General features: G+C 62.1%; 169 protein-coding genes and 1 pseudogene (1 of these 170 cut by a window edge). 78 read left to right on the top strand and 92 right to left on the bottom strand.

Translation table 11 applies throughout. The annotated features are described in order from the left end of the window. Positions 1-471: 471 nt before the first annotated feature. The 3 genes from D0550_RS03725 to D0550_RS03715 are packed head-to-tail and all read left to right on the top strand — an operon-like array spanning position 472 to position 5,110. On the top strand, positions 472-2,553 hold the full coding sequence (locus D0550_RS03725) for a 3-hydroxyacyl-CoA dehydrogenase NAD-binding domain-containing protein (protein WP_116807739.1): 2,082 nt from the start codon (positions 472-474) through the stop codon (positions 2,551-2,553). Between the two features lie 23 nt (positions 2,554-2,576). Further along, positions 2,577-3,779, top strand: coding sequence for an acetyl-CoA C-acyltransferase (locus tag D0550_RS03720; RefSeq protein WP_116807738.1), 1,203 nt, complete (start codon positions 2,577-2,579; stop codon positions 3,777-3,779). Positions 3,780-3,838: 59 nt separating this feature from the next. After that, the gene (locus D0550_RS03715; RefSeq protein ID WP_116807737.1) at positions 3,839-5,110 is read left to right on the top strand and encodes a TetR/AcrR family transcriptional regulator; all 1,272 of its coding nucleotides are present in this window, start codon (positions 3,839-3,841) and stop codon (positions 5,108-5,110) included. Between the two features lie 100 nt (positions 5,111-5,210). On the opposite strand, the gene D0550_RS03710 is transcribed toward D0550_RS03715, so the two are convergent. Beyond that, positions 5,211-8,144, bottom strand: coding sequence for a TonB-dependent receptor (locus D0550_RS03710; protein WP_161965620.1), 2,934 nt, complete (start codon positions 8,142-8,144; stop codon positions 5,211-5,213). A gap of 586 nt (positions 8,145-8,730) precedes the next feature. Beyond that, a complete protein-coding gene (gene ilvB, locus D0550_RS03705) occupies positions 8,731-10,524 on the bottom strand; it encodes a biosynthetic-type acetolactate synthase large subunit (RefSeq protein WP_116807770.1) in 1,794 nt (597 codons plus the stop codon). A 307-nt stretch (positions 10,525-10,831) separates the two neighbouring features. Here ilvB and ilvN point away from each other — a divergent pair, with 307 nt between their 5' ends. Both ilvN and D0550_RS03695 read left to right on the top strand, forming a co-directional pair. After that, a complete protein-coding gene (gene ilvN / locus D0550_RS03700) occupies positions 10,832-11,338 on the top strand; it encodes an acetolactate synthase small subunit (RefSeq protein ID WP_116807735.1) in 507 nt (168 codons plus the stop codon). Positions 11,339-11,487: 149 nt separating this feature from the next. Next, positions 11,488-12,096 carry a glutathione S-transferase family protein gene (locus tag D0550_RS03695; RefSeq protein WP_116807769.1) on the top strand — a complete coding sequence of 203 codons (609 nt, stop codon included), beginning with the start codon at positions 11,488-11,490 and terminating at the stop codon, positions 12,094-12,096. Here D0550_RS03695 and D0550_RS03690 read toward each other — a convergent pair. Then, entirely contained in the window at positions 12,093-13,061 is a 969-nt protein-coding gene (locus D0550_RS03690) for a quinone oxidoreductase family protein (protein WP_116807734.1), read from the bottom strand. The two genes, D0550_RS03695 and D0550_RS03690, sit on opposite strands and share 4 nt — an antisense overlap. 52 nt (positions 13,062-13,113) lie before the next feature. Beyond that, entirely contained in the window at positions 13,114-13,452 is a 339-nt protein-coding gene (locus tag D0550_RS03685; protein ID WP_116807733.1) for a P-II family nitrogen regulator, read from the bottom strand. A 561-nt stretch (positions 13,453-14,013) separates the two neighbouring features. On the opposite strand from D0550_RS03685, the gene D0550_RS03680 reads away from it, so the two are divergent. Both D0550_RS03680 and D0550_RS03675 read left to right on the top strand, forming a co-directional pair. Beyond that, the gene (locus D0550_RS03680; RefSeq protein WP_161965619.1) at positions 14,014-16,014 is read left to right on the top strand and encodes a M12 family metallo-peptidase; all 2,001 of its coding nucleotides are present in this window, start codon (positions 14,014-14,016) and stop codon (positions 16,012-16,014) included. 146 nt (positions 16,015-16,160) lie between these two features. Continuing rightward, positions 16,161-17,087 carry a DnaJ C-terminal domain-containing protein gene (locus tag D0550_RS03675; RefSeq protein ID WP_206606068.1) on the top strand — a complete coding sequence of 309 codons (927 nt, stop codon included), beginning with the start codon at positions 16,161-16,163 and terminating at the stop codon, positions 17,085-17,087. A 34-nt stretch (positions 17,088-17,121) separates the two neighbouring features. Here the strand turns inward: D0550_RS03675 and D0550_RS03670 are convergent, their stop codons facing one another. The 7 genes from D0550_RS03670 to gshA form a co-directional block, all read right to left on the bottom strand. After that, positions 17,122-17,526, bottom strand: coding sequence for a response regulator (locus D0550_RS03670; protein ID WP_161965618.1), 405 nt, complete (start codon positions 17,524-17,526; stop codon positions 17,122-17,124). 308 nt (positions 17,527-17,834) lie between these two features. Continuing rightward, positions 17,835-18,428, bottom strand: a complete 594-nt coding sequence (gene fixJ, locus D0550_RS03665; RefSeq protein WP_116807730.1) for a response regulator FixJ — start codon at positions 18,426-18,428, stop codon at positions 17,835-17,837. Between the two features lie 31 nt (positions 18,429-18,459). After that, a complete protein-coding gene (locus tag D0550_RS03660) occupies positions 18,460-20,019 on the bottom strand; it encodes a PAS domain-containing sensor histidine kinase (protein ID WP_116807729.1) in 1,560 nt (519 codons plus the stop codon). A gap of 283 nt (positions 20,020-20,302) precedes the next feature. After that, the gene (pyc, locus tag D0550_RS03655) at positions 20,303-23,749 is read right to left on the bottom strand and encodes a pyruvate carboxylase (RefSeq protein ID WP_116807728.1); all 3,447 of its coding nucleotides are present in this window, start codon (positions 23,747-23,749) and stop codon (positions 20,303-20,305) included. Positions 23,750-23,971: 222 nt separating this feature from the next. Further along, positions 23,972-25,291 carry a GGDEF domain-containing protein gene (locus tag D0550_RS03650; protein WP_116807727.1) on the bottom strand — a complete coding sequence of 440 codons (1,320 nt, stop codon included), beginning with the start codon at positions 25,289-25,291 and terminating at the stop codon, positions 23,972-23,974. Beyond that, positions 25,231-25,458, bottom strand: a complete 228-nt coding sequence (locus tag D0550_RS34575) for a hypothetical protein (RefSeq protein ID WP_153067020.1) — start codon at positions 25,456-25,458, stop codon at positions 25,231-25,233. The genes D0550_RS03650 and D0550_RS34575 overlap by 61 nt, the downstream gene beginning before the upstream one ends. 356 nt (positions 25,459-25,814) lie before the next feature. Continuing rightward, positions 25,815-27,410 carry a glutamate--cysteine ligase gene (gshA, locus tag D0550_RS03645; protein WP_174842467.1) on the bottom strand — a complete coding sequence of 532 codons (1,596 nt, stop codon included), beginning with the start codon at positions 27,408-27,410 and terminating at the stop codon, positions 25,815-25,817. A gap of 172 nt (positions 27,411-27,582) precedes the next feature. Here gshA and D0550_RS03640 point away from each other — a divergent pair, with 172 nt between their 5' ends. From D0550_RS03640 to D0550_RS03615, 6 genes are all read left to right on the top strand, one after another. Next, entirely contained in the window at positions 27,583-28,461 is an 879-nt protein-coding gene (locus D0550_RS03640; protein WP_161965617.1) for a GGDEF domain-containing protein, read from the top strand. A 130-nt stretch (positions 28,462-28,591) separates the two neighbouring features. Next, complete coding sequence (locus tag D0550_RS03635) at positions 28,592-30,154, top strand: amino acid permease (protein WP_116807766.1); 1,563 nt, start codon at positions 28,592-28,594, stop codon at positions 30,152-30,154. Then, on the top strand, positions 30,151-31,521 hold the full coding sequence (locus D0550_RS03630; protein WP_116807725.1) for a glutamine synthetase family protein: 1,371 nt from the start codon (positions 30,151-30,153) through the stop codon (positions 31,519-31,521). The genes D0550_RS03635 and D0550_RS03630 overlap by 4 nt, the downstream gene beginning before the upstream one ends. A 13-nt stretch (positions 31,522-31,534) precedes the next feature. Further along, positions 31,535-32,917: an aldehyde dehydrogenase family protein gene (locus D0550_RS03625; protein ID WP_116807724.1), complete on the top strand. Its 1,383-nt coding sequence runs from the start codon at positions 31,535-31,537 to the stop codon at positions 32,915-32,917. Between the two features lie 52 nt (positions 32,918-32,969). After that, the gene (locus tag D0550_RS03620) at positions 32,970-34,154 is read left to right on the top strand and encodes an iron-containing alcohol dehydrogenase (protein ID WP_116807765.1); all 1,185 of its coding nucleotides are present in this window, start codon (positions 32,970-32,972) and stop codon (positions 34,152-34,154) included. A 56-nt stretch (positions 34,155-34,210) separates the two neighbouring features. Further along, positions 34,211-34,588, top strand: coding sequence for a DUF2845 domain-containing protein (locus tag D0550_RS03615; RefSeq protein ID WP_153067019.1), 378 nt, complete (start codon positions 34,211-34,213; stop codon positions 34,586-34,588). Here D0550_RS03615 and D0550_RS03610 read toward each other — a convergent pair. Further along, the gene (locus D0550_RS03610; protein ID WP_153067018.1) at positions 34,570-35,937 is read right to left on the bottom strand and encodes an MATE family efflux transporter; all 1,368 of its coding nucleotides are present in this window, start codon (positions 35,935-35,937) and stop codon (positions 34,570-34,572) included. The genes D0550_RS03615 and D0550_RS03610 overlap by 19 nt on opposite strands. A 162-nt stretch (positions 35,938-36,099) precedes the next feature. Between D0550_RS03610 and D0550_RS03605 the strand changes: the two genes are divergently transcribed. The 5 genes from D0550_RS03605 to D0550_RS03585 all read left to right on the top strand — a co-directional run bounded on the left by D0550_RS03605 (position 36,100) and on the right by D0550_RS03585 (position 42,551). Next, entirely contained in the window at positions 36,100-37,377 is a 1,278-nt protein-coding gene (locus tag D0550_RS03605) for an acetyl-CoA C-acetyltransferase (protein ID WP_116807764.1), read from the top strand. A gap of 588 nt (positions 37,378-37,965) precedes the next feature. Continuing rightward, positions 37,966-38,517 (top strand): PEP-CTERM sorting domain-containing protein, encoded by a 552-nt coding sequence (locus D0550_RS03600; RefSeq protein ID WP_161965616.1) that lies wholly within the window; start codon positions 37,966-37,968, stop codon positions 38,515-38,517. Positions 38,518-38,648: 131 nt separating this feature from the next. Further along, on the top strand, positions 38,649-39,737 hold the full coding sequence (hemH, locus tag D0550_RS03595) for a ferrochelatase (protein WP_116807720.1): 1,089 nt from the start codon (positions 38,649-38,651) through the stop codon (positions 39,735-39,737). Then, positions 39,737-40,456: a hypothetical protein gene (locus D0550_RS03590; RefSeq protein ID WP_116807719.1), complete on the top strand. Its 720-nt coding sequence runs from the start codon at positions 39,737-39,739 to the stop codon at positions 40,454-40,456. The genes hemH and D0550_RS03590 overlap by 1 nt, the downstream gene beginning before the upstream one ends. 19 nt (positions 40,457-40,475) lie before the next feature. Continuing rightward, complete coding sequence (locus tag D0550_RS03585; RefSeq protein WP_116807763.1) at positions 40,476-42,551, top strand: S46 family peptidase; 2,076 nt, start codon at positions 40,476-40,478, stop codon at positions 42,549-42,551. A gap of 41 nt (positions 42,552-42,592) precedes the next feature. On the opposite strand, the gene D0550_RS03580 is transcribed toward D0550_RS03585, so the two are convergent. After that, positions 42,593-43,339: a YceI family protein gene (locus D0550_RS03580; RefSeq protein WP_116807718.1), complete on the bottom strand. Its 747-nt coding sequence runs from the start codon at positions 43,337-43,339 to the stop codon at positions 42,593-42,595. 113 nt (positions 43,340-43,452) lie between these two features. Between D0550_RS03580 and D0550_RS03575 the strand changes: the two genes are divergently transcribed. The 4 genes from D0550_RS03575 (at position 43,453) to D0550_RS03560 (ending at position 47,788) form a co-directional block, all read left to right on the top strand. Beyond that, entirely contained in the window at positions 43,453-44,022 is a 570-nt protein-coding gene (locus D0550_RS03575; protein WP_116807717.1) for a cytochrome b, read from the top strand. Next, positions 44,019-44,600: a YceI family protein gene (locus D0550_RS03570; RefSeq protein ID WP_116807716.1), complete on the top strand. Its 582-nt coding sequence runs from the start codon at positions 44,019-44,021 to the stop codon at positions 44,598-44,600. Before D0550_RS03575 ends, D0550_RS03570 begins: the two co-directional genes overlap by 4 nt. A gap of 94 nt (positions 44,601-44,694) precedes the next feature. Beyond that, on the top strand, positions 44,695-46,830 hold the full coding sequence (locus D0550_RS03565; RefSeq protein ID WP_161965615.1) for an acetyl-CoA hydrolase/transferase C-terminal domain-containing protein: 2,136 nt from the start codon (positions 44,695-44,697) through the stop codon (positions 46,828-46,830). A gap of 127 nt (positions 46,831-46,957) precedes the next feature. Continuing rightward, the gene (locus D0550_RS03560; protein ID WP_116807714.1) at positions 46,958-47,788 is read left to right on the top strand and encodes a DUF4097 family beta strand repeat-containing protein; all 831 of its coding nucleotides are present in this window, start codon (positions 46,958-46,960) and stop codon (positions 47,786-47,788) included. 1 nt (position 47,789) lies between these two features. Here the strand turns inward: D0550_RS03560 and D0550_RS03555 are convergent, their stop codons facing one another. From D0550_RS03555 to D0550_RS03545, 3 genes are read right to left on the bottom strand one after another with little or no spacing between them, the layout of a single operon-like run. Then, positions 47,790-48,662, bottom strand: a complete 873-nt coding sequence (locus D0550_RS03555; RefSeq protein WP_116807713.1) for a fructosamine kinase family protein — start codon at positions 48,660-48,662, stop codon at positions 47,790-47,792. Positions 48,663-48,671: 9 nt separating this feature from the next. After that, complete coding sequence (pyrF, locus tag D0550_RS03550) at positions 48,672-49,505, bottom strand: orotidine-5'-phosphate decarboxylase (RefSeq protein WP_116807712.1); 834 nt, start codon at positions 49,503-49,505, stop codon at positions 48,672-48,674. Positions 49,506-49,543: 38 nt separating this feature from the next. Continuing rightward, complete coding sequence (locus D0550_RS03545) at positions 49,544-50,272, bottom strand: 2OG-Fe dioxygenase family protein (RefSeq protein ID WP_116807711.1); 729 nt, start codon at positions 50,270-50,272, stop codon at positions 49,544-49,546. Between the two features lie 134 nt (positions 50,273-50,406). On the opposite strand from D0550_RS03545, the gene D0550_RS03540 reads away from it, so the two are divergent. Then, complete coding sequence (locus D0550_RS03540; protein ID WP_116807762.1) at positions 50,407-52,185, top strand: M14 family metallopeptidase; 1,779 nt, start codon at positions 50,407-50,409, stop codon at positions 52,183-52,185. A gap of 62 nt (positions 52,186-52,247) precedes the next feature. On the opposite strand, the gene D0550_RS03535 is transcribed toward D0550_RS03540, so the two are convergent. The 12 genes from D0550_RS03535 to D0550_RS03480 form a co-directional block, all read right to left on the bottom strand. Continuing rightward, positions 52,248-52,766, bottom strand: coding sequence for a tetratricopeptide repeat protein (locus D0550_RS03535; RefSeq protein ID WP_116807710.1), 519 nt, complete (start codon positions 52,764-52,766; stop codon positions 52,248-52,250). A 124-nt stretch (positions 52,767-52,890) separates the two neighbouring features. Beyond that, on the bottom strand, positions 52,891-53,298 hold the full coding sequence (locus tag D0550_RS03530) for a DUF4124 domain-containing protein (RefSeq protein WP_116807709.1): 408 nt from the start codon (positions 53,296-53,298) through the stop codon (positions 52,891-52,893). Between the two features lie 110 nt (positions 53,299-53,408). Then, complete coding sequence (locus D0550_RS03525; RefSeq protein WP_153067017.1) at positions 53,409-54,320, bottom strand: 5'-3' exonuclease; 912 nt, start codon at positions 54,318-54,320, stop codon at positions 53,409-53,411. Next, positions 54,317-54,871, bottom strand: coding sequence for an HNH endonuclease (locus tag D0550_RS03520; RefSeq protein ID WP_116807707.1), 555 nt, complete (start codon positions 54,869-54,871; stop codon positions 54,317-54,319). Before D0550_RS03520 ends, D0550_RS03525 begins: the two co-directional genes overlap by 4 nt. 151 nt (positions 54,872-55,022) lie before the next feature. Continuing rightward, positions 55,023-56,420, bottom strand: coding sequence for an efflux transporter outer membrane subunit (locus tag D0550_RS03515; RefSeq protein WP_116807706.1), 1,398 nt, complete (start codon positions 56,418-56,420; stop codon positions 55,023-55,025). Continuing rightward, entirely contained in the window at positions 56,410-57,570 is a 1,161-nt protein-coding gene (locus tag D0550_RS03510) for an efflux RND transporter periplasmic adaptor subunit (protein WP_116807705.1), read from the bottom strand. The genes D0550_RS03515 and D0550_RS03510 overlap by 11 nt, the downstream gene beginning before the upstream one ends. Beyond that, positions 57,557-60,745, bottom strand: coding sequence for an efflux RND transporter permease subunit (locus D0550_RS03505; protein ID WP_116807704.1), 3,189 nt, complete (start codon positions 60,743-60,745; stop codon positions 57,557-57,559). The genes D0550_RS03510 and D0550_RS03505 overlap by 14 nt, the downstream gene beginning before the upstream one ends. Positions 60,746-60,822: 77 nt before the next feature. Beyond that, positions 60,823-62,205 carry a sensor histidine kinase gene (locus tag D0550_RS03500; RefSeq protein ID WP_116807703.1) on the bottom strand — a complete coding sequence of 461 codons (1,383 nt, stop codon included), beginning with the start codon at positions 62,203-62,205 and terminating at the stop codon, positions 60,823-60,825. Then, positions 62,192-62,869 carry a response regulator transcription factor gene (locus D0550_RS03495; RefSeq protein WP_116807702.1) on the bottom strand — a complete coding sequence of 226 codons (678 nt, stop codon included), beginning with the start codon at positions 62,867-62,869 and terminating at the stop codon, positions 62,192-62,194. Before D0550_RS03495 ends, D0550_RS03500 begins: the two co-directional genes overlap by 14 nt. A 106-nt stretch (positions 62,870-62,975) precedes the next feature. Continuing rightward, positions 62,976-64,409 (bottom strand): NAD(P)(+) transhydrogenase (Re/Si-specific) subunit beta, encoded by a 1,434-nt coding sequence (locus tag D0550_RS03490; protein WP_116807701.1) that lies wholly within the window; start codon positions 64,407-64,409, stop codon positions 62,976-62,978. A gap of 6 nt (positions 64,410-64,415) precedes the next feature. Then, positions 64,416-64,760 carry an NAD(P) transhydrogenase subunit alpha part 2 gene (locus D0550_RS03485; RefSeq protein ID WP_116807700.1) on the bottom strand — a complete coding sequence of 115 codons (345 nt, stop codon included), beginning with the start codon at positions 64,758-64,760 and terminating at the stop codon, positions 64,416-64,418. 64 nt (positions 64,761-64,824) lie between these two features. Next, on the bottom strand, positions 64,825-65,949 hold the full coding sequence (locus tag D0550_RS03480) for an NAD(P) transhydrogenase subunit alpha (protein ID WP_116807699.1): 1,125 nt from the start codon (positions 65,947-65,949) through the stop codon (positions 64,825-64,827). A gap of 201 nt (positions 65,950-66,150) precedes the next feature. On the opposite strand from D0550_RS03480, the gene D0550_RS03475 reads away from it, so the two are divergent. Genes D0550_RS03475 through D0550_RS03450 form a run of 6 tightly spaced genes read left to right on the top strand, consistent with a single transcriptional unit; the run spans position 66,151 to position 71,535 of the window. After that, a complete protein-coding gene (locus D0550_RS03475; RefSeq protein WP_153067016.1) occupies positions 66,151-66,852 on the top strand; it encodes a COG4648 family protein in 702 nt (233 codons plus the stop codon). Between the two features lie 5 nt (positions 66,853-66,857). Further along, a complete protein-coding gene (locus D0550_RS03470; RefSeq protein ID WP_116807697.1) occupies positions 66,858-67,199 on the top strand; it encodes an ApeI family dehydratase in 342 nt (113 codons plus the stop codon). Beyond that, positions 67,196-68,152, top strand: coding sequence for an LpxL/LpxP family acyltransferase (locus tag D0550_RS03465; RefSeq protein ID WP_116807696.1), 957 nt, complete (start codon positions 67,196-67,198; stop codon positions 68,150-68,152). The genes D0550_RS03470 and D0550_RS03465 overlap by 4 nt, the downstream gene beginning before the upstream one ends. Then, positions 68,106-68,729, top strand: coding sequence for a LolA-related protein (locus D0550_RS03460; RefSeq protein WP_116807695.1), 624 nt, complete (start codon positions 68,106-68,108; stop codon positions 68,727-68,729). The genes D0550_RS03465 and D0550_RS03460 overlap by 47 nt, the downstream gene beginning before the upstream one ends. 36 nt (positions 68,730-68,765) lie before the next feature. After that, positions 68,766-71,120, top strand: coding sequence for an MMPL family transporter (locus D0550_RS03455; RefSeq protein WP_116807694.1), 2,355 nt, complete (start codon positions 68,766-68,768; stop codon positions 71,118-71,120). After that, complete coding sequence (locus D0550_RS03450; RefSeq protein ID WP_116807693.1) at positions 71,110-71,535, top strand: hotdog family protein; 426 nt, start codon at positions 71,110-71,112, stop codon at positions 71,533-71,535. Before D0550_RS03455 ends, D0550_RS03450 begins: the two co-directional genes overlap by 11 nt. Here D0550_RS03450 and D0550_RS03445 read toward each other — a convergent pair. The 4 genes from D0550_RS03445 to D0550_RS03430 are packed head-to-tail and all read right to left on the bottom strand — an operon-like array spanning position 71,519 to position 75,411. After that, entirely contained in the window at positions 71,519-73,138 is a 1,620-nt protein-coding gene (locus tag D0550_RS03445; RefSeq protein ID WP_116807692.1) for an NAD(P)/FAD-dependent oxidoreductase, read from the bottom strand. The two genes, D0550_RS03450 and D0550_RS03445, sit on opposite strands and share 17 nt — an antisense overlap. A 3-nt stretch (positions 73,139-73,141) precedes the next feature. Then, positions 73,142-73,936 (bottom strand): beta-ketoacyl synthase chain length factor, encoded by a 795-nt coding sequence (locus tag D0550_RS03440; RefSeq protein WP_116807691.1) that lies wholly within the window; start codon positions 73,934-73,936, stop codon positions 73,142-73,144. Further along, the gene (locus tag D0550_RS03435; RefSeq protein WP_116807690.1) at positions 73,933-75,117 is read right to left on the bottom strand and encodes a beta-ketoacyl-[acyl-carrier-protein] synthase family protein; all 1,185 of its coding nucleotides are present in this window, start codon (positions 75,115-75,117) and stop codon (positions 73,933-73,935) included. Before D0550_RS03435 ends, D0550_RS03440 begins: the two co-directional genes overlap by 4 nt. An 18-nt stretch (positions 75,118-75,135) precedes the next feature. Next, the gene (locus D0550_RS03430; RefSeq protein WP_116807689.1) at positions 75,136-75,411 is read right to left on the bottom strand and encodes a phosphopantetheine-binding protein; all 276 of its coding nucleotides are present in this window, start codon (positions 75,409-75,411) and stop codon (positions 75,136-75,138) included. A gap of 147 nt (positions 75,412-75,558) precedes the next feature. Here D0550_RS03430 and D0550_RS03425 point away from each other — a divergent pair, with 147 nt between their 5' ends. After that, complete coding sequence (locus D0550_RS03425) at positions 75,559-76,563, top strand: chorismate transformation FkbO/Hyg5 family protein (protein ID WP_116807688.1); 1,005 nt, start codon at positions 75,559-75,561, stop codon at positions 76,561-76,563. Here the strand turns inward: D0550_RS03425 and D0550_RS03420 are convergent. The 9 genes from D0550_RS03420 to D0550_RS03380 form a co-directional block, all read right to left on the bottom strand. Further along, positions 76,549-77,877, bottom strand: coding sequence for an AMP-binding protein (locus D0550_RS03420; RefSeq protein WP_116807687.1), 1,329 nt, complete (start codon positions 77,875-77,877; stop codon positions 76,549-76,551). The two genes, D0550_RS03425 and D0550_RS03420, sit on opposite strands and share 15 nt — an antisense overlap. Positions 77,878-77,887: 10 nt before the next feature. Continuing rightward, a complete protein-coding gene (locus D0550_RS03415; protein WP_116807686.1) occupies positions 77,888-79,111 on the bottom strand; it encodes a beta-ketoacyl-ACP synthase in 1,224 nt (407 codons plus the stop codon). Next, positions 79,111-79,839: a 3-oxoacyl-ACP reductase FabG gene (fabG, locus tag D0550_RS03410; RefSeq protein WP_116807685.1), complete on the bottom strand. Its 729-nt coding sequence runs from the start codon at positions 79,837-79,839 to the stop codon at positions 79,111-79,113. Before fabG ends, D0550_RS03415 begins: the two co-directional genes overlap by 1 nt. After that, positions 79,836-81,074: an NAD(P)/FAD-dependent oxidoreductase gene (locus tag D0550_RS03405; protein ID WP_116807684.1), complete on the bottom strand. Its 1,239-nt coding sequence runs from the start codon at positions 81,072-81,074 to the stop codon at positions 79,836-79,838. Before D0550_RS03405 ends, fabG begins: the two co-directional genes overlap by 4 nt. Next, a complete protein-coding gene (locus tag D0550_RS03400; RefSeq protein ID WP_116807683.1) occupies positions 81,071-82,294 on the bottom strand; it encodes an NAD(P)/FAD-dependent oxidoreductase in 1,224 nt (407 codons plus the stop codon). Before D0550_RS03400 ends, D0550_RS03405 begins: the two co-directional genes overlap by 4 nt. After that, the gene (locus D0550_RS03395) at positions 82,281-82,727 is read right to left on the bottom strand and encodes an acyl-CoA thioesterase (protein ID WP_116807682.1); all 447 of its coding nucleotides are present in this window, start codon (positions 82,725-82,727) and stop codon (positions 82,281-82,283) included. The genes D0550_RS03400 and D0550_RS03395 overlap by 14 nt, the downstream gene beginning before the upstream one ends. A 17-nt stretch (positions 82,728-82,744) precedes the next feature. Further along, complete coding sequence (locus D0550_RS03390; RefSeq protein WP_116807681.1) at positions 82,745-83,545, bottom strand: glycosyltransferase family 2 protein; 801 nt, start codon at positions 83,543-83,545, stop codon at positions 82,745-82,747. Between the two features lie 27 nt (positions 83,546-83,572). Continuing rightward, positions 83,573-83,824, bottom strand: coding sequence for an acyl carrier protein (locus D0550_RS03385; RefSeq protein ID WP_116807680.1), 252 nt, complete (start codon positions 83,822-83,824; stop codon positions 83,573-83,575). Between the two features lie 169 nt (positions 83,825-83,993). Next, positions 83,994-84,833: a lysophospholipid acyltransferase family protein gene (locus D0550_RS03380; RefSeq protein ID WP_116807679.1), complete on the bottom strand. Its 840-nt coding sequence runs from the start codon at positions 84,831-84,833 to the stop codon at positions 83,994-83,996. A 25-nt stretch (positions 84,834-84,858) separates the two neighbouring features. Here D0550_RS03380 and D0550_RS03375 point away from each other — a divergent pair, with 25 nt between their 5' ends. From D0550_RS03375 to D0550_RS03360, 4 genes are all read left to right on the top strand, one after another. Then, a complete protein-coding gene (locus tag D0550_RS03375; protein WP_161965614.1) occupies positions 84,859-85,548 on the top strand; it encodes a 4'-phosphopantetheinyl transferase family protein in 690 nt (229 codons plus the stop codon). Between the two features lie 224 nt (positions 85,549-85,772). Further along, complete coding sequence (locus D0550_RS03370; RefSeq protein ID WP_206606066.1) at positions 85,773-88,022, top strand: primosomal protein N'; 2,250 nt, start codon at positions 85,773-85,775, stop codon at positions 88,020-88,022. A gap of 27 nt (positions 88,023-88,049) precedes the next feature. After that, on the top strand, positions 88,050-89,777 hold the full coding sequence (gene argS, locus D0550_RS03365) for an arginine--tRNA ligase (protein ID WP_174842468.1): 1,728 nt from the start codon (positions 88,050-88,052) through the stop codon (positions 89,775-89,777). Positions 89,778-89,849: 72 nt separating this feature from the next. Next, on the top strand, positions 89,850-90,425 hold the full coding sequence (locus tag D0550_RS03360) for an SPOR domain-containing protein (RefSeq protein ID WP_116807676.1): 576 nt from the start codon (positions 89,850-89,852) through the stop codon (positions 90,423-90,425). 18 nt (positions 90,426-90,443) lie between these two features. On the opposite strand, the gene D0550_RS03355 is transcribed toward D0550_RS03360, so the two are convergent. The 6 genes from D0550_RS03355 to def all read right to left on the bottom strand — a co-directional run bounded on the left by D0550_RS03355 (position 90,444) and on the right by def (position 97,779). Next, positions 90,444-91,805, bottom strand: a complete 1,362-nt coding sequence (locus D0550_RS03355) for a sigma-54-dependent transcriptional regulator (RefSeq protein WP_116807675.1) — start codon at positions 91,803-91,805, stop codon at positions 90,444-90,446. Continuing rightward, the gene (locus D0550_RS03350; protein WP_116807674.1) at positions 91,802-94,033 is read right to left on the bottom strand and encodes a sensor histidine kinase; all 2,232 of its coding nucleotides are present in this window, start codon (positions 94,031-94,033) and stop codon (positions 91,802-91,804) included. The genes D0550_RS03355 and D0550_RS03350 overlap by 4 nt, the downstream gene beginning before the upstream one ends. After that, positions 94,015-94,560 (bottom strand): DUF4390 domain-containing protein, encoded by a 546-nt coding sequence (locus D0550_RS03345; RefSeq protein WP_116807673.1) that lies wholly within the window; start codon positions 94,558-94,560, stop codon positions 94,015-94,017. The genes D0550_RS03350 and D0550_RS03345 overlap by 19 nt, the downstream gene beginning before the upstream one ends. Before the next feature lie 140 nt (positions 94,561-94,700). After that, positions 94,701-96,035: a 16S rRNA (cytosine(967)-C(5))-methyltransferase RsmB gene (rsmB, locus tag D0550_RS03340; RefSeq protein ID WP_116807672.1), complete on the bottom strand. Its 1,335-nt coding sequence runs from the start codon at positions 96,033-96,035 to the stop codon at positions 94,701-94,703. After that, positions 96,032-96,973, bottom strand: coding sequence for a methionyl-tRNA formyltransferase (fmt, locus tag D0550_RS03335; RefSeq protein WP_116807671.1), 942 nt, complete (start codon positions 96,971-96,973; stop codon positions 96,032-96,034). The genes rsmB and fmt overlap by 4 nt, the downstream gene beginning before the upstream one ends. 269 nt (positions 96,974-97,242) lie before the next feature. Further along, positions 97,243-97,779 carry a peptide deformylase gene (gene def, locus D0550_RS03330; RefSeq protein ID WP_116807670.1) on the bottom strand — a complete coding sequence of 179 codons (537 nt, stop codon included), beginning with the start codon at positions 97,777-97,779 and terminating at the stop codon, positions 97,243-97,245. Positions 97,780-98,098: 319 nt separating this feature from the next. On the opposite strand from def, the gene D0550_RS03325 reads away from it, so the two are divergent. The 6 genes from D0550_RS03325 (at position 98,099) to D0550_RS03300 (ending at position 107,933) form a co-directional block, all read left to right on the top strand. Beyond that, positions 98,099-99,259: a LysM peptidoglycan-binding domain-containing protein gene (locus D0550_RS03325; RefSeq protein WP_116807669.1), complete on the top strand. Its 1,161-nt coding sequence runs from the start codon at positions 98,099-98,101 to the stop codon at positions 99,257-99,259. A gap of 33 nt (positions 99,260-99,292) precedes the next feature. Next, entirely contained in the window at positions 99,293-100,300 is a 1,008-nt protein-coding gene (gene dprA, locus D0550_RS03320) for a DNA-processing protein DprA (RefSeq protein ID WP_116807668.1), read from the top strand. A 9-nt stretch (positions 100,301-100,309) separates the two neighbouring features. Next, a complete protein-coding gene (locus D0550_RS03315) occupies positions 100,310-100,789 on the top strand; it encodes a Smg family protein (RefSeq protein WP_116807667.1) in 480 nt (159 codons plus the stop codon). A 62-nt stretch (positions 100,790-100,851) separates the two neighbouring features. Beyond that, the gene (locus D0550_RS03310; protein WP_116807666.1) at positions 100,852-103,401 is read left to right on the top strand and encodes a DNA topoisomerase I; all 2,550 of its coding nucleotides are present in this window, start codon (positions 100,852-100,854) and stop codon (positions 103,399-103,401) included. Positions 103,402-103,518: 117 nt separating this feature from the next. Beyond that, positions 103,519-104,439 (top strand): oxygen-dependent coproporphyrinogen oxidase, encoded by a 921-nt coding sequence (gene hemF, locus D0550_RS03305; protein ID WP_116807665.1) that lies wholly within the window; start codon positions 103,519-103,521, stop codon positions 104,437-104,439. A 299-nt stretch (positions 104,440-104,738) separates the two neighbouring features. Continuing rightward, complete coding sequence (locus tag D0550_RS03300; protein ID WP_116807664.1) at positions 104,739-107,933, top strand: S8 family serine peptidase; 3,195 nt, start codon at positions 104,739-104,741, stop codon at positions 107,931-107,933. Positions 107,934-108,029: 96 nt separating this feature from the next. Here D0550_RS03300 and D0550_RS03295 read toward each other — a convergent pair whose 3' ends face one another. Next, positions 108,030-108,572, bottom strand: coding sequence for a hypothetical protein (locus D0550_RS03295; protein ID WP_116807663.1), 543 nt, complete (start codon positions 108,570-108,572; stop codon positions 108,030-108,032). 25 nt (positions 108,573-108,597) lie between these two features. On the opposite strand from D0550_RS03295, the gene D0550_RS03290 reads away from it, so the two are divergent. Continuing rightward, a complete protein-coding gene (locus D0550_RS03290; protein WP_116807662.1) occupies positions 108,598-109,443 on the top strand; it encodes a 23S rRNA (adenine(2030)-N(6))-methyltransferase RlmJ in 846 nt (281 codons plus the stop codon). A 297-nt stretch (positions 109,444-109,740) separates the two neighbouring features. On the opposite strand, the gene D0550_RS03285 is transcribed toward D0550_RS03290, so the two are convergent. Further along, on the bottom strand, positions 109,741-110,325 hold the full coding sequence (locus tag D0550_RS03285) for a DNA-3-methyladenine glycosylase I (RefSeq protein WP_116807661.1): 585 nt from the start codon (positions 110,323-110,325) through the stop codon (positions 109,741-109,743). A 72-nt stretch (positions 110,326-110,397) separates the two neighbouring features. Between D0550_RS03285 and hemB the strand changes: the two genes are divergently transcribed. Both hemB and aroE read left to right on the top strand, forming a co-directional pair. Then, on the top strand, positions 110,398-111,411 hold the full coding sequence (gene hemB, locus D0550_RS03275) for a porphobilinogen synthase (protein WP_116807660.1): 1,014 nt from the start codon (positions 110,398-110,400) through the stop codon (positions 111,409-111,411). Positions 111,412-111,416: 5 nt separating this feature from the next. Then, complete coding sequence (gene aroE, locus D0550_RS03270; RefSeq protein WP_174842466.1) at positions 111,417-112,247, top strand: shikimate dehydrogenase; 831 nt, start codon at positions 111,417-111,419, stop codon at positions 112,245-112,247. A 5-nt stretch (positions 112,248-112,252) separates the two neighbouring features. Here the strand turns inward: aroE and D0550_RS03265 are convergent, their stop codons facing one another. The 8 genes and pseudogenes from D0550_RS03265 to D0550_RS03230 form a co-directional block, all read right to left on the bottom strand. Continuing rightward, on the bottom strand, positions 112,253-112,792 hold the full coding sequence (locus D0550_RS03265; RefSeq protein ID WP_116807659.1) for a gamma carbonic anhydrase family protein: 540 nt from the start codon (positions 112,790-112,792) through the stop codon (positions 112,253-112,255). 5 nt (positions 112,793-112,797) lie between these two features. Further along, on the bottom strand, positions 112,798-114,807 hold the full coding sequence (locus D0550_RS03260; protein ID WP_116807658.1) for a M3 family metallopeptidase: 2,010 nt from the start codon (positions 114,805-114,807) through the stop codon (positions 112,798-112,800). A 118-nt stretch (positions 114,808-114,925) separates the two neighbouring features. Next, entirely contained in the window at positions 114,926-115,693 is a 768-nt protein-coding gene (locus tag D0550_RS03255) for a sulfite exporter TauE/SafE family protein (protein ID WP_116807657.1), read from the bottom strand. Positions 115,694-115,712: 19 nt separating this feature from the next. Continuing rightward, positions 115,713-116,522, bottom strand: a complete 810-nt coding sequence (locus D0550_RS03250) for a DODA-type extradiol aromatic ring-opening family dioxygenase (RefSeq protein WP_116807656.1) — start codon at positions 116,520-116,522, stop codon at positions 115,713-115,715. A gap of 1 nt (position 116,523) precedes the next feature. Beyond that, entirely contained in the window at positions 116,524-116,787 is a 264-nt protein-coding gene (locus tag D0550_RS03245) for a hypothetical protein (RefSeq protein ID WP_116807655.1), read from the bottom strand. A gap of 1 nt (position 116,788) precedes the next feature. Next, the gene (locus tag D0550_RS03240; RefSeq protein ID WP_116807654.1) at positions 116,789-117,616 is read right to left on the bottom strand and encodes an alpha/beta fold hydrolase; all 828 of its coding nucleotides are present in this window, start codon (positions 117,614-117,616) and stop codon (positions 116,789-116,791) included. A gap of 17 nt (positions 117,617-117,633) precedes the next feature. Beyond that, a complete protein-coding gene (locus D0550_RS03235) occupies positions 117,634-118,806 on the bottom strand; it encodes a Rieske 2Fe-2S domain-containing protein (RefSeq protein ID WP_116807653.1) in 1,173 nt (390 codons plus the stop codon). 40 nt (positions 118,807-118,846) lie between these two features. Continuing rightward, positions 118,847-119,629: pseudogene (locus D0550_RS03230) on the bottom strand (fumarylacetoacetate hydrolase family protein). Positions 119,630-119,705: 76 nt separating this feature from the next. Here D0550_RS03230 and D0550_RS03225 point away from each other — a divergent pair. Together D0550_RS03225 and D0550_RS03220 are read left to right on the top strand one after the other, a co-directional pair. Next, the gene (locus tag D0550_RS03225; protein ID WP_116807652.1) at positions 119,706-120,704 is read left to right on the top strand and encodes a 2Fe-2S iron-sulfur cluster binding domain-containing protein; all 999 of its coding nucleotides are present in this window, start codon (positions 119,706-119,708) and stop codon (positions 120,702-120,704) included. 191 nt (positions 120,705-120,895) lie between these two features. Then, positions 120,896-121,222: a non-heme iron oxygenase ferredoxin subunit gene (locus tag D0550_RS03220; RefSeq protein WP_116807758.1), complete on the top strand. Its 327-nt coding sequence runs from the start codon at positions 120,896-120,898 to the stop codon at positions 121,220-121,222. Between the two features lie 37 nt (positions 121,223-121,259). Here D0550_RS03220 and D0550_RS03215 read toward each other — a convergent pair whose 3' ends face one another. The 5 genes from D0550_RS03215 to D0550_RS03195 all read right to left on the bottom strand — a co-directional run bounded on the left by D0550_RS03215 (position 121,260) and on the right by D0550_RS03195 (position 126,595). Next, positions 121,260-123,050, bottom strand: coding sequence for a gamma-glutamyltransferase family protein (locus tag D0550_RS03215; RefSeq protein WP_116807651.1), 1,791 nt, complete (start codon positions 123,048-123,050; stop codon positions 121,260-121,262). Next, on the bottom strand, positions 123,050-123,580 hold the full coding sequence (locus tag D0550_RS03210; RefSeq protein ID WP_116807650.1) for a cupin domain-containing protein: 531 nt from the start codon (positions 123,578-123,580) through the stop codon (positions 123,050-123,052). The genes D0550_RS03215 and D0550_RS03210 overlap by 1 nt, the downstream gene beginning before the upstream one ends. A 12-nt stretch (positions 123,581-123,592) precedes the next feature. Beyond that, positions 123,593-124,825: an FAD-dependent oxidoreductase gene (locus D0550_RS03205; RefSeq protein ID WP_116807649.1), complete on the bottom strand. Its 1,233-nt coding sequence runs from the start codon at positions 124,823-124,825 to the stop codon at positions 123,593-123,595. Positions 124,826-124,956: 131 nt separating this feature from the next. After that, positions 124,957-125,691 (bottom strand): GntR family transcriptional regulator, encoded by a 735-nt coding sequence (locus D0550_RS03200; RefSeq protein WP_116807648.1) that lies wholly within the window; start codon positions 125,689-125,691, stop codon positions 124,957-124,959. 88 nt (positions 125,692-125,779) lie between these two features. Continuing rightward, positions 125,780-126,595 carry an aspartate dehydrogenase gene (locus D0550_RS03195; RefSeq protein ID WP_116807647.1) on the bottom strand — a complete coding sequence of 272 codons (816 nt, stop codon included), beginning with the start codon at positions 126,593-126,595 and terminating at the stop codon, positions 125,780-125,782. Positions 126,596-126,689: 94 nt separating this feature from the next. Between D0550_RS03195 and D0550_RS03190 the strand changes: the two genes are divergently transcribed. From D0550_RS03190 to D0550_RS03180, 3 genes are read left to right on the top strand one after another with little or no spacing between them, the layout of a single operon-like run. Then, positions 126,690-127,634: an acetaldehyde dehydrogenase (acetylating) gene (locus tag D0550_RS03190; protein ID WP_116807646.1), complete on the top strand. Its 945-nt coding sequence runs from the start codon at positions 126,690-126,692 to the stop codon at positions 127,632-127,634. After that, positions 127,631-128,662, top strand: coding sequence for a 4-hydroxy-2-oxovalerate aldolase (gene dmpG, locus D0550_RS03185; RefSeq protein ID WP_116807645.1), 1,032 nt, complete (start codon positions 127,631-127,633; stop codon positions 128,660-128,662). Before D0550_RS03190 ends, dmpG begins: the two co-directional genes overlap by 4 nt. A gap of 43 nt (positions 128,663-128,705) precedes the next feature. Next, complete coding sequence (locus tag D0550_RS03180) at positions 128,706-129,557, top strand: TauD/TfdA dioxygenase family protein (RefSeq protein ID WP_116807644.1); 852 nt, start codon at positions 128,706-128,708, stop codon at positions 129,555-129,557. A gap of 63 nt (positions 129,558-129,620) precedes the next feature. Here the strand turns inward: D0550_RS03180 and D0550_RS03175 are convergent, their stop codons facing one another. Together D0550_RS03175 and D0550_RS03170 are read right to left on the bottom strand one after the other, a co-directional pair. Continuing rightward, positions 129,621-130,910: an MFS transporter gene (locus D0550_RS03175; protein WP_116807643.1), complete on the bottom strand. Its 1,290-nt coding sequence runs from the start codon at positions 130,908-130,910 to the stop codon at positions 129,621-129,623. Positions 130,911-130,993: 83 nt separating this feature from the next. Continuing rightward, a complete protein-coding gene (locus D0550_RS03170) occupies positions 130,994-133,264 on the bottom strand; it encodes a TonB-dependent receptor (RefSeq protein WP_116807642.1) in 2,271 nt (756 codons plus the stop codon). Positions 133,265-133,761: 497 nt separating this feature from the next. Between D0550_RS03170 and D0550_RS03165 the strand changes: the two genes are divergently transcribed. Then, positions 133,762-135,171 carry a tannase/feruloyl esterase family alpha/beta hydrolase gene (locus D0550_RS03165; RefSeq protein WP_206606064.1) on the top strand — a complete coding sequence of 470 codons (1,410 nt, stop codon included), beginning with the start codon at positions 133,762-133,764 and terminating at the stop codon, positions 135,169-135,171. Positions 135,172-135,241: 70 nt separating this feature from the next. Here the strand turns inward: D0550_RS03165 and D0550_RS03160 are convergent, their stop codons facing one another. From D0550_RS03160 to D0550_RS03145, 4 genes are all read right to left on the bottom strand, one after another. Next, complete coding sequence (locus D0550_RS03160; protein ID WP_116807640.1) at positions 135,242-135,493, bottom strand: DUF6868 family protein; 252 nt, start codon at positions 135,491-135,493, stop codon at positions 135,242-135,244. 233 nt (positions 135,494-135,726) lie between these two features. Beyond that, positions 135,727-136,065 carry a hypothetical protein gene (locus tag D0550_RS03155; RefSeq protein WP_116807639.1) on the bottom strand — a complete coding sequence of 113 codons (339 nt, stop codon included), beginning with the start codon at positions 136,063-136,065 and terminating at the stop codon, positions 135,727-135,729. 22 nt (positions 136,066-136,087) lie between these two features. Then, on the bottom strand, positions 136,088-136,450 hold the full coding sequence (locus tag D0550_RS03150) for a hypothetical protein (RefSeq protein ID WP_116807638.1): 363 nt from the start codon (positions 136,448-136,450) through the stop codon (positions 136,088-136,090). Between the two features lie 59 nt (positions 136,451-136,509). Then, positions 136,510-137,103, bottom strand: coding sequence for a hypothetical protein (locus tag D0550_RS03145; RefSeq protein ID WP_116807637.1), 594 nt, complete (start codon positions 137,101-137,103; stop codon positions 136,510-136,512). 261 nt (positions 137,104-137,364) lie between these two features. Between D0550_RS03145 and D0550_RS03140 the strand changes: the two genes are divergently transcribed. Next, the gene (locus D0550_RS03140; protein ID WP_116807636.1) at positions 137,365-137,817 is read left to right on the top strand and encodes a hypothetical protein; all 453 of its coding nucleotides are present in this window, start codon (positions 137,365-137,367) and stop codon (positions 137,815-137,817) included. A 39-nt stretch (positions 137,818-137,856) separates the two neighbouring features. Then, positions 137,857-138,201, top strand: coding sequence for a DUF2200 domain-containing protein (locus D0550_RS03135; protein ID WP_116807635.1), 345 nt, complete (start codon positions 137,857-137,859; stop codon positions 138,199-138,201). 98 nt (positions 138,202-138,299) lie between these two features. On the opposite strand, the gene D0550_RS03130 is transcribed toward D0550_RS03135, so the two are convergent. Then, entirely contained in the window at positions 138,300-139,286 is a 987-nt protein-coding gene (locus D0550_RS03130; protein WP_116807634.1) for a CsgG/HfaB family protein, read from the bottom strand. 250 nt (positions 139,287-139,536) lie between these two features. Here D0550_RS03130 and D0550_RS34570 point away from each other — a divergent pair, with 250 nt between their 5' ends. The 4 genes from D0550_RS34570 (at position 139,537) to D0550_RS03105 (ending at position 146,895) form a co-directional block, all read left to right on the top strand. Beyond that, positions 139,537-139,977, top strand: a complete 441-nt coding sequence (locus tag D0550_RS34570; protein ID WP_153067015.1) for an Rv0361 family membrane protein — start codon at positions 139,537-139,539, stop codon at positions 139,975-139,977. Positions 139,978-140,342: 365 nt separating this feature from the next. After that, complete coding sequence (gene gltB / locus D0550_RS03115; RefSeq protein WP_116807631.1) at positions 140,343-144,998, top strand: glutamate synthase large subunit; 4,656 nt, start codon at positions 140,343-140,345, stop codon at positions 144,996-144,998. Positions 144,999-145,104: 106 nt separating this feature from the next. Further along, on the top strand, positions 145,105-146,589 hold the full coding sequence (locus D0550_RS03110) for a glutamate synthase subunit beta (protein WP_116807630.1): 1,485 nt from the start codon (positions 145,105-145,107) through the stop codon (positions 146,587-146,589). Positions 146,590-146,667: 78 nt separating this feature from the next. Then, positions 146,668-146,895, top strand: coding sequence for an addiction module protein (locus D0550_RS03105; RefSeq protein WP_116807629.1), 228 nt, complete (start codon positions 146,668-146,670; stop codon positions 146,893-146,895). A 421-nt stretch (positions 146,896-147,316) separates the two neighbouring features. Here D0550_RS03105 and D0550_RS03095 read toward each other — a convergent pair whose 3' ends face one another. Next, on the bottom strand, positions 147,317-147,775 hold the full coding sequence (locus D0550_RS03095) for a helix-turn-helix domain-containing protein (protein WP_116807628.1): 459 nt from the start codon (positions 147,773-147,775) through the stop codon (positions 147,317-147,319). Positions 147,776-147,838: 63 nt separating this feature from the next. Between D0550_RS03095 and D0550_RS03090 the strand changes: the two genes are divergently transcribed. The 4 genes from D0550_RS03090 (at position 147,839) to D0550_RS03075 (ending at position 150,777) form a co-directional block, all read left to right on the top strand. Next, positions 147,839-148,330: a DUF2938 domain-containing protein gene (locus tag D0550_RS03090; protein WP_116807757.1), complete on the top strand. Its 492-nt coding sequence runs from the start codon at positions 147,839-147,841 to the stop codon at positions 148,328-148,330. Positions 148,331-148,348: 18 nt separating this feature from the next. Beyond that, positions 148,349-148,753, top strand: coding sequence for a lysozyme inhibitor LprI family protein (locus D0550_RS03085; RefSeq protein WP_116807627.1), 405 nt, complete (start codon positions 148,349-148,351; stop codon positions 148,751-148,753). Between the two features lie 144 nt (positions 148,754-148,897). After that, positions 148,898-150,229, top strand: a complete 1,332-nt coding sequence (locus D0550_RS03080) for a hypothetical protein (protein ID WP_153067014.1) — start codon at positions 148,898-148,900, stop codon at positions 150,227-150,229. A gap of 32 nt (positions 150,230-150,261) precedes the next feature. Beyond that, positions 150,262-150,777, top strand: coding sequence for a DUF1697 domain-containing protein (locus tag D0550_RS03075; RefSeq protein ID WP_116807756.1), 516 nt, complete (start codon positions 150,262-150,264; stop codon positions 150,775-150,777). Position 150,778: 1 nt separating this feature from the next. Here D0550_RS03075 and D0550_RS03070 read toward each other — a convergent pair whose 3' ends face one another. From D0550_RS03070 to D0550_RS03050, 5 genes are all read right to left on the bottom strand, one after another. Then, the gene (locus tag D0550_RS03070; protein ID WP_116807625.1) at positions 150,779-151,594 is read right to left on the bottom strand and encodes a MerR family transcriptional regulator; all 816 of its coding nucleotides are present in this window, start codon (positions 151,592-151,594) and stop codon (positions 150,779-150,781) included. 23 nt (positions 151,595-151,617) lie between these two features. Next, positions 151,618-152,160: a RidA family protein gene (locus D0550_RS03065; protein WP_206606063.1), complete on the bottom strand. Its 543-nt coding sequence runs from the start codon at positions 152,158-152,160 to the stop codon at positions 151,618-151,620. Positions 152,161-152,234: 74 nt separating this feature from the next. Then, the gene (locus D0550_RS03060) at positions 152,235-155,519 is read right to left on the bottom strand and encodes a S41 family peptidase (protein ID WP_116807624.1); all 3,285 of its coding nucleotides are present in this window, start codon (positions 155,517-155,519) and stop codon (positions 152,235-152,237) included. A 112-nt stretch (positions 155,520-155,631) separates the two neighbouring features. Continuing rightward, entirely contained in the window at positions 155,632-158,442 is a 2,811-nt protein-coding gene (locus tag D0550_RS03055; RefSeq protein WP_116807623.1) for a TonB-dependent receptor, read from the bottom strand. 239 nt (positions 158,443-158,681) lie between these two features. After that, positions 158,682-159,191, bottom strand: a complete 510-nt coding sequence (locus D0550_RS03050; protein ID WP_161965613.1) for a LytTR family DNA-binding domain-containing protein — start codon at positions 159,189-159,191, stop codon at positions 158,682-158,684. Between the two features lie 129 nt (positions 159,192-159,320). On the opposite strand from D0550_RS03050, the gene D0550_RS03045 reads away from it, so the two are divergent. Together D0550_RS03045 and D0550_RS03040 are read left to right on the top strand one after the other, a co-directional pair. Next, positions 159,321-159,836, top strand: coding sequence for a hypothetical protein (locus D0550_RS03045; protein WP_153067013.1), 516 nt, complete (start codon positions 159,321-159,323; stop codon positions 159,834-159,836). Between the two features lie 28 nt (positions 159,837-159,864). Then, positions 159,865-160,326: an AraC family transcriptional regulator gene (locus D0550_RS03040; RefSeq protein ID WP_116807620.1), complete on the top strand. Its 462-nt coding sequence runs from the start codon at positions 159,865-159,867 to the stop codon at positions 160,324-160,326. A gap of 11 nt (positions 160,327-160,337) precedes the next feature. Here D0550_RS03040 and D0550_RS03035 read toward each other — a convergent pair whose 3' ends face one another. From D0550_RS03035 to D0550_RS03025, 3 genes are read right to left on the bottom strand one after another with little or no spacing between them, the layout of a single operon-like run. After that, entirely contained in the window at positions 160,338-160,715 is a 378-nt protein-coding gene (locus D0550_RS03035) for an SAM-dependent methyltransferase (protein ID WP_116807619.1), read from the bottom strand. A gap of 9 nt (positions 160,716-160,724) precedes the next feature. Then, entirely contained in the window at positions 160,725-161,498 is a 774-nt protein-coding gene (locus D0550_RS03030; protein WP_116807754.1) for an ABC transporter permease, read from the bottom strand. Positions 161,499-161,538: 40 nt separating this feature from the next. Continuing rightward, complete coding sequence (locus D0550_RS03025; protein WP_116807753.1) at positions 161,539-162,465, bottom strand: ABC transporter ATP-binding protein; 927 nt, start codon at positions 162,463-162,465, stop codon at positions 161,539-161,541. 312 nt (positions 162,466-162,777) lie between these two features. Here D0550_RS03025 and D0550_RS03020 point away from each other — a divergent pair, with 312 nt between their 5' ends. From D0550_RS03020 to D0550_RS02985, 9 genes are all read left to right on the top strand, one after another. Continuing rightward, a complete protein-coding gene (locus tag D0550_RS03020) occupies positions 162,778-164,361 on the top strand; it encodes an ExeA family protein (RefSeq protein ID WP_161965612.1) in 1,584 nt (527 codons plus the stop codon). Continuing rightward, complete coding sequence (locus tag D0550_RS03015; RefSeq protein WP_116807617.1) at positions 164,361-165,212, top strand: general secretion pathway protein GspB; 852 nt, start codon at positions 164,361-164,363, stop codon at positions 165,210-165,212. Before D0550_RS03020 ends, D0550_RS03015 begins: the two co-directional genes overlap by 1 nt. Positions 165,213-165,260: 48 nt before the next feature. Next, entirely contained in the window at positions 165,261-167,069 is a 1,809-nt protein-coding gene (locus D0550_RS03010; protein WP_116807616.1) for a DAK2 domain-containing protein, read from the top strand. A gap of 51 nt (positions 167,070-167,120) precedes the next feature. Then, positions 167,121-167,780: a TetR/AcrR family transcriptional regulator gene (locus D0550_RS03005; RefSeq protein ID WP_116807615.1), complete on the top strand. Its 660-nt coding sequence runs from the start codon at positions 167,121-167,123 to the stop codon at positions 167,778-167,780. Between the two features lie 104 nt (positions 167,781-167,884). Beyond that, positions 167,885-169,300, top strand: a complete 1,416-nt coding sequence (locus D0550_RS03000) for a TolC family protein (RefSeq protein ID WP_161965611.1) — start codon at positions 167,885-167,887, stop codon at positions 169,298-169,300. A gap of 2 nt (positions 169,301-169,302) precedes the next feature. Further along, the gene (locus D0550_RS02995; protein WP_116807613.1) at positions 169,303-170,373 is read left to right on the top strand and encodes an efflux RND transporter periplasmic adaptor subunit; all 1,071 of its coding nucleotides are present in this window, start codon (positions 169,303-169,305) and stop codon (positions 170,371-170,373) included. Positions 170,374-170,376: 3 nt separating this feature from the next. Then, on the top strand, positions 170,377-172,815 hold the full coding sequence (locus tag D0550_RS02990; RefSeq protein WP_206606062.1) for an efflux RND transporter permease subunit: 2,439 nt from the start codon (positions 170,377-170,379) through the stop codon (positions 172,813-172,815). Beyond that, positions 172,754-173,494 carry an efflux RND transporter permease subunit gene (locus D0550_RS36305; RefSeq protein WP_206606069.1) on the top strand — a complete coding sequence of 247 codons (741 nt, stop codon included), beginning with the start codon at positions 172,754-172,756 and terminating at the stop codon, positions 173,492-173,494. Before D0550_RS02990 ends, D0550_RS36305 begins: the two co-directional genes overlap by 62 nt. A gap of 108 nt (positions 173,495-173,602) precedes the next feature. Then, complete coding sequence (locus D0550_RS02985; RefSeq protein ID WP_116807752.1) at positions 173,603-174,724, top strand: trans-sulfuration enzyme family protein; 1,122 nt, start codon at positions 173,603-173,605, stop codon at positions 174,722-174,724. Between the two features lie 4 nt (positions 174,725-174,728). Here the strand turns inward: D0550_RS02985 and D0550_RS02980 are convergent, their stop codons facing one another. From D0550_RS02980 to D0550_RS02955, 6 genes are all read right to left on the bottom strand, one after another. Next, complete coding sequence (locus tag D0550_RS02980; protein WP_116807612.1) at positions 174,729-175,121, bottom strand: rhodanese-like domain-containing protein; 393 nt, start codon at positions 175,119-175,121, stop codon at positions 174,729-174,731. Then, positions 175,121-175,522: a c-type cytochrome gene (locus D0550_RS02975; RefSeq protein ID WP_116807611.1), complete on the bottom strand. Its 402-nt coding sequence runs from the start codon at positions 175,520-175,522 to the stop codon at positions 175,121-175,123. Before D0550_RS02975 ends, D0550_RS02980 begins: the two co-directional genes overlap by 1 nt. 37 nt (positions 175,523-175,559) lie before the next feature. Then, positions 175,560-176,633: a metallophosphoesterase family protein gene (locus tag D0550_RS02970; RefSeq protein WP_116807610.1), complete on the bottom strand. Its 1,074-nt coding sequence runs from the start codon at positions 176,631-176,633 to the stop codon at positions 175,560-175,562. Between the two features lies 1 nt (position 176,634). Next, entirely contained in the window at positions 176,635-177,801 is a 1,167-nt protein-coding gene (locus D0550_RS02965) for a cytochrome-c peroxidase (RefSeq protein WP_414717263.1), read from the bottom strand. A 128-nt stretch (positions 177,802-177,929) separates the two neighbouring features. Further along, positions 177,930-178,259 carry a LysR family transcriptional regulator gene (locus D0550_RS02960; protein ID WP_116807608.1) on the bottom strand — a complete coding sequence of 110 codons (330 nt, stop codon included), beginning with the start codon at positions 178,257-178,259 and terminating at the stop codon, positions 177,930-177,932. Positions 178,260-178,454: 195 nt separating this feature from the next. Further along, complete coding sequence (locus tag D0550_RS02955; protein ID WP_116807607.1) at positions 178,455-178,946, bottom strand: GNAT family N-acetyltransferase; 492 nt, start codon at positions 178,944-178,946, stop codon at positions 178,455-178,457. 141 nt (positions 178,947-179,087) lie between these two features. Between D0550_RS02955 and gcvA the strand changes: the two genes are divergently transcribed. Further along, positions 179,088-180,008 (top strand): transcriptional regulator GcvA, encoded by a 921-nt coding sequence (gene gcvA, locus D0550_RS02950; protein ID WP_116807606.1) that lies wholly within the window; start codon positions 179,088-179,090, stop codon positions 180,006-180,008. Positions 180,009-180,064: 56 nt separating this feature from the next. On the opposite strand, the gene D0550_RS02945 is transcribed toward gcvA, so the two are convergent. Then, positions 180,065-180,427 (bottom strand): rhodanese-like domain-containing protein, encoded by a 363-nt coding sequence (locus D0550_RS02945; RefSeq protein WP_116807605.1) that lies wholly within the window; start codon positions 180,425-180,427, stop codon positions 180,065-180,067. Between the two features lie 118 nt (positions 180,428-180,545). Here D0550_RS02945 and D0550_RS02940 point away from each other — a divergent pair, with 118 nt between their 5' ends. After that, complete coding sequence (locus D0550_RS02940) at positions 180,546-181,469, top strand: LysR family transcriptional regulator (protein ID WP_116807604.1); 924 nt, start codon at positions 180,546-180,548, stop codon at positions 181,467-181,469. A 55-nt stretch (positions 181,470-181,524) separates the two neighbouring features. Here D0550_RS02940 and D0550_RS02935 read toward each other — a convergent pair whose 3' ends face one another. The 5 genes from D0550_RS02935 to D0550_RS02915 all read right to left on the bottom strand — a co-directional run bounded on the left by D0550_RS02935 (position 181,525) and on the right by D0550_RS02915 (position 188,812). Continuing rightward, complete coding sequence (locus tag D0550_RS02935; protein ID WP_153067012.1) at positions 181,525-184,473, bottom strand: TonB-dependent receptor domain-containing protein; 2,949 nt, start codon at positions 184,471-184,473, stop codon at positions 181,525-181,527. A 314-nt stretch (positions 184,474-184,787) separates the two neighbouring features. Beyond that, positions 184,788-186,155, bottom strand: a complete 1,368-nt coding sequence (locus D0550_RS02930) for a sensor histidine kinase (RefSeq protein WP_206606060.1) — start codon at positions 186,153-186,155, stop codon at positions 184,788-184,790. Further along, positions 186,152-186,862, bottom strand: a complete 711-nt coding sequence (locus D0550_RS02925; protein WP_116807602.1) for a response regulator — start codon at positions 186,860-186,862, stop codon at positions 186,152-186,154. Before D0550_RS02925 ends, D0550_RS02930 begins: the two co-directional genes overlap by 4 nt. 203 nt (positions 186,863-187,065) lie before the next feature. Next, a complete protein-coding gene (locus tag D0550_RS02920; protein WP_116807601.1) occupies positions 187,066-187,902 on the bottom strand; it encodes a uroporphyrinogen-III synthase in 837 nt (278 codons plus the stop codon). 16 nt (positions 187,903-187,918) lie between these two features. Further along, positions 187,919-188,812 carry a TolB family protein gene (locus tag D0550_RS02915; RefSeq protein WP_161965610.1) on the bottom strand — a complete coding sequence of 298 codons (894 nt, stop codon included), beginning with the start codon at positions 188,810-188,812 and terminating at the stop codon, positions 187,919-187,921. Between D0550_RS02915 and D0550_RS02910 the strand changes: the two genes are divergently transcribed. Further along, a complete protein-coding gene (locus tag D0550_RS02910) occupies positions 188,796-189,212 on the top strand; it encodes an Lrp/AsnC family transcriptional regulator (RefSeq protein ID WP_116807599.1) in 417 nt (138 codons plus the stop codon). The genes D0550_RS02915 and D0550_RS02910 overlap by 17 nt on opposite strands. Here D0550_RS02910 and D0550_RS02905 read toward each other — a convergent pair. Then, positions 189,209-189,577: a RidA family protein gene (locus D0550_RS02905; protein ID WP_206606059.1), complete on the bottom strand. Its 369-nt coding sequence runs from the start codon at positions 189,575-189,577 to the stop codon at positions 189,209-189,211. The genes D0550_RS02910 and D0550_RS02905 overlap by 4 nt on opposite strands. 266 nt (positions 189,578-189,843) lie before the next feature. Here D0550_RS02905 and D0550_RS02900 point away from each other — a divergent pair, with 266 nt between their 5' ends. Next, entirely contained in the window at positions 189,844-190,584 is a 741-nt protein-coding gene (locus tag D0550_RS02900) for a sulfite exporter TauE/SafE family protein (RefSeq protein ID WP_116807597.1), read from the top strand. A 514-nt stretch (positions 190,585-191,098) separates the two neighbouring features. Here D0550_RS02900 and D0550_RS34820 read toward each other — a convergent pair. Further along, positions 191,099-191,560 (bottom strand): response regulator, encoded by a 462-nt coding sequence (locus D0550_RS34820; RefSeq protein ID WP_161965609.1) that lies wholly within the window; start codon positions 191,558-191,560, stop codon positions 191,099-191,101. A 234-nt stretch (positions 191,561-191,794) separates the two neighbouring features. On the opposite strand from D0550_RS34820, the gene D0550_RS02890 reads away from it, so the two are divergent. From D0550_RS02890 to D0550_RS02875, 4 genes are all read left to right on the top strand, one after another. Then, a complete protein-coding gene (locus D0550_RS02890; RefSeq protein ID WP_116807595.1) occupies positions 191,795-192,166 on the top strand; it encodes a response regulator in 372 nt (123 codons plus the stop codon). Between the two features lie 107 nt (positions 192,167-192,273). Beyond that, a complete protein-coding gene (locus tag D0550_RS02885; protein WP_116807594.1) occupies positions 192,274-193,629 on the top strand; it encodes an ATP-binding protein in 1,356 nt (451 codons plus the stop codon). Continuing rightward, positions 193,626-194,114 carry a hypothetical protein gene (locus D0550_RS02880; RefSeq protein ID WP_116807593.1) on the top strand — a complete coding sequence of 163 codons (489 nt, stop codon included), beginning with the start codon at positions 193,626-193,628 and terminating at the stop codon, positions 194,112-194,114. The genes D0550_RS02885 and D0550_RS02880 overlap by 4 nt, the downstream gene beginning before the upstream one ends. Further along, positions 194,114-194,759: the 5' portion of a tetratricopeptide repeat protein gene (locus D0550_RS02875; protein WP_116807592.1), read on the top strand. 284 nt of this gene lie beyond the right edge of the window; the window shows 646 of its 930 coding nt (coding positions 1-646); its start codon is at positions 194,114-194,116; the stop codon falls past the right edge of the window. The genes D0550_RS02880 and D0550_RS02875 overlap by 1 nt, the downstream gene beginning before the upstream one ends.

The following is a 194,759-nucleotide window of genomic DNA, read 5'->3' as shown; positions in this document are numbered from 1 at the left end:
GCGTTGAAACAACCCGAGTTCGTTTTCAATCGCATGTCCCGGCTGCAGCGCCAAGGCGAACGCTCGCCGTTGCGTGTGCTGTGGATGCCGCAAACAAAATTCCTGCGACAACCCCCGCGCTTCGAGCAAGTCGTGAGCGCGGCGGGTCTGCCCGCTTTCTGGCAANANNAAGGCAAAAGGCGTTGCTGAATGTGTGCGCATCCGAGCCGACGCTGTATGGCTGCAAGACGCACTCAAACCCGGCAACCAAGCCCAGCCGACGCTGATTGTCCGACCGCCGGACACTGCTAAGTCCTTGATTAGTCATCTCTAGATGACCCGCGCTGCGGAATACTTTGCACTGCGGTAAAACGCGCGAAAGTGCGCCATAATGCCGCTCCCGCGACGAGCGACAGGCAGGGCGGATCGAATCCGTCGGCAGCGTCATTCCGCCTCGCGGACCGCTCAATCAAGTAACCAGGAGACGCACCGATGGGGGCAATCAACGCCGTGACCGACCTGTCCGTGGAAGACGGGATCGCGATCATCACAATCAACAACCCGCCCGTGAATGCGCTGGGACATGCGGTGCGCGACGGCATCGTCCAGGCCATGCAGAAAGCGGATGCCGATGCCGCGGTGAAAGCGGTGGTTTTGATTTGCGAAGGCCGCACCTTCCACGCCGGCGCGGACATCACCGAGTTCGGCAAGCCGCCGAAATCGCCGTGGCTCCCCGAAGTCGTCACGGAGATCGAGAACGTGAGCAAGCCGACGGTCGCCGCGATTCACGGCACCGCGCTCGGCGGCGGTCTCGAAGTTGCGCTGGGTTGTCACTATCGCGTTGCCGTTCCTTCTGCGAAGTGCGGCTTGCCTGAAGTTCATCTCGGTCTGTTGCCAGGCGCCGGCGGTACGCAGCGCCTGCCTCGCATCGTCGGCCCTGAGAAAGCGCTCGAGATGGTGACGTCCGGCGCGCACATCGATGCGAAGGCCGCGAACGCTGCGGGCCTGATCGATGAGATCGTTCCCGAAGGCACGCTGCGCGCCAGCGCGATCGCCTTTGCGAAGAAGGTGCTCGCCGAGAATCGCCCGCTCAAGAAAGTGCGCGACATGAACGACAAAGTCGAAGCCGCGCGCGGCAAGCCGGAAATCTTCGCCGACTTCCGCAAAGCCAATGCTCGTAAATTCCGCGGCTTCCTCGCTCCCGAATACAACATCCGCGCCGTCGAAGCCGCGGTGAACAAGCCCTTCGATGAGGGCATGAAGGTCGAGCGCGAGCTGTTCCAGGAAGCAATGGGCGGCGTGCAATCGGCTGCGCAGCGCTACGTGTTCTTCGCCGAGCGCGAAGTGTGGAAGATTCCAGATGTGCCGTCCGACACCCCGACGCTGCCGATCGCGAAGGTGGGCATCATCGGCGCCGGCACCATGGGCGGCGGCATCGCGATGAACTTCGCGAACGTCGGCATTCCGGTCACCATCGTCGAGACCAAACAGGAAGCGCTGGAGCGCGGCCTGGGCGTGATCCGCAAGAACTACGAGACCACCGCGAAGCGCGGCAAGCTCAAGCCCGAAGACGTCGAAAAGCGCATGAGCCTGCTGACCGGCACGCTGGAGCTGGAAAAGCTCGCCGACTGCGATCTGGTGATCGAAGCCGTGTTCGAAAACATGGACGTGAAGAAGCAGGTGTTCGGCAAGCTCGACAAGATCGTCAAGCAAGGCGCCATTCTCGCGTCCAACACTTCTTATCTGGACGTGAACGAGATCGCGGCGTCCACCCAGCGTCCCGAGTGGGTGATCGGTCTGCACTTCTTCTCGCCCGCCAACGTCATGCGCCTGCTCGAAGTGGTGCGCGGCGAGAAAACCTCCAAGCAGGTCGTCGCGACGGCAATGCAGCTGGCCAAGAAGATCGGCAAGATCGGCGTGTTGGTCGGTGTGTGTCACGGCTTCGTCGGCAATCGCATGCTGGCAGCCCGTCAGGCACAGGCGCAGGCGATGCTGCTGGAAGGCGCGATGCCGTGGGATGTGGACAAGCCGCTGTACGACTTCGGCCTGCCGATGGGCCCGTTCGCCATGGGCGATCTCGCCGGCCTCGACCTCGGCTGGAGCAAAGAAACATCGAAGAGCTCCACGGTGCGTGAAGTGCTGTGCGAAATGGATCGCCGCGGTCAGAAGACCGGCGCGGGCTTCTATGACTACGACGAGCAGCGCAATGCCAAGCCGTCGCCAGTCACCGAGAAAATCATCAAGGACTTCGCCGCCAAAGCCGGTGTCACGCCGCGCCAGATTTCCGCACAGGAAATTCTCGAGCGCTGCATTTATCCGATGATCAACGAAGGCGCGAAAATTCTCGAAGAGAAGATCGCGAGCCGTCCGTCCGACATCGACATCGTGTGGATCAACGGCTACGGCTGGCCGAAGTACACCGGCGGCCCGATGTTCTATGCCGATACCGTCGGCCTGGCCAATGTAGTCGCCAAGCTCAAGGAATACGCCCCGAAGCTGGGTGCCGGCTTCAGCATCTCGCCGCTGCTGGAAAAACTGGCGGCCGAGGGCAAGCGCTTTCAGGATCTGAAGTAATTCGGTGACATGAGGAGTATCCCATGCGTGAAGCAGTCATTGTTTCCACCGCGCGCACGCCGATCGGCAAAGCCTATCGCGGCGCCTTCAACAACACACAGGGCCAGGAGCTGGCCGGCCACGCAATCGCCGAAGCGGTAAAGCGCGCCGGCATCGACGGCGCTCTGGTCGAAGATGTGATTCTCGGCTGCGCCCTGCAGCAGGGCTCGACGGGCGGCAACGTCGCTCGTCAGGCGCTGCTGCGCGCCGGCCTGCCTGTCACGGTATCGGGCATGAGCATGGACCGACAGTGCTCGTCGGGCCTGATGGCGATCGCCACCGCGGCCAAACAGATCGTTCACGACGGCATGCAGATCGCGATCGGCGGCGGCGTCGAATCGATCTCGCTGGTACAGAACGACAAGGTGAACAAGTTCCGCGTCGCCGATCCGTGGCTGGTGAAGAACATTCCGCAGATCTACATGACGATGATCGAGACTGCGGAAATCGTCGCCGAGCGTTACGGCGTCAGCCGCGAAGCTCAGGACGAATATGCCCTGCAGTCTCAGCAGCGCACCGCCATCGCTCAATCCGAAGGACGTTACGACGCCGAGATCGCACAACTGCCGTCGACCATGATCGTGACCGACAAAGAGACCGGCGCGACTGCGGAGAAGGCGGTGAATCTGAAGCTGGACGAAGGCAATCGCCCGCAGACCACGCTCGCCGATCTGCAGAAGCTGCAGCCGGTGTTCAAGAACGGTCAGCGCATCAAGGAAGGCAAGTTCATCACGGCGGGCAACGCATCGCAGCTCTCCGACGGTGCAGCGGCACTCGTGCTGATGGAAGCGAAGGAAGCTGAGCAGCGTGGACTGAAGCCGCTCGGCGCTTATCGCGGCATGATGGTCGCCGCGTGCGATCCGGACGAGATGGGCATCGGCCCGGTCTTCGCCGTGCCGAAGCTGCTGAAGCAGCACGGCTTGAAGATGGACGACATCGGCATCTGGGAGTTGAACGAAGCGTTTGCCAGCCAGGTCTTGTACATCCGCGACAAGCTCGGCATCCCGAACGACAAGCTCAACGTGTCCGGTGGAGCCATCTCCATCGGCCATCCGTATGGCATGTCGGGTGCTCGCATGACCGGCCACCTGCTGATCGAAGGCAAGCGTCGCGGCGCCAGGTACGGCATCGTGACCATGTGTGTCGGCGGCGGCATGGGCGCTGCGGGATTGTTCGAAATCTTCTAAGCTGCGGTACCCACCCAGGGGGGCGGGGAGTCAACCCCGCCCCTCGGAGATCACCGCGGATGTCTGCTTCGGACAAAGAGGTCACCCCGTCAGCGCCACGCGCGCGGCCTCGCAAGGCTAGTGGCGCCGATACCAAGTACGCGCGCAAACAACAGGCGATCGTCGCTGCCGCCAGCGAAATTCTGAATCGCGACGGCGTCAAAGGCATGACGCTGGCCAACGTGGCCAACCGCGTCGGCCTCATCACTACCAGCGTTACTTATTACTTCCGCAAGAAAGAGGATCTGGCGGTCGCGTGCTTTCTCGACGCGATCGCCCGGGTCGAGGCGTTGGTCGAAGCAGCAGCGCGCGAACCGGATCCGCCCGCACGCGTGCAGCGGATGCTCAAATTGTGGCTGGATCTGCGCCATCGCGTCGTCGCCGGCGAGGAGCCCCCGATCGCCCTGTTCGGTGACATGCGCACACTGCAAAAACCTCAGCGCACCGTCGTCGGCGACGCTTATCGCCACTTTTTCGCCAGGCTGTGCGGGTTGTTCGAGTCTCCTGAGCTCAGCTGGCTGACACCGATGCATCGTGCCGCCCGCGCGCACATTCTCAGCGAGCAGATTCTGTGGGGCGTGATCTGGCTACGGCGCTATGACCCCGATGACTTTGGACGCGTATACACGCGCATGTGCGACATTCTGTTGCATGGTTTTGCAGGTCCGGGGCGCACCTGGCAGAACCGGCCAATCTCTCTGGATGAAATGCTGCCCGAGGCCCAACAGACCGCCGCGCAGGAAACATTTCTGATCGCGGCGACGCGCCTGATCAACGAGCGCGGTTATCGCGGCGCCTCGGTCGAGAAGATTTCCGAACGACTCAATGTCACCAAGGGCTCGTTCTACTACCACCATGACGCCAAGGACGATCTGGTGGTGGCCTGCTTCAAGCGCAGCTTCGACACCATGCGACGCATCCAGCGCACGGTGCTGGCGCGCAGCGACGATCATTGGGAACAACTGACGACGCTGGCAGCGGCGTTGTTTTCGTATCAAATATCCGAGCGCGGCCCGTTGTTGCGCACGTCGGCACTGGTCGCGCTGCCGTTATCGATGCGTCAGGAAATGATCGAAACGTACGGCCAGGTCTCGAATCGCTTTGCCGGCGTGATCGCCGATGGGATCACGGCCGGCTCGATCCGCGCGGTCGATCCGATGATCGGAGCCCAAATGTTCTCGGCGGCGCTGAATGCCTCGGCGGAATATCGCTGGTGGGTACCCGGCGCGACTGGCGAGCAGATTCACGAGCTGTACGCCAAGCCCATGCTGATGGGCTTGTTTGCAGAATGAAAAATCACGCTCGATAACCAAAAAAGAAGGGCCCGCGTGGGCCCTTCTCCGCCGGCAACCCCATCCGTGATCGCCGGGCACTCCTTTCGAGCTACCGCCGTTAGAACTTCTTGTTCAGCAGCATCTTGAAGTAACGACCGTAGGGGTTCGCCAGGAACGTGTCGTAACCCAGATCCAGGCGCGCGAACGGCGGATCGCGATCGGTGAGATTGATCACCGAAGCCGTGAGCGTCGTCTGCTGTGGCAACGACAGGCGATACACCAGGTCGTAAGTCAGGAACGAGCCCACTTCCACGCCTCGAGTCGTCGTGTTCGCCAGACCCGAGCGCACGTCTGTCACGCCGTCGACGTAACGAGCAGTCACACGCACACCCTGTGGTGCCAGCCAATTGGTGGAGTAGTCCACATAAGCAGAGCCGCGAAGCTCCGGCAAGCTGCCGCCAGCGACACCCGAGGCGCCACGCGTACCAGCGAAGTCGCCGGCCGCCTGAATCTGCACGGAGCCGATGAAGGACGCGTCGCGCTCGTACTCCAGGTTGTACGTCGCATCGGCGCCGACCAACAGGTTGCCGCCGATCACGTCTTCGAACGCGTATTGCAGACTGAGATCCAGACCCGACAACCTCTGATCCGGGCCGTTGACCGTGTTGGTCTGCACGCGCAACAGATTGGCGAGGCTGCAAGTGCCGTTGAACGTGAAGCGCGCCTGCAGATCGGCCAGAGCCGGGTTATCGCAGTTCTGATTGATGGTCGCGAGCGGTGCGTTCGGATTCGTGCCGAAGAATCGAGCCACCATTTCCGGACCGCTCTCGGTTTCCAGCGCGTCCTTGAAGTCGTAGCTCCAGTAGTCCAGCGTGCCGCTGAAGCCACCGGCCTTGACGATGAAGCCGACGTTGAGGGTCAGCGCCTCTTCCGGCTTCAGATTCGGATTGCCGACCACGTCATACGTTTTGTAACCGTTCGCAGCGGGCGTGAAGGTCAGCGTCGTCGCCGTGCCGGGAGCCAGCTGGGTCTGCAGCGGACCGCGGAAAGTGGTACCCACCGAGCCACGCAGCGCCAGCCAGTCCAGCGCCTGCCAACGCAACGACAACTTCGGATTGGTGGTCGAGCCCACCGGTTCGCCATACGTTTCATAGCGAACCGCGACCTGCGCCGACAAGCTCTCCAGGAGCGGCACGTTCAATTCGCCGAACACCGCCTTCACGTCGCGAGTCAGATCGAGCGGCGCGACGGGGCCGAGGAAGCTGAACACGCCGGTGGGAATGTTGCAGTTCTGATTGCCGGTGATGATGTTGCCATTCACCGAGTCCACGCAGGGGAACTGATTGATATCCGAGAAGCCGATCGGCTCGCGTTCCAGCGTTTCCTCGCGGTACTGCGCGCCAGCCGCCCAACCGATATCGCCGCCGGGCAAGCCGAACGGCAGCTGTCCATTCAACACGGCATCGACCACGAACGTGGAAGTCTTGTCTTTCGAGCCGTTGTCCGCGAACAGCCAATTGGCCAGCTCGACAGTATTGACGTTGGGCTGATCGACGAAGTTCGGGCTGAGCGCGCCGGTAATGATATTGCGCTGAACACCGGTGGAGAACGGATTCAACCACAAGCAGCCATTCTGGCCCGGAGTGTTGTTCGCGGCCACGCAGTTCGGGCCGCCCAAGCCGCGCAGCGCGAGCGCGAGGCGCGTCGTGACGATGTCCGGAGTAACGATCTCACGATTGTTCTCCATGTAGGTCACGCCCACGTCCCAGTTGGTGGAGCTGACCTCACCTCGCAAGCTGGCCGATACGCGATAGCCATCGAAGAAGCGCTTGTCCTCCTTGCCTTCGCCGGTGAGCGGATTGCCACCCACACCGTACGGACGCCACAGCAGGCCGCTGGCGATGACACTGGAGGTCGGTGACGCCAGTGCAGCCTGCACGGCGGCTGGCAACTGCGCGATGAATTCCGGCGTCAGGCCGGGATTGGAGCGCGGAATGATGAAGTTCGGGCCGGTCGGATTGCCGCCGGCGAGCGTTGCGCCCTGAGTCGGAGCGTACGACGGCGACGAGTTCTCGTGCGGCACATCGTGCGCGGCGTACATCGCCTCGACATGCAGCTCGGTCGTTTCGCCGAACAGCATGTTGAATTCGCCGTAGACGTTGTAGTGATCTTCGTCCTCGACCAGATTGTCGAACTGGGTGAACTGGAAGTTACAAGTCTGAGCGCCGGTCATCGCGTTGGTGGTGATGACGTTGCCCAGCGGCACGCAGCCCGGGTCGACGAAGCGGTTCGCGCCCACCAGGAACGTGCCCGGATTGGCGAAACCCGAATAACCGCCGTTCGGATTGTCGGTAATCGATTGCACGGCGAAGTCGCGATCGGTGGTGCTCAACTCCGAACGGCGGCGATAACCGCCGGCGAGCAGCACATCCCAACCGTCACCCTTCGTGCCCCACGCGAGATTGGCGCCGTAATCTCCATCCGAGCCATCGATGTAGTTGTAGTTACCTTCGATGGTCATGCCTTCCAGGCCGCGCTTGGTGATGAAGTTCACCACGCCCGCTACGGCGTCGGAACCGTAGGTCGCGGCGGCACCGTCTTTCAGCACTTCGATGCGCCCCATCGCCGCGGTCGGCAGCAGGTTGGCGTCGTAGCCGATGATCTGCGACGGCGAAGGCGCCAGACGACGGCCGTTCATCAAGATCAACGTGCGAGCTGCGCCGAGACCGCGCAGGTTGATGCTCGCGGTACCCGACGTGTTCGGGGCGGTGAACTGATTCGACTCACCGACCGTGCCTTGCACCGAAGGAATGGAGCGAATCATGTCGACCATCGTCGGCGAGCCCTGCTTCGCCAGATCTTCGGCACGCAGCACGTCGATGGGGAGTGCGGCGTCCTCCGCGGCACCTTCGATGTACGAGCCGGTGACGACGATCACTTCGATCTCTTCGATGAACGTCGTTTGTTGCGGCTCCGCCGCGGCGGCCACACCCGAGCCCAGCGCGGTCGCCAGCAAAGCGGTGTGGATTGTCGAACGCAAATACGAACTCATGGATCCTCCTGACATAGTCCGGGCAAGCCGGCGCATCCGCGCCGGCCCAAGCACCCCGGGTACAAATTCGAGAACTTTCGGCAATACGTTTCAGCGGTGTCCGATTTGCGCACCATCTGGGTCGCGCTCGTCGGCATTTTTTACGGAATTGGAAAATGTGGTATTCACCTATCCGGCGTCAAGCGCTCGCCAATGTCAAATGGGGATTTGTTGTGCTCGTAATACAAACTTCACATTGAAGTGTGAAATTCGTCAAATATCAGGCCTGTTCATGAACGAATATGCAGCCTCGATACAACACTGTAGCGTGCGGGTCGAACCAGTGTGGACGGTAGCTCCTGGGATTCGTGTTTTTGTAGCGGTCATTTCCAACATGCGGTATGGATGTGATGCAAGTGATGCGCCGGGGCAACAAATGGACGCGAGATTTCGCGATGCAGGTTGATGGGGGCTTGCAGCGCTGACGGGGGAACAAATCAGCAGCCGGCCGGGCGCGGACGCGAACCGGCGGGTCTGCGACGGATCGCAGACCGCATCTTCGAAAAATAATTTTGAGAGCGCGCCGACCGGGCGGTCGGCGGAGCGTTTAGAACATCTCGGACGCGTCCGGGGGACGGATCTGCGTCGGCGAGTTGCGCGAGGCGATGTGCTGGCCGGTGATCATCTCGTCATAGGCCTGGCCCGGACCGACCATGGGATAGACGCCGGCATCGGGATCGATCATGACCTCGAGGAACGCCGGACCTTTGAACTCGATGAACTCCCGCACCACGCGCTCGACATCCTGCTTGCGGTCGAGGCGCACCGCATACGGGAAGCCGTCGGCCTGCGCGGCCTTGATGAAGTCCTTTTTGTGGAGCGATTTGTCGCTGGCGGACAGACGACCCTTGAAGAACAGCTTCTGCCATTGCTTCACCATGCCGTCGCCGCAGTTGTTCAGCACCACGATCTTCACCGGCAGATCATAGGTCGTGACCGTTTCCAGCTCGCCCAGATTCATGCGAATGCTGGCGTCGCCGTCGATGTCGATCACCAGCTTGTCGGGATTGGCGACCTGCGCGCCGATCGCAGCCGGCAGACCGAATCCCATGGTGCCCATGCTGCCCGAAGTGAGCCACAGACGCGGGCTGCGGAAATCGAAGTACTGCGCCGACCACATCTGATGCTGGCCGACGCCAGTGCTGATGATGGCGTCGCCCTGGGTCAGCCGATTGATCTCTTCGATGACGTGATAGGGCTGAATCAGCGTGCTGTTGCGGTCGTAGTTCATCGCATGATCGCGACGCAACTGGGCGCAATGCTGCAGCCATTCAGACCAATCGCGCTTGAAATTGGCGCGACGACCGTACGCCAGCAGGGTGCGCAATGCTTCCGGTAGCGTGCCCACGTGATGCCAGTCGACTGGCTTCACTTTGTTCACTTCGGAGGCGTCGATGTCGATCTGTGCGATGCGCTTGGCATTCGGCGCAAATTTCGACGGATTGCCGGCCACTCGGTCGTCGAAGCGCGCGCCGAGCGTGACCAGAAAGTCACAATCGTCGACCGCATAGTTGGCGAACGCGGCGCCATGCATGCCGAGCATGCGCATCGCCAGCGGATGCGTCGTATCGAACGCGCCGAGCCCCATCAAGGTAGTCACGACTGGAATGTTGAATTCGATGGCCAGCTCACGCAGGACCGCCGAAGCGCCGGACTGGATCACGCCGCCACCGGCGTAGATCAGCGGCCGCTTGGCTTCCCCCAGCATGCTGAAGAACTCGGCGCACTGCGCCTCGGACAGCACGTTGCGCAGCAGGCGATTCATACGATGGCGATAGCCCGGCACGGGCAATCGGCCGGTGCCCTGGAACGGACCGCGCCAGTTCTGTACGTCCTTGGGAATGTCGATGACCACCGGACCGGGGCGGCCGGTGCGCGCGATTTCGAATGCCGTCCGCACTGTGGCTTCCAGCTTCGCAGCGTCAGTCACCAGGAAAATGTGCTTGGCGACCGAGCCCATTATGCTGGCCACCGGCGCCTCCTGAAACGCGTCGCTGCCGATCGCGCCGGTCGGCACCTGACCGCAGATCACGACGATCGGCACCGAGTCGGCCATACAGTCACGAACCGGCGTGACTGTATTGGTCGCGCCTGGACCCGAGGTCACGACGCAGACACCGACCTTGCCCGTGGCCCGCGCATAGCCCGCGGCCATGAAGCCGGCGCCCTGCTCGTTGGCCGGAACGACCAGCGGCATGGGCCTGGCGCCAGCTGCCACGCCATCACGGTTGTGGACGAAGATCGCGTCGTATGTCGGCAGGATCGCGCCGCCGCTGTAGCCGAATACCGTCTCTACGCCTTCATCGGCGAGCACCTGGACAATGATCTCGGCGCCTGACATCTGCTTGCCCGCGAGCGGATGGCTGGCGGCGGAGAGCGCGGCAGGACTGTGTTTCACGACGGTTTCCGGAAAAAAATGCGTCCGGCGCCCTGTTGGCGACCGGTTCATGCGACCGAAGCAGCCTACAGCAAGGTTGGCGCAACGTCTATTTGCCACCCCCGCCCGGTTGACCGCTAGGCTCGCGCTGATCGGTCCCGTATGCTTCCCCGCCCTTTCGCGCGAGACCGCTCCGGCGAACCTGATGACTACAGTAGTGACCCCTCAGTCTGGGGCTTGGACCAGCCCAGCCACCTCGAAAGGAACTGCGATGAGCTCCCGCAAGCGCCACATCGTTTCCATTCTGTTGCAGAACGAAGTCGGGGCGCTGACGCGCGTCGCCAGCTTGTTCTCCACACGCGGCTACAACATCGAATCGTTGAACGTCGCGCCGACCGAAGATCCGACCGTGTCGCGCCTGACGCTGGTCACCACCGGCACCGAGGCCGTCGTTCAGCAAATCGTCAACCAGTCGCTCAAGCTCATCGATGTCGTCAACGTCGATGACGTGACCCGCGACCAGCACGTCGAGCGCGAATTGTTGCTGCTGAAGTTGCGCGTGCCGGGCTCGCAACTCGCAGCAGTGAACTCCGCCATGCAAAAGGCGGGGGCTAGAGTCTTGTCGGATGACTCGGAAAGCTATACCGTCGAACTGACCGATAGCGAAGCGCAGATCAACAGGTTCATTGCCGAAGCGGGGAATCTCGGCGAAGTTCTCGAAGTCGTGCGCAGCGGTGCATTGGCAATGTTGCGAGGAGCGACCACGCTCCGCGCCTGACCAGTTCCGCATCGCTTCGGGGCGCCCGACCAGGGCGGCACCAAAGTTCTCTGCAAACATCACGGGGCAGGATGTTTTCGGGGACGCGTTCATCCTTTTGAGCGCGTTCTTGGAACCTTCGCCTGCTGACGATGATGATTGGAGAGACGATGTACCGCCTGTATGACTACCTGCCCTCTGGCAACGGCTATAAAGTGCGCCTGGTGCTCAAGCAGCTGGCGCTGCCGTACGAGCTGATCGAGCTCGACATCAAAGTCGGCGCGAGCCGCACTCCCGACTTCCTGGCGAAGAATCCCAACGGCCGCATTCCGCTGCTGGAAATTCCGCAAAAAGGCTATCTGGCCGAGAGCCACGCCATCATTGCCTATCTGGCCGAAGGCTCGACGCTGATTCCCGATGACCCTTATCAGCGGGCCCGCATGTGGCAATGGCTGTGCTTCGAGCAGTACAACCTCGAGCCGAACCTCGGCACGGTGCGTTTCTGGCTGAAAATGTTGGGCAAGACGCGGGCCGAGCTCGGCGAGAAACTCATAGAAAAGAAGAAGAGCGGTTACGCGGCACTGGACGTGCTCGAAGACGGCTTGCGCGAGCGCAACTTTCTAGTCGCCGATCAGTTCACGCTGGCCGACATCGCTCTGTACGCGTACACGCATGTCTCGCACGAGGGCGGCTTCGATCTCGCGCCTTATCCAAACATTCGCGGCTGGTGCGACCGCGTGTCATCGCAGCCGCACTGGGCGCCGATCACTGCACCTTAAGGCAACAAGACGGTAGAGCCCGTCGTGCGCCGGGCTTCCAGATCGGCGTGCGCGCGAGCCGCTTCTCGTAGCGGATAGGTCTGACCGATTTTCACTTTGATCACGCCGCGCGCCATCAGATCGAACAGCTCGTTCGCGGCGCGCGTCAGCGCCGCACGGGTCGCAGTGAAATGAAACATCGTGGGCCGGGTCAGATACAGCGAGCCACGCTTGGACAACTCCAACGGCGAAATCGCCGGCGGCGCGCCCGACGCATTGCCATAGCTCACCATCAAACCGCGCGTGCGAATGGTATCGAGCGAATGCATGAAGGTGTCTTTGCCCACCGAGTCATACGCAACCGCGACCCCTCGCCCACCGGTGATTGCTTTGGCCTGACCCACCCAATCGTCGTCACTGAGCAATGCGTGTTGCGCACCCAGCTCACGCACCAGGTCCGCTTTGGCAGCGGAGCCGACGATCGCAATCACGGTTGCGCCCAGATGCCGAGCCCACTGTACGAGAATTGTTCCGACGCCGCCGGCTGCGGCGTGAATCAACAGGGCATCGCCCTTCTTCACGCGATAGACCTGACGCAACAGCATCTGCGCCGTCAGTCCTTTCAATGTCGCCGCCGCAGCCGTCTGATCGTCGATGCCATCCGGCAGCTTGACCAGATCGTCCGCGGACATGACGCGAGCTTCTGAATAGCCGCCCGAGCCTTGCGCGTAGGCGACCCGGTCACCGACCTTCACATGTTTGACGCCGGGACCGACGGCCTCAATGACGCCGGCGGCCTCTTTGCCCAGGGTCGCGGGCAAGGACTTCTGATAGAGACCGTTGCGCTCGTAGACGTCGATGAAGTTCACGCCGACGGCACCGTGCCGCAGCCTTACTTCACCGCGCCCGGGCTCGCCAAGCTCAATGGATTCCCAACGCAGGACGTCGGGGCCGCCAGTTTCATGGAATCGAATGATGCCGGTCATGCCAGCATTGTACCGCCCGCTGGACAGCAGGCGGCAGGCCCCGGATCAAGCCTTACAACGCTTGGTCGTCTGCCTCACCGGTGCGGATGCGCAGCACTCGCTCCAGGTCGGTGATGAAGATTTTGCCATCGCCGACCTTGCCGGTCTTGGCGGCATTGATGATGGCTTCGGTCACCTGGTCGACCAGCGAATCCTTCACCGCCACTTCGATGCGGGTTTTGGGCACGAAGTCCACCACGTACTCGGCGCCACGATACAGCTCGGTGTGACCGCGCTGCCGCCCGAAGCCCTTCACCTCGGTGACTGTCATGCCCGACACGCCGATTTCCGACAACGCGGCACGAACGTCGTCGAGCTTGAACGGCTTGATGATTGCGCTGATGAGTTTCATTCCCCGTGGCTCCTATCTCGCTTGCCCTATGGGTTTTTCATGTCCGCCGGGTCGCATGGCGTGGCCAGACAACCTTGCACTACCGCGGCGAAGCTTTGCAATGCACGTTCTATGCCGCGAACGGCGGCCAGACGCATCCGCTAGCCTGCAGCTTACCAGCCGCGTGACGGTAAAAAACCGATCCGAACCGCACCAGTTTAGCGCGCGCATTCCGCGGCGCGCGCGGGTTTGGTGCAACTCCGGCTTGCTCCGCCTGGATCGCCGCCGAGGCTGCAAAAACAGCGGCGTCGGACACGCGGGCACGAGCTTTATAGGTCGTTTCGGTCACTTATTGGAAATCAAACCTTCATCCCAGTATTGGAAGCTGGCGCGTGATCCAGATCGCGTCCTGGCGCAAATGGCCCGTTGGTGCCGTTGTGGGCTCAAGAGCCCTATGAGAAAAGGTGCGCCGTCATAACAACAGCGGGTTGAACAGCAGCGATGGGAGGCGGCACGCGCAGCGGCGCCAATGGGTTCTTGAGCGGACGCCTTCATTGGCTCGCGGCAATCATTTGCAGCGCTGTGACGGGTTCCGCATTCGGCCTGGATCGCGCCGATTCCCAGATTCTTTATTTCGAGCCTCTGCAGCTCGCCGCACCGCTCACCACCGGCCAACAGAAGTCTTCGCCAACGCGCGAGCTGCAATTCGACGCGTACGGTCGCCGCTTCGTCGTCACCCTCGAGCCCAATGACAAGCTGTCGTCGCTGCTACAGAGCACGGCTGGCGGCAGCGATCTCGCGCTGTATCGGGGTCGCGTCAATGGTCTCGCCGGATCTTGGGCACGCCTGTCGACGGCAGACGGCAAGATCGAAGGCATGCTTTGGGATGGCACCGAGCTTTACGTCATCGAGCCGGTCGAAGAGCTGCAGGAGTCGCTGCCCGCGAATGCAGCGGCTGATCCAAACGCCACGGCTATCTTCCGGCTCAACGATGTAGTGATGGCGCCCGGCGCCGCTTCGTGCGGCTCCGACACCAGCACCGCGGCGAGCAAAGGTTCCGATGCCTACAACTCCATGCTCGCCGAGCTGAAGGGCTCGCCCACGATCATGCAGGCAGTCGGTGCGACCAAGCGCCTCGAAATTGCCGCGCTCGGCGACGGTTTGTTCATGAATCGTTTCGGCAGCGAGACCCAGGCTCGCACGGAAATTCTGCGCCGACTGAACAACGTCGACGGCATCTTCAGCGCGCAGCTCGGCATCGAGATCAGCGTTCCCAGCATCGATATCGGCGATTCGCTGTCCGCAACCACCTCGGCAGCGTCGCTGCTCAGCGAGCTGGGGGATCTGCGCAGACGCTCGCCGAATCTGTACTCACGCGGTCTGACGCATCTCTTCACCGGCCGCAATCTGGATGGATCGACGGTGGGCATCGCGTTCGTCGGCTCGGTCTGCGATCGTCAGTACGGCGCCGGACTGACCGAATCGAGCAACTCGCCCTGGGTCGAATCGTTGATCGCGGCCCATGAAATCGGCCACAGCCTGGGCGCACCTCATGACGGCGATTCGAGCCAGGCCTGCGCCGGCACGCCGACCGGTCAGTTCCTCATGTCGCCGTCCATCAACGGCAGCGATAAGTTTTCGACGTGCAGCCTGAACATCATGCAGGCGCGAGCCGCGAGCGCGAGCTGCATCACCGCACTGGCAAGCGCTGATATCGCCGTGGACGCCAATCTCGGCTCCATGCAGCGCTCGCTCGATAAACAGTTCCAATGGAACGTGACCATCCGCAACACCGGCGGCATGACGACTGCAAACGCGCGCGCTGAGATCGTGCTGCCATCGGAACTAACCATCGTCGAAGCTTCCGTGGTGGGTGGCACGTGCGTCAGCGGCGCCGGCCACATCACATGCGAGCTGGGCCAGATCCCCGGCGGCAACGCGGTGGTCGTCAATGTATCTCTGCGTAGCGCGATTGCGATGTCACATGCCGTCACGGTCGACGTCAGCGCCGCCAACGAGAGCAATCTGAACAACAACCATGGCGTGGGCACGATCAGCACCCAGCCGGAAGTAGATCTCGCAGTGAGCTTGCAGGCCCCGACCTCCATCGCGGCGGGCACATCCTTCAATGCAGATCTCGCGGCAACGAACTTATCCGACATGGACGCCGACTCGGTGACTATCGCGATCGCGTTGCCTGCTGGCCTCACCGCCTCCAGTGCGACGTTCGACGGCAGCAACTGTGTGGTGGGTGATAGCGGCATCATGTGCTCGCTGTCATCGCTGCCGGCGGGCACGCGAGTGACTGGAACCGCAAAGCTGATCGCGACCGGTGCCGGCGGCGGCACGCTGCAAGCTCAGATTTCCAGCGCACAGATCGATCCGGTGCCGGCCAACGACACGGCGGCAACGACAATCAGTATTACGGGGTCAGTCATGTCGACCGCCCAGTCGTCCTCGTCGGGCAGCGGCGGTGGCGGCGGCGGCGGTGCCGCCGGCCCGGGGCTGCTGGCGCTGTTGCTCGGCCTGCTTGCCTTGAAAAATCCCTCGCCGCGCCCCACCCGCTCGCCACGCCGGCCTTGACCTGACCCGAGCGCGCTTGAAAGCGCGGTTGCAAGCGCCATTTACGTCGCCATACACGGACAATCCGTGCCCCGTTCGACGGGCGGCATTAGTATCGGTCGCTTGCAACTGCCCGACGCTGCGCGGGCGTGAGGTGTAGTTTCGCCGTGCCTGAATACAAGGATTACTACAAGATCATGGGCGTCGCCCGCGACGCCGGCCAGGACGAGCTCAAGCGCGTCTATCGCCGGCTCGCGCGCAAATATCATCCGGACGTGAGCAAAGAGAAGGATGCCGAAGCCCGCTTCAAGGAAGTGCAGGAAGCCTACGAGGTCCTGAAGGACCCGCAAAAGCGCGCCGCTTACGATCAGCTGGGCAGCAACTGGCGTCAGGGCCAGGAATTCCGGCCACCGCCGGATTGGGGTCAGAACTTCGAGTTCTCGAACGCGTTCGGGGACCAGGAAGGCGGCTTCAGCGATTTCTTCTCGTCATTATTTGGCGGCGCTGCCCGAGGCGGCGGCCGCGCGCGCGGTGCTGGTGGACGAGGCTTTGCGATGGCCGGCGACGATCAAGTCGCGTCGATCGAGATCGATCTCGAAGATTCGTTTCGCGGCGGCACCCAGACCATCGAGCTGAAGAGCGGACCGGGCGCGACGCGCAAGCTCAAGATCACGATCCCACAAGGCATCGTCGAAGGTCAGCGCATTCGTCTCGCCGGTCAAGGCAGCCCCGGCCATGGCGGTGGACCCGCGGGCGACTTGTATCTCGAAGTGCGCTTCCGCAAGCACAAGTTGTATCAAGTCGAAGGCCGCGATGTGACTTTGACGTTGCCGGTCGCACCGTGGGAAGCGGCGCTCGGCGCGACCGTGCCGACGCCGACATTGGCAGGACCGGTCGACTTACGCATTCCCGCGAACGCGAAAGCGGGACAACGCATGCGGCTCAAAGGTCGCGGACTGCCGGGCGCAACACCGGGCGATCAATACGTAGTGTTGAAAATCGTCTTGCCGCCGGCCGATACGTCGCAGGCCCGCGAGCTATACGAACGTATGCAACGCGAGCTGCCGTTCGATCCGCGCGCCGAGCTGCAGTAATCGTACGGAGGGCCGATCGTCGGCCGCGGGCCGATCAATGCACGCCCGTGGAATCGGTGGCGTGCTGCGAATGATCGAGCAGATAAGCGACGCGGCGCACGATGGAGTAATCCACGTGCGTCTTCTCGATGAAATCCACTGCCCCCTCGCGCATGGCGGCCACGGCGGCACGCACATCCGCATCTTCTCCCAGCAAAATAACCGGCGTTGACGCGTGATTCGCGCGCAGGCGTTTCAGCAAGTCCAGTCCGGACATGCCGGGCAGGCTCATCTCGGTAATCAGGCAACTGCCACGAATGCCGAGCGGCGATGCGAGATAGCTTTCAGCGCTGTCGTAATCCTGAACATCCGCGTTCAGATTACTTAACATAGAACAAAGCAGTCGGCGATCCGTTGCGTCGGCTTCGATTACAGCAACGATGGGGCGGGAGTACGACACGACAACGATAAAGATCTAATTTGCGCTGAGAGAAAAGCGGCCACGGCCACTGTGCTGAGGAAGCCCGAGCCGCAGGGAGGATTGGGGGCGGTGGACTCGCCTGTGGGCCGTGGTCGCATGGCGGTATCTTGGCCGACCGCCACCCATGAAAAAGTCGCACTTGTACTTAAGGAAGAGCGCGCGCCGAACGCTGCTTCGTGCAGGGTTTTAAGGGTTTTTTCTAGGGTCGACAACGCGCGTCGCCGACCTGTCGCAAGCGACCGTCAGCTCAGCAAAACCATATCCGACATATGCGCGAATGCATCGCCTCACACCTGACCGACTTCCAGCACCATGCGCACCAGGTGCGCGAGCGAAGACGCCTGCATCTTCTCCATCACGCGCGCGCGGTGGATTTCCACGGTGCGTTGACTGAGCTTCAGGTCGCCGGCAATCACCTTGTTCGCTTTTCCGTGCACCACCAGATCGAGCACTTCGCGCTCACGCGGCGTCAGCGTTTCTAATCGGCGGCGAATATCGTTGCGCTCGCCGAGCGCGGCGCGATTGCTCGTGTCCTTCTCCAGTGCCTGATTGATGCGATCGATCAGATCCTGATCGCGGAACGGCTTCTGGATGAAGTCGACCGCGCCGGCCTGCATGGCTTCCACCGCCATCGGCACGTCACCGTGTCCCGTGATGAAAATGATCGGCAATATCGAGTGTTTTTCGTTCAGCTTCTGCTGCAGCTCCAGTCCCGACATGCCCGGCATGCGGATGTCGAGCACCAGGCAGCCGGGCCGATCTTCGCTGTACGCCTCCAGGAATTCCTGGCCGGCGCCGTACGTCTCGACCGATTGGCCCACCGAGCGAAGCAACAGCTTCAACGCGTCGCGCACCGCCAGATCATCGTCGACGACGAAGATCGTGGGCCGCTGATTGGGACGCTAGCTCTCATCATTGCTGACTCCCTGCTGAAGCCGGCACGGCCGGCAGTGTGAAAAAGAATCGCNNTCGCGCTCCGCCGCCGGGATTGGCGCTGCACCACAGCTTGCCGCCGTGAGCGCGAACGATGGACCGGCTGATCGACAGGCCGAGTCCGGTGCCACCGGGTTTGGTAGTGAAGAACGGATTGAACAGCTCAGCCATGGCCGCCGGATCGACGCCGGTGCCGCGATCGGCCACCATGAATTCGACGTCGCCTTCGCTGTCCACCGAAGTCCGCAACAAAATCTCCCGGCGCACTTCCGGCACCGTCAACATGGCGTCGATGCTATTGCGAATCAGGTTCAAGACCACCTGTTGGATTTGTACCGCGTCCGCCTGCACCTGCGGCGTCATTGGTGAGGGCTCGAGCACCAGTCGCACACCATTGTGGCGTGCGTCGGTCTGCGCCAGGGTCACCACGTCATCGAGCAGGCGATTCGCCTCTATCAACTCTCGCCGCACTTCTCGATTCTTGACGAACGTGCGCAGCCGGCGAATGACCTCGCCAGCGCGCAATGCCTGCGCACCGATATGGTTGAGCGCCGCCTCCACTTCCTCCTGCGAGAAGTCGTTGGCAGCGATCAGCCGCTGACAAGCCTGCGCATACGTCGCGATGGCGGTCAGCGGTTGGTTCACTTCGTGTGCGATGCCTGCGGCCATTTCACCCATGGTGGAGATACGCCCGAAGTGGGCGATTCGGTCCTGCATCTGGCGCGCTTCGTCCTCAGCGCGACGTCGATCCGTAATGTCGTGCAGTGTCCCCACCTGTCGCAATACCCTGCCGTCGGGCCGTCTCGTTGTTTGAGCAATGTGGTGCACGTAACGCAGCGAGCCGTCCGGATGGATCACACGATACTCGATATCCATGGAGCGAGCGCTGGTCTCCAGCTCGTCACGCGCCGCTTGCCAGCGAGCGCGATCGGCGGGATGAACCATCGGCTCCAGGTATTCGTACACCCCTATGTACGGTTCGCCATAACGGCGCCCCAATACCCGATAAAGATGGGGCGACCAGTAGTCCTCGAACTTGCCGTCGGCATGCACGACATAGTTGCCGAGGTTCGCGATCTCCTGCGCGATGGTCAGCTGCGCCTCGCTGCGACGGAGCGCTTCTTCTGCGTTCCGGCGTACGGTGATGTCGCGAATGAAACCGACGAAGCGCGGCGGGTCGGTGCCTTGCACCCGGCCGACCGCGAGCTCCGCGGAAAACTCGCTGCCGTCCCGACGCTTGGCCAGCAGCTCGCGGCCGATGCCGATGATGCGCGGCTCACCGGCTTCAATGTAATGACGCAGATAGTCGTCGTGCTGGGAACGGTACGGCTCGGGCAACAGGATGTTGACCTTCAGCCCGATGACCTCCTGTTCGTTGTAACCGAACATGCGCTCGCCGGCATGGTTCAACAGCTCGATGCGGCCCTCGTGATCGAACAACACGACGGCATCGACGGCGGCGTCCAACACTGCCTGGAATTCACGCTCCAGCCTGTGTGCGCGCTCTTCTTGTGGCTCGGCGACTCGCAGTAGCGTCATATGCAGATCTAACCACGCATGGCAGCAGCCGTGGAAGTAGTGCTGCCCGCGATATTCTTCCCGGCCCTTCACTGCAGCCGTCTTGCGACCCGATCAGCCGCCGTTTATCCCGAGGAGCGATAGTACCTCAAGAGCATTTACTACGACGGCAGGCCGGCCGATATCACGCACGCGCATGAGTTGACCCGGCAGCGGCGATATCGCCGGCAACGAATTGGTCAGGCAACTCGCGCAAGTTTTGCAAGGAGCGCCGATCGGGCCGGACTCGATCGGCGCGCGGCGCTCAGCCCAGCACGATCAGCAGGTCTTTTGCGTCCACCGTCTCGCCATGCTTGGTGACGACCTCGGCGACGGTCGCGTCGCGATCCGAGCGCACCGATGTTTCCATCTTCATCGCTTCGATCGTCAGCAGCACATCGCCGCGCTTCACCTTGTCGCCCTGCCGGACAGCGACGGTGGCGATCGTGCCTGGCATCGGCGCACCCACCTGGTTGGCATCCGCAGGCTCGGCCTTGCGACGCGGCGGCTTCAACGCGACCTGGCTGCGATCGGGCACCTTCACCGAGCGCGGCTGACCATTCAACTCGAAGAACACCGTACGCGTGCCATCTTCGTGGCTGTCGCTCACGGCAACGAAGCGAACGATGAGCGTCTTGCCGCGATCGATATCGACCGTCACCTCATCGCCCGGCTCCATGCCATAGAAGAACAGCGGCGTCGGCAACACGCTGACACGGCCATAGTCGAGCCGGTTCTTCATGTAGTCGAGGAACACTTTCGGATACATCAAGTACGAGGCGAACTCCTCGTCCGTGATCTCGCGCCAGGTCTTGCTCTGCGCTTCGTCACGCGCCTTCTTCAGATCGATCGGCGCCAGCACCTCGCCAGGCCGACCGGTCATGGCGGCGGCGCCCTTCAGCACCTTCTCTTGCAAGGCCGACGGAAAGCCTCCGTATGGCTGGCCGAGATCGCCGCGGAACAGCGAGACGACCGATTCGGGGAAAGCGATCTCGGTGTTCGGATCGAGCACCTGCTCGGCAGTGAGATTGCTGGTGACCATCATGATCGCCATGTCGCCGACGACCTTCGACGTCGGCGTGACCTTCACGATATCGCCGAACATCTCATTCACCTTGGCATAGGCGCGCGCCACTTCCGGCCAACGCACATCGTCGATGCCCAGCGAGCGTGCTTGCTCGCGCAAGTTGGTGAACTGCCCACCGGGCATGCCGTGGACATACACCTCGGACGCGCCCGAGCGCAGATCGCTTTCGAACGCGCTGTAGCAATGACGCACCTGCTCCCAGTATCCCGAGAGCACGCGCAGATGCTCCGAATTGAGCCCGGAATCGCGCGGGCTATGGCGCAAGGCCTCGACGATCGAGCCAAGGTTGGGCTGCGAGGTGAGGCCACTCATCGCGTCCAACGCGCCGTCGACGGCGTCGGCGCCCGCATCGACCGCGGCGAGCACGCTGGCAGCGGCGATGCCGCTCGTGTCGTGCGTGTGGAAGTGCACCGGCAGACCAATCTCTTCCTTCAGCGCCTTGACCAGCGTGTAAGCCGCGTGTGGCTGACACAGACCCGCCATGTCCTTGATGCCGAGAATGTGTGCGCCCGCCGCCTTCAACTCACGCGCCATCGACAAGTAGTACTTCAAGTCGTACTTGGTCTGGCGCGGATCGGACAGATTGCCGGTGTAGCAAATCGCCGCTTCGCACAGCGCGCCGGACTCGCGGACCGCATCGATCGCGACACGCATGTTCTCGACCCAGTTCAGCGAGTCGAACACGCGGAACAAATCGATGCCCGATTGCGCCGCCTGCTTGACGAAGTAGCGCACGACGTTGTCGGGGTAATTCGTGTATCCGACTGCATTCGCCGACCGCAGCAGCATCTGCAGCAGCAGATTCGGCATCGACTGGCGAAATTCCTGCAAGCGCTCCCACGGACATTCGTTGAGGAATCGCATTGCGACGTCGAACGTCGCGCCGCCCCAGCACTCCACCGAGAACAGATCCGGCAACAAGCTCGCGTAGTACGGCGCGATCGCCTTCATGTCATAGGTGCGGAAGCGGGTTGCCAGCAGCGACTGATGCGCATCACGCATGGTCGTGTCGGTCAGCAGCACTCGCTTCTGCTCGAGCATCCATTGCGCAAACTTGTCGGGCCCCAGCTCATCGAGCTTCTGCTTGGTGCCGGACGCCGGCGCCGGCAAATCGATCTTGGGCAGCTTCGGCGTCACCAGGCGCTGCGGCCGCGGCCGCGACTTCACCTCGGGATTGCCGTTCACGACCACATCGCCGACGAAGTTCAACAGCCGCGAGGCTCGATCCTTCTTGCGCGGGAAACGGAACAGCTCTGGGGTCTGATCGATGAACTTGGTCGTGTATTCGGCGGAGGCGAACTGCGGATGCAGGATCAACTGATCGAGGAAGCGCAGATTCGTCACCACGCCTCGCACACGGAACTCCCACAATGCGCGATGCATACGCGCAATGGTCTCGGCCGGCGTTGGCGACCACGCAGTCACTTTCACCAGCAGCGAATCGTAAGAGCGCGTGATGATGGCGCCCGAATACGCCGTGCCCGCATCGAGGCGAATGCCGAAGCCCGCCGGACTGCGATAGGCCGTGATGCGCCCGTAATCAGGAATGAAGTTGTTCTCTGGATCCTCAGTGGTAACGCGACACTGCATCGCATAACCGTTGAGCCGAATGTCTTCCTGCTTCGGTACGCCGCTGTCTCCATGGCCGATCCGCGCGCCTTCGGCGATCCGGATCTGCGCGCGAACGATGTCGATGCCAGTGACTGACTCCGTCACCGTGTGCTCGACCTGCACGCGCGGGTTCACTTCGATGAAATAGAACTTGCCGCTGTCGGCGTCTTGTAGGAATTCCACGGTGCCGGCATTGAGATAACGCACGGCGCGACCGATCTTCAGCGCCTCTTCGCACAGCGACTGACGCTGTTCGTCATTGAAGAACGTGGCGGGCGCGCGCTCGATGACCTTCTGATTGCGGCGCTGAACGGTGCAGTCGCGTTCGAACAGATGTACCAGGTTGCCATGGGAGTCGCCCAGCAACTGCACTTCGATGTGGCGCGCGCGACGCACCAGCTTTTCGAGATAAACCTCGTCGTTGCCGAAAGCCGCCTTGGCCTCGCGCCGGGCGGTGGCCACCATTTCGGGCAGCTCCTTCTCGTTCTCGACAATACGCATACCGCGCCCGCCGCCGCCCCAGCTCGCCTTGAGCATGACCGGGAAGCCCACTTCGCGCGCCATGCGCAATGTTTCTGCTTCATCGCGCGGCAATGGCGGCGTCGCGGGCATCACTGGCACGCCCGCTGAGACGGCGAGGTTGCGCGCCATCACCTTGTTGCCCAGTCGACGCATGATCTCGGGCGTCGGGCCGATGAAGATCACACCCGCGGCCGCACAGGCTTCGGCAAACTCGGGGTTCTCAGACAAAAAACCGTAGCCGGGATGGATCGCATCGACCTGCGCGGCACGCGCGATGCGCACGATGTCGGCAATATCCAGGTAGGCCTCGACCGGTGTTTTGCCGGCGCCCACCAGATAGCTCTCGTCCGCCTTCATGCGATGCAATGAGAAGCGGTCTTCCTGCGAATAGATCGCGACGGTGCGGATGCCCAGCTCGGCGGCTGCGCGCATCACGCGAATGGCGATCTCGCCGCGATTGGCGATCAGCAGGCTCTTGATTTTCTGAGGCATGATGAACACTCGCCGCCCGCACCAGTCTTTTTTAGTGCCGGACCGGGGGCTTGTAGGAGTCGTGGATGGGGCTGCCGGCGGCAGCGAGATCCATCGATCATAGCGGCAGCAGACTCCCCTGCAAGAGCGAGGCCAATAGGGTTTCAAGATCAAAGTATCGGCGGCGACGATGACACCGCTGACACCAAGGCCAACGCGGGCGCGCTCGGGGACAGCGTTTTCTTAGTGCGCGGCGCCTGCTTCCGCGGCGGCTTCTTTGCGAAACGAGCCGGTGGTGAGCTCGCTGTATTCCTTGTCCATGATGACGATGCAATTGCGGCCGCGCTCCTTGGCCGCGTACAGCGCCTCATCTGCCAGCTGGATGAAGCCATAGTGACTGCGATCGCTCATCGGCTGGACGCACGCGATGCCGATGCTCACCGACAAGCTCTTGCTCGGAGTCGGAGACGCGCTATGCGCGATCGCGAGCGATTCGATGCCGGATTGAATTTGCCGCGCCATGTCCTCGGCGTGGTGGCGGGTCGCATCGTAGAGAACCATCGCGAACTCTTCGCCGCCATAGCGTGCCGCAATGTCCAGCGGCCGGCGCGCATGACTGCTCAACGACCAGGCGACGCGACGCAGGCATTCGTCGCCCGCCTGGTGCCCGAAACGATCGTTGTACGCTTTGAAATGATCGATATCGATCATGAGCAGGGTCAACGGCCGGCCCTCGCGGGCGGCCTGCGCCCAGACCCGATCGACGTGCTCGTCGAACGTGCGGCGATTGGCGATGCCGGTCAATCCATCACGCCGCGCCGTTTCCATCAGCAGCTGCGATTCCAGGAAGTTGGTGCGATTGGCGCGCTCCAGCGAATAACAAACAATCGCTCCGATGGCGTTGGTGAACAGCAATACACCTACATCGACCAGCCGCTGCGATGCCGGAATGCCGGCGAGCGTGGCGATGATGGGATAGGCAGCGAGCACCAGCAGCGATGAGCTCAACGCCGGCCGGAACGCCAGCCCCAGCATCAGATAGTTGTAGATCATCGCGAGCACCACCGAGGCGATCAGGCTGACGCCCTGGCTGGCCGCGATCACGGCGAGCACCACGACGCCAGTGCCGAACAGCGTTGCGCCGAAGGGACATACGATGGGATACCAGCGCTGATACAGCCGGCTATGCACCAGGATGAGCGCGCTCAGAAAGATCGGTCCGAGCACGGTGAGTCGAATCAGATCCAGCGGCCGGTTCACGGCCGCGGGCAGCACCAGATGAGTGAGCGCCGAGAAGCCGATGACGAAGCCGATGCCCAGCTGCAGGTTGCGACTGATCTGGGCACGAGTCCTGGCCAGATGCGAGCGACGGAAACGCCGCTCGAGGTCAGGATCGTCGAACGTCAGGCGCGGAAAGCCGCGCTGGAGTTGCAGCGCGTAAGCGGACTGGGGCGGCGCATCTGCACCGCCTGCGTAACCTGTTCTTGGCGCCGGCTCGGGGATTAGTTCGAATCCTGATGATGTTTGCGACGATCGCGCGCGTCCTTGATCAAGCGGCGCCATACTTCGTAGGCATCCCAGCCCCCGGTCGATTCGATATTTGGCTCGACCACCGTGTCGATACCAAGTTCCGGTGTCGTCAATGAAATTGCGTTACCGAGCTGATCGGCGTTGGCTGCCGACCCTCCGCTGACCATCTGGCTGACGACAGGTTTGATTAGTGTGCTCATAAAAGTCAGTCGGCGGAGCTCGCTTACGCGAATTCGGATGAAAAAAACGTGCCCATGTTATTTCTCACCCGACCGCAAAAGCGTGCGCAGTTCTCAGTTTCGGAACCCAGGGCATCTTCGCTGAGACTTCCGTGCGCGAGACACTCGACAGACGTGGGGACGCGTTTGAAACCGCTCGATTATGTTCAAGCGACCAACGCGCTGACCAGGAAGCCGAATGTAACGCTCACTGTTAACTTGTGCTAGTCGGTGCGAAAAATAAAACTCACCCGCTAAATCGCGGCGCTGCGATATCCGGATTCGCCAAGCTGTTTGAAATTGATCCGCTGATGATCGGCAGCTTGGAGAGTCGGACTCTACCGCTCAAAATATTTGACCAGGAACTGGTCGAAAGTCATGTCGTCGGCGGCTTCGATCGCGGCCTGCCGCTCGAGCGACTGTTCGGCTTCGGCACCAAATTCCGCCAGGCGCTGTTCGTTCGGCGGATACAAATCCAGAAAGTAAGCCTTGTGCACACGAGACATCCGCAGCGCGAACTGCGCGAAGCTTTCACCCGTGGTGCGCAATTCCTGCAGACTGCGCGCCGACGGTGTGCGATCCACATCGTCGATCTTGGTCTGTTGCAGATCCAACGCGGCCGTGTACGGCTTACGCTCATCGCCTTGATCCAGCAGCTCGCAGATGCCACGCATCGAATCGATGAGCTCCAGCGCCCAGGTGCGCAATTCTACGGGCCGCCCATTGCGATTTAGTTTCAATCCCGGCTCGCGCCCGCGGCGCGCGACCAAGGCATGGTTGGCGTCCAGGTGCGCCTGCTCGCCGGCATCGATCGGCTCGCTTTGTTTCAGCACACACAGCGCCGCGAAACGCCTCCAAAAAAAAAGCGCAAAACTTNNCTTGTTTTGATTGACGCCGACCGGATCGAACGCGCTCACGTCGAGCGCGCGAAATTCCACATATTCGACACCGCCACGGCGCAATGCTTGCGAAGGATGCTCGCCGGAGCGGGCCACGCGCTTGGGCCGGATGTAGCTGTAATATTCGTTCTCGATCTGCAGCAGATTGGCGTTGAGCTGGCGGTATTCGCCGTCCACTTTGACGCCAAGCTTTTGATATTCCGGATGCGGCGTGCTGACCGCGGCAGTCAGGTCGCGCACATATTCATCCAGACTGTTGACCGAAATCTGCACACCCGCCTGGCTCTTGTTGCGATAGCCCAGATCGCTCATGCGCAGCGACGTGGCGTGCGGCGCATAAAGCGTGCCGGGCGCAAATGTTTCCAGTTGATGATCGCGCCCCCGCACGAACGAGTTGCACAGCGCCGGCGAGTTGCCGAACAAATACAGGATCAGCCAGCCATGGCGCCGGTAATTTCTCAGCAACGAGAAATATTGCTCCGAAATGAAATGCTGATCGGCGCGCGACTCCTGCAAAACTTCGGCCAGCACCGGCCAGAACGCTTGCGGAAAGGAGTAATTGAAATGCACGCCGGAAATGGCCTGCATCATCCGGCCGTAGCGGTTGCCCAAACCCAGCCGGTACACCTCTTTCAAGCGCCCGATATTCGAGCGACCGAAGCGTGCAATGGGAATCTCATCGTCGCCGGTCAGCATGCAGGGCATGCTGGTTGCCCACAGCAGCTGGTCGCCGAGGTGGCGGTAGACGAACTGGTGCAGGTCGCACAGATATTGCAGCAGTTGCCAGGACTCGCGGAACGCGGGCGTCACCAGCTCGATCAGGCTTTCCGAATAATCGGTGGTGATGTGCTCGTGAGCGAGCGCCGAGCCCAGCGCGACCGGATGCGGGCTTTGCTCGAGGCGGCCGTCGGGCGAGACGCGCAGCGATTCTTTTTCCACGCCCTTGAGGCCGTTCTGCAGGACACGCGGCTCGCGGGTATTGATCAGCGTCGCCAGGCGACGCTCGAAGGCGCGGTCGATGCCGGAGCTGCTCATGTCTCATCAGAACCGTAAGTGGCCGGCAAGTTTCACGAGGCGCGTTCACTGCGTCAAGCACCCGCCAGGCATGACACAAGTGAACGCCCGCCCCCGTGCTGCGTATGGTCCGATACCGCAAACCCGGCGACTATGCTCTGATTAGCCCATTCCGACCGAGCGCTGGAGATCCGTGGAGCTGCCATCCACCTTCGCTTTCGAGCTCGCAACCTTGCATCTGCCGATCGGAGTGGTCGCAGCCCTGGCGCTGACGGTTATTGCCGCTTTGGCGCGAGCCCTGGTCCTGCACGTCCGCCTGGCCCGACGCACCCGGGAACTGGAATTGGAGCTGGCGCAACGCCAGCTTGCCGAAGCCGAACTGCAAGCAATCCGTGACGGTCTGGAGAATCGGGTCCGCGAGCGCACCCGTGCACTGGAAGCACGCAACGAGGAACTGAGCCGTCTGCGACTCGCACTGGAAACCGCCAATCAGCGCCTCCGCCGCCTGGTCTCCGTCGACGCGCTGACCGGCATCGCCAATCGACGTCATTTCGACCGAGTACTGGATCGCGAGGTGCGTCGCGCGCGTCGCGAACAGCTGCCGTTGTCCTTGATCTTCCTAGATCTCGACGAGTTCAAGCACTTCAACGACACCTATGGCCATACCCACGGCGACGAGGTCTTGCGCCGGGTTGCGCGGACCCTGGATGAAAGCTTCCGTCGCGGCGGCGATCTGGTCGCCCGCTACGGCGGCGAAGAATTCGCGGTGATCTTGCCTGGCGTGGATGCGCACCGCGCCGGACTGTATGCGGAGCGCTTGCGCCGCCGGATCTGGCGCATGGCGATTTCGATCGGGCCGGGCCAGGGCGGCGAGCGCATCACCATCAGCGGCGGCGTTGCCGCGATCTCGCCGGGCGCGCCCGGTCGCCACGATGCAGCGGCCGATGCATTGCTACGGGCGGCCGACCAGGCGCTCTACAAAGCCAAATGCCAGGGACGCAATCGGATCGCGATGGCGGCTGCACCAGCAACGAGCATTGCCGAGCGCCCGATCGTCGAGCTCGCCTCCTGATCTTTCCTGTCCTTGCGCCACCCACACGCGCATCGGCGTATAGTCGATTCGTCGCATTCATCCTCGAAAACAACAGTGACAGGGAATGTGGGTCGCGGGCGATTGGCATTCCTTCGGAAGGGAGAATCGCATGACGGACAGGAAGACGGTTGGCGGCGTCACTTATCAAAACGCCGGTAAGGATTACTTCGAGAAGCGTGGCCTGAAACGTCACGCCAGAGTCTGGTCGCTGTGGGCGCTGGGCGTCGGCGCCGTCATCTCGGGGCATTTCTCCGGCTGGAATTTCGGCATCGGCGCCGGCGGCTGGGGCGGCCTGTTCATCGCGGCCATCGTCATCGCCATCATGTATCTGGGGCTGATCTTCAGCCTGGCGGAAATGTCGCCAGCGCTGCCGCATACCGGCGGCGCATATTCGTTTGCTCGCAGCGCCATGGGTCCCTGGGGCGGCTTCATCACCGGTCTGGCCGAGAGCATCGAATACATCATGACGCCGGCGGTGATCGTGTTCTTCATCGGCTCCTATCTCACCGGCATCTTCGAAACTCCAGCCGCGTATCAGCCGTTGTGGTGGATCGGCTGTTATCTGCTGTTCGTGCTGCTCAATTACGCAGGCGTGGAGTTGTCATTCAAAATCTCGGTCGTAGTCACCGTGATGGCCCTGGCGGTACTGGTGGTGTTCTGGATCAGCGCGATTCCGCATGCGGACTTCTCGCGCTGGGCGTTGAACATCGCCGCCGGCCCCGACGGCAAGCCCATGGAACTGGTCCAAGGCGGCGGCAGCTTCCTGCCGTTCGGCTGGCACGGCGTGCTCGCGGCCCTGCCCTTTGCAGTCTGGTTGTTCCTGGCGATCGAAGAGCTGCCACTGGCCGCCGAAGAATCGGTGGATCCGAAACAGGACATGCCCAAAGGACTGATCTTCGGCATGTTCACGCTGATGGTCTCGGCTCTGATGATCATGCTGCTGAATGCATCGATCGGTTCCGCCGAGGAAGGCAAGCTGCATGGCGCGTACTCGCTGGCCACCTCGTCCGAGCCGCTGCTCGACGGTTTCCGCGTGATCTTCGCCGGCGACATTGCGAAGTTGCTGTCATTGCTGGCGGTCATCGGCCTGATCGCGAGCTTTCACACCATCATCTTCGCGTTCGGACGACAGATATATTCGCTATCGCGCGCGGGCTATTACCCAGCTGCCATGTCCTTGACGCACGGCTCGCGCAAGACACCTCACATCGCATTGTTCACTGGCGCGTCGATCGGGCTCGCAGTGATTCTCGCGGTGTGGATCTCGCGCGGCGCGGAGAAAGGCGGCGCAATCATCGGCGCGACATTGCTGAACATGGCGGTGTTCGGCGCGATGATCTCGTATGCGTTCCAGGGCATCTCCTTCATCTTGTTACGCAAGAACATGCCCAACATCGAGCGACCGTATCGCAGTCCACTCGGCATTCCGGGCGCTACCGCGACCGTCGTCATCGCGATCGTCACGCTGTACTTCCAGCTGCAGGATCCGGTGTATCGCGCCGGCGTGTACTCGGCGCTGGCCTGGTACGTGGCCGGCGTTCTGTACTTCGCGTTCGTGGGTCGCCACAAGCTGGTGTTGTCGCCCGAGGAAGAATTTGCACTCACCGGCGGGCAGCACGGGCATCCCGAGCGCGAGGGTTACGGCACAACCAAGGTTGATACCGCATCATGATGGAACCTCGCCAGGTCAAAAGCGCGGCCGATGCCCGAGCCATTGTCGAGCAACGCGGTCTGTCGCACGTCAAAGTGGGCGTCTTCGATATCGACGGCATCATGCGCGGCAAATACATGTCGCGCGCCAAGTTCATATCGGCGCTGGAAAGCGGCTACGGCTTTTGCGATGTGGTGCTCGGCTGGGACTGCCAGGACCAGCTCTACGACAACGTGAAATTCACCGGCTGGCACACGGGCTATCCCGATGCACCGGTGCGCATCCTGCCGGCAACGTGCCGTCCATTGCCATTCGAAGAAAACAATCTGCTGTTCCTGAGCGAGTTCACTGGCGCGGCAGAGCAGGTCTGCCCACGTGGCCTGCTTCGACGCGTGATCGACAAGGCGGCGAAGCTGGGTTTTCAACCCTACGCAGGCTTCGAGTACGAAGTGTTCTTCTTCGACGAAACTCCCGAGTCGGTGCGCGCCAAGCACTATCGCGACCTGCGACCCATGGCGCCCGGCTGGTTTGGTTACTCGGTCATTCGCAACTCGACGGCAGCGGAGTTCTATCGGCACCTGCTCGCCACTTGCGAAGCCATGGACTTCGGCATCGAAGGGCTGCACGAGGAAACCGGCCCGGGCGTGATCGAAGCAGCGATTGCCTTCGACAGTGCGCTGGCCTCTGCCGACAAGGCCTCGCTGTTCAAGACCTTCATCAAAGTGCTCGCCCAGCGCAACAGCATGATGGCGACCTTCATGGCGAAATGGTCGCGCGACTGGCCGGGTCAGAGCGGTCACATTCATCTATCGCTGCAGGACCACGATGGCCAGCCCGTGTTTCACGATGCCGACCAGCCGCATCAGATGAGCCAGACCATGCGTCATTTCATCGGCGGGCAGCAGAAGCTAATGCCGGAGCTGCTGGCGATGGTGGCACCCACGGTCAACTCATATACACGGTTGATTCCTGGATTTTGGGCACCCACGGATTCGACCGTTGGCGTCGAGAACAGAACGTGCGCACTGCGCGTCATTCCGGGCAGTGCGAAGTCGCAACGCGTGGAATATCGAGTGGCCGCGGCGGACGCGAATCCATACATCATTCTTGCGGCAGCGCTGGGCTCCGGACTGTATGGCATCGAACACCGCATCGAGCCCGAGCCGCTGGTCGAAGGGAACGCTTACGACCATAAGTTTCCGCAGCACCTGGCGCTGCCCCGGACTTTGTGGGATGCCGCCCAGCGCTTGAAACAATCACGCATGGCCCGCGGGTACTTCGGCGACGCCTTCGTCGAGCACTTCGCTGCCACCCGCGAGTGGGAAGAGCGCGAGTTCCGCAAGCACATCACAGATTGGGAGCTGGCGCGATATTTCGAGATCATCTAGCGAATGACGGCCCATGCAACGCACGATTTCTCCTGTTGATGGCAGCATCTATGTCCAGATGGAGCTGGCGACGCCGGCGGTAGTCGATGAGGCACTCAGTAGTGCTCGCTCGGCGCAGCGCGAGTGGCGAAATACGTCGATCGAGGACCGCGCCAGGATCCTCTCCCGCTTCTGCGACATCTTCGACAGCCAGCGCGCCGACATCGCCACCGAGCTGACCTGGCAGATGGGCCGCCCCATTCGTTTTTCGCCAAGCGAAGTAAACGGCACCCTCGAGCGCGCGCGACACATGATCGCCATCGCTCCGCAAGCGCTTGCCGATATCGACGCTGGCCCGAAGGAGAACTTCACACGCTTCGTGCGGCGTGAGCCGTTGGGCGTCGTGCTCACCATCGCCGCATGGAATTATCCGTATCTGATCGCAGTCAACAGCATCATCCCGGCGCTGATGGCTGGGAACGCCGTGATCCTGAAGCATTCCGCACAGACGCCGCTGTGCGCCGAGCGTTTCGCAACTTGCCTGACGCAAGCGGGTCTACCTGACGGTGTGTTTCAAGTCTTGCATCTGAGTCATGCAGATACCGACAAGGTCATTCGCGACCCGCGCATCGACTTCGTCGCATTCACCGGCTCGGTCGCCGGCGGACACGCCGCGCAACGCGCGGCCTCGGAACGCTTCATCGGGGTGGGACTGGAGCTCGGCGGCTGTGACCCCGTGTACGTTCGCCACGACGCCGATCTGTCACACGCCATCGAGAACGTTGTCGATGGCGCCTACTTCAACAGTGGCCAGTCGTGCTGCGGCTTACAGCGGATCTACGTTCATGAGCGCGTTCACGATGCATTCGTCGACGGCTGCATCGATCTCATCAATAAGTATGTGCTCGGCAACCCGCTCGAACAGGACACCACGCTAGGCCCCGTGATTCGAGCCGCCGCTGCGGACGCGATTCGCCAGCAGATTGCTGCGTCAATCAGCGCCGGCGCGACGCCTGCGATCGACGAAGCGAACTTCCCTGTCAGCAAACCCGGCACACCCTACCTCGCGCCACAGCTGTTGCTGAATGTCGATCACTCCATGACCGTCATGCGTGAGGAAATTTTTGGCCCGGTGGCCGGTCTGATGAAGGTGAGCTCGGACGAGCAGGCGATTGCATTGATGAACGACAGCCATTTCGGTCTGACTGCCGCGATCTGGACCGGCGACGAGCAGGCCGCGCTCGCCCTCGGCGATCGCATCCAGACCGGCACGTGGTTCATGAATCGTTGCGACTATCTCGATCCGGCGCTCGCCTGGGTCGGAGTGAAGGATTCGGGGCGCGGCTGCACACTGTCCGTGGTTGGCTACGAACATCTCACGCGACCCAAGTCATTCCATTTGCGCACGCGCACTTGAGAGCGCCATGAGAGAGTTCGTCATCAAGCCGGTCCGCTCGAAGGAAAACATCATGGCTTCGTTACGCGGCAACTGGAACTATCCCACCGCGGTTCGCTTCGGCCCCGGCCGCATCACCGAGTTGCCGGAGGCGTGCAAAACGCTGGGCATGAAGCGTCCTTTGCTGGTCACTGATGCCGCATTGGCGAAGCTGCCTATGATCGAACACGCCGCAGCTGCCTGTCGGGCGGCGGGACTCGCCTGTGAAGTATTCAGCGACGTACGAGCGAATCCGGTCGAAAATCGAAACGTCACGAANAATGGAGTCATTGCGTACCGTCGCGGCTCGCACGATGGTGTGATCGCATTCGGCGGTGGCAGCGCACTCGACACCGGTAAGGCCGTGGCATTGATGGTGGGACAGACGCGTCCAATCTGGGACTTCGAGGATCGCGAGGATTGGTACACGCGAGTGAATGTCGCGGGCATGGCGCCTACCGTCGCGGTGCCGACCACGTCTGGCACCGGCTCGGAAGTCGGCCGCGCTGCTGTGATCACCGACGTGCGCGACCACACCAAGAAGATCATTTTTCATCCAAAGATGTTGCCGTCCATCGTGATCGCCGATCCTGAGCTGACATTGGGCCTGCCCGCGCAAGTCACAGCGGCAGTCGGCATGGACGCGCTCTCTCACAATCTGGAAGCGTACTGCTCGCCTTCCTATCATCCGCTCGCCGAAGGCATCGCTCTGGAAGGCATGCGATTGATTCACGATTGGCTGCCGACCGCCGTACGCGACGGCAGCGACATCGAAGCCCGTTCACACATGATGGCAGCCTCCCTGATGGGCGCGACCGCTTTTCAGAAAGGGCTCGGCGCCATGCACAGCCTGAGTCATCCGTGCTCGGCCAACCTGAACACCCACCATGGCCTGACCAATGCAGTCGTCATGCCTTATGTCTTGTCTTGGAACCGTCCGGCGCTGAGCGAGAAAATGCAACGCCTGGCCGCCTATCTGAACCTGCGCCAGCATTCGTTCAGCGGCGTGCTGGACTGGATCCTGGAATTGCGAAATTCCATTGGCGTCCCGGACACATTGGCCGAGTTGGGCGTTACATCAGAGCATGCGGACGCGTTTGCCCGGCAGGCATTCGACGATCCTTCCACCGGCGGCAATCCGCTGCCAGTCACGGTCGCAGACTTTGCTCAGCTGTATCGTAACTGCATCGAAGGACGGCTCCAGACGGCGGCGAGTTGATGGATTGAAGCCATGTTTCATTGGCAATTCAGCAGCCGCGAGGCATAGTGAAGACCATGCGTATCTCAGTGCTCATCGGTTTGACAGTCGTCGCGGGCGCCCTCGCAGCGCCGGCGCATGCCGACACCATGCGTTGTGGCAGCCGCTTGATCCGCGATGGCAATGCACGTGCAGAAGTGCGAGCGTTTTGTGGCGAGCCCGCCGACGTGCAGACGCGCACCATCCTGCGACGCCCGACCTACACCATCGGCGGCCGCGTCTTTTTCTCCGGCGATGGACTGGTCGAGATTCCAGTGGAAACCTGGACGTACAACTTCGGTCCGAACAAGCTGATGCGCCGGGTGCGTTTCATCGATGGCGTCGTCGACGAGGTCGAGACGCTGGGCTACGGATATAACGATCCGCAGCGTGGCTCCTATAACGCCGGCAACTGATCCCGCAAGCGCGCTCGGGTCACGCGCCAAAAGCGCGCCACCAGCAGCACCGCGCTGATTGACAGCCCGACGTTCAGGCCAACCCACACCAGTTTCGGCCCTTCGCCTCGGTACACACCGAAGTAATACGCGAAGGTGAACCCAACCACCCAGTACGAAAAGACGCACAGGGTCATGGGAATGGTCGTGTCCTTGAAGCCGCGCAAAGCCCCCGCCGCGCCGACCTGCACGCCATCGGAAAACTGAAACAACGCTGCCATCAGCAACAAACTCGCAGCCAGCTCGCGCACCGGCAGGTCGCGTGTATAAAGCGCGGCGATGTGATCGTTGCACAGCAAGATCACGATCGCCGACACAGTCATCACGATTGCGCACATCACCACACCGATCCAACCAGCATTGCGTGCGCCGATGAGATCGCCACGACCCAGCGTGTGGCCAACGTGAATCGTGGTCGCCGAGCTGATGGCGAGCGGCACCATGAACATGAATGCCGCGTAGTTCAGCGCGATCTGATGTCCGGCCGCAGTGACGGCGCCCATGCCGCCCATCATCAACGCCGCCGCAACAAACAAACCGCCTTCAGCCAGGATGCTGCCGGCAATCGGCGCACCGATGCGACTGAGCTCGCCGAGCACCGGCCAGTTCGGACGATCGATACGCGCAAAAAAGTTGAAAGGGCGATACGCACGATGCATGCGCACGTGTAGAAACATCGCGAAGAACATGAGCCACATCGAAATGGCCGTCGCGACTCCGCAGCCCACCGCACCCATCGCTGGCGCGCCGAACTTGCCGTACATGAAGATCCAATTGCCGATGACGTTGGCAGTCAGACCGAGGAAGCCAGTGAACATGATGGGCTTGGTACGACCCAGCCCTTCGCTCATGTAACGCAGCGAGAAGAACGCGAGCAGCCCGGGCATGCCCCAACTGATGGCGTGAATGTAGCCCACCGCGACCGGCAGCACGTCTTTGGAGATGCCGATCGCCGCCAGGAACCAGTCCGCCTGGCGCATTCCCGTGAACAACAGGATTGAAAGCGCCAGCACCAGCCACCATGACTGACGCGCATAGGACGTCACCTTGTCCTTATCGTTGGCGCCGAAGGCGTGCGCGACCGATGGCGAAGTGGCCATCAACAGGCCGAAGCCGACGAACATGAAAAGGTTGAAACTGGCGGCGCCGATGGCCAGGCCGCCCAGCTCGACCGCCCCCAGCTGGCCCGCCATCACGGTATCGGCAAAGGCCATGCCGGAGATGGAAAGATTGTTCCCTAGCAGCGGGGCGCCGAGCGACACAATAGCTCGGGCGTCCACGACCAGGCGGGCGCGGCTGTGGATACTCATGACGATGACACCGCCGGCGTTGGCGGGAATGTGTGGCGTTACGGATCGCGGGCCGCACAGCGTACGGGCTTCAGCCGTCCGCGCCAACAGCGATTCCCAACTATATTCGAGCGACGACGGCTGGCATGCTTGCGCCTGTTCGTTGCCCGCAATGGAGCCATCATGCTCGTAGGTTCGTCAGTTCGACGCGTCGCCATCATCGGGGGCACACGCATTCCCTTCGCGCGCTCGATGGGTGTCTACGCCGAGGCCAGCAATCAAGAAATGCTTACCGCCTCGCTGAAGGGCTTGGTGGATCGCTTCAACCTGCGCGGCGAGGTGCTCGGCGATGTCGGCGCTGGCGCGGTGCTCAAGCACTCCAGGGATTTCAATCTGACGCGCGAAAGCGTGCTCGATAGCGGCCTCGCGCCGGAAACTCCCGCATTCGATCTGCAGCGCGCCTGCGGCACCAGTCTCGATACCGCCATCGTGCTCGGCTTGAAAATCGCCACCGGTCAGATCGACTCGGCGATTGCGGCGGGCGTCGATACGGCGAGCGACGTTCCAATCGTCTTCCCCACGGCGTATCGCAAATTGCTTCTGCGCAGTGCGCGCGGACGGTCGCTCGGTGAGCGCCTCTCTCCGTGGGCGAGCTTTCGTCCCAGCTTCCTCAAGCCGCAGCTGCCTGGAGTGGGTGAGCCGCGCACCGGCATGTCCATGGGCCAGCATTGCGAAAAGATGGCTCAGACCTGGCAAATCCCGCGTGCCGATCAGGATCAGCTCGCGCTCGAAAGTCATCACAAAGCGGGCGCGGCGTGGGATGAAGGTTTCTTTGACGATCTGGTCGTGCCGTTCCGTGGCTTGAAGCAGGACAACAACATCCGTCGCGATACCTCGCTGGAAAAGCTCGCGAAGCTCAAGCCATCGTTCGCCGCGAACGGCACGTTGACAGCCGGCAACTCAACGCCCATGACCGATGGCTCGGCGGCTGTGCTCCTCGCCAGCGAAGACTGGGCGAAAACACGCGGACTGCCGGTGCTCGCCTATCTCACCTATGGCAAGTACGCGGCCGTCGATTTCGTTCAGAAGGAAGGACTGCTGATGGCGCCGGCTTATGCGGTGCCTCGAATGCTCGCGGATGCGAAGTTGACGCTGCAGGATTTCGACATCTACGAGATCCACGAAGCCTTCGAGGCGCAGGTGCTCTGCACGCTCAAAGCCTGGGAGTCACCGGAATTCTGCCGCGACCGGCTCGGCCTCAGCGCGCCGCTCGGCAGCATCGATCGAAGCAAGATGAATCTCAAAGGCGGCAGCGTCGCCATCGGCCATCCCTTCGCCGCCACCGGCGCCCGCATCCTCGGCACCCTGGCCAAGCAGCTCGCCCAACGCGGCGGCGGCCGCGGCCTCATCTCCGTTTGCACGGCCGGAGGCATGGGAGTGACTGCAATCGTCGAACGCTAGCCCATCCTCAAAATGGAGGCGATCGGCAGGGTCTGATGGGAGATTCCTGCCGACCGCCGTCCGGACCTGGACCGGAATAAGTTAAACCAGTCGTCGGTCCACTGCGCGAGGTGCCGCGATCCCGGGGAGGGGGCAGTAACGAATCGCGACACTCCGAGCAATCGGTTGAGGAAGGGTCGGTCGGTGGCGAAAGGCCGACCCGATACCCAATGGATTTAGAGAAAGAGGTGAAGGGCGTCCATGCCCGGGTGCATGCCCCGACCATGCGGGTCCTTGTGAAGGCATCCCTAATCACACGCACGCAGATCCTAAAGGGTATAGCGACAAACCGAGGTAAATACCCTCACAGCCGCAGCAGATAGCTTCGCAAAAAGCCCCTCAGACGGATTCGCGAGGCGCTTTTACTTATGTACCCGACAGAATATGCGGCAGTGCGTCGGTCGGTATTACAAGGCATCCATCCCGAGCCGCGCGTCACCCCAGGCAGTCGGGCTTAGTACATTGATGTACAAAGAAAAAATTACACTCGGCACAGCAGTTGCTTTATCTACGACGCGTGCCATAAACGCCCACAGGAAGTTCTCTCAAATGAAACGCTTTTTTGCTCTGGTGCTGCTCGCCTTCGGCTTTGTCAGCGCCGCCCATGCCGATTACATCCCCGCCAGCTGGACCGACAGCGCCAACGTCGGCAATGGCATCTATATCGGTAACCGTCAGTCCTATACCTATACCCACGATCTGACCGACAACGGCTTCCGTCCGTTGAACGACCTGATCTCCAGCTTCCGTCTGAACATCGATCTGGCGGACGATGACAACAATTTCTTCCGTGATGGCATCGAGATCGCGTTCGTCGATCTGCCGGGCATCGAGGGCGACGCCTTCGTGACCAACTTCGGCCTGAGCGGTCCGGAGTACAGCGGCTTCTCCATCCTCGGCCTGCTGCAGCTGAATGCGCTGGGCACGCTGACCGTCACGATCACCTCCATCATCGGCGACTTCAACCTGGTCGGCTCGACCCTGACCGCGAGCGGCCTGAGCAACGTCGCCAACGTGCCGGAGCCGGGTGCTCTGGGCCTGCTGGGCATCGGCCTGGTCGGCATCGCGCTGAGCAAGCGCCGTCGCAAGCAGGCTGCCTGATCGCGCAGCTGAAACCATCCTGGTGAGGAAGGCCCCGCTCCGGCGGGGCTTTTCTTTTTGGGAGCGTCAATCGCTCCCATCTGTTGCGATCATTGGTCGGCCGGGGGTCTGGGTCATTAGACTTGCGCCCCATGGTCGACTACCTCGGCAATTCTTCTTATCAACACGGCGATCCCGCACGCATCGGCGTGCTGCTCGTCAATCTCGGCACCCCTGACGGCTCCGATCCATCCTCGGTCCGGCGCTTCCTGGCCGAATTCCTCTGGGACCCGCGCGTCGTCGAAGCGCCGCGTCTGTTCTGGTGGCTGGCTCTGCATGGCGTAATCCTGCGCATCCGTCCGTCGAAGAGCGCCCACGCCTATCAACAGATCTGGACTCCCGAAGGCTCGCCCTTACTGGTGCACAGCTCCGCTCTCGCCAAGCGAATCGGAGCAGCGATGCAGCCGCGCTGGAATGCAGCCGTCGCGCTCGGCATGAGTTACGGCTCCCCGTCCATTCCCGCGGCTCTCGAGCAACTGCGGAGTCAGGGCGCACAGCGCATCGTCGTGCTGCCCCTGTATCCTCAGTACTCCGGAACAACGACGGCCTCCGTGTTCGATCGCGTCACTCGCCAATTGCAACGTTGGCGCTGGGTGCCGGAGCTGCGCTTCATCGGCAGCTATCACGACGACGCCGGTTATATCGACGCGCTGGCGGCGAGCGCCGAGCACCATTGGCGCACGCATGGGAAGAACCATCTGCTGTTCTCCTTCCATGGCATTCCGAAACGCTACGTAACCGCGGGCGATCCGTACTACTGCCAGAGCATGAAGACGGCGCGACTGGTCGCAGAGCGTCTGTCGCTCGGCGAGCAAGACTGGAGCGTGAGCTTCCAATCGCAGGTCGGGCGGGAGGAATGGCTTCGACCCTACACGGACGAGCGCCTGCTCGAATACGCCCGCAGTGGACCGAAGCGCGTCACGCTGATGTGCCCGGGCTTCGCGACCGACTGCCTGGAAACGCTCGAAGAGATCGCGCTACGCAATCGACAGTTGTTTCTGGAAGCCGGCGGCGAAGCTTACGACTACATTCCCGCGCTGAACTCCAGCGACACGCACGTTGCGGCGCTGACGAATCTGATCGAGCGACACATCCAGGGTTGGGCCGAACCCTCGCATCACACTCCCGCGGCAGCCGAGGCCACACGGCGGCGAGCTTTGAGCAGCGGCGCGCAGCGTTGATGTTCGGCCGGTTCCTCGAAATCAGCCTGTACACGCCCGAGATTCGCGACTCGCTGGCGTTCTATGAGTCGCTCGGCTTCGTACAGGCGCCGGTTGGGGAAGTCTTCAATCATCCTTATGCGGTGGTCACCGATGGTCGGCTGTTTCTGGGATTGCACGGCCGAGCCCTCCCTGCCCCCACGCTGACCTTCGTGATGCCGCGGCTCATGCATGGCATGGAGCAGCTGGAACAACTGGGCATCGAGTTCGACGAGCTGCAACTGGGCAACGAAGTCTTCAACCGCGTCAGCTTCCGCGACCCTTCCGGTCAATGTATCAACGTGTTCGAGGCGCGCACCTTCTCGCCGCCGCCATTCGAGAGTCAGCCGGCGACGACCTGCGGTTACTTTACCGAGTACGGCCTGCCGGCTCGCGAGCAAAGCGCAATGCGCGCGTTCTGGGAAGCAGCGGGCTTCGTCGCATGGGACGAGCAATCTGAGCCATTCGCACGTACCGCGATCACCAGTGACCATCTGAACCTGGCGCTGTATCGTTCACGGGCATTTCGCCAGCCCGTGCTGACCTTCGAAGACCGTGACATGCGTGAACGCCTGACGCGGTTGACGGAGCGCGGCTTCCAGCTTTCCGACGAAATGCCCGACAGCCTCGACGACAGATGCAATGCCATCCTCATTGCCCCAGAAGGCACGCGGCTGCTGCTGCTACAGTCCGAAGACTGACGACACCAAGGAGAATTCGATGTTCCGATGTCTCGCTGCCGCTGGCATGGCGCTGCTAGCCACCGCGGCCATGGCCGATGAAGGCATGTGGACTTTCGACAATATCCCGCAGGCCGCCATCCAGCAGAAATACCACGTGACGCTCGACAAGCCGTGGCTGGACAAACTGCAACGCTCCATCACGCGTCTGGAGAGCGGCTGCACCGGCTCGTTCGTATCGCCCGATGGCTTGATGCTCACCAATCATCATTGCGCCATGTCGTGCCTCGCGCAGCTTTCCAGTGAAAGCGCGAACTATGTGGACAATGGTTTCAATGCCACCGCGCGCAGCGCCGAGAAAAAATGCCCGTCGCAGATTGTGTCGGTGCTGATGGAAACGGAGAACGTCACCGCCAAAGTGGCAGCCGCCACTGCCGGCATGAAGGACGCGCAAGCGAACGATGCACGCAAACAGGAACTGAGCAAACTCGAAGCCGCGTGTACCAGGAACTCTGAAAAGAGCCGGGGCGGGCCGCTGGCCTGCGAGTCGGTGACGCTGTATCAAGGCGGCCAGTACTACCTGTACAAGTATCGTCGCTACGACGACGTGCGACTGGTATTCGCTCCGGAGCACGCGATCGCGGCCTTTGGCGGCGACCCTGACAACTTCAACTTTCCACGCTGGAGCCTGGACTTCAGCGTCTTTCGTGTCTACGACAAAGGCCGGCCGATCCGCTCGCCAAATCATCTCAGCTGGCGCGTGGAAGGACCGCAGGCTGGCGAGGTGACGTTTGTCGCCGGCCATCCGGGCAGCACGAGCCGTCTGCTCACGGTGGAACAGCTGCGCTTCCAGCGCGACACCTCCGTGCCTTCCTATCTCATTCGCAACTCCGAGCTGCGTGGCCGTTTGATTCAGTGGGGCAAGACGGGTGAGGAGCCGGAGCGCATCGCCAGCGACTCTCTGCAGGGCGTCGAGAACTCGCTGAAGGTGTATCGGGGCTTCCAGACCGCGCTGCTCGACGACAGCTTGTTCGCACGCAAGACCGCTCAGGAACGCGAGCTCCGCGAGCGCGTGAAGTCGGACGAAAAGCTCTCAGCTACGGTCGGAAATGCCTGGGGTGAGGCGGCCGCCGCGCAGGAGCGCTATCGTCAGATCTACGATCGTTATCTCTATCTGGAAGCCGGCGCCGGCTTCAATAGCAAACTGTTCTCTTACGCACGCGCACTGGTGCGCTCGGCCGCCGAGCGCAGCAAGAGCAACGAGCAACGCCTGCGTGAGTACGCCGATTCCAATCTGCCAAAAATCCAATCGAGCCTGCTGGCCACTACGCCGGTCTATCCCGACTTCGAACAGGTCACGCTGTCGTTCTCGCTCGACAAGTTGCGCGAAGCCTTGGGACCTGATGACCCGACCGTTCGCAAGCTGATGAGCACAGAGTCGCCCGACTCGCTCGCCGCGAAGCTGGTGACGGAAAGCAAGCTCGGCGACCCGGCAGTTCGCAAAGCCTTGTGGACCGGCGGGAGCGCAGCCATCGCAAGCTCGAACGATCCCATGATCGTGCTGGCTCGCGAGATCGATCCCGACGCACGCGCCGTCCGCAAAATCTACGAAGACGAAGTGCAAGCGCCGGTCGCGTCCGCGCAGGAGCGCATTGCCAAGGCGCGCTTCGCTGTGCTGGGCACGAACACGTATCCCGACGCCACGTTCACCCTGCGGCTGAGCTACGGCGCAGTTGAAGGCTGGATGGAAAAAGGCCAGCAGGTGGCGCCGTTCACTCACCTGTCACGTTTGTACGAGCGCGCCACTGGTAAAGATCCGTTCCGCTTGCCGCAGGTGTGGCTCGATGCGCGCGACCGCCTCGATATGAACACGCCGTTCAACTTCGTTACGACCAATGACATCGTCGGCGGCAACTCCGGCAGTCCGTTGGTGGATGCGCAAGGCCGACTGGTGGGCCTGGCGTTCGACGGCAACATTCACTCCATTGCCGGCAGCTTCTGGTACGACGGCACGATGAATCGCACGGTCGCGGTTCACCCCGCCATCATCATCACCGCGTTGCGGGATGTGTACGGCGCAAAGGGCCTCGTAGACGAATTGCTCGGCAAGCGCTGACTCGATCCATGACACGGCGGAGCCGCCCGGCTCCGCCGTCCTCAGCGCTTCACAGCCACCAGATTGAAGCGCACATGCAAGCGGTCCTGCACTTCCAAAGCTCCCAGCGCCACGCTGAAGGGCTTCATGCCGAAGTCCGTCTGCAGGATGTCGAACTCACCACTCGCAGTGAGGCGGTCGCCGTTCATATCAATGCTGGCAGGCACGACTACATCTTTGCTCGCATTCTTGATGGTGATGCGCGCGGTGATCTTCGGGGCCTGCAGCGAGCCTTCGACAGCGGTGGCTTGCACCGTCACATTCGGATAGGTCTCGGCGTCCAGCACTTCCTTGCGAAGCATGTTCTTGCGCGTCCCGTCCTTGTCGGCGTCGGGAATGTCCGGCGGAAAATCAGTGCCCGCGGCGCGCCGGGCCTCGGGATCATCGACGATCAGATCCGCCACGGGAAAGGCCAGCTCGAAACCTGACCCCGGCAACGGGGAACGCATCCAGACACGGCCGGTCACCGATTTGCTGGTCATCACATGATTGTGGCCGAGCCGCGCAAAGGTGCCGCCACGATAGACATAAATATGCACAACAGAGGCCTGTGGATCGATCTGGTAGAACGTCGCGCCCTCGGTCGGCGGCGGGGCCGGCTGGGCTGGAGCGGGTGGGACTTCAGGGGCCGGCGCGGGTGGCCGGACCGGTCGCGGACAGGCGACAAGTCCAAGACACAGCAGCAGCAACACAGCGGCGCGGCTGGCGTTGGCCAGCGCGGTGCGAGCTGGCTCGATTTCATTTCTCATGGGCCGGGATCCCGTGTCAGATTTGCAGTCGCATCCCCGTGGCCGGCGCAGGCTCCGGGACGAATAATCGCTTACACTGTCGTCTCTAAGTACCCTTTGGATCCGGAACAGTGATGCAGCTGAAGAACGACGAATCTCGCTACGGCGTCGTCGCGCAGTTATTTCACTGGACCATCGTGGTCCTGATCATAGTGCAGTTCATTCTGGCCAACCGAGCCGCCAGCCTGCCGCTGGGTGTCGCCAAAATCGCGGTGCTGGCCCAGCACAAATCGTTCGGCATCACCATTCTCGGCCTGGTGGTGCTGCGACTGATCTGGCGCTGGCTCAATCCCGTGCCGGCCGAGCCGCTCGACATCCCGCAGTGGCAACGTATCGCAGCCCGCGTATCGCACATCGGTCTGTACGCGCTGTTGTTGATCACACCCGTGGTCGGCTGGCTGATGTCATCGGCGCGCAACTTTCCCGTAAGCTGGTTCGGTCTGGTGACCTTGCCGGATTTCATCAAGCCCAGCCGCCCGGCTTATGACTTTCTGCACGAGACTCACGAAGTGCTGGCGCTGACACTGTTCTGCCTGGCGCTGCTGCATATCGCCGCGGCGCTCAAACATCACTTCATCGACAAGGACAACGTGCTTCGTCGCATGCTGCCCGTCAAACTGAAGCAGGAACCGCCCCGATCATGATTGCTACCTCACATCGTCTCGCAGCCCGGCTGGTCGCTGGCTTCAGTGCCGGTCTGGCCGCCGTGGCGGCACTGGCCGCGGCACAGTGGAGCCTGCAGCCCAAGGAAAGCAAACTGACCTTCGTCGGCGAGCAGGCCGGCGCGCAGTTCGAAGGCAGCTTCGATAAGTTCACCGCCGACATCTCCTTCGATCCCAAGGACCTGGCCGCCAGCCGCTTCGATGTGAAGATCGACACGGCATCGGTGAACACGCAGGACGGCGAGCGCGACACCACCATCAAGAGCCCCGACCTGTTCGACGTCAAACGTTTTCCGACCGCGCACTACGTGGCCGACAAGTTCGCCGACAAGGGCGGCAACAAATATTCCGCCACCGGCAAGCTCACGCTGCGCAATGTGACCAAGGACGTACCCATCGACTTCACCTTCGAAAGCAAAGACGGCGGTGCATGGCTGAAGGGCACGGCGAAAATCAAACGTCTGGACTTCGGCGTCGGTCAGGGCGAATGGAAAGACACCTCAACGGTCGGCAACGACGTGCAAGTGCGCTTCGCCTTGCGCTTGAAAGGCGCTCCATGACGCAGGCAATGTCAGTGACCGAGTCGCAGGCCGGTTAACTGTCACCGCAATGACTGCAACTGCGCCGCTTCGATTCACGGCACCCGACGCATGCGTGGAGGCCACCCTCAGCCGCGTCGGCAAGCACGTGGTGCTGGGCTTGCCCGTCGCCATCGGCAAGCCGAACACGCTGGTCAACGCGTTCGTGGCCCGCGCCGTTGCCGATCCCCACATCAAACTCACAATCGTCACTGCGCTGTCGCTGCGCGTACCGCGGGGTCGCAGCGATCTGGAACGGCGTTTCATCGAGCCGTTCACGCGCCGGGTGTTCGGCAACTATCCGGAGCTGGAGTATCTGCGCCTAATCGAGCGACAGCAGCTGCCGGCGAACATCGAAGTGCTGGAGTTCTATATGGAACCCGGCGCCTGGCTGCGCAACGAACATTTGCAGCAGCACTATCTGAGCAGTAACTACACGCACGTCGCACGCGATGCGTTGCGCCGTGGCCTCAATGTGATCGCACAGCTGGTGGCCGCGCCCCCTGCCAACGAAGCACCCGGCTTGCTGAGCCTGGGCTCCAATGCGGACATGACTGCCGATCTGCTGCCGCAGATCGCAGCGATGCGCGCTGCCGGCAGCAGCAAACCCTTTGCGTTGATCGGTCAGGTGCATCGCGACCTGCCCTTCATGTACGGCGACGCCCTGGTCACCGCCGACACGTTCGATTTCCTGGTGCAGGATCCCGACACGGCGTTGTTCAGTCCTCCCAACATGCCGATTTCGCCGACCGAGCATGCGATCGCGTTGAACGTCAGCACGCTGATCCGCGACGGCGGCACATTGCAGCTCGGCATTGGCGAGCTGGGCGACGGCATTTGCTACGCCTTGCAGCTGCGCCAGAAGCAGCCGGCACTGTATCGAGAAGTGCTGGAATCGACCGGCATCCTCGCCCGGCATCGACGCTTGATCGAAAGCGAAGGCGGTACGGCCTCATTCGAGCGCGGCTTGTATGGCTGCACCGAGATGCTCGCCGATGGCTTCCTGGATCTATATCGCAACGGCATCCTGAAGCGCCGTGTTTATCCAAGCGCGAAGCTGCAACGGCTCATCGACGATGGTCACATCGATGAGCGCGTCAGCCTGCACACGCTCGATGCGCTGGTCGCCGCCGGCATGAACCGCATGTCGTTCGCCGACTTCCAGGAATTTCGCGAAGTCGGCTTGTTCCGCGACGACGTCGATTACGATCGCGGCGTGCTCGTCACACCAGATGGTCAGCAGTTGCGAGCGACCTTCTCGGATCCTGAACAGCGAGCGCAGATCGCGCAGTACTGCTTGGGCGAAACGTTGCGAAATGGCGTGGTGGCCGATGCGGGCTTCTTCTTCGGCCCCAAGGGCTTCTACAAGGGACTGCGTGAGCTTCCAGCCGTTCAGCGCAAGATGTTCGCGATGCGTGGCATCAGTTTCGTCAACGAACTGTATGGCCACGAATGGGAATTGAAGGTCGCACAGCGCCGCTATGCTCGCTTCGTGAACACGACGATGATGGTCACCGGCTTGGGCGCTGCCGTTTCCGATGCGCTCAGCGACGGCCGGGTCGTGAGTGGCGTCGGCGGTCAGTATAACTTCGTCGCGATGGCGCACGCGCTGCCCGAAGCGCGCTCCATTCTTTGTCTACGATCGACACGCACCGCTGACGGCGCAATCTCCTCCAACATTGTTTGGAGCTATGGTCATTGCACCATCCCGCGCCATCTACGCGACATCGTCGTCACTGAATATGGCATCGCCGACCTGCGCAGTCGCACGGATCGCGAGATCGTCGAAGCGCTGGTCGGCATCATGGACGCCCGCTTCCAGCGAGCATTCGTGGCCGACGCACAGCGCGCCGGTAAATTGCCGAAAGATTGGCGCATTCCGGAAGGTGCGCGCGCCAATACGCCGCAGCAGCTGGCGAAGAAATTTGCCCCCTGGCGTGAGCGCGGTTTGTTTGCTGAGTTGCCGTTTGGCACGGACTTCACCGCCGAAGAAATCGTTCTCTCCAAGGCCTTGCGCTCGCTGCAAGCCTCGACGCAATCCTGGCCGGGCCGCGTGCGTGCATTGCTCGATGCACTGCTCAATGGAGCAGCGGTGCCTGCCGTTCAACCCCATCTCGCCCGTATGGGTCTGGCGCGAGCCGAATCGTTGTCGCAAGCCATGCAACGTCGGCTACTGACGATTGCTGTGCGCAAAATTTTGCAAACGAGCTGATCAGCTCCTATCTTTGCTCCCCCCTCTGCAGGCCCAGGGAACGAGCCCTTGCAACCCGCGGAGCGTCCGCTCCATCCAAGGATGTGCACGGGCAATCAGTTTTACTTATTCGCACAGGAAGTCATTCATGAAGAAGTATGTCGTCCAGCTGTTGACGCTAGCTCTGCTCGCCAGCATCGGCACCTCGGCTTGGGCACAGAACTGCAAGTTCACCTCGGACCGCACCGCCAGTTTCAACGGCCCCGTCAAGAAAGTAGTGGTGATCGCGGGTGCAGGCGACCTCAAGATTCGAGGTGATGCCTCGGGTGGCGTCAAAGCGATTGGTAAAGCCTGCGCTTCGTCGGAAAGCCTGCTGGGCAAGATTTCGCTGGAAAGCCGTCGCGAAAATGACGTCGTCTATTTGACGGTAGTGATGGCCGAAGGCATGGGCATGTTCGGCTTCAATCGTTACAGCTCGCTGGATCTGGACATCACCGTGCCGCGCGACGCCGCACTCGACGTGACCGACACGAGTGGCGATCTGGAGTTGAGCGATGTCGGCTCCGCCAGGATCGACGACGGCTCGGGCGATCAATTGCTGAAGAACATCAACGGCGATCTGATCGTCGATGACGGCTCCGGCGAGCTGCGTGTGATCAGCGTGGTCGGCAACATCGAAGTGACCGACAGCTCCGGCAACATCGACATCGAAGACGTGCGCGGCGATGTGACCATCAAGAACGACAGCTCCGGCGACATTGCCATCACCAAAGTTTCCGGCAACGTCGAAGTCGTGAACGACAGCTCGGGTGACATCACCATCCGCGATGTGAAGCGCAATGTCACGATCGGCAACGACAGCTCCGGCGACATCAACGTGAGCGATGTCGGCGGCAACTTCACCGTGCGCGCCGACAGCAGCGGCAACATCCTGCACGAGCGCGTCGGCGGCTCGGTGCGAATTCCGGCGAAGAACTGAGTTATTTCAGCTCGGCGAGCAGGCGCTGGCTCATACCCAGCGCCTGCCGCAAATAACCGCCGCCGAACAAATTGAAATGATTCAGCACGTGATACAGGTTGTAGAGCGTCACTCGCGACGCCGCGCCGGCATCCACCGGCCAGGCGCTCTGATACGCTGAATAGAACGACGCACCGAAACCGCCGAACAAACGCGTCATCGCCAGGTCCGCCTCGCGATCGCCGAAGTAGACCGCCGGATCGAACAGCACCGGCTGACCGTTCGCGTCACTGCTCCAGTTGCCGCCCCAGAGATCGCCATGAAGCAATGATGGCGCCGGCCGATAGCTGGAGAAGAAACGATCCAGCCGTTCGCAGAGGCGCTCACCATTATCGATGAGGTCTGCCCCAGCGCCATTGCTCTTGGCAAGCGCCAGCTGCGGACGCAGTCGCTGCTCGCGCAGGAACTCCACCCAGTCGGCGGCTTCACGGTTTGATTGCGGCGTCGAGCCGATCGTGTTGTCGCGATGCCAGCCGAATTTCTCGCGGGTCACCCGATGCTGAGCGGCGAGCAGCTCGCCGAGCTTTTTCTCACTACCGGCCGCGGCCCCACGCAGATCGATCCATTCGAGCGCCAGAAAGGCGACTCCGTCCAGCTCGCTGACCGCCAGCACTCCAGGAACGCGAACAGCGCAGGCCTTTGCCAATTCCGCCAGGCCCTCTGCTTCGGCCTGAAACATGTCCAGACTCGATGCGTCGCCGTACTTGACGAACAACGGCCCGCTAGCGCTTTCGAAGCGCGCACAGGAATTGATGGAGCCGCCGCCCACCTGTCGCTCCGAGCCCGCCGCGACCTCAGTCCCTAACGTGCGACTCAGTGCGACTGCAAGCGACATGGGAAGCGCTTACAACAGCTCGCGAGCCTGATCCTGCAGACCGCGAATGGTCGTACGGATATCCGAGACCGAACCGCCGTTCGCCAGGATCGCTCTGGAGACATTCGGCAGAACGCGGCCGCGCGCGGATGGCATTCGCTTCAACACGTCTTGAATGGTTGCGCCTTGCGCGCCGACACCAGGGGCGAGAATGTATGACTGCGGCAGGGCGTCCACCGTCTCGGCGGCATCGTCACACGTCGCACCGACAACGGCACCGATGTATTGGAGCCCTTCACCCTGCTGCCGATTGCGCAGCGTGATCTCGCGACACACGTTCTGAGCCACAGTTTCGCCATTCGCCAGGCGGGCCGTCTGCAACTCGCGCCCTTCGGGATTGGACGAACGCACGACGACGAACACGCCACCCTCCGCGCGCACGGCGATGTCCAAAAACGGATCGAGTGCGGCGAGACCGAGATACACGTGCGTCGTGACGGCATCGACGCGCAACGTCGTGGTGGAAGAGAAATAGCCTTCGGCATAAGCGGCGCCGGTCGTATCGATGTCACCTCGCTTGCCATCGAGCAGCACCAGCACTTCGCGACTGCGCGCCAGCAGGGTGAGCTCTTCGACCGCCTTCAGCCCCGCGCTGCCGAAGCGCTCGAAGAAGGCCGACTGCGGCTTGAGCAGCGAGATGCGAAAGTCCGCCGCCTCCAGCACGCGCTTGCCGAACTCGAACGCGCCGTCGGGCGTGTTGGGCAAGTTGCAGGATTTCAGCAACGCCGCGGAAGGGTCGATGCCGACACACAGCGGGCTGTGCTCGACGATTTTCTGGTGCAACCGGGCGGCGAATGTGGACATGAACAGCTACCTCATCTACGACGCGTCATTGTACCCCTTCAAACGCCGGGCGCCTGGAAGCCGTGCTCGCGGAAGGTGACCACCAGCGTGTCTCGCACGCCGCCCGGGCCGTCGTTTTGAATCGGCGTGGTCTCGTGGATCACTTTGGCGTCGTCCAGCAGCAGCGCAGTCCACGGCGCGCTCATGGTGAAGCGCACGCCCGAAATGCCCTCGGCCTCGAATACGCGCGTCTCGCCGCCGCGCACGTTGAATCGATTCACCAGGACCACGGCAACGAAATCGACACCGTCGCGATGCGCACCTTCGGGTGTCGGCCGGCCGATGCCTTCGGCGGTGTCGATGCGGAACTGATGCGCTTCGATATACCAGCGCTGCACCGGCCGTGCGCGTGCGACCAGGTCGGCCAGTCCGCTGATGAGTTGATTCCACACGGGAGCTTGCAGCACCCCGCCGGTCATGGGCTCGAACCAGCGCTCCATGCCGCCGTGGAGCGCGTTGTATTCAGTGGGCTGCCAGTGAGCCCGATGCGGCACGAGTTGCAGCTGGCTGGCGCGCTCGTAAATAAAACAACTATGTCGCCGCGAGCGATAGCGACCACCGTCGCGCAGATACTCATCGCGCGGCAGTTGGTTCCAGCTGGGCGCCAGCTCGCCCAGGCTCTCGAGGTCGACGTGGCACTCCGCCGCCAGCTCCTCCGGCTGCAACAACACGCAGCCCACCGTTTGCAGCGTCGCTGCCGCATCCCCGTTCGCTCTGCTCAATTTCAAGACACACTCCCGCCGACGTTCCGAATGGCCGTCGACCCGCAGATTTTAACGCTACTTGCGCAGGAAACGAGACAGATTCAGGCAGACCAATACAGTAATCTTGCGCGCCTGCCTGTACAGGAAATCAACTAATGATGAGTCATAAAACCGGCGCGCTGGTCGCGCTCATCTACTCGCTCGTCCAGGCGACTGCGATCGCTGCGCCGAGTGCCAATTCACTGCGCACCGTCGCCGAGCAGTCCGGCAACAAACGCACCGGCCGCTACGAGGAAGTCGAGCGGCTGTGTCCGGCCTTTCAACAACAATGGCCGCAGCAGGTGCGCTGTTTCGAGTTCGGCCGTACACCCGAAGGCCGGCCCATGCTGGCGTTGGTCGCTTCTGCTGACGGCACGCTCGACGCGGCCGCCGCGCATCGCGCCGGCCGGCCGGTCGTGCTCATGCAGGGCGGAATTCATTCCGGCGAGATCGACGGCAAAGACGCTGGCTTGCTCGCCTTGCGCGAAATGCTCGAGGGCTCGCTGGCCAAGAATGCGCTGAAGACCGCGACGCTGGTATTCGTGCCGGTGTTCAACGTCGACGGTCACGAGCGCTTCGGTCGCTGGAATCGGCCCAATCAGGTCGGCCCGGAAGAGATGGGCTGGCGCGTGACCTCGCAGAACCTCAACTTGAATCGCGACTACGTCAAAGCGGCAGCGCCCGAGATGCAAGCGATGCTGCGCCTGTTGGGCGAGTGGGATCCGATTCTGTATGTCGACCTGCACGTCACCGACGGCGCGAAGTTCGAGCACGACATTTCTTATAACGTCTCGCCGACGCTGGCCGGACGCGAGCCGATTCGCCAGGCCGGCGTAGCGCTGCGTGATGAATTGATGAAGCGCGCGGCCCAGCAGGGCTCGCTGCCGCTCGACTTCTACCCATCGTTCATCAAAGACGACGATCCGTCGACGGGCTTCGCCGTCTCGGTCGGCCCGAAGCGCTTCTCCCAAGAATATTGGGCGAGCCGCAATCGCCTTGGCGTACTTGTGGAAACGCATTCGTGGAAGGACTACCCCACCCGTGTGCGCATTACTCATCACACAATCATTTCCTTGATGGAGATGGCGGCGCGCGATGGCAAGCAATGGCTGGCCGCAGCCCAAGCGGCCGATCGTGAATCCGCGGGTATCGCCGGCTCGACCGTAGCGCTTACGTACACGAATACACCGCACATAAAGACAATCGACTTTCGCGGCTATGAGTATCAGCGCGAGCCCTCCGCCGTCTCGGGCGCGCTGCTGACTCGTTACAACGACAAGCGTCCGCAGATCTGGCGCATCCCGTTGCGGGATGAAGTGACGCCCGACATCACCGTAACGGCACCGAGCGGTGGCTATCTGGTTCCACCCGCCTACGCACGCATGGTCGCCGACAAGCTGACTCTGCACGGCATCGAGTTTCGTACCGTCGAGCAAGCACAGACGAACTCGGAAGTCGAAGTGTTCCGGGCCAGCAAGGCCGCGCTGGCGGGCTCGACCTTTGAAGGTCGCGGCGTGTTCTCGGTCGAGGGCGACTGGAGCAAGGAACAGCGCGCCGTCCCAGCCGGCTCGCTGTTCGTACCTATTGCGCAAGCCAAGTCCGAGCTGGCGATGGTGCTGCTCGAACCTCGGGACCCGGATTCGCTGGTGAGCTGGGGTTACTTCGCCGCCGCGTTCGAGCGCAAGGAATATATGGAAGCGTATGTGGCCGAAGAAGTAGCCGAGCAGATGCTGAAGAAAGACCCGGCGCTGCGCCGTGAATTCACGCGACGTCTAGAAGATCCGAAGTTCGCCGCCGACCCGGAAGCGCGCCTCGATTTCTTCTATCGACGCCACTCGTCCTGGGACGAGCGCTACAACCTGTATCCGGTGTTCCGCGTAGCCAACCCGCCACGCTGAACGGGAACGCTATCGGGCGGCCTCGTGGGCCGCCCGATACGCGCGTTTCGATCTCCCGCCGATCAGCTCTTTTCCAACTGCGCGGCCTTGGCCTCATCGGCCTTGGCCTCGGCCTCTTTACCCATGTCGCGATAAATGTCGGAGCGGCGGTAGTAACCGTCCGGCTCTTTCGGATCCAGCTCGATCGCCTTGGTGGCATCGGCCAGTGCCGTCTCCGGCCTGTCCATCGAAATGTAGATGCGCGAGCGGTTCAAATAGCCAAGCGCGTCGCTCGGCTCCAGCTCGATATATTTGTTGGCATCTTCCAGCGCCAACTCGTACTTCCCTGAAGAGTCGCGGGCGCGCGAGCGAAGCATGTACAGCTCAGCGCGGGCAGGGGCTGCGTCGATGGCCTTGCGCAGCAGATTTTCCGCATCGCGAGGCTGGCCCTTCTGCATGGCCTTCTGCGCCTGATTCAGCAGGTCATCGACCGCCTTGGTGTTTTGAGCCTGAGCCGCCAGCGGCGCGGCAAGCAACCAGGCCGCCGCGAGCAGGCCGGCCGCAATCCGTTTCAATCCCGTCCGATGAATAAACGCAACCATGACGACCCCCTGACTTTGCCATTACTTATAACTTGCCGAGGTGTGCCGACTCCGTCCTCTGACATTATGCGCTCACTACAAGCGCCGCCGGTACTACCTCACAAGCGGCACAGCACAAGTTTCATCAACCGCACTTTTCCAGGCGTCGCCGCTGGTCGAGCTGGCGTTGGCGCGCCTTCAAGCGCTCACCCTCCTTGGCGCTGTAGCCAGTACGCATCTTGGTACGCACGTCACGCAAAGACTGATCGAGCTTGGCGCAGGTGATTTGACGTTTGGCGGGATCCGGCAGCCGTGTGGCCTTGGAGCGCTTGGCCTTGGTTGGCTTGGTTGTTGCCGGCGAGCGCCCCTCTGCGGCTTCCGGCGTGTACACAGTCACGCGACTGTCGTCGATTTCATGAGTATCGGCGTGCGCCGCGCAGGGACGATCGGAATAAACAGGCCCGGTGTCGCCAGTGCAGCGGTAAATCGTCGTCTGCGCCCCGCAAGGCGGCGACAACAGCAAGGATCCGAACACAAGTGCGGCGATTCGCATGACAGCTCCCGAAACAGGAGCTGCCACGATGCGACGGGAAACCGGGCTCGAACGGGCGATCTAGTGGGGTATTTGCGCGGATATCGCCTGCCTCGGCGACGCGAGATGCGCTAGCTGAGCGCGGTGATGCGCTCTGCCTGATTACGTAACAGCCGACCGAAACCGACGCTGTCGTAAAGCTTATTGAGAATGCCCAGATCCGGCGGCCGCCGGCGCAGCTGCGGCAGCTCTACATCGAGCGGCATATCGCAGGCTATTTCGGTGAGTTGCCGGGCGAGAAAGGCGGACTCGCGATAGTCACGCAGCTGGCCGCAGACGAAGCCGCCGTTTCGCAGTTTGATCTTCAGTACGCGATCCAGGTCGCTATACAAATGAGTCAGGGACTCGAAGTGATGGAACAACGTCGACGCAGTCTTGCGGCCGACGCCGGGCACGCCGGGAATGTTGTCGACGGCATCGCCCATCAAGGCGAGAAAACACGCCATGCGCTCGGGTTGCACCCCGAAACGATCGGCGATCCGCTCGTACGGGAACCGCTTGTCGCTGATGTAATCCCAATATTCATCGCCGGGCCGAACCAGCTGCGAAAGATCCTTGTCCCGCGTGACGATCACGACCTTGTGACCTTCGGCGCGCGCGCGCGTGGCGAGAGTGCCGATGACGTCGTCGGCTTCGTATTCACCGCTGACGAACGAGGCAATACCCAAGCCGGCGCACACCCGCTGGCACTGCAGGAACTGACGTTTCAAATCCTCGGGCGCAGGATCGCGATTGGCCTTGTACGCCGGATACAGACGCTTGCGAAACGAGGTGACCAGGCTGGCGTCGAAGGCGACCGCGATGTGCTCGGGACGCACCCGCTCGATCAGCTCGCCCAGAAAGCGGCTGAAGCCATGCAACGCATTGACGGCATTGCCGTCGGGATCGACCAGATCGAGCGGCACCGAATGCCAGGCACGAAACACGAACACCGATGCATCGATCAGATACACCGGTCGGCGAACCAGGAAATCAGAATTCAACACTGCAATTTTAGACGGGCGTGCAACGGACTCGAGCGCGGGAAATGCGCCAGCAGATATTCCATCTGATCCGCCAGCACCCGGCGGCCTTTTAAATAAATGTACTCGGCGTAGGTGGGCTTGAACGGCACAGCAATCAGTTGCAAGCCGGCCTGTTCGGGAGTCAGCGACGCCTTCTGGTTGTTACAACGACGGCAAGCCGTCACCACATTGGTCCATAAATCCAAGCCGCCCTGGCTGAGCGGGCGAATATGATCTCGCGACAGCAGGTTGGTTGGGAAACGCTGCCCGCAGTACATACATAAGTGCGCGTCGCGCTTGAACAATGTCTGGTTGTTCAGCGGCGGCGTGTAGTCGTGCCGCAAGTTGCCGGGATTGTGGGTATGACCGATGGTGGCAATGATCGAATTCACTTCCACGACGGTCTGCAATCCCGAGCGGGCGTTGGTGCCGCCGAGCAGCCGGTACAGCCGCGTCCCACAGGTGTATGCCACCTGTTCCGTGTGGTACAGCCGTACCGCGTCCCGGTAGTCAATCCACTCCAGGGGCATTCCTGAGACATCGGTCCGCAGGATCTCTTGGGTCAAGTTGTACAGTTGTGATTGCACGACTCAGACACGGCAAGGGGCAGTGCATCCTAAGATACGCGACCCTTGTGTAAAGATTCAACGGGCCGCGTCTTTGAGGGGAAATACCGGGTTATTACCCTTCCCAGCCCCCACCGAGCGCGCGAATCAGGGCCACGCTCGCCCGCAGCTGCCTCGTTTCCAGATCGAGCGCGCCACGCTGCGCATTCAGCGCAGTGGTTTGAGACTGAACGACCTCGAGGTAGCTGACCGCTCCCTCGCGATAGCGGTTCATCGCGAAGTCCAGCGACTGCTGGGCCGAAGTGACCGCAGAGCGCTCGGATTCTGCGGCAATTCCGTAGTGATAGAGCAGGGCCAGGTTGTCTTCGACTTCCTGAAAAGCGCCCAACACCACCCCTCGATAGGTCGCGCCAGCCTCGTCCAACACCGCTCGCGCCTGCTCGACCCGGGCACGGCGGCGACCGGCGTCGAACAGCTCGAGCAGGATGGTGGGACCCACCGACCAGGCGGCATTGGGTGCGGTCAGCCAGTCGGTTGAACGAGTGCTCTGGAAAGCGTACGCCCCGCTCAACGTGATCGAAGGGAAATAAGCCGCGCGAGCGACGCCGACGCTGGCATTGGCGGCAGCGGTGCGACGCTGGGCGGCGGCAATGTCGGGCCGGCGTTGTAGTAAGTTGGTCGGCACATCGGCCGGTATCTCCGGCAATTGCAGCGCTACCGAACGAGGCGATAAGGAGAACTGTGAGGGCGACTCGCCTACAAGAACGGCAATCGCGTGCTCCAGGGTGGCGCGCTGAGCCGTGTTCTGCGCAACCTGCGAACGCGCCGAGTCCAGTTGAGTTTGAGCACGCGCCACGTCCAGGCCAGAGACGATGCCCGCCTGATGTCGCTCCTTGGTGAGCTCCAGCGCGCGGTCAAAGGCAGCAACGGTGTCTGACAGTAACGCCGCTTCCCGATCCAATCCGTAAAGCGCGATGTAGAAGTCAGCGAGCTGCGCCTGCAGACTCAGCCGCGCGGATTCGAGGTCGGCGGCAGCGGCACTGGCGGCAAGTTTTCCAGCGTTCACGTCGTTGCGTACGCGACCCCAGAGATCGACTTCATACGCTGCCTCGACGCCGGCGCCGTAGGCATTGTAGTAACGCGGCGAGGACCGCCCGGCCGGCGGACTCGTTTCCGATTGGCGCACCCGAGCGCCATCGGCGCGCAACGCCAGGGAAGGAAACAAACCGGAACGCAGTTGATCCGCATAAGCCTTGGCTTGCTGATAGCGCGCCAGCGCCACTTGCAGATCGGGGCTGTTCTGAATCAGCTGCGTCTGCAGTCGATTCAACTCCGGATCGCCATAAGGTTGCCACCAGCCATCGCGTGGCAACCGATCCGCGGGCGCGGCCTGCATCCAGGGCGCGGGCTCTTTATAAGCATCGGCGACTGGAACTTCGGGCAGTTCGAGCTTCGGCGCGAACGAGCAACCGGCCAATGCCAGCGCCGCGACTATCGATAGCTCAACCCGCATTGGTTCGCTTCGCGGCAGGCTCGATCACCCGCACGGCGCTGCCACCCATCAACCCGTCCGGTGGCGTGGAGATGACCCGATCGGTGGCCTCGATGCCGCCGGCGATCTCGATGAAGGAGCCATGATCGCGGGCAATGGTGATGGGCTTCATGACCACGCGACTCTCCGCATCGACGGTGGCCACACGCAGTCCCGCCTGATCGAAGATCAGTGCACTAGCTGGCACGCGCAACGCTTGCGCCCCGCCCACCAGCTCGAAGCTGACGCCGGCATAACCGCCGGGCAACAACTCGCCCGCTTTGTTATCGACCGTAAGCTGCAACAGCGTCGTGCCCGTGGCGATGTTCACAGCGCCCGCCGACGCGACGAACGCCGCGGGATATTCCTTACCGGGATGTTCGGGCACGGTGATCCCTGCTTTCGTATCCATATTCAGCCGCCTCACATACGACTGCGGCACGTTCACATACACGCGCAACGTTCGCGTATCTGAAACAACGAACAACTCCCGGCCCGAGACGCCACCGGCGGTAATCAGCTCGCCGATATCTGTATTGCGCGCGGTGACCACACCGTCGAACGGCGCCACGATGCGCATGAACCCTCGCATCGTTCGCAGGCGCTCGACGTTGGCTCGCGCGGCTTTCGCCAAAGCTTCCTTGGCAGCCAGATCGCCCGCCTTCTCGTCCACTTCCTGTTTGGAAACGGAATCGCGACCGAGCATCGACTGCCAGCGCTTGGCGGTGCTCGCGGCGAGCGCGGCATTCGCTTCGGCGCTGGCGAGATCCGCTTCCGCCTGCAGCAACTGCTGCTCGACATCCGGCGCTTCGATCTCCGCAATCAGCTGACCGGCCTTCACCGGCGTACCGATATCCGCTTTCCACGTCTTCAGATAGCCCGACACACGCGCATTCAGCGGTGCCCGCGCGAATGCTTCCAACCGGCCAGGCAATTCGATGCGTGCGTCGGCTTCACCCAAGGTCGGCGCGACGACCGCGACCGCGGGAATGGCCTGCTCTTCGGTCCACTCGGTCATCTGACGATGATCGTTGATACGTATGCCAATGCCGGAGACGACGATGACGATGGCAATGACGGCGATGACGATGCCGGCGCGGCGTAACCCGCTATGGGACTCAGTGGGCGGCATGAGGCTCTCCGGCAAGCAGCGGATGCTCCGCGGGCTTGCGGACGTAATTACGGTGCACGATGCTGAAGACGACAGGAACGAAGATGAGCGTAGCGACGGTGGCGAAGATCAGTCCGCCGATCACGGCGCGGCCCAGCGGCGCGTTCTGCTCACCGCCATCGCCCAGACCCAGCGCCATCGGTGCCATGCCGATAATCATGGCCAAGGCGGTCATCAGCACGGGACGGAAACGCACGAAGCCTGCCTCGATAGCGGCGGCGACTGGATCGGCCAATGCTTCCAGCCGCTCACGCGCAAAGCTGATGACCAGCACGCTATTCGCGGTGGCCACGCCCATACACATGATTGCGCCCGTCAACGCGGGTACCGACAGCGTCGTGAATGTCGTGAACAACATCCAAACGATACCGGCCAGCGCCGCCGGCAGTGCGCTGATGATGACCAGCGGATCGCTCCACGACTGGAAGTTCACGACGATCAGCAGATAGATCAGCACGATGGCGCCGACCAGACCCCACATCAGCCCCGAGAACGAGCTCTCCATGGTGCGCACCTGGCCCAGCAGCGCCACCGACGAGCCTTTCGGCAGGTCCTCGGCGTGCGCCGCCAATATCTTGCGGATCTGGGTAGCCACCGCACCGAGATCGGTGCCCTGCGTGGTCCCGTAGATCTGCACGATGGGCTGGATGTTGTACTGAGAAACCACGCCACTGGACGTGGTGCGCGTGATGTCCGCGATGCCACCGAGCAGATGCGACGACCTGGAGTTCGTGCCTGTGATCGGCAGCGTCTCCAGCGAGCTCAACTCGTCCATCTTGTACTGCGGCGTCTGCATCACGATGGGGTACTGGATGTTGGTCTTCGGGTTCAGCCAGAAGGTCGGTGCGACCTGCACCGACCCCGCGAGATTCACCACCATGCTGTTAGTGACATCGCGCTCGGTGAGACCGGCGAACTGCGCACGCGTGCGATCGACATCGACATTGAACGTCGGCAAGCCGCGTGCCTGCTGAATGCGCGCATCGGCGATGCCCGGAATCCGCTTGATGTCGGCGAGCAAGGCTTCCGCGTAAGCGAAGTTCGCCGCGAAGTTGTTGCCTCGGATCTGCAGATCGATGGGCGACGGCGTGCCGAAGTTCAGGATCTGACTGACGATGTCAGCCGGTGTGAACGAGAACGTCGTGCCAGGGAATCGTCTCGGCAGCTCCTCGCGCAGCTTGCGCACGTAATCCGCGGTCGGCTTGTGATCTTCCTCCAGCGTTACCTGGATATCGCCATCCGCCGTGCCGATGGTGCCGGTGTTGTTGTAAGTCATGTTGATGCTGGAGAACGGCATGCCGACGTTGTCCACCACCAGTGCCAGCTCATGCGGCGGGATCACCTGCCGGATGGCATCCTGGATGCGCGCCGAGATCGCCACCGTATCCTCCACACGCGTGCCCGGCTGCGCGCGGAAGTGAATCATGATGCGACCGGCATCGACCGCTGGAAAGAAGTTGCGCCCCAGGAACGGCACGAGCGCGAACGACGCGACCACAAACAACATGAAGGCCGTGACGAAGCCGCGCCGATGCGACAGCGCCAGCACCAGCAGCTCTTTGTAGCTGCCGCGGAAACGTTCGAACTTTTCCGAGAAGCCGCGCTGGAATCGAACCAATGGATTGGACGACGGAGCAGTCGCGTCTTCATGCGAATGCGGCTTCAGCAGATACATCGCCATGGTCGGCACCAGCGTGCGCGACAGAATGAACGAGCACACCATCGCGTAGATCACGGCCAGCGCCATGGGCACGAACAGGAAGCGCGCCACACCTTCGAGGAAGAACATCGGCACGAACACGATGCAGATACACAGCAGCGAGACGAACGCGGGCGTCACGATCTGCGCCGCGCCGTCGAGAATGGACGTGTGCACATCCTTACCGTGTTCGAGATGCCAGTTGATGTTTTCGATGGTGACGGTCGCATCGTCGACCAGGATGCCCACGGCCAGCGCCAGTCCGCCCAAGGTCATGATGTTGAGCGTCTGACCCGTCAACGCCAGCAGGAAGATCGAGCCGAGAATGGCTAGCGGAATCGACGTGGCGATGATGACGGTGGAGCGCCAGCTGCCCAGGAACAGCAGGATCATCAGGCTGGTCAGCAGCGCCGCGATGGCGCCTTCGGCGACCACGCCGCTGATGGCGCTGCGAACGAAGATGGATTGATCGCCAATGAGCTTGATCTGCAGCGACTCCGGCAGCTGATCCTTCACCTCTTCGACCCGCTGCTTGATGCCCTCGATCACGGCCAGCGTCGACGCGGCACCGCTCTTCAGCACCGTGAGCAGTACCGAGCGATTGCCGGCGACATGCACGATATTTGTCTGCGGCGAATTGCCGTCACGTACGTGGGCAACGTCCCGTATATAAACCATCGCGCCGTCGACCAGGCGAATCGGCAAGCGGCCCAGGTCCTCGATGGCGGACGGGCTGTTGTTCAAGTTGATGGCGTACTCGAAACCGCCAATTTTCTGCGTGCCCACCGGCGTAATCAGGTTCTGAGCCGCCAGCGCATTGGCGACGTCCGTGCCCGACAGGCCGCGCGCCTGGAGTGCCGCGGGATCCAGGTCGATCTGGATCTGCCGATTCTTGCCGCCGAACGGATACGGTACCGAAGCGCCGGGCACCGTGATCAAAAAGGTGCGGACATAGTTGATGCCTAAGTCGCTGAGCTCCTGCTCCGTCATGCCTTCGCCGGACAGCGCCAGCTGCAGGATGCCGACGGTCGAGGCGTTGTAGTTGAGGATGTTCGGCGGGTTCGTGCCTTGTGGCATCTGGCGCAAGGTTGTTTGCGCGGCGGCCGTCACCTGCGCATTGGCCATGTTGATATCGACGGAAGGTTGGAAGAAAACCTTGATCACGCCGAAGCCGGTATATGAAGTGGCTTCGATGTGCTCGATATCGTTGACCATGGTGGTCAGCGAGCGCTGGAAGTTGGTGGTGATACGGCCAGCCATACCATCCGGCGGCAGACCCGCGTACTGCCACACCACGCTGATCACCGGGATACGGATGTTGGGAAAGATATCGGTGGGCGTACGCAGGATCGCGAGCACACCGAAAATCAGGATGAGCAGCGCCAGCACCACGAAGGTGTACGGGCGGCGCAGAGCAATTTTGACGATACCGAGCATGCGGGCGAGAGAGTCCGTGAACAACCATTATGGGTCGGCTCACCCCCCGCTATAGCCCCGGCAAGATGAAAGCTTTTTTAGGAAGCGCTACGGGCCGGCCCACACGACAGCGAGAGCCAGGCGCCGCCTGCCGGATTGTCGATGATCTGCAATGTGAAGCCATGCAGTTTGACGATCGCAGCGACGATCGACAAGCCCAGGCCCGAGCCTGAGACATCCTTGTTACTGCAGCTGCCGCGATAGAACCGCTGCAAGACGGCGTCGCGCTCCGAGGTCTGGATACCCGGACCGCTGTCGATGACATCGATGCGTGCACTGTCGGCACCATCATGGAGCAGGCGCAAGTGAATGCTGCCGCCCGCGGGCGTGAACTTGATTGCGTTGTCCACGATGTTGGAAACGGCTTCCAGCAACAGATTCGGATCGCCGCGCACGCTCGGGGTATCGGGCGCGATCTCGAACGAGAACGTGATGTGCTTGTCTTCGGCGAGCGGCGTGTAGATCTCGCGCACGTGATCCAGCGTGCTCGCCAGATGCACCTCGGTGAAGCCGGCGCGGCGATGCATGTCTTCCAGCTCGGAGATTCGTAGCAGTGCACGGAACCGATCGAGCAACGAATCGACATCCAGAATCGCCTGCTCGACGACCCCGGCATGCGCAGCATCCGGGGCTTCGCGATGCATGCGATGCAGTTGAGAGCGCAACCGCGTGAGCGGCGTGCGCAAGTCATGAGCGATGCTGTCGCAGACGCCCTTGACCTCGCTCATCAAACGTTCGATTTCATCGAGCATCGAATTGACGATACCCGCCAGCATGTCGAGCTCATCGCGCCGGCCCGACACTGGCAGGCGCTGGTGCAAATCACCGCGCATGATGGGTTGTGCAGCGGACTCGATCGTACGAATGCGCCGTAACGGGCCGCGCGCCAGCCACAGTCCGCCGATCAAACCAGGGATGACGGTGAGCGTCAGGCCCCAAATAAGAGAGCGAAAGATGATGGTGTTGACCTGGTCGAGCACGCTCGTGGCGCGCGCCAGAATCAACACATCTCCGCCTTCGACTTTCGTAGCCAGACCGCGCGCGCGAACCGCTTCTTTCGCTCCGATTCGCTGCACGCCGCCAGGCAATGCGTGCACGACGCCGTCGAGAGACACGCCTTCCGGAATCTCCGCAATGTTGCCGGTGATCATCTGGCCCTGCTCATTGAACAGCCCGTAGAGCATTACGCCACGCAGATCGAGCGCATCGGTCTGCGCCATCGCATCGGGCAGACGAGCGCGATCGATGTGAGTCAGGTAATGAACGCGCTGTCGGAGAATTTCGTCGACGACGCTGGACAGATAACGCTTGGTGTCATATTGCACCCAGCCGATCAGCAGCACGCTCCACAGTACGAACAAGACCCCGTAGACCGGCAGCAATCGAACCGTGCTGATGCGTGACAGCTCACCGAGCTTCAAGCACGTACCCTACTCCTCGAACGGTATGGATGAGCGGCTCGCGGTCCGGCGGATCGAGCTTGCGCCGCAACCGGCCGATGTGAACTTCGATCACATTGGTGCCGGGATCGAAATGATAGCCCCATACGGCCTCGAAAATCATGGTGCGCGTCAGGACGCGACCGCTGTGGCGCATGAGGAATTCGAGCAGCCGGAACTCGGTGGGCAACAGATCGAGCAAGGTATCGGCGCGCCTGGCGGTGCGATCGATGAGATCCAGCTGCAGATCCCCGACCCGCAGGATCATGGGCCGTGACGCACTCGCGTGCCGGCGCAGAAGCACTTCGATGCGGGCCGCCATTTCGTCGGGATTGAATGGCTTGGTGAGATAGTCATCCCCACCCGCCCGCAAGCCGCGCACTCGCTCATCCGCATCGGACAGGGCGCTGATCATCAGCACCGGCGTCTGTACACCGGACTCGCGCAGACGCGTGACCAGCGTCAGGCCATCCATGCCGGGGAGCATGCGATCCAGTGTGATCGCGTCATAAAATCCCCCTCGCGCGCGCTCCAGCCCGGTGGCGCCATTGTCCACCCATTCCGTATCCAAGCCGTACCGCTGCAGCTCGGCGCAGATTTCGTCCGCGGTCACGCGATCATCTTCGATGATGAGTACTCTAGCCACGGCTCCAAGCCACGCCTGTCAAGGAACTGCAGCGTACCGCCCCCACCGGGGCCGGGCAATTAACGATCGTTTATGTAGTCCTTGCTAATGTAGGACTGCGGCACCATCAGTGCCCGCCACCCTCGAGCGACTTCACCGCTTGAATCATCGCGACCATCACCTTCTGCGCGTCGCCATACACCAGGTTGCAGTTGTCGGCGAAGAACAACTCGTTCTCCACGCCCGAGTAGCCTTTACCCTGACCCCGCTTGATGACATAAACCTGCTTGGCCTGATCGACGTTCAAGATCGGCATGCCGTAGATCGGGCTCGACTTGTTGGTGCGCGCGGCCGGATTCACGGTGTCGTTCGCGCCGATGACCATGGCGACATCCGCTTCCTTGAACTCGTCGTTGATATCTTCCAGGTCATAGATCATGTCGTACGGCACGCCCGCTTCGGCGAGCAGCACGTTCATGTGGCCAGGCATGCGGCCCGCGACCGGATGAATCGCGAACTTCACTTCCACGCCTGCATCGGTCAGCAGCTTCACGAACTCATATAACTTGTGCTGAGCCTGCGCGACCGCCAGGCCGTAACCCGGCGCGATGATGACCTTGGACGCGTAGCGCATGTTGACCGCCGCGTCGGCAGCGTCGGCCGGCTTTTGCGAGCCTTTGATCTCACCTTGTTGTTCACCGCCCGCAGCGCCGAAATTACTGAAGATCACATTCGACACGCTGCGGTTCATGGCCTTCGCCATCAGCAGCGTCAGCAACGTACCGGCCGAGCCGACCACCATGCCCGCGATCATCAGCGCCGGGTTCTGCAGCACGTAACCTTCAAAGCCCACCGCCAGACCGGTGAATGCGTTGTACAGCGAGATCACGACTGGCATGTCCGCGCCGCCGATCGGCATCGTCATCATCACACCGAAGATCAGCGCGCCAATGAAGAACGCCGCGACGATTGCGGGTGCCGCGTGACCATGCGCGACGAACACGATGTAAATACCCACACCGAGCGTCGCGAGAAACACGATGCCATTGAGGATCTGCTGACCGCCAATGCGCCACACGCCGTTGATGCGGCCATCGAGCTTGGCCCACGCAATCAACGAGCCGGACAACGACACCGCACCGATCAGCGCGCCGACGACAGCGAGCAACAGCGGAATCGTCTGGTGAACCGCAGTGGTCCGTAGCAACTCGACCGCTGCGATACACGCCGCCGCGCCGCCGCCCATACCGTTGTAAAGCGCGACCATCTGCGGCATCGCCGTCATCGCGACCCGTTTGCCGCTCCACCACGCCCACGCCGTACCGAGCAGCAACGCGACCGCTGCGAGCACGATGTTGGTCCCCAGGTGCGGCAGCGCTGCGTCGTTGACGCCGAAGTAATAAAGGAAGCTTGCCAGCACCGCGACCAGCATGCCCGCGCCGGCGACCACGATGCCGGAGCGCGCCGTCACCGGCGACGACATGCGCTTCAAGCCATAGATGAAAAGAAACGCCGCGGCGAAATAGCTGGCGTCGATGATGAATTGCGGAGTGAGGTTCATGGGCGCTTATGCCTTCTTCTGCTCGGCGGCAGCCTTGGCCTTCTTATCGCCAGCCTTATTACTGGGCTTGAACATCTCGAGCATGCGCTCGGTGACGACGTAACCGCCGGCGGCGTTACCCGCGCCCAGCAGCACACCGACGAAGCCGATGACTTGCTCCACCGTGGAAGTCGCGTTGAGCAACGCGTACATCGCGCCGACCACGACGATGCCGTGCACGAAGTTCGAGCCCGACATCAGCGGCGTATGCAGAATGGCCGGCACGCGGCCGATGATCTCGTAGCCGGTGAAGGCCGCGAGCATGAAGATGTACAGGGCGACGAAGCCCGTCAGCGTGGTAGCGAGGTCCATAGTTTTCCTCGAAGTGACTCGTGACTGATGACTAATGAATAGCCGGAAGGCCGTGCGGCTACAGTCATGCGCCGATTACTTTCTGCGCGGCTTCGTTGACGATCTTGCCGTCGTGCGTGAGCGCGCTCTTGGCGATCACCTCGTCGGTCCAGTCGAGCTTGATGGCGCCGTCCTTGACGAACAGCTCGATCAGGTTGAGTTGGTTCTTGGCGTACAGCTCGCTGGCGTGCTCGCCGAGCATGCTCGGCACGTTCAGCGGCCCGACGATCGTTACTTGACCGACTTGTATGGTCTCGCCCGGCTGCGTGTACTCACAGTTGCCGCCCCCTTCGGCAGCCAGGTCGACGATCACGCTGCCGGCCTTCATGCCGTCGACCTGCGCCTTGCTGATGAGCTTGGGCGACGGCCGGCCGGGAATCGCGGCGGTGGTGATGATGAGGTCGGCTTGTTGAATGTGTTTGGTGACGACGCCGGCGATCTTGTCTTTCTCTTCCTGAGTGAGCTCGCGCGCGTAACCACCGGCGCCGCGCGCATCCACGCCTGTGTCGACGAACTTTGCGCCGAGCGATTCGGCTTGTTCCTTCGTTTCCGGGCGAACGTCGTAACCTTCGGTCATCGCGCCCAAGCGACGCGCCGTCGCCAGCGCCTGCAGACCGGCGACGCCGAGGCCCATGACCAGCGTGCGGGCCGGACGAATCGAGCCGACCGCAGTGGTCATCATCGGCAGAATGCGAGCGAGATGGGTCGCGCCGAGCAGCGCTGCGTAATAACCGGAAAGCGCTGCCTGACTCGAGAGCGCATCCATGGCTTGTGCGCGAGTGATACGCGGCACCAGTTCCATCGCGAAGGTGGTGATCTGACGATCGCGCAGTGCCTTGGTCAGCTCCACTTCCTTGTGTGCATAGACGAATGAAATCAGGATGGCGCCCGGCTTCATCGCGTTGACGATGCTGATATCGGGCGGCTGCACGCTCGCGACCACATCGGCGTCACGCACCAGCTCGATGGGATCGGCGCTGAACTTTACGTTCTTGAATGCGGAATCGGGCAGTTTGACGGCGTCGCCGGCCCCCGCCTGCATGTACACCTCGGCGCCGAGCTTGCTGAGCTTGTCGGCTACCGCCGGAACCAGGGCCACGCGCTTCTCATTGGCACGAGTTTCCTTCAGAACAGCGATTTTTACTGCCATGCCGACCGATCCTCCCCCGAAGCCTGTCGTTCGCACATAAAATTCTCACCATTGTGGATGCCTTGTCCGCGCTCGGCAACACGCGCATGCTTCGCGCCGGCGGCAGCTCGGACAACGGTGCCCCACCAGGATGCCAGCGCGCACCGCGCTTGGATTGGACGAAAACCACTACGCCGCTCAATGGCCGTCGATTCCCGATTTTTGACCTCAATTGGCAGAGCCCTGCTGGTACTCGCGTACCCGCTGGTCGCTCATTTCGGCGTCATTCAGAACAGCGTGACGCTGATCGCCATTGCGCTGGGCCTGCTGATCGTTCTGCCCATGGTGCCGGCCCTGGGCCGCGGCAGCGTCGTCGCCTGGGTGCTACTGCTGCCCGTCGTCGCTGGGCTGTGGTGGTTGTCACGCTCCGCGCACGCGACGCTGCCGCTGTATATCGCACCGGTGCTGGTCCCAGGATTCATGGCCGGCGTGTTTGGCAGCACCTTGCTCGCAGGGCAGGTTCCGCTAATCGAACAGCTGATCCGGATCATGGAGCCCGGGCCGGATGGCGCGCAGGCACCCGAGCCGGAAGTGTTGGAGTACGCGCGCCAGCTGACGCGAGCGTGGACAGTGTTCTTCGTGACCCTGTCGCTGACCAATCTGGTGCTGGGACTGCTGGCCGAGCCCGACGGCATGCTGCTGGCCGCCGGCATCAGACCGCCGCTGACAGTGCCCGAGCTGTGGTGGTCACTGTTCGCCAACATGATCGGATATTTGCTGGTCGCGGCTTTCTTCCTGATTGAGTACGCTTACCGCCGCCACCGCTTCCCGCGGCAGCCCTATCGCAACATGCTGGATTTTTTCGTCAAGGTACTCGCGGCCATGCCGCGCCTGGTCAGCAACGCCGCTGGCCCCCGTCGCTGAATGCCATGAGCCTCGCTGCCCACGCAACCGTTCTGCGGATCGCCGCGAATCATCCGTCGCTGCCCGGTCATTTTCCGGGTCACCCGATCGTGCCCGGCGTGGTGCTGCTCGACTGCGTGCTGCAAGAGGCGGAGCGCTGGCTGCAACGGCCGGTGCGCACGCTCGCGCTGCCCAACGCCAAGTTCACCGCGCCGCTGCTGCCTGATGAAACCGCGGAGCTGCAACTGAAATTGGATGCCGACGAGTTGCGGTTCACCGTAAGCCGCGACGGCGCGACGATCGCGCAAGGATTGTTTCGCATCGCGGCCCTCAGTGGGCCGACTCACAACGGAACCGGCGCGGCGTGAAACAGCAGTGGCTCGACCGTCCCGAAGCCGGCTCGGTCTTCTGGTACAGACTGATCAGCACGTTCGCGCGCCTGTGCGGACGGACTGCCGCGCGCCTGGTGCTCTTCCCCATCACTGCTTTTTTCCTGCTGAAGCGCGCCCCCGAGCGGCGCGCTGCGCGTGATTATTTGCAACGGGCGCTGGGCCGCAAGCCGACGCTCAAGGACGTCGCCAAACAGTTTTATTACTTCGCCTCCGTCATCCTGGACCGGGTGTTCCTGCTGTCCGAAAGCTTCAAACGTTTCGAAGTCCAGGTGCATGGACTGGATGTGCTGCGCGCGCAATGGGCGAAGCAACAAGGCGTGCTGATCTTCGGCTCGCATCTGGGCAGCTTCGATGCCCTGCGCGTGCTGGGCGAAATCCGCAAGGACGTGAAAGTGCGCGTGGTGCTGGATACGGAACAGAACGCGGCGATCACCCGCTTTCTCAACGCATTCAATCCCGAGCTGGCGCGCTCCATCATCAATGCCCGCCAGGACGGCGCCGTCACTGCGCTGGCGATCAAGGAAGCCCTGGACGAAGGCGCCCTGGTCACATTGCTGATCGATCGCGCGCGGCCGGGGAATCAGGTGTCGCCTGCTAATTTCCTGGGCGAGCCGGCGCCCTTCCCGACCGGGCCGTGGCAGCTCGCGGCGGCGCTCAAGGTGCCGGTGGTCCTGTGCTTCGGCCTGTACTGCGGAGGCAATCGGTACGAGTTGCATTTCGAGGCGTTCGCCGACACGGTGCGAGTGGAACGCAGCAACCGCGAGGCGAGTCTCAATGCCATCATTCAACGGTACGCGGACCGACTGGCCCATTACACCCGCAAGGCGCCGTACAATTGGTTCAACTTCTATGATTTCTGGCACCTCAATTCGGCTCCCTCTGATGCTGGCTCTGCTGACGCCGCTGCTGGCGTGGAGCGCCGGCCTTGATGAGCAGGCTGCCGATGCTCTGATCGAGCGGCTGGCCAAGCCCGCGCCGGCGACGATCTCGTTCACCGAAGTACGCTTCTCGAAGCTGCTGCGTGCCCCGCTCATCGTTTCCGGCGACCTGGGCTATTCGGGGCCGGAAAGTCTGGATCGGCGGGTTACGACGCCGTATCGCGAACACACGTCGATTCGCGGCGAGTCCGTGAAAGTGGAGCGCGAAGGTGAAAAGACGCGCAGCTTCGCTTTGAAACATGCGCCGGAGCTGCGGGGATTGTTGTCTGGATTCTCAACCATGCTTTCGGGGGACGCTGCGGCCCTGCGCAAGACGTTCGCTGTCGAGATGAACGGCAATGACGACGCGTGGACACTCAAGCTGACACCGACCGACACCAAAGCACGCCGGCGCCTGGATCACATCGAAGTCAACGGTCGCCACAGCGAGCCGCGCTGCTTCACGATGACGACGGCCGACGGCGCCTCCAGTGTGTTGCTGCTGGGCGCCTCCTCCGCCGATCCCGTCGCCACCGATGTCACATTGGTCGCCTTGCAGCGGCGCTGCGGCGCTGGCCTGGGCAGCTAACAACCGTTCGATGCTGACAGCGCTGCCCGATCCCTCATGAAGTTCACTCGCTCGGCCGTCCTCCTGCTGTTGCTCTGGCTCGCGCTGCTCGCGGGCCTGACCTGGTTCGTGGAGCGGCAGCTCCAGGTCAGCACCGACCTGCGTTTGTTTCTTCCCAGCCCGACTACGCCGGAACAGCAGTTACTGCTGGAGGAGATCGGCGAAGGTCCCGCGTCGCGCGTGATGGTGATATCGCTGGAGGGCGCGGAGCCGGAACAGCTTGCCGACGCGTCGCGCACGCTGGTCGAGAATCTGCAATCGAGCCCGAATTTCCGCCTGATTACCAACGGCGACATCTCGATCGACAGCGTGCCGGATGAGCTGCTGGCCTATCGCTATCTGCTGTCGACCACGCTGGATGAGCGGCCGCTCGACAGGAAATATCTGCACGCGGAGCTGCAGGAACGCGCCCGTGATCTTGCCTCACCGGCAGGTGCTTTCCTCGAACCCTGGCTGCCGCGCGATCCGACGCTCGAGTTGCTGAAAGTCCTGCAACGCTGGCAGCCGATGCAGGAGCCGAATCGGTTGTACGATGTTTGGTTCGACGGCGAAGGCCAGCGTGCACTGCTACTCGCGCAAACGCGCGCCGCCGCGTTCGATCCGGATCAGCAACGCTTGGCCGTCGAGCAACTGAACACTGAAGCCGAACGTCTGCAGCGCGACGACGGTGTGACGCTGAAATTCAGCGGCGCCGGCAAGTTCTCGGTGATGATGGAAGAGCAGACGCGCACCGAAGCGACGGCGCTGGGCACCGCCGCGACCGTCGGCATGATCATCCTGTTGCTCGTGGCCTATCGAAGCGTCGGCACTGTGGTATTGAGCGCTTTGCCGCTGGCAAGCGCCGGGCTGGCAGGGCTCGCCGCGGTCAGCGCGCTGTTTGGCACCGTCCATGGCATCACACTGGCGTTCGGCTTCACACTGATCGGCGTTGCGCAGGATTACCCGATGCACTTGATGAGCCATCGGCATCCCGGCCGATCGCCCGTCGAATCGGCCCGCCAATTGTGGCCGACACTCGCGACCGGCGTGGCAAGCACGTCCATCGCGTATGTCACTTTCCTGATTTCCGGCGTCATCGGGCTGGCGCAGCTGGCGTGTTTCACGGTCGCGGGACTCGCCGTCGCCGGCCTGACGACGCGCTATGCCCTGCCCGTGCTGATGGATCCCGCCGGTCGCGATTTCGGCGAGTCGGAGTGGCTCGGCAACCTTTGGCGACGAATGGAAAGCCTGCCGCGCCCACGCTGGGCCGGTGCGGCAGCCATCATCCTTTCTCTCGCCGCCATGGTGTTCGCGCCTCAGCCCATGTGGGAAAGCGATCTGAGCAAGCTGACCCCGCTGCCAAAGGAACTGTTGATCCAGGATCAGGAGCTGCGCACGGAGCTGGGGACGCCCGATGTTCGCTATCTGCTGGTCGTCAGTGCGGCCGACACGGAATACGCGCTGCAGAAGCTCGAACAGCTGGACGAACCGCTGCAGAAGCTGGTTGATGATGGCGCGATCAGTGGCTACGACCACGCCGCGCGCTTTGTACCGACAGCTGAGAAGCAGCGTATGCGCCAGACTCGTCTGCCCGAACCTGCGACGCTTCGCGCCGATGTCGATGCCGCGGTAAAGGACACGCCATTCCGCCCCGACGTCTTCGAGCCATTCATGGCAGACGTAGAGAAAGCACGTCACCTGCGACTGCTGACGGTCGACCAGTTGCGCGACTCACCGCTCGGCGTGAGCGTGGAAATGTTGTTGACCCAGCACGCCGAGGGCAAGGATAAATCCGCCGGCCGGACGACCGCGCTCGTGACCTTCAGCGGCGTTCAAGATGTCGCTGCCCTGGAACGCTTCGCTGCTGACGCGGGTCCGGACGTGACCTTGCTGGATACCAAGGACGCGTCGGAAACGCTCGTCACCAACCAACGCATCAAGATTTTGTGGAGTCTGGCGTTGGCCGCTGTGCTGCTCGCCGGCGTCGTCACATTCTCATTGCGCCGCGCCTCGCGCGTTTATCGCGTGCTAGCTCCAATGGCGCTGACCACGCTGCTCATCATCGGCATTCTGCAGGCCGCAGGCGTATCGATGACGCTGTTTCATCTGATCGCTTTGATCCTCGCTGCGGGCCTCGGTCTCGACTACGCGCTGTTCTTCGAACACGCAGCGGACGACCCAATGGAGCAGCGACGCACTCTGCACGCCCTGCTCGTGTGCTCGATTTCGACGCTGATGGTCTTCGCGCTGCTGGCCTTTTCGACATTGCCGGTGCTGCGAGCGCTCGGCTTGACGGTGTCGATCGGCGTTGTTGCCAATTTCGTGCTCGCGCTCCTCCTGACCCGACCGGCCGCTCCTACCCATGGCACGTGAAGACATCGCCGCGCTGATTCCGCACCAGGACGGCATGTGCCTGTGGGAGCACATCGTCGAATGGGACGACGTGCGCATCGTTCTCGAAACCAACAGCCATCGTGCGCTCGACAATCCATTGCGCGCGAACGGCAAACTGCGTGCGGTTCATTTGTGCGAGTACGGCGCACAGGCCATGGCGGTGCATGGCGCGCTCAGAGCCGCGCCCCGGCAAGCCAGAGCCGGCATGCTGGTATCACTGCGATCGGTAACGTTTGCTCGCGACTACATCGATGATCTGGCGGGGGCGCTGCGCGTCGAAGCGATCTGCCTGCAGTCTGCTGAGTCCAGTCAGCAGTACAGCTTCAAGATCATCCACGCGGGCGAAGTGGCGGCGGAAGGTCGCGCCGCCGTATTGCTCAAGCTGCCTTCGTAAACAGCAGCGATTCCGACATCGTCGGCGCAACTGCACTCAACAGCTGCCGAACTTCAGTGGCATCCAGTGACGGATGCTCACCGCACGCGCGCTCGATGATTTCCACCGCGAGCGCATTCAACAACCCGGTGTACTCGATCATACGGGCGCGAAACGCCTCTTCGTCGAGCTCATCGCGCAGACCGCGATTCAACTCCGCGAACCAGGGCAGCGACGCCTGATCGAGCAACACCGCGTCATTGCGCCGGGCACTGAGCTTCGACCATTCGCGCATGAAGTTCTGCAGCGCCACGTTCAAAGCGCGCGAATGATTCAGGTGATCCGACAGCCGACTGAGATTGGCGAGATCGGTGAGCCGGCGCTGGAAGAACAGCTGACACAGCACGCCCCAGTAGTACGTGTAATCCCAGATCACCTTCACCGGCATGACCTCGGGATCGCCGAACATGGCGTACTGATTGGTGTACAGCGCCAGCGTGCTTTCGTAGAACGAGAAATAGATCTGCTGATACACGTGCGCGCGGCCGTTGATCAGCTCGCCTTGCAGATCGCGCGCGATCAGGTCGGTGATGTAGCTGTTGCTGATGCCGATGAAGTCGCTGCCGGGCGAATAGAACGGATCGAGGAACACGCCGGCTTCGCCGGTCAGCGCCCAGCGATCGCCCGAGAACACTTGCTTGCAGCCATAGGAAAAATTGCGCAGGAAACAAAAATCCTGCAGCAGGTGCTGCTTACCCTCAAGCTCGCGCGCCAGCCGCGGCTGATGCACACGGAACCATTCGAGCGCCTTCTCGAAGGTGTTCATGGTCTCGAGCGGATGAGTGACGGCGTCACACACGATGCCAACGGAATGCGAGCCCGACGACAGCGGGATCAGCCACGCCCAATAGCCTTCACCGCACAGATGATTGGTGGACAGCCAGCGATACGGCGGATCGCAACGATTCAGCCACGCGGCATCCGCCGACCACTCGTCAACGTCGATCTTCGTGCCAATACGGAACCAGATCGCGTTGGCGTTGTGAGCATTGTCCTGCTGGAGACTGAGCTTGCGCTTGATCAGCCCGGCGCGCCCCGAGGCATCGATCAGCCAGCGAGAGCGAACTTCGTGCTGCAAGCCCTCGGCCTCGTAGCGCACCACATGTTCGGCTCCGTCAGTGCCGATATCGAAACTGCGCACGACCGCACCGTCGATGAACTCGACGCCCAGTTCGCGCACATGCTCGCCCAGGTAATTTTCGAACACGCCACGATCGAGCTGATAACTCGGCGTCGAGAGGTAACGGCTCGCGCCCAGTTCGGTGACGCTGTCCAGGTCTTCGCGCCCTTCGGAGAAGAAAAAGCGGAAGCCGAATTTCTTCAGCTGCTGGCTGTTCAAGTGCTCTTTGAGGCCGAGCACCGTGTCGAAATAGTGCGCACCGATCTCCACCGACGACTCGCCCACCTTGTGCGCGGCCGGCGGCACCGGATGACGACGACGCTCGATGATGCGTATCGACAGCGACGGAAACTGCCGATGCAATTGAATGGCGAGCGTCAGCCCTGCCAGCCCGCCGCCAAGAATGGTTACGCCCACCTTGGCGACTTCGCTCGGTGCATTCATTTTTTAATTTACTTGTACGTTCAACGCCATCTTCTGGCCCAATGCCAGGCACAGCGTGCGCGGATGGGTGCTCGCCAGTACTTCGAAGAACGGCAGGCACGGCGCCAGCGCATTGTCAGCGACCAACGCAGCCGCAGCGGACCGCGCGGGCGTGGGATGACATTCCGCGACCGATTCAGTGGTGAGAATCAGGCTGCGATGCTGTTGAGATTGGCTCACTGGCGCCAGCACCAACGCCGCGCCTAACAAGCCACGGCTCGGCGCCATGGTCGCAAGCGCGCCTTTTGCTTCGATGTCGAACGCGACGTACAACACCGGCCGCTGCTCGCAAACCACTTGCGTTGCAGCTTCGAGCAGGCCCTCGCCGAACGTGGACTCGAAAGAGCTGATCGCCGTGTACGGCGCGAGACTGCCGGTGCCGATGCTCCAGTAACCCGCAGCCGCGTTGTGAACGGAGTTGTGAAATTTGATGGGCGAGATCAACGCAGGCGTAGTCGCCAGCGTCGAGCACATGTAATCGCTGATCGCGAGATCGCCGTGCGTAGATGCGAACACCGATGGCAAATCCGACGGCTTCCGTCCTGCCGCTTCACACGCACGAGCCGCAACTTCGAGTGCGACAGCAACCGTATCCGGAGCACGTCGACGCTCGGTCGGCGCAAGCAGTGTCGGTGACGGCCGCGCGCTCGCCGCGTCGGGCGGCGCTTGTTCGCCACTGATGACAGCGCGCGCGATCTCCCAACCTGGCAGACGCGAGGCCCAGAAAGAAACACCTTCGATCGCGACCCGCAGCGTCATCGATCTCTCCCGAACACCAGCACACAGTTGCTGCCGCCGAAGCCGAACGAGAAGCTCAATGCGTGGCGCGCTTTACGCTGAACGTTGTCGCGCTGGATCTGAGGACCGCAGGCGAGATCGGGCACGCGTAGATTCATCGTGCCAGGCAGTAGCTGATGCTCGAGCGCGATCAGACTGATCGCGGCTTCGACGATGCCGGCGGCGCCCAAAGTGTGCCCGGTCCAGCCTTTGGTGGAGCTGGAGCACGTGGTCGCGGGAAACAGGTCGGCGACGATCTTCGCTTCGACTTCATCGTTCTTCTGGCTCGCGGTGCCATGCAGATTGATGTAATCGATGTCCTCGGGCTGCAACTCGGCGCGTCTGAGCGCATCGCTCAGCGCCAGTCGCGCGCCCACACCCTCGGGATGCGGCGTCGACATGTGATGAGCGTCGTTGGACTCGCCATAGCCCAGCAGCCAATCGCCACGCAGCGCCTGCTTTTCCAACAGCGCAAAGCCGGCCGCTTCGCCGAGATTGATACCCCGACGCTCCACATCGAAGGGACGGCATTGCTCGGGCGACACCAGCTCGAGCGAATTGAAACCAAACAACACGCTGCCACACAGAGAATCGACACCGCCGACGATGGCGGCGTCCGCCAGGCCGGTGCGAATCAAACGTTCCGCCTGCGCGAACACTTTGGCGCTGGATGAGCACGCGGTCGCGACCGTCACGCTCAAGCCCGTCAGGCCGAGCGCGTGCTGCACGAAATCGCCCAGCGAATGCGGCGTATGAATGATCGGACGGCGCAGATCGGCGGGATACCGGCCGTCCGGATCGAGCCGCGTGTAGGCCTCTTCGCTGGCCCCGATGCTCGACGTCGACGTTCCCATGACGACCGCGACCCGGTCGGCACCATAGCGGTCGCGAGCTTCGCGGGCCGCTTCGATGAAACCATCGGTGGCCAGACCGCGCCACGCGAGACGGTTGTTACGACAATCCCAGTTGGCGAATTCCGCCGGCAGCGGCTGCGTTTCGAGCCCCGCCACCCGTCCGATCCAGGTTTCGATGGGCGCGGGACCGAAGTCATTCCTGGTGAGACCAGTGCGACGCTCGCGCAGTGCTGCCAACGTCGCCGCGCGCCCATCCCCGGCTGCGGAGCACAGTGTGTAGGCAGTGATTCTCAGGGGCCGGGCTTGCATCGGTCGGAGCGGTCGCCCTTAGGCCGTGACGCGATTGGTCGCGATGTGTGCCGCCAGCGAGCGCAGTGAGCTGAAAATACGCACATTGTTTTCATCGTCCGAGCGCAGCTGGAAGCCGTAGCGCTTGGAGATCTCCAGCGCCAGCTCGAGCGCGTCGATGGAATCCAGGCCAAGGCCGGTCTTGAACAGCGGCGCCTCCGGATCGATGTCCGCGGGCGTCACGCCCTCCAGGTTGAGCGCTGTGACGATGAGTTCGGCGAGCTCGCGCTCACCGGCTGATTGGGTTGCTGACATGAACGAAACAGGCCCTGTACTAAAGGCTGATTTGAGACGCTGGAGCGGGCGAACCGCAGGGCGCGGAGTGTATCATCCGCCCCGCGCGCGCTTCGAACGCCGCGCACGTTTTCCAACCCCGAGCCAACCACTAATTTCGACGACGTGATGCGCAGCAGTTCCGGCGAGCAGCCAGCCCAGTCCCTTCCGGCCGCCCTCCGCGTTGCCTATCACCGGTCCGACCGCGCCGGCGAGCAGCCCGCCAGGGTGCTGGCTGCCATCCGTTTCGGGGCGGCGACGAGCCCGCCCGCTGCGCTGACCATCGATGTGGGACTGGAGCCGCTGCAGGCTCCAGGAGCTGCTGCGACACCCGGGGCGGAATTATGGTTTGCGACCGGACCGGTCCACACTGGTCAATGGTCCGATGACGGCAACCGCCAGGTGCGCTTTGCGCAAGATGGACATTATCTATTCGCGGTGGTCGAGCTGGATGAGCGCGAACATGGCGGAATTCTGCTGACAGCCGAACATGCCTATGCCGCCGTCCGGCAGTTCCAGCAGCAATCGGGGTTTCCCCACCTGCTGCGCATGTGGAATTACATGGATGCGATCAACGAGGGCTCGGGCGACCTGGAGCGCTATCGACAGTTCAACGTCGGCCGCGGCCGCGGTCTGGGTGAAGTGTCCGAGAGCTACCCGTCGGCGACAGCAATCGGCCGGCAGCGGCCCAACCACATCCTGCAGGTGTTCTGGCTGGCGGGTAAGGTGCCCGGTCAATCCCTGGAGAATCCGCGACAGGTCAGTGCCTTCAACTACCCGCGCGTGCACGGGCCGGTCAGCCCGGTCTTCGCGCGCGCACTGATTGCGCCGGACCATACATTGCTGATTTCAGGCACGGCGAGCATCGTCGGCCATCATTCCCAGCATCACGACGATGCGATGGAACAGCTGGAAGAAACAGTCCGCAATCTCAGCTCGTTCGCGCCCCGGCGGCCTCGCGCGGGCGCCCAAGGGGATTTGCTGAAAGTGTATGTGCGCGATCCGGAGCTGACTGCGCGCATTGCCGAGCGTCTGCGCCAGCTTTATCCCACCAGCGACGTGCTGTTCGTGGCGGCCGATGTTTGTCGTCGCGAGCTGCTGCTCGAGATCGAGGCGATCTCACTCGCGTCGTAGGGCTTTCAGCAGATTCTCTCGCGGCAGCTTGCCGAGCTCGTTGCGAGGCAGCTTGTCTACGATCAGCAGCGGCCGCGGCAGAAATGCACTGTCGACGCCGCTGGCCAGCTGATCCAACACCTCGCGGGACGTGAGGTTTGGCGCTACGACCAGCGCAGCGACCCGGCGGATCGTGCCCACCGCATCGAGATCCGGCTGAAACACCGCCGCTTCCTGGACGCCCTGGATGGCCAGCAACCGTTTGGTGAGATCGGTCAGCGAGGCGCGCTTGCCGGCCACTTCGATCATGTCGGAGCTGCGTCCGCGCACTACGAAGCGGTTACCTGGCTGCAGCTCGACCATATCCTGTAACAACACTGGCTCGACGAACCAAGGCGCGTGCACGAGCGTGCCATCCTCGCGCGGCTCCAGACGCACGCCATCGTATAGCCGCCACTGCTCCTCTTTGGCCGTGAGCCGGCTGGCGAATACACAAGTTTCAGTCGATCCAAACATTTCAACCATTTCACCGCCGAGCTTCGCAGTCATGGCGGCGGCCAGCGGTTGATCCAAAGGCGCGGTGGCGCTGACGATCACATCGACTTCCGGGAACGGCTGGTCGGAACCAACGATGGCGCGCATGTGCACGGGCGTGGTGACGAGCACACGCGGCCGCGGCAGCTCGGCCAAAGCGGCCGCGATATCGGCCGGAAACAAAGGGCGCCCGGCATGCACGGCCATGTCGCCCGCCAGGGGCAACAACACACTCATCTCCATGCCATACATGTGCTGCGGCGGGACGGTCGCAAGCACCCACACGGTGGCTGCTTTATCGGCAATCGCTGCGCGAATCGACTGAGCGTTGCGAGCATTGCTGCCGCCTACAGTCCGCCACAGCTTGGGAAATGTTTTCGGCTGACCGGTGCTGCCCGAGGTATAGCCGATCATTACCGTCATGTCGGCGGGAATGCGCTCGTTGATCGATTCACTCGAAGGCTGCGCCAGCGCCGCGTCGACTGCTGCGTCGTCGATGCGATAACTGCCGGCATTGGCTTTCGCCACATCGGCGACGACTTGATCTGCTCGCGACGACGGCAGCAGCACGGTGTGCCCGACGCTCAATGCCGCCGCATAGGCAACCAGGAATTTGTACCGGTCCTCGCACAGATTGATCATCGCCGCCGGCGCGGACTGTTTCGGCAATCGCGCGACCACCGCGGCGAGGTGTGTCCGAAACTCCGCGAGCAGGACAGGTGCGCCATGACGCCAGGCGATCGGCCGGTGCGCATCGGCCGAGACGAACAACGGCAGCGGCTGCGCCCCGGGAGCACTCACGGGCGGCGACTCACTTCCAGCGCTTGAACACCATCGAGGTGTTCACGCCACCGAACGCGAAATTGTTGTTCATCACGTAGTCGGTGCTGATCGCGCGGCCTTCACCGGTGACGTATTCGAGCTCGCCACAGCGCGGATCGATGTTGTCCAGATTCAACGTCGGCGCGAACCAGCCGGCGTTCATCATTTCAATGCTGAACCAGGCTTCCAGCGCGCCACAGGCGCCGAGCGTGTGGCCGAGATAGCTCTTCTGCGAGCTGAGCGGCATGCGCTTGCCGAACAGCGCGGACGTGGCGCGTGTTTCGGCGATATCGCCATGCTCCGTCGCGGTGCCGTGACCGTTCACGTAGCCGACGACATCGGGCGAAATCCCAGCATCCTGCAGCGCCAGTTCCATCACCACGCGCATCGTGCTCTCTTCCGGCTTCGTCACGTGCACGCCATCGGAGTTGCTGCCAAAGCCGACCAGCTCCGCGTGAATGCGGGCACCGCGCCGTTGCGCGTGCTCCAGCTCCTCGAGGATCAACATCGCGCCACCTTCACCGACCACCAGACCATCTCGATCGCGGTCGTAAGGACGCGGCGTCAGCTGCGGCTGATCGTTCATCCGGCTCGTGGCATACAACGTATCGAACGCCATGGCCTCGGTGGGACACAGCTCTTCGGCGCCGCCCGCGATCATCACGTCCTGGCGACCGAACTTGATGGCCTCGTAGGCGTAGCCGATCCCCTGACTGCCCGACGTGCAGGCGCTGGAGGTCGGAATGATGCGGCCCTTGGCACCGAAAAAGATGCCAACGTTGGCTGCGGTGGTGTGCGGCATCATGCGCACGTAAGAATTCGCGTTCAGTCCGCTCGAGTCGGCATGCAAGATCATCGCGGCAAAATTCGAGATGTCCGCGGTGCTGCCGGTAGATGAGCCTGAGGCAACACCGGTTGCGCCACTGGCGATGACGGGCGCGCCCGTCAATCCGGCATCGGCGATCGCCAGCTCGGCGGCACGCACCGCGAGCTGCGAGACGCGTCCCATGCTCCGCAATTGCTTGCGGGTCCAGTGCGCCGGAGGCGAGAACTCGATCGGACCTGCCAGGCGAGTGTTCATGTCCTTGTGTCGATCCCACTCGTGCATGGTGCGGATCGCGTTGCGACGCGCGCGCAAGCCGGTAAGGATTTCGGGCCAGTTGGTACCGAGCCCGCACAGCCCACCGACGCCGGTGACCACCACGCGACGCATCAGCACAGCCCTCCGTTGACCGAGAGCACCTGGCGCGTGATGTATGAAGCATCCCGCGACAGAAGAAACGTCACCGCCGCGGCGACTTCTTCGGCGGTGCCGGCCCGCTGCGCGGGAATCGCTTTGAGGATTTCCTCCATCGGCACGTGCTCGTCGACCATCTCAGTGCCGATCAGACCCGGCGCGACGCAATTGACCGTGATGTTTCGCTTGGCCAGCTCGACGGCCAACGCCTTGGTCGCGCCGATGACGCCGGCTTTGGCGGCGCTGTAATTCACCTGGCCACGATTGCCCACCACCCCCGAAACCGACGCCAGCGTGACGATGCGGCCCGGCGCGCGCCGACGCACCATCGGCATGATCAGGGGCTGCAATACGTTGTAGAAGGCGTCGAGATTGGTTCGAATCACGCCGTCCCACTGCTCTGCGGTCATCGCAGGAAACGCCGCATCGGAATGAATGCCCGCATTACACACGACGCCGTAGTAAGCACCGTGCGCGCTGATATCAGCGGCTAAAGCCTCGGTACAGGCTGAACGATCGGAAACATCGAACTGCAACACCCGGGACTGCCGGCCGAGCGCGCTGATTTCGCCTGCAACCGCCTCGGCTTCATCGCGACGTGAACGGCAATGCACGACAACATCGAAGCCCTCCGCCGCTGCGCGAAGCGCGATGGCGCGGCCAATGCCGCGGCTGGAACCGGTGACGAGAATCGTGTCGCTCATGCGGCGCAGAGCTTAGCAACCATGTCGAGACGCCGCTCGGGTTCGGCAACGAAGGGATTGGATTCATCCCACGCATAGCCGGCGAGAATGGCGCAGATCATGCCGCGGATGCCGGCCGGCTGATTCTGCGCGAACATGATGTCCTGGAAGCGCCCGTCGTACCACGCCTTCACGTAAGCGCGGAACGTGTCCACGCCCTTGCGCAGCGGGACTTCGAAGTCATTGGTCCAGTCGACCGTCTCGCCCCGCAGCTGACGATCCAGCACGCGCACCGCCATGCTGGACGAGCGCATCGCGATGGTGATTCCGGACGAGAAAATCGGATCGAGAAATTCCGCCGCGTTGCCGAGCAGTGCAAAGCCCTTGCCGTGCATGGACTTCACATTCGCCGAGTAACCCGACATGCCGCGCACCGGCGTGTCCCAAGTGGCATTCGCCAGCACGCGCGTGAGGAACGGCTCCTCGCTCGTCAGCTTCTTCAGACGCTCATCGAGCTGCTCCGGATACGCGGATAAGAACTCCGGGGTCGCCGCGCAGCCGATCGACACACGGCCATTCGAGAATGGAATCAACCAGTACCAGACATCGCGATGCTCAGGATGCACGATGATCTGCACCTTGTTGCGATCGAATGCGTCCGGCGCGGAACCGTCCGCGACCTGAGTGAACACCGCATTCCGCACGGCGAAGGGTGAGGGAGTCTCGAGATTGAGCAGCTTGGGCAGGACGCGAGCAAAGCCGCTGGCGTCGAGCAGGAACTTGCCTTCGACGTCGTACTCCTTGCCCTGCACATCGACGGCACGCACGCGCGGCTTGTCGCCGCTGACATCGACGGCGGTGACGCGGGTCTCGTAGCGGATCTCTGCGCCTTGCTTCTCGGCTTCGTCCGCCAGCACCTTGTCGAAGGTGGCGCGAGCCACCTGAAACGTCGAGTCGCGACCGTCGCCGAACTTCTGGCTGAAATCAAAATCGCCATAGGCGTCGCCGCGCACGAATGCCGCGCCGTTCTTGAACTGAAAGCCGACGCTCTCCACTGCCTCGAGCATGCCCGCTTCCGCAACGAAATCCATGCAATGGGGCAGCAGGCTTTCGCCAATCGAAAAGCGCGGGAAGCGCTGACCTTCGAGCACGAGCACATCCCAGCCGCGCTGTCTGAGCAACGCAGCCGCGACCGAGCCCGAGGGGCCCGCGCCAATGACGATCACATCACGCTGTTCCAAGGTCTTGTCACTCATGCGGCGCAGAGCTTAGCAACCATGTCGAGACGGCGCTCGGGTTCGGCCACGAACGGATTGGACTCATCCCACGCGTAACCGGCAAGGATTGCGCAGATCATGCCGCGGATACCGGCTGGCTGATGCTTCGCGAACATGATGTCCTGGAAGCGGCCGTCGTACCACGCTGTGACGTAGGCGCGAAACGTGTCCACGCCCTTGCGCAGCGGGATCTCGAAATCGTTGGTCCAATCGACCGTCTCACCACGCAGCTGACGATTCAGCACTGCCGCGGCCATGCTGGCCGAGCGCATGGCGATAGTGACACCCGATGAAAACACCGGATCCAGGAACTCGGCTGCATTGCCCAGCAACGCGAAACCTTTGCCGTGCATGGACTTCACATTCGCCGCGTATCCCGACAGCTCGCGCGCCGGCGTATCCCACGTTGCATTCGCGAGCACGCGGGTAAGAAATGGCTCTTCACTCACCAGCTTTTTCAGACGCTCGTCCAGCGGCGCCGGATAGTTCGCAAAGAATTCCCTGGCGGCCACACAGCCCAGCGAGCACCGACCATTGGCAAACGGAATCAACCAGAACCATACGTCGCGATACTGAGGGTGAACGACGATCTGGATCTTGTTGCGATCGAAGGAATCGGGCGCGGCGCCGTCGGCCACATGCGTAAACACCGCGTTGCGCACCGGAAACTTCGACGGCGTCTCGAGGTTGAGCAGCTTCGGCAACACGCGACCGAAGCCGCTGGCGTCGAGCACAAACTGACCTTCTACTTCGTATTCCATCCCCTTCGCATCGACGGCGCGCACGCGAGGTTTGGCGCCATTGTTATCGACGGCGATCACACGAGTTTCGTAACGGATCTCGACGCCTTGGCGCTCCGCTTCGTCGGCCAGCACCTTGTCGAATACTGCGCGCTGCACCTGAAAGGTGGAGTTGCGACCCGGCGTGAATTTGTCACCGAAGTCGAACTCACCGTACTCATCGCCACGCACGAACGCCGCGCCATTCTTGAATTGAAAGCCGGCGCGCTCTATGGCCGGCAGCATGCCCGCCTCTGCGACGAAATCCAGGCAATGCGTCAGCAGACTCTCGCCGATGGAAAAGCGCGGAAAGCGCTGCCCTTCCAGCACCAGCACGTTCCAGCCCTGCCGCTTCAACAATGCCGAGCTGATGGCGCCGGACGGCCCGGCACCGACGACGATGACGTCACGCTGTTCCAAGGTCGTTCCTCATCAACGCCTGACGCACGCGCGCCAGCAACGGCTCGGGCGTCACGAATTGCAAAGCATGGGTTTTGGCGTCCACGGCGACCTGCACGCTCTTGCCTCGCGCCAGGCGCTCCTGATCGGCGCTGCGCGTCACCAGATAGTTCATCGTGATGCGGTTTTCCCACTCGATCAGCGAGGCACGCACAGTCAAGCGATCGCCCATGCGCGCGGCATGCAGATATTTCACATGCATTTCCACGATGGGCCACGCATAGCCGGACTCGACCATGGTGTCGTAACCGAAGTCGAGCCGATCCATCAAAGCCCAGCGAGCGGTTTCCAGATACTTCATGTAATGGCCGTGCCACATGACACCGATGATGTCGATGTCGTGGAAGGCCACGATCGCCTCGATGCTCGCGCTGAGCGCGCCCTCTTTTCGCATTTCAGGGCGCATGCGCGTCAAGCATTCGCATCGCGCTCCTGCACGTCGGCCGCGGGCTTGGTTCGCACGATCTTTCGCCACAGCAGGACCGGCAGGCGGATCAACATGCCCAAGGTCAGCCGAATGTGCAGGGTGGTCATGCGCACGTTGTCCAGGAACATGCGGAAGTGCGACACGCCGTCGATGGGATAGGACACGCGCGTTTCCAGCCAGCGCATCGGCACCTGGCGCCAATGCAGCCGGACGATGATTTCCGAATCGAAATCCATGCGCGGGCCGATGTGCTGCTGGTCGGCCAGCTCGAGCGTGGTCTTGAGCGGATACAGGCGGAAGCCGCACATCGAATCGATGATGTCGAACGAGAGCGTCTCCAGCCACACCATGGCGTGCGTGAGATAACGCCCGTAGTAGCGCGCCTTAGGAATGCTGGCGTCGAACACGGGGCGGCCGCAGATCACCGCGTCGGGCGTCTCGCGCGCGGCTTCGACGAAGCGGCGCGCGTCGGTCAACGTGTGCTGACCGTCGGCATCGACCTGAATCGCGTGGGTAAAACCGAGCTTGGCCGCGCCTCGGAAGCCGGTGATGACGGCCACGCCTTTGCCGCGATTGACCTCGTGACGAATCAGCGTGACTTCGGGCAGCTCGCTGAGGCGATCCAGCACCTTCGCGCACGAGGGGCTGCAGCCATCGTCGACCAGAATCACGGGCAGTCCCTGCGCGCGCAGGCTCTCCACCACGGTGCCGATCGCGTGCTCGTGGTTGTAGACGGGCACGACCACGCACACAGCGAATTTGGCGTTGGGCTTGGCCGGAAGCATGACTGTCGATCTCAACCGTGGCGCGCGTCAGGCGGCATGCAACAATCGCTGCACGACTGTCGCCAGATCCTGGACCGTGCGCACGGAACGGAAGTCCTCAGGTGTGACCTTGCGGCCGGTGTGCTTCTGCACTTCATCCATCAGGTCGACCACGTCGATGCTGTCGATCTCCAGGTCCTCGTACAGACGCGCTTCCGGCGTGATTCGCGCCGGCTCGAGCTCGAACAGCTCGATCAGCGTCAGGCGGATGCGTTCGAGGATTTCATCTTGCGACTGCATGAACTGCTCTATTGGGGATCGGTGGCCAGGTGACTCGGCGTCTCGAGACCGCTTGGCGACTACCGCCAGGAGTTAGCACGTCTGCGCGCGCTGCACCGGTCCACGAACTTGGCGCGCAGTTTAATTCGGGGCGCCCACACCGTACAGCCACGCCGGCTGTCGGAGGGGCTTACGCCGTTTGAGCGCCACGCGCCGCCAATGCCTGCTGAAAGTGCCGATGCATGGCCTCGTTCAACGCCCGTGATGCTAGCGGTAACGGCGTATTGCGGTAGGGACTTAAGTCCAAGTCCTCGCCAACGACCAGGCTGAAATGCGGGCGCCGGGCGGGAATCCGGTACCAGGGCTCGGATTTGGCCAGGGTGGTGGGCTCACAGGAGATGTACACGGGCGTGAGCTCGGTCGCGGCCCGCAAGGCCACGTTGGCCGCTCCGCGGTGGAACACCATGGGCTGGTTCGGGCGTGTGCGCGTCCCTTCAGGAAAAAAGATCAGCGACTGCCGCTCCCGCAAGGCCGTGGCCGCGCCTTCGATCATGCTCGCGGTCTGGTCGTTGGGAATGAACTCGACCAGCGTTACTGCCCAGCGCGTCAATGGGTTCCGCCACAAGCCCTGCTTGACCACGCAACTCGCCGTGGGAATGAATGCCAGCAAAAAGACCACGTCGATGAGCGTTGGATGATTCGCCACGATCATCTGCCCATAACGACCCAGGCGCTCACGGCCGTGGAATTCGTAGGTGAGCGCTCCACTCCGATGCATCACGCCGATGAACAACCTCAACCCCGCGCTCATCACCGCACGCGCCCGACGGCGCTTGGTGTCGCGCGAGGCCGGAATGAGCTTGACGATGGGTAGCAGGACGGCGCCGACGACCAGCGCGCCCACGCCGAACAGGGAAAAGCTGAATCCAGTCATGAACAGCCGCCAGTACCAATAGTCCCGACGGCGAGAGTCACCACAGCGGCTGGCGCTGTCGGTGGCTTCGTTGGCGAGTTGCGGTTCGGCGTTCATGGGGAGGAATTATGATGCCGTTGTCATGCACGGCAACCCACATGCGTTAGCGGCGACGCCATTCAGCCCGAATGGCCAATCGGCGGACACTCGTCTGACGCTGTGGCTGGCCTTTCCAATCGCACGCGAGCAGTTCGATCCGTCGAAGTTGTCCACAGACGACCGCGCTCGGCTGAACGACTATCGCAGCTCACGCCGTCGCGCGGATTTCGAAGTCAGTAGGGCTTTACTCGCGGCCGCCAACGTCGGCGCAACTGCGCACAGCCTCAGCCACAGTTCCGAGCACGCGGCGCTGTTCACCGGACCCGATGGCTGGCAGATCGGCGTGGATCTGGAAATCAATCGACCTCGCGACGTGCTCAAACTCGCGAGATTTGGCTTCCACGAAGACGAGGTGCGCGCGCTCAAGTCCGCGGCTCCTGAATCTCGCCAGGCGCTGTTCTACACGCTGTGGACGCTGAAGGAATCCTTCGCGAAGGCCTTGCAGCTCGAGCTGGTCGAGGCGCTTCGTCAATGCGTGTTCTGGAAGGATGGCGAGGTGTGGCACGGACGCGTGCCAGCGAGTTCGCCTTGGGGGGCGGCGGTTTTTCAGCCGCGACCCGACCTCTTCCTGGCTGTGGCCTGGATTGGCGACAGCACGGCTGCGGCGTTGGAGCTGCGGGAGTGGCCGCCGCAACAACCGGGCGACTGGCCGGTCGTGGCTGCTTTGCGCTGAACCAGCCTGAAATTGCTTGGATCTGTGGCGATTTGAATCCATTCAGGCGCTTTTGCGCCAGCTGGTGCCGCCCATCCTCCAGCAAGTCAGCTGCCGCATCGGGTCCTGTACGATACCCAGATATCCAGCGCGCATCGCGCCGGGTGCGCAGACCGTGTAGCAGGTCCACTGTGAACTGCGTCTAAAAATTGAGCACAGGCAAAACTGGTCCGTGGATTGAGCACTTGAGTCGCTTCACCCCAAACTATTCACAGAGTTGTCCACAGGATTTGTGCATAGACCGGACCCCGTATCTGGCGGTCGCGATCGACACTCCGCTGCGACAGGTGTTCGACTATCGTGCGCCCGCTGACGCTGCAGCCGGCGCAGGCTCTCGCGTCTGGGTGCCGTTCGGTCGTCGTCGCGTCGTCGGCGTGGTTGTCGAGGGCAGGGACCAAACCGAAGTTCCGCCAGACAAACTGCGCGCAGCCTTCGAAGTTATCGACAGCGAGCCGACGTTCGATTCCGATGTGTTGTCGTTGCTGACCTGGGCCGCGGAGTACTACCGCCATCCCGTAGGCGAGGTGCTCACCTCAGCCATGCCGGTGCTGCTGAGAGGTGGCGCGCCGGTGCGCGAAGAGAAGCTCGTCTGGCGACTCACCGAGCTCGGACGCGAGCAGGCTCTAGCGAAGCTGCCCGCGCGATCCATTCGCCTGCGCGCCATCGCCGAGTACCTCACCAAGCATGAGCAAGCGCCCGCCTCCGAGGTTCTGAGCGCGACCGAAAGCCCGTCCTCTGCACTGAGGAATCTGGAAGAGCGCGGGTTCGTCGAGCAATTTGTCCGCGAGCAGCCGCAGACAGTGCCGACCGTCTCGATCGTCCGTGCAGGGCCGCCGCTCAACGAAGCCCAGTCCGCCGCGGTCGAACGAATTCAGAACACGCTAGGCACCTTTGCCTCTCACCTGCTTTACGGCGTGACTGGAAGCGGCAAGACCGAGGTGTATTTGCACGTAATCGCGGCTGTGCTCGCGCGTGGCCAGCAAGTGCTGGTGCTCGTGCCCGAGATCGCACTGACGCCGCAGTTGATCTCGCGCTTCCGTGGGCGCTTCGATGCGCCTCTCGCAGTCCTGCACTCGGGTTTGAACGACACGGAGCGCCTGGCGGCATGGCGGGACGCGCGCGAAGGCACGGCTCGCATCATCATTGGCACACGCTCGGCCATCTTCACGCCGCTGCCACATCCCGGGCTGATCATCATCGACGAAGAGCACGACGGCTCGTTCAAACAGCAGGACGGCTTCCGCTACTCGGCGCGCGACCTCTCACTCGTGCGCGCACAGAGGCTAGGCATCCCAGTCGTGCTCGGCTCGGCGACTCCCTCGCTGGAAACATTGGCGCGCGCTCGCAAACAACCGGAAACGCTCTCCCACCTTCCTCATCGCGCCGGCAGCGCGCGCCCGCCGCAGCTCGCTTTGATCGATCTGCGCAAGTGTGGCGCGACACAGGGCATCGCCACGCCGACGGTGATGACAATCCGTCGACATCTGGATGCAGGCGGTCAGGTCATGCTCTTCATCAACCGCCGCGGTTATGCGCCGGTGCTGTTCTGCCCGAACTGCGGATGGTCCGCCCACTGCCGCCGCTGTGACGCTCATCTGACCGTCCACGCGCGCGGCCGCGATCTCATCTGTCACCACTGCGGCTCTCAGGAAAACCTGCCGAACGAATGTCCGACCTGCTTTGCCGACGTAAAACCCGTGGGCCAGGGCACGGAACGAATCGAGGAAGCGCTTCAGCAATTGTTTCCTGGTGCGCCGATGGCGCGCATCGATCGCGACAGCATGCGGCGCAAGGGCGAGTTGGAAGAGACGCTGGCCCGAGTGAACCGCGGCGAAGTCCGGATCCTGGTTGGCACCCAAATGCTGACCAAAGGCCACGATTTCCCACAGGTCACACTGGTGGTAGTACTGAACGCCGACCAGGGGCTTTTCAGCACGGACTTTCGCGCGCCGGAACGCCTCGCCCAAACCATCGTGCAGGTGGCCGGCCGCGCGGGCCGCGCCGATCGACCCGGCGAGGTGCTGATTCAGACGGAATATCCCGAGCATCCGCTGCTTACATTGCTGCTAACAGGCGGCTACGCGGCTTTTGCCGACGGCGCATTGACGGAACGTGAACAAGGCGGCTGGCCGCCCTTTGCCCGTATCGCGCTATTGCGCGCGGAAGCGACCGATCAGGAGGCGCCGCTGAGATTCCTGCAAGACGCACACGACCTGGCCGTCGACTTCCCGGTTCGAGGGGTACAGCTGCTCGGTCCCGCGCCTGCGCCGATGGAGCGCCGTGCCGGCCGTTTTCGCGCTCAATTGTTGTTACGCGCCCCCAGCCACTCGCCCTTGCAGAAGTTTCTAAGCGGCTGGCTGCCGCTCCTTTCCATGCTGCCGGAGGCGCGCCGCGTCCGGTGGTCGATCGATGTGGATGCGGCCGAGTTGAGTTGAGTACACTGTCATGAACATCACTCTCTCCTGCTCTTTGTGAAGTACCAGATCGAACGCCTCGTGCAGGCCGCCCTGGCCTGTCTGCCTCCTGACATTGTCCCCGCGGATGTGCATCCCACCGTGGAAGTCGAGCGCACACGCGATGCTGCGCACGGCGATTTCGCGACAAACATTGCGTTGCAACTGGCCAAACCCGCGCGCAAGAACCCGCGGCAGCTGGCGCAGGCCATTGTCGACTGCATTCCCGCGAGCGAATTGATCACCAAGATCGATATCGCCGGCCCTGGCTTCATCAATTTCCATTTCTCGCCGCAGGCGTATCAGCAGGAACTGTCGCGGATTTTCGATCTCGGCGTGGCCTATGGTTACAACAAGCGCGGCGCCGGCCAGAGCGTCGTCGTGGAATTCGTGTCGGCAAATCCCACCGGGCCGCTGCACGTCGGACACGGGCGGCAAGCCGCGCTTGGCGATGCGCTCGCAGCGCTGCTGCAATCGCAGGGTCATCCGGTCAGCCGTGAGTTCTACTACAACGACGCCGGCGTACAGATTCAAAACCTTGCGCTGTCCGTGCAGGCTCGCGCCCGCGGTCACAAACCAGGCGATCCGGAATGGCAGGACGGCTGGTACGCAGGCGAGTACATCCAGGACATCGCCAATGACTTCCTCGCGCGCAAGACCGTGCACGCCTTCGACGGCGAGCCGATCCGCGCCAGCGGCAAAATCGAGGATCTCGACGCGATCCGCCGCTTCGCGGTCACTTGCCTGAGGCATGAGCAGGACACCGATCTGCAGAAGTTCGGTGTGCGCTTCGATACCTATTACCTGGAGTCGAGCCTGTACAGCGACGGCAAGGTCGACACGACCGTGCAAAGCCTGGTCGCGAGCGGCCACACCTACGAGAAAGACAACGCGCTGTGGCTGAAGACCACGGACTTCGGCGATGACAAGGACCGCGTGATGCGCAAGTCCGACGGCACATATACGTACTTCGTCCCCGACGTCGCGTATCACGTCACCAAGTGGCAGCGTGGGTTTTGCCAGGCCATTAACGTGCAGGGCACCGATCATCACGGCACCATCGCTCGCGTGCGCGCGGGTCTGCAGGCACTGAATATCGGCATCCCGAAGGGCTATCCCGATTACGTGCTTCACAAGATGGTGAAGGTCATGCGCGGCGGCGAGGAAGTGAAGATTTCCAAGCGCGCGGGCTCCTACGTGACGGTGCGCGATCTGATCGAGTGGGTGGGCCGCGATGCCGTCCGCTTCTTCCTCGTGTCGCGCAAGGCCGATTCCGAATTCGTCTTCGACATCGATCTGGCGCTGGCCGAAGGCGAAGAGAATCCCGTGTACTACGTGCAGTACGCGCACGCGCGAGTGTGCAGTGTCTTCCGTCAGCTGAACGAAAAAGGACTGACGCACGAACGTGACATTGGCGAGACCAACGTCGATCTGCTCACGGAACCGCACGAGAAGGCTTTGATCCGCCGACTCACCTACTATCCCGAGCTGCTGGAGAACGCCACGCACGATCTCGAGCCGCATCAGCTCGCGCATTACCTGCGTGAACTGGCGGGCGACTTCCACACTTACTACAACGCGCACAAATTCATCATCGATGATGTGAAGCTGCGCAACGCCCGTCTGAACCTGGTCGCGGCCACCCGCCAGGTGCTGGAAAACGGCCTGAAACTGCTCGGCGTGTCCGCGCCGGAGAAGATGGAATCGAAGAAAGTCGCGACAGCTGGTGAGGAATGATGCGCCAGCGCACAATCCGCGGCTGACTTTCGTTTCCTACTCGCGTCTTTAGCTGATTCCACCGTCTGCTTCATGGCAAAGGACTACAAACATTCCAAGCGCCGCAGTGGCTCGTCCGGACTGTCCGGCATGGCCGGCTTCGTCTGCGGTTTGGCTCTCGGCCTCGCTGTCGCACTCGGCGTCTATCTGTTCGATCGCCGCACGGAAGCACGCCTCGCCGCCCAGCAAACCGCGGCGCCCATGACCCGCGACGAAGGTAAGGCTCAGACCAAGCCTGCGCCTGCGTCACAGGAAGAGGCGGAGACGCAATTCGACTTCTACGAAATGCTGCCGAAATACGAAGTCGTGATCCCCGAGCAGGACGCTCGCGGTGGCGCGGCGCCAGCCGTGGTCGCGGGCCCGGTGCAGAAGCCGGGCGCTTACATCCTGCAAGCGGGCTCGTTCCGTAACTTCAAGGATGCGGATCGCGTGCGCGCGATGATCGCTATGCAAGGCGTGGAGTCGAAGATTCAGAAGGTGACCATCGATAAGGACACCTGGCACCGCGTGCGCGTCGGCCCCATCACGAATCTACAGAGGCTCGAAGACACTCGCAGCAAGCTGCGACAGGCGCAAATCGACGCTCTGGTCATCCGCGTCGGCGACTAGCCGACGCGCGCAACTGCCTCAATCTTCAGCGAGTTGCCTGAAATCGACGCCCAGCGAGCGTAGCTTGCGATAGAGATGAGTGCGCTCCATCCCGACGCGCTTGGCAAGCTGACCCACCTTGCCGTTGCAAAGGATCAACTGCTGCTGCAGATAAGCCCGCTCGAAATGCTCGCGCGCCTCGCGCAGCGGCAGCGCTAACAAATCCTGTTTCACGAGCGGCTCATTCGTCGGCGCATGCGCCGCCAACTCACGCTCGATCTCGTCCAGGCGAATCTCTTCCTCGCCCCCGAGGATCAACAGCCGCTGCACCAGGTTCCGCAGCTCGCGAACATTCCCCGGCCAGGGGTAATTCCGCAGACGATTCTGCGCGGCCACGCCAAACCGACGGAACGGCAAGTGCTGCTCGTCCACCAAACGATCGACGTAATGACGCAGCAGATCCGGCACATCCTGCGCGTAGTCACGCAGCGGCGGCACGTTCAACGTGATCACGTTCAACCGCGACAGCAGTTCCAACCGCACGCCCGTTCCCTCGGCATTGAGGAACCTTGACGTCGCGGAACCAATGATCCGGATGTTTGTACCGACCGGCGTCGCGCCACCCACTCGCGTGAATGTCTTCGTCTCCAACGCCGCGACCAACAAGCCCTGCGCCTTCGGCGGCAAATCTTCGACGCCATTGATGAACAGCACACCACCGGCTGCCTGCTCGAACACACCCGCGTGATTGCCGTTCGCGTCTTCGGTACCAAACAGCGCCGCAGCCGCGCCTTCATCGCTCACGCCCGTGGCGACGAGTTGCACGAACGGTCCCGCCGCGCGGGGGCTCAGCGAATGTATGTAACGCGCGAACGCCTCGCGCCCGCTGCCCGGCTCACCGACGATGAGCACCGGCGTCTCGTGCGGCGCCACCTGCTGAACTTGCTCACGAAGCGCGGCCATCGCTCGGCTCTTGCCGACGGGCGCCAGCAGCGGCGGCACCAGCGAGCGCCCCGACTGACGTTTGTTACGGCCGGAATCCAGCGCGCGCTCCACCGTGCGCAGCAGCTTGGCGAGGGACAGCGGCTTCTCGACGAAATCGAATGCCCCCAGACGCGTCGCTTCGACCGCGGTCTCGACGGTGCCGTGGCCCGACATCATGACGACCGGGCAAGAAGTACCATTCGGCTGCACCCACTCACGCAGCAGAGTGATGCCGTCGGTATCCGGCATCCATATATCGAGCAGCACCAGGTCGGGATCGTGTTGTGCACGGGCGGAACGCGCCTCCGCGGCATCCGCGGCAACGTCCACCTCGTAACCTTCGTCCGCCAGGATCTCCTTCAGAAGCCCGCGGATCTCGCTTTCGTCATCGACCACTAGTATGCGCGCTGCACTCATGCCCGCTCCCTCCTAGGTCCGCTGCGCCGTTCGCGAATCGGACCGCCGCCGCGGACCGCAGTCAACGGCAACTCGATACACACCCGAGCACCCCCTGTGCGTACATTGTCGGCCGCAATGGCCCCGCCGTGCTCTTCGACTATTTTTTTCACGATCGCGAGTCCCAGGCCCGTGCCTTTCGGTTTGGTCGTTACATAAGGATCGAACACCTGGCCGATCACGTCCGGCCGGAAGCCCGGTCCATTGTCCTCGACGACAATCTCCGCCGCGCGGGCGGCCGTCGCCCCGCTGCCCCTCTCGATCAACCGCGTCACGACGCGTACTGACGGATTCGGCACTCCTTCCAGAGCTTCCCAGGCATTGGCGAGCAGATTATGGATGATTTGCCGCATACGGCCACGGTCGGCTTCGATCTCCGGCAGCCCCTTCTGCAGCTGCAGGGTCGGGCTCGGCCGGCCCGGCGCCCGGTACAGCTCCGCCACTTCGCTGATGAGCTGGTTCAGGTCGAAGCGTGACACATCCATCTGCGGCGCGCGCGCGTATTCGCTGAAGGCGTTGACCATCTCTTTCATGGCCTCCACCTGCTGCACGATGGTGTGCGTGGCGCGGTCCAGCACTTGGCTCTGGGTCGCATCGATATGCCCGAGCAGCTTGTGGCGCAGCCGTTCCGCGGACAGCTGGATGGGCGTCAGCGGATTCTTGATCTCATGCGCCAGACGCCGTGCCACCTCGCCCCAAGCTGCATCGCGCTGGGCCTGCAACAGGGCGGTGATGTCATCGAACACGATGACATAGCCGCCGGGCGTCTGATCCTCGCCGGACAGCGTGGTACAGGCGCACATCAAAATGCGCCGGATCGAATCGGCTTGCAGCACCAGCTGCTCGCGCCACTCACTGATACCCGCGGCCAGGTGCGCGGTACACGTGGACTGGAACTGTTCGAACAGGGCGCTATCGCTGCCGGTCTCCGACAGCGGCTTGCCGATAAGTGTTGCCACATCGACGCCGAGAATCGAGCTTGCCGCCTGATTCGCAGTGCGAATGGTGCGATCGGGTTCGAGTGAAATCACGCCCGTAGACAGTCGCGCCAGAATGACCGCGAGATTGGCTCGCTCGGCTTCCACCGCCTGTTGAACACGACGTGTCTCTTCGCGCGACCTCGCGAGTCGCTTGGTCATGTCATTGAACGAGTGCACGAGGATGCCCATCTCGTCGTGCGAGGTCAGTGGCAAACGCAGATCGAAGTCGCCCTTCGCGACGGCGCGCGTACCGGCGACCAAGTCCTGAATTGGGCGCACCAGGCGCCGCGCAGCCCAGAACGCGCCATACAGCGCGCCGAACAGAGACAACAACAGCACCAACGTTAGCGTCAGCGTAAAGCTGGTTTTCAACGGCTCGCGCAAGCGCGCTTTCTCGCCGTAGCGCTGGTAGGAAGATTCGACTGTATCCGCCAGCTCGCCGAGACGTCGCTCGATGGGATAGATGGCCTGCAGGACGCGGGTCTCGTCACCCGGCAGCACCTGCGGCACACGCACCGCTGTGCGCACCAGATAACCGCCGCCCGCAGCAGGATCGAGTGCAACGTAATCGCGACCCTGCCGAACTTGCATCGTCATCTCATCGCTCAATGGCGCGGGCACGATGTCGCTCAGACGATCGGAGCTGGTCGCGAGAATGCGGCTGTTCGATGCTAGCAGTGTGAGCTCGAGCGCTTCATTCTCCCGGCGCAACTCATCGAGCGTTTGGTACGCACCGGCACGCACAGGAGCAATGCGCGCGGCGACCGTGCGCGTGCGCTCCAGATATTCACGCATGCGCAGATCGAGCGCGGCGCGTGACAGCGTCAATGCATCTTCCAAACCCTGGCGAATCTCGACATGGAACCAGCTGTCGATGCCGCGGTTGAGAAACACCACCGAGAAATAGAAGACGAGCAGCAGCGGCGCCATCGCGAGCGTCGCCGACATCCATACCATGCGCGCTTCGAGGCGCGAGCCGACCACTCGTTTGCGCCAGTCGCGCACGAGTTGCGCGAGGCGGCCGCCGATGAGAATCAGCAGGACCAGCAGGCCCGCGACGTTGACGCCGACGATGAAGGGATGCAGATCGCTGAAGTGCGCCGACTGTTGCACGGTCTGCGCCATGATGAGCAACGCAGCCACCCACAGCCCCGATCCGATGAGCACCAGGATCGAGACCAGCGTGCGTTTCAGAGTTGCGGCGACCATGTGTACCACTCGCTGCGCTGCCGCCAGTCGGCCGACCAGAACAGCACGAAGCGCAAGGCGTCCGGCATCGTGCGCACATCGAGACTACCGCGCACGCTGATTTCGTGTCGCCGGTTCGGCGACACCAGCGCCTGGTCCAGGATGGGCAGGCGACTGATCACGCGCAGGGCATCGAGCGCAGCGTCCAGCGTCGCATAAGACGCTTGTTCGCCGCTATTCAAATTGCGCACCTGATAACGCTCGCTGAGCGCGCGGTACGCCAGCTCGTAGCCCTGATCCAGGGTCGCGACCGTCTCGTCCAGCCAGTAATTGCGCTGGCGTTTGACGACGATCTCCAGGTGCAGGGTCATCGGCACCCCTTCGCGGATCGCGGCTCGGGCACCCTCGGGCAAGTCGAAGTTGAGTGTGGCGTTCAGCTCGAAGACGCGGTCGGCCGGTTCGACATAAGCGGAGCGGACTTCAAACCGGGTGCTCTGGGCCGAGGCCGCCGGCCCGAGCAGGCAGCCGAGCGCCACCAGCCACGCCATGAGCCACGCCACAGCGCGTCGGACGATCGCGTCCGACGCACCGGGGCAGAGCACATCGCGCCAGGTTGGGCTTGCCGCCACGGAGCGTCCTTAACCGAAATTACGAAACGAGTTCATGTTGGTCATGCTTCGGGCCATGCTCAGGCGCACGGCTTCTCGAGCAGAGCATAATAAAAACCATCCATCCCCGCGGATCCCGCCGCAATTCTTAAGCCATGAGTACCGGCGCGCGTTCCCTCCCCCACGGGGGGTAACACTTGCAGTCTGGCGTCGGTGACATCACGCGCGGTCGGCTCGTCGCGCAGAAATTCGGCGATTACCGCGGTGGTCTCGGCCTGTAAGGCGGAGCAGCTGGCATAGAGCAACCGGCCTCCTGGCTGCAGCAACGGCCACAAAGTCCGCAACAACTGCAACTGGCGCACCGCCAGCGCCGCGATGTCATCGCTCCGCCGCAGCAGTTTGATGTCCGGATGACGGCGGATTACTCCGGTCGCGGAGCACGGCACATCGAGCAAGATGCGGTTGAACGGCTTGCCGTCCCACCAGCTTGCCGGCTCGGCCGCGTCCGCCGCGATAACCTGTGCCGTCACACCCAACCGTTGCAGATTCTGCGTAACGCGCATCAAGCGCTCGGGAGAAACATCGACCGCGGTGAGCCCGGCAAGTTCAGGCGCCAGTTCGAGCAGGTGACCCGTCTTACCGCCCGGCGCGGCACACGCATCGAGAATGCGCTCACCTGCCTGCGGATCGAGCAAATGACCCGCGAGCTGCGCGGCAGCGTCCTGCACCGATACCAAACCCTCGCTGAATCCCGGTAAATCGCTGACATCCTTGGCCCGATCGAGCAGCAGCGCCGTGTCATCGAACGCACTGGCGAGCACACCGATCTGCTGTGCCTGTAATTGCTCCCGATAGTTCGCAGCCGCGCTGCGCGCCCGATTCACACGGATCCAGAATGGCGGGCGCTGATTGTTGGCATCGAGAATGTCGTTGGCTCGATCGCCCCAGTCCCTACGCAGCTTCTCCACCAGCCAGCGCGGATGCGCGGTGCGCACCGCGAGGTCGCGATCGATCTTGGGCAGCAATTGCGCTTGCTCCCGCTGACAGCGACGCAGGATCGCATTGACCAATCCGGAAGCGCGCGGTTGCTTGAGCTCTCGGGTCGCAGCGACCGTCTCCGCGACCGCCGCGTGCGCAGGAATATCTGTGTATATCAGCTGACACAAGCCCACGATGGCGAGCGCGCGGATCTCGGGCTCGAGCGCTTGATTCGGTCGACTCAGCAGACGCGCGAGCAAGGCGTCGAGTCGCACGTACCAGCGAATGCTGTCGTAACTCAGCGACCGGAGCAGGCCGCGCTCTTGTTTGTTACTGGTGGTTTCGGCGCCCAGCACCGCGTCGAGCGAACGACCGTGCTCAACGACTTCCGCGACGATCCTCGCGGCCCTCGCTCTGACTGCAGCGGATGCGCTCACGAGCCAAAGACCGCGCCTTCGGGGCGATGCGCTCTGAGGAAATCCGCGGCCGGCATAGCCTTGCGACCCGCGGCTTGCACGCGCGTGAGCTGCAATGTTCCATCGCCCGTTGCGACTTCGATGCCATCGCTACTGGTTGCGACGACGGTGCCCGGTGCGGCGGATGATTGCTTAGCTGACGGCGCTGCTTCCCAAACGCGTAGCTGCTGACCGTTCCATCGCGTCTCGGCAATGGGCCACGGATTGAATGCACGCACGTGCCGATCGATCTCAACCGCCGGCTTCGACCAGTCAATCAACGCTTCTTCCTTACGGATTTTCGCGGCGTACGTTGCGCCTTCCTGTGGCTGCTCGACGGGCTTCGCTATGCCAGCCGCGATTGCGTCGATCGCTTCGAGCACTGCTGCCGCACCGAGCATCGATAGACGATCGTGCAGGGTCGCGCCCGTTTCGCGAGTATCAATGGGAGTGACGCGTTCGAGCAGCATCGGGCCCGTGTCGAGCCCCACGTCCATTTGCATGATGGTCACGCCGCTCTCTTTATCTCCCGCCTGAATCGCGCGCTGAATCGGCGCAGCTCCGCGCCATCGCGGGAGCAGTGACGCATGGATGTTCACGCAGCCGAGGCGCGGTGTATCGAGCACTGACTTCGGAAGCAACAGGCCATAGGCGACGACGATCATCAGATCGGCTTGGTATTGCGCCAGACGCTGCACCGCTGCGGGATCTTTCAACGTCTGCGGCTGCTCGACCGGCAACTGATGTTTGAGCGCGCACTGCTTCACCGCGCTCATCGTCACTTGCTGCCCACGGCCCGCGGGCCGATCCGGCTGCGTGTAGACCGCGAGCACACGGTGTCGCGAGGCGACCAGCGCTTCCAACGCAGACACGGAGAACTCGGGCGTGCCCGCGAAGATGAGTGACAACGGAGAGGACATCAAGACTCGGCGATAACTCGGTCGAATTTGGGGACGCTCATTCTAGGTGTTCTCGCGTCCGCACGGACATTTCAGCGCAGGCGTCGGAGGGAGGTTTGTCCTCCCGGCAAATGGATCCAACAGGGATGTTGGTCCATTAGCAGCTACAGGGAGGTACAGCAACGCGCCACGCGACAGCGTGGGCGCGGCGTGCGTCGCGGTGCCGGGAGGACAAACCTCCCTCTGGCGACTGCGCAGGAGCCGCCGCATCAAGGCCCACTCTTATTCTTTTAGAGCGCCTTACTCCGCCCGCGAGCCGCCTCGGCAGCCTTCTCCTTACGGTCCTTCTCGAGCTTCTTGCGAATGCGGGTGCGCTTCAGGTCGGACAGGTAATCGACGAACAGCTTGCCTTCCAGATGATCCATCTCGTGCTGAATGCACACGGCCAGCAGCCCGTCCGCGTCGAGCTCGAACTGTTTGCCATCGCGGTCCAGCGCGCGCACGCGGATGCTGTCGGCGCGCTTGACCTTCTCGTAGATACCGGGAACGGACAGACAGCCCTCCTCGGTCTCTTCCATGCCGCTGTGGCTGACGATCTCCGGGTTGATCAGCGTCAGGCGCTCATTGCGCTTTTCGCTGATGTCGATGACCAGCAGCCGTTTATGAACATTGATCTGGGTCGCCGCCAGGCCAATGCCGGGCGCGGCGTACATGGTCTCGAACATGTCGTCGATCAGCTTGCGCAAGGCGTCATCCACCTGCTCCACGGGCTGCGCTTTGGTGCGCAGGCGCGGATCGGGGAATTCGAGAATCGGAAGTAGTGCCATGTTCGAACACGTCAAAAGGCGGAAACTGACGCCTAGTCTGCAGTCGATTTGGCAGGAAACAAGCCCCGTGTGGCCAACACAGCCATAGACGGCTTGAATCGGCCCCCGGCAAGGGGCGGCGGAAGCAGGAATGAGAACCACGTCGCGGGCTGAAGCCCCATTTCTGCACTCGTTGCAATGATGCTGCTAAAGTTCGAGAACTGTTGAACTTAATGTCGGCCCCGTGTGTGCTTTTGCGCGCCAGTACAAAGTCTTACGCGCCACTGGACACCTCGAGGCGCCCATGTTCAGGGACTCTAATGGGAGCTCGTTGAAGCGCATGAAAACTGCGAATCTGGCACTTCGTCCGGCGATCCTGCTGAGCCTGGTCGCTGGTCTGACCGTCACTGTGGGCCTGCTTGCGCCCCCGAGCATCCTCGCCCAGGACGGGCCGGCCAAGACCGTCGGCTCCGGTAGCAACATTCCGCTGGCCGCCGAAGCCCCCGATCAATATGTGGTCAAGCGGGGTGATACGCTCTGGGACATTTCCAAAGTGTTCCTGAAGGAGCCCTGGTACTGGCCGGAAATCTGGTACGTGAACCCGCAGATCGCCAATCCGCATCTGATCTATCCGGGGGACGTGCTCAAACTGGTTTATGTGGACGGTCAGCCGCGTTTGACCTTGGCTGAACGCGGCGGCGAAAGAGTCGAAGGTGGTCGCGGCGGCACGCGCCTGTCGCCCGAAGTGCGCCGCGAGCCGCTGAGCCAGGCAGTCACTGCGATTCCATACGATGTGGTCGCCAGCTTCATGGGCCGTCCGACGCTGCTGACCAAAGATCAGGTGAAGACCGCGCCGTACATCGTCGCGCTCCGCGATTCGCACATGATCGGCGCCCTCGGCAATGAAGTGTACGCACTCGGCATCGGGCAAGCCGCGCCGGAGACGCGCTACAGCGTCATTCATGTTGGCGAGGAGCTGCGCGATCCCGACAACAACGCACTGCTCGGCTACTCGGGCCTGTACGCGGGCTCGGGCCCGGTCGTCACGCAAGGCGAACCCGCCAAGATCGTGATGACGGATTCGACGCGCGAAGTCCTGCAAGGCGACAAGGTGTTTCCTGAGTCAGTGGATGTGAAAGTGGATTTCGTTCCGCATGCGCCCGATTCCGACATCGATGCCGCCATTATCGCCGTGCGTCGTCACACGGTGATGGGTCAGTATCAAGTCGTCGCGCTGAATCGCGGCGCATACGCGGGCCTCGAGCCTGGCCACATCCTCGCCATCCATCAGCGCGGTGCTGTGGTCCGCGACAACTTCAAACAAGGCGGCCTGTCCGCGCGCCGCACCAGTCGGAACTCGGACATTGGCAACAAGGTGCAGCTGCCCAGCGAGCGCATCGGCGCCCTCATGGTGTTCAAGGCGTTCGATAATATGAGCTACGCGCTCGTGATGGAGACGACGCACGAAATCCGCCAGGGAGACCGCGCTAAAAACCCATAAGCGCGGTTTGGCACAGCGTATGTTCAGGAGCTCATGGAAGAGCTCAAAACATGGCTGGCCCTTGCACGGGTGCCCGGCTTTCACGCCGCATCCCAAGATTCACTGCTCGAACGACATCTGCGCTGGCTCGAACATCCAGCGCATCACTTTCTGCGCCGCGGCTCGCCCGGCTATCCCCCGTTACTCTCCAACCTGCCCGACGCGCCGACCGGTCTGCTGGTGCGTGGCGATCCCAATGCATTGAGCCTGCCGCAGCTCGCGATCGTCGGCTCCCGCAACCCCACCCCTGCCGGACATGACATAGCGCGCCAGTTTGCCGCACAGTTGGCTCGATCGGGCCTGACGATCACCAGCGGCCTCGCCATCGGCATCGATGCAGCGGCCCACCGGGGCGCAATCGAGGAAGGCGGCAAGACCGTCGCCGTGTGCGGCACAGGCCTTGATATCGACTACCCGCGGGCCAATGCTGCGTTGTCGGAAGAAGTTGCATCCAGCGGCGCGCTGGTCAGCGAATTTCCTTTGGGCACGCCGGCGAGCAAGAGCAACTTTCCCCGGCGCAATCGCATTATCAGTGGATTGTCACTGGGTACCTTGGTGGTGGAGGCTGCGGTGCGGAGCGGCTCGTTGATCACGGCACGGCTGGCGGGCGAGCAAGGTCGCGAAGTTTTCGCGGTCCCCGGCTCAATCCGCAATCCACTCGCGCGTGGTTGCCACAAATTGATCCGCGATGGCGCGCAGTTGGTGGAAACGCCGGAGGATATATTCGCGCAGCTGGGGCCGTTGGCGGCCACACTTGCCCTGGCAACCCCGGTAGCGACTGAAACTGCTGATAGCGCAGCAGTTTTTTCCCCGGCATTGGACAAAGGGTATGAAATCCTGTTAGATGCGCTCGGCTTCGAGCCGGCCAGTGTCGATGTTTTGATCGCACGTACCGGCCTCAAAGCCGACGAGGTAGCGTCAATGCTGCTGATCCTCGAACTGGAGGCATGCATCGACGCCTGCCCTGGCGGGCTTTATGTCCGGCGTCCAGTCCCTGGCTAAGGCAGCGAAATGAAGGAAAGCGTTCTCGATATCCTGATCTATCTCTTCGAGAATTACTTCGACGCCGATCTGGACTGCGCCCCCGAACCCGACCGCGACACACTCCGGGACGAACTGGAACGCGCCGGTTTTTCCGAACGAGAAGTTGGCCGCGCGCTCGAATGGCTCGAGCAGCTGTCGGCCGATCCGAACCGAGCGGGCGCCATTCCGGGCTCGCGAGCGATTCGCGTTTTCGACGCGCGCGAGCAGGCCCGGCTCGACACCGAATGCCGGGGGTACATCCTGTACCTCGAGAACATCGGCATCATCAGCCCGGCGCAGCGTGAGTTGGTCATCGACCGGTTGCTGGCGCTCGACGTACAGCAGATCGACATTGAACAGGTGAAGTGGGTGGTGCTCATGGTGCTGTTCAGTCAGCCCGGCCAACAGAGCGCTTACCTGCGGATGGAGGACTTGGTATTCGACAACCGTCTGCAAGTGGTGCACTGAAGCGCGGCGGTTAACACACCGCAGCTTTCAGCAGCACCGCGGCCACCGCGGTTTCTTTTTTTATGGAGCAGAAGAATCTAGTCATCGTGGAGTCGCCTGCAAAGGCGAAGACCATCAAGAAGTACCTCGGTAAGAATTTCGAGGTGCTCGCTTCCTATGGCCATGTCCGCGATCTGGTGCCCAAGGAAGGCGCCGTCGATCCGAAGCGCAAATTCGCGATGCGCTATCAGATCCTGGACAAGAACGAGAAACACGTTCAGGCGATCGCCAAGGCATTGAAGAAATCCGATGCTCTGTATCTGGCGACCGACCCTGACCGCGAGGGCGAAGCCATTTCCTGGCATCTCACCGAGCTGCTCAAGGAACAAGGCGTGCTCGACGGCAAGGACGTGCATCGCGTGGTGTTCTACGAGATCACCAAGAACGCCATCAAAGAGGCCATCGGTCAGCCGCGCGACATCTCACAGGATCTGGTGAACGCGCAGCAGGCGCGGCGCGCGCTGGATTACCTGGTCGGCTTCAATCTCTCGCCGCTGCTGTGGAAGAAAGCAGGCCTGCCGGGCGCCTCCGCCGGCCGTGTGCAGAGCCCGGCGCTGCGCATGATCTGCGAGCGCGAAGAGGAAATTCTCGCGTTCAAGCCGCGCGAGTACTGGACCATCGATGCCGATGTCGAGAAGTCGAAGCAGACGTTCCCGGCCCGCTTGATCGAATATCGCGGCGAGAAGGTCGAACAGTTCACGGTGACCAACGAGGGCCAGGCCACCGATGTGCGCACCGCCATCGAGAACGCGGCCAACGGCAAGCTCAGCGTCGCCAACATCGACAAGAAGCAGCGCAGGCGCAATCCGGCGCCGCCGTTCACGACGTCGACGCTGCAACAGGAATCCGCTCGCAAGCTCGGCTTCGGCGCTCAGCGCACCATGCGTCTGGCGCAGCAGCTGTATGAAGGCGTCGACTTCGGCGAAGGCGCGGTCGGTCTCATTACTTATATGCGTACCGACTCGCTGAACCTCGCGAACGAAGCCGTCGCGGAGATCCGGCAGGTCATCGGCAACATGTACGGCGCCGAGGCGCTGCCCGAGTCGCCGCGTCACTACAAGACCAAGTCGAAGAATGCTCAGGAAGCGCACGAAGCGATTCGCCCGACCTCGGCGGCGATCACTCCCGAGCGCCTTGCCGGCAAGATCGACAACGACCAATTCAAGCTCTACAGCTTGATCTGGAAGCGTGCGGTCGCCAGCCAGATGGAAGCGGCGGTGTACGACACCGTTGCGGTCGATCTGGTGCCCGGCACGAACGCCAAGCGCGAAGGCTCGACCGCCGTGTTGCGTGCGAACGGTTCGACGCTGGTGAAGCCCGGCTACATCGCCGTCTATAAGGAAGGCCAGGACGACGCGGTCGAGGACGACAACGATCGCATCCTGCCGGCCATGGAAGTGGGCGATCAGGTTGCGCTGCTGGCATTGCGTGGCGAACAGCACTTCACCGAGCCACCGCCGCGCTTCTCCGAAGCGAGCCTGGTCAAAGCGCTGGAAGAACACGGCATCGGTCGGCCCTCGACCTACGCCAGCATCATTTCCACGCTGGTCAACAAGAAATACACGGAGCTGCTCAATCGCCGCTTCACGCCCACAGACCTGGGCAAGATCGTCAATAAATTCCTGACGCGCAATTTCCATCACTACGTCGAGTACGGCTTCACCGCCAAGATGGAAGACGACCTCGACGAGATCGCCGACGGCCGCGAGGCCTGGGTGCCGGTGCTGGAGCGCTTCTGGACCGAATTCAAAGAACGCGTCGATGTGGTCGACGAAACGGTCACGCGTGAAGATGTTTCCGAAGCGCGCGAGATCGGTAGCGATCCGGTGACCGGCAAGCCGATCTCGGTCCGCTATGGCAAGTACGGCCCGTTCGTGCAGATGGGCACCAAGGACGACGAAGAAAAGCCCAAATTCGCGAGCCTCAAGGCGACGCAGCGCATGGACACGATCACGCTGCCCGAAGCGCTGGAGCTGTTCACGTTGCCCCGGACGGTGGGTCAGATGGACGACGGTCATGCAATCCGCGTCGCCATCGGCCGCTTCGGTCCCTACATTCAGTATGGCGCGAAGAAGTTCGCATCCATCAAGGACGACGACCCGTACACCATCGAGTTGCCGCGCGCGCTCGAGTTGATCAAGGCCAAGGAAGAGCTGGACGCGAATCGCACCATCCTGAACTTCGAGGAAGCCGGCATTCAGGTGCTGAATGGCCGCTTCGGCCCGTACATCACCGATAAGGTGAAGAACGCCAAGATTCCGAAGGAACGCGATCCGAAGACGCTGACCCTGGACGAGTGCGTGGAGCTGCTCAAGGCCGCGCCGGAGCGTGGCAAGGGCCGCTTCGGTCGTTTCGCCAAGAAGACTGCCGCGAAGACTGCAGCACCAGCCGCTGCCGGAACGGCCGAAAAGCCGGTGAAGGCAGCAGCCAAGAGCAAGACCACGCCGGCGAAGACCGCAAAGGCTCCGGCCTCGGCCGCAGCGAAAACTGCGAAGGCCAAGGCGCCCGCCAAGACTGCCAGCAAGCCTGCTGCCAAAACTGCAGCGAAAAAAGCGCCCGCCAAGCCGAAGTAAGCGACCAGCACGGCGCCGCCAGCAATTGGCGGCCCGGCCGGTGCCGGCAAGCTGGGACTTCCCTGAATCACACCACGGCCGGCATCATGGCCGTGGTTACCTGACGGAGATGATTGGATGGCCATCGATGCCGATGCCGTGCTCGCCTACCTGCGCGGTCTGCAGGATCGGATCTGTGCAGCCATCGAACAGGTCGACGGCGGCGCGCAGTTCAGCAGCGATCGTTGGGAGCGAGCCGAAGGCGGTGGCGGTGACAGCCGTGTGCTTCGCAATGGCAAAGTTTTCGAGCAGGCCGGCGTCAACTTCTCGCATGTGATGGGCTCGCGCCTGCCGCCGAGCGCCACCGCACAGCGGCCCGAGCTTGCGGAAGCTCAATGGATGGCGACGGGCGTGTCGCTCGTATTTCATCCCTGGAATCCTTACATACCGACGACGCACGCCAACGTGCGCTTCTTCAATGCCATTCCCGGCAATGGCGCACCGGGCGCCTGGTGGTTCGGCGGCGGCTTCGATCTCACGCCTTACTATCCATTCGATGAAGACGTCCTGCATTGGCACCGAACCGCGCAACAGGCATGCGAAGGCTTCGGTGAAACGGTCTATTCCAGGCACAAGGACTGGTGCGATCGATATTTCTTCCTCAAACATCGTAACGAGACCCGCGGCGTCGGCGGCCTGTTCTTCGACGACCTGAATGAATGGAGCTTCGAGCGCTGCTTCGATTATCAGCGCAGCGTCGGCGATCATTTCCTGCAGGCGTACCTGCCCATCGTCGAGCGCCGTAAGGATCATCCGCATGGCGAACGTGAACGGCAGTTCCAGTTGTATCGGCGCGGGCGCTACGTCGAGTTCAACCTGGTCTACGATCGCGGCACGCACTTCGGACTGCAGTCCGGCGGCCGCACCGAGTCCATTCTGATGTCACTACCGCCGCTGGTGCGCTGGGAATACAACTGGACGCCCGAGCCCGGCACGCCCGAAGCCCGCCTCTACTCTGACTTCCTCCGACCACGCGACTGGCTGCACGAACTGAAATAAAACATTCACGAGCGCGCCGCCCCTAACTTTTGTTAGTGATAGCGAGCGCGCCGACACGGTTGGAATGTTTTGCACAATTGAATTAGCGACGGCGCAGGAGTAGCGTCGGTCGCAGCGATTGCGCATACGATTCCGTCTGGCCGCGGACCTGCAACTACGCCACTAGCCGGCGGCGAATGTCCGCGCGATCGCGCATCTTCTCTTTTGCATTGTGATGTTCGCAGCACGCTTGCGCGTGGTGCTGGGCTGGCCATTGCCTGCCATCCGCGTGAGATCCGAAAAACAGCAAGGGGATCGCCATGGGAAACATTCGCAGGAGGGCGGCGGTGGGCTCACTGTCGCTGATCGCTACGACCGTGCTGACGGTCGTAGCCGCCGATGCCGGCGCCGCTCAACGCGCTGTGGCCGCCGGCTCCAAACAACTGGAGTCGCGCATGCCGGCACCGGCGCGCTCACAGATCAACGATGTCACACGACTACTGCGCAGCGCCGGCACCGCGAAACGCGTGCAAGTCGCCGTGTCGTTGAACACCGCCCCTGTCGGCGACGGCACCGGAACGTCAAAGTCCGACGTGGTCATCGAGCAAACCGCGTTTATCAGTCGTATCGCGCAGGCCGCACCGAGCGCCACTGTCATCGCCTCAGTGCAACTGATCGCGAACACGGTGTTCCTCGAGATCGATGCGAGCGAGGTAACGGCGCTTGCGAACGATCGGGCAGTCACGCGCGTCGCGCCAACCGGCAACTACAAGCGCAATCTCACCGAGACCGTTCCATACATCGGCGGTGAAACATTGCACGGGCTGGGCGTGACCGGCAAAGGCGTGCGCGTCGCTGTCATCGACAGCGGCATCGACTATACGCACAAATCGCTGGGCGGCGCTGGCACCGCTGCAGCCTATGCAAAGGCATGGGGCACCTCGGCGGCCGATCCACGTAACACGACAACAGACGGCTTGTTCCCGACCGCGAAAGTCATCGGCGGTTACGACTTCGTCGGTGAGCTGTGGACCGGCGGCGCGAACAGCCCGCCGCTGGCGCCCGATCCCGATCCGATCGCGGCTCCGGATCAAAGCACTTTCGGTGGCCACGGCACGCATGTCGCCGACATCATCGGCGGCAAGAATGGCGTCGCGCCAGACGCGAAGCTCTATGCAATCAAGGCGTGCGCAGTTCCGACCTCCGCGTGCAGCGGCATCGCACTGATGCAGGCATTCGAATGGGCCGTCGATCCGAATGGCGACGGCGACACCTCGGATCACGCCGACATCATCAACATGTCGCTCGGCTCCGATTACGGCCAGCCGTTCGATGATGATCTGTCCGCGGCGGTCGATCGCGCCACCAAGCTCGGCGCGTTCACCGTTGCATCGGCGGGTAACGGTTCAGACAAACCCTTCATCACAGGCTCGCCTGCTGCCGCTGTGACCGCACTGTCGGTAGCGCAGACCAATGTGCCTTCGGCGGTCGTCGACCTGCTGACGATCGTGACGCCGGCGGTCACACCCGCGCAGCGAGGAGCGATTCATCAAGACTGGTCTGCTCCGCTGACGACGGCGATTACCGCACCGGTTGTCTTTACAGCGAGCAACGCACTCGGCTGCACTCCGTTCGCGGCAGGCTCGCTGACGGGGCGCATCGCATTGGTGAATCGTGGTAGCTGCACATTCGCCGACAAGATTCGTAACATACAGGCCGGCGGCGCGTTGATCGGCGTCATTGGCCTGGTCGACGGCAGTGCGCCGTTCACGGGTGCGTTTTCAGATGGCGTGCCCATTACCATTCCGGGGTACATGATCAGCCTGGCCGATGCTAACGCGATCCGCACGGGCGCAACGGTCACCTTCGATCCCAATAACACCTTCCCGTTGCTCAGCTCGGTCACGTCGACTTCTTCACGCGGACCGATGTTCGAAGACTTCCGCATCAAGCCTGAGATCGGCGCGCCAGGCGCATCGGTGTCGGCGATGTCGGGCACTGGCAATCAATCCGATGCCTTCGGCGGCACTTCAGGCGCGGCACCGATGGTGTCAGGCTCGGCAGCATTGTTGAAACAGCTGTATCCGACCATTGCTCCGCAACGTTTGAAACAGCTGCTCATCAACAACGCGGCCACCGACATCGATCAACCCTCCACTCCGTCGGGCGTGATTCCGAATTCGCTGGCACCGATCTCCCGCATCGGCGGTGGTGAAGTTCGTGTCGATCGCGCGGCACAGGCGACAGCGGGCGCTTATGGCTTCGATCTGGTGAAGACCGGCACTCGCAGCGGCGGCGTGAGCTTCGGCTTCGTCGACGTAGCAGACAAAGCAGTTGTCGTGCACAAGCGCGTGCGCGTGTTCAATCGCTCCAAGCAGACCGCAATCTTCAAAGTGAAGCCGACTTATCGGTTCGCCAATGACGCGAGCAATGGCGCAGTGAAGATTCATGCGTTGCCGCTGGTCGCGGTGCCCGGCCAGGGCGATCGCACCTTCGATGTATTCATGACCATCGAAGGCAGCAAGCTGCGTAACAACCTGATGAACGCCGGCCCGGATGGTCCGAACCCGGTGCCGCTGACTTTGCAGGAGTACGACGGCTACCTGGTGTTCGAGAAAGTTGCGCTGTTCGGCAAGCCTGAGACATTCACCCTGCCCTGGCACGTGCTGCCGCGTAAGTCGGCGAACACTCAAGTCGTGGGCGGGCCGACCTGGAAAGCCGGCAGCGGCAGCACGGGCACGATCAGCCTGAAGAACCGTGGCGTCGGCACTGCGCAGCTCAATGGTTACTCGCTGCTGGCAACGAGCCCGAATACGCCGCCGGGCGGACGCGGCGAGAATGCGCCGCGCCCCGACCTGCGCGCAGTCGGTGTCGCGACGTTCGAAGTGCCGAGCGATGTTTGCTCGTCCGGTTATCTGTGGTCGTTCGCGGTAAATATGTGGGAGCGTGAGACGCTGCCAGTGGCCGTGGATCATCGCATCGCGCTGGACTTGAACAACGATGGCGAAGACGACTACTGGCTGCTCAATCGCGATGTGTCGCTGAACGATCTGAGCGATGGTCGGCAGCTGGCGTGGTCGGTGAATCTCGCCACTGGCGATGCGGATGCATTCTGGTTCGTCGAGCATCCGACCAACTCCAGCACCACGGTGCTGAACGCCTGTCTCGAGCAGTTCGGTCTGACCGCAGCGGATGTGGCAGCGCGTAAGGTAGTCGGCGTCTCGGTGTTTGCCGACGACTTCTACTTCGGCGGTCCCGGCGATGCGATCGAAGGCCTGAAGATCGTGCCGTTCGGCGAGCGTTACTTCGCGGCGCCGGCCAGCGATGTGGCAGCCGGTGCGAGCGGCAACGTGCAGGTGTTCGACTTCGGTCAGATCCCGGGCACGACTCCGGAACTGGGCGTGATGATTCAGACCGACGGCGATCGGTGCGCGTCCGCAAACAATTGCGGTGGCGCCACCAAAGACACCGAAGTGCTGTTCGTCGCACCACCGGGCGGCAAGATCAAATTCTGATCGCGACGTTGGGTGCGTAAACCAGGCCCCGGGCGACAATCGCCCGGGGCCTGTTCTGTTTCAGAGGCGCCACCGACGTGGCGCCGACCGCATTCGTCATTCAGCCGGCGCTTTACCCTTCACCTGCTCTTTCACCGGCTGGAACGCCAGACCGTTGGAGCACACGATGAATTTGCCGCGCCGATCCGAGTGATAGGTGTACCGATCGCCGTTCGCCTGCAGCACGACGCGATACCCCGGCACGATCATCTGCGTGTACATCTGTCCGGGCTGCGGGCAGCCCATCGCACCATCCGACCATTGCTGCTCGGTCGCGCTCACGACAGTGATTGCGTCGGGCTTCACCAGCGCGCGACGTGCCAGATCATCCTGGAAAATCGCCAGTATCTGCGGCGGCACTTCGCCGGAACCTTGCGGAATCGGGGTCTCCCGTTCCTCGCCCGGCGCACGCTGCGGCGGCATCTTCTGACTTTCGTTCTCCATGGCGGCTCTGCGACTCTCCACCGACGCAGGCTCAGCCACTGCAGCGCTCCGGCTCGTCTCGTCACGCGAGTTGCCAGTGCACCCCGCGCTCAGTGTCGTCAGCAGCAGTACCGCCACGAACGCAGAGCCTCGCGCTGGAGAATTCAGTACGATCATGGGCTTCTCCCGTTAAAGTTCCGCCGTGAATTATCGCCACGTGTTCCATGCCGGCAACTTCGCCGATGTCCACAAGCACATCGTGCTGCTGGCCCTGCTCGAACGACTCAAGCGCAAGCCCAAGCCGTTGTTCTATCTCGACACCCACGCGGGTCGAGGTTGGTACGACCTGCTGTCCCATGATGCATTACGCGGCAACGAATGGCAGGACGGCGTGGGTCGCGTGCTGCGCATCGCGCGGGCCAGTCCTGATCTTCGGCGCTATCTGGACGCCGTTAGTTCCCCGGAAGAGATTGCCGCGATCGCGACCCAGCGCTATCCGGGCTCGCCGGTGCTGGCCGCCCGCGATCTGCGCCCCGGCGATCGGATCGTGCTGGTCGAAAAACAAATCGCCGAAGCTCAAGCGCTCGAACAAGCGACGCGCGGCCGACGCGGTGTGTCAGTGGTGTGCGGCGACGGGTATGCCGCGCTGAAAACATACTTACCGCCGCGTGAGAATCGCGGACTGGTGCTGATCGATCCGCCCTACGAATCGGAAAACGAGTTCACGCAGGTCGAGAAGGCGCTGCTGCTCGCAGTCAGCCGCTGGCCGAACGGTATGTTTGCGCTGTGGTATCCGATCAAGCTGGGCCGCGAGACGCAGCGACTGCATCTGTCGCTGCAGAATTCCGGCTTGAGAAAGTTGTTGCTGGTGGAGCTGAGCGTGCGGCCGGCGGATTCACCGCTGGGTTTGAACGGCTCCGGCCTCATCATCGCGAATCCGCCCTGGCAGTTCGACGAGGAGATCGCGACGCCACTGCGCGAGGCGCACGCCGCCTTGGCCGACGACGGTGCGGGCGGCGTGAACGTGCGCTGGCTCGTTCCGGAATGAGGGCCTGTGAACACTCATTTGATGGGCCGCGACGAGCTATTGCGGTTCAGGGCTAGGCGCGACGACCGCCGTGTACTCTTCGTACATAAGGGAGGAGTAACGACGTCCTGAACCGCAATAGCTCGTCCCATTAAAGGATATTTATTCATTAAATGGGTTGTGCCTCCCAAGTCTGACGTAAAACATGGGCCTGCCGCTGCGTTACAAAGCTTGCCCCCGTAGGGGGCTGCGCTTTGCGCCTTGCTGCAGGCGATTGGAGGCGCAACGCGGCCCATCAAATGAGTGTTCACAGGCCCTCTAGCCGGGTTTTTTCCCCAACGCCTTGCACTGCTTGTAGCGAAAGCAGCTGGTGAGGTGATCGTTCACCATGCCAGTCGCCTGCATGTGCGCATAGATGATGGTGCTGCCGACGAAGCGGAAGCCGCGCTTCTTCAGATCCTTACTCAACGCATCCGACTCCGGACTGGTCGCCGGAACCCTGCCGTGCTCGGCAATGTTGTTCTGAATGGGCTTGCCGCCGACGAAACTCCATAGGTGCTTGGCGAAATCGCCCTGGAATGCCAGGAACGCCTTGGCGTTGCCGATGGTCGACTCGATCTTGAGCCGGTTGCGCACGATGCCCGGATCCTTCATCAGCCGCGCCACGTCCCGTTTGCCGAATCTGGCGATGCGTTCAGGATCGAAGCCGGCAAAAGCAGCCCGATAACCCTCGCGCTTGTTGAGAATGGTCGACCACGACAGCCCCGCCTGCGCGCCCTCCAGGATCAGGAACTCGAACTGGGTGCGCTCGTCCCAGGCCGGCACCCCCCATTCCTTATCGTGGTATTCCAGGTAGAGCTCGTTGCCGCCGAGCGGCCAGGTGCAGCGGGTAGGTTCACGCATGAGGGTTAGTATGCAACGGGTGTAGAATTTGGTTGTCCTACAGTTTGGCAGTCACGCCCGCCGGAAGCCGTCATGTTTAATTTTCAGTCAGGAGAATTCCCAAGCACGCGCCTGCGCCGCATGCGTTATAGCGACTTTTCACGCCGGCTGATGCGTGAAACTTCGCTCAGCCCCGACAACCTCATCTATCCGATGTTCGTGATCGAGGGCAAATCACGGCGGCAAACCGTGGACAGCATGCCCGGCATCGAGCGCGTCAGCGTCGACGAGCTGGTGCGCGAGGCCGAATCGCTGGTGGAGCTGGGCATTCCCGCGCTGGCGCTGTTCCCGGTCACCGACCCGTCCGCCAAGAGCAACGACGGCGCAGAGGCCTGGAATCCCGAGGGTCTGGCGCAGCGCGCGGTGCGAGCCGTCAAGCAAGCCGTGCCAGAGCTGGGCGTGATTACTGACGTCGCCCTCGACCCCTACACCTCGCACGGCCAGGACGGCATCACCGATGCATCCGGCTATGTGGTGAACGACATCACCGTCGAAGCGTTGGTGAAACAGGCGTTGTCGCATGCCGAGGCCGGCGCCGACGTGGTCGCGCCGAGCGACATGATGGACGGACGCATCGGTGCCATTCGCGAGGCACTCGAACTGGGCGGCCACGTGAACACCCGCATCCTCGCCTACGCGGCAAAGTACGCATCGAATTTCTACAGCCCGTTCCGTGATGCCGTCGGCTCGGCCGCGAATCTCGGCAAGGGCAACAAGTACAACTATCAGATGGATCCTGCCAACACCAACGAAGCGTTGCGTGAAGTAGCGCTCGATCTGCAGGAAGGCGCGGACATGGTGATGATCAAGCCGGGCCTGCCCTATCTCGATATCGTGCGCCGGGTCAAAGACACCTTCGGCGCGCCGACGTTCGTCTATCAAGTCAGTGGCGAGTACGCGATGCAGATGGCCGCGTTTCGCAACGGCTGGCTGGACGAGCGCGCCATCGTATTGGAAACATTGATGTCCATTCGCCGCGCCGGCGCGGACGGGATTCTCACGTACTTCGCCAAGAAGGCGGCGGCCTGGCTCAGAGAGGCGAGGTAAACGCCATGAACGACACCAGCATCGATCGCTACGCCGTGGTGGGCTATCCCATCCAGCATAGTTGGTCCCCGTTCATTCACGGTCTGTTCGCCAAGCAGACCGGTCAGGCCATGAGCTACACGCGCCTGGCAGTGTCACCGGAAAACTTCGAGCGGGATGTAGGTGCGTTCTTCGCTTCGGGTGGTAAAGGGCTGAATATCACCGTGCCACACAAGCAGGCTGCAAACATCGTGACGCGATATCGCACACCTCGTGCCGAGATTGCGCGTGCCGTAAATACGCTGGTGTGGAGGAACGATGGCTTGCTCGGCGATAACACCGATGGCGCCGGCCTGGTCACCGATCTCACCCGCAACCTCGGCTTCGACATTGCCGGTGCCCGCATTTTGTTACTGGGCGCTGGCGGTGCCGCACGTGGTGTCATGGGACCATTGTTGGCAGCCGCGCCAGAGTGCATCGAGATTGCGAATCGCACCGAGCAGCGCGCGATTGAGCTGGCCGAAGAGTTCGAATTGCTCGGCACGGTGCGCGGTTGCGTGTTCGAGGACGTAAGCGACGGGGTCTTCGACTTGGTCGTCAATGCGACCTCCGCCAGTCTGCAAGATGACATCCCGCCCATTCCCCGCACCGCCATCGGCCCAGCAACGCTCTGCTACGACATGGCGTACGGCAAAGGCGATACCTCATTCACTCGCTGGTCGAAGACGGCTGGTGCCGGGCGCGCGGAGACCGGCTGGGGAATGTTAGTGGAGCAGGCTGCGGAAGCATTCCTTCTCTGGCGCGGACTGAAACCCGATACGAAACCCGTGCTGGATGCGATCAAAGCCCAGGCGTGACGCTCTTATTCCCCAGCGGCTCGCAAATACTCATCTTTGACCTTGACGTAGTGTGCCGCTGAATACGTCAGGAACTCGATTTCTTTCTGCGTCAGATCACGAATGCGCCTGGCCGGGCTGCCAACGTACAGCCCGCCTGTCTTCAGCTCTTTGCCCGGCGGCACCAGACTGCCGGCGCCGATCATCACGAAATCTTCGGTAACGACGTTGTCGAGCAGGATCGCGCCCATGCCGATCAAGCATGCGTTACCGATCGTGCACGCGTGCAAAGTGACACGATGACCGACTGTGACATCCGAGCCGATGATCAACCCTCGCCCACCTGGCGCATACGGACCGTCGTGCGTGACGTGCAGCACCGAACCGTCTTGAATGCTGGTGCGGGCACCGATCTGAATCGAATGCACGTCGCCGCGCGCGACCGCCGTCGGCCACACCGATGAGTCGTCACCGATCGTTACCTTTCCAATAACGACCGCAGCAGAGTGCACGAATACGCGGGCGCCGAGCGTGGGCGCAACGCCCTTGTACGTTTCGATTGTCACTACGTTTACGCCGCCAATCCCAACTGTTTCAGCAACGGCTCGATCGTCGGCTTCCGGCCACGGAACTCGACGAATGCGTCCATGGCATCCCGGCTGCCGCCCTGCTCGAGAATCGACGACAGGAACTTGCTCGACACCGACCGATTGAAGATGCCGCCTTCCTCGAACGCACTGAACGCATCGGCCGCCAGCACCTCAGCCCACTTGTAGCTGTAGTACCCGGCCGCGTAACCGCCCGAGAAAATATGCTGGAAGCTGTTCGGGAATCGATTGAATGCCGGCGGCTTCACCACGGCAACCTGGGCGCGAACCTCATCCAGCGTCTGCAGAATCTTGCTGGCCGCGCCCGGGACGAACTCACTGTGAATGCGCAGATCGAACAGTGCGAACTCCAGCTGCCGCACCGTCTGCATACCCGCCTGGAACGTGCGCGTGCCCAGCAAGCGCTGCAGCTCCGCTTCCGGCAATGGCTCGCCCGTTTCAACATGCGCCGAAATCATCGGAATGACCTCCGCGCGCCACGCGAAGTTCTCCATGAACTGACTCGGCAACTCGACCGCGTCCCAGGCGACGCCATTGATTCCCGCGATGCTCGGATAATCCACCCGCGTCAGCATGTGATGCAGACCGTGCCCGAACTCATGGAACATCGTCACGACTTCAGAGTGAGTCAGCAATGACGGCCGCGACCCGACCGGCGGCATGAAGTTGCAGACCAGATAGGCCACCGGCAACGCCGTAGCGCCGCCGAGCTGCTTGCGACCGACGCACTCATCCATCCACGCACCACCGCGCTTCTTGGCGCGAGCGTACAGGTCGACGAAGAAGCTACCGCGCTGAGAGCCATCCTCATTCAGGATGTCGTAGAAACGCACGTCCGGATGATAGATATCGACACCGGTGCGCTCGGCGATCTTCACGCCGTACAACTTTTCGGCGACCGAGAACATTCCCGACAACACGCGCGGCAGCGGGAAATAAGGACGCAACGCCTCTTCAGAGAGATTGAAGCGCTCACGCTTGAGCTTCTCGGCATAGAACGCGACGTCCCAAGCGTTCAGCTCGCGGCCTGCGAACTGCGTGAGCTCATCGAATTCCTGCTGCGCGACGGGCTTGCTCTTCGTCGCCAGCTGATCGAGGAAAGCGCGCACTTCCGGCACCGACGACGCCATCTTGGTCGCGAGGGAATATTCCGCGTAGTTCGGATAGCCAACCAGATTCGCCACCTCCTGGCGAACCGCGAGGATCTGATCCATCAGCGCGGTGTTGTCCCAACGGCCTTCATTGCCATCTTGCTCGGACGCACGCGTCGTCCAGCCATGATAGAAGTCACGACGCAGCGGCTCGTGCGTGGCATGCATCATCACAGCCGTGTAGTTGGGCGCGTCAAGCGTGAATAACCATCCGGCCTGCTGCTTGGCTTCCGCAGCGGCGCGAGCACGTTCGACGATCGGTGCTGGCAAGCCATCGATTTCTTTCGGATCGGTGAGCAGGCGCGACCAGGCGTTGGTCGCATCGAGCACGTTCTCGTCGAACTTCGACTGCAGCGTGGCCAGCTTCTCGACCAGCTCCTTGTAACGCTGCTTCTTGTCCGCTGGCAGCGCGACACCCGCCAGACGGAAATCCCGGAGCGCGTTCTCGACCAGCTTGCGCTGGCCAGGCGACAGCCGCGCGCCTTCGTTCTTCAGCACGGTCTCGTAGGCCTGATAGAGCCGCTCATTCTGAGCGAGGTCCGTGTTCCAGGCCGTGAGCAGGGGCAAGCAGGCGTTGTAGGCGGCGCGCAGCTCGTCGGTGTTCACCACGCCATTCATATGGCCGACCGGCGACCAAGTGCGCGACAGGCGGTGCTGCATTTCTTCGAGCGGCACGATCAGAGAGTCCCAGGTGGCCGCATTGTTCGACAACAACCGGTCCAGCTCGGCGCGGTTACTATCCAGCAAGGCGCGCAGCTTGCCTTCCACTTCAGCAGGCTTGATCGCAGAAAATGCCGGCAGATCGTTGCTCGGTGCAGTCATGATGGACCCCGAATCCTGGACACAAAGGAACTGGACTGCCGATTGTAGAGAGCCGGACAGCCCAAAGACACCCGCCCGCGCATGAGGCGCGGTGGGCTGCCAGGGAGACTGGGGTCGATTAGCGGGATTTCACCCAGTAGATGATGGCAATCGCGATACCTGCGACCACCACGACCCAGCGCAGGACGGCGGGCGGCAGTTTGCCAGCGAGCTTGCCGCCGATCGCGCCACCGATCAGTGCGCCGACCGCCATGACCGCAGCGGCGATCCAGACCACCTGATCGGAGAACAGGAAGAACACTGCGGCAGCGACATTGACGCTGAACGCGAGCACCTGCTTGAGCGCGTTCAGCCGAGTCAGCGAATCATCGAGCGTCAGGCCCAGCACGGCGAGCAACAGTACGCTCATGCCCGCGCTGAAAAATCCGCCGTAAATGGCAGCCGCCGCGATGGGCAACGCCGAGAACGCCACCGTGTGATGCTTGCGCGAGGAATTCGATAGCCGCTTGATGACGAACTTCTTCAGCGGCTCCTGCACAGCGAGCAGCAGCGACGCAGCGAGAATCATCCAAGGCACGAGCGCCGTGAACGTGCGCTCACCGGTTCGCAGCAGAATCATGCCGCCGGCCAGACCACCGACCACGGCTATTGGCACCAGCAGCATGAGCTGCGCGCGCTGACCTTTGAGATTGGGCAATTGTGCGAGGGTCGCGCCGAAGTAACCCGGGCACAGTGCGACTGCGTTCGTGATATTCGACGCGACTGGCGGCACACCCAACGCGACGAGCACCGGAAAGCTGATCAACGTGCCGCCGCCAGCCAATGCATTGACCGCACCAGCCCCGACCGCCGCGAGTGCGGCGATCAACAAATCCCAGGACGTCATTGGTTAAAGGAATCTCGTGTCAGACGCGGAATGCCATGCCGGCCATGCCGCTGGCCCAGGCGGGAATGGCCTCATAGAACAAACATTCGCCAGTCGCACCGGGGATCGCGCCCGCGAGCGTAATCCATGAATTCACTTCCAGGCCACCATTGCCGGCGTCGGCCAGAATCTGCTCGTTGCTGAGCCCGGTCAGGGTCGCACCTTTGCCAGTCGCCAGCGTTTCCATGAACCAGCGATCCCAGGGTTCGTTGACTCGCCCTTCTTCGGGCACACCGAGCCAATGCGACAAACCGCCGCCAGCCAGCAACGCGACCCGCTCTTCAGCAGTGCAATATTCGGCCACATACGCACGCAGCAGCTCACCGAGCCGCCAGCTCTCCTGCGGCGTCGGGCCCGGCGTATAGACCGTGTTGACGTACAACGGCACGATGGGAAGCTCGCGTGTGGGATCGACGATGCCGAGCGGAATCATCACGCCGTGATCCGGACGCAACCGCGGCGGCTTGGCCAGCCTGAAGCCTCGATCGTTGGCAAACATCGCAAAGCCGGTCGAGAACGCCGCGTTGCCGCGAATCTGATCGGTCGGCAGGCCCATATCACCATACGGCGTGTAAGCATCGGCGGTGCCGATCGCGAACGACATGGGCTGATCGAGACGGAAATTGTTCAGATGATCGCTGGTAATCACTACCAGCAGCGTCGGATGAGTTTCGCGCAGCTGGCGACCCAGCTCCTTCATACCGACGAACACCCGTTCGGCCTGCTCTTCGAGCCCGCCAGGAGCGCCCAGCACGTGCGACATGGCGAACGCGCCAACGATCTTGCCCATGTCAGCGCCTCGCGAAGTAATAATCGATGGGGAAGAACGGCATGGTCGGCCGGCCCGACCAGATCAGCCATTTGATCACCAGATTGGGATGAATGCCCAAGCGGTGCAAATCGTCGCGGCCGCCGGCACGCAAGGTTTCGCGCACTTCCGCGGGCACGTCGAAGCGATCGAACAAAACATCCGGACTGGTCCGAATCAAGCCGCGCTCCGCGGGCGTCTCGATCAGATGCTCGATCAGCTGGTGCACACCACGGGGCGCGGCCATATCAGTTCACCGGCTGTGACAGGAATCGATCGACAGCCGCGCAGAAATCCGCGGTCTGCTCGATCATCGCCCAGTGGCCGCAGTGAGGCACGATGTAGCCCCAGCTGTTCTCGAACAGCTCGAGGAAACGATACGCACGCGCCAGAGTCGACACGCCATCTTCCTTGCCATTCACGATCAACACCGGTTGCTTGATCTTGCGCAGCTCGTCTTCCGGATAGTTCAGCGTGCCCTTGCGAGTCTCGACATTCACGGCGGCCAATGCTGCCTTCGCGCCGGGCTCGTTCGTCAGGTTGAAGCGATACTGGACCAGCTCTTCCGGCGGCGAATATCTCGGCGACGTGAGGCCCGCGATCACGCGGCGCATGCCGTCCACGGTGAAATCGTAGTTCAGATTGTGCAGCAGCTGCGGCGAGGGCTTTTCCGGAATCGGCAGGCCGGCGCTGCCCATCAACACCAGTCGCTCGACACGCTCCGGTCGCTGCAGCGTCGCGCCGATACAAGTCGCGCCGCCCATGGAATTGCCGACTAGCAACGCCTTCTCGATGTTGAGCGCATCGAGCAAAGACACCAGCTGACGATTGCGCCCCGGCTGATCGTAGGTGTAGCTATCCGGCGAAGGCTTGTCGCTGCGACCGAAGCCCACCATGTCCGGCGCGATCACGCGATATTTCTTCGCGAACACCGGAATGCACTCGCGCCAGTTGCCATACGCATCGGCGCCCGCACCGCCGCCATGCATGAGCAGCAGCGTCGGACCGCTGCCCGCTTCCAGATAGTGCGTGCGGATGCCGTTGGTATCGACGAAATGCGAGGCGAATTCAGTCATGGCGATGCTCGGGCAGATCAGCGCAGGTCTTGAGGAGTCTGGATACCGCGATTCGCGCGACTCGCGAGGCGTCGCCACTCGAGGATCGTCGTATCCGGCTCGCACAACATTTCATCCACCCAGCCGAAGTCATCGGCGTAGAAGGGCTCGGTGACCTCACGCGCCCAGATGTCGTCGGCATTGAAGCCATCGAGACCATGCGGCTTGAGGACGGCTTCGAAATCGTTGGCGAACTGCTGACGATCCTCGTCGGTCTGCACTTGCTGACCGATGGTCTGCACATACAGATGCGTCTTGCCATCGATGGGCACATACCATTCGAACTGCGTCAGACCCGGCAGCGGGAACTGCTCGACCTTCAGCACGCCCGGCAGCCAGATCGACGTGCCAACCGACGCCGACGTGCCCTGCACCTGCTGTGAACGCGGACCACGCACCACGACGCGACCATCGATCACACCATCCCAAATCGGCTTGTGCTGAGCGAAGTCGTCGATCACGCCCTTCGGACCGTCGGCAGCTTCGACGACCTGCACCGCGCCCGGCAGCGGCGTGTGGCCGATCGGGAAGTTGAAGGTGCGGAAGTGACGCAGCGTCGTATCTTTGTGAATAAAGATATGGAGCGCGTCGAAGCCGTTCTCGGCGCCGAGACGCCAATTCGAATTCACCACGCGATGCTTGCCGAGGATCATCACGTCGTCATCGAGGAAACCCGGCGGCACGTCCTGACTGAGCGGCGGCACCGGATCCAGATCGCCGATGAACACGAAGATCAACCCTTTCGCTTCCTGGCACGGGAAGCTCTGGATCTTGCGACGGCCGATCAAGCGACTGTCCGGCACGGCCAGAATGTTCACCAGCTCGCCGGTTTGGAAACGATAGGTGTAGCCGTGATACCAGCAGGTGATCGTGTCCTTGGTATAGCAGTCCGGCTTGCGCGACAGCGGCACGCCACGGTGCAAACAACGATCGCGGATCGCGTAGACCTTGCCGTCGATGCGCTTGAGCAGCAGCTTCTCGCCGAGCACTTGCAGAGTAATCAGCTGACCTTCGGCGAGCTCGTTCGAGAAACGCACCGGATACCAGTGATTGCGAAAGCCCATCTTGGCTTCCACATAGGCGCGCCAGTCGCCCACCGCTGCGGCAACTTCGGGGCGAACGCCTTCCGGGGTTTGCGCGTCTTCACTCATGATCTGCTCACGTCCTCGAAACAAAAACCTGCAATCAAATTCAGGCGAACTGCACGCCAACCTGGCCAATGCCAGCGATGGTCGCGTGCACCACATCGCCCGCTTGCACGGACACCATCGGTCCGAGCGCGCCGGTCATCACCAGCTTCGCCTTTCTTTTTCAAACGGCCGGCCAAAGCTCGCGCGAGCGTCTGGCCAGCCACACGGCCGCATTGAGCGGACCGCCGAGACAATCGCGGCCATAGCCGCTCGACACTGGCTTGCCGTTCAGAGTCATCGTCATCGCGCAGTTCACCAGATCGAGTCCCTCGATCCGTTGCGCCGGTCCGCCGAGCACCAGCACGCCCGACGATGCGTTGTCGGCGATGGTGTCGACGATGTCGATGTTCCAACCGGCAATGCGACTGCCGACGACTTCGAGCGCCGGCAGAACACAACCAACTGCCGCCACCACGTCAGCGACCGTCGCGTGCGCCATATCCAAATCGCGCGACAGGATGAGCGCTATCTCGGCCTCTATGCGGGGCTGCTGCAGGCGGGACACCGGAATGGTCTCGCCGGTGCCATACACCATGTCTGCGAACAGCTGGCCGAAATCCGGCTCGGCCACACCGAGCTGCTTCTGAACCGCCGGCGACGTGAGCCCGATCTTGCGGCCCACGGGCCGGCGGCCCTGCTCGATCCAATGCTCGATCTGCGCCACTTGCACGGCATAGGCCGCGCGCGTGTCGCCCGCATCGAATCGACTGCGGATCGGAGGCAGCGGCGCGCTGCTATATGCGTCCAACAAAGCTTGCGCGGTCTCGCCGACTCTTTGATCCATGGTTCGCCCTCTTGCTGAGCCAACGTTATATGATTGTATGATAATCATGCAACATGAGCGGTGAGCGGTTACCTTAATGCATCGGGCGCGATTGATTTTTCAGGACGGCGCGGAACTGACGGTCGAGGTCGAGCCGGGGCAGACCGTGCTCGAAGGCGCGCTCGCCGTTGACGCCCCGGTGCGTTATGACTGTTGCAGCGGCAGCTGCGGCAGCTGTGTAGTCCAATGCCTGGATGGCCAGACGGTCGTTGATTCGACAGGCAAAGTCCCGGTGAATGCCGATGAGCTGGTCGCAGGACTGCGACCCGCGTGCCTGACGCGGCTGAACTCAGATGCGTCGTTCGAGCTGCCCTACCCGCTCAATCCCGCCCCGTCGGCGCCGTCAAAACATTCAGCCCAGATTGTTGAGTTGCGCCGTGGCGCGCCGTCGGTCGCGCTGCTCACTCTGAAGCTCGATCGCGCCGAGGACTTCGTTTTTCAAAGCGGTCAGTACATTCGCCTCGCCGCGCCGGGCGTGGGCGAAGCGCGCGCGTATTCCATCGCAAGCACGGTGGGTGAACTCCCTCTGGTCGAATTAATGATTCGCCTCGTGCCCGATGGAAAAATGTCGCGCTGGGTGCAAGACACAGCAAAAGTCGGCGATCGCGTTAAATTGCAGGCGCCGCTCGGCTCGTTCGGACTCGACGATCGCGCGAGTCGACATGTATTCGTTGCTGGCGGCACCGGCCTTGCGCCGGTGTTGTCGATGATTCGCTCACTGCGCGGTCGTAGCCAGCGCGCGCTGCTATGTTTTGGCTGCACGCGTCGGCAGGAATTGTTTTACGAACAGGAGTTGGCGGCGCTCGTCGCAACGATGCCGGAACTGGAAGTTCGCATCGCCGTCATGGAAGGCGCAGACGGAGATTTGCGCTCGGGCACAGCGGTTTCGCTGCTCCAGAAAGAAGACTTCGACGCGAACACCGTCTGCTATCTGTGCGGCCCGCCGCCCATGGTCGACGCCGCGCGCAAAGCCCTGACTTCGCATGGCGTCGCCGACCAGGCGATCCGCGCTGAGCGCTTCCAGCCCGGCGGCTAGGCGTCGCCTCGGCGCGCACTTAACTTAAGCTAAGTCCGCGATTTTGCACGGGAAAAATTGGCCTCGATGCGATGCGGTGGGCTATGGTTCGCGTTCTCCGCACAGGACGGTTGACCTGACGAACTTTGTATGACAATACTACAAGCAAGTTCTCTTTCGGGTCTGCCTCAGTGAGCTGCGAACAAGCCGCCATGATTCGTGTCGATCGACGCCTGCAGTTGTGTGAGGCGGGCGAGGTTGCGCCCGGCGGCATGTTGCGAGTTCAGCCCGACGGCCTCGATCCCATCCTGGTATGCAACATCGACGGCAAGATCTACGCAGTCGACGACGAATGCACGCACGCGATCGCGTCGCTGTCCGAAGGACGGCTGCAAGGAAACATCGTGTTCTGTCCGCTGCATGGTGGCAGCTTCGATGTTTGCTCGGGCAAGGCGAAGAGCCTGCCGTGCAAGCAAGCGCTGCGCACCTGGCCGATCGAAGTGACCGACGGCAAGGTTTATTTGCTGCTGAAGAACTGAGTAACGGCGCTCGCCGACTGGCGCGACGAGCGCTGATTTATCTTCCTACCGCGTAGGCCTGCATCAGGCGCGGCGTGGCGGCAGCTCGCAATATTCCATCCGTCCCTCGCGACGCAGCTGTGAGCCTGCCAGCAGACCACTCCGGCGCGACCTTCACCTTGTGACCTCGGCTCTTCAACTCGGCGATCACCTTCTCGCCGTAGCTCTCCTCGATCACTGCCGTTCCTAACAGCGCCTCGCGCGGATAGAACGACGCAGGGAAGTGCACGCTATGGAACAGCGGCGCATCGATGGCCTGCTGCAGATCGAGCCCGTGATGGGTGTAACGCAACAGCAAGATCAACTGCCACTGATCCTGCTGATCGCCACCCGGCGTACCGCAGATCAATGACAAGCCGTCATCGCGCGTCGCCAGCGTCGGGGTGAGCGTGGTGCGCGGACGCTTCCCAGGCTCGAGACTGCCCGGCAGACCCGGCTCTAACCAGAACATCTGCGCGCGTGTATTCAGCGCAAAGCCCAGCTCGGGAATCGTCGGTGAGGATTGCGGCCAACCGCCCGACGGCGTGGCCGAAACCATGTTGCCGAAGCGATCGATCACATCGAAATGCACGGTGTCGCCGGGCTTCAGCGTTGGCTTCAGGTGCATCATCGTCGGCTCGCCTACGCCTAAACCTGCACTCTCGTTGCGAGCGATGCGAACCATGCTGAGACACTTCTGGACCTGCGCCTCGAACCCTGGCAATACGCCGGGCCGCAGCTCGTGCGAAGCACTTTGGCCAATCAGCTTGCGACGCTCGGCCGCGTAGCTCTCGCTTAGCAGCGCATCGACAGGGATCTGTGTGAAATTCGGATCGCCGTAGTACGCCTCGCGATCGGCGAATGCGAGTTTGAGCGCCTCGAGCACGAGGTGTACGAACTGAGGATCCGACGCTGGCAGCTTCGACAGGTCGTAGCCCGCGAGCAGCGATAACGCTTGTAACAACACCGGCCCTTGTCCCCAAGGCCCGGTTTTGTGGAAGGTCCAGTCGTGGTAGCGGTAGGTTTGCGGCGATTCGTAGCCAGCTTGCCATCGCGCCATGTCGTCGCCAGTGAGCAGGCCTTTGTGGCGCTCACCGCTGGCATCCATCAGTTCCTGCGTGCGACAGAAGCGATCGATGGCTTCTGCGACGAACCCGCTCGACCAAGCAGCGCGTGCGCGCTCGATCTGTTGCTCGCGAGTGCCCTCACCCGCCTCACTCAGAATTCTTCGCCACGTTGCCGCCAGCGTGGGATTGCGAAACAACTGATGCGGCGCCGGCACTTCATTGTTCGGCAACCAGATCGGCGCGGACGTTGGCCATTCGTTGCGGAAGGCATCGGCTACGTCTGCAATCGCGCGAGACACGCCAGGCAACAGCGGATGCCCCGCTGCGGCGTAATGAATCGCCGGCTCCAGCACATCGGCGAGACGCATGCTGCCGTGATCTCGAAGCAGCGTCATCCATGCATCGAACGAACCGGGCACGACGGCAGCAATCAATCCCGACCCGGGCACCATGTCGAGATTCATCGATCGCATGTGCTCGATCGTTGCCGCGGCGGGAGCTACTCCCTGACCGCACAGCACGGCTGGCTTGTCGTCGCGTGCCGAGCGAAAAATGATCGGCACCTCGCCGGCGGGGCCGCACAAATGCGGCTCGACGATTTGCAGCACGAAGCCGATGGCGACAGCCGCGTCGAATGCATTGCCGCCGCGCTCGAGCATCGCCATGCCCACGCCCGACGCGATCCAGTGCGTCGACGTGACGACGCCAAAGGTGCCGCGAATCTCCGGCCGAGTCGTGAACATCACGAACGCGTCAGGTGAGCGTCACGATTCTCGAACAGTTTCTGATCGGCGAAGCCCGCGGTCTCCGGCCGGCCGCGACCGAGCATGACCTGCAGGTACACCGGCTCGCTGGTCTCGTTCACATAGCCATGAATGACGCCCGGCGGACACGAGATCATTTCCCATTGCTGCAACTCCTTGCTCAGGCGCCGGCCATTCTCGTCTTCGATGAAGACGACGCAGCGACCTTGCAGCACGAAGAAGATTTCTTCGACTTCATGCGTATGCGGCGCATTGCCCTGTCCCGGCGGCACCAACATGATGGACAGCGTGAAATTGCCCGCAGGCACGATGTTGCTGTCGTCGTGCTTGCCCGATGCACCCGCACCGACGAAGCGGTGCTGCGCGCGACGATAGCCGTCGATGTTTGCATCCGAAAACGCATTCCAGTCCGGCACGCGGTCGGCGAAGCGCGCGATGTAACGATCCATGATCTGCTCGAGCGAAGCTCCAACCAGCTCGGGCGGGCGCGAATGACGGGCAACGGACATGGCTCAAGTCCTCTACAGAGTAGCGTTCGCATCGCGCAGGCTGTCGATCAGACAGGCGCGACGAATGAAGGCATCGTGCAATTCCGGATCGGCCGACTGGCGGCGAATGCTATCCAGCTTGCGCGCGCGCTCGACCGGATCCTTCTCGCCGAGCGTCTGCTTGTTCTGAATGCTCTGCGCCTGCACGTAATCGACTTGCGCTTTACGACGCTGACGAGTGTAACGATCGAACAGCGGCTGCGCGTCGGCACCTTCGAACCAGATGGTCTTCAGCTTGTCGGCGAGATTGATGGCGTCGTGGATACCGCCATTCATGCCCATGCCGCCGACCGGATTATTCACATGCGCCGCGTCGCCCGCGAGCAGCACGCGGCCGTGATTGAACGTGGCAGCCACGCGCTGATGAACTTTGTACAGCGCGATCGTTGCGATCTCATATCGACCAGGCTTCGGGCAGAACTTCTGCAAGCGCGCCTCGACGGCGTCGGGCGACAGCAACTCTTCGTCCGTTTGCTCCGGCAACGTCGGGCTCACCGCACGCCACATACCTTCGCCGGCTGCGCCGCGCGCCTTGAACAGGTTCAACCACTCGTCGGGGTCGGAGAAGTAATTGCGATTGCTGAGCTCGGGACGCAGCCCGAAGAAATCGAAACGCGTGTCGATCTTGAGGAAGCGCTCCGGCCAGGTGAAGCCGTCGAACTCGATCTCGGCGAGCTTGCGAATGGTGCTACGACCACCGTCGCAGCCGACCAGATAACGACCACTGAGCACATCGTTGCTGCCGTCCGGCAAGGTCACCGTGACATCGACCTTGTCGGCATCTTGAGCGATCGCGACAACGCGCGTCGACATCCGAATCTCGGCACCAGGATCGTTCGCAAGTCGCTGCAGCACCGTGCCGACGATCTTGTACTGCTCCCACTGCAGAACATAAGGATGCGCAGGCCGCTCGCGCATCGCTTCGATATCGAAACGACCTACCAGCTGACCGGTAACGCGATCGAGATAGTTGAAGACGGGGGAGACGAGACCTTGCTCGAGCCCGTCCTCCAGCAACCCGAGCTCGTCGAGCATCGCGACGGTGGGTGGATGGCAGGAAGCCGCCCGGCAATCGATCTCCGGCGCCGCCAGCGCCTCGACCAGCAGGACAGGAATGTCACGCTGCCGAAGCGCATACGCCAGGACGGCGCCAATCGGCCCGGCCCCGACAATGATGACCCGATCTGTACCCCGAGCTGTGCCCATGCATCGATCTTCCGCTGGCGATGCGGAGAGTGTAGCCGGGCATACTTTGTATGACAAACATAGAATCACACAAAGAGAAAGACCGGAGGACCGGTTCGCTTTGGGCGCAGTCCGTGGCGCCGCCTCTTATGTCACCCGGAACGACGCGATGCGGTCGCCCGCTCGGGTACTACAGCAGCGGCCGCAGCCTGCTCTTCCTCTTGCTTGATCTTGGCCACGATCGCCTTGCGCGCATTCGAAATGTGCGCGCCCATCGCTTTCGCCGCGGCTTCCGGATTCCGCTGGTTGATGGCTTCCATCAGGTTGTCCCATTCATGCATGCCATCTTCGAGACGATGCGGCTCGGCCATCGAGCGCATGCGCAGATAGTTGACGCGCGTCAGCAGCTGGCGCGCCATGTCGGCAATCACCTTGCTGCCCGAGCCATTGAGAATGGTCTCGTAAAATTCACCCGCCATGATGGCGAGCTCGCGCACGTCGCCCTTGTTGAGCACCTTGCGCAAATCCTTGTGGATGCGCGCCAGTTTCTTGACGGCATTGTCATCGGCGAGCATGACGAACCGCTGGACCGCCAGCGTCTCGAGCATCTCTCGCATGAGATAAATGTCCTCGGCGTCCTTGGACGAGACCACCGCGACAGTGATATTCCGTCGCTTGCCGACTTCGATCAGATTCTCGGCCTGCAACTGGCGCAAAGCTTCGCGCACCGAGGTGCGGCTGACGCCAAGCGCCTCGCACAGCTCACGCTCCACCAACCGCATGCCGGGCGGATACAGGCCTCGGCTGATGGCGTTACGGAGCTTGTCCAACGCGTGCTCGCGCACCAGCGTCGGGTTCTCAACAATTCGCAGATCCTGGTATTCCAAGGTCCTTCCTCGAGCTTACTTGCCGCTGATTTTACGCCACTGGCGCGGCGTCAGAGTAAACAGTCACGCCCCAAAGGCTGCGGCAAAATCATGGGAGTGCTGGCGTCGGGGGCGTGCACAAGCCGGCGATCGGCAGGGCTCCGCCAAGGCGGGCACATTGCACAATACTGTACGCGGTCAGCGCCGAAGTTTTCGGATTATCGGCCGCTGCACGCGCGAAAATATCGAATCGGAAATGGCCGAACGCGCCACGCGCCTCGATGCGGCCGAGCGGATCGCTTACGTTGCGCGAGGACACCAGCCGCACTCGGGTCGCGTCCATTCCCAATCCCACCAGGGCAATGGCCACGCCGACATTGACGTTCTTCGGATACGCCAGCGCCGCCTCGCGCGCCGAGCCCGCAAAGAATTCGCGCTCCGGCTCGGAATGGCTCAGATCGAGCACCTGCTCCGCCGCCGTTCCTCGCCAGGCATGCGGCGGCTTGAACGACGTGTAGATCACTTCATCCAGCCCCGCGAGCCGCGCGGCCAATATTCCATCGAGACCGGCGATCGCGCCCGCAGGTAACAACGCGCGCCCACCGCCCTGTTCCGCCGTGAGCAGCTCATTTCTGATCTGATCGTCCGCGAGCGCGCCGACCGACGAAATAATCACGTCGATCCCGGCCCGCAACAGAGGTGCCGCGAATTCCTTTACCGCAGAATGGCCGGCGCATTCCATCACGATCTGGGGGCGTGCCGCGATCAGAGCAGCCACATCGTGAACGGCATGCGGCGCCTCGCGACCGGGCCGGACCAGCACCGCTTTCAGGGTCTCGGTCTCCCCGAGTTTCTCGAGGCCGGTCATAACCTCACGGCCCATGGCGCCGAAACCGATCATGCCCAGGCGCAGATTACGTTGCATCGCAAGCCTCGTCAGCGCCGCCCGTCGGGCGGTATTTGATAATATTGTATGATCATACTACCTTAATGACCTCCCTTCACCCGGACTACAGGCCATGACAGAGCGCGTCCCGGTAGCAATCATCGGCTCCGGCAATATCGGCACGGACCTGATGATCAAGATCCTGCGCACCAGCCGCACCTTGCGGATGGCTGCCATGGTCGGCGTCGACCCCCAATCCGAAGGCCTCGCGCGAGCCCAGCGGCTCGGCGTCGCGACCACCGCGCAGGGCATCGACGGCTTGCTTGCCATGCCGGAATTCAAAGACGTGCGCCTGGTCTTCGACGCGACCTCCGCCGGCGCTCACAAACACCACGATTCGGTGTTGCGCGCACACGGCAAGACGCTGATTGATCTGACTCCAGCCGCAATCGGCCCCTTCGTCATCCCCCCGGTCAACGGCGAGCAGCATCTCGGCGCGCCGAATCTGAACATGGTGACCTGCGGCGGCCAGGCGACCATTCCCATCGTCGCTGCAGTCGGCAAAGTGGCACCGGTGCTGTACGCGGAGATCGTCGCGTCGATCGCCAGCAAATCCGCCGGCCCCGGCACGCGAGCAAACATTGATGAGTTCACTGAGACCACGGCACGAGCCATCGAACAGGTAGGCGGGGCGCGGCACGGTAAGGCCATCATCGTGCTGAATCCCGCCGAGCCTCCGCTGGTGATGCGCGATACGGTGTACTGCCTCACCGCGCTAGCCGACGAAAGCGCGATCGAAGCGTCAGTGCAGGCCATGGTCTCGGAAGTGCAAAGTTACGTTCCAGGGTATCGCCTGAAACAACGAGTGCAGTTCGAGCGCGTCGGCCCCGGCATAAAGCTGCCGTTCGAGGGTATCGATGAAACGTTTGTCGGACTCAAAGTCAGCGTATTCCTGGAAGTGGAAGGCGCTGCACACTACCTGCCGGCCTACGCAGGCAATCTCGACATCATGACGTCCGCTGCACTGCGCACCGCCGAGCGCGTGGCCCTCAATCTCCGCGCGGAGATCGCTGCATGAGCCCGACCAGCAAGCTCTACATTCAAGATGTGACCTTGCGCGATGGCATGCACGCCATCCGCCATCAGTACAGCATCGAACACGTCAAGAACATTGCTCGAGCGCTGGATGAAGCGCGTGTCGACGCGATCGAAGTCGCGCACGGCGACGGCCTCGCCGGCTCATCGTTCAACTATGGCTTCGGCAAGCACACCGATTGGGAATGGATCGAAGCTGTCGCCGAAGTGATCCAGCACGCCAAGCTCACGACCTTGCTGCTGCCGGGCATCGGCACCGTTCACGACTTGCGCCACGCGTTCGATCTGGGCGTGCGCTCGGTTCGCATCGCCACTCACTGCACCGAAGCGGATGTTTCTCAGCAGCACATCGAATACGCGCGCAATCTCGGCATGGATGTCTCAGGCTTCCTGATGATGAGCCACATGAGCCCGCCGGAGCAGCTGGCCGCGCAGGCGAAGCTGATGGAAAACTACGGCGCGCACTGCGTGTATGTCACCGATTCGGGCGGCGCCATGACGATGGACGACACCGCCGCTCGCTTCCAGGCCTACGATCGTGTGCTGAAGCCGGAGACTCAGCGCGGCATTCACGCGCATCACAATCTGAGCCTTGGTGTCGCAAATTCCATTCTCGCCGTGAAGAACGGCGCGATCCGCATCGATGCCAGCCTCGCTGGCATGGGCGCAGGCGCCGGCAACGCCCCGCTGGAGGTTTTCATCGCCGCTGCCGATGTTTACGGATGGCAGCACGGCTGCGATCTGTTCAAGCTGATGGACGCTGCGGAGGATCTGGTTCGCCCGTTGCAGGACCGGCCGGTGCGCGTCGATCGCGAGACGCTGACGCTTGGTTATGCCGGCGTGTATTCCTCCTTCCTGCGCCACGCCGAAAAGGCCGCGGCGACGTATGGCCTCGACACTCGCACCATCCTGGTCGAGCTCGGCCGGCGTCGCATGGTCGGCGGCCAGGAAGACATGATCACCGACGTCGCGCTCGATCTCGTTCGGGCCCGCGACGTCGCAGCGACGTAATAGATCTGTCCCCCTTTTGGAATAAGAGACGTTCGAGATTCCTATGGCCGCCAATCCGAAGCCAGCAGTTCCACCCAGCCAGAGCTATCAGACCATTACCGCCGATCGGTTGACGCCGACCATCGGCGCCATCATCTCGGGCATCGATCTGAGCAAGCCGCTGAGCGAGCAGCAGATCGCCGATCTGAATCAGGCCATCGCCGACCACCAGGTGATTTTCTTCCGCAACCAGGCACTCGATCCGCCGTCGCTGAAGCGCGTCGGCCAGTACTTCGGCGAGCTGCAGATCCACGCGCTGCAGGGCCTGCCGGATCATCCGGAAGTGCGCAAACTGCAGGCCGATGGGAACTCGAAGCACGTCGCCGGTGAGGAATGGCACACCGACATGTCGTGCGCGACGATTCCGCCGATGGGCAGCATCCTTTACTTGCACACGCTGCCGACCATGGGTGGCGACACGGTGTTCGCAAGCATGTATGCCGCTTACGATGCGCTGTCGGATCGCATGAAGGCTTACCTCGAAGGTCTCACCGCGACTCACGACGGCAAGCTGGCGTTCGGTCGCTTCAATCCGGACGGAAAATTCCCGGTCGCGGTACATCCGGTCATCCGCACGCATCCGGTCACGGGCCGCAAAGTGCTGTTCGTGAACAAAGGCTTTACCGCGCGCATCAATGAAGTGCCCGATGCGGAAAGCGCCGCGATCCTGCAGTTCCTGTTCCATCACTGCGAGAACGCGTACTTCCAGGTGCGCTTCCGCTGGGAGCCGCATTCGGTCGCGTTCTGGGACAACCGTTGCACGCAGCATCTGGCGATCTGGGATTACTTCCCGCAGCTGCGCTCGGGCTTCCGCGTGCAGATCGCGGACAAGGGCGGACCGAAAGAATCCGCCTGACGCTGAACCGTTCTCTCTGAGGCTGGGCCCGGGGTCGCGAGACCTCGGGCCTTTTTTTATTGCTCAGGTGACGGAGATCGGACCGCCACGAGCGCGCTCGCCATACGGCCGCAACATCAGCACCAGCACGATCGCCAGCACACACAGCGGCACGCCGAGCGCGAGGATGGATTGGTACGAGCCCGTGGAGTCGTACACGGCACCAAACGCCAGTGGGCTCAGGCTCATCGCAACCATCACCGCCGAGAACATCGCACCGAAAATCTGCGCGAAGTTCTTCAAGCCGAAGTAGCGACTGGTGAGATACGCGAGCATGTCCACTTCCGCGCCCAGGCTCAGACCGAGCATGATGGCGGCGACAGTGAACACCCAGACCGGCAACGGCGCGGACAACAGACCGAGACCGATCGCCGACAGGCTGAAGAACACGAAGGCGATGCGTCGAGCATCGTGTCGATCGACCAGGAAACCGATCAGCAAGCGCCCACCGAACGCCGACCAGCCAAACGCCGACGCCAGCCACGACGCCTGACTCACCGACACGCCGCGATCCTGAAGCATCGGCACCATGTGCGGAATCAGTCCGTACAGCACGAACGCCAGACCCGAGAAGATCGTAATCAAGCTCCAGAAATCCCGGCGCCGCATGGCCTCGGGCAGCGTGTCGCCGCTCGCAGCAGGCTGCTGATCTGCAGGCACGTCCGAGGCCGCGCCGTCGGGATGCAAACCCAGGGACTGCGGCTTCTCGTGCAGCAGGAACACGACCATCGGCAACGTGAACAGCAACATGATCAAGCCGAGGCCGAAATAGCCACCGCGCCAGCCATAGTGCGAAACGAATTCCTGCGTGATGAGTGGCACGTAGCCGAAGCCCAGCCCGGTGCCGCTACCGGCAATGCCGATCGCAAGCCCGCGTCGACGATCGAACCACGCCGTCAGCACACGCATGTAAGGCACGCTGTTCGTGCCCACTGCGATCGTGCCCATCGCCACATACAGCGCGATGAACTGCCAGTAGCTGCTGATCATCGACGCCGCCAGAAAACACAGACCGAAGATGACGATCGACGGCACCAGAACCTGCTTCACGCCGAACCGGTCGACCAGCCGCCCCATGAACGGCAACGACACCGCCGTGCACAACATCATCACCGACACGGCCGCACTGATCGCCGTGCGACTCCAGCCGAACTCTTCGCCGATCGGTCCGCCCAAAAGAAACAAGGACGACAGGCCGAACGCGGCCGGTCCGGTGGAAATGCCGAGCAGGCACACCACCACAGTGACCCAGCCGCGCACGAAGACGGGCTCGGACGGGGCTTTGGAAAGAGTCTGTGCTTCAGCTTCAGCCATGGAGGGTCGCGACCGGTAGAAAAACAAAAAAAGCGGCCGCCCCTGCAGGAGCGGCCGCCGCATTCGCCAACTAACTCATCAACTCAGAAACGGGTCGAAACACGCAGACCCGCCGTCAGAGGCCGCGCGGTGTAGACGCGGTAACCGTCGCCGGTCACGCGCAGACCCAGATCCGGCACTTCGTTGGTGATGTTATCGACGAAGATGCCCGTATCCCAAGCGCCATAACGCACGCCGACGCGCACGCCCATCATGAAGTAGTCATCCAGCACCTGATAGTTGCTCGGACCGAACGTGCTGTTGAACGCCGTGAACGACTCGCTCCGATAGTTGAAGTTGGTGCTCGCATAGCCGGTGACCTCGGACGAGAACGGAATCTCGTACTGCGCCGAGCCCGCCAGCGCCCACTTCGGGCTGTACGGAATGCGATCGCCCTCGAAGCCGTACGGCGGCTGCGCCGGATTCGGATCATCGTCCGTCGGCGCCGGAATTGGCGGCCTGGGCATGTCCTCGGACAGACGCGAATCGGTGAACGTCGCGCCGAAGGTCAAGCTCAGGCGATCCGTGGGCTGAGCATTGATCTGCAGCTCCACGCCGTTGACATAGCTCTTACCGGCGTTGCCGATGAACGCGAAGATGGCGTTCGGATCCTGCAGCGAGATCTGCTGATCCGACCAGTCGATGCGATACACGGACAACTCGGCGTAGAGCGCACGATTGAACATGTAGCTCTTCACGCCCACCTCGTAGTTCCACAGCGTGTCCGAATCGTACTTCGCCGGCACGAACACGTTGCGGTTGGCGGCCGAACGCCAATCGTTCACGCCGCCAGGACGGAAGCCCGAAGAGATGCGCGTATAGAACGTCGTGTCATCGGTCGCCGCATATGCCAGCGCGAAGTTGTAGCTCAACTCATCTTCGCTGACCGTCTCACTGAGCAGCACTCGAGGGACGGCCTGCGGCGGACGCGCCAGCTCCTGCGTTTCGATCTTGCCTTCGAAGATGTCCGCGTCGTAGTAGCGGATGCCAACCGTGCCGGTCCACTTCTCGGCGAACTGGTATTCGACTTCGGTGAACAGCGCGAACTGGTCGATGTTGGTCTGGTTGATGGCCGAATTGATGTCGTTCGAGGCGAAGCCGTTGGCAACGCAATCCTCGTGGAAGCGGCAGGGAGCGACGCCGCTGTTATCCCGCACCAGCAAGGCGGCGTTGTGAATCTGCGAGTCGAGCTCGGCGTAGAACGCACCGGCGACGATCTGGAACGGGCCGTCGAACGAGGACGCGAAGCGCACTTCCGAGGACCAGTTGGAAATATCCTGACCCTGGTGATACGCGAGATCGAACGGCACGCCGAAGAAGCGCGCGGTCGGCGTACTGTCACGCGAGAAATACAGCTCGCGATCCATGTACGAGCTGGTCGCGGTGAAGGTACCGAAGTCGGTGGTGTAGTCCGCCACCAGGCTGAACAGCTTGGTCTCGTCTTCGTACGGTTCGAGCGTCGGAGAAATGTTCTGATAGTCGGGCTGGCCGAACTCGAAGTACTGCGAGCCGTCGGCCTTGGTCTCCTGATACAAGCCGGTCGCGGTGACCTTCAACGCATCGGTGACCTGCGACGCCAGGATCAGTCGTCCGCCCCAGATGCTCTGGTCGTTGACGTTTTCTTTGTAACCGGCCGAGCTGCGCTGATCGATGTAGCCGCCGCCGCTGTCGCCCCACACCACGGCGCGCGCGCCGAGCTTGTCCTGGATCAGGGGCACGTTCGCCATGAACTCGCCCTGATACAGCTCGTTGCCATCCTTCACGGAAGCCGCCGAACCGCTGAAGCCGAACAAGGACTGCGACAGATCCGGCTTGTTGGTGATGAAACGCACCGTACCGCTCATCGACCCGGCACCGAACAGCGTGCCTTGCGGGCCCTTGAGGATTTCGATGCGCTCCATGTCGTGCAGCTGGATGTTCGGCTGATTGTCGCTGCCGCCATCCAGACCGAGACCGGTGATGACCGCTTCGTCGAAGTACAGGCCGACCGTGGGCTTGCCCGACGAGGAGATGCCGCGGACGATGATCTGGTTGTCGCCGACGCCGCGGTTGTTGACCTGGATGGACGGATCCAAGCGCGTGAAGCTTTCCAACGAGAACGACTGGCTCTCGCTGATAGCGCTGCCGCTCACGGCAGCAATGGCCGCTGGGGTGTCCTTCATCGTCGTTTCGCGCTTCGTTGCGGTAACGACGATCTCCTCGACGACTGCCTCCTGCGCATTCGCGACAGTAACTGCGGCGGTCGCCGCCAGCGCGACGGCGTGGCCGATCCGGAAGGCGACCCGGCCACCTAGCCGATTAGTGCTGACTCTCATGCAAGCTCCTCAAAGTTAAGTGATGCTTCGGCACCACACATCCCCACAACCACGAAAACGATTCCAACTTGAGCCAAATGCAACTTGCATACCACCATTCGAACCGATAATACGATGGTATTTTTGTATGATGTATGACGATCATAGAGAGGCAGGCGATGATAATTCAAGCCTGTCTCGTGCCAGTCGCACGGCAAAAATGGTGCATGACGCGGGGTCTCGTGCACCTTTGTTGTTCCGGCGACCAGCCGGCGAGAATTCTTAAACCAAGTGAATCGAGAGGAAAGCCCGTGCAGTCCACAATAAAAGTCCCTGTGCTATTGGGGGCAATCGCGCACTTGCTGTGCTTTGTAGCGTCATTTGCGACAAGCAGTAGCGCGCACGCATCGCAACCCCTGGCTCCGTCGGCCGCGCTCGATGCCGGACTCAGCGGCGCACTTCCCTGCGAGCGGCTGGTTGAAGAGGATTTTAAGAACACCTTCGAGGCGCCGCTCTCGGTGCTTTCGGCAAAGCTGGTGCCGGCGAAGGACGGCACCGCCGAGTACTGCGCCGTCACTGGCGTCATTCAGCCGCAGATTCAGTTCGAGGTGCGCCTGCCGAGCAAGAGCTGGAACGGCCGCTACTTTCAGGTGGGCTGCGGCGGCTTCTGCGGCGTCATCAGCATCAACAACTGCGCCGATGCGCTCGCCGACAACTTCGTCGTCGCCGCACACAACATGGGGCACGTCGGACTGGTCGTCAAAGATCCTGTCTGGGGGAGCGATCCTGCGCTCCGCGAAGACTACGCTGGCCGTTCCACGCATTTGATGTCCGTTGCCGGTAAGGCATTGGCTGAACGTTACTACGGCAAGCGCCCGGCGCGCTCCTATTTTCGCGGCTGCTCCACCGGCGGCCGTGAAGGCTTGACCGAAGCACAACGCTATCCCGACGACTTCGACGGCATCATCGCGGGTGACCCCGCATTCCCCGGCCGCCTCGGCGCGATCGCGAACAACTGGGATGCACAGAAGCTGTTGCGTGATGACGGCTCCGAAGTCTTCACGCCCGCCAAGCTCGAGGTGCTGAATGCAGGTGTCATGAAATCGTGTGACAAACTCGACGGCCTGGCCGACGGCATTCTCACCGATCCGCGCGCGTGCAAGTTCGATCCCGCCAGGCTCCAGTGCAAGAACGGCGATGGCCCGGATTGTTTGACCGCCGAGCAAGTGGCCGCCGCGAAGGCGCTTTACAGTGGACCGATCAACAGCAAGGGCGAGAAGCTGATGCCCGGCGCGACGCCTTACGGCAGCGAGCTCTCATGGAGCGGCGCAGGCCGCCGCTCGCTGGCGGAAGGCTATCTGCGCTATCTCGCGTTCCCGACCAATCCGCCGGCCGATTACAACTATCGCACCTTCAACTTCGATACCGACGTTGAGAAGTCGGAAGAAATGGCGGCCCTGTATGATCCCGTCGCGCCTCATGAAGCGCCGGACCTGCGCGAGTTCGAACAGCGCGGCGGCAAGCTCATCGTTTATCACGGCTGGGCCGACGCTGGTGTTTCACCGATGGCCATGCTCGATTATTACGCTCACGTGACATCGCGTCAGGGCGGCGGCGAGAAAGTGCGCGAATGGTTCCGGGTGTTCATGGTCCCCGGCATGTTCCATTGCCGCGGCGGCAACGCGCCGAATACGTTCGAGCTGTTGCCCGAACTGGTGAAGTGGGTGGAGCAAGGCCAGGCCCCCGATCGCGTCGTCGCCACTCAGAGCGGCCCGCAAGGTGTGGTCCGCACTCGCCCGCTGTTCCCCTATCCGGCGTATGCGAAGTACAGCGGCAAGGGCGATGTGAATAGCGAGGCCAGCTGGGTCAAGGCATCGCCGAAGAAGGAGCCGGACGATCGGCTGGATTGGATTCGCGCTCCGAAGTAACCACCGAGAGAACGAGTCATCCTCAGTCTGCGCACAGGCGCGTGCGAAACTGCACGCGCCTGTGGCGTTGTCAGCTGCCTCTGCCCATCAGGCACAATGCGAGCAAAGGGGCCAAGTTGAAAAGCAGAATGCCGATCTTGTAGACGGCCATTCCGCCGTAGTGGATGGCATCAAAGGCGGCATCCGAGAGATGGAACCAGCGGCCATGCAGCCTGTGCATCCAGCTGCGCGCGAAGACGAATACGAGGAACCAAGCCAGCAAGATCGCATAGTTGACGAGCAGCGACCACAGCAAGAAGCGGCACAGGAAATCAGGATTCATGACGATCTCCTTTAGCGACCAACTACGCCCAGTTCATTGCCCCAACACCGACGTGCCGAACCATACATCCTCGTAGTTGGCTCCATCGATTGGAAATCGATATCAGGGCGGAAGTTCAAGATACTCTGCGACGGCAGGCAGATACTCTTCGAGTTCGGCTTCGGCACCGAGGGATTTGCACCGACCCACTCACAGACAGATTGCGACTTCGTCGTGCGATCCGTTAGGTGCGGTTAGGATTCATTCAGGGCGCGTCGGGCTCTGATCTCGAATGCCTGATCGATGAGCGCTTGCTGCTTTCGGCCCGAGGCTTTGTACAAGAAAATCACTTCGCCGTCTTCGGACACCCGACTCGGACCGTCCTTCTTGTTGTCGAGAAATACCACTTCTAGCGTTTCCGGATCGCCATCGGACGGGTATTCCCGCGAAGGCACTGCGAGCTCGGTCACTGCTGCAATCTTGGTACTCTGCATCAGCTCGATTTTCTTGTTTGCTATGGCCTGAGCCGTGGGCTCGGCAGCCAACACCGTGGCAGAAGAGAGCAACAGAACACCGCACATCAGACGACGCATCGTTCTTTCCTTTTGAAACTTGCTAGCTGACCATCGCAACGGGCATTGCTCCGATCATCACGGCGACGACCATGAGCAACACGAAGGCAACCAGCTTTGCGAAAGCCGCAAGCCGCTGCCCCCTCTGTCGACTGCGCAGCAAATAGTACGGCACAGCCAGAAAACCCACTGCAATTATCGCAACGTTCAACAGTGGCGAGCGGCGATAGGATCTGGACACGCTATCCGCCCAGTACCACCAGAAAACCAGCAGCGAGCCCAGCATGGTTGTCACAATCACGGACCACTGAGGCTCAGCTATTCGCCGCGCATCCAGGAACGCGGCCATGCCGCCAAGCGCAGCGATGTACAGGAGCAGCAGGATCAAAATCTGGTTTGGCTTCATAGTTGTGCCTCCAACTCATTGTGGCCCAGCGCTGAGTTTTCGCCGCACGGAAAGGTCGGTTAGCAGCCACCTACGCCTCGCTTCGCCACCGAGGGAGCTGAGATTTCATGTTTCACCGCTACGAATCGAGTCGCGAAGGAGGGACTATCGCACTCGTACCCAGCACTGAAGCCGTCGATCACAACCACAGCTTCGCCGACAACCGTCTCGTGCTTGCCAGCAAGCACTTCAGCCGCGAGCTGTTCTCCGAGCAATCCGGCCGCGGCATCGGCGACATTCGTAACCCAGATCCTCTCCGCCCGCTCCGTCCATAGGACCTTCTCCTGGCTGTCATCACGCTCGTATACCCACCGCGTGAGATATGGAAGCGTAGCCTGCGCTTCTTGATTCGGCAGCAGGAACAGATGTGGATTCTGGCTGTATCCAGGATCATCGTCGCTGTTCCCGTCGAAGTAGACGAATCGGTATTTCGCGCTGATGGTGGCGCGACCTTGGTACTCGATGAAGTCTCGTTTTGCCCATTCGAGTGTTTCCGGCCCTGACGCCCGGAAGGGACTTTCTGGCGGAGTATGCGCGCTGTTTGGGGCGTCGTCCGCGACCGCGGCTGAGATCAGGCACAGCCCGACGAAGAGCGAGCGAAGGTATCCGATCATGTTTCCTGTTTCCCCCGTTGACACCCATCCGTGCGCGTCTTCGCACGCAAGCCCGAAGACAATAGTCTGCCTGATCTGGTTCTAACCGAGGGGACCAGATGCTCGCCGAAGTTGCGACCGGGTTCCCACAGAAATCGCGATGCTGCCTATTCTGCGAATGGGCTGGTTGCCAGATCGGTCGTAACCTGAGGAATGGCGAGGCCGATATCCCTAGGGCCACCTATATCGTGATTCGGCAAAGGAGCAGAGGGGGAGACAAGAATGAATGACATCATGCTTGCCCTGAAGAATCCTGCGTGGTGGGTGCTCACAGTCGTGGTCGGACTGGCACTGAATGCGGTTGCGCCCTTTGTGAATCGATGGATCGAGTCGGTTTGGGCGGCGCGATCGGAAAAGCGGCGACAGTTGGTATCGGCCGAAGATGCCGAGATCAAACAGACAGTCGCGGAACTGGCGTCCAACCCGACAGGCCTGATCGAGGTGCGGCTCGACACTATCTATTGGACGGTCCGAATCATCCTCATCCTCTGCATTTATTTGATGGCAATCCAGCTGTGTTTTTCGATTCCGATGCCGACCGTCCAACTGCTCGTTGCACCGCTGTCGCTGGCAGCGTTCTTTTCGATCATGGGACTGTGGAGAAAGTGCAAGCGAGGATCGCGAATTCATAGCGACCTGCAGCGGGAATTGAGGCACGCGGGGCATTCGGTATGATCTTCTCCCGCTCATGTCGTCCCCACTGCAGGACCCACAATGTCCCATCGCATCTTCACGATGAGTTTCTCGAAGGTTTACCCGCTCTACCTGCAGAAGGCGGAACGTAAGAAGCGCAGCAAACAGGAAGTGGACCAGATCATCTGCTGGTTGACTGGCTACAGCCAGGCGAAACTGCAGCGACAAATCGACAGAGAAATCGATTTCGCAACCTTCTTCGCCGAAGCGCCCGCCATGCACCCGAACAGCGCGCTCATCAAAGGCGTGGTGTGCGGCATCCGGGTGGAGGAAATAACAGATCCACTGATGCAGAAAATCCGCCACCTGGACAAGCTCATCGACGAACTCGCCAAGGGCAAGGCGCTCGACAAGATCCTGCGCTGAGAATGTTCTAGACTCGGGATGGCCGTAAGCGAGGCACGCATAAATAACAAGCCGGGCGAGACCTTCATCCCGCCCGGCTCTGGTCCGTCACGCGTTGCTCAACGCGTCACCAAAACCTTCTTCACCCAGCCGCCGCCGTTGCTGGATTCGATCTTCAGGTAGCCATCTTTCTCCTCGCCCATGAAGATCATCTCTTCGCCCTTCGACAGGGTTGCCACCGTCTTCGAGGCTTCGTTCGGCGATGAGTACACCTTGAGGTTGCCGAGCTTCGGCACGATGGTGTCGCCTTCGTTGAATACGGCGCCGCCCTTGGTCTTCTTGCCCGCCTCTTCGGCGAGCGTGCCGACATCGCGCTGCAGGCTCGGCTGATTGCGGACCGAGCGCACGATGTTGTTGTAGTTGTCCGCCAGGCTGGCCGCGATCACTTTGCCTTCATTGGTCTTGGTGTAACCACCGAGCGCGCCGGCGGCGCTACCGCCAAACAGCGTCGTGCCGAGGTTGAGGTCGGCCTTGCGAGAGTTGCCTTCGGCGGAAGCGACCTGAACGCCAGAGCGCGCGTCGGTCACGAGCATGCTGGTCTGCGCTTCCTTGAATTTCAGACCGCCGGCAACGGCGCCGATCGCACGGCCTTTGGAGCCAGGAATCAGACCGCCGAGCGCGCCACCGATGCCGCCTGAATCGTTCTCGGAAAACACCACGGCCGGAGTCAGCACGAAATCGGCGCTGACCATCTGGCCGCCGCCCATGTTCGAGCCCTGGCGCAGCTCGCCCGACTCCTGCAGGGCGCGCTCCTGCATCATGTTCTGCATGCCGATGCCGCGCTCCACGACTATGAAGCAGTTCGACTGCTGAACCATCATGCGGATCAGGCCGGTCGGCGACTGTAGGCCGTAACGGGACAGCGACTGCGAGACGTAATCCTGCGGCTCGACCACCGCGAGCGCCCCCATGGGCTTGTCACAATGTTCGATGCCGTCCTGCGCGCTCGCGCTGAACGGCAAGCTCAGCAACGCTAGCGAGGTGGCGACAGCAGCGCGGACGCCCCACGTCTTCACTCCTGAAACATGGGCCGAGACGGACTTCATAACTTTCTCCCAACGGACAAGCACTGGCGCCCGGAGTGCGCCGACGGTGCGAAATACTTGATTTCAAGCCGGTTTTAGCCGCCGGCCGCGATCTGAGCACGCAGTTCGGGGACGGTCAAGCAGACAGCTCCCACCTGCGCTCTGCCGGTCCTGTTCGTTGCCCGGTAGGTGGCGGTCCGCCATAGTCCACGCATCATTCCAGCCAGCTTCCCGGCTGGTAAATGCAACTAACGTACATTGCCGGCCGAGCATGCCAATCCATCGCACCATAATATTCATCGCGCTCGCCGCCCTCGCCGCCTGTGGCGACCAGAACTCGCCCGAGCAGCAGGTACGAGCAGCGATCGGGAAAATGGAACGAGCCGCTGAGAACCGCGACGTTAGCGGCCTGAAAGCGCATCTATCCGAGGAATATCGCGACTCCAATGGAATGGGAGCCGAGGAGGCGGCGCGTTATATGCGCGGCTATTTCATTGCCAATCAGTCCATTCATCTGCTCACGCGGATCGAAGAACTGACTTTCCCGACGGATGGCGAAGCGCGCGCGCAGGTGCTGGTCGGCATGCTCGGCCGCGATGCCTCGGCGACCGATCGGTGGGACCTCGCTGCCGACCTGCATACCTTCAGAATCGACCTGCGCCGTGAGGACGATGCGTGGAAAGTGATCTTCCTGGAGGTGATGCGGAAATAACGCGCAGGGTCTTGTCTTTCATGGCGCATTGACGCAGGGATCGACCCCTGTAATATGACTGGCATTCCTTCGGGTTGTATTCAACGCGCTTTGTCCGCGTCGAGGCCCTGGCCGGCCTTACGCGCTGTCGACTTCGCGAAGCAGCCCTACTGAATCAAAGAGTTAGACCGTGATCGCGGCGTCAACGCCGCCGATCGGACGCCGCGCACCGCGGCGACGGTCCCGCGCCGGGCCGCCTCCTGGGATGCAGACACCTCCGCTGCCCCCCGCGAGTCGGGTTCGAATGTGCGGCGCTGGTCGTGCCCGTCGCTCACGCGATGTCCGGCCAGATGCGATTTTCCCGACGATGGTAACGGTAGGCCTATATGACTGACGGCACTGAGCGCGCCTCTCTGGAAGCGGCCGCGAACGATGGCGCCCTGAAGGGGCGAACCACCCGCCCGGAAAAGCAGGGTCTTTACGATCCCGCTTATGAGCACGACGCCTGCGGCGTCGGCTTTGTCGTAGATATTAAAGGCCGAAAATCGCACAAGATTCTGCAGCAGGGCCTGCAGGTCCTGACCAATCTGGATCATCGTGGTGCATGCGGCGCCGAGACCAACACCGGCGACGGCGCGGGCGTATTGCTCCAGATGCCGCATCAGTTCCTGGTGGCGGCCGCGAAGAAGTCGCGCATCGACTTGCCCGAGCCGGAGCATTACGGCTGCGGCATCGTGTTCCTGCCGCGCAATCCCACGCTGCGTCGGCGAATTGAGGAGCGTTTCGAGCAGATCGTGCAGTCCGAAGGCCAGACCGTGCTCGGCTGGCGCACGGTGCCGACCAACAACTCCTCGCTCGGCGACACTGCGAAATCCTGCGAACCGTATATGCGTCAGGTATTCGTCGCCCGTAATCCGGCGTTGCCGGACGCGCTGGCGTTCGAGCGCAAGCTGTATGTGATCCGCAAGCGCGCTTACAGCGAGATCCGCGCGTCGACGATGGAAGGCGCGGCCGTTTGGTACGTCGCCAGCCTCTCTTATAAGACGCTGGTCTATAAAGGCATGCTGCTCACCGAGCAGCTCGGCCCCTACTTCCCGGATCTGCAGGATCCGAGCATGGAGACGGCGATCGCGCTGGTGCACTCGCGTTTCAGCACCAACACGTTCCCGAGCTGGGATCGCGCCCATCCGTATCGTTACGTCGCTCACAACGGTGAGATCAACACCGTGCGTGGCAACGCGAACTGGATGCACGCTCGCGAAGCGCTGTTCCAGGCTGAAGCATTCGGCGATGACATGGAGCAGATCTTGCCCATCATCAACCCGAACGGCAGCGACTCGGCGATGTTCGATAACACGCTGGAGCTGCTGGTGCTGGCGGGCCGCTCGCTCCCCCACGCCATGATGATGATGATTCCCGAGCCCTGGTCGAATCACCAGACCATGGACGACAACAAGCGAGCCTTCTATCAATATCACTCCTCGCTGATGGAGCCGTGGGACGGCCCGGCAGCCATCGCATTCACCGACGGCAAGCAGATCGGCGCCGTGCTCGATCGCAACGGCCTGCGGCCCTCGCGTTACTACGTAACGAAAGACGGCCTGGTCGTGATGGCTTCCGAGGCGGGTGTGCTCGACATCGCGCCGGAAAACGTGCTGATGAAAGGCCGTTTGCAGCCCGGCCGCATGTTCCTCGTGGACACCGAGCAGGGCCGCATCGTCGACGACGAAGAGATCAAGAAGGCCATCACCACCGAGCGTCCCTATCGGCAGTGGCTGAACGATCATCTGGTGCACGTCAACGACCTGCCGACCGCGCCCGAAGTGCCGGCGCCGGATCACGACACGCTGCTGCAACGTCAGATCGCGTTCGGTTACACCTTCGAAGACGAGCGCATGATCCTGACGCCGATGGCGCAACACGGCGTCGAAGCGGTCGGCTCCATGGGCAACGACACGCCGCTGGCGGTGCTGTCGAACAAGCCGCGCCTGCTGTACGACTATTTCAAGCAGCTGTTCGCGCAAGTCACCAATCCGCCCATCGATAGCATTCGCGAAGAGATCATCACTTCCGCGGAAACGCGCCTGGGCTCGGAAGGCAATCTGCTGAACCCGCAGCCCGCCGATTGCCGCCGTCTGGAACTGAAGTGGCCGATTCTCACCAACGAAGAGTTCGCCAAGGTCCGCAGGATGGACTTGCCTGGCCTGCGCGTCGGCGTGCTGCCGAGCCTGTTCCGCGTGACCCGCGGCGAGAAGGGCCTGGTGAAGTCGATGGAAGAAATCCGGCTGATGGCCCGCCGCATGATCGAGGAAGAGGAAGTGAACGTCCTGATCCTCAGCGATCGCGGCGTGAACAAAGAGTTCGCGCCCATTCCGGCGCTGCTCGCCGTCGCCGGCCTGCATCACTATCTGATTCGCGAAGGCCTGCGCACGCGCGTCAGCCTCGTGATCGAAACCGGTGAGGCGCGCGAGGTTCATCACTTCGCATTGCTGATTGGCTACGGCGTCAGCGCGATCAATCCTTACGTGGCGTTCGAAACCATCGACGGCATGATCCGCGACGACCGCATCCTCAACATCGATCACAAGTCGGCGTGCAAGAATCTGGTGAAGGCCGCGACCAAGGGCATCATCAAGGTGATGGCGAAGATGGGCATTTCGGCCATCCAGAGCTATCGCGGCGCGCAGGTGTTCGAAGCGGTCGGTCTGCGTCAGGACGTGATCGACGAGTACTTCACCTGGACGGCCTCGCGCGTCGGCGGCATCGGCATGGATGTGATCGCGCAGGAAGTCCTCGTGCGTCATCGCGCCGCGTTCCCGGAGCGTCCGACCAACGGTCACACGCTCCCCGTCGGCGGCCAGTATCAGTGGCGTGCAGACGGCGAATATCACCTGTTCAATCCCGAGTCCATTCACCGGCTGCAGAAGTCCGTGCGCAACGGCAACTTCAATCAGTTCAAGGAATACTCGCGGCTGATCAACGAGCAGTCGACCAACTTGTGCACGCTGCGCGGCCTGCTGGAGTTCAAGTCCGGCGACGCCGTGCCGCTCGAGGAAGTCGAGCCCATCGAAAACATCATGAAGCGCTTCAAGACGGGCGCGATGTCCTACGGCTCGATCAGCCAGGAAGCTCACGAAACGCTGGCGATCGCCATGAATCGTATCGGCGGCAAGAGCAACACCGGCGAAGGCGGCGAAGATCCGGCGCGCTTCAAGCCCCTGGCCAATGGCGATTCGAAGAACTCGGCGATCAAGCAGGTCGCGTCGGGCCGCTTCGGCGTGACCAGCGAATATCTGGTCAGCGCCAACGAGATCCAGATCAAGATGGCGCAGGGCGCGAAGCCGGGTGAAGGCGGTCAGCTGCCGGGCACCAAGGTGTATCCGTGGATCGCCAAGACTCGTCACACCACCGCGGGCGTCGGTTTGATTTCGCCGCCGCCGCACCATGACATCTACTCGATCGAAGATCTCGCCGAGCTGATTCATGATCTGAAGAACGCGAACCGTCACGCTCGCATCAGCGTCAAGCTGGTGGCCGAAGTGGGCGTCGGCACAGTTGCTGCGGGCGTCGCCAAGGCGCACGCCGACGTTGTGCTGGTCAGCGGTCACGACGGTGGCACGGGTGCATCTCCGCAAACGTCGCTTGCTCACGCCGGTCTGCCGTGGGAGCTCGGTCTCGCCGAGACTCACCAGACGCTGGTGATGAACAACCTGCGTAGCCGCATCGCTGTCGAAACCGACGGTCAGCTGAAGACGGGCCGTGACGTTATCGTCGCTGCTCTGCTCGGCGCCGAAGAGTACGGCTTCGCGACGGCGCCGCTGGTGGCGACAGGCTGCATCATGATGCGCGTCTGTCACTTGAACACCTGCCCCGCCGGCATCGCGACTCAGGATCCGCGTCTGCGCGAGAAGTTCGCGGGCAAGCCGGAGCACGTCGTCAATTTCATGCGCTTCATCGCCATGGAAATGCGCGAACTCATGGCGCAGCTCGGCTTCCGCAGCGTCGACGAGATGATCGGCCGCGTCGATCGCCTCGAGCCGCGCAAGGCCGTGAATCACTGGAAGGCACGTGGCCTGGACTTCAGCAACCTGCTGTACTCGCCCGACTCCAGCGATGGCACGCCGCGCTTCAAGCAGATGGAACAGGATCACGGCCTGGAGAAGTCGCTCGACCTGACCCAGCTGCTCGAGATCTGCAAGCCTGCGATCGAGCGCGGCGAGAAGGTCGTCGCCGAGCTGCCGATCCGCAACGTGAATCGCGTGGCCGGCACCATCACCGGCAGCGAGATCACTCGCAAGTACGGCTCGGCCGGCCTGCCCGAAGACAAGATCCAGATCCGCTTCAAGGGCTCGGCGGGTCAGAGCTTCGGCGCGTTCCTGCCGCGCGGCATGACGTTCTTCCTGGAAGGCGATGCCAACGACTATCTCGGCAAGGGCCTGTCGGGCGGCAAGCTGATCCTGTTCCCGCCGGCCGGTTCGACGTTTGTTTCTTACGAGAACATCATCATCGGCAACGTTGCTCTGTACGGCGCGACCAGCGGTGAGGCATACATCGGCGGCATGGCTGGCGAGCGCTTCTGCGTTCGTAACAGCGGCGTGCACGCTGTCGTGGAAGCTGTCGGCGATCACGGCTGCGAATACATGACCGGCGGTCGTGTGATCGTGCTCGGCCCCGCCGGCCGCAACTTTGGTGCCGGCATGTCCGGTGGTGTGGCGTATGTGCTCGACGAGCACGGCGACTTCCATACCAAGGTCAACAAAGAAATGGTCGATGTTGGCCCGCTGGAAGAGCCGGAAGAGATCGCGGCGGTCGGCGCGATGATCGAGCGCCACTACGGCTACACCAAGAGTGCGCGCGCCAGGCAGGTGCTCGACAATTGGAACGACATGGTGAAGAAGTTCGTGCGCGTGCTGCCGCGCGACTACAAGCGCATGCTGGCTTGCATCGCCCGCGCTCACGAACAAGGCCTCACGGGCGACGACGCGATCATGGTCGCGTTCGAAGAGAACGCCAAGGACACGGCGCGCGTGGGAGGCAACTGATGAATAGCAAGCTACTCGTGGCGATCGTCGTTGCGCGAAAACGCAGCGACGCGCGCGCACTCGCAGCCTGACCGTCATTCATCATTTAGCCACGAGCCAATCAGTCATGGGTAAGCCAACAGGATTCATCGAGTATCTACGCGAGCTGCCGGTCGATCGCACTCCGCAGGAACGCGTCAAGGACTGGAAAGAATTCCATCACCACATGGAAGACAAGCGGCTGCGCAATCAAGCCGCTCGCTGCATGGACTGCGGCGTGCCGTTCTGTCACACCGGCAAATTGATCAGCGGCATGGCCTCGGGCTGTCCGGTGAACAACGTGATTCCGGAATGGAACGATCTGGTCTATCGCGGACTGTGGCGCGAAGCGCTCGACCGTCTGCACATGACCAACAACTTCCCCGAGTTCACCGGTCGCGTGTGCCCGGCCCCGTGCGAAGGTTCGTGCGTGCTCGGCATCAACAACCCTCCCGTCACGATCAAAACGATCGAAAACGCCATCGTCGATCGCGGCTGGGAAGAAGGCTGGGTGCTGCCCGAGCCGCCGAAGACTCGCACTGGCAAGAAGGTCGCGGTCATCGGCTCCGGTCCCGCGGGCCTCGCCGCTGCCGCGCAGTTGAACAAGGCCGGTCACTCTGTGACCGTGCTCGAGCGTGCCGATCGCCCGGGCGGTCTGCTGATGTACGGCATTCCGAACATGAAGCTCGACAAGAAGGAGGTCGTTGAGCGTCGCTTGAAGCTGATGGAGCAGGAAGGCATCAAATTCATCTGCAACGCCAACGTGGGTGACAACGTCGAGCCGCAGCTGCTGCGCAAAGACTTCGACGCCATCGTCATCGCGACTGGCGCCACTCAGCCTCGTGATCTGCCGGTCGACGGTCGCTCTTCCAAGGGCGTGCACTTCGCCATGGACTATCTCACTGGCAGCACCCAGGCGCTGTTGAACGGCGGCGCCGATCACGCTCCGATTCACGCTCGCGGCAAAGACGTGATCGTCATCGGCGGCGGCGACACCGGCACCGACTGCGTCGGCACGGCCGTGCGCCAGGGCTGCAAGTCCGTCACTCAGATCGAGATCATGGCGCAGCCTCCGATGGATCGCGCCAATGACAATCCTTGGCCGGAATGGCCCAAGGTCTACAAGATGGACTACGGCCAGGAAGAGGCCGCAGCCAAATTCGGTGCTGACCCCCGCACGTATCTCACGACGGTGAAGCGCTTCGGCGTCGACGCCGAGGGTGCCGTGAAGGAAGTCGTCACCGTGCAGATCGATTGGCAGAAGAACGACAAGGGCGGCTTCGTTCCGGTCGAAGTGCCGGGCACGGAGAAGGTATATCCCGCTCAGCTCGTGCTGCTCGCCATGGGCTTTCTCGGCCCTGAGCAGATGCTGCTGAAAGATCTCGCGGTTGAGACCGATGCCCGCAGCAACGTGAAGGCCGATCACGGCAAGTTCACTACGAGCCTCAAAGGCGTGTTCGCTGCCGGTGACTGCCGTCGCGGTCAGAGCTTGATCGTCTGGGCGATCAACGAAGGCCGCGGCGCGGCCCGTGAGTGCGATCGGTATTTGATGGGGACAACAGAGCTTCCCTGAATTTCGGTGTTAAGCGAGGGGATCGATTCCGATCCCCTCCAGTCGAGGTAGACTCCACAGTCGGACGTGGAGGTGCCTATGCCAACTTCCCTAAAGCAGCTCGAAGAGCAAGCCCGGGCCCTGTCAGCCGAGGATCGCGCGAAACTCGCGGAGAGCCTGCTGGAATCGCTGCACTCGCCTATTTCCGATGTCGAGAAAGCCTGGACTGAGGAGATTGAGCAGCGCATCGCGGCATTCGATCGAGGAGGGATCTCCGCGTATTCGGCAGAAGATGTGTTTGCTGACGCGCGTCGCCTCTCGCGATGAAGCGCGCGAGATTCATCGCGCCAGCTCGGCGTGAGTTTCTCGCGCAGGTTGCGTACTACAGACGCAAGAGCTAGGTTCGGCGCATGCTTTGCCGCGGCGGTAGAGGCGGCAACAGCCAGGGCTCTTGCATTTCCTTTCTCCGGCGCTCCAGGGTCCAAACATACGCGACGAATTTTTGTTCGCGGTTTTCCCTTCGCGGTCGTTTATCGGCCAGAAAACGGACGGCATCCTCATTGTTGCCGTAGCCCACCACTCGCGCCGGCCAGAGTATTGGCAGTTCCGGGTTCAAGAGGAAGGGGCCGTTTACCAACTCGCTCCTTCGAAATCCGGGTAATCCGTTCGCGTACCGTTACGAACGTTTGTTTCTATTGACGACCGCATTCATGTCCGCTTCGATGTCCGCTTCGACGCCGCCGGCGAATTAGCGCCGGCGAGCCTGCTGAGGCAGTTTCGTTGGGCGCTTCTTCGCAGGCTTCTCTTGCCTTCCCTTCGCGCTCATCTCGGAGGTCGCCAGGCCGAGCAGACGGCGGAAGGTTGGGCATTCCATATGGCTCGGTGCCGGGCAAGTGGCGGCGTGGCGCAGGCCATTGCGCATGGCGGTCAGCTTGCGGATCGTTGTATCGAGTTCGTCAGCCTTGAGGGCCAGCAGCTTCCGATCGATCTGTAAGTTGCCGTCGGCTGCAAACATTTGCGCGATCTCATCCAGCGACAGGCCCGCAGCTCGGCCCATTGAAATCAACGCCAGTCGCTCCAGCACCGACGCAGCAAACAAACGTCGCAGCCCGTGCCGGCCGATCGACGTGACCAGCCCCTTCTCTTCGTAGTAACGCAAGGTCGAGGCGGGAACGCCGGACCTGCGCGCGACCTCAGCAATGTCCATCCTCTTGACCTCAAGTTGACTTGAAGTGGCACTCTGCCAAGCAACGCCACTGGAGTGCAACTCATGAACGACTCGCTTTCGCTGGTTCTCACCGGGGTGGGCGCCACCATGCTCATGGATGTGTGGGGCGTCGCGCGTAAATACCTGTTCGGCCTTCCCTCTCCTGACTACGGCATGGTCGGCCGGTGGATCGGTCATATGACGCACGGCAAGTTCCGTCATGACCGGATCGCAGCAGCTTCACCGATCGCGGCAGAGCGCGTTATTGGCTGGAGCAGTCACTACATCATCGGCATCGCGTTCGCCGCCGGTCTGATATCCATCGTAGGCTCTGAGTGGCTTCGCCGTCCGACACTCGGCCCCGCGCTGGCGTTCGGCGTAGCCACCGTGGCCGCACCGTTCTTCCTGATGCAACCAGGTATGGGCGCAGGCATCGCCGCCTCACGCACACCGAAGCCTGGCTCCGCACGATTGCAGAGCTTGATAACTCACGCGATCTTTGGCTTCGGTCTATGGACGGCGGCGTGTGTCACCTATTACCTTGGACAGCATTGATCCTGTAGAGATTGCTCGATGCTACGCCACCTTCCGTTACTCCTTCTCGCCGCCGCGTCTTCAGCAACCTGGGGCGCCGAAACGATCAAATGCAACGAAGCTGGCACGCAGCTGGAGCTCAACGCTTGCGCACTCGATGAATTCAAGCGCGCCGATCAGGAGCTGAACCAAACATACGCCGCCGTGTTGAAGAAAGAGAGCCAGGACCCGACATTCATCCGCAAGCTGCGAGCCGCGCAACGCGCCTGGATTGCGTTCAGGGACGCCGAGATCGACGCGACTTACGCTTGCAACGAAAAAGACCCGCGTGTCTGCTGGGGCAGCATGCTGCCGCTCTCCATGACCGCGTATAAAACCAAACTCACCCGTGAGCGCACCGCTCGCCTGCAGAGATTTATCGACGAGGGCAGGCCGGCCGATTGAAACGACTGGAAAGCCCGGCGGAGTGGGACCTTCCGCCCAGAGTCGTTATGATTCAGCGATTCAACATGCGGAAGTTGCCTGTGCAGGCACGGGCGCACCGCAAATGTGATCAATGACGAGGCTGGCAACTCAGGGAGAGGCTCCATGCAACCCATTCGATCTCGCACATGTGCCTTGTTGGTCGTCGCGTGCTCGTTTATTTCGCTCACACCCGTAGGCGCACTCGCAGCGAATACGGATGAGGCGATTCAAGCGCTGATCGCGTTCAAGGAGGGGTGTAACCGGGCCGAAGCCCTTTGGCCAGCACAACTGTGCGGTCCGATCGTTCTGGTCGATCCGAGCACGCGCGAGGCGGTGGCGAATCAGCCGGCGCCGGGCGGGCAGTTCAAGCGCCAGGAGGGAATGTTTCTCGGTAAGTGGCCCACAGAGATGGACGTGGCGAACACGGCGATGGCGTGGGGAGGAACACAGTGGGCGGTGGTGATGTTGCCGCTGTCGCAAGATCCCTTCACGCGACTCCAGTTGCTCGCTCATGAATCGTTCCATCGCATACAGCCGGAGCTCGGCTTCGACATGGCCGACACGATGGCTCAACATCTGGACGAACAGGAAGCTCGCACGTGGCTGCGCCTGGAACTGCGAGCGTTGGCTCGCTCGCTCCGCAGCGAAGGCGACGATGCACGCGAGGCCGCGCTCGATGCGCTGCTGTTCCGGCACATTCGGAACGCTTCGTTCCCCGATTCAGAGCCTGTGGAACGCCGCCTGGAAGGACACGAAGGTCTGGCCGAGTACACCGGCATGCGCTTCGCCCTCGACGCGACCGGCGCCGGCATGGAGGAGATAGCGCGACGCGTGGAAGCTTTCGAGAAACGCACGACCTATGTTCGCTCGCTCGGCTATGGCACCGGTCCCGCACTGGGAATGCTGCTCGATCGATATCAACCTGGCTGGCGGCGGAGCATTGGAACCACACCCGACCTGGCTCGACACCTCGCCTCGGCACTGGCAGCGCCCGAAGCGAGCTCAGCACGCCGCGACGTAGCAGACCGGCGCGCGGCGATCTATGGCTATGCCACGATTCGGGAAGAGGAAACGAAGCGGTCCGAGCACCTCACCGCCGAACGAAAGCGCTATCGGCAAGCGCTGATCGAGGGGCCGGTGTTGCACGTCGAGCTGCCCGAGCGGCGCCTGCTATACAACCCCAACACCGTGCTGTCGCTGGGCGATGAAGGCAACGTCTACCCGAAATCCACCCTGATCGGCCCCTGGGGGCGTTTGACGCTCCAGGACGGCGGTGCGCTGGCGCCGGGGTATCGCGATCGCGCCCGAGTCGCTGCACCGAAGATCATCGCACCGGACGCTCAGGGAATCGTGACCGGCCCGGGCTGGACTTTGACGCTCGAGCTGGGCTGGCGACTGGTCCCCGCCACGAGATCCGGCGACTTCCGCATCGAGCGCGTCGAGGGCACAGAATAGATGATCCGCTACAGACGCTACAGGAGCCGATGATGCCTCGCTACGTTGCTTTCCTTCGCGGCGTGAGTCCGATGAATGCGAAGATGCCCGAAGTGAAGCGGGCCTTTGAAAGCGCCGGCTTTACCAACGTAAAGACCGTGCTTGCCAGCGGCAATGTGGTGTTCGATTCGCCGTCGAAGTCCGAGTCGGCACTGGCACGCCGGGCTGAAAAGGCGATGCAGGAGCATTTGGATCGCACGTTTCTGACCATCGTGCGATCGACTAAAGCATTGCAGGAATTGATCGACGCCGACCCCTACGGCGCATTCAAGCTGCCGGCGAAATCGAAGCACGTGGTGACCTTTCTTCGCGAGGCGTCGACAGCGAAGTTGTCGCTGCCGATCAAATCGGGGGACGCTCGGATCCTGGCCATCCGTGGTCAAGAAGTGCTCACATCGTATGTACCGCACCCGGGATCACCGGAGTTCATGCGGCTCATCGAGAAGATCTTCGGCGCGGAGATCACAACACGAACATTGGCAACCGTGGAGAAATGCGCGGCGGCGTAGCTCAGCCGAAGCCCAGTCTCTTCTCCGGCACGAGCGGAAACTGCGATTCGATCGCCGCACCATTCGACCCCAGAGGGCACAAGTAGCGCTCTCGCATCGGCCCCGAGATCGAGTATCCGAGGCGGCGCGCGCGACCCATAGCAGCACGGTAAGCTGGGCGAGCGTCTTCAACGGTGCCGTCGCAGATGATCGAAGCGACAGTGCATGCCGGCACGCCGACGACGTCCAGCCCGTCTGGATGCGCCGATTTGCCGCGATCCAGAAACACCAGTGCCTCGCAATCGATCTGCTCGGCACCGCCAGAGCACTTGTGCCAGATCGCGCCTTCCCCGACCACGGCCGAGCGGGAAGGCAATTTCGCACGCAAGTACCGCAGCAACTCGCCGACTTCGTCGTATGACCCACAGGTACGACGCAAACTGACAGCAACGGCCGCGGCGATGCTGCGGATCGTTACCTCGTAAGGCGACGGGCGTCCCTCGCGATCGATCTGTGAGATGCGCGCCTCCACTTCCTCCAGCCGCGCCTGTTCCGCTTCGATCTTTGCGCGCAGACTGGTGCGACGCTGGGTGAGCAGGTCGCGCAGCTGATCGGACGAAACATCGTCACGCAACAGCCGGCGCACCTCTTTCAATGAAAAGCCGAGACTGCGATACACAAGCAACTGATTGAGCCGCGCCAGTTGAGTGACCGAGTAGTATCGATAGCCGGTGTTCGGATCGGTGGCGCCGGCAGGCAGCAGCCCGATCTCGTCGTAGTGACGAACCAGCTTGATCGAAACATTGCCCAGGCGGGCAAACTCGCCAATTCGGAGCATCGAGGAACCTCCGGAGCGATGAGCTAAGACGGTAGTACCGCGACCGCTTCGATCTCGATCAACCAGCCCGGATGCACGAGTCGGCTAACAAACACGAAGGTACTCACCGGCGGCAACTGCGTGTTCACGTAGCGATCCCGCACCTCTACAACCGCGCGCTGCTGAGCGGGTTCGATACTGGCGACACAGTAGTAGTTCAATTTGATGACATCGGCAAACGTCGCACCGGCCGAGCGCACGGCGCTATCCAGATTGATGAAGACCTGCTCGAGCTGTGCGCGGAAATCGCCCGGCCCAACCAGATCGCCCGCCGCATTGCGTGGCACCTGCCCAGCAATATAAACAAGCTTGCCTCGTGCGACTTCCGCAACTTGCGAGAAGCCGGGGCTCGGCGGCAGGTTATCGGGATCGTAGAGGCGGAAATTGCTATTGAGTTGCCTGTTTGCTGCGGCTGACATCTGAGCAAGCACCGGAGCTACCGGTGCTGCGACACCTGCGGCGCCGACCAGCGCTGCCGATTTGATCAAGTCACGCCGAGTGGATGAAGGGGACTGGTTGCGACTCATGCTGGGCTCCTCCGGCATACCCAGCGACTCTCGACTCTCCCGTCGTGGGAGAGTCAAGACTCGCGCGCTCCTCGCTATCTGGTTCGCACCGGGAACGCTGGCGCTTTCGCCGGCGTCGGCGGATTCTGGTCGAGCTCGGCCAGCGCAATCTCGATGGCGCGATCGAGTTGCGGATCGCGGCCGGCGTTGACCTCACGTGGCCACTGTTCCACCTCCACGTCGGGGGCTACGCCTTCGTTCTCCACGCGATAGCCTTCCTCGGTCCAGAACGCGATATTGGGTGACGTCACACCGCCGCCGTCCATCAGCGGCGGATAACCGAGGATGCCGACCAAGCCGCCCCAGGTGCGCTTGCCGACGATGGGCCCCAGCTCGAAACGTTTGAACATCCAAGGCAACAGATCGCCGCCCGAGCCGGCGTTTTCATTGGCAAGCAGTACCTTCGGTCCCTGAATGGCGCCGCGCGGACTGACCATATCTTCGCCATAGCGCATCTTCCAATGCGCAATGGGCGGTCGGCGCAGCACGTCGATGTAGTAATCCGCAATCTGTCCGCCGCGGTTGTAGCGCTCGTCCAGGATCAGGCCGGCGCGCTGCGTCTGAGGATAGAAATAACGCTTGAACATCGTGTGTCCGCCGTTGGCCGTATCGGGCACGTGCACGTAAGCGAGACGCCCGCCGCTCTTCTCGGAAACGTAGCGGATGTTTCCTTCCACCCAGTCCATGTAACGCAACGACATTTCATCGCCGATCGGCATGACTACAAGGTCGCGCGCATCCTTGCCATCCGGACTCGGACCGACGGTGATGCGCACCTGCCGGTCGACGCGATTCTCGAACAATGAATACACGCTGGTCGGCGCACGCAGCTCGACGCCATCCACCGCCAACAGATATTCACCCGGTTTGATATACACCCCAGGGGCCCGCAGCGGCGAACGCAGATCCGGGTTCCAGTTCAGGCCGCCCAGGATCTTGCTGAATCGATAGCGGTCGCGCTCGATGGTGTAATCGGCGCCGAGCAGGCCGACCGCGACTTTCGCCGGCTTGAAAGGATCGTCGCCGGGCGATTGATAGCTGTGCCCGACTGCAAGCTCGCTCAGCATCATTTCGATGACGCGCTCCAGGTCGCTGCGTCGGGCGAGATCCGGCAGGAAGGCTCGATACTTCGCGCGCATCGCCGGCCAATCGGCGCCGTGATAGTTCTCCGCATAGAAGTAATCGCGATTGATCCGCCAGGCCTCATCGAGGATCTGCGCCCACTCGGCCCGCGGATCCACGGCGACGCTGACCTTGTCGAGTGCGAGCTTGCCCTTGCCTGCCGGCAACTCATCGGCAACGTCGGTCACAAACCAGTCCTTTCCGACGCGATAGCCAATGCGCTTGCCGTCGCGCGACAGGACGAAATCCTCCACGCCCTTGGCCAAGGTCTTGGTTTCGCGCTTCTGGAGCGTGAAGCGCTTCAATTCGCCGGGCTTGCTGAGCGCTTCCTGTGCCGTCGCGCCCGAGCCTTCGATGAAATAGATTTCGCCGCTCGCACCGACGCGCAGGTCATGGCGCGCGCCAACACCCACGGGCAGCGCGACGATGCGATCTTCGATACCAATAGCGTCGATGCGAACGATCTGCGGCTTGCCGGCTTCTTTGCCTTTGGCATCTTTCGCAGCGTCCTTCGCCTTCTTGTCGCCCGATTCGGTCGCAGCGCCCGACCACGCCTGCAGATCCACTTCGTCACTTTGCGGTGGCACCGCGCTCGGGCCGTCCTGCCGGAGCGAGATGGCATAGAGGCCGAAACGCACCGGGCTGTCGATATTGATCTGCGAGAACCAGTCCTTGACCGGCCCGGCATCGGTGGAAGCCAGCACATACAGGAACTCGCCGTTCGGATCGAACACCGGCTCGAGCATTTCCGAGAGGCCATCGCTCACCTGGATCGAGCGACCCGTCTCCACGGACCAGACATTGGCGGTCTGGATCAAGCCCGCCACGTGCACCGTGTAGGCGAGCCAGCGCGAATCCGGCGACCAGCTGGCCCGCATCGGATTGAACGGTGTGTACACCGGCTCGGACGCGATCTTGATGTTCTTGCCGCTGCCCAGCTCGATCACCCACAGCGACTGGCTGTTGTCGCGATAGGCGATGCGGGTGCCGTCGGGAGAAAACACCGGCCGATCGTAGAATCCCGCGCCCGTGAGCTTGTAGTGCCGCGGCTGACCTTTGCCGTCTTGATCCGTGAGCAGCAGCTCATACTCACCGCTCACGTCCGAGAACCAGGCGATCTTCTTGCCATCGGCGGACCACGCCGGCGAATGATCGTTCGCACCGGTCGAGCGACTGAGCTGGCGCGCATCGCCTTTTTCCGCCGGCACGGTGACGATCTCGCCGCGATAGTTGAATGCCATGCGCTTGAGGTCGGGCGAGCCCGCCGCTTCGCGCAGCCATTTTGGATCGCTGGCCAGACGCGGGCGCGTTTCGATCAAGTCGGAAATCGCCGAGATGCGAATCGGCTGCACCGAGTTGTCGCGTGTATCCAATCGATGTAAGTAGCCAGCGTGTTCGAATACGACGATGCCCGCGCCATCCGAGCTCGGATCGGTGACAGGGAAGTCCTTCAGCTGCGTGAGTTGGGTGGCGCTGCCAGCATCGGCTCGAAACAAATTGAACTCGCCGTTGCGGTCGGAGTTGAAATACAACGTGCTGCCGATCCACATCGGGTCGGTGTCGTTGCCGCCGCCGGCGGGCTTGGGCACCTCCTTCACCGAGTAGTCGCCCATATCCATCAACCAGAGTCGGCTCTGGGTGCCACCGCGATAGTTCTTCCATTGACGAAATGCCTCACGATCCGGCGTGTAAGCCAGCGTGCGGCCATCGGCGGACAACGCCGCCTTGTTCCCGGAAGGCACCGGCAAGCGCTCCGGCACGCCGCCAGTCACGGCGACCGAATAGAGCTGCGTGGTCTGTGGCACGAATCGCCCGCGCTCGGAAGAGAACAATACGCGTCCGTTCGGCGTAAACCCGAGCACGATATCGCGCCCCGGATGCCACGTGAGCCGCCGCACCTCTCCGCCTTGCGCCGGTATCACGTATACATCGGTGTTGTCGCCATAGTTGGCGCTGAATGCCAGCCATTGCCCATCTGGCGAGAAGCGCAGGGCTGATTCCTTGCCGGGCGCCTGAGTCAAACGTCGCGCGCTGCCGCCGGTGAGCGAGGTCAGCCATATGTCGTTGTCGTATACAAATGCCAGGTTCTGGCCGTGCACGGCCGGACTCGAAAGCATTCGTGTGTTCCCAACATCGGCCGCGTAACCGAGCGGCGCCATCGCGAAGCCAAGCAACGCGAGCATCGTTGTATGTTTCATCGTTCTGCGAGTCCTTCCTGGCTGGCTGGACTCGCATGATAGCCGCACGGCTGCGCCGCGGAATGGCTCCATTGGAGCATCCCGCAACGGCTGCAACGAGACAAACTAGCGGCTATTTCCCTCCGGCGAACGAATAGCTCAGCTGACCGTACCAGAAGCGGCCGCGCGGATCGGCGTAGCCAGGATCGTAGCCGGCCTGGAAGAAGTTCAGACCACCACCGGCGTTGGTATACGGCGGATCGCGATCCGTGAAGTTGCGAGCGCCGACTGCGAAGCGCCAGTTCTCGAGATGGTACGCCACCTGCGCGTCATGGATCAGATACGAAGCCACGTCACGCGTTATCGGCGGATCCGTGGCGTTGCCCGGCAGGTCGTGGTAGCTGGTCTGATAATTCTGCGCGATGGTCGCCTCCCACGGGCCGAGATTCCAACCAAGTGTCAGATAGTGATGCCAGCGTGGTATCACGCCGCCGGCGCCGTTCGTGATCGGACTGACCTCGCCGAGAATGCTGTCGAAGCTGCCGTCCGGGTTCTGGATCTCGTACTTGGCGAAGTACGTGCCGACGATCGATGCCGTGAGCGCGCCGGCTTTGCCTATATCGAAGCGCGCGCGAAAATCGGCATCCACGCCCGCCACCTTGGTTTCGCCGAAGTTCAGGTTGACCTGATCGATGTTGATGATGCGGCCCGGCAGGCCCGGCGTCGCCACTTCCGGTGGGCCGCGCGTGACCAGGTCGCCAAATCGACCGATGTCCGTAAGAATCGCCGTCGGATTCACACCGAAGATGATCGTCTCCTTGAGCTTTATGTAGAAGCCGTCGAAACCGAACGAGTAGTCGGCGGAAGGCTCGAAGACGACGCCGAGGGTGTAGTTGTCCGACTCCTCGGGCTTCAGATTCGGATTGCCGCCGATCGTGATCGGGAACTGGGTCGCGCAATCCCGCGAATCCTGATTGAGGACGCCATTCGCGTCGACCACATTGCAGCGCTCGGGATCGTTGAGGCCCGACCCCGACACGCCCGTCACTTGCGGTTGCCACAATTCCGACAGGCTGGGCGCGCGGAAACCTTGGCCAGCGGACCCGCGGAAGAGCAGCCAGTCCAACGGTTTCCAGCGCGCGCTGATCTTCGGCACTGTCTTGCTGCCCGTGCCTTCATAGTCGTCGTAGCGCACGGCGAGATTCGCTTCCAGCGTCTGCACGATCGGAATGTTCAATTCCGCAAACGCCGCGTACACATTGCGACTGCGATCGATGGGAAAGAAGTTACCGCCGTACGAGGCTATGTCGCCCGATTGAATGGCCGCGCTTGGGTCCGTGTTGAATGATTCTTTGCGGTATTCCAAACCGAACGCCAGCGCCAGCGGGCCCGCATTCAGCTTGGCGAGATCCTTCGAGACGCTGCCGGCCACTCCTTCGATCTTCGTCGTGGTCGAGTACGCCCGGCCTCTGAATTGTGTCGCGTCCGCAGCCGCCAGGATGTCGGGCGTGTTGTCGCCGAAGAAATTCACCTGGCCACTATTGAGCAGCGGCAGGATCTGCGAGTACGCCGGACCGCCGTTCTTGAAGTCTTCGGTGAGCTTGGTCTCTGAGTACAGTCCGGCGACATCCCAGTTCCAGCCACCGCTGTCGCCGCCGATGCCGAGCACGAAGCGCGGCTGGTTGATTTGGTCGGTCCAACGGCGGTTGCCCGTGATGACCGAGCGGTAGCGCACCAGCAGATCGGGCGTCGCACCGCTCTGCCCGGTGGCGAACGCTGTCGGATAGAAGGGGCTCGTGGGTGTCAGCAGCACTGTCGCGAAGCCGTTATAGGGGGCGAGGTTGAACAACGGATTGTTCGGCGGCAGTACGAACTGATCGGACAGTGGCACCGGTTGGATGGTGAACTCCATCCAGTTGCTGCTGTACGAAGCTTCCAGATATCCGGTGATGTTCGGCGTGAACGCGTATCGCGCTGTGCCGTACACGCTCCAGCGTTCGGCTTCGGGAAACAGCGCCACCTCGGGCGAGGGATCATAGCGACAGACGCCGGGACTGAAGAAAGGGTCCGTTACCGAGGGCGCGCAATCGGGCGCGTTCGGATTGCCATCGACGGTGCCGTCTTCTGAGGCCACGTTGGCCGGAAACGTGTTACCCGACGTTCCATCGTTGCCCGCGGCGACATTGATACTGGATCTGGAGAAGCTGCGATCGCGCCCGAACAGCGGTTTCTCCTTTTGCCAGCTGCCGACCAGCATCACGTTGAAACGATCCGATTTGATGTCGCCATAACCGAGCACGGCACTGACCTTGGTCACGTCACCGCCGCCTCTCTCGGAATCGCCATAGTAGGCATTCACATCCGCGCCCTGAAAGTTCTTGCGCAGGATGAAGTTGATGACGCCGGCGATCGCATCGGAGCCATAGACTGACGACGCGCCTTCCTTCAGTACTTCGACTCGTTCGAGGGCTGCGAGCGGAATGCTGTTGATGTCGACAGAGGTGCTGTCCGTGATCGTGCCGCCGCCAGCGACGCGGCGCCCGTCGATGAGCACCAGTGTGCGCTGTGAGCCCAAGCCACGCAGCGACACGCTCGATACACCGCCGGAGGTCACGCCGGAACCGGACGCCGACACGGTGTTGGAGTTTCCTTGCACGGCAATCGACACCGTTTGCAGGAACTGCTCCGACGTCGTCACACCCTGACTCTGGATCTGTGCCTGCGTGATGGATTGAACCGGCAGCGCACCTTCGTCGGTGCGGCGAATGCGCGACCCGGTGACGATGACTGTTTCGAGTGATTGATCGCCCTGGGCGGCAACGGCCTGCTCAATCGGCGCGCTTACCGCGAGCCCGAGCGCCACAGCCCCCGTGTACGTCAATGCGTGTGCAACCGCACGAGGAAGTCGCGCAGCGCCACTTTCGTTCATGATCGTGTACGACATAGCCCTTTTCCTCTATGGAGAATGCAGCACCGCTTCTGTGTGGCGACCGCGGCCTTGGCACGGAAACAACGGCACACTGGCACTCCCGCGAACCGGATATTTGATTGTTAGTCGAACCGGCCGCCGCGTTGCTATGGAATGGGATGAGCCGCCCCGTGCGAGTGATGAGTGGCCCGAGTCAAGGTTGGGTCGCAGCGGGCCCTGTCTGGCCGCGTCGTGCAGTCGCGTCGCTATGCTGCTCAGCGCACGCTGCTTCTTAGCAACCTCAGAATCGCGCCGCTGCGCTCTCGATTCGAGACCAGGTAGCGCCCTCGACGCAGCTGAAAGCCGAATCGGCCGCTCTCGAGCCGCTCGATGTAGTCAACCTGTTGCAAATTAATCAGCACCGAGCGGTCGATGCGCATGAAGTCGAAAGGGATCAGTACATCGGACAGGTATTTCAACGTCGCGCGCGTCAGGTATCGATCGTCGCCGACATGGATGGTGACGTAGTTACCGTCGACCTGCAGGTAGTCAATCGACGGCGCGTCCAAAAAATGAAAGCGATGCGCACGCTCGCCGACCAATCGCGGACTGTGCCGCGCTCGCCGCGACAGCGTGTCTTTGTGGATTGTGAGTGGAGCAACTTCACGCAGCTCGCGCGCCGATGACACGGGCGTGAATGATGCAGTGGATGCCTGTGTTTGCGGCGTCTGCGCGCGCAAGCTCTGATGTGCGCTCGTTTGCTCCGCGCTGGCCAGGTATTTCAATTTCGTGCGCTCGAGGTGCGGGATTGCAGCTGAAACGCAGGAAACGGCCGCTCGGTTCGTGATTGCGGTGAAGTGAAGCTCGAGACGAGCTTGACACAGTGGTCATGCTGCCGGAAGGTTCACGACATCATGGAGCCGGAGTTTGCACCTCAGTATTCGCCCAGAGAGCGCTGGCATCGGCTCTTGCTGCATGTCGCACTCGGCACCTTGCTGGCGGCTGCAGTGTATTGGTGGGCACTGCCTCGATTCCGATCGTTCTCGGCTGACGCGCCGTGTGAGCTGATCTTCGGTGTGCCCGGCTCGACGGTGTTGATCTACGGCGCCATCGTGGGTGCGCCGCTGGCGGCAGCAGTCTTGATCGTGCTGCTGACGGCCCGTCAGTCGCTCGAAACCATCGCAACTCGTCGTTATCCGCCGCCCGGTCGGAAGGTGTACCGGCGCGTGAAGATCAAGAAAGGCTGGCAGGCGATCGTCTTCGCACTGATCCCGGCGATGTTCGTGGCTTATCTGTGCGTGCTCAGCTCACAAGGCATGTCAATGGCGGCGCGGATGGCGCGTGAGACACGGCAATCCGCCCAGTGTGATAGAAACCCGAGCCCACCGAATGCCGTCGAACGCGGACCGACGAAACGCGAACGGCGCTGAGCGGAAGCATCAGCACTGGAGATCGTAAGTGGAAGTTCGCATCGTGCAGTTCCCAGAAACGCCAGTGGCGGTCGCCGAGCACCGCGGGCCGCCGGCATTGGAATATGAGACATCGAAGAGGCTGATCGAGTGGCGCATTCAACATCGCCTCGCTCCGGCCAGTCACCGTACTTACGGCGTGCACTACACCGACCCGCAAACCGTGGCGCCGGCAGCGCATCGAGTGGATTTCTGTGTGAGTTACGATCGGCCCGTAGAGCCCAATCCTCAGGGCATCAAAAGCAAGATCATCCCGGCGAATCGCTGCACCGTCGCGCGGCACCTCGGCTCACGCAAACATAACTCGGCTGCCGTATATCTCTATCGAGAGTGGTTGCCGGCGAGCGGCGAACAGCTGGGTGATTTCCCCATCTTTTTTCACTACGTAAACGTCGGCCCGAACATTCAGGAACAGGACATGATGACGGACGTGTACTTGCCCTTGAAGTGATCCCGGTCGGACTACGGCTCGTCGTACACCAGCACGATTTTCCCGCGAGGCGCCAGCCACGGCTCGAGAATTCGACGGGCCAGCGCGGGATCGCGATGAAACAGGCCGACGCGGACAGCGAAGATCTTGTCGAACTTGCGGCGGCCGGGATCGAACTGCTCCACGTCGGCGACATGAAATTCGGCCAGGCCCGCGGCGACGTGCTCGTGATTGCGTTGTAGCGCCGCCGCGATCATTTTCTTGGATCGGTCGATCGCGACGAGCTGACCGGAGCGAAGGCGCTCACATACGAAGCTGGCAGCGACACCGTGACCGCAGCCAATTTCGAGGACGCGGTCATCCGCCTGGACGCGCATTCCGTCGACGATGGCTCGCAGGCGGTCACTCATGTCGTTACGTCATTCGCGCGTACCGACGCCCCGGTGCAGCAGCCACACGCAGGCGGCATACAAAACGACGGCGGCAGCGATCATGATCGTGTAAGCGAGCCGCACGTCGACATCCGACACGCCGAGGAAGCCGAAGCGGAACGCGTTCACCATATAAAGGATGGGATTGGCGTGCGAAATGCCCTGGGCCCACTCGGGTAGCAGCTTGATCGTATAGAACACGCCACCCAGGTAAGTGAGCGGCGTCAGTACGAACGTCGGGATGAACGTGATCTGATCGAAGTTCTTGGCGAAGATGGCGTTGATCATGCCGGCCAGCGCGAACACGATCGAGCTGAGCAACACCGCCGAGATCACCACACCGACGTTGTGAATCTGCATGTGCGTGAAGAACAAGGTGATCGCAGTAACGACGCCGCCGACGATGATGCCGCGCGTGATGCCGCCTACCACGTAACCGCCGACGATCAGCCAGCCCGGCAGCGGCGACACCAATAGCTCTTCGATGTGCTTACCGAACTTCGCGCCAAAGAACGAAGACACGACGTTGCCATACGAGTTCGTGATCACCGACATCATGATCAAGCCGGGCGCGATGTACTGAATGTAAGTGTAGCCGCCCATGTCGCCGATGCGGCTGCCAATCAGGCTGCCGAAGATGACAAAGTACAACGTCGCCGTGATTGCCGGCGGGACGATGGTCTGGCCCCAGATGCGGATGATGCGACTGAATTCGCGGATGACGATGGTGTTGAAACCAACGATGTTCGTTTTCAACAGCATCGGTTGTTTCGCCGCAGGCGCGAGTGACGTATCGACAGCTTTATCCATGGGCGGCCTCCTTCTGATTCACCAGCCGCATGAACAGCTCTTCCAGCCGGTTGGTCTTGTTGCGCATCGACAGCACCTCGATGCCGGACGCCGACAGACGTGAGAAAATGTCGTTCAGACTCTGGTCCTTGGAGATCTCGATCTCCAGTGAGTGATCGTCGAGCATGCTGACCGAGTAGCCCGGCAGCACCGGCGCCGCGGCGATGGGATTGCGCAGGTTGAATACGAAAACTTCCGTCTGCAGCTTGCGCAGCACGCGGCTCATGCGGTCGTTCTCGATGATGCGGCCCTTGTCGATGATGGCAACGTGCCGGCACAGGTTCTCCGCTTCCTCGAGATAGTGCGTGGTCAGGATGATGGTGGTACCGGCGGCGTTGATGTCCCGCATGAACGTCCACATCGTGCGGCGCACTTCGATATCCACGCCCGCCGTAGGCTCGTCCAGGATCAGCAGGCGCGGCTCATGCATCAGCGCGCGGGCAATCATCAAGCGCCGCTTCATACCGCCCGACAGGGTGCGCGACACCGCGTTCCGCTTTTCCCACAACTGCAGGGCAGTCAGATATTTCTCCAGGCGCTTGGACGCCTCGTGTCGGGGAATGCCGTAGAAGCCTGCCTGGTTCAGGAGGATCGTGGTGACTGTTTCAAATTGGTTAAAGTTGATCTCCTGGGGCACCAGGCCGATGCAGGACTTGGCGGCCGCCAGCTCCGTGTCGATGTCGTGGCCGAACACCTGAACTTTGCCGCTGGTCTTGTTGACCAATGAGGTAACGATACCGATAGCGGTGGTCTTGCCTGCGCCATTGGGCCCCAGCAAGGCGAAGAAATCCCCTTCCTCCACCGCCAGATCGATACCCTTGAGCGCCTGAACGCCGTTCTTGTAGGTCTTCGTGAGCTGCTGGAAGGTCAGTGCTTGCATGGCGCCTTCGACCGCCGTCCGGGCGGCGATGACATTGATCGGAGTGGGAAAAGTGGCGCGAAGCGTAACGAGCCCGGCCGCCCCCCACAAGGCGCCGCCGGTCACCAATGTCGTGCCTGCGACGAACTGCTCAGGGGCGGTCGTGTCGATCACCCGACAGGGGTCGGATTTTCGCCGTCGCGGAGCGCTTGACGGGACGATTCCAGGGCGCATCATGACGGCCTTGCGTTGACGCAACTCAGCATGTACACGAGCTTTTTTGGCCTGGGCGAGAAGCCCTTCGCGATCACTCCGGACCCGCGTTACCTCTTCATGAGCGAGCGGCATGCGGAGGCGCTCGCGCATCTTTTGTACGGCATCACCGAGGCTGGCGGCTTCATTCAGCTCACCGGCGAGGTCGGCACCGGCAAGACCACGATCGTGCGCTCGCTGCTGGAGCGCATGCCGGGGCATGCCGACGTGGCTGTCATCCTCAATCCCCAGTTAACGCCGGTTGAATTTGTACTGACGATTTGCGAAGAGCTGGGCATCTTCATGCGCGATGAAGACGCCACCAGCATCAAGGATCTGGTCGACCTGCTGAACCGCCGTCTGCTCGAGGCGCATGCCAAGGGCCGCCGCATCGTGGTGATCGTCGATGAAGCGCAGAACCTGATGCCGGCCACGCTCGAGCAGGTGCGCCTGCTCACCAATCTGGAGACCGCTTCGCAGAAGCTGCTGCAGATCATCCTGATCGGCCAGCCCGAGTTGCGTGAAGTGCTGGACCGCGTCGAGCTGCGCCAGCTCGCCCAGCGCATCACCGGTCGTTATCACCTCGCACCGTTGTCACGAAGTGAAACGGCGTCGTATGTGAATCACCGACTCAAGGTCGCCGGCGCCATGGGCGAGATCTTCAGCAGTTCGGCACTGAGCGAAGTGCATCGCCTGAGCGGCGGTATTCCTCGAATCATCAATGTGATTTGCGATCGTGCGCTGCTCGGTGCGTTCACGCAGGAGCAACATCGCATCGGGCCGGGCATGATTCGTGAGGCCGCGAGCGAAGTGTACGGTCGCTCGTTCAGTCCGCCTTGGCTGAAGCTGCTGGTCGGCTCGGCCGGCAGCGTCGCCGTGCTGGGACTGGTACTCGGCATATGGCAACTCACACGAACGACCGATGCTGTCCCGGTTGCTGAAGCCGAGCCAGCAGTCGTTGCAGCAGCGCCAGTACAGCTCGCGCAAGCTGAGCCGGTGGTGCTGCCGCCTCCAGCACCACGGCCGCAAGATGTTGCCGAGGTTCTGGTTCAAAAGGTCGGCATGACGAACACCGAAGGCGCGTTCGGTCAGCTGCTCTCGCTGTGGGGCGCCAAGTTCACTGCGAACGGCGGCCGGCCTTGCGATCAAGCGAAGAAACAGGGACTGGAGTGCGTCTATCAGCAAGGCACTTGGGGCCAGCTGCGTACCCTGAATCGTCCCGCGATCCTGACGCTGATCGACGAGGACAGCAACGCGCATCAGGTGGTGGTGTCTGGCCTGGTGGGCGACACCGCCAAAATCAACTTGCCGGATGAAACGCGGATGGTTTCGATCGCCTCGTTGTCACGGCTGTGGTACGGGGATTATCTCGTGCTGTGGCGGCCACAAGTCAGCGGCTCGGCGCGCGCGATGTCGGCCGGCATGCGAGGAGACGGCGTGCGCTGGCTGCGCACCAAACTGAATACTGTCGCGGGCAAAACGGGCGAAGAACCGACCAGCGATTTCTACGATGAGGACCTGGTGAAAATGGTCGAGGACTTTCAGCGTCAGTATCGCCTGAACGTCGACGGCATCGCCGGCGTGCAGACACAGATCGTACTGGACTCGCTCGGCAGCACGCCTGGCACGCCGGTGCTCGTCACGCAGGCGCGGGGCACGAGCTGATGAGCTTCATTCTCGATGCCCTGAAAAAATCCGAGAACGAGCGGCAACGCCATACCGGCCCATCGCTGGCCGATGTGCGAGTGGTTCGACGCAACGCCGAGCGGCCGTGGTGGGTCGTCGCGGTGGCAGCGCTGCTCGTCGTCAATCTCGGTGTGTTGCTGGTCGTGCTGATTCGCAACGGCAACGCGAAGCCCGCGCAGCCAGTTCAGGCGGCGCCAGCTCCGGCACAGAGCGCGCCTCAACAAAGTTATAACGCTCCGCCGCCGCAGGCTGTGCCTCAGCAAAGTTATAACGGCGCGCCGCCGCCTGCTCCGGCTCAGCAGTACCAGCAGTATCAGCAGCCTCAACAGCAGGCCCAGCAGCTCTATCAACAAACCGTGCCCACCGACCCGTCGGTGCGCTCGCTGGCGGATGAAGCGAGCGGGTATGGCGAGTCTTATCCCTACGCAGACGACCCGGCGAGCTCACACCTGTCCAGCGCGGCCGCTGTGCCCGCGGGTCCGCCGATGGTTCGTCAGATCCAGCCACCGTCCGTTCGACCGCTGCCCTCAGGCGCGGTCTTCGAAGCGCGACAGGCAGCGAATGCGCCAGCTAACAACAGGGGCGCATTGGTCGGCAACGAAACCTTGCCGACGTACGAGGACCTGACGATGAGCGGCACGAATCTTCCGGACATGCATCTGGACATTCACGTGGATTCGCAGAAGCCCAGCGAGCGCTTCGTGTTCGTGAACATGCGCAAGTACCTGGAAGGCGAAACGCTCAAGGAAGGCCCGACGCTGGAGCGCATTACCTCCGATGGCGCGATTCTGAATCAGCGCGGCCTGCGATTCTTGCTGCCACGACAATAACTGCCCGCCCGTGAATCCTCGCAGGCATGCACGACGAACCGACGTGTCATGCCTGCACCAGTTCATGAACTGAACGGCGCCCGTCTCAGCCGCCTGCTCCGCGCCGGCATTCAACGCCTGCTCGCCGATCAGGAGCATCTAAATCGGATCAATGTGTTCCCGGTGGCCGATGGCGACACCGGCACGAACATGGCGCTCACCATGAGCGCCGTGCTCGCGAGCCTGCGCCGGGGCGCAGACGACCACGCCGGCACCACGCTCACTCGCGCTGCCGATGCGGCACTCGATGGCGCTCGTGGCAATTCCGGCGCGATCCTGGCGCAGTTCTTACTTGGCATGGGCGACAGCGCCGCGTCACACGCAGCGCTATCAACCGCACAGTTCGCGACCGCAGTGACGACAGGCGCGATATACGCCCGCGACAGCCTGGCTGAGCCACGCGAAGGCACCGTCCTCACGGTGATCTCCGATTTCGCGACCGAGACCGCCCGCCTCGCCTCCACCGGCCTGCATGACTTTCTCAGCCTCTTCTCACAAGCGCTCAGCAAAGCGCAACTGTCGCTGCAGCGAACTTCAGATCAGCTGGAAGCGCTGCGCGCCGCTCGCGTGGTCGATGCGGGTGCGCAGGGATTCGTCGATCTGCTCGAAGGCATGACCGAGCATTTGCATCACGACGTCGATGCCGAACCCGCCGACGTTGCCGTGATTGCCGCAGACAACGAAATCGCCGCTGGCGAAACTCACGATCTGTCGCATCGGTTCTGCACCGAATGCACGATCAGCGGCACCAACATCGATCGTCGCAAGCTGCGTGAGCAGCTCGCCGCACTCGGCTCATCGCTCGTGCTTGCAGGCACGACGCGAAAATCCAAAGTTCACATTCACGTAAACGATCCTACCGAGGTGTTTCGCATCGCCAGCCTGTTCGGCGCCGTCACCGGGCAAAAGGCTGACGACATGCAACGTCAGCAACGAGCGGCGCACGATCGGCAGCGCCGCGTCGCCGTGCTGACGGATTCCGTCGCCGACATCCCCGAGAACTTGCTCGATGAGCTCGGCATCCATGTGGTGCCGTTACGCATTCAATTTGGCGAACAGAGCTATCTGGACAAGGCGGGCCTGTCGCCCGAGGAGTTCCTGGCTGAGCTGGTCCGCAATCCGAAACATCCCAAGACATCGCAGCCGCCGGCGGGTGATTTTCGACGTCAGTTCGAATTCCTCGCCTCGCACTTCGACGCGGTGGTATCCATCAACGTCGCTAGCAAAGTCAGCGGCACTTACAACGCCGCGCAGTCGGCTGCGGATCGAGTGCGCGCCGCACGCAAGATTGCAGTGCTCGATTCGGGCAATGCATCGATCGGCCAGGGACTGCTCGCAATCTACGCCGCCGAGTTGGCCGCGAAGGGCTTCGATGCAACTCGCATCGTCAGCGACGTTCGCAAGATGATTCCGTTGACTCGCACGTATGCGCTGATCGGCTCGCTCGATTACGCCGTGCGGGGTGGACGCGTGAAGCCGGCGGTGAAATCGATCGCCAATGCCCTGGGCCTTTCGCCCGTGCTGGCCAGTCACCCTGATGGCCGAATCGCGCCCGCAGGTATGTTGTTCGGTCGTAGCAATCGCCGGGCCAAGCTGGTTCGATTCATTGCCCGGCGCATGATCGGCGGCCAGCCCTATCGCGTCGGCATCGGTCATGCGGATGCGGCAACTGAAGCACACGATTTGCTCGCGCAGCTGCGACGCGTGCATCCTCATATAGAGAGCGCCTTCGTGATGCCGGTCGGCAGCACGCTCACGGCGCACGGCGGACCGGGTACGCTGGTCGTGGGAATTCAGCCCGCCGCCTTATCTCTCTAGACGCGCATTTAGTCGTTGACACTGTGTCAACGCAAGGCGCACCATGCCTCCATGTCCTACATCGCCGACCGCCGCCAGGAAGAGAAAGACCGCCGACGCAGCGAAATCGTCGATGCGGCCGAAACTCTTTATCGCGAGCTGGGCTGGGACGCGGTCACCATGGATGCGGTCGCCCGCAAAGCCCGGCTGAGCCGGGCGCTGGTGTATGTGTATTTCAAAGACAAGAGCGAGCTGCTGCTCGCCATCACCGAGCGCGCCATGGAAGTGCTGCGAACCCGCTTCGAGGAGGCCGGTACCCGCGCTCGCATGGGGATCGACCAGATCGAAGCAATGGGCCGGGCGTACATGGCGTATGGCCTCGAATTTCCTCATTATTTTGACGCTTGTGCACGGCTCGAATCGCGTGCGACCGAAGCTTCGGAGCGCGGTTCCACTGAAGACGCCGTGCTGGCAATGGGCCGGCGCGTCCACGAAGTCGTGGTCGCGTCGCTCGAAGCCGGTCAGCGCGATGGCAGCATCCGCGCCGATATCGGCGATCTGAATGTAACTTCCCGAGTGCTCTGGGGTTTCACTCATGGCCTGACCCAGATCGCGATCACCAAGGCGCGCCCGCTGGCGGAGGCCGGCATCAGCGTCACCCAGCTGACCCAACAGGCGATTGCGATGATTCGCTACACATTGGCCGGTAGCGGACCGTCGTTGGCCGGTTAGAGCTGGTTTTTATTTGAGCATTTTTTGACACTTGTCTAACGACTGAACAACTGTGGCAGCCAGCAAGCAACATGTGGAAGGCGGCTACGAAGGGATGGGAGAGCATGCGAGCGCCACGACTCATGGCGATGATCGGCCTGTGCCTGGGCGCGAGCGCCGCTTGGGCACAAGCACCGGCCAGCGGCGGTGATTTCGACACTATCGTCGCGGACTATGTGGCCGAAGGGTTGCGCAGCAACCTGGCCCTGCAAAGCCAGCACCTCGAAGTAGACAAAGCCACCGGCGCACTTGCCGAAGCTCGCGCGCGATTCTTTCCTCAGCTTTCTTTCGAAGCTCGTTACACGCGTGCCGACGGTGGCCGTGTGATCGACCTGCCAATGGGAACGGCGCTCAATCCGGTCTATTCAACCTTGAATGACATGCTGATCGCTCAAGGTCAGCCGGCCCGGTTCCCGCAGATCGCCGATGGCAGGGTTGCTTTCCTGCGCACCGAGGAGCAGGACACGCGAGTGCTGCTGCGTCAGCCTTTGTATGCTCCGGCGATTCCTGCCGCGGTCCGCGCTCAGCGTGCGTTGCTTGATGCAACCAGTTTCAATCGAATGGCCGTTGCCCGCGCACTCCGCCGCGACATCACCGTTGCGTATGTCGATTGGCTCAAAGCGCGCAGCTCGGTCGAGATCGTTGCGTCGAGCGAAGCGCTGCTGCGAGAGAACTTGCGCGTCAATGAATCCTTGTTTAGCAACGGCAAGATCACCGAGGACCTGGTGCTAAGGGCCAAGGCCGAGCTGCTCGATGTCGAACAACAGAAGCGCGAAGCCGAGAATCTGGCCATTCAGGCGCAAAGTTTTTTCAACTTCCTGCTCAATCGGCAACTGCAGTCGTCGATCGAGTCCTCCTCCCCACCAAACAACGCGGGCCCGAATGAAGCCGCGCTCGAACAGCTCTGGTCCATGGCGCTGGATCGCCGGCCGGAGATCGCGCAGGCCGAGCAGTTGCGCCGTGCAAGTGAAGAGCAGGTGCGTATTGCTCGCAAGCAGAAATGGCCGACGTTGTCGCTTGGCTTGGATGCAGGCACGCAAGGTGAGGACTACCGTTTTGGCGACGGTTATAACTTTGGCACGGCATCGCTGATTTTCACGTGGCGCATCTTCGACGGTGGCGGCGACACAGCTCGTGTTCATCAGGCACGCGCCAGCGAGAAGCAGCTGGTGTTGCAACAGGAAGAAATCGCGCAGCAGATCCGGCTCGAAGTGCAGCAGTCTTACGATCGACTCTCCACTGCGCGAGATTCGCTGGCAACGGCCGCGGCTCGCGCGGATGCGGCTCGCGCAGGGTTCCGCATCGCCAGCCGCAAACGCGACGAAGGCGTGATCAGCCAGGTCGAATTCATCGATGCTCGCAGCGCCCTCACCAGCGCCGAGCTGAATCACAACCTCACCCGCTTCAACGTGCTCGCGCGCCGCGCCGAGCTCGAATATGCGACTTCGACGGGAGAGATCCCGCTCGACCCAGGAGTCTGATCATGCCGCGCCTGTTCAGTGTTCTACCTCCCCTGCTGCTGTCAGCCAGCCTGCTGGCCATCGCTGGTTGTAACAGCGGTGCGACCGATCAGCCCACCGTCGAGCTTGCACGCGTGCGCACGGCAGCAGCGGTCGTCGGCCCAGCGGCGCCATCCATTCGCACGAATGGGTTGCTCGCCAATGAAGACGAGGTCCGCCTGTCATTCAAGGTCGGCGGCGTGATTCGCCGCTTGTCGGTGAACGAAGGCGAGCAAGTGCGCAAAGGTCAGAAGCTTGCAGAAATCGAGCAAGCGGAAATCGACGCTCAGGTCGAGCAGGCAGCACAGGCTCACGAAAAAGCGCGTCGTGATCTCGAGCGCGGCGAACGTCTGTACGCTGACAAAGTCATCAGCCTGGAGCAGTTGCAAGACTTGCGCACGCAGCTCGCCGTGAACGTAGCGGCGCTGAACTCGGCAAAGTACAACTGGAGTTACGCCGCGATCGTCGCCCCTCACGACGGCACGGTACTGCGCCGTCTCGCTGAAGAACGCGAGCTGGTGCAGGCCGGCAGCCCCATCCTCGTGCTCGGCTCGAAGGGGAAAGGTTTCGTCGTGCACACGGGGCTCGCCGATCGTGAGATCGTGCAAGTGAAGCTCGGCGACGAAGCCCAGATCCGCCTCGACGCCGTGCCCGGCAAGACGTTGACCGGCAAAGTCACAGAAGTATCCGGCGCTTCGGACGCGAGCAGCGGCATGTTCCGCATCAAAGTTGCGGTGGACCCGACTGATCTGTCGCTGAAGAGCGGCCTGGTCGCCAAGCTCACCATCGTTCCGTCGACCGCCAAAGCCGGCGAGCGCATCTACGTTCCCATCGGCGCCATCGTCGAAGGCAACGGGCGCACTGCGCGAGTCTTCGTACTCGATCAGCAGCACGCGCGTCAGCGTGACATCGAAGTCGCGTTCCTCGAAGGCGATACCGTCGCACTCAACACGGGGCTGCAGGCCGGCGAGCTGGTCATCACCGACGGCGCCCAATATCTGGAAGACGGCGAGGAAGTGGTGCTCGCCGAACCCCTGACTGCGAACCGGGAGTAGCGCATGAGCTTCCTGGAATTTCCCATCAAGCGCTACCAGTTCACGCTGGTCGCGTTCGCCATGCTGGTGGCGCTCGGCATCTCGTCGTTCTTGAGCATTCCGCGCCAGGAAGACCCGTACTTCCCGATTCCGATCTATCAGATCGTCGTCGCGTACCCGGGCGCCGAGCCGCGCGATGTCGAGCGTCTGGTGGTCAAACCCATCGAGGATCGGATCAACGAGCTGGACGATATCAAGAAGATCGAATCGTTCAGCAACGACGGCCTGGCCATGATGGTCGTCGAGTTCTACAGCACTGCCGATGCCGAAAAGAAATACGACGAGGTGGTGCGCGAGATCAACGCGCTGCGGCCGTCGTTACCGACGGAGATCGCACGGCTCGAGATCAAAAAGAGCAATCCCGGCCTGGTGAACATCGTGCAGTTCGCGCTGGTGTCGCCGGACGCGCCGTATCGAGAGCTCGAAGATCAGGCGCGCGATCTGAAGGATATGCTCAAGGCGGTCGACGGCGTGCGCACGTCCGAAACGTGGGCGTATCCCGCTCGCGAGCTGCGCGTAGCGCTCGATCTGCCTCGCATGGCCGAGCTGAGGCTCGCGCCGAGCAGAGTGATCGAAGCTTTGCAGAGCGAGAACACGACGGTACCCGGTGGTGCCATCGATGTCGGCAGCCGCAGCTTCAGTCTCAAAACCTCGGGCAGCTACGAATCCTTGGATGAAGTGCGCGACACAGTCGTCGCAGCCGTCGACGGCCGTACCGTGCGCATTCGTGACGTCGCCGAAGTGCAATGGGACACGCAGGAGCACACCTACATCGGCCGCTTCAACGGCCAGCGCGCCGTGTTCGTCACGGCGAATCAGAAGGACGGCTACAACATCTTTGAAGTCCGCGAGCGCATTCTCGAAGCCGCCAAGAAATTCGAGCAGCAGCTGCCCAAGCGCATCAAGCTGGAACTGGGCTTCGATCAATCGCAGAACGTTGCGACCCGGTTGAATCGGCTCACGACCGACTTCGCAATCGCCATTGGCCTGGTCGCGATCACGCTGCTGCCACTTGGCCTGCGTGCGGCGAGCATCGTGATGATCTCGATCCCGCTGTCGCTCGCCATTGGCGTTTCGACGCTGCACATGGTGGGCTACTCGTTGAATCAAATCTCGATCGCGGGCTTCGTCGTCGCGCTGGGCCTGCTCGTGGACGATTCGATCGTCGTGGTCGAAAACATTGCACGCTTCCTGCGCGAAGGTCACTCCCGCACGCAAGCGGCGATCCTGGCGACACGACAGATCTTCCTGGCAATTCTGGGCTGCACGGCCACGATCATCTTCGCGTTCCTGCCGTTGATGATGTTGTCCGGCCCATCCGGCAAGTTCATCCGTGTGCTGCCGACGGCCGTGCTCTCGACGGTGCTGGCTTCGTTGCTGATCGCGCTAACCATCATTCCGTTCCTCGCCAGCCGCATTCTCAGCAAGAACGAGAATCCCGAAGGCAATCGGTTGTTGCAGTCGGTGCAGCGAGGCATTCATCGTTTCTATCAGCCGCTGCTGCACCGGGCATTGGCCAAGCCGCGTTTGACCGTGTGGGGCTCGCTGGCTGCGTGCTTCGTTATCATGATTGGCGTGGGCGGCATCATCGGTTTCAGCCTGTTCCCGAAAGCGGACACGCCCAACTTCATCATCTCCGTCGAGACGCCTGGCGGCAGCAGCCTGGCCGAGACGGATCGTGCGCTGAAGTTTGTCGAAGCGCGTTTGTCCGCGATGCCGGAGGTGGCGTCGTACTTCACCAATCTCGGTCACGGCAACCCGAAGATCTACTACAACGAGTTCGGCAACGAGGGCGCCACCAACTACGGCGACATCTTCGTCAAGCTCAAGGAATATGACACGAGCGACACGCCGAAGAAGCTGGAACAACTGCGTCGCGAGCTGAAGCGGTATCCGAACGCGCACATCTATGTGAAGGAGTTCCAGAACGGTCCGCCGATCACGGCACCGATCGCGATTCGCGTCATTGGCTCGGAACTGGACGAGCTGGATCGCCTCGCGGCGCGGGTCGAGCAGCTGATCAAGGAAACGCCGGGCACCCGCGATGTCGAGAATCCCGTGCGCATCAAGCGAACCAACCTGCAGCTCAAGATCGATTCGCAAAAGGCGGCGCTGTTCGGCGTGCCGGCCCTCGAGTTCGATCGCGCTGTGCGGCTGGCAGTCGCGGGCATTCCGGCGAGCCGTTACAAAGAAACGGACGGTGAGCAGTACGACATCATGGTGCGCACGCCGATCACCGAACGCGCCAGCATCCATGCGCTCGATCAAGTGCGTGTGACGACGCTGAGCGGCGCCACTTTGCCATTGAGCCAACTCGCCGAACTGCAGTTCATCGCAGTTCATCGCCGCACCCACACAGATCGATCGATACAACCGTGCGCGCGCGGTCACGATCAATGCTGAAGTCCAGAATGGCTACAACACGGATCGCGTGACCACCGAGGTGCTGCGTCGACTCGATGAGATGCAGTGGCCGCGCGGCTATTCCTATGTGCCTGGCGGCGAACTGGAGAGTCGTGCCGAAAGTTTCGGTGGATTGCAGGCAGCGACGATCGTTGCATTGCTCGGCATCGTCGCAGTGCTGGTGCTGGAGTTCGGCAGCTTCAAGAGCACGCTGATCGTGCTGAGCGTCGTGCCGTTCGGCATTGCCGGCGGCATCCTTGCGCTGGGGCTCGCGGGTTACAGTATTTCATTCACCGCGACCATCGGCTTCATCGCGCTCATCGGCATCGAGACCAAGAACTCGATCTTGCTGGTCGACTTCACGAATCAGCTCAGAGCGGAAGGCATGTCGCTGGATGAAGCCATCGAGCGCGCCGGCGAGATTCGCTTCCTGCCGATTCTGTTGACCAGCGCGACCGCCATCGGCGGCCTGTTGCCTCTGGCGCTGCAGAATGCCGGCATGTACTCGCCACTTGCGTGGGTCATCATCGGCGGCTTGATCTCATCGACGCTGATCGCACGCATCGTCACACCGGTGATGTACAAGCTCATCCCGCCGACCATCGAAGTGACGAAATCGGCAGCCGCACCTGCAATTTTGCAGCAGGCGCCGGCACACATCTCGCCGGCCACGCCTTAAACGATTTCCTCGGACCCCCACTCGCTCTCCGTCGCACGACGGAGAGCGCTTTTTTATGTCGTTCGGCGACTTTGCAGTAAAGTGCCTGGGTCCTGATCAGGAGCCATGATGAAGTTCGAAACCCTGTCGGTCCATGCCGGACGAGATGTCGAGCCCGCCACCGGCGCCGTCGCCCCATCGATTCAGATGAGCACGACCTACGAGCGCGACATCGATGGCGAATTCTCCCGCGGTTTCTCCTATAGCCGCGCGGACAATCCGGGTCGCCGGCCGCTGGAGCAATGCATCGCCGCACTCGAAGGCGGCGCAGATGCCACCGCTTACGGTTCAGGCTCGGCTGCTTCAATGGCGGTCTTCAGTCTGTTGCGACCGGGCGAGCACGTCATCGCACCCATCGAGTCCTACCATGGCACGGCCAAACAACTGCGCGACGTTTTCGCGCCCATGGGGGTCACGCATACGTTCGTCGACATGACTCGCGTCGACGCTGTTCGCGAAGCGCTCCGTAAAGAGACACGCCTGGTGTGGATCGAGACCCCGTCGAATCCGATGCTCAACCTCAGCGACATCGAGGCCATCGCTGAGCTGGCGCATGGCCAGGGTGCCCTGGTCTGTTGTGACAACACCTTCGCAACGCCAGTGTGGCAACGCCCACTCGAGCTCGGCGCCGATCTGGTCATGCATTCGAGCACCAAATACTTCGGTGGCCACAGCGACGTCATGGGCGGCGCCGTCGTCACGCGCGATCGCGGCGGCCTCGCCGATAAGCTGCGCGACTATCAGCAGACCGTCGGCAGCGTGCCGTCACCCTTCGATTGCTGGCTAATCCGTCGCAGCCTCACCACCTTGTCGTGCCGCGTGCGCGCGCAGACTCACAACGCGAGCCGGCTTGCTGGTTTCCTGCACAGTCACAAGAAGGTCGAGCGTGTGTTCTATCCGGGATTGGAAACCCATCCCGGCCATGCAATCGCACAACGTCAGATGAAGGGCGGCTTCGGCGCCATGCTTTCCTTCTGCGTCCGCGGCGGCCGCGACGAGGCGTTCGCTGTTGCTGCAAAGATGAAATTGTTTACTCGCGCGACCAGCCTCGGCGGCGTGGAATCGCTGGTCGAGCACCGCGCGTCGATCGAAGGCCCGCACTCGGTCACGCCGCAGAGTCTGCTGCGACTGTCGGTGGGACTGGAGAGCGCGGAGGATCTGATCGCGGATCTGGATCAGGCGTTGGGCTAGGAGATTATTTCTCCAGCGGGCGCTTCTGCGCTTCCCACGCCTTCATGTCGCCGTCCAGATGGAGCAGCTTGGTGAAGCCGTTTTCGCGCAGACGTTCAGCGCCTTGCTCTGCGCGGACACCGATGGCGCAGTAGACGACGATGTCCTTGTCGGCGGCGTCCGCGACTTCGGAGATACGCGAAGGCAGGTGCGTGTAAGGAATGTTGATGGCGCCCGGAACGTGGCCAGCGGCGAACTCTTCCGGTGTGCGCACGTCGAGGATTAGCAGCGAGGCGTCCTTCTTCTCGATGCGCTTCAGCAGCGACGCTTGATCGATTCTCGGAGTGTCAGCTGCATGAGAGACCGCGGCGAAGGAGAACGCCGCGGCCGCCAGCAAAGAGCGCGCGAATGAGCGCATCAGTGCTTACCCGGCTCCAGCTTCACACCACGACGCTCCCAGGTCGCGTAAGTGATCAACGCGATCATCTTCGGATCGTCGGCGGCCAACTGATTGCCTTCCAGCGGATTGCGGATGCACCAGTTCACCATCTCCCAGAAGTTCGCGACCTTGCCGAGCTGCTTCTGGAACTTGGGATAGGTCTCCGGATGCGTGTTGGCGGCGTTCGGGTGGCACTGCGCGCACACCACGCCGTTCGTGCCGAGCTTGGCGTCGGTCCACAGTCCGCGGCCTTGCTTCACCACGCCGTCGAACTGCGCCTGCCAGCGAGCCAGATCTTCCTGGGTGAACTCATCGGCACTGGCCACCCCGGTGGCACCCAGAGCCAGCGCGGCACAAGCGATGATGGAAGCAATTTTCATGTTGGTAACCTTTGGCGTCGGAAGCTGTAGCGCTGTCTCAATAATGCACTTGGGGTGCGATGCGCTTGTCTTCATCCTGATAGGTCTTGTCCTTGGGATGCCCAGCCTGCGGATCGAACGCCACGGTTCGCGTGGAGTTGTTGTAGAGATTGAACGTCGCACTGGCGCGGCCGCTGTTCACATCGATGAACTGCCAGCCGGTGGCATCGCGCTCGAAGAACGGATCGGCGCGATTCATCTGCACCGTCAGCTTCGGCAGCAGTTGCTGAGCCCGCGCGTAGCTTTGCGGATATGGCCAGGGCCACGCGGTCGCCATCGCGGACGTGAATGCAATGTTGCCGATCTGGTTGTACTGGATCTGGTGCACGTGCCCGTAGAACACCGTGACCTTGTCGAATGGCGCGAGCAGCGCCTGCACTTGCTCCGCGTCCTCGGTCCAGAAATTCCAGCCCTTGTATATCTTCTGCAGTGGCGAGTGCGAGAACACCACGATCGGCGTGTCCTTCTTCACTTTCGCCAGATCTTTCTTCAACCAGTCGCGCTGCTTGTCGCCGACCATGAACGGCGAGCCGTTCGGATTGTCCAGACCGGCCATCTCGGCCATGCGCTGCTCGGCACTGGGCCAGCGGTTGAAGGTCCAGTCGTCGTAGGTGAGGATGCTGTTCAACACCACGAAGTGCACGCCCTTGTGGTTGAAGCTGTAGTACTGCTTGCCGAACAGCTTGGACCAGTATTCACCGAGGTCGAGGTAGTAGTCGTGCTCGCCCATCACGTGATAGACCTTGCCGTTCAACTTCGACAGGATCTCCGCGCCATGATCGAGCTCGGGCTTGTTGCCCATCTGGGCCAGGTCGCCGCCGTACATGATGAAGTCCGGCTTGGGCGTGAGCAGATTGGTTTCGGCGACCGCGCGAATCAGACCGCGGTCCCAGTTGCGCACGAACTGCGTGCCTTTGATCTGCTGAATGTGCGAGTCCGAGATGTACGCGAAGGTGAAATTGTCGCTCGGCTTCGCGAACGCCAGCTCCACCATGGTCAGCGGCAGCGCCGCGGCGCCGACGCTCATCGTCGAGGTTTTGATGAAACTGCGGCGATCGTATTTGATGTCCATGTTACATCCCCTCTCCGCCGCTGGCTGAGTTGCTAGCGGGGGTCACCGGACTGGCGTTAGCCACGGTGGTCTTCACATTGCAGGAAACGGGATTCGCCGAAGCGGCCTTCTGCGCGGCGAATTGCGGGCTGGTCAACGATTCCATGAATGCGACCAGATCGGACATCTCTTCCTCGGTGAGATTGAGCGGACGAATGCCGCCGCTCAGGAAGTCGTTCACCGGATCGTTCGGATTGGTGATGCCGCCGTTGTTGTAGTGCTCGACCACGTCGCGCAGTGTCGCCAAGCTGCCGTCGTGCATGAACGGCGCGGTCACCGCGACGTTACGCAAGGTCGAAGTCTTGAACGCACCGATCTCATCGAGCGTCTCGGTCACAGCGAAGCGACCCAGCTCGGATACCTTCGGATTCGTGAGCACCGCTTTATCGACATCCGTGCCCGCGCTCTTCGCGGTCAGGAATGCCGGCGCGAACTGCGGGATTTCCTTCTGAATGCGATTCACGCCAACGCCGATGTTGTGGAAACGGTTGTCGGTGAACAACGCGTAATCCTGCTCGATCGTATGGCACGAGACGCAGCGACCCTTGGTGAGGAACACGTTGAAGCCGCGCTTCGCCTGCTCGCTCACGGCGGTTTGGTCGCCGCCGAAATGCCAACGATCGAACGGCGAATCGCCGGCGACGATGGTGCGCTCGAAGCTGGCAATGGCCTGCTGTACTTCCTTCATCGTGACCTGCTCGCCTTGCTTGTCGAAGACTTTCTTGAAGCGCGCCACGTAGTCGGGATCGGTACGCACGATCTGCAGCACCGGGTCATGATTCAGCAGGCCCATCTCCACCGGATTGATGATGGGATGCTGCGCCTGATCTTCCATGTCGAGCGAACGGCCGTCCCAGAAGAACAGCTTGAAGTACGCGGAATTGATCACTGTCGGCGCGTTGCGCGTGCCGGTGAGTTTGTTGATGCCTTCCGACGTGACCAGCGGACTATCGGTGAAGGCCTTCTGTGGATCGTGACAATGTGCGCAGCTCACCTCGCCGGTGCTGCTGAAACGCTTGTCGTTGAAGAGCTTGTCGCCGAGCGCGATCTTCTCGGGCGTTTGCGGGTTGTCCGCTGGGACGGGCACCGGCGGCAAACCCAGTGGCTGGGCCAGCGCAGTCCCCATCATGAAGAGGCCAGACAAAATACTGGCGCACGTCGCCACGCGCACGGTATGGATCGGCGGTCCCATGCTGCTCTCCCCTGCTCGGGCGGGACCGTGAGTCGGTCCTAGCCACGGTCTAAATTAGACAAAGTCTAATCGATGGGCGCACGATGACAATTGATCTCTTCAATAAGAGCCTCCGGGCCGAGAGCGGCGGAGCGGCCATGAGCATTGCGGCTGACGGAGACGATGCGATCGGCTGCGCGAACGGCAACGCGAGCGAAGCGGAGAACTTTGCGCCCATCTTCAGTAAGCGCGACATGCGTGCGATCACGTTCGAACAACCGCACGCCGAGATACTCTTCGAGTTTGCGCAGCTGAATGCTCAGCGTCGATTGAGTGACGGAGCATCGCTCCGCCGCGCGAGTGAAGTTCAAGCACTCGGCAAGTGCGATGAGGTAGCGCAAGGCGCGAATGGACATGCGAACCCTCGTTGGTCCAGCGCGGATTTATCATTTGAGCGCGACGCAGACTTCCTGTCGGCTGATCGCCTCGACTTGCGCCCGAAAATACACCGCGTGCGTGTCAGTTGCCAGCACGTTGAACGCTACGGCCGCCGCGCTATCGGCAGTTATTTCCGATCGGTCCCATCGAAACAACCGCTTGCCTTGCGCAACTCAGCCGCCATTGCCGAGCTTTTGCAGAGCCGGGCCAGTGACGCGATAGATGGTCCACTCATTCATCGGCACCGCGCCGAGGCTCTTGTAGAAATCGATGGCGCGCTGATTCCAATCGAGCACCGACCATTCCAGCCGACCGCAATTGCGCTCGAGCGCGATCCCCGCCAGATGGCGTAACAGCTGCCCGCCATAGCCGTGACCGCGGTACTGCTGACGGACATACAAGTCTTCGAGATAGATGCCCGGCTTGGCCAGGAAGGTCGAAAAGTTGTGGAAGAACAGCGCGAAGCCCGCGACCTCACCGCCCGGCTGCAGCCGCCCCATGATGACCTCGGCCTTCGGCCTTGCACCGAACAGGTGCTCGAGCAACTGCTCCTCGGTCGCCGTCACTTCGTGCAGCAGATGCTCGAACTCCGCGAGCTCGCGAATCAACTGCAGGATCATTGGCACGTCGGCCGGTGTCGCCGGCTCAATGTGCAGGCTGGTCATGGCTCGCTCCCCCTCCGTCGAAGGCTGGACATCGTACCTTGCATCATTAAGTGAATCGATATATTTTCGCTGCGCTTGCGAGTATTCGTGTGGCGTTTCGGGTTCAAGGATTAAAAGAATTTTGAACGAAGCGGCGGAACGATGAGCGCTGACAACAAATTGCCTTTGAACGCCCTGCGGGCCTTCGAGGCCGTTGCCGCCCATTTGAGCTTTACCGGCGCGGCGCAGTCCCTGAACGTCACGACCGCAGCGGTCAGCTCGCATATCAAGTCACTCGAAGAATTCCTCGAGACCCCACTCTTCGTCCGGCACAGCCGCTCCGTGCGACTCACGCCACAGGGTGCGCGTTTGCTGCCGGGCGTGCAACGAGGCATGGGCGAGCTGACGCGCGCGGTCGATCAGTTGCGCCTCGATCGCAGCAGCGGCTTGCTGAACATCAGTCTGCTCGGCTCGTTTCTGCAGAAGTGGCTGTTGCCGCGACTCGGCGATTTCTATCAAAAGCATCCCGAGGTCGATCTGCGCTTCAGCGCCAGCCGCGAGCTGGTCGATTTCATGCAGACCGATTTCCACGCCGCCGTCCGCTATGGCTCGGGCAGCTGGCCACAACTGCAAGCGGAGAAGATGCTCGACGATTGGGTGTTTCCGGTCGCGAGCCCGGCGCTATACGCAAAGCTCGGCCCGATCGCGACGCTGGGCGATCTGAATAAATATCCGCTGCTCCATAGCGCGAGCGAGCCGTGGATGGATTGGCTGCGCCGGGTCGGCGGCGACACGACTCGCATCGAGCGCGGCCCGATCCTCGATGACTCCGCGTCGGTGCTGGCCGCGGCGGAACAAGGCCACGGGCTAGTGCTGGCGAGATGGTCGCTGGTCGCAGGCGATCTCGCGTCGGGACGATTGGTGCGCCCGTCCACGCAAAGCGTCAGGCAACACAACTCGTATTACTTCGTGGCGCCAGCCCATAACTTCGAAGTGCCGAAAGTCATTCGCTTCCGCGATTGGCTGCGCGAAGTCTGCAACGAGTTTCCGCCGCCCGAAGGCGAGCGCCTCGAGCCGCAATGAGCGTGTCCCGGCGCCCTACATGGAGCGCCGGTTGACGCATCAACTCCGAGTGCAGCTCAACGCTCCACAGGCAATTCACTCTTGACCCAGGCTTCGTAGCCGCCCTCCATCTCCACGACAGGAATGCCAGCCGACGCCAGCTCGACGGCCGCTGCGGCGGCGAGTTTGCACGTCTGACTGTAGCAATACAGGACGGCGGTACGATCTTTACCGAGGCCGCCGAGCGTGTGCCACTTGCCTTGCGGCAGGTTGATGGCGCCAGGAATGTGGCCGGCCTGATAGTCGCTCGGCAGGCGCACATCGACGATGGTGATGGGCTCGTTCCGCCGCAGCTGGCCATTCAGCTCGTACGGACCGGTGAGAAAAGCCAGTTTCTGGGCGAAAAAGTCCCGTGCCTGAAGCGTATCCTGAGTAGACATGACAGCACCTTGATGACGACCAGGCGACGCCCGGCCTTGAGGGGTGCTACGTTAGTCAGCCGCGAGCCCCGGATCATCGGCCCTGGCGGCATGGGATTTATTCCCCGAACCGACCCAAATGCAAAACCTCACCGACATCGCAATCTTCGTCAAAGTAGTCGAGCTCTCCAGCTTCACGGCCGCGGCCGAGGCGCTGGAGATGTCACAGCCCGTGGTCAGCAAGGCCATCACCCGACTGGAAGAGAAGCTGGGCGCGCGGCTGTTGAATCGCACCACCCGCCGACTGAGCCTCACCGAAGCCGGCTCCGAGTTGTTCAGCCGCACCGGCAGCGCGCTGCGCGAAATCGAGAACGCCGAACTGGAAGTCGCGCGCTTTCAAACGGAGCCACGCGGCACGCTGCGTGTGTCGGCGCCGATGTCCTTCAGCATCCTGCAGCTCGGCCCGGCGATCCAAACTTTCATGGAGCGTTATCCTGGCGTGACCGTCGAGCTGAGCCTGGACGATCGGCAGGTCGATCTGGTGGAGGAAGGTTTCGACGTCGCGATCCGCATCGGACGCTTGCGCGATTCAAACTTGATCGCTCGCAAGATCGCGCCTACCAAACAAATCATCTGCGCGTCGCCCGCCTACCTCGCGAAACACGGCACGCCGGAGCGCCCCGAAGATCTGCTCGAGCACAACTGCATTCTCTACACGCCGCTGAGCACGCCTCGCGAGTGGCGCTTCACCGACAGCGAAGGCCAGGAGCACGTAGTGCCGGTGAACGGCAGTCTTCATACCAACAATGGATTGGTGAACCGTGCGGTGGCAATTGCAGGTGGCGGCATCATCCAGCTACCGACGTTTTATTTGGGCGATCAATTGCGCTCGGGCGAGTTGAAGCCGCTGCTGTGCAAGTTCAGGCCACCCGAGATTGCCGTGCACGCCGTGTATCCGGAGCGGCGCAATCTGATGCCGAAGGTGCGTGCGTTCGTCGACTTCGTCGCGACCACCTTCGGGCCGGAACCGCCCTGGGAGAAAGGCTGGACGCTCGAGGACTGATGCAAGCAAAAACGCCGCTCGACCGAGCGGCGTTTGGTTTTGCCTGCAACCGGGCTCAGAATATCTTCCTGCTGAACGCGAGTTTGAAGTAGCGACCAAGCGGATTGGCAATGAACGGATCGTAGCTCAGATCCAGACGCACCAGCGGCGGATCGCGATCGGTCAGATTGATCACGGACGCGGTGAGCATGGTCTCCGAGGGTAACTGCAGCCGATACACCAGATCGTGCGTCAGGAACGATCCGACTCCGCGGAACCCATCCGGCACGCTGGCGCGCAGGTCAGTCACGCCATCGATGTAGCGCGAGGTCCAACGCAAGCCGTGATCGCCGATGCTGTAGTCCCAGTAGGCCGAGCCACGCAGCTTCGGCAGAGAGCCCGTGCCTGCGCCGCCACGAGTGCCGGCGTAATCGTCCTTATCTTGAATGAGCACACCCTCGACGATCAGTGCGTCGCGCTCGTACTTCAATGTATATGAAGCATCGGCGCCCACCAGCAGATCACCGCTCAACACGCCCTCGAACAGGTACGACAAGCTGCCGTCCAGACCGGAAATGTTCTCTTCCGGGCCATTGATCACATTGACGCGAGTACGAATCAGCGCTGCAGCACTGCACGTGGTGCCCGTGAACGTGAATCGATCCAGCAATCCGGCGTAGGCCGGGTCGTTGCAGCGGTCGGGATCGCCGGGATTCGCGCCGAAGAAAGACGCTACCAGTTCAGTACCGCCCTCGGTGCCGATCGGATTCTTGAAGTTGAATTTCCAGTAATCGAGCGTGGCCTTGAAGTTGCCCGCCTGCACGATGGTGCCGAGATTGAAGGTATCGGCCTCTTCCGGTTTCAGAGCGGCATTGCCGTAGGTGTCGTAAGGCTTGTAGCCGCGATTGACGCCCGTATAGACGAGTGTCGTGGTGAAGCCATCCAACAATTGCGTCTGCTGCGGACCACGGAAGGTGCTGCCGGCCGAGCCGCGGAATGCCAGCCAATCGAGCGCCTGCCAACGCAACGACACTTTCGGATTGGTGGTTGAGCCGACCAGGCCACCGTAGTCTTCGTAACGCAATGCGACCTGCGCCTGCAGCGACTCCAACAACGGCAGGTTCACTTCGCCGAACACACCGAACACGTCGCGGGTCAGGTTCTGATTACGCTGCGGACCGAAGAAGGTGAATGCGCCGAACTGGGTCGTGCAGCCCATGTTGCCGTTCACCGGCGTATCGACGCAGGGATTGCGGTCGATATCGGAGAAGAAATTGACCTTGCGCTCGTAACCCTCGTCTCGATACTGACCGCCAAAGGCCCAACCGACGGCACCGCCGGGCAACGACCAAGGCAGCTCGCCGTTGAACACCAGGTCGACGGCCAGGTTCGAAGTAGTATCCTCCGCACCGGTATTCTCGAACATCCAGTCGATGACGGCCCGATCGTTCGCCAGCGCAGGATTGTAGTTGAAGTCGTTGACCGCGCCGGTCGAGGGATTGCCCGCGAAGGCATTCGAGAACGGATTGAAGAACAAACATCCGCCTTGGCCCGCGGTACCGCCCGCCGCACAGTTCGGCCCGCCCATGCCGTTCAACGCAAGCTGCAAGCGATACGCGAGAATGTCCGGCGTGTTGACTCTGCGTGTGTTCTCGCTATAGGTCACAGCCGTGTCCCAGCCGATGCTGGGACCAAACTCGCCCTTCAATCCCGCCGACAGGCGGAAGCCATCGAAAAAGCGCTCGTCTTTCTTGCCTTCGCCGGTGAGCGGGTTGCCGCCGTTACCCAGCGGACGCCACTGCAGACCGCTGGCAACCACGAAGCGACGCGCCAGCACGGCGTCGCGATCGACCTGGTCGATATACGGCAGAATGGCCTGCAAGCCCGGATTGCTCAGCGGAATGATGTAGTTCGGCGCCAGCAGGCCGGTGGTCGGCGTCGCAGTCAGATTCGCGCCCTGCTGCGGACCATACGACGGCGAGGAGTTTTCTTCCGGCACATCGTGAGCCGCATACAGCGCCTCGAAATGGAACGAGGTCTTCTCGCCGATATCCATGTTGAATTCGCTGTAGAGCTGGTAGTGCTCTTCACGCTCGGCGAGATTGTCGAAAGTGATGTACTGGAAGCGGCAGCCATCGCCGGGCAGGATCTCGAAGCCGCCCAAAGCCGTACAACCCGGATCGCGGAAACTTTGTGCGGCAATCCCGGGAGCCGCGGTCGTGTTGTATTGGCCGGGGTTGCCGAATGGCGAGTAACCGTTTTGCGGGTTCTCATCGAAGCTGCGCACCGCCCAGTTGCGCTTCGTCGAGTTCAACTCGGAGCGATGACGGTAGCCCGCGGCGACCATGACATTCCAGGTATCGGCGCGATGACCCCACAAGGCATTTGCATGGTAGTCGCCATCCGAGCCATCGATGTAGCTATACGACGCATCGAGCGCCAGGCCTTCGACGTTGGTCTTGGTGATGAAATTGACGACGCCGGCGACGGCATCCGATCCATACGTTGCAGCCGCGCCATCCTTCAGCACTTCGATACGACCGATCGCGGCCATCGGCAGCAGATTCGTGTCGACACCGCTGCCCGTCGGCGAACCTGCGATACGGCGGCCATTCATCAATACCAGCGTGCGCACCGCGCCAAGGCCGCGCAGATTGACGTTGCCCGTGCCAGTGGATTGCGCCGAGCCGAACTGATTCGATTCGCCGAGCACGCCCTGCACCGAGGGAATGGACTTCACCAGATCCACCATGGAGGGCGAGCCTTGCATCTGCAGGTCTTCGGCGGTGAAGACATCGACCGGCAGTGCTGCATCTTCGGCCGTACCTTGAATGTACGAGCCGGTCACAACGATGACTTCCACCTCTTCGACGCTTCGCGCCTGCTGCGCCATGGCCGCGCAACTGCCAAGCAGAAGCGAGCCTGCAAGCACATCGCGCACACCGTCGCGCAACTTTCGATTGATGGTGACGACGTCACGCGACGTGCGGACGCGCCGGATCCACGGACTGCGATTCGAATTCATATTGTCCCCCACTAACCGCGGCTGTCGCCCGCCGCTCGGCGAACACTGCTGGTACGTGTTCTCTCGTCAGTCGTTCGCAGCATCCTCGCGAGGCGAACATTGCATCGCTCGTGGTCGCTGCGAACTTTGTTTGGTGCTTTGTGAAGCACTCGAAGTGTTGTACGTGACACTGTCAGCGAGGGTCAACGCGCTTAATAAATCATTGCAATGGCGTGCATGAAATTTGCGCAGTTCGACGTGACATTCTTGTTTTGATTCTGTACGTCGGAATCAGCGCACGCGAACAGCCAGAAAAGATACAGATCAGTTTCGTCTCAAGCGTGAAACAGCGGCAGGCTGACTGTGAAGCGCGCGCCGCCAGTGGGCGCCTCGCCGATGTTGATCGAACCACCGTGCGCTTCGACCAGACTGCGCACAACTGCCAGCCCGAGACCAGCACCGCCGGTGCGTCGATTGCGAGATGTTTCCAAACGGACGAACGGCTCGAGCAAGGCTTCCCGCTGCTCGAACGGAATACCCGGCCCATCATCGTCGACCGTCAGCCGCACCTCTCGATCGCTCGTATCGACTTGCACATGTGCAGCTCGCCCGTACTGCAGAGCGTTGTCGATCAGATTCGCCACGACTCGACGTAGAGCCACGCGGTCACCCAGCACGATGGCATCTTCCTGGGTCGCGACGGCTTGCAAATGAATCGGCGCTCGCTCCGCGGAACGATCGTCGACTTCGTCCCGCACTACTTGCCCGAACTCGACCAATTCCTCGACCAGCTCGCCCGCGCCGGCGCGACTGGCGAGCAGCGCGTTGTCGAGCAGTCGGATCATGTCGTCGATATCGGCGATGGCTCGCTCGCGATCCGCTTTCTCGGCAATGTGATCGACACGCAGCCGCAGACGGGTTGCGAACGTGCGCACATCGTGAGAAATACCGCCGAGCATCGCCATTCGTGCACGCAGCAGTTGCGCCAGGCGGGCCTGCAAGCGATTGAACGCCGCGATGAGCGCACGAATTTCCGGTGCTGCCGAGCGCGTTTCCGGCAGCATGGTCGGCTGACCCGAGAAATCGAACTGATCGACCCTGGCCGCGAGCCGCGCCAGCGGCCTCGTCTGTCGATGCATGATGATCAATGCAATCAGTGCGGTCAGCGTGCCAACCAAGCCAGCGATGAAGCCGATCGGCATGCCATACACATTCGTCGTCGGCCGGTGATAGCCCCGAATCACCAAGACTTCTCCGGTCTGCAAGCGGACGCGCAGCTCCAGGTTGGTTGGCATCATGTAGGAGAACTGCGGCGGGCGCTTGTCGTGGCCGGCGTCCGCATCGAACGTCAGACTGAACGGCCGCCCGCCAATCTCATGAAGCGCCTTCTGCAGTAGTTGCGCTCGTAGCTCGAACGGACGAGTGTGCGGCGTTTGTAGCAGCGACGCATCGCTGACCAGCTGCACGCTGAACTTCGGCGAACCGACGGCGCGAATGATCAGCGAGCGTTCCGTGCTGTCCTCTGCTCGTTCGAGCAGTTGCACCAGCGCTGCAATCTGGCGAGGCAGGGGCAGCGGCCGGGATTCTCCGTCTTCTCTGGCCGTGGCCATGTAGAAAATGGCCGTCGCTGCAATCCAGGCGACGATCAGGCTCAGCACCACGATCAAGCCGAGCCGTGAAGCAAATGTCAGTCGCGTAATCACGCAACGTTACCGACGTGCGCGGTGAATAGATAACCGCCGTTGCGTACAGTGGTAATCAGCTTCGCGGCCGGGCTGGCCGCATCGAGCTTGCGTCGCAGCCGGGAGATTTGCATGTCCACCGTGCGATCGAACGGATCGGCCATGCGACCGCGCGTCCAGCTCAGAATCTGTTCTCGGGTCAGCACGCGTCGCGGATGCTGAACGAAGCAGGCGAGCAGATCGAATTCTGCGGCGGTCAGCGCGACTGGCGCTGCGCTTTGATCGACGAGCTCGCGCGCATCGAGATCGATGACGAAGCCACTGAACGAAAAGCGCCGCTCACGAACAGCTGACGGCGTCGAAGCACCACGCCGTAACAGCGCTCGCACTCGCGCCAACAACTCACGAGGCCCGAAAGGCTTGACGAGGTAATCGTCGGCGCCCATTTCCAGACCGACGACGCGATCAACCTCATCGCTCTTCGCGGTGAGCATCAAGATGGGCAGATTGCTGTGAACCCGGAGCCGCCGGCAGATGGACAAGCCATCTTCGCCCGGCAACATCAGATCCAGCACGATCAGATCCGGTCGGCGACGTGCGAGCACATCGTCCATGCCGCGCGCATCCTCGGCTGCATCGACCTCGAAACCTTCCCGGCGCATCAGCTCGGCAACCATCTGCCGGATTTCGGGATCGTCTTCGACAATGAGTAAGTTGGTAGCCCGCATGCCGCTCTTGTACGGCAGGCCCCGGCCCGTTCACAAGGACCACACTTGAGGACAGCGCACGCAGTTACACACCGTTACACGGCGTTGACCAAACGCCAAACAAACTGCACTACGAAACAGGCACCCTGAGCACACTTGGCTGGCAGCCGCGTGATCCCCACTTCACGCACGCTGCGGCCGGCGGCCAGGGACGGCCGGTCTTTTTACATTTCTTGACTTTCCGACGTGCCGTTGCGGGTGCCAATGCCCTGCTCGATCGCAGTGGTCAGCGGCTTCATGAAGAACGAGTCCTCTGGCATCAGCCGGACAGGAATCTCGTGACGCTTGAGTGCATCGGCGACGACGGGGCCGATCGCGGCGACCTCGGTCTTTTCGAACGCAGCTCGCACCAGCTCCGGCGGGCCGACGGTGAACAGGCGCTCCACTTGCGGCGTGCTGGTGAACGCGATGATGTCGACGGCACCCGCGGCCATCTTCTGCATGAGATCGCGAACCGCTTCGTCGGCAAGCTTGTCGGCGTAAACGTATGGTGCAACCGTCATGACCTGCGCTCCCGCCCCTTGCAGGAATTCCGTCAGGGGTCGGTTGGGCTCAGTGCCGTACAACTGCACACCGACCTTGCGATCTTGCAGATTCTCGGCGCGCAGCGAATCGATCACGCCTTGCGTGGTCGGCGACTCAGCGGCGATATCCGACTTGAGCCCCAACTCTCGCAGCGCCCGCGCCGGCTTCGGACCTCGCGTGATCTTTCTCACCGCGGCCAAGCGCTGCACGAACGGCTCGCGCAGTGACGGCTCGTTCTTGTCGATGCAGCCGAGCAGCCGACGCAAGCCTTCCCCCGTCAGCAGGATCAGGTCATCGCAAGCGCCGGCATTGAAACCGTGCAGCCATGCGAGGATGGGCTTGGGATCGGGCGCATCGAGAATCGCCACGAGCGGACAGCGCAGAACCGTCGCGCCCCGGCGCTCGAGCATTGCAGAGAAGACATCCAGCTCCCGAGTCTCGGGAACGGCAATGGTGCGACCAGTGAGTGTTGCCATTCTTCCTGCTATACCATCATCGGCAGCGCGGAGGCCAGGCCTCATCGGCATTCGGCGCCAGATCCACCAGGAACATCTCGCCCGATCGCTCGCCATCTCGTTGCGCGAACAGCAAGCGATCACCGCTCGGCGAAAGCAGCGGTCCGACCTGAAATTGCTCCGCCAGCGCGGGAATCTCACCTACTTCGACCCAGCGACCGCCGCGCCACTTGTATTGATAGAGATGCGAGCGCTCGGTCCGATGCGCAACCACGACCAGGGTACTGCCATCGCGTGACACTTCGGCTTCGTACTCGAACGCTGGCGTATTCACTGGGGGGCCGAGATTCTCGACTCGCCACTGGCCATCGGCCTGCGGCGTGGCCATGTAAATGTCACCCTGACCTTCACCGCCTGCGCGAGCGGAGCCGAAAATCAGGCGCCCCTGCCCGTCCTCGCGCGGTAGCAGCTCCGACGTGGGCGAGTTCACCGGTTCAGGCAAACGCTTCGGCTCGCCCCACCCTCCATTCGTCGAGCGCTCGACCATCCAGATATCGAAGTCCTCATGCTTTGGATCCTGGCGCGTCGAGATGTAGTACAAACGGCGGCCGTCATAACTCACGAACGGATCTGCTTCGACGACAGGTAGCGCCTGGGCGAACGAGGGGACTTCCGGCTTGCTCCAAGCGCCGCGCTCGCACCTCGAGACCATGACTCGATAGTTGCTGAAGCTGGCGTCCGCGCTGAGGAAGTACATCTCGCGCCCGTCAGGCGTAAAGGTCGGCGATGATTCGTACCCTGAGGACGAGATTGCAGCCGGCGTCCAATGCTTGGGCGTATTCACCGGTTGCGACCACGCGCTGCCGACAACGAAAATACTGGCGGCTGCACACTGCAGGCAGCGGAGAGCGACGATGGATGCGATCGACATGCAAATTGTCTCGTTGCTGCGCACGAACGCGCGGTTGCCGTTGAAAGCCATTGCGGCCAAAGTGAAGCTGGCGCGCAGCACAGTGCGCGAGCGTTTGGTGAAACTGGAGGAGTCGGGTGTCATTCTCGGTTATCACGCTCGCGTTGCCGATGCCGATCGATTGTCCGCGCTGCTGTTACTCAAACTGGCAAAAACGCCAGCACCAAAGACCGTGGCGGCTATCACGGCGCTGCCGGAAGTGTGCCGGTGTTATTCGTTGAGCGGTGACGTCGACCTTGCCGTGGAGATCGAGGCTCGCGCTACGTCACAGCTCAACTCGACGCGAGACCACATTGCCACCTTGCCGGATGTGATCGACGTTACCACTTCACTCATCCTGAAACGCGACAAGGACGCTTAGACCGCAGCGATCGCTTCGATCTCGAGCAACCACTCGGCATCGTAGATGCCGGTGATGATGATGGTTAGCGCCGGCGTATGGTCGCCAAGAATTTCCTTGCGTACTGCGGCGTTGGCTGCGCGGTACTGACGATCGGAAAGAAACACCGTGACTTTCACCAGGTCGGTCAGCTTCATGCCTGCGGCGCTGAGCTGGCTTTCGATGTTGTGCCAGACGAGCCGGCATTGATCTTCGAAGCGCTGCGGGACTTTACCTGCCGCGTCCTCGGGCACCTGGCCGCTGATGAACAGCAGCTTGCTCGGCCGCTCCACCAGACAAGCCTGCGCGTACGACAAGCCACTGGAGTTGATTGCTTTGTTGGGCATCGCTGTCGCCATCATGGAAGCCGGGAACACCAGACCACCCAGAACGCTCGCGCATACGTGTCGTCGCCGCATGGATCGAGCACCGGGATGAATTTGGATGGACGGAGTTTGCCGCATCCAGGCGGCATCGCTGGCCGGCCAATTGACGGCAGCGCCGCCACTTGGGCGGCAATCGATGCCAACTGGCCGCTCCTTCGCATTTGCCGACGCCAGACTTTGTGAGAATCACATTGTGAGCCGAATGGGATGCGGGCAAGACTCGCACCATGACGCTCACGTTTGCTACCGCCTACGTCGCACTGATCTTCCTGCTCGCCGGGGCGGTGAAAGGCGTCGTCGGCCTGGGCCTGCCGACGGTTGCGATGGGCTTGCTCAGCCTGCGAATGCCACCGGCCGAGGCGGCTGCCATTCTGCTGCTGCCCTCCTTCATTACAAACGTGTGGCAGCTCGCCGAGGGCCCGCGGCTCGCTGGCCTCGTGCGACGACTGTGGCCAATGCTGCTTGTGATCTTCGCAAGTACCGCTGTCGCGGCAGGGGTCATCGCATCTACCAAATCGACGGTCGCGAGCGCTCTGCTCGGCGGCGCATTGTTACTTTATGCGGCGGCCGGGCTGCTGAATTTCCATATGAATGTCTCGGCGCAGGCGGAACGATGGGCCGGCCCCGCCGTCGGCATCACCACAGGATTCATCACCGGCGCGACTGGCACGTTCGTCGTTCCCGCCGTTCCATACCTCGCCGGGCTCGGGCTGGCGCGCGATGAGTTGGTTCAAGCGCTCGGGCTGTCGTTCACGGTCTCCACCGTGGCACTGGGCCTGGGTTTGCTTTGGCATGACGCACTGGAGTTTCAGGCCATTTCCAACTCTGCCATCGCGATCGTGCCCGCCTTGTTCGGCATGCTGATCGGCGGCTGGATTCGTCGGCGCGTCTCGCCCGAGCGCTTCCGCCGCTGGTTCTTTGCCGGCTTGGGATTACTGGCGCTGCATCTCGTCTACTCAGCGCTGTGATGGCGCCATCGAGCTCACGTCGCTGAAGCGCGACGTAGGTAAGATTCAGTCCAACGGAACTTCCGTGGGCTGCGTCGGCTTCCGTTGATGCCATCGACTGATGCCATCGACTCCTTACAAGTGAGCCTTCGCATGGTCCCAAGCGCCGATGTTCTCATCGTCAATGACCACCTGTTGGATGCGCAAACCACGCTCGTGGCTTTCGAACAGGTGGCGCCGCGAGCCCGCGTGATGCATCTATTGGACGGCAGCGAGGCTCTGCAATACCTGTTTTCAACGGGCCTCTTCGCCGGCCGCCCGCCCGAGATGCCACGGCTCGTGATTCTCAGTCTGGAAATGAAAAGCATCGGCGGCCTGTGCGTGCTCGATCTGATGCGCGCACATCCGCTCACATGTAGGGTGCCCGTAGTGCTGGCGAGCATCGAGCGCAACCCGCGCATGCATCGGTGCCACAACAAATTTGACGCCAACGCCTACGTGACCCTGCCTTGCGACTTCCAGCGTTATTGCGCCCTCATAGAGGGCTGCACGGAGCGCTGGTTACCTTGGGCGCTGCGACCCTATGGAGCTGAGTCAGCGCGCTCGCCACGTCTTTCTCCAGCCTCGCGGTGGCGAGGATCTCAACCACCCCTGGCTCGAGTTGCTGGCCCAGCTCGCTTTCCAACCCCTCCTCGGCTTCATCTCGGCCCGCATCTCGCCGAATGACGATTACCGGGATCGCTTGCGTTCTCGGATGTTGTCGCAACCGGGCGATGACAGCGTTCATCGACACGATCGGCAGATGCGCCGCCAGCAAAATCAGATGCGGCGTTTCCGGCTCCTCCGTGAGCAGGCCCCGCTGGAACAGATAGCGCACCGCCTGCTCGCCATCTTTGACTCGCACGATCGCGGACTCCGCTTGGTAGCGCCGGACGCCGTTGGCGATCGAGGTCCAGGTGTCATTGTCAGGTTCACCGACGAGTACGTTATAGATCATGCCCGATTCTTTTGCTCCTGCTACTGCCTGACACGAGCCAGCCGGGCAAATGGTTGCGCTGCGCGATCACCCTCCTGTCGTCGCTTAACCTATGTTTACGGGCCTGCGTGTGCCCGGCGTGCGTACGCATAAGCTCTGATCTCTCGACCCGTGTAATTCGCTACATGTGGGGATCTCAGCCGACCAAATAAAACGTGCCCGCGCCAACTGCTGTCCGTTAGTGAAGTCGTCGCCATGTCCGCTCGAATCCTGCTTGTCGAAGACGAACTGCTGGTCGCGCTGTCGATTCGCGAAGCGCTCAGCGAAGCGGGCTTCGATGTCGACTGCGCTTACCTCGGCAACACCGTGATCGAGGAGCGGCGGGGCGTCGAATGGGATGCGGCGCTGGTCGATATGGCCCTGCCCGACCGCAGCGGCGCGACGGTCGTACAACACCTGCTACATCAACAGCCGCTGTTGCCCGTCATTCTGACCACGGGGCTGGAGACTCCGGAGACTCGCCGCTTCGCGTCGGACCATGAGCTGACCATCCTGCCCAAGCCGTTCGATGACGCGACTCTGGTCGAATTATTGAGATCGCTGCTGGTCGCCGAGGTGCACGCCTGAGCCTGGCAGCGCCCGGACATAACGCCCTCTACCGCCCGCCGCGCCACTAGTTGTACATTGCGCTCCCGTCGCTCGCCCAATTGCGAGCGGTCGTATAAGAAGCGCGCATGGATAACGCAGTATTCGAATCGTTGCGAAGCGCCCTGCGCGCCTCGCCGGACAATCGGGACCTGGCACTGGTCGTTTTGCGGGCTGCGCTCGAGCGCAATCACACGGACGAGCTCGCGCAGCTGCTGAGCGAGCTGAAGCTCGATGGCACGCAGCTGGTCGAAGCCGAACGCCGGGACCTGGGCCGTGCCTATCTTTCGATCGGCACCCCGGCGCAAGCGATCGCATGGTTACAGGGCGATGACAGCGAGACGCTGCTGCTCAAGGCGCGCGCCTGCGCACAAATCGGCGATCTGGACCAGGGCCGGACTGCGTATCGAGCCGCCCTGGCCGCCAATCCGGCACTCGAAGACCGGGCCCTCGCCGCCGAGCTCGATTCCAAGGTGATTCGCCTGGATGCTGCCCGCCAAGGCACACGCAAGGTCGCGCAGGATGCGAATGACGATACCGATGCGACCGAAATCACGCGCCTGTTACGCCCCGAGACCGAGCGCGTGAAGTTCGCCGATGTCGGCGGCCTCGAGGCCGTGAAGAAACAAATCCACCGCCGCATCATTCTGCCGTTCCAGAAGCCCTCGCTGTTCCAGCGCTTTCGACGCAAGGCCGGCGGCGGCATTCTTTTATATGGACCGCCCGGCTGCGGTAAAACATTGATCGCACGCGCCACCGCAGGCGAATGTGGCGCAAAGTTCTTCAATGTCGCGGTGTCCGATGTGCTCGACATGTACATCGGCGAATCCGAGCGCAAGCTGCACGCATTGTTCGAACAGGCGCGCCGCTCCGCGCCGGCCGTGCTGTTTTTCGATGAAGTCGAAGCGCTGGGCGGCAAACGCCAGTATTCACGGGAGTCGACCTCATCGAAGCTGGTGAGTCAGTTTCTCTCCGAGCTCGATGGTTTCACGCAGGCCAACGACAACGTGCTGGTCATGGGCGCGACCAACGTGCCCTGGGCCGTCGATCCCGCCTTCCGCCGGCCCGGCCGATTCGATCGAGTGATGTTCGTGCCGCCACCGGATCGGGCCGCTCGAGAGTCCATTCTCGAAGCGCTGTTACGTGAACGCCCCACCGCAGGCGAGCTACCGTTGCGCGAGATCGCGGACCTCACGCCCGGCTTCTCCGGTGCCGATTTGCGAGATCTGGTCGAAAGCGCGGTCGACGAGGCAATCGAAGTCTCGATCGCTGGCGGTCGCGAGGTTCCCGTGACCCAGGAACACCTGCGCACCGCTTTGAAAGCAGCAAAGAGCACCACCAACGAATGGCTGACGACAGCGCGCAACTACGCGCGCTACGCGAACGAAGGCGGCCAGTACGACGAAGTGCTCGAATTCCTCGACCAGCACGGACAGCGACGATGAGCGTTGCCTATCGCATCCAGGACGAGCCGATCGGCGACCGGCGCGGCCCGCCCGCGCTCGATCCTTTCTGGCTGTTACTTGCGATGATGTTCGGCGGCGCCTGGCTGGGTGCGACCGGCTTCGCCGTCAATGCCTGGCTATTGCGCGGCCCGACCTGGGGGCGTGAGATCGGGATTGCGATCGCTGTACTGCTCGGGGCACCGGTCATTCTGTTCGGCCTCGGCCTGCTGCGCACCGGCGGCTTACTGCCCGGCTCGTCCCTGCACTATGCGCTGTTGCTGATCGTTGCGTGGAAGCTCGGCCTCGCTTACTGGATTTATTTTCTGCAACAGAACTCGCATGCGCTTTACGAATATTTCAGCGGCGCTGCGGATCGCGGGCAGGTCGCAACGATCGCCGCGGTGCTGATCGTGGGTGGTGGCTACTTGAAGTCACGAGTCGTGCATGCAGTCGACTCGCCTTTCTGGCAGATCATGGTGAACTGATGTCACGCGACGTCCAGAAGCTGATCGAGCGCGCCCACACTCAGGCTCACCACCAGCACCTGCACGGCGCCATCGAGACGTTGCGCCAGGCGCTGACACTCGATGCCGACAACGCGCATGCGCACGCATTGCTCGCGGTTTGTCTGCACGATCAAAAGCGTTTACATGCCGCGGACTACGAAGCACGCGCGGCGCTGGCGCTCGATCCGGAACTCACGTTCGCTCACTACGCAATGGCCACCGTCTCGATTGCGCAGCGTCGTTTCAAGGTTGCCGAAGATCACTTGAATGCAGCGCTCGGCCTGGAGCCCAACAATCCGTCCCTGCTGCGCTCACTGGCACATTTGTATGGCTTGTGGGGCCGGCCGGGTAAAGTTCTGCCCTTGCTGGAAAAGGCGCGAGAGATGGATCCGGACGATGCCGCCACCTGGGCCGCCCTCGCCGAACATCATCGCGAGCAACGCGATTTCAAACAGGCGGAAGCGCTCGCCCGCCGCGCCCTCGAAATCGATCCCGAGAATTCCGACGCGCTGCTGACGATGGGTTTCCTGCTCCTGGCCCGCAACGAAACGCAGGAAGCCAGGGAGCACGCACTCATCGTGCTCCGTAACAACTCCCTTCACGAAGGCGCGATTGCGCTGCTCG

The organism is Steroidobacter cummioxidans (genome assembly GCF_003104955.1).
This window is presented reverse-complemented; position numbering and strand designations above follow the sequence as displayed.

Coding starts and splice junctions, on each gene's coding strand:
- D0550_RS03030 (WP_116807754.1), bottom strand. CDS start 161,498: ATGCTGTTGAAAACGAACATCGTTGGTTTCAACACCATCGTCATCCGC.
- D0550_RS03445 (WP_116807692.1), bottom strand. CDS start 73,138: ATGAATGCACCGAGCGAAGTCGCCAAGGTGGGCGTAACCATTCTTGGC.
- D0550_RS03460 (WP_116807695.1), top strand. CDS start 68,106: ATGCTGGCTCTGCTGACGCCGCTGCTGGCGTGGAGCGCCGGCCTTGAT.
- D0550_RS02965 (WP_414717263.1), bottom strand. CDS start 177,801: ATGATGGGGACTGCGCTGGCCCAGCCACTGGGTTTGCCGCCGGTGCCC.
- D0550_RS03215 (WP_116807651.1), bottom strand. CDS start 123,050: ATGTTCACGACTCGGCCGGAGATTCGCGGCACCTTTGGCGTCGTCACG.
- gltB (WP_116807631.1), top strand. CDS start 140,343: ATGACTGACGGCACTGAGCGCGCCTCTCTGGAAGCGGCCGCGAACGAT.
- D0550_RS03610 (WP_153067018.1), bottom strand. CDS start 35,937: ATGAGTATCCACAGCCGCGCCCGCCTGGTCGTGGACGCCCGAGCTATT.
- D0550_RS03360 (WP_116807676.1), top strand. CDS start 89,850: ATGGCAAAGGACTACAAACATTCCAAGCGCCGCAGTGGCTCGTCCGGA.
- D0550_RS03025 (WP_116807753.1), bottom strand. CDS start 162,465: ATGCAAGCACTGACCTTCCAGCAGCTCACGAAGACCTACAAGAACGGC.
- dprA (WP_116807668.1), top strand. CDS start 99,293: ATGGAAGAGCTCAAAACATGGCTGGCCCTTGCACGGGTGCCCGGCTTT.
- D0550_RS03585 (WP_116807763.1), top strand. CDS start 40,476: ATGTTCCGATGTCTCGCTGCCGCTGGCATGGCGCTGCTAGCCACCGCG.
- D0550_RS03725 (WP_116807739.1), top strand. CDS start 472: ATGGGGGCAATCAACGCCGTGACCGACCTGTCCGTGGAAGACGGGATC.
- D0550_RS03430 (WP_116807689.1), bottom strand. CDS start 75,411: ATGTCAGCAACCCAATCAGCCGGTGAGCGCGAGCTCGCCGAACTCATC.
- D0550_RS03560 (WP_116807714.1), top strand. CDS start 46,958: ATGAAGAAGTATGTCGTCCAGCTGTTGACGCTAGCTCTGCTCGCCAGC.
- aroE (WP_174842466.1), top strand. CDS start 111,417: ATGAACGACACCAGCATCGATCGCTACGCCGTGGTGGGCTATCCCATC.
- D0550_RS02945 (WP_116807605.1), bottom strand. CDS start 180,427: ATGTCTACTCAGGATACGCTTCAGGCACGGGACTTTTTCGCCCAGAAA.
- D0550_RS03485 (WP_116807700.1), bottom strand. CDS start 64,760: ATGGACCTCGCTACCACGCTGACGGGCTTCGTCGCCCTGTACATCTTC.
- D0550_RS02885 (WP_116807594.1), top strand. CDS start 192,274: ATGGATAACGCAGTATTCGAATCGTTGCGAAGCGCCCTGCGCGCCTCG.
- D0550_RS03175 (WP_116807643.1), bottom strand. CDS start 130,910: ATGGCTGAAGCTGAAGCACAGACTCTTTCCAAAGCCCCGTCCGAGCCC.
- D0550_RS03210 (WP_116807650.1), bottom strand. CDS start 123,580: ATGTCCGTTGCCCGTCATTCGCGCCCGCCCGAGCTGGTTGGAGCTTCG.
- D0550_RS02940 (WP_116807604.1), top strand. CDS start 180,546: ATGCAAAACCTCACCGACATCGCAATCTTCGTCAAAGTAGTCGAGCTC.
- D0550_RS03060 (WP_116807624.1), bottom strand. CDS start 155,519: ATGAAACATACAACGATGCTCGCGTTGCTTGGCTTCGCGATGGCGCCG.
- D0550_RS03635 (WP_116807766.1), top strand. CDS start 28,592: ATGACGGACAGGAAGACGGTTGGCGGCGTCACTTATCAAAACGCCGGT.
- D0550_RS02905 (WP_206606059.1), bottom strand. CDS start 189,577: ATGCCCAACAAAGCAATCAACTCCAGTGGCTTGTCGTACGCGCAGGCT.
- D0550_RS03180 (WP_116807644.1), top strand. CDS start 128,706: ATGGCCGCCAATCCGAAGCCAGCAGTTCCACCCAGCCAGAGCTATCAG.
- D0550_RS03045 (WP_153067013.1), top strand. CDS start 159,321: ATGGAGCCGGAGTTTGCACCTCAGTATTCGCCCAGAGAGCGCTGGCAT.
- D0550_RS03530 (WP_116807709.1), bottom strand. CDS start 53,298: ATGCGAATCGCCGCACTTGTGTTCGGATCCTTGCTGTTGTCGCCGCCT.
- D0550_RS02890 (WP_116807595.1), top strand. CDS start 191,795: ATGTCCGCTCGAATCCTGCTTGTCGAAGACGAACTGCTGGTCGCGCTG.
- D0550_RS03325 (WP_116807669.1), top strand. CDS start 98,099: ATGAAAACTGCGAATCTGGCACTTCGTCCGGCGATCCTGCTGAGCCTG.
- D0550_RS03685 (WP_116807733.1), bottom strand. CDS start 13,452: ATGAAACTCATCAGCGCAATCATCAAGCCGTTCAAGCTCGACGACGTT.
- def (WP_116807670.1), bottom strand. CDS start 97,779: ATGGCACTACTTCCGATTCTCGAATTCCCCGATCCGCGCCTGCGCACC.
- D0550_RS03490 (WP_116807701.1), bottom strand. CDS start 64,409: ATGAACCTCACTCCGCAATTCATCATCGACGCCAGCTATTTCGCCGCG.
- D0550_RS03285 (WP_116807661.1), bottom strand. CDS start 110,325: ATGCGTGAACCTACCCGCTGCACCTGGCCGCTCGGCGGCAACGAGCTC.
- D0550_RS03440 (WP_116807691.1), bottom strand. CDS start 73,936: ATGACGCTGCGGGTCGCGATCGAAGGTGTTTCTTTCTGGGCCTCGCGT.
- D0550_RS03190 (WP_116807646.1), top strand. CDS start 126,690: ATGACAGAGCGCGTCCCGGTAGCAATCATCGGCTCCGGCAATATCGGC.
- D0550_RS03220 (WP_116807758.1), top strand. CDS start 120,896: ATGATTCGTGTCGATCGACGCCTGCAGTTGTGTGAGGCGGGCGAGGTT.
- D0550_RS03240 (WP_116807654.1), bottom strand. CDS start 117,616: ATGACTGAATTCGCCTCGCATTTCGTCGATACCAACGGCATCCGCACG.
- D0550_RS02915 (WP_161965610.1), bottom strand. CDS start 188,812: ATGTCGATCGCATCCATCGTCGCTCTCCGCTGCCTGCAGTGTGCAGCC.
- D0550_RS03140 (WP_116807636.1), top strand. CDS start 137,365: ATGAATGACATCATGCTTGCCCTGAAGAATCCTGCGTGGTGGGTGCTC.
- D0550_RS03480 (WP_116807699.1), bottom strand. CDS start 65,949: ATGGCAGTAAAAATCGCTGTTCTGAAGGAAACTCGTGCCAATGAGAAG.
- D0550_RS03205 (WP_116807649.1), bottom strand. CDS start 124,825: ATGGGCACAGCTCGGGGTACAGATCGGGTCATCATTGTCGGGGCCGGG.
- D0550_RS03405 (WP_116807684.1), bottom strand. CDS start 81,074: ATGAGTGACAAGACCTTGGAACAGCGTGATGTGATCGTCATTGGCGCG.
- D0550_RS03055 (WP_116807623.1), bottom strand. CDS start 158,442: ATGTCGTACACGATCATGAACGAAAGTGGCGCTGCGCGACTTCCTCGT.
- D0550_RS03105 (WP_116807629.1), top strand. CDS start 146,668: ATGCCAACTTCCCTAAAGCAGCTCGAAGAGCAAGCCCGGGCCCTGTCA.
- D0550_RS02980 (WP_116807612.1), bottom strand. CDS start 175,121: ATGCGCTCATTCGCGCGCTCTTTGCTGGCGGCCGCGGCGTTCTCCTTC.
- D0550_RS03135 (WP_116807635.1), top strand. CDS start 137,857: ATGTCCCATCGCATCTTCACGATGAGTTTCTCGAAGGTTTACCCGCTC.
- ilvB (WP_116807770.1), bottom strand. CDS start 10,524: ATGTCAGGCGCCGAGATCATTGTCCAGGTGCTCGCCGATGAAGGCGTA.
- D0550_RS03600 (WP_161965616.1), top strand. CDS start 37,966: ATGAAACGCTTTTTTGCTCTGGTGCTGCTCGCCTTCGGCTTTGTCAGC.
- D0550_RS03090 (WP_116807757.1), top strand. CDS start 147,839: ATGAACGACTCGCTTTCGCTGGTTCTCACCGGGGTGGGCGCCACCATG.
- D0550_RS02920 (WP_116807601.1), bottom strand. CDS start 187,902: ATGGCAACACTCACTGGTCGCACCATTGCCGTTCCCGAGACTCGGGAG.
- D0550_RS02880 (WP_116807593.1), top strand. CDS start 193,626: ATGAGCGTTGCCTATCGCATCCAGGACGAGCCGATCGGCGACCGGCGC.
- D0550_RS03295 (WP_116807663.1), bottom strand. CDS start 108,572: ATGATCGTACTGAATTCTCCAGCGCGAGGCTCTGCGTTCGTGGCGGTA.
- fmt (WP_116807671.1), bottom strand. CDS start 96,973: ATGTCCTCTCCGTTGTCACTCATCTTCGCGGGCACGCCCGAGTTCTCC.
- D0550_RS03260 (WP_116807658.1), bottom strand. CDS start 114,807: ATGACTGCACCGAGCAACGATCTGCCGGCATTTTCTGCGATCAAGCCT.
- hemH (WP_116807720.1), top strand. CDS start 38,649: ATGGTCGACTACCTCGGCAATTCTTCTTATCAACACGGCGATCCCGCA.
- D0550_RS03170 (WP_116807642.1), bottom strand. CDS start 133,264: ATGAGAGTCAGCACTAATCGGCTAGGTGGCCGGGTCGCCTTCCGGATC.
- D0550_RS03690 (WP_116807734.1), bottom strand. CDS start 13,061: ATGACCGGCATCATTCGATTCCATGAAACTGGCGGCCCCGACGTCCTG.
- D0550_RS03310 (WP_116807666.1), top strand. CDS start 100,852: ATGGAGCAGAAGAATCTAGTCATCGTGGAGTCGCCTGCAAAGGCGAAG.
- gcvA (WP_116807606.1), top strand. CDS start 179,088: ATGAGCGCTGACAACAAATTGCCTTTGAACGCCCTGCGGGCCTTCGAG.
- D0550_RS03315 (WP_116807667.1), top strand. CDS start 100,310: ATGAAGGAAAGCGTTCTCGATATCCTGATCTATCTCTTCGAGAATTAC.
- D0550_RS02975 (WP_116807611.1), bottom strand. CDS start 175,522: ATGAAAATTGCTTCCATCATCGCTTGTGCCGCGCTGGCTCTGGGTGCC.
- D0550_RS03070 (WP_116807625.1), bottom strand. CDS start 151,594: ATGCTCCGAATTGGCGAGTTTGCCCGCCTGGGCAATGTTTCGATCAAG.
- D0550_RS03715 (WP_116807737.1), top strand. CDS start 3,839: ATGTCTGCTTCGGACAAAGAGGTCACCCCGTCAGCGCCACGCGCGCGG.
- D0550_RS03570 (WP_116807716.1), top strand. CDS start 44,019: ATGATTGCTACCTCACATCGTCTCGCAGCCCGGCTGGTCGCTGGCTTC.
- D0550_RS03150 (WP_116807638.1), bottom strand. CDS start 136,450: ATGAAGCCAAACCAGATTTTGATCCTGCTGCTCCTGTACATCGCTGCG.
- D0550_RS03095 (WP_116807628.1), bottom strand. CDS start 147,775: ATGGACATTGCTGAGGTCGCGCGCAGGTCCGGCGTTCCCGCCTCGACC.
- D0550_RS03250 (WP_116807656.1), bottom strand. CDS start 116,522: ATGGGCAAGATCGTTGGCGCGTTCGCCATGTCGCACGTGCTGGGCGCT.
- D0550_RS03130 (WP_116807634.1), bottom strand. CDS start 139,286: ATGAAGTCCGTCTCGGCCCATGTTTCAGGAGTGAAGACGTGGGGCGTC.
- D0550_RS03020 (WP_161965612.1), top strand. CDS start 162,778: ATGAGCGAGCGGCATGCGGAGGCGCTCGCGCATCTTTTGTACGGCATC.
- D0550_RS03625 (WP_116807724.1), top strand. CDS start 31,535: ATGCAACGCACGATTTCTCCTGTTGATGGCAGCATCTATGTCCAGATG.
- D0550_RS03450 (WP_116807693.1), top strand. CDS start 71,110: ATGGCACGTGAAGACATCGCCGCGCTGATTCCGCACCAGGACGGCATG.
- D0550_RS02910 (WP_116807599.1), top strand. CDS start 188,796: ATGGATGCGATCGACATGCAAATTGTCTCGTTGCTGCGCACGAACGCG.
- D0550_RS03375 (WP_161965614.1), top strand. CDS start 84,859: ATGCACGGCAACCCACATGCGTTAGCGGCGACGCCATTCAGCCCGAAT.
- D0550_RS03435 (WP_116807690.1), bottom strand. CDS start 75,117: ATGCAAGCCCGGCCCCTGAGAATCACTGCCTACACACTGTGCTCCGCA.
- D0550_RS03520 (WP_116807707.1), bottom strand. CDS start 54,871: ATGCCCCTGGAGTGGATTGACTACCGGGACGCGGTACGGCTGTACCAC.
- D0550_RS03035 (WP_116807619.1), bottom strand. CDS start 160,715: ATGAGTGACCGCCTGCGAGCCATCGTCGACGGAATGCGCGTCCAGGCG.
- D0550_RS02925 (WP_116807602.1), bottom strand. CDS start 186,862: ATGCGGGCTACCAACTTACTCATTGTCGAAGACGATCCCGAAATCCGG.
- D0550_RS03555 (WP_116807713.1), bottom strand. CDS start 48,662: ATGTCGCTTGCAGTCGCACTGAGTCGCACGTTAGGGACTGAGGTCGCG.
- D0550_RS03075 (WP_116807756.1), top strand. CDS start 150,262: ATGCCTCGCTACGTTGCTTTCCTTCGCGGCGTGAGTCCGATGAATGCG.
- D0550_RS03000 (WP_161965611.1), top strand. CDS start 167,885: ATGCGAGCGCCACGACTCATGGCGATGATCGGCCTGTGCCTGGGCGCG.
- D0550_RS03575 (WP_116807717.1), top strand. CDS start 43,453: ATGCAGCTGAAGAACGACGAATCTCGCTACGGCGTCGTCGCGCAGTTA.
- D0550_RS03160 (WP_116807640.1), bottom strand. CDS start 135,493: ATGAATCCTGATTTCCTGTGCCGCTTCTTGCTGTGGTCGCTGCTCGTC.
- D0550_RS03350 (WP_116807674.1), bottom strand. CDS start 94,033: ATGGTCGCCGCAACTCTGAAACGCACGCTGGTCTCGATCCTGGTGCTC.
- D0550_RS03720 (WP_116807738.1), top strand. CDS start 2,577: ATGCGTGAAGCAGTCATTGTTTCCACCGCGCGCACGCCGATCGGCAAA.
- pyrF (WP_116807712.1), bottom strand. CDS start 49,505: ATGTCCACATTCGCCGCCCGGTTGCACCAGAAAATCGTCGAGCACAGC.
- hemF (WP_116807665.1), top strand. CDS start 103,519: ATGGCCATCGATGCCGATGCCGTGCTCGCCTACCTGCGCGGTCTGCAG.
- D0550_RS03695 (WP_116807769.1), top strand. CDS start 11,488: ATGTACCGCCTGTATGACTACCTGCCCTCTGGCAACGGCTATAAAGTG.
- D0550_RS03380 (WP_116807679.1), bottom strand. CDS start 84,833: ATGAACGCCGAACCGCAACTCGCCAACGAAGCCACCGACAGCGCCAGC.
- D0550_RS03345 (WP_116807673.1), bottom strand. CDS start 94,560: ATGGCGTGGCTGGTGGCGCTCGGCTGCCTGCTCGGGCCGGCGGCCTCG.
- D0550_RS03300 (WP_116807664.1), top strand. CDS start 104,739: ATGGGAAACATTCGCAGGAGGGCGGCGGTGGGCTCACTGTCGCTGATC.
- D0550_RS03395 (WP_116807682.1), bottom strand. CDS start 82,727: ATGCGAAAAGAGGGCGCGCTCAGCGCGAGCATCGAGGCGATCGTGGCC.
- D0550_RS03385 (WP_116807680.1), bottom strand. CDS start 83,824: ATGCAGTCGCAAGATGAAATCCTCGAACGCATCCGCCTGACGCTGATC.
- D0550_RS02970 (WP_116807610.1), bottom strand. CDS start 176,633: ATGGACATCAAATACGATCGCCGCAGTTTCATCAAAACCTCGACGATG.
- D0550_RS03355 (WP_116807675.1), bottom strand. CDS start 91,805: ATGAGTGCAGCGCGCATACTAGTGGTCGATGACGAAAGCGAGATCCGC.
- D0550_RS03710 (WP_161965620.1), bottom strand. CDS start 8,144: ATGAGTTCGTATTTGCGTTCGACAATCCACACCGCTTTGCTGGCGACC.
- pyc (WP_116807728.1), bottom strand. CDS start 23,749: ATGCCTCAGAAAATCAAGAGCCTGCTGATCGCCAATCGCGGCGAGATC.
- D0550_RS03390 (WP_116807681.1), bottom strand. CDS start 83,545: ATGCTTCCGGCCAAGCCCAACGCCAAATTCGCTGTGTGCGTGGTCGTG.
- D0550_RS03085 (WP_116807627.1), top strand. CDS start 148,349: ATGCTACGCCACCTTCCGTTACTCCTTCTCGCCGCCGCGTCTTCAGCA.
- D0550_RS03540 (WP_116807762.1), top strand. CDS start 50,407: ATGAGTCATAAAACCGGCGCGCTGGTCGCGCTCATCTACTCGCTCGTC.
- D0550_RS03195 (WP_116807647.1), bottom strand. CDS start 126,595: ATGCAACGTAATCTGCGCCTGGGCATGATCGGTTTCGGCGCCATGGGC.
- D0550_RS02935 (WP_153067012.1), bottom strand. CDS start 184,473: ATGAATTCGAATCGCAGTCCGTGGATCCGGCGCGTCCGCACGTCGCGT.
- D0550_RS03505 (WP_116807704.1), bottom strand. CDS start 60,745: ATGCTCGGTATCGTCAAAATTGCTCTGCGCCGCCCGTACACCTTCGTG.
- D0550_RS02955 (WP_116807607.1), bottom strand. CDS start 178,946: ATGACCAGCCTGCACATTGAGCCGGCGACACCGGCCGACGTGCCAATG.
- D0550_RS03590 (WP_116807719.1), top strand. CDS start 39,737: ATGTTCGGCCGGTTCCTCGAAATCAGCCTGTACACGCCCGAGATTCGC.
- D0550_RS02990 (WP_206606062.1), top strand. CDS start 170,377: ATGAGCTTCCTGGAATTTCCCATCAAGCGCTACCAGTTCACGCTGGTC.
- D0550_RS02995 (WP_116807613.1), top strand. CDS start 169,303: ATGCCGCGCCTGTTCAGTGTTCTACCTCCCCTGCTGCTGTCAGCCAGC.
- D0550_RS03535 (WP_116807710.1), bottom strand. CDS start 52,766: ATGGTTGCGTTTATTCATCGGACGGGATTGAAACGGATTGCGGCCGGC.
- D0550_RS03510 (WP_116807705.1), bottom strand. CDS start 57,570: ATGCCGCCCACTGAGTCCCATAGCGGGTTACGCCGCGCCGGCATCGTC.
- D0550_RS03145 (WP_116807637.1), bottom strand. CDS start 137,103: ATGATCGGATACCTTCGCTCGCTCTTCGTCGGGCTGTGCCTGATCTCA.
- D0550_RS03010 (WP_116807616.1), top strand. CDS start 165,261: ATGCCTGCACCAGTTCATGAACTGAACGGCGCCCGTCTCAGCCGCCTG.
- D0550_RS03630 (WP_116807725.1), top strand. CDS start 30,151: ATGATGGAACCTCGCCAGGTCAAAAGCGCGGCCGATGCCCGAGCCATT.
- ilvN (WP_116807735.1), top strand. CDS start 10,832: ATGAGCTCCCGCAAGCGCCACATCGTTTCCATTCTGTTGCAGAACGAA.
- dmpG (WP_116807645.1), top strand. CDS start 127,631: ATGAGCCCGACCAGCAAGCTCTACATTCAAGATGTGACCTTGCGCGAT.
- D0550_RS02960 (WP_116807608.1), bottom strand. CDS start 178,259: ATGTCCATTCGCGCCTTGCGCTACCTCATCGCACTTGCCGAGTGCTTG.
- D0550_RS03415 (WP_116807686.1), bottom strand. CDS start 79,111: ATGCGTCGCGTGGTGGTCACCGGCGTCGGTGGGCTGTGCGGGCTCGGT.
- D0550_RS34570 (WP_153067015.1), top strand. CDS start 139,537: ATGCCAATCCATCGCACCATAATATTCATCGCGCTCGCCGCCCTCGCC.
- D0550_RS03080 (WP_153067014.1), top strand. CDS start 148,898: ATGCAACCCATTCGATCTCGCACATGTGCCTTGTTGGTCGTCGCGTGC.
- D0550_RS34820 (WP_161965609.1), bottom strand. CDS start 191,560: ATGATCTATAACGTACTCGTCGGTGAACCTGACAATGACACCTGGACC.
- D0550_RS02985 (WP_116807752.1), top strand. CDS start 173,603: ATGAAGTTCGAAACCCTGTCGGTCCATGCCGGACGAGATGTCGAGCCC.
- D0550_RS03455 (WP_116807694.1), top strand. CDS start 68,766: ATGAAGTTCACTCGCTCGGCCGTCCTCCTGCTGTTGCTCTGGCTCGCG.
- D0550_RS03605 (WP_116807764.1), top strand. CDS start 36,100: ATGCTCGTAGGTTCGTCAGTTCGACGCGTCGCCATCATCGGGGGCACA.
- D0550_RS03470 (WP_116807697.1), top strand. CDS start 66,858: ATGAGCCTCGCTGCCCACGCAACCGTTCTGCGGATCGCCGCGAATCAT.
- hemB (WP_116807660.1), top strand. CDS start 110,398: ATGTTTAATTTTCAGTCAGGAGAATTCCCAAGCACGCGCCTGCGCCGC.
- D0550_RS03245 (WP_116807655.1), bottom strand. CDS start 116,787: ATGGCCGCGCCCCGTGGTGTGCACCAGCTGATCGAGCATCTGATCGAG.
- D0550_RS03580 (WP_116807718.1), bottom strand. CDS start 43,339: ATGAGAAATGAAATCGAGCCAGCTCGCACCGCGCTGGCCAACGCCAGC.
- D0550_RS03425 (WP_116807688.1), top strand. CDS start 75,559: ATGCGCAGCAGTTCCGGCGAGCAGCCAGCCCAGTCCCTTCCGGCCGCC.
- D0550_RS02900 (WP_116807597.1), top strand. CDS start 189,844: ATGACGCTCACGTTTGCTACCGCCTACGTCGCACTGATCTTCCTGCTC.
- D0550_RS03235 (WP_116807653.1), bottom strand. CDS start 118,806: ATGAGTGAAGACGCGCAAACCCCGGAAGGCGTTCGCCCCGAAGTTGCC.
- D0550_RS03015 (WP_116807617.1), top strand. CDS start 164,361: ATGAGCTTCATTCTCGATGCCCTGAAAAAATCCGAGAACGAGCGGCAA.
- D0550_RS03255 (WP_116807657.1), bottom strand. CDS start 115,693: ATGACGTCCTGGGATTTGTTGATCGCCGCACTCGCGGCGGTCGGGGCT.
- D0550_RS03650 (WP_116807727.1), bottom strand. CDS start 25,291: ATGGCGCCGCTTGATCAAGGACGCGCGCGATCGTCGCAAACATCATCA.
- D0550_RS03005 (WP_116807615.1), top strand. CDS start 167,121: ATGTCCTACATCGCCGACCGCCGCCAGGAAGAGAAAGACCGCCGACGC.
- D0550_RS03155 (WP_116807639.1), bottom strand. CDS start 136,065: ATGCGTCGTCTGATGTGCGGTGTTCTGTTGCTCTCTTCTGCCACGGTG.
- D0550_RS03615 (WP_153067019.1), top strand. CDS start 34,211: ATGCGTATCTCAGTGCTCATCGGTTTGACAGTCGTCGCGGGCGCCCTC.
- D0550_RS34575 (WP_153067020.1), bottom strand. CDS start 25,458: ATGAGCACACTAATCAAACCTGTCGTCAGCCAGATGGTCAGCGGAGGG.
- fabG (WP_116807685.1), bottom strand. CDS start 79,839: ATGAGCGACACGATTCTCGTCACCGGTTCCAGCCGCGGCATTGGCCGC.
- D0550_RS03515 (WP_116807706.1), bottom strand. CDS start 56,420: ATGCGGGTTGAGCTATCGATAGTCGCGGCGCTGGCATTGGCCGGTTGC.
- D0550_RS03065 (WP_206606063.1), bottom strand. CDS start 152,160: ATGAGTCGCAACCAGTCCCCTTCATCCACTCGGCGTGACTTGATCAAA.
- D0550_RS03225 (WP_116807652.1), top strand. CDS start 119,706: ATGCATCGGGCGCGATTGATTTTTCAGGACGGCGCGGAACTGACGGTC.
- D0550_RS03110 (WP_116807630.1), top strand. CDS start 145,105: ATGGGTAAGCCAACAGGATTCATCGAGTATCTACGCGAGCTGCCGGTC.